Source organism: Pseudogemmobacter blasticus, from assembly GCF_003071405.1.
GTDB lineage: Bacteria > Pseudomonadota > Alphaproteobacteria > Rhodobacterales > Rhodobacteraceae > Pseudogemmobacter > Pseudogemmobacter blasticus.
The window spans coordinates 2917956-3141121 of the sequence record NZ_CP020470.1 but is presented as its reverse complement, the minus strand read 5'-3'; the positions used below and the strand labels follow the sequence as shown (position 1 = coordinate 3141121).

At 67.0% G+C, this 223166-nt stretch carries 226 protein-coding genes and 2 tRNA genes (2 of these 228 cut by a window edge); 75 read left to right on the top strand and 153 right to left on the bottom strand.

Features of this window, described 5'->3' with window-relative positions:
* Positions 1-434 carry the beginning of an aspartate kinase gene (locus B6K69_RS15350; protein WP_108644415.1) on the bottom strand. Its footprint begins 820 nt before the window's first position, so the window shows 434 of its 1254 coding nt (coding positions 1-434); the start codon lies at positions 432-434; its stop codon lies off the left edge, out of view.
* A gap of 153 nt (positions 435-587) precedes the next feature.
* Between B6K69_RS15350 and B6K69_RS15345 the strand changes: the two genes are divergently transcribed.
* On the top strand, positions 588-2312 hold the full coding sequence (locus B6K69_RS15345; protein ID WP_108644414.1) for a hypothetical protein: 1725 nt from the start codon (positions 588-590) through the stop codon (positions 2310-2312).
* 70 nt (positions 2313-2382) lie between these two features.
* Here the strand turns inward: B6K69_RS15345 and B6K69_RS18025 are convergent, their stop codons facing one another.
* The 8 genes from B6K69_RS18025 to B6K69_RS15310 form a co-directional block, all read right to left on the bottom strand.
* Positions 2383-2520 (bottom strand): hypothetical protein, encoded by a 138-nt coding sequence (locus B6K69_RS18025; RefSeq protein WP_164681974.1) that lies wholly within the window; start codon positions 2518-2520, stop codon positions 2383-2385.
* 34 nt (positions 2521-2554) lie between these two features.
* Positions 2555-2884 (bottom strand): hypothetical protein, encoded by a 330-nt coding sequence (locus B6K69_RS15340; protein ID WP_107674085.1) that lies wholly within the window; start codon positions 2882-2884, stop codon positions 2555-2557.
* Between the two features lie 122 nt (positions 2885-3006).
* Positions 3007-3738 carry a sulfate/molybdate ABC transporter ATP-binding protein gene (locus B6K69_RS15335; protein ID WP_107674084.1) on the bottom strand — a complete coding sequence of 244 codons (732 nt, stop codon included), beginning with the start codon at positions 3736-3738 and terminating at the stop codon, positions 3007-3009.
* 10 nt (positions 3739-3748) lie between these two features.
* The gene (cysW, locus tag B6K69_RS15330) at positions 3749-4636 is read right to left on the bottom strand and encodes a sulfate ABC transporter permease subunit CysW (RefSeq protein ID WP_108644413.1); all 888 of its coding nucleotides are present in this window, start codon (positions 4634-4636) and stop codon (positions 3749-3751) included.
* Complete coding sequence (gene cysT / locus B6K69_RS15325) at positions 4629-5465, bottom strand: sulfate ABC transporter permease subunit CysT (RefSeq protein ID WP_107674082.1); 837 nt, start codon at positions 5463-5465, stop codon at positions 4629-4631. Before cysT (B6K69_RS15325) ends, cysW (B6K69_RS15330) begins: the two co-directional genes overlap by 8 nt.
* A 10-nt stretch (positions 5466-5475) precedes the next feature.
* Positions 5476-6588, bottom strand: coding sequence for a sulfate ABC transporter substrate-binding protein (locus B6K69_RS15320; protein WP_108644962.1), 1113 nt, complete (start codon positions 6586-6588; stop codon positions 5476-5478).
* A 92-nt stretch (positions 6589-6680) separates the two neighbouring features.
* Positions 6681-6941, bottom strand: coding sequence for a spore germination protein (locus B6K69_RS15315; protein WP_228156755.1), 261 nt, complete (start codon positions 6939-6941; stop codon positions 6681-6683).
* A gap of 184 nt (positions 6942-7125) precedes the next feature.
* Positions 7126-7578 carry an Rrf2 family transcriptional regulator gene (locus tag B6K69_RS15310; protein WP_108644412.1) on the bottom strand — a complete coding sequence of 151 codons (453 nt, stop codon included), beginning with the start codon at positions 7576-7578 and terminating at the stop codon, positions 7126-7128.
* Positions 7579-7783: 205 nt separating this feature from the next.
* On the opposite strand from B6K69_RS15310, the gene B6K69_RS15305 reads away from it, so the two are divergent.
* The 3 genes from B6K69_RS15305 (at position 7784) to B6K69_RS18255 (ending at position 9110) form a co-directional block, all read left to right on the top strand.
* Complete coding sequence (locus B6K69_RS15305; RefSeq protein ID WP_108644411.1) at positions 7784-8257, top strand: Lrp/AsnC family transcriptional regulator; 474 nt, start codon at positions 7784-7786, stop codon at positions 8255-8257.
* Positions 8258-8379: 122 nt separating this feature from the next.
* Positions 8380-8952 (top strand): RBBP9/YdeN family alpha/beta hydrolase, encoded by a 573-nt coding sequence (locus B6K69_RS15300; RefSeq protein WP_107674077.1) that lies wholly within the window; start codon positions 8380-8382, stop codon positions 8950-8952.
* Positions 8952-9110 (top strand): hypothetical protein, encoded by a 159-nt coding sequence (locus B6K69_RS18255; protein ID WP_164681973.1) that lies wholly within the window; start codon positions 8952-8954, stop codon positions 9108-9110. The genes B6K69_RS15300 and B6K69_RS18255 overlap by 1 nt, the downstream gene beginning before the upstream one ends.
* 94 nt (positions 9111-9204) lie before the next feature.
* Here B6K69_RS18255 and cysK read toward each other — a convergent pair whose 3' ends face one another.
* The gene (cysK, locus tag B6K69_RS15295) at positions 9205-10179 is read right to left on the bottom strand and encodes a cysteine synthase A (protein ID WP_108644410.1); all 975 of its coding nucleotides are present in this window, start codon (positions 10177-10179) and stop codon (positions 9205-9207) included.
* A gap of 336 nt (positions 10180-10515) precedes the next feature.
* Between cysK and B6K69_RS15290 the strand changes: the two genes are divergently transcribed.
* From B6K69_RS15290 to B6K69_RS15270, 5 genes are all read left to right on the top strand, one after another.
* Positions 10516-12087, top strand: coding sequence for a CRTAC1 family protein (locus B6K69_RS15290; protein ID WP_228156754.1), 1572 nt, complete (start codon positions 10516-10518; stop codon positions 12085-12087).
* A gap of 3 nt (positions 12088-12090) precedes the next feature.
* Positions 12091-13425, top strand: a complete 1335-nt coding sequence (locus tag B6K69_RS15285; protein WP_108644409.1) for a cytochrome-c peroxidase — start codon at positions 12091-12093, stop codon at positions 13423-13425.
* A 194-nt stretch (positions 13426-13619) separates the two neighbouring features.
* Complete coding sequence (locus tag B6K69_RS15280) at positions 13620-14306, top strand: lytic murein transglycosylase (protein ID WP_418260012.1); 687 nt, start codon at positions 13620-13622, stop codon at positions 14304-14306.
* A 150-nt stretch (positions 14307-14456) separates the two neighbouring features.
* Positions 14457-14852 carry a DUF2177 family protein gene (locus tag B6K69_RS15275; protein WP_108644408.1) on the top strand — a complete coding sequence of 132 codons (396 nt, stop codon included), beginning with the start codon at positions 14457-14459 and terminating at the stop codon, positions 14850-14852.
* A gap of 136 nt (positions 14853-14988) precedes the next feature.
* Entirely contained in the window at positions 14989-15312 is a 324-nt protein-coding gene (locus tag B6K69_RS15270; protein WP_107674071.1) for an arsenate reductase family protein, read from the top strand.
* A 26-nt stretch (positions 15313-15338) separates the two neighbouring features.
* Here the strand turns inward: B6K69_RS15270 and B6K69_RS15265 are convergent, their stop codons facing one another.
* Both B6K69_RS15265 and thrS read right to left on the bottom strand, forming a co-directional pair.
* Positions 15339-15545 carry a cold-shock protein gene (locus B6K69_RS15265; protein ID WP_107674070.1) on the bottom strand — a complete coding sequence of 69 codons (207 nt, stop codon included), beginning with the start codon at positions 15543-15545 and terminating at the stop codon, positions 15339-15341.
* 216 nt (positions 15546-15761) lie between these two features.
* Complete coding sequence (gene thrS, locus B6K69_RS15260; protein ID WP_108644407.1) at positions 15762-17708, bottom strand: threonine--tRNA ligase; 1947 nt, start codon at positions 17706-17708, stop codon at positions 15762-15764.
* A gap of 165 nt (positions 17709-17873) precedes the next feature.
* Between thrS and B6K69_RS15255 the strand changes: the two genes are divergently transcribed.
* The 3 genes from B6K69_RS15255 (at position 17874) to B6K69_RS15245 (ending at position 20059) form a co-directional block, all read left to right on the top strand.
* A complete protein-coding gene (locus B6K69_RS15255; protein WP_108644406.1) occupies positions 17874-18536 on the top strand; it encodes a DNA-3-methyladenine glycosylase I in 663 nt (220 codons plus the stop codon).
* A 63-nt stretch (positions 18537-18599) separates the two neighbouring features.
* Complete coding sequence (locus B6K69_RS15250) at positions 18600-19352, top strand: alpha/beta hydrolase (protein ID WP_108644405.1); 753 nt, start codon at positions 18600-18602, stop codon at positions 19350-19352.
* Positions 19349-20059 carry an alpha/beta fold hydrolase gene (locus B6K69_RS15245; RefSeq protein WP_108644404.1) on the top strand — a complete coding sequence of 237 codons (711 nt, stop codon included), beginning with the start codon at positions 19349-19351 and terminating at the stop codon, positions 20057-20059. The genes B6K69_RS15250 and B6K69_RS15245 overlap by 4 nt, the downstream gene beginning before the upstream one ends.
* 18 nt (positions 20060-20077) lie before the next feature.
* On the opposite strand, the gene phaZ is transcribed toward B6K69_RS15245, so the two are convergent.
* Complete coding sequence (gene phaZ / locus B6K69_RS15240) at positions 20078-21382, bottom strand: polyhydroxyalkanoate depolymerase (protein WP_108644403.1); 1305 nt, start codon at positions 21380-21382, stop codon at positions 20078-20080.
* A 104-nt stretch (positions 21383-21486) separates the two neighbouring features.
* Here phaZ and phaC point away from each other — a divergent pair, with 104 nt between their 5' ends.
* From phaC to B6K69_RS15220, 4 genes are all read left to right on the top strand, one after another.
* Positions 21487-23292 carry a class I poly(R)-hydroxyalkanoic acid synthase gene (phaC, locus tag B6K69_RS15235; RefSeq protein WP_108644402.1) on the top strand — a complete coding sequence of 602 codons (1806 nt, stop codon included), beginning with the start codon at positions 21487-21489 and terminating at the stop codon, positions 23290-23292.
* Positions 23293-23574: 282 nt separating this feature from the next.
* Complete coding sequence (locus B6K69_RS15230; RefSeq protein ID WP_108644401.1) at positions 23575-24027, top strand: Phasin; 453 nt, start codon at positions 23575-23577, stop codon at positions 24025-24027.
* A 162-nt stretch (positions 24028-24189) separates the two neighbouring features.
* Complete coding sequence (gene phaR, locus B6K69_RS15225) at positions 24190-24744, top strand: polyhydroxyalkanoate synthesis repressor PhaR (RefSeq protein WP_108644400.1); 555 nt, start codon at positions 24190-24192, stop codon at positions 24742-24744.
* Between the two features lie 3 nt (positions 24745-24747).
* A complete protein-coding gene (locus B6K69_RS15220) occupies positions 24748-25698 on the top strand; it encodes a LysR family transcriptional regulator (protein WP_108644399.1) in 951 nt (316 codons plus the stop codon).
* On the opposite strand, the gene B6K69_RS15215 is transcribed toward B6K69_RS15220, so the two are convergent.
* From B6K69_RS15215 to B6K69_RS15190, 6 genes are all read right to left on the bottom strand, one after another.
* Positions 25662-26897 carry a DegT/DnrJ/EryC1/StrS family aminotransferase gene (locus B6K69_RS15215; protein WP_108644398.1) on the bottom strand — a complete coding sequence of 412 codons (1236 nt, stop codon included), beginning with the start codon at positions 26895-26897 and terminating at the stop codon, positions 25662-25664. The genes B6K69_RS15220 and B6K69_RS15215 overlap by 37 nt on opposite strands.
* 137 nt (positions 26898-27034) lie before the next feature.
* On the bottom strand, positions 27035-27589 hold the full coding sequence (locus tag B6K69_RS15210; protein WP_108644397.1) for a sarcosine oxidase subunit gamma: 555 nt from the start codon (positions 27587-27589) through the stop codon (positions 27035-27037).
* Positions 27582-30497: a sarcosine oxidase subunit alpha family protein gene (locus tag B6K69_RS15205; protein WP_108644396.1), complete on the bottom strand. Its 2916-nt coding sequence runs from the start codon at positions 30495-30497 to the stop codon at positions 27582-27584. Before B6K69_RS15205 ends, B6K69_RS15210 begins: the two co-directional genes overlap by 8 nt.
* Positions 30494-30760 carry a sarcosine oxidase subunit delta gene (locus B6K69_RS15200; RefSeq protein ID WP_107674057.1) on the bottom strand — a complete coding sequence of 89 codons (267 nt, stop codon included), beginning with the start codon at positions 30758-30760 and terminating at the stop codon, positions 30494-30496. The genes B6K69_RS15205 and B6K69_RS15200 overlap by 4 nt, the downstream gene beginning before the upstream one ends.
* A gap of 178 nt (positions 30761-30938) precedes the next feature.
* A complete protein-coding gene (locus tag B6K69_RS15195; protein ID WP_108644395.1) occupies positions 30939-32189 on the bottom strand; it encodes a sarcosine oxidase subunit beta family protein in 1251 nt (416 codons plus the stop codon).
* 161 nt (positions 32190-32350) lie between these two features.
* On the bottom strand, positions 32351-32782 hold the full coding sequence (locus B6K69_RS15190; protein WP_108644394.1) for a MerR family transcriptional regulator: 432 nt from the start codon (positions 32780-32782) through the stop codon (positions 32351-32353).
* 73 nt (positions 32783-32855) lie between these two features.
* Between B6K69_RS15190 and B6K69_RS15185 the strand changes: the two genes are divergently transcribed.
* Complete coding sequence (locus B6K69_RS15185; protein WP_108644393.1) at positions 32856-33527, top strand: cation efflux transmembrane domain-containing protein; 672 nt, start codon at positions 32856-32858, stop codon at positions 33525-33527.
* Between the two features lie 9 nt (positions 33528-33536).
* On the opposite strand, the gene B6K69_RS15180 is transcribed toward B6K69_RS15185, so the two are convergent.
* A complete protein-coding gene (locus B6K69_RS15180) occupies positions 33537-34970 on the bottom strand; it encodes a Glu/Leu/Phe/Val family dehydrogenase (RefSeq protein ID WP_418260006.1) in 1434 nt (477 codons plus the stop codon).
* 388 nt (positions 34971-35358) lie between these two features.
* Between B6K69_RS15180 and B6K69_RS15175 the strand changes: the two genes are divergently transcribed.
* From B6K69_RS15175 to glpX, 6 genes are all read left to right on the top strand, one after another.
* Positions 35359-37128, top strand: coding sequence for a pilus assembly protein TadG-related protein (locus B6K69_RS15175; protein WP_164681972.1), 1770 nt, complete (start codon positions 35359-35361; stop codon positions 37126-37128).
* A complete protein-coding gene (locus B6K69_RS15170; RefSeq protein WP_108644391.1) occupies positions 37125-37682 on the top strand; it encodes a TadE/TadG family type IV pilus assembly protein in 558 nt (185 codons plus the stop codon). Before B6K69_RS15175 ends, B6K69_RS15170 begins: the two co-directional genes overlap by 4 nt.
* 12 nt (positions 37683-37694) lie before the next feature.
* Positions 37695-38303, top strand: coding sequence for a TadE/TadG family type IV pilus assembly protein (locus B6K69_RS15165; protein WP_123876579.1), 609 nt, complete (start codon positions 37695-37697; stop codon positions 38301-38303).
* Between the two features lie 50 nt (positions 38304-38353).
* A complete protein-coding gene (locus tag B6K69_RS15160; protein ID WP_108644389.1) occupies positions 38354-38632 on the top strand; it encodes a hypothetical protein in 279 nt (92 codons plus the stop codon).
* A 73-nt stretch (positions 38633-38705) separates the two neighbouring features.
* Positions 38706-40004, top strand: coding sequence for a homoserine dehydrogenase (locus B6K69_RS15155; protein WP_107674049.1), 1299 nt, complete (start codon positions 38706-38708; stop codon positions 40002-40004).
* Between the two features lie 124 nt (positions 40005-40128).
* Positions 40129-41094, top strand: coding sequence for a class II fructose-bisphosphatase (gene glpX / locus B6K69_RS15150; protein WP_107674048.1), 966 nt, complete (start codon positions 40129-40131; stop codon positions 41092-41094).
* Between the two features lie 277 nt (positions 41095-41371).
* Here the strand turns inward: glpX and B6K69_RS15145 are convergent, their stop codons facing one another.
* Entirely contained in the window at positions 41372-41734 is a 363-nt protein-coding gene (locus B6K69_RS15145; protein ID WP_108644388.1) for a hypothetical protein, read from the bottom strand.
* A 14-nt stretch (positions 41735-41748) separates the two neighbouring features.
* The gene (gene hemF, locus B6K69_RS15140; protein WP_108644387.1) at positions 41749-42612 is read right to left on the bottom strand and encodes an oxygen-dependent coproporphyrinogen oxidase; all 864 of its coding nucleotides are present in this window, start codon (positions 42610-42612) and stop codon (positions 41749-41751) included.
* A gap of 136 nt (positions 42613-42748) precedes the next feature.
* Here hemF and B6K69_RS15135 point away from each other — a divergent pair, with 136 nt between their 5' ends.
* Positions 42749-43150 (top strand): hypothetical protein, encoded by a 402-nt coding sequence (locus B6K69_RS15135; RefSeq protein ID WP_108644386.1) that lies wholly within the window; start codon positions 42749-42751, stop codon positions 43148-43150.
* Between the two features lie 3 nt (positions 43151-43153).
* On the opposite strand, the gene B6K69_RS15130 is transcribed toward B6K69_RS15135, so the two are convergent.
* Genes B6K69_RS15130 through clpS form a run of 3 tightly spaced genes read right to left on the bottom strand, consistent with a single transcriptional unit; the run spans position 43154 to position 45344 of the window.
* On the bottom strand, positions 43154-43981 hold the full coding sequence (locus B6K69_RS15130; RefSeq protein WP_108644385.1) for an SDR family NAD(P)-dependent oxidoreductase: 828 nt from the start codon (positions 43979-43981) through the stop codon (positions 43154-43156).
* A 16-nt stretch (positions 43982-43997) separates the two neighbouring features.
* The gene (locus B6K69_RS15125) at positions 43998-44984 is read right to left on the bottom strand and encodes a class I SAM-dependent methyltransferase (protein ID WP_108644384.1); all 987 of its coding nucleotides are present in this window, start codon (positions 44982-44984) and stop codon (positions 43998-44000) included.
* An 18-nt stretch (positions 44985-45002) separates the two neighbouring features.
* Positions 45003-45344 (bottom strand): ATP-dependent Clp protease adapter ClpS, encoded by a 342-nt coding sequence (gene clpS / locus B6K69_RS15120; RefSeq protein WP_107674042.1) that lies wholly within the window; start codon positions 45342-45344, stop codon positions 45003-45005.
* A 137-nt stretch (positions 45345-45481) separates the two neighbouring features.
* On the opposite strand from clpS, the gene B6K69_RS15115 reads away from it, so the two are divergent.
* Positions 45482-46177 carry an HAD family hydrolase gene (locus B6K69_RS15115; RefSeq protein ID WP_108644383.1) on the top strand — a complete coding sequence of 232 codons (696 nt, stop codon included), beginning with the start codon at positions 45482-45484 and terminating at the stop codon, positions 46175-46177.
* Between the two features lie 8 nt (positions 46178-46185).
* Here B6K69_RS15115 and B6K69_RS15110 read toward each other — a convergent pair whose 3' ends face one another.
* The 5 genes from B6K69_RS15110 to B6K69_RS15090 form a co-directional block, all read right to left on the bottom strand.
* A complete protein-coding gene (locus tag B6K69_RS15110) occupies positions 46186-47220 on the bottom strand; it encodes a GGDEF domain-containing protein (RefSeq protein ID WP_146161950.1) in 1035 nt (344 codons plus the stop codon).
* A complete protein-coding gene (locus tag B6K69_RS15105; protein WP_107674039.1) occupies positions 47213-47809 on the bottom strand; it encodes a heme NO-binding domain-containing protein in 597 nt (198 codons plus the stop codon). Before B6K69_RS15105 ends, B6K69_RS15110 begins: the two co-directional genes overlap by 8 nt.
* An 80-nt stretch (positions 47810-47889) precedes the next feature.
* Positions 47890-49446, bottom strand: a complete 1557-nt coding sequence (locus B6K69_RS15100; RefSeq protein ID WP_108644381.1) for a trimethylamine methyltransferase family protein — start codon at positions 49444-49446, stop codon at positions 47890-47892.
* Positions 49447-49555: 109 nt separating this feature from the next.
* Positions 49556-50248: an HAD family hydrolase gene (locus B6K69_RS15095; protein WP_107674097.1), complete on the bottom strand. Its 693-nt coding sequence runs from the start codon at positions 50246-50248 to the stop codon at positions 49556-49558.
* Between the two features lie 65 nt (positions 50249-50313).
* The gene (locus B6K69_RS15090) at positions 50314-50592 is read right to left on the bottom strand and encodes a DUF3572 family protein (RefSeq protein WP_108644380.1); all 279 of its coding nucleotides are present in this window, start codon (positions 50590-50592) and stop codon (positions 50314-50316) included.
* Between the two features lie 162 nt (positions 50593-50754).
* On the opposite strand from B6K69_RS15090, the gene B6K69_RS15085 reads away from it, so the two are divergent.
* Positions 50755-52164, top strand: coding sequence for a diguanylate cyclase (locus B6K69_RS15085; protein WP_108644379.1), 1410 nt, complete (start codon positions 50755-50757; stop codon positions 52162-52164).
* Between the two features lie 6 nt (positions 52165-52170).
* Here B6K69_RS15085 and B6K69_RS15080 read toward each other — a convergent pair whose 3' ends face one another.
* The 4 genes from B6K69_RS15080 to B6K69_RS15065 are packed head-to-tail and all read right to left on the bottom strand — an operon-like array spanning position 52171 to position 54372.
* On the bottom strand, positions 52171-52788 hold the full coding sequence (locus B6K69_RS15080) for a periplasmic heavy metal sensor (protein WP_108644378.1): 618 nt from the start codon (positions 52786-52788) through the stop codon (positions 52171-52173).
* Between the two features lie 3 nt (positions 52789-52791).
* Complete coding sequence (locus tag B6K69_RS15075) at positions 52792-53157, bottom strand: dihydroorotate dehydrogenase (protein WP_108644377.1); 366 nt, start codon at positions 53155-53157, stop codon at positions 52792-52794.
* 3 nt (positions 53158-53160) lie between these two features.
* The gene (locus B6K69_RS15070; protein WP_418260558.1) at positions 53161-53757 is read right to left on the bottom strand and encodes an RNA polymerase sigma factor; all 597 of its coding nucleotides are present in this window, start codon (positions 53755-53757) and stop codon (positions 53161-53163) included.
* 51 nt (positions 53758-53808) lie between these two features.
* A complete protein-coding gene (locus tag B6K69_RS15065) occupies positions 53809-54372 on the bottom strand; it encodes an EF-hand domain-containing protein (protein WP_164681971.1) in 564 nt (187 codons plus the stop codon).
* Positions 54373-54572: 200 nt separating this feature from the next.
* Between B6K69_RS15065 and B6K69_RS15060 the strand changes: the two genes are divergently transcribed.
* The gene (locus B6K69_RS15060) at positions 54573-54995 is read left to right on the top strand and encodes a DUF983 domain-containing protein (RefSeq protein WP_108644374.1); all 423 of its coding nucleotides are present in this window, start codon (positions 54573-54575) and stop codon (positions 54993-54995) included.
* Complete coding sequence (locus B6K69_RS15055; RefSeq protein ID WP_108644373.1) at positions 54985-55578, top strand: NUDIX hydrolase; 594 nt, start codon at positions 54985-54987, stop codon at positions 55576-55578. The genes B6K69_RS15060 and B6K69_RS15055 overlap by 11 nt, the downstream gene beginning before the upstream one ends.
* A 69-nt stretch (positions 55579-55647) precedes the next feature.
* Here B6K69_RS15055 and B6K69_RS15050 read toward each other — a convergent pair whose 3' ends face one another.
* From B6K69_RS15050 to B6K69_RS15040, 4 genes are all read right to left on the bottom strand, one after another.
* Positions 55648-56781: a fatty acid desaturase gene (locus B6K69_RS15050; RefSeq protein ID WP_206340522.1), complete on the bottom strand. Its 1134-nt coding sequence runs from the start codon at positions 56779-56781 to the stop codon at positions 55648-55650.
* Positions 56782-56981: 200 nt separating this feature from the next.
* Positions 56982-57464, bottom strand: a complete 483-nt coding sequence (locus tag B6K69_RS15045) for a lipocalin/fatty acid-binding family protein (protein ID WP_228156864.1) — start codon at positions 57462-57464, stop codon at positions 56982-56984.
* Between the two features lie 5 nt (positions 57465-57469).
* Complete coding sequence (locus tag B6K69_RS18250; protein ID WP_164681844.1) at positions 57470-58063, bottom strand: hypothetical protein; 594 nt, start codon at positions 58061-58063, stop codon at positions 57470-57472.
* 92 nt (positions 58064-58155) lie between these two features.
* Positions 58156-59196 carry an aldo/keto reductase gene (locus tag B6K69_RS15040; protein ID WP_108644371.1) on the bottom strand — a complete coding sequence of 347 codons (1041 nt, stop codon included), beginning with the start codon at positions 59194-59196 and terminating at the stop codon, positions 58156-58158.
* Between the two features lie 191 nt (positions 59197-59387).
* On the opposite strand from B6K69_RS15040, the gene metG reads away from it, so the two are divergent.
* The 4 genes from metG to B6K69_RS18560 all read left to right on the top strand — a co-directional run bounded on the left by metG (position 59388) and on the right by B6K69_RS18560 (position 62384).
* Positions 59388-61106 carry a methionine--tRNA ligase gene (gene metG, locus B6K69_RS15035; RefSeq protein ID WP_108644370.1) on the top strand — a complete coding sequence of 573 codons (1719 nt, stop codon included), beginning with the start codon at positions 59388-59390 and terminating at the stop codon, positions 61104-61106.
* Positions 61107-61320: 214 nt separating this feature from the next.
* Positions 61321-61743, top strand: coding sequence for a hypothetical protein (locus B6K69_RS15030; RefSeq protein ID WP_108644369.1), 423 nt, complete (start codon positions 61321-61323; stop codon positions 61741-61743).
* Positions 61744-62054: 311 nt separating this feature from the next.
* Positions 62055-62213, top strand: a complete 159-nt coding sequence (locus B6K69_RS18245; RefSeq protein WP_164681970.1) for a hypothetical protein — start codon at positions 62055-62057, stop codon at positions 62211-62213.
* A 48-nt stretch (positions 62214-62261) separates the two neighbouring features.
* On the top strand, positions 62262-62384 hold the full coding sequence (locus B6K69_RS18560; protein WP_257791666.1) for a hypothetical protein: 123 nt from the start codon (positions 62262-62264) through the stop codon (positions 62382-62384).
* 22 nt (positions 62385-62406) lie between these two features.
* Here B6K69_RS18560 and B6K69_RS15025 read toward each other — a convergent pair whose 3' ends face one another.
* From B6K69_RS15025 to B6K69_RS14980, 10 genes are all read right to left on the bottom strand, one after another.
* On the bottom strand, positions 62407-62946 hold the full coding sequence (locus B6K69_RS15025) for a GNAT family N-acetyltransferase (protein ID WP_108644368.1): 540 nt from the start codon (positions 62944-62946) through the stop codon (positions 62407-62409).
* Between the two features lie 384 nt (positions 62947-63330).
* A complete protein-coding gene (locus tag B6K69_RS15020; RefSeq protein ID WP_108644367.1) occupies positions 63331-64467 on the bottom strand; it encodes a Hint domain-containing protein in 1137 nt (378 codons plus the stop codon).
* 266 nt (positions 64468-64733) lie between these two features.
* Positions 64734-64809: transfer RNA gene (locus B6K69_RS15015), tRNA-Phe, on the bottom strand.
* A 59-nt stretch (positions 64810-64868) separates the two neighbouring features.
* Positions 64869-65042 (bottom strand): DNA gyrase inhibitor YacG, encoded by a 174-nt coding sequence (locus B6K69_RS15010; RefSeq protein ID WP_107674022.1) that lies wholly within the window; start codon positions 65040-65042, stop codon positions 64869-64871.
* Positions 65039-66076, bottom strand: coding sequence for a ribonuclease E/G (locus B6K69_RS15005; protein ID WP_108644366.1), 1038 nt, complete (start codon positions 66074-66076; stop codon positions 65039-65041). The genes B6K69_RS15010 and B6K69_RS15005 overlap by 4 nt, the downstream gene beginning before the upstream one ends.
* Positions 66073-66648, bottom strand: coding sequence for a Maf family protein (locus B6K69_RS15000; protein WP_107674020.1), 576 nt, complete (start codon positions 66646-66648; stop codon positions 66073-66075). The genes B6K69_RS15005 and B6K69_RS15000 overlap by 4 nt, the downstream gene beginning before the upstream one ends.
* A gap of 5 nt (positions 66649-66653) precedes the next feature.
* The gene (gene infA, locus B6K69_RS14995; RefSeq protein ID WP_045389309.1) at positions 66654-66872 is read right to left on the bottom strand and encodes a translation initiation factor IF-1; all 219 of its coding nucleotides are present in this window, start codon (positions 66870-66872) and stop codon (positions 66654-66656) included.
* A 240-nt stretch (positions 66873-67112) separates the two neighbouring features.
* A complete protein-coding gene (locus B6K69_RS14990) occupies positions 67113-67706 on the bottom strand; it encodes a GNAT family N-acetyltransferase (RefSeq protein WP_108644365.1) in 594 nt (197 codons plus the stop codon).
* Entirely contained in the window at positions 67703-68113 is a 411-nt protein-coding gene (locus tag B6K69_RS14985; RefSeq protein ID WP_108644364.1) for a ketosteroid isomerase-related protein, read from the bottom strand. Before B6K69_RS14985 ends, B6K69_RS14990 begins: the two co-directional genes overlap by 4 nt.
* Positions 68114-68209: 96 nt before the next feature.
* A complete protein-coding gene (locus B6K69_RS14980) occupies positions 68210-69049 on the bottom strand; it encodes an SDR family oxidoreductase (protein ID WP_108644363.1) in 840 nt (279 codons plus the stop codon).
* Positions 69050-69147: 98 nt separating this feature from the next.
* Between B6K69_RS14980 and B6K69_RS14975 the strand changes: the two genes are divergently transcribed.
* A complete protein-coding gene (locus tag B6K69_RS14975; protein WP_108644362.1) occupies positions 69148-69531 on the top strand; it encodes a winged helix-turn-helix transcriptional regulator in 384 nt (127 codons plus the stop codon).
* A 130-nt stretch (positions 69532-69661) separates the two neighbouring features.
* On the opposite strand, the gene B6K69_RS14970 is transcribed toward B6K69_RS14975, so the two are convergent.
* The 3 genes from B6K69_RS14970 to hisD all read right to left on the bottom strand — a co-directional run bounded on the left by B6K69_RS14970 (position 69662) and on the right by hisD (position 71998).
* Positions 69662-70069: an arsenate-mycothiol transferase ArsC gene (locus tag B6K69_RS14970; RefSeq protein WP_107674095.1), complete on the bottom strand. Its 408-nt coding sequence runs from the start codon at positions 70067-70069 to the stop codon at positions 69662-69664.
* A 65-nt stretch (positions 70070-70134) separates the two neighbouring features.
* Complete coding sequence (locus B6K69_RS14965; RefSeq protein WP_108644361.1) at positions 70135-70614, bottom strand: UPF0262 family protein; 480 nt, start codon at positions 70612-70614, stop codon at positions 70135-70137.
* Between the two features lie 82 nt (positions 70615-70696).
* Positions 70697-71998, bottom strand: coding sequence for a histidinol dehydrogenase (hisD, locus tag B6K69_RS14960; RefSeq protein ID WP_108644360.1), 1302 nt, complete (start codon positions 71996-71998; stop codon positions 70697-70699).
* 129 nt (positions 71999-72127) lie between these two features.
* On the opposite strand from hisD, the gene B6K69_RS14955 reads away from it, so the two are divergent.
* Both B6K69_RS14955 and B6K69_RS14950 read left to right on the top strand, forming a co-directional pair.
* Entirely contained in the window at positions 72128-72709 is a 582-nt protein-coding gene (locus B6K69_RS14955; RefSeq protein WP_108644359.1) for a nitroreductase family protein, read from the top strand.
* Positions 72709-73404 carry an EI24 domain-containing protein gene (locus B6K69_RS14950; protein WP_108644958.1) on the top strand — a complete coding sequence of 232 codons (696 nt, stop codon included), beginning with the start codon at positions 72709-72711 and terminating at the stop codon, positions 73402-73404. The genes B6K69_RS14955 and B6K69_RS14950 overlap by 1 nt, the downstream gene beginning before the upstream one ends.
* On the opposite strand, the gene B6K69_RS14945 is transcribed toward B6K69_RS14950, so the two are convergent.
* A complete protein-coding gene (locus B6K69_RS14945; RefSeq protein WP_107674012.1) occupies positions 73398-73652 on the bottom strand; it encodes a DUF1467 family protein in 255 nt (84 codons plus the stop codon). The genes B6K69_RS14950 and B6K69_RS14945 overlap by 7 nt on opposite strands.
* Entirely contained in the window at positions 73649-74053 is a 405-nt protein-coding gene (gene mce, locus B6K69_RS14940; RefSeq protein ID WP_107674011.1) for a methylmalonyl-CoA epimerase, read from the bottom strand. Before mce ends, B6K69_RS14945 begins: the two co-directional genes overlap by 4 nt.
* A 183-nt stretch (positions 74054-74236) precedes the next feature.
* Between mce and B6K69_RS14935 the strand changes: the two genes are divergently transcribed.
* A complete protein-coding gene (locus B6K69_RS14935; RefSeq protein WP_108644358.1) occupies positions 74237-74953 on the top strand; it encodes a response regulator in 717 nt (238 codons plus the stop codon).
* A gap of 17 nt (positions 74954-74970) precedes the next feature.
* Here B6K69_RS14935 and B6K69_RS14930 read toward each other — a convergent pair whose 3' ends face one another.
* From B6K69_RS14930 to B6K69_RS14910, 5 genes are all read right to left on the bottom strand, one after another.
* Entirely contained in the window at positions 74971-75690 is a 720-nt protein-coding gene (locus tag B6K69_RS14930) for a GNAT family N-acetyltransferase (protein WP_108644357.1), read from the bottom strand.
* A gap of 67 nt (positions 75691-75757) precedes the next feature.
* The gene (locus tag B6K69_RS14925) at positions 75758-76264 is read right to left on the bottom strand and encodes a DUF1993 family protein (protein WP_108644356.1); all 507 of its coding nucleotides are present in this window, start codon (positions 76262-76264) and stop codon (positions 75758-75760) included.
* Positions 76265-76284: 20 nt separating this feature from the next.
* The gene (gene aspS, locus B6K69_RS14920; protein WP_108644355.1) at positions 76285-78153 is read right to left on the bottom strand and encodes an aspartate--tRNA ligase; all 1869 of its coding nucleotides are present in this window, start codon (positions 78151-78153) and stop codon (positions 76285-76287) included.
* Between the two features lie 181 nt (positions 78154-78334).
* A complete protein-coding gene (locus tag B6K69_RS14915; protein ID WP_418259997.1) occupies positions 78335-78943 on the bottom strand; it encodes an aminotransferase class IV in 609 nt (202 codons plus the stop codon).
* Positions 78901-80040, bottom strand: coding sequence for an aminodeoxychorismate synthase component I (locus B6K69_RS14910; RefSeq protein ID WP_108644957.1), 1140 nt, complete (start codon positions 80038-80040; stop codon positions 78901-78903). The genes B6K69_RS14915 and B6K69_RS14910 overlap by 43 nt, the downstream gene beginning before the upstream one ends.
* A gap of 218 nt (positions 80041-80258) precedes the next feature.
* On the opposite strand from B6K69_RS14910, the gene carB reads away from it, so the two are divergent.
* The 3 genes from carB to B6K69_RS14900 all read left to right on the top strand — a co-directional run bounded on the left by carB (position 80259) and on the right by B6K69_RS14900 (position 85685).
* Positions 80259-83588 (top strand): carbamoyl-phosphate synthase large subunit, encoded by a 3330-nt coding sequence (gene carB / locus B6K69_RS14905; protein ID WP_108644353.1) that lies wholly within the window; start codon positions 80259-80261, stop codon positions 83586-83588.
* Positions 83589-83793: 205 nt separating this feature from the next.
* Positions 83794-84033, top strand: coding sequence for a hypothetical protein (locus B6K69_RS18020; protein ID WP_123876578.1), 240 nt, complete (start codon positions 83794-83796; stop codon positions 84031-84033).
* Positions 84034-84380: 347 nt separating this feature from the next.
* Positions 84381-85685, top strand: coding sequence for a DEAD/DEAH box helicase (locus tag B6K69_RS14900; protein WP_108644352.1), 1305 nt, complete (start codon positions 84381-84383; stop codon positions 85683-85685).
* On the opposite strand, the gene B6K69_RS14895 is transcribed toward B6K69_RS14900, so the two are convergent.
* Positions 85660-86112, bottom strand: coding sequence for a hypothetical protein (locus B6K69_RS14895; protein WP_107674001.1), 453 nt, complete (start codon positions 86110-86112; stop codon positions 85660-85662). The genes B6K69_RS14900 and B6K69_RS14895 overlap by 26 nt on opposite strands.
* Before the next feature lie 153 nt (positions 86113-86265).
* Between B6K69_RS14895 and B6K69_RS14890 the strand changes: the two genes are divergently transcribed.
* A complete protein-coding gene (locus B6K69_RS14890; RefSeq protein WP_108644351.1) occupies positions 86266-86844 on the top strand; it encodes a thymidine kinase in 579 nt (192 codons plus the stop codon).
* Positions 86845-86895: 51 nt separating this feature from the next.
* Here B6K69_RS14890 and B6K69_RS14885 read toward each other — a convergent pair whose 3' ends face one another.
* On the bottom strand, positions 86896-87819 hold the full coding sequence (locus B6K69_RS14885; protein WP_108644350.1) for a DMT family transporter: 924 nt from the start codon (positions 87817-87819) through the stop codon (positions 86896-86898).
* A 90-nt stretch (positions 87820-87909) separates the two neighbouring features.
* Here B6K69_RS14885 and B6K69_RS14880 point away from each other — a divergent pair, with 90 nt between their 5' ends.
* Both B6K69_RS14880 and B6K69_RS14875 read left to right on the top strand, forming a co-directional pair.
* The gene (locus B6K69_RS14880) at positions 87910-89529 is read left to right on the top strand and encodes an AMP-binding protein (RefSeq protein ID WP_108644956.1); all 1620 of its coding nucleotides are present in this window, start codon (positions 87910-87912) and stop codon (positions 89527-89529) included.
* Positions 89530-89592: 63 nt separating this feature from the next.
* A complete protein-coding gene (locus B6K69_RS14875) occupies positions 89593-90615 on the top strand; it encodes a hypothetical protein (protein WP_108644349.1) in 1023 nt (340 codons plus the stop codon).
* Between the two features lie 4 nt (positions 90616-90619).
* Here the strand turns inward: B6K69_RS14875 and B6K69_RS14870 are convergent, their stop codons facing one another.
* From B6K69_RS14870 to B6K69_RS14840, 7 genes are all read right to left on the bottom strand, one after another.
* Positions 90620-91645 (bottom strand): SPOR domain-containing protein, encoded by a 1026-nt coding sequence (locus tag B6K69_RS14870; RefSeq protein WP_123876577.1) that lies wholly within the window; start codon positions 91643-91645, stop codon positions 90620-90622.
* Between the two features lie 74 nt (positions 91646-91719).
* Positions 91720-92352, bottom strand: coding sequence for a uracil phosphoribosyltransferase (upp, locus tag B6K69_RS14865; RefSeq protein WP_107673996.1), 633 nt, complete (start codon positions 92350-92352; stop codon positions 91720-91722).
* Positions 92353-92355: 3 nt separating this feature from the next.
* Entirely contained in the window at positions 92356-93348 is a 993-nt protein-coding gene (locus tag B6K69_RS14860; RefSeq protein ID WP_107674091.1) for an adenosine deaminase, read from the bottom strand.
* A 49-nt stretch (positions 93349-93397) separates the two neighbouring features.
* A complete protein-coding gene (locus B6K69_RS14855; protein WP_108644347.1) occupies positions 93398-94594 on the bottom strand; it encodes a phosphopentomutase in 1197 nt (398 codons plus the stop codon).
* 1 nt (position 94595) lies between these two features.
* On the bottom strand, positions 94596-95903 hold the full coding sequence (locus B6K69_RS14850; protein ID WP_108644346.1) for a thymidine phosphorylase: 1308 nt from the start codon (positions 95901-95903) through the stop codon (positions 94596-94598).
* Positions 95903-96295 carry a cytidine deaminase gene (locus B6K69_RS14845; RefSeq protein WP_107674178.1) on the bottom strand — a complete coding sequence of 131 codons (393 nt, stop codon included), beginning with the start codon at positions 96293-96295 and terminating at the stop codon, positions 95903-95905. The genes B6K69_RS14850 and B6K69_RS14845 overlap by 1 nt, the downstream gene beginning before the upstream one ends.
* A gap of 111 nt (positions 96296-96406) precedes the next feature.
* Positions 96407-97510: a cupin domain-containing protein gene (locus B6K69_RS14840; RefSeq protein WP_108644955.1), complete on the bottom strand. Its 1104-nt coding sequence runs from the start codon at positions 97508-97510 to the stop codon at positions 96407-96409.
* A 135-nt stretch (positions 97511-97645) separates the two neighbouring features.
* Here B6K69_RS14840 and B6K69_RS14835 point away from each other — a divergent pair, with 135 nt between their 5' ends.
* The 3 genes from B6K69_RS14835 (at position 97646) to B6K69_RS14825 (ending at position 103677) form a co-directional block, all read left to right on the top strand.
* Complete coding sequence (locus B6K69_RS14835; RefSeq protein ID WP_108644345.1) at positions 97646-99949, top strand: NADP-dependent malic enzyme; 2304 nt, start codon at positions 97646-97648, stop codon at positions 99947-99949.
* A 284-nt stretch (positions 99950-100233) separates the two neighbouring features.
* Complete coding sequence (locus B6K69_RS14830; protein WP_107674176.1) at positions 100234-102126, top strand: propionyl-CoA synthetase; 1893 nt, start codon at positions 100234-100236, stop codon at positions 102124-102126.
* 123 nt (positions 102127-102249) lie between these two features.
* A complete protein-coding gene (locus tag B6K69_RS14825; RefSeq protein WP_108644344.1) occupies positions 102250-103677 on the top strand; it encodes a sigma-54-dependent transcriptional regulator in 1428 nt (475 codons plus the stop codon).
* Between the two features lie 7 nt (positions 103678-103684).
* Here B6K69_RS14825 and B6K69_RS14820 read toward each other — a convergent pair whose 3' ends face one another.
* On the bottom strand, positions 103685-104449 hold the full coding sequence (locus tag B6K69_RS14820) for an NAD kinase (RefSeq protein ID WP_108644343.1): 765 nt from the start codon (positions 104447-104449) through the stop codon (positions 103685-103687).
* A 184-nt stretch (positions 104450-104633) separates the two neighbouring features.
* Here B6K69_RS14820 and glyA point away from each other — a divergent pair, with 184 nt between their 5' ends.
* Together glyA and B6K69_RS14810 are read left to right on the top strand one after the other, a co-directional pair.
* Positions 104634-105929, top strand: a complete 1296-nt coding sequence (gene glyA / locus B6K69_RS14815; protein WP_108644342.1) for a serine hydroxymethyltransferase — start codon at positions 104634-104636, stop codon at positions 105927-105929.
* 66 nt (positions 105930-105995) lie between these two features.
* A complete protein-coding gene (locus B6K69_RS14810) occupies positions 105996-106868 on the top strand; it encodes a DUF817 domain-containing protein (RefSeq protein WP_228156751.1) in 873 nt (290 codons plus the stop codon).
* Here the strand turns inward: B6K69_RS14810 and B6K69_RS14805 are convergent.
* A complete protein-coding gene (locus B6K69_RS14805) occupies positions 106841-107200 on the bottom strand; it encodes a hypothetical protein (protein ID WP_107674172.1) in 360 nt (119 codons plus the stop codon). The two genes, B6K69_RS14810 and B6K69_RS14805, sit on opposite strands and share 28 nt — an antisense overlap.
* 102 nt (positions 107201-107302) lie before the next feature.
* Between B6K69_RS14805 and B6K69_RS14800 the strand changes: the two genes are divergently transcribed.
* On the top strand, positions 107303-108076 hold the full coding sequence (locus tag B6K69_RS14800) for an alpha/beta fold hydrolase (protein ID WP_108644341.1): 774 nt from the start codon (positions 107303-107305) through the stop codon (positions 108074-108076).
* 9 nt (positions 108077-108085) lie between these two features.
* On the opposite strand, the gene B6K69_RS14795 is transcribed toward B6K69_RS14800, so the two are convergent.
* From B6K69_RS14795 to B6K69_RS14730, 14 genes are all read right to left on the bottom strand, one after another.
* Positions 108086-108265 carry a CTP synthetase gene (locus tag B6K69_RS14795; protein ID WP_108644340.1) on the bottom strand — a complete coding sequence of 60 codons (180 nt, stop codon included), beginning with the start codon at positions 108263-108265 and terminating at the stop codon, positions 108086-108088.
* 173 nt (positions 108266-108438) lie between these two features.
* Positions 108439-109149 (bottom strand): class I SAM-dependent methyltransferase, encoded by a 711-nt coding sequence (locus tag B6K69_RS14790; protein WP_228156750.1) that lies wholly within the window; start codon positions 109147-109149, stop codon positions 108439-108441.
* Positions 109146-110768: an amidohydrolase gene (locus B6K69_RS14785; protein WP_108644339.1), complete on the bottom strand. Its 1623-nt coding sequence runs from the start codon at positions 110766-110768 to the stop codon at positions 109146-109148. The genes B6K69_RS14790 and B6K69_RS14785 overlap by 4 nt, the downstream gene beginning before the upstream one ends.
* Positions 110761-111612 carry a dimethylsulfonioproprionate lyase family protein gene (locus tag B6K69_RS14780; RefSeq protein WP_108644338.1) on the bottom strand — a complete coding sequence of 284 codons (852 nt, stop codon included), beginning with the start codon at positions 111610-111612 and terminating at the stop codon, positions 110761-110763. The genes B6K69_RS14785 and B6K69_RS14780 overlap by 8 nt, the downstream gene beginning before the upstream one ends.
* A complete protein-coding gene (locus tag B6K69_RS14775; protein WP_108644337.1) occupies positions 111609-112448 on the bottom strand; it encodes an ABC transporter permease subunit in 840 nt (279 codons plus the stop codon). The genes B6K69_RS14780 and B6K69_RS14775 overlap by 4 nt, the downstream gene beginning before the upstream one ends.
* Positions 112445-113368: an ABC transporter permease gene (locus B6K69_RS14770; protein WP_108644336.1), complete on the bottom strand. Its 924-nt coding sequence runs from the start codon at positions 113366-113368 to the stop codon at positions 112445-112447. Before B6K69_RS14770 ends, B6K69_RS14775 begins: the two co-directional genes overlap by 4 nt.
* A gap of 4 nt (positions 113369-113372) precedes the next feature.
* Entirely contained in the window at positions 113373-114476 is a 1104-nt protein-coding gene (locus B6K69_RS14765; protein WP_108644335.1) for an ABC transporter ATP-binding protein, read from the bottom strand.
* A gap of 4 nt (positions 114477-114480) precedes the next feature.
* Entirely contained in the window at positions 114481-115584 is a 1104-nt protein-coding gene (locus B6K69_RS14760; protein WP_108644334.1) for a polyamine ABC transporter substrate-binding protein, read from the bottom strand.
* A 65-nt stretch (positions 115585-115649) separates the two neighbouring features.
* Positions 115650-116858 carry an aromatic ring-hydroxylating oxygenase subunit alpha gene (locus B6K69_RS14755; RefSeq protein ID WP_108644333.1) on the bottom strand — a complete coding sequence of 403 codons (1209 nt, stop codon included), beginning with the start codon at positions 116856-116858 and terminating at the stop codon, positions 115650-115652.
* Positions 116855-117994 carry an aromatic ring-hydroxylating oxygenase subunit alpha gene (locus B6K69_RS14750; RefSeq protein ID WP_108644332.1) on the bottom strand — a complete coding sequence of 380 codons (1140 nt, stop codon included), beginning with the start codon at positions 117992-117994 and terminating at the stop codon, positions 116855-116857. The genes B6K69_RS14755 and B6K69_RS14750 overlap by 4 nt, the downstream gene beginning before the upstream one ends.
* A gap of 137 nt (positions 117995-118131) precedes the next feature.
* Positions 118132-119316 carry an aminomethyl transferase family protein gene (locus B6K69_RS14745; protein ID WP_108644331.1) on the bottom strand — a complete coding sequence of 395 codons (1185 nt, stop codon included), beginning with the start codon at positions 119314-119316 and terminating at the stop codon, positions 118132-118134.
* Entirely contained in the window at positions 119313-120824 is a 1512-nt protein-coding gene (locus B6K69_RS14740; RefSeq protein ID WP_108644330.1) for a phytoene desaturase family protein, read from the bottom strand. Before B6K69_RS14740 ends, B6K69_RS14745 begins: the two co-directional genes overlap by 4 nt.
* Positions 120811-122424, bottom strand: coding sequence for a phytoene desaturase family protein (locus B6K69_RS14735; RefSeq protein ID WP_108644329.1), 1614 nt, complete (start codon positions 122422-122424; stop codon positions 120811-120813). Before B6K69_RS14735 ends, B6K69_RS14740 begins: the two co-directional genes overlap by 14 nt.
* The gene (locus B6K69_RS14730; RefSeq protein WP_107674158.1) at positions 122421-123770 is read right to left on the bottom strand and encodes an aspartate aminotransferase family protein; all 1350 of its coding nucleotides are present in this window, start codon (positions 123768-123770) and stop codon (positions 122421-122423) included. Before B6K69_RS14730 ends, B6K69_RS14735 begins: the two co-directional genes overlap by 4 nt.
* A 138-nt stretch (positions 123771-123908) precedes the next feature.
* On the opposite strand from B6K69_RS14730, the gene B6K69_RS14725 reads away from it, so the two are divergent.
* A complete protein-coding gene (locus tag B6K69_RS14725) occupies positions 123909-124574 on the top strand; it encodes a TetR family transcriptional regulator C-terminal domain-containing protein (RefSeq protein WP_164681969.1) in 666 nt (221 codons plus the stop codon).
* Between the two features lie 6 nt (positions 124575-124580).
* Here B6K69_RS14725 and B6K69_RS14720 read toward each other — a convergent pair whose 3' ends face one another.
* The 12 genes from B6K69_RS14720 to B6K69_RS14665 form a co-directional block, all read right to left on the bottom strand.
* Positions 124581-124787, bottom strand: coding sequence for a hypothetical protein (locus tag B6K69_RS14720; RefSeq protein WP_108644327.1), 207 nt, complete (start codon positions 124785-124787; stop codon positions 124581-124583).
* 388 nt (positions 124788-125175) lie between these two features.
* Positions 125176-126789, bottom strand: coding sequence for an AMP-binding protein (locus B6K69_RS14715; RefSeq protein WP_108644326.1), 1614 nt, complete (start codon positions 126787-126789; stop codon positions 125176-125178).
* Positions 126786-127946: an acetyl-CoA acetyltransferase gene (locus B6K69_RS14710; RefSeq protein WP_108644325.1), complete on the bottom strand. Its 1161-nt coding sequence runs from the start codon at positions 127944-127946 to the stop codon at positions 126786-126788. Before B6K69_RS14710 ends, B6K69_RS14715 begins: the two co-directional genes overlap by 4 nt.
* Positions 127947-127966: 20 nt before the next feature.
* Positions 127967-128854: a beta-keto acid cleavage family enzyme gene (locus B6K69_RS14705; RefSeq protein ID WP_108644324.1), complete on the bottom strand. Its 888-nt coding sequence runs from the start codon at positions 128852-128854 to the stop codon at positions 127967-127969.
* The gene (locus B6K69_RS14700) at positions 128851-129633 is read right to left on the bottom strand and encodes an HpcH/HpaI aldolase family protein (RefSeq protein WP_108644323.1); all 783 of its coding nucleotides are present in this window, start codon (positions 129631-129633) and stop codon (positions 128851-128853) included. The genes B6K69_RS14705 and B6K69_RS14700 overlap by 4 nt, the downstream gene beginning before the upstream one ends.
* A 1-nt stretch (position 129634) precedes the next feature.
* Positions 129635-130030 carry a cupin domain-containing protein gene (locus tag B6K69_RS14695; protein WP_206340521.1) on the bottom strand — a complete coding sequence of 132 codons (396 nt, stop codon included), beginning with the start codon at positions 130028-130030 and terminating at the stop codon, positions 129635-129637.
* Between the two features lie 20 nt (positions 130031-130050).
* On the bottom strand, positions 130051-131607 hold the full coding sequence (locus tag B6K69_RS14690) for a hydantoinase B/oxoprolinase family protein (RefSeq protein ID WP_107674150.1): 1557 nt from the start codon (positions 131605-131607) through the stop codon (positions 130051-130053).
* A gap of 2 nt (positions 131608-131609) precedes the next feature.
* Positions 131610-133685: a hydantoinase/oxoprolinase family protein gene (locus B6K69_RS14685; RefSeq protein WP_108644322.1), complete on the bottom strand. Its 2076-nt coding sequence runs from the start codon at positions 133683-133685 to the stop codon at positions 131610-131612.
* On the bottom strand, positions 133682-134452 hold the full coding sequence (locus tag B6K69_RS14680) for an IclR family transcriptional regulator (RefSeq protein WP_108644321.1): 771 nt from the start codon (positions 134450-134452) through the stop codon (positions 133682-133684). The genes B6K69_RS14685 and B6K69_RS14680 overlap by 4 nt, the downstream gene beginning before the upstream one ends.
* Before the next feature lie 7 nt (positions 134453-134459).
* Positions 134460-135734: a TRAP transporter large permease gene (locus B6K69_RS14675; protein ID WP_108644320.1), complete on the bottom strand. Its 1275-nt coding sequence runs from the start codon at positions 135732-135734 to the stop codon at positions 134460-134462.
* Positions 135731-136291: a TRAP transporter small permease gene (locus B6K69_RS14670; RefSeq protein WP_108644319.1), complete on the bottom strand. Its 561-nt coding sequence runs from the start codon at positions 136289-136291 to the stop codon at positions 135731-135733. The genes B6K69_RS14675 and B6K69_RS14670 overlap by 4 nt, the downstream gene beginning before the upstream one ends.
* A gap of 124 nt (positions 136292-136415) precedes the next feature.
* On the bottom strand, positions 136416-137399 hold the full coding sequence (locus B6K69_RS14665) for a TRAP transporter substrate-binding protein (RefSeq protein WP_164681968.1): 984 nt from the start codon (positions 137397-137399) through the stop codon (positions 136416-136418).
* 566 nt (positions 137400-137965) lie between these two features.
* On the opposite strand from B6K69_RS14665, the gene B6K69_RS14660 reads away from it, so the two are divergent.
* From B6K69_RS14660 to cysW (B6K69_RS14645), 4 genes are read left to right on the top strand one after another with little or no spacing between them, the layout of a single operon-like run.
* On the top strand, positions 137966-139084 hold the full coding sequence (locus tag B6K69_RS14660; protein ID WP_108644317.1) for a sulfate/molybdate ABC transporter ATP-binding protein: 1119 nt from the start codon (positions 137966-137968) through the stop codon (positions 139082-139084).
* Positions 139081-140073 (top strand): sulfate ABC transporter substrate-binding protein, encoded by a 993-nt coding sequence (locus B6K69_RS14655; RefSeq protein WP_108644316.1) that lies wholly within the window; start codon positions 139081-139083, stop codon positions 140071-140073. The genes B6K69_RS14660 and B6K69_RS14655 overlap by 4 nt, the downstream gene beginning before the upstream one ends.
* Positions 140070-140927, top strand: a complete 858-nt coding sequence (gene cysT, locus B6K69_RS14650; RefSeq protein ID WP_108644315.1) for a sulfate ABC transporter permease subunit CysT — start codon at positions 140070-140072, stop codon at positions 140925-140927. Before B6K69_RS14655 ends, cysT (B6K69_RS14650) begins: the two co-directional genes overlap by 4 nt.
* A complete protein-coding gene (gene cysW / locus B6K69_RS14645) occupies positions 140924-141763 on the top strand; it encodes a sulfate ABC transporter permease subunit CysW (RefSeq protein WP_108644314.1) in 840 nt (279 codons plus the stop codon). The genes cysT (B6K69_RS14650) and cysW (B6K69_RS14645) overlap by 4 nt, the downstream gene beginning before the upstream one ends.
* Positions 141764-141984: 221 nt before the next feature.
* Here the strand turns inward: cysW (B6K69_RS14645) and B6K69_RS14640 are convergent.
* From B6K69_RS14640 to B6K69_RS14620, 5 genes are all read right to left on the bottom strand, one after another.
* Positions 141985-142060, bottom strand: a tRNA-Ala gene (locus B6K69_RS14640).
* 60 nt (positions 142061-142120) lie between these two features.
* Positions 142121-142570, bottom strand: a complete 450-nt coding sequence (gene trxC / locus B6K69_RS14635) for a thioredoxin TrxC (RefSeq protein WP_108644313.1) — start codon at positions 142568-142570, stop codon at positions 142121-142123.
* Between the two features lie 60 nt (positions 142571-142630).
* On the bottom strand, positions 142631-142972 hold the full coding sequence (locus tag B6K69_RS14630; RefSeq protein WP_418259985.1) for a DUF3775 domain-containing protein: 342 nt from the start codon (positions 142970-142972) through the stop codon (positions 142631-142633).
* 58 nt (positions 142973-143030) lie between these two features.
* Positions 143031-143354 carry an AzlD domain-containing protein gene (locus B6K69_RS14625; protein WP_108644312.1) on the bottom strand — a complete coding sequence of 108 codons (324 nt, stop codon included), beginning with the start codon at positions 143352-143354 and terminating at the stop codon, positions 143031-143033.
* Positions 143351-144055 carry an AzlC family ABC transporter permease gene (locus B6K69_RS14620; RefSeq protein WP_107674138.1) on the bottom strand — a complete coding sequence of 235 codons (705 nt, stop codon included), beginning with the start codon at positions 144053-144055 and terminating at the stop codon, positions 143351-143353. Before B6K69_RS14620 ends, B6K69_RS14625 begins: the two co-directional genes overlap by 4 nt.
* A 133-nt stretch (positions 144056-144188) precedes the next feature.
* Here B6K69_RS14620 and B6K69_RS14615 point away from each other — a divergent pair, with 133 nt between their 5' ends.
* Complete coding sequence (locus B6K69_RS14615; protein ID WP_108644311.1) at positions 144189-145109, top strand: manganese-dependent inorganic pyrophosphatase; 921 nt, start codon at positions 144189-144191, stop codon at positions 145107-145109.
* Positions 145110-145159: 50 nt separating this feature from the next.
* On the opposite strand, the gene B6K69_RS14610 is transcribed toward B6K69_RS14615, so the two are convergent.
* Complete coding sequence (locus B6K69_RS14610) at positions 145160-145558, bottom strand: rhodanese-like domain-containing protein (protein ID WP_108644310.1); 399 nt, start codon at positions 145556-145558, stop codon at positions 145160-145162.
* A gap of 116 nt (positions 145559-145674) precedes the next feature.
* On the opposite strand from B6K69_RS14610, the gene B6K69_RS14605 reads away from it, so the two are divergent.
* The 5 genes from B6K69_RS14605 (at position 145675) to B6K69_RS14585 (ending at position 149675) form a co-directional block, all read left to right on the top strand.
* A complete protein-coding gene (locus tag B6K69_RS14605; RefSeq protein WP_108644309.1) occupies positions 145675-146562 on the top strand; it encodes a TIGR01459 family HAD-type hydrolase in 888 nt (295 codons plus the stop codon).
* Between the two features lie 125 nt (positions 146563-146687).
* Entirely contained in the window at positions 146688-147140 is a 453-nt protein-coding gene (locus B6K69_RS14600; RefSeq protein WP_107674184.1) for a MaoC family dehydratase, read from the top strand.
* Between the two features lie 40 nt (positions 147141-147180).
* Positions 147181-148104, top strand: a complete 924-nt coding sequence (locus B6K69_RS14595; protein WP_108644308.1) for a bifunctional riboflavin kinase/FAD synthetase — start codon at positions 147181-147183, stop codon at positions 148102-148104.
* 90 nt (positions 148105-148194) lie between these two features.
* Positions 148195-148647, top strand: a complete 453-nt coding sequence (locus B6K69_RS14590) for a YcgN family cysteine cluster protein (RefSeq protein WP_108644307.1) — start codon at positions 148195-148197, stop codon at positions 148645-148647.
* Positions 148647-149675: a threonine aldolase family protein gene (locus B6K69_RS14585; RefSeq protein WP_108644306.1), complete on the top strand. Its 1029-nt coding sequence runs from the start codon at positions 148647-148649 to the stop codon at positions 149673-149675. Before B6K69_RS14590 ends, B6K69_RS14585 begins: the two co-directional genes overlap by 1 nt.
* A gap of 9 nt (positions 149676-149684) precedes the next feature.
* Here the strand turns inward: B6K69_RS14585 and B6K69_RS14580 are convergent, their stop codons facing one another.
* Complete coding sequence (locus tag B6K69_RS14580; RefSeq protein WP_108644305.1) at positions 149685-150491, bottom strand: alpha/beta fold hydrolase; 807 nt, start codon at positions 150489-150491, stop codon at positions 149685-149687.
* Positions 150492-150655: 164 nt separating this feature from the next.
* Here B6K69_RS14580 and B6K69_RS14575 point away from each other — a divergent pair, with 164 nt between their 5' ends.
* Entirely contained in the window at positions 150656-151675 is a 1020-nt protein-coding gene (locus B6K69_RS14575; protein WP_107674130.1) for a ribose-phosphate pyrophosphokinase, read from the top strand.
* 189 nt (positions 151676-151864) lie between these two features.
* A complete protein-coding gene (locus tag B6K69_RS14570; RefSeq protein WP_108644304.1) occupies positions 151865-152944 on the top strand; it encodes a phosphatase PAP2 family protein in 1080 nt (359 codons plus the stop codon).
* Positions 152945-153022: 78 nt separating this feature from the next.
* On the opposite strand, the gene B6K69_RS14565 is transcribed toward B6K69_RS14570, so the two are convergent.
* The 7 genes from B6K69_RS14565 to B6K69_RS14535 form a co-directional block, all read right to left on the bottom strand.
* A complete protein-coding gene (locus tag B6K69_RS14565) occupies positions 153023-153292 on the bottom strand; it encodes an H-type lectin domain-containing protein (protein ID WP_335601618.1) in 270 nt (89 codons plus the stop codon).
* Positions 153293-153482: 190 nt separating this feature from the next.
* Complete coding sequence (locus B6K69_RS14560; RefSeq protein ID WP_107674127.1) at positions 153483-153875, bottom strand: F0F1 ATP synthase subunit epsilon; 393 nt, start codon at positions 153873-153875, stop codon at positions 153483-153485.
* Positions 153876-153884: 9 nt separating this feature from the next.
* On the bottom strand, positions 153885-155315 hold the full coding sequence (gene atpD / locus B6K69_RS14555; protein ID WP_107674126.1) for a F0F1 ATP synthase subunit beta: 1431 nt from the start codon (positions 155313-155315) through the stop codon (positions 153885-153887).
* A gap of 75 nt (positions 155316-155390) precedes the next feature.
* Positions 155391-156140: a hypothetical protein gene (locus B6K69_RS14550; RefSeq protein ID WP_108644302.1), complete on the bottom strand. Its 750-nt coding sequence runs from the start codon at positions 156138-156140 to the stop codon at positions 155391-155393.
* A 6-nt stretch (positions 156141-156146) separates the two neighbouring features.
* Positions 156147-157007 carry a F0F1 ATP synthase subunit gamma gene (locus tag B6K69_RS14545; protein WP_108644301.1) on the bottom strand — a complete coding sequence of 287 codons (861 nt, stop codon included), beginning with the start codon at positions 157005-157007 and terminating at the stop codon, positions 156147-156149.
* A 20-nt stretch (positions 157008-157027) separates the two neighbouring features.
* Entirely contained in the window at positions 157028-158566 is a 1539-nt protein-coding gene (gene atpA / locus B6K69_RS14540; protein WP_108644300.1) for a F0F1 ATP synthase subunit alpha, read from the bottom strand.
* Complete coding sequence (locus B6K69_RS14535) at positions 158566-159126, bottom strand: F0F1 ATP synthase subunit delta (RefSeq protein ID WP_107674183.1); 561 nt, start codon at positions 159124-159126, stop codon at positions 158566-158568. The genes atpA and B6K69_RS14535 overlap by 1 nt, the downstream gene beginning before the upstream one ends.
* Before the next feature lie 471 nt (positions 159127-159597).
* Between B6K69_RS14535 and B6K69_RS14530 the strand changes: the two genes are divergently transcribed.
* Positions 159598-160167 (top strand): L,D-transpeptidase, encoded by a 570-nt coding sequence (locus tag B6K69_RS14530; RefSeq protein ID WP_108644299.1) that lies wholly within the window; start codon positions 159598-159600, stop codon positions 160165-160167.
* Between the two features lie 7 nt (positions 160168-160174).
* Here B6K69_RS14530 and B6K69_RS14525 read toward each other — a convergent pair whose 3' ends face one another.
* A complete protein-coding gene (locus tag B6K69_RS14525) occupies positions 160175-160942 on the bottom strand; it encodes a class I SAM-dependent methyltransferase (RefSeq protein ID WP_107674121.1) in 768 nt (255 codons plus the stop codon).
* 62 nt (positions 160943-161004) lie between these two features.
* On the opposite strand from B6K69_RS14525, the gene gloB reads away from it, so the two are divergent.
* Positions 161005-161772, top strand: a complete 768-nt coding sequence (gloB, locus tag B6K69_RS14520; protein ID WP_108644298.1) for a hydroxyacylglutathione hydrolase — start codon at positions 161005-161007, stop codon at positions 161770-161772.
* Between the two features lie 160 nt (positions 161773-161932).
* Positions 161933-164251, top strand: a complete 2319-nt coding sequence (gene clpA, locus B6K69_RS14515; RefSeq protein ID WP_108644297.1) for an ATP-dependent Clp protease ATP-binding subunit ClpA — start codon at positions 161933-161935, stop codon at positions 164249-164251.
* A gap of 73 nt (positions 164252-164324) precedes the next feature.
* Here clpA and B6K69_RS14510 read toward each other — a convergent pair whose 3' ends face one another.
* The 6 genes from B6K69_RS14510 to B6K69_RS14485 all read right to left on the bottom strand — a co-directional run bounded on the left by B6K69_RS14510 (position 164325) and on the right by B6K69_RS14485 (position 170227).
* Entirely contained in the window at positions 164325-165563 is a 1239-nt protein-coding gene (locus tag B6K69_RS14510) for a mandelate racemase/muconate lactonizing enzyme family protein (protein ID WP_108644296.1), read from the bottom strand.
* Positions 165564-165657: 94 nt separating this feature from the next.
* Entirely contained in the window at positions 165658-166878 is a 1221-nt protein-coding gene (locus tag B6K69_RS14505) for a TCR/Tet family MFS transporter (RefSeq protein ID WP_108644295.1), read from the bottom strand.
* 3 nt (positions 166879-166881) lie between these two features.
* Entirely contained in the window at positions 166882-167631 is a 750-nt protein-coding gene (locus B6K69_RS14500) for an alpha/beta fold hydrolase (protein ID WP_108644294.1), read from the bottom strand.
* Positions 167624-168409, bottom strand: a complete 786-nt coding sequence (gene pcaD, locus B6K69_RS14495; RefSeq protein WP_108644293.1) for a 3-oxoadipate enol-lactonase — start codon at positions 168407-168409, stop codon at positions 167624-167626. The genes B6K69_RS14500 and pcaD overlap by 8 nt, the downstream gene beginning before the upstream one ends.
* Before the next feature lie 34 nt (positions 168410-168443).
* Positions 168444-169406 (bottom strand): threonine ammonia-lyase, encoded by a 963-nt coding sequence (locus tag B6K69_RS14490; RefSeq protein WP_108644292.1) that lies wholly within the window; start codon positions 169404-169406, stop codon positions 168444-168446.
* The gene (locus B6K69_RS14485) at positions 169403-170227 is read right to left on the bottom strand and encodes an alpha/beta fold hydrolase (RefSeq protein WP_108644953.1); all 825 of its coding nucleotides are present in this window, start codon (positions 170225-170227) and stop codon (positions 169403-169405) included. The genes B6K69_RS14490 and B6K69_RS14485 overlap by 4 nt, the downstream gene beginning before the upstream one ends.
* Before the next feature lie 223 nt (positions 170228-170450).
* Here B6K69_RS14485 and B6K69_RS14480 point away from each other — a divergent pair, with 223 nt between their 5' ends.
* The 3 genes from B6K69_RS14480 (at position 170451) to B6K69_RS14470 (ending at position 174881) form a co-directional block, all read left to right on the top strand.
* Positions 170451-172241 carry an ABC transporter transmembrane domain-containing protein gene (locus tag B6K69_RS14480; RefSeq protein ID WP_108644291.1) on the top strand — a complete coding sequence of 597 codons (1791 nt, stop codon included), beginning with the start codon at positions 170451-170453 and terminating at the stop codon, positions 172239-172241.
* Between the two features lie 119 nt (positions 172242-172360).
* Entirely contained in the window at positions 172361-174253 is a 1893-nt protein-coding gene (locus tag B6K69_RS14475) for an acyl-CoA synthetase (protein WP_108644290.1), read from the top strand.
* A gap of 94 nt (positions 174254-174347) precedes the next feature.
* On the top strand, positions 174348-174881 hold the full coding sequence (locus B6K69_RS14470; protein WP_108644289.1) for a hypothetical protein: 534 nt from the start codon (positions 174348-174350) through the stop codon (positions 174879-174881).
* A gap of 5 nt (positions 174882-174886) precedes the next feature.
* Here the strand turns inward: B6K69_RS14470 and dtd are convergent, their stop codons facing one another.
* The 3 genes from dtd to B6K69_RS14455 all read right to left on the bottom strand — a co-directional run bounded on the left by dtd (position 174887) and on the right by B6K69_RS14455 (position 177307).
* A complete protein-coding gene (dtd, locus tag B6K69_RS14465; RefSeq protein WP_108644288.1) occupies positions 174887-175330 on the bottom strand; it encodes a D-aminoacyl-tRNA deacylase in 444 nt (147 codons plus the stop codon).
* Positions 175327-176250 (bottom strand): carbohydrate kinase family protein, encoded by a 924-nt coding sequence (locus B6K69_RS14460; RefSeq protein ID WP_108644287.1) that lies wholly within the window; start codon positions 176248-176250, stop codon positions 175327-175329. The genes dtd and B6K69_RS14460 overlap by 4 nt, the downstream gene beginning before the upstream one ends.
* Positions 176251-176317: 67 nt before the next feature.
* Positions 176318-177307, bottom strand: coding sequence for a phosphoribosylaminoimidazolesuccinocarboxamide synthase (locus B6K69_RS14455; protein ID WP_108644286.1), 990 nt, complete (start codon positions 177305-177307; stop codon positions 176318-176320).
* 345 nt (positions 177308-177652) lie between these two features.
* On the opposite strand from B6K69_RS14455, the gene B6K69_RS14450 reads away from it, so the two are divergent.
* Entirely contained in the window at positions 177653-177862 is a 210-nt protein-coding gene (locus B6K69_RS14450; protein WP_107674107.1) for a TOBE domain-containing protein, read from the top strand.
* An 81-nt stretch (positions 177863-177943) separates the two neighbouring features.
* On the opposite strand, the gene B6K69_RS14445 is transcribed toward B6K69_RS14450, so the two are convergent.
* A complete protein-coding gene (locus B6K69_RS14445) occupies positions 177944-178681 on the bottom strand; it encodes an SDR family oxidoreductase (protein ID WP_108644285.1) in 738 nt (245 codons plus the stop codon).
* Between the two features lie 137 nt (positions 178682-178818).
* Here B6K69_RS14445 and B6K69_RS14440 point away from each other — a divergent pair, with 137 nt between their 5' ends.
* Positions 178819-179940, top strand: a complete 1122-nt coding sequence (locus tag B6K69_RS14440) for a hypothetical protein (RefSeq protein WP_108644284.1) — start codon at positions 178819-178821, stop codon at positions 179938-179940.
* An 83-nt stretch (positions 179941-180023) separates the two neighbouring features.
* Here B6K69_RS14440 and galE read toward each other — a convergent pair whose 3' ends face one another.
* The 3 genes from galE to B6K69_RS14425 all read right to left on the bottom strand — a co-directional run bounded on the left by galE (position 180024) and on the right by B6K69_RS14425 (position 183002).
* Positions 180024-181010 carry a UDP-glucose 4-epimerase GalE gene (galE, locus tag B6K69_RS14435; protein ID WP_108644283.1) on the bottom strand — a complete coding sequence of 329 codons (987 nt, stop codon included), beginning with the start codon at positions 181008-181010 and terminating at the stop codon, positions 180024-180026.
* Positions 181011-181079: 69 nt separating this feature from the next.
* Entirely contained in the window at positions 181080-181736 is a 657-nt protein-coding gene (locus B6K69_RS14430; RefSeq protein ID WP_108644282.1) for an ABC transporter ATP-binding protein, read from the bottom strand.
* Between the two features lie 9 nt (positions 181737-181745).
* Complete coding sequence (locus B6K69_RS14425) at positions 181746-183002, bottom strand: KpsE/RkpR family capsule polysaccharide export protein (protein ID WP_228156749.1); 1257 nt, start codon at positions 183000-183002, stop codon at positions 181746-181748.
* Positions 183003-183100: 98 nt separating this feature from the next.
* Here B6K69_RS14425 and B6K69_RS14420 point away from each other — a divergent pair, with 98 nt between their 5' ends.
* The gene (locus B6K69_RS14420; RefSeq protein ID WP_108644281.1) at positions 183101-183919 is read left to right on the top strand and encodes an ABC transporter permease; all 819 of its coding nucleotides are present in this window, start codon (positions 183101-183103) and stop codon (positions 183917-183919) included.
* Positions 183920-183921: 2 nt separating this feature from the next.
* On the opposite strand, the gene B6K69_RS14415 is transcribed toward B6K69_RS14420, so the two are convergent.
* The 4 genes from B6K69_RS14415 to B6K69_RS18610 all read right to left on the bottom strand — a co-directional run bounded on the left by B6K69_RS14415 (position 183922) and on the right by B6K69_RS18610 (position 190688).
* Positions 183922-184884, bottom strand: coding sequence for a glycosyltransferase (locus tag B6K69_RS14415; RefSeq protein ID WP_164681967.1), 963 nt, complete (start codon positions 184882-184884; stop codon positions 183922-183924).
* Between the two features lie 5 nt (positions 184885-184889).
* A complete protein-coding gene (locus B6K69_RS14410; RefSeq protein ID WP_108644279.1) occupies positions 184890-185906 on the bottom strand; it encodes a sulfotransferase family 2 domain-containing protein in 1017 nt (338 codons plus the stop codon).
* Positions 185907-185918: 12 nt separating this feature from the next.
* On the bottom strand, positions 185919-187196 hold the full coding sequence (locus B6K69_RS14405; protein ID WP_123876575.1) for a hypothetical protein: 1278 nt from the start codon (positions 187194-187196) through the stop codon (positions 185919-185921).
* 219 nt (positions 187197-187415) lie between these two features.
* The gene (locus B6K69_RS18610) at positions 187416-190688 is read right to left on the bottom strand and encodes a hypothetical protein (protein WP_261341454.1); all 3273 of its coding nucleotides are present in this window, start codon (positions 190686-190688) and stop codon (positions 187416-187418) included.
* Between the two features lie 172 nt (positions 190689-190860).
* Between B6K69_RS18610 and B6K69_RS14395 the strand changes: the two genes are divergently transcribed.
* Positions 190861-191790, top strand: a complete 930-nt coding sequence (locus B6K69_RS14395; protein ID WP_164681966.1) for a glycosyltransferase — start codon at positions 190861-190863, stop codon at positions 191788-191790.
* Positions 191791-191794: 4 nt separating this feature from the next.
* On the opposite strand, the gene B6K69_RS14390 is transcribed toward B6K69_RS14395, so the two are convergent.
* From B6K69_RS14390 to B6K69_RS14375, 4 genes are all read right to left on the bottom strand, one after another.
* Complete coding sequence (locus tag B6K69_RS14390; RefSeq protein ID WP_108644275.1) at positions 191795-193099, bottom strand: UDP-glucose dehydrogenase family protein; 1305 nt, start codon at positions 193097-193099, stop codon at positions 191795-191797.
* Positions 193100-193178: 79 nt separating this feature from the next.
* Positions 193179-194636, bottom strand: coding sequence for a DUF2793 domain-containing protein (locus B6K69_RS14385; RefSeq protein ID WP_108644274.1), 1458 nt, complete (start codon positions 194634-194636; stop codon positions 193179-193181).
* Between the two features lie 84 nt (positions 194637-194720).
* Positions 194721-195629, bottom strand: coding sequence for a DMT family transporter (locus B6K69_RS14380; protein ID WP_228156748.1), 909 nt, complete (start codon positions 195627-195629; stop codon positions 194721-194723).
* A gap of 22 nt (positions 195630-195651) precedes the next feature.
* Positions 195652-196254 carry a LysE/ArgO family amino acid transporter gene (locus tag B6K69_RS14375; protein WP_108644272.1) on the bottom strand — a complete coding sequence of 201 codons (603 nt, stop codon included), beginning with the start codon at positions 196252-196254 and terminating at the stop codon, positions 195652-195654.
* Between the two features lie 176 nt (positions 196255-196430).
* Here B6K69_RS14375 and B6K69_RS14370 point away from each other — a divergent pair, with 176 nt between their 5' ends.
* The gene (locus B6K69_RS14370) at positions 196431-197312 is read left to right on the top strand and encodes a LysR family transcriptional regulator ArgP (RefSeq protein WP_108644271.1); all 882 of its coding nucleotides are present in this window, start codon (positions 196431-196433) and stop codon (positions 197310-197312) included.
* Positions 197313-197315: 3 nt separating this feature from the next.
* Here the strand turns inward: B6K69_RS14370 and B6K69_RS14365 are convergent, their stop codons facing one another.
* The 4 genes from B6K69_RS14365 to B6K69_RS14350 form a co-directional block, all read right to left on the bottom strand.
* Positions 197316-198248, bottom strand: coding sequence for a lysophospholipid acyltransferase family protein (locus tag B6K69_RS14365; protein ID WP_164681965.1), 933 nt, complete (start codon positions 198246-198248; stop codon positions 197316-197318).
* 190 nt (positions 198249-198438) lie between these two features.
* A complete protein-coding gene (locus B6K69_RS14360; RefSeq protein ID WP_107673645.1) occupies positions 198439-199179 on the bottom strand; it encodes a YebC/PmpR family DNA-binding transcriptional regulator in 741 nt (246 codons plus the stop codon).
* A 92-nt stretch (positions 199180-199271) separates the two neighbouring features.
* On the bottom strand, positions 199272-201050 hold the full coding sequence (locus B6K69_RS14355) for an SLC13 family permease (protein WP_108644269.1): 1779 nt from the start codon (positions 201048-201050) through the stop codon (positions 199272-199274).
* Between the two features lie 43 nt (positions 201051-201093).
* Complete coding sequence (locus tag B6K69_RS14350) at positions 201094-201912, bottom strand: TIGR00282 family metallophosphoesterase (RefSeq protein ID WP_108644268.1); 819 nt, start codon at positions 201910-201912, stop codon at positions 201094-201096.
* A 291-nt stretch (positions 201913-202203) separates the two neighbouring features.
* Here B6K69_RS14350 and B6K69_RS14345 point away from each other — a divergent pair, with 291 nt between their 5' ends.
* Positions 202204-204597, top strand: coding sequence for a ligase-associated DNA damage response DEXH box helicase (locus B6K69_RS14345; protein WP_108644267.1), 2394 nt, complete (start codon positions 202204-202206; stop codon positions 204595-204597).
* 150 nt (positions 204598-204747) lie between these two features.
* Positions 204748-205338: a ligase-associated DNA damage response endonuclease PdeM gene (gene pdeM, locus B6K69_RS14340; RefSeq protein WP_418260555.1), complete on the top strand. Its 591-nt coding sequence runs from the start codon at positions 204748-204750 to the stop codon at positions 205336-205338.
* On the opposite strand, the gene folD is transcribed toward pdeM, so the two are convergent.
* The 15 genes from folD to ybgC form a co-directional block, all read right to left on the bottom strand.
* The gene (gene folD, locus B6K69_RS14335) at positions 205335-206225 is read right to left on the bottom strand and encodes a bifunctional methylenetetrahydrofolate dehydrogenase/methenyltetrahydrofolate cyclohydrolase FolD (RefSeq protein WP_108644265.1); all 891 of its coding nucleotides are present in this window, start codon (positions 206223-206225) and stop codon (positions 205335-205337) included. The genes pdeM and folD overlap by 4 nt on opposite strands.
* A 15-nt stretch (positions 206226-206240) precedes the next feature.
* Positions 206241-207122: a bifunctional 5,10-methylenetetrahydrofolate dehydrogenase/5,10-methenyltetrahydrofolate cyclohydrolase gene (locus B6K69_RS14330; RefSeq protein ID WP_108644264.1), complete on the bottom strand. Its 882-nt coding sequence runs from the start codon at positions 207120-207122 to the stop codon at positions 206241-206243.
* A gap of 328 nt (positions 207123-207450) precedes the next feature.
* Positions 207451-207762, bottom strand: a complete 312-nt coding sequence (locus B6K69_RS14325) for a chorismate mutase (protein ID WP_107673653.1) — start codon at positions 207760-207762, stop codon at positions 207451-207453.
* Positions 207763-207828: 66 nt separating this feature from the next.
* Complete coding sequence (locus B6K69_RS14320; protein ID WP_108644263.1) at positions 207829-209505, bottom strand: formate--tetrahydrofolate ligase; 1677 nt, start codon at positions 209503-209505, stop codon at positions 207829-207831.
* Between the two features lie 170 nt (positions 209506-209675).
* Positions 209676-210290: an MOSC domain-containing protein gene (locus B6K69_RS14315; protein WP_108644262.1), complete on the bottom strand. Its 615-nt coding sequence runs from the start codon at positions 210288-210290 to the stop codon at positions 209676-209678.
* 25 nt (positions 210291-210315) lie between these two features.
* Positions 210316-211296, bottom strand: a complete 981-nt coding sequence (locus tag B6K69_RS14310) for a magnesium transporter CorA family protein (protein WP_108644261.1) — start codon at positions 211294-211296, stop codon at positions 210316-210318.
* Positions 211297-211394: 98 nt separating this feature from the next.
* The gene (gene ftsH / locus B6K69_RS14305) at positions 211395-213305 is read right to left on the bottom strand and encodes an ATP-dependent zinc metalloprotease FtsH (protein ID WP_108644260.1); all 1911 of its coding nucleotides are present in this window, start codon (positions 213303-213305) and stop codon (positions 211395-211397) included.
* 77 nt (positions 213306-213382) lie between these two features.
* On the bottom strand, positions 213383-214675 hold the full coding sequence (gene tilS / locus B6K69_RS14300) for a tRNA lysidine(34) synthetase TilS (RefSeq protein ID WP_108644259.1): 1293 nt from the start codon (positions 214673-214675) through the stop codon (positions 213383-213385).
* Positions 214666-215502 (bottom strand): tol-pal system protein YbgF, encoded by an 837-nt coding sequence (gene ybgF / locus B6K69_RS14295; protein WP_108644258.1) that lies wholly within the window; start codon positions 215500-215502, stop codon positions 214666-214668. Before ybgF ends, tilS begins: the two co-directional genes overlap by 10 nt.
* Positions 215503-215506: 4 nt before the next feature.
* Positions 215507-216046, bottom strand: a complete 540-nt coding sequence (gene pal, locus B6K69_RS14290; RefSeq protein WP_108644257.1) for a peptidoglycan-associated lipoprotein Pal — start codon at positions 216044-216046, stop codon at positions 215507-215509.
* An 88-nt stretch (positions 216047-216134) separates the two neighbouring features.
* Positions 216135-217472, bottom strand: coding sequence for a Tol-Pal system beta propeller repeat protein TolB (tolB, locus tag B6K69_RS14285; protein ID WP_108644256.1), 1338 nt, complete (start codon positions 217470-217472; stop codon positions 216135-216137).
* A gap of 109 nt (positions 217473-217581) precedes the next feature.
* Positions 217582-218808, bottom strand: coding sequence for a cell envelope biogenesis protein TolA (locus B6K69_RS14280; RefSeq protein WP_108644255.1), 1227 nt, complete (start codon positions 218806-218808; stop codon positions 217582-217584).
* Between the two features lie 4 nt (positions 218809-218812).
* Positions 218813-219289, bottom strand: coding sequence for a protein TolR (tolR, locus tag B6K69_RS14275; protein WP_108644254.1), 477 nt, complete (start codon positions 219287-219289; stop codon positions 218813-218815).
* Positions 219290-219292: 3 nt separating this feature from the next.
* A complete protein-coding gene (gene tolQ, locus B6K69_RS14270; RefSeq protein WP_108644253.1) occupies positions 219293-219988 on the bottom strand; it encodes a protein TolQ in 696 nt (231 codons plus the stop codon).
* Between the two features lie 143 nt (positions 219989-220131).
* Positions 220132-220545, bottom strand: a complete 414-nt coding sequence (gene ybgC, locus B6K69_RS14265) for a tol-pal system-associated acyl-CoA thioesterase (RefSeq protein ID WP_108644252.1) — start codon at positions 220543-220545, stop codon at positions 220132-220134.
* An 83-nt stretch (positions 220546-220628) separates the two neighbouring features.
* Between ybgC and B6K69_RS14260 the strand changes: the two genes are divergently transcribed.
* Positions 220629-221093, top strand: a complete 465-nt coding sequence (locus B6K69_RS14260) for a CreA family protein (protein WP_108644251.1) — start codon at positions 220629-220631, stop codon at positions 221091-221093.
* On the opposite strand, the gene B6K69_RS14255 is transcribed toward B6K69_RS14260, so the two are convergent.
* From B6K69_RS14255 to ruvB, 3 genes are all read right to left on the bottom strand, one after another.
* A complete protein-coding gene (locus tag B6K69_RS14255) occupies positions 221006-221557 on the bottom strand; it encodes a chlorhexidine efflux transporter (protein WP_108644250.1) in 552 nt (183 codons plus the stop codon). The genes B6K69_RS14260 and B6K69_RS14255 overlap by 88 nt on opposite strands.
* Positions 221558-221670: 113 nt before the next feature.
* Positions 221671-222294: a hypothetical protein gene (locus tag B6K69_RS14250; RefSeq protein WP_108644249.1), complete on the bottom strand. Its 624-nt coding sequence runs from the start codon at positions 222292-222294 to the stop codon at positions 221671-221673.
* A gap of 184 nt (positions 222295-222478) precedes the next feature.
* Positions 222479-223166, bottom strand: the 3' portion of a protein-coding gene (ruvB, locus tag B6K69_RS14245) for a Holliday junction branch migration DNA helicase RuvB (protein ID WP_107673666.1). It continues 338 nt past the right edge of the window; the window shows 688 of its 1026 coding nt (coding positions 339-1026); the start codon falls outside the window, past its right edge; its stop codon occupies positions 222479-222481.

The following is a 223166-nucleotide window of genomic DNA, read 5'->3' as shown; positions in this document are numbered from 1 at the left end:
CGGCCTTCGGCCGACAGACCCTGGAACCCGGCGACCACGGCCACCTTGAAGCCTTCGGCGAACTTGGCGTCGATGTTGTCACGCGGGATGCTGATGAAGCGGGCGCTGCCATGGGCGCTGGTGGTGTTGATCGGCACCTGCCAGCCCTGCCAGCTTCGCGCCGGCACGCCCATTTCCTGCAACCGCAGCGCCATGAGGCCGGCCGTCACGTTTTCGCCGCTGGCGACGACGGCATCGTATTCGCGCGCGTCATACAGTTTCGAGGTCTGCTCGACCCAGCCCACCAGTTCATTGGTCTTGCCCGACATCGCGCTGACGATGACGATCACGTCATAGCCGCGCTCGACCTCGGCCTGCACCTTCTTTGCCGCATTCTCGATGCGCGCAAGGTCGGCCACAGAAGTGCCGCCGAATTTCATTACCAGAAGCGGCATGGAAACCCTCCCAAGGCCCGTTTCGGAAACCGCGGGCTTCCTAGCCCCCCCTGCCCCTGCACGCAAGGGCAGCCACACGCCCTGACACGGAATTCGCACCCCTCACAGCGCCCTTGCGCGCCGCCCCCCGCCATTGCCATAGTCGCGGCCACCATGACCGCCGCGCCTGCGCCCTTTGACATTGCCGCCTGCCTTGCCGACGGCCCGTCGCAGGCCGAACGCGCCTTGCTGGCCCATGCCGCCGCCGGCACGCTGTGCCAGCTTGGCACCGCCTGCCCCGACCCGGCCGATCCCGCCGCGCCCCGCATCCGTGCGGGCCTGCTGGCGCATCTGCTGTGCGGCGGATCAGAGCTTGCCCCTGTCGCGCCGCAGGGCATCCGCCTGATCGGCGCGGTGATCGAGGGGCCGCTGGTCCTGTCCTTCTGCGATACGCGCGGCGAAACCGACCTGCGGCTTTGCGCCTTTACCGAGACCATCGCCGCCCGCCGCACCCGCTTTGCCCAGCTTGTGCTGTCGGGCAGCCGGATGCCCGGTCTCAACGCCGAAGGGGCCGAGATCGCCGGATCGGCCTTCCTGCTGGGCATCATTGCCACCGGCCGGCTGTCCTTTGCCAATGCCGGGATCGGCGGCCAACTGGCGCTGCATGGCGCGCAGATCGCCGGGCTGACGGCGCAGGGCGCGCGCATCGGAGCCTCGGTCTATCTGCGGGCCACCGCGGGCACCGCCTTCGTCTCGAAGGGCGAGGTTTCGCTGTCGGGGGCCGAGATCGGCGGCCAACTGGCCTGCGACGGGGCGCGGCTGGCCAACCCCGGCGGCATTGCCCTGACGCTGCAGGCCGCGCATGTGGATGGCGATGTGATCCTGCGCGCGCAAGGCGACCTGCCGTTCCAGACCCAGGGCGAGCTGCGCCTGTCCGGCGCCCGCATCGGCGGCCAGCTTGATTTCGGCGGCGCCCGGCTGGCCAACCCCGCCGGACCCGCGCTTTCGGCCCAGCGGATGCAGGTCGAGGCCGAGTTCTTCTGGCAGAATGTCACCGTCGAGGCGGGCACCCTGCACCTGCCTTCGGCCCGGGTCGGCGATCTGGTCGATGACCTTGCCTCCTGGCCCGGGGATGGCCGCACCTATCTGGACGGCTTCACCTATGACCGCATCACCCGCGACGCGCCCACCGATGCCGACAGCCGGCTGAAATGGCTGGCCTGCGCCGCCACCAAGGACGGCCGCTTCCTGCCGCAGCCCTATGGCCAATGCGCAAGCGTGCTGCACCGCATGGGGCATGAGGCCGAGGCCCGCGCCATCATGGAGGAACAGGCCCGGCTCAAGGGCATTGCCCGCCGCAAGGCCGCGCGGCTGCGCGGTGGCAGCGGCGACCTGCTGGCCGGGTTCGACTGGCTGTGGGACAGCGCCGCGCGGGCGGTGGTCGGCTATGGCTATGCGCCGTTTCGCGCCCTGCTGTGGATCGCGGGTCTGGCTGTGCTGGCCGCCACCCTGGCCGCCGCAGCCTGGACCGAAGGCTCGATGGCGCCGAACAATGACCTGATCGTCAGTTCCGAAAGCTGGCAGCAGATCATGGCGCAGGACTGCATCCCCCGCCCCGCCCCCGGCTGCATCGCCAACCCCGCCGCCGTGTGGAACGGCACCGAAGGCGCGGGGCTGGACTGGGAAAGTTTCAACCCCATAGCCTGGGGGGTTGATGCGGTGGTGCCCGTGGTGGACATCGGCCAGACCGCCGCATGGTCACCGTCGAAAGACCGTGGCTTTTGGGGCTTCACCCTTTGGTGGGCGCGCTGGCCGCTGATCTACCTTGGCTGGCTGGTCACAGCCCTGGCCGCCGCCGCCGCCACCGGCATCATCCAGCGCACCCCGCCGGGAGGTTGAGGGGCCGCGCGGCCGGCGGGCCGCCGGGCGCCCACAGGGCGGGGGCGGCCTGGCAGATTGCGGTGGCCGGTCAGTGCCTGTCCCAGGGGATGACGCAGGCGGTGGGTTTGCCGGGGCCGGGCACGATTTCGAGGGCGCCGCCCAGGGCATGGCATTGTGCGCCGTGCCAAGGCGGGACCAGCGCCCCCAGCACATAGCCGGCGATCATCAGCACCGCCCCGCCGGCAAGACAGAGGGCCGCCTTAGTCAGCCGCTGTCCAGACACCATCGGCGCCCTTCTTCAGCACCGCGACAAGGCTTTGGACGGGCGCGCCGGCGATCTGCACGTCCACCATGCAGGCAAAGCTGCCGTCGTTGTTCTTGCTGCACAGGCCGCCGGGCGTGACCGTCGCCGCCTTTGCGGCCTCGGCCAGGGCGGCATCGGGGGCGGTGGCGGCCATGACCGTGCGGGTCACGGCAATGATGTCGGATTTCTTCGGCCCGCCATACAGCACGCTTGGCCCGACGGTGAACCAGATCGCGGCAAGCGCGGCGACAACGACAAGGGGAAACAGCTTGAGAAAGGTTTTCATGGGCGCACTCGTTCCTGAACTGCGGTCAGTCAAGCACGCCCTTTCGCCCTTCGCAATCCGTAACAGTGCCGTCCCGCGGCAGAACCCGCGCGCCGGAAACCGGCCTGCGCGCGGGTGGAAGGTCAGGCGCTGATGAAGTCGCGCACGAAGGCGCTGGCGGGCCGGGCGCGGATGTCGGCCGGCTTGCCGATCTGCTCGATCCGGCCGCCCGTGCTGGACCCCGACATCACCACCACCAGATCGGCCAGTTCCATCGCCTCATCCTGGTCATGCGTCACGAACACCGTGGTCAGCCCGGTTTCATCGTGAATGTCGCGCAGGCCCTGCCGCAGTTCCTTGCGGACCTTGGCATCCAGCGCGCCGAAGGGTTCGTCCAGCAGCAGCATCCGGGGTTCGATCGCCAGCGCGCGGGCCAGCGCCACCCGCTGCCGCTGGCCGCCCGACAGTTGCGTCGGATAGCGCGCGCCGATCTCGGGCAACTGGATCAGGTCCAGCAGCTTACCCACCCGCCGCGCGATTTCCGCCTTGGGCGGGCGTGTCGCGCGGGGCCGCGCCTTCAGGCCATAGGCGATGTTCTCGAACACCGTCATGTGCCGGAACAGCGCGTAGGACTGGAACACGAAGCCCGCCCGGCGTTCCTGCACCGTCAGCCCGGTGGCATCCTGCCCGTCGAACAGCACCCGCCCCGAGGTGGGAAATTCCAGCCCGCCCAGGATGCGCAGCAGCGTGGTCTTGCCCGACCCGGACGGCCCCAGGAGCGCCACCAGCGCCCCGGAGGGAATGGTCAGCGAGACCGGGTGCAGCGCCGCGGTCATGCCGAACTGCTTGGAAATCTCGTCAATCTCGATCTGCATCGGATACCTCTTAATGACGGTGGGTGGCGGCAAGCGCATCTGCATGGCGGATTTCCAGCGCGGTCTTCAGCAGCAGCGTCACCAGCGCCAGCGCCGTCAGCACCGCCGCCAGCGAGAAGGCCGCCACCGAAAGATATTCGTTGTACATCATCTCGATGGTGATCGGCATGGTCGCGGTCTGGCCGCGGATCTTGCCCGACACCACGGCGACGGCGCCGAATTCGCCCATGGCACGGGCGTTGCACAGCAGGACGCCATAGAGCAGCGCCCAGCGGATGTTCGGCAGCGTCACCGTCCAGAAGGTGCGCCAGCCGCTGGCGCCCAGCGTCAGCGCCGCCTCTTCCTCGGCGCGGCCCTGTTCGATCATCACCGGGATCAGTTCGCGCGCGACGAAGGGAAAGGTGACGAACATGGTGGCCAGCGCGATGCCCGGCAGGGCAAAGATGATGGGGTAGCCCTGCGCCACCAGCCAGCCGCCCAGCGCCGTATTGGCCCCGAACAGCAGCACAAGGCACAGCCCCGCCACCACCGGCGAAACCGAGAACGGCAGGTCGATCAGGGTGATCAGGAAGGCCTTGCCGCGGAAATCGAACTTGGTGATGAACCAGGCCGCCGCAATGCCGAAGACCGCGTTCAGCGGCACGGCGATGGCCGTGATCAGCAGCGTCAGCCGGATCGCGTCGCGCGCGTCCTTGTGGGTCAGCGATGTCACCGCAGCGGCCCAGCCCTTGGCCAGCGCCTCGGTGAAGACGGCGGCCAGCGGGGCCACCACCAGCACGGCCAGCCCCAGCACGGCGATGCCGATCAGCAGCCAGCGCACCGCCGGGCTTTCCTGCGTGGCCGGGCGGAACCGGGGCGCCTTGGCGGGAACGGGAAGTTTCACACCCGCATCAAACATGTCCGATCCTCCGCCGGCTCCAGATCTGGATCAGGTTGATGGCCAGCAGCATGGCGAAGCTGATCAGCAGCATGGCAATGCCGATGGCCGCGGCGCCGTCATAGTTGAACTCTTCCAACTGGATGACGATCAGCAGCGGGGCGATCTCGGTCAGCAGGGGGATGTTGCCGGCGATGAAGATCACGCTGCCGTATTCCCCCACCGCCCGCGCCAGCGCCAGCGCAAAGCCGGTCAGCGCGGCGGGCGCCAGCATCGGCAGGATGACATGGCGCAGCGTGTAAAACCGCGAGGCGCCCAGCGTGGCGCTGGCCTCCTCGACCTCGCGCTCGATTTCCTCGATCACCGGCTGCACGGTGCGGGCCACGAAGGGCAGGCCCACGAAGATCAGCGCGATCAGGATGCCCCATTGCGTATAGGCGATCTTCACGCCGACTTCGCGCGCCAGCGATCCGAAGGCGCCGTTCGGGGCGTAAAGCGCGGTCAGCGCGATGCCCGCCACCGCGGTGGGCAGGGCGAAGGGCAGGTCCACCGCCGCATCCAGAATGCGCCGCCCCGGAAAGCGGTAGCGCACCAGAACCCAGGCCAAGAGCACACCGAACACCAGATTGAACACCGCCGCCAACAGCGACAGGCGGAACGACAGGAACAGCGCGGACCACACCCGCGGACGATTGACGACTTCCCACATGTTCCCCAGACCGAAACTGGCGCCCCGCAAAAGCAGGGCGCCGATCGGCAGAAGAACAACGATGGACAGCATGGTCAGGGTGATCCCCATGCTCAGCCCAAGGCCGGGCATGGGGGACCGTTGCAGAAGGGGCCTGCCCATCCGGTTCACCTTACTTTGCCACATAGATCTGATCGAAGATCCCGCCGTCGCCGAAATGTTCGGGCTGCACCTTCTTCCAGCCGCCCAGGTCGTCGATGGTCACCAGATCCAGCTTGGGAAAGCGGGCCACGTCCTCGGGGTTCGCCTTCGAGGCATCCCAGGCCCGGTAGAAGTGCTTGTAGGCCAGCGCCTGCCCTTCGGGGCTGTAAAGGAAGTTCAGGTAGGCTTCCGCCAGCTTGCGCTGACCGTCGCTCTTGATGTTGCCCTCGACCAGCGCGACCGGCGGTTCGGCCAGCACCGAAACCGACGGCACCACGATGTCGAACTGGTCATCGCCCAGCTCGGCCAGCGCCAGATAGGCCTCGTTCTCCCAGGCCAGCAGCACGTCGCCGATGCCGCGCTGCGCAAAGGTCGTGGTCGACCCGCGCGCCCCGGTATCCAGCACCGGCACATGCTTGAACAGCGCGCCCAGGAATTCCTTGGGGTCCTTGCCGTTCTTCTCGGCCCAGGCCCAGGCGGCCAGATAGTTCCAGCGCGCGCCGCCGCTGGTCTTGGGGTTGGGCGTGATCACCTCGACCCCGTCGTTGATCAGATCGCCCCAGTCCTTCAGGCCCTTCGGATTGCCCTCGCGCACCAGGAACACGATGGTCGAGGTATAGGGCGATGAATTGTGCGGCAGTTTCGACTGCCAGTCCTCGGGCAGCTTGCCCGCCGCCGCGATCTTGTCGATGTCGGACGCCAGCGCCAGCGTGACCACCTGCGCCTCAAGCCCGTCGATCACGGCGCGCGCCTGCGCCCCCGACCCGCCATGCGAGGTTTCAAGCGCGGGGGCTTCATTGCCCTGCGCCACCCACCATTCCGCGAACACCTCGTTGAAATCGCGATAAAGTTCGCGCGTCGGGTCATAGCTGACGTTCAGCAGGCTTTCGGCCTGGGCCGGCGCGCTGCCGAACCCGATCAGCGCCAGCGCCAGCGCCGACAGCGCCCCCTTCAGGCCGCGCGTCACCGGCCAGCCAGTCAGACGGCGCGAACCGTCGGCAATGGTCACGCGGCCATCGTCATGGTCGGCGATCCGTTCGCCCTGCGCCGTCACGTCACCGGCAATCTTGATGGTTGCAAACATTGGAAACTCCTGTGGGTCTTGCCGGCGGCGAGAGAAGGGAAAGATCGCGGACACAAGGTCCGGCAGCGAAATCAGCGGGAAAGGATGCGCGGTCATCGACGCACCTCCCGGCCCAGCGGTTCGATCCGGGCCTCCCAGACCGCGGGGTCGCGGCCTTCCAGCAATTCGGCGACCGCCTCGTCGGGCCGGCGGGTGAACAGCACCAGCGGGCTGCCGTTCAGCCGCAGCGACCGGCCGGTGCGCCGGTCGATCAGGCGTACCGCGCAGGTCACGCGCAGGTCGGCGGCAGGCATGGGCATCGCGGCGGCGGTGCTGGCCAGGCGGAAGGTGCGGTGCGGTGCGGCGGCGGTCATCGTCATCTCCTTGGGCTCAAGGCGGGGCATCAGGCCCCGTCGATGAATTAATAACGACATGATCGGTCGAGTATTGCAAAGGAATATTCACGTCAAAATGTGTCGTGATTTAAGAAGAAAATTCTACCGGCCGCGGCGGGGCACGCGGCAGGGTTGCAGGGGGAATGTTCAGAAAATCAGGGCGTTATTCGCCCAGAACCTGCGCCGCCGTCTGGCCCGAGCGCAGCATGTCGGCCAGGGTCAGCGAGTCGATGATCAGCAGGTAGGACCAGAACACTTCGGCAAAGACCTTTCGGATACGGCAGCTTGCCTCATCCGTGCAGTCCTCGCAGCGTTGGTAGGCTGACCGTGACAGGCAGGGCAACGGCGCGATCGGCCCGTCGATCCGCCGCAGCAGATCCGAGATCGACACCTCGGACGGCTTCTTGATCAGGCTGTAGCCGCCCGACCGCCCCCGGATCGAGGCGATCACGCCGGCATTGCGCACTTCCAGAAGGATATGTTCCAGAAACCGCTTGGGCGTGCCGGACCGCCGCGCAATCTCTTCGATCGTCAGCGGTTCTGGCGCCTCGCGGGCGGCCTCGTCGGCCAGGGCCAGCAAGGCTTTCAGCGCATATTTCATCTTCTGCGTGATCATGGACCGTACCTAAGGCGCGCAAACACGGGAATCAATGTCGAGAATCACGTCATCCCGCCGACGCGCCCCCTGCCCTGCAACAGAAGAGATTGTATCCCTTCTGTTTCCAATGGAAAATTATACACGATAAAGACTATAGACAATAAGAATATTCCTGCCATGCTGACGCAACCCCCGCCAAGGGACCGAAGACAGGAGATGCAGGATGACCGACCTTGACCTGATCGACCGCAAGATCGTGGCCGAACTCATGCGCGATGCCACCCTTCCCGTGGCCCAGATCGCCGACAAGGTGGGCCTGTCGCAGACCCCGTGCTGGAAGCGCATCCAGAAACTGGAAGCCGCCGGCGTGCTGACGGGCCGCGTCGCCCTGGCCGATCCGGCCCGGCTTGGTTTCGGGCTGACCGTCTTCATGGGGATCGAGGCGCCCGATCATTCCGCCGAATGGCGCGAGACCTTTGCCAAGGCGGTTGCCGCCCTGCCTTCGGTGATGGAAGTCTATCGCATGGCCGGCGAGATGGACTATCTGCTGCGCGTCGCCGTGCCCGACATGGCGGCCTTCGACATGCTTTACAAACGCCTGACCGATGCGGTGCCGATCAAGAATGTCACCTCGCATTTCGCGATGGAGCGGATGAAGTTCACCACCGCCTATCCGGTGGACACGCGCAACCGCTGATCCACGATATGCTGCCGCGCGAGAACATCCTTCCCTTTCCGGCCCGATCTTTGGACTCCATAATCACGATTAACTTGCTAGATTTACTCCATGGACCCGAGTCGCCCCGAAAGGAGACCGCCATGACCAAGACGCTGATCATTCCGGGCCTCGACGGTTCGCCCGCCCCGCACTGGCAGCATTGGTGGGCCGCCACCGACCCGCGCGCGCTGATGGTCGAACTGTCCGATCCCGGCCGCCCCCTCCCCTCGGTGTGGGAGGTCGAGCTGGCCAGCATGATCCTGCAACACCCCGACAGCGTGCTGGTCGGTCATTCGCTGGGGGCGGTGCTGATCGCCCGCATCCTGGCCCGCTGGCCGCAGCTCAAGGTGCGGGCCGCGCTGCTGGTGGCCCCGGCCGAGCCGGTGGGAAGCGACCGCATCGGTCGCTTCGGCCCGGTGCCCGAACAGCCCTTCGACATTCCCGCCACCATCGTTGCCAGCCGCAACGACCCGTGGATGAGCTTCTCCCGCGCCCGCCAACTGGCCGATAGCTGGGGTGCCTACCTGGTCGACTATGGCATGGCCGGGCATATCAACGTGGCTTCGGGCTTCGGTCCCTGGCCCGAAGGCAAGGCGCTGCGCGACGACCTGATCCAGCGCAGCGAACCCGTCTTCCTTCCCGTCCTTCCCGAACCTGCCCGAAGAGCCCTGTGATGAACCGAATTTTCCGCAGCAACCGACCCGGACGCGCCGAATATGCCGGCCTTGTGCTGTTCTTTCTGGCCTGGGGGGCCACCATCGCGCTGACCACCCTGCCGCGCAGCGCCTTTGTGGGCACGACCGCCCCGGTGCAGGCCAGCACGCTGCCCTGAGACCGCGGCCCCGCCGCAAAAGCCAAAGGCCCGGAGCATCACGCTCCGGGCCTTTGTCGTTTCGCCGTCTTGGCCCCGGTGTCTGGCCTCTGTGTCAGGCCGGGGTGCCCGCGGCATCGAACACACCTTCGAACAGGGCCGAGGACAGGTAGCGTTCGCCCGAATCCGGCAGGATCACCACGATGGTCTTGCCCGCATTCTCGGGCCGCGCGGCCAGCCGCAGCGCCACCGCCGTGGCCGCCCCGCAGGAGATGCCGGCCAGAATCCCCTCTTCGCGGGCCAGCCGCAGCGCGGTGGCCATGGCCTCGGCGCTGGTCACCTGTTCGATGGCATCGACCAGCGACAGGTCCAGCACATCCGGCGCGAACCCCGCCCCGATGCCCTGAATCTTGTGCGGCCCCGGCGCGACCGGCTCGCCCGCTCGGGTTTGCGTCAGCACCGGGCTTTCCGCCGGCTCGACCGCGACCGAGGTCAGCTTGTGCCCCAGCGTCTGCTTGATATGGCGCGACACGCCGGTGATGGTGCCGCCGGTGCCCACGCCCGCCACCAGGATGTCCACCACCCCGCCGGTGTCTTCCCAGATTTCCGGGCCGGTGGTGCGTTCGTGAATCGCCGGGTTGGCCGGGTTCTTGAACTGTTGCAGCAGCACATATTTCGGGTCGCTCGCGGCAATCTCCTCGGCCTTGGCGATGGCGCCTTTCATGCCCTTGGCGCCTTCGGTCAGCACCAGTTTCGCACCATAGGCCAGCAGGATCTTGCGCCGCTCGAGGCTCATGGTCTCGGGCATGGTCAGGGTGATCGGGATGCCGCGCGCCGCCGCCACGAAGGCCAGCGCGATGCCGGTATTGCCCGAGGTCGGCTCGACGATCTCTTTCCCCGGCCCCAGCAGGCCCCGCTCCTCGGCATCCCAGATCATCGCGGCACCGATCCGGCATTTCACCGAATAGGCCGGGTTGCGGCCTTCGATCTTGGCCAGAATCCGCGCGCCCGTCCCGGCGCCGAGGCGGTTCAACTGCACCAGCGGCGTGCGCCCGATGCTTAGCGAGTTGTCATCATAGATCCGTGTCATCCGATTGCTCCTTGCAGCCGGGGGCGGCATCCGTCCCGGCCTCTGGCCGTATCCAGCACGGGTTTTCAGGCCCTGAGAAGGTGAAATCGCACCTTCTGTTCTGCGGACCCCGAATTTTGGAACCCCTTTCCGCCCGCGATTTCGGAAGGAGAAGAATATTTTTCCCCGCGCGATCAGATGGTCACGCCGGCCCGCGGGCAAGCCCGGCACCGCCCCCCCGATTCCCGCCGCCCCGCCCGGCCCGTCGCCATGCTGCACCGCAGCCAAGGATTTCGTGGACGCCCCCGCCCCGGCCCGCGTATCACTGCGTCTCAGCCCCGCTGCCAGGAGACCGGATTGCCGCCCCACCCCCGCCGCCATGTCACCCTTCCGCTGGCGCTGGCCGCGCTGGCCGCAGGCCAGCCCGCCGGGGCCGAAGTCTCCTTCACAGACCGTGCCGCCGCCCTGCCGGTGCAGCACAGCTATGAAGGAGACTGGAACCATTATGTCGGCGGCGGTGTCGCGGTCTTCGACTGCAACGGCGACGACCTGCCCGAGCTTTTTGCCGCCGGCGGGGCCGCCCCGGCGCATCTGTTCCTCAACACCTCGAAACCGGGGGGAGAACTGACCTTTGCCGAAGGCCAGCTTCCACCGCTGGACGGCACGACCGGCGCCTATCCGATGGACATCGACGGCGATGATCTGCTGGACCTTGTGGTCCTGCGCGACGGAACCAACGCGCTGCTGCGCGGCACAGGCGATTGCAGGTTCACCCCCCCGCCGGCCGACTGGCATTTCGATGGCGGGCAGGAATGGACCACCGCCTTCACCGCCACGTTCGAACCCGGTGAAAGCTGGCCCACGCTTGTTTTCGGCAATTATGTGGACCACACCAACCCGGATGGCCCGTTCGAAGCCTGCGACCGCAACTTCCTGCACCGCCCCGATGGCCGCGCCTTCGCGCCGCGTGTCGCGCTGGAACCGGGCTTCTGCGCCCTGTCCATGCTGATCTCGGACTGGCAGCGCAACGGCACGCCTGATCTGCGCATCTCGAACGACCGGCAGTATTATGTGCGGGCCGGGCGCGAACAGATGTGGCACCTGCGGCCGCTGGCCGAATATACCGAGGCCGAGGGCTGGCCCACCCTGCGGCTGTGGGGCATGGGCATCGCCAGCCGCGACATCACCGGCGACGGCCTGCCCGAAGTGGTGCTCACCTCGATGGGCGACCAGCCGTTGCAGATCAACCAGGGCGGCGGCGTGATGAAGAACGCCCCCTATTCCATGGGCAGCTACGCCACCACGCCCTATTCCGGCGACGATGGCCGCCCCTCGACCGGCTGGCACGCCCAGTTCGGCGATGTGAACAATGACGGTTGGGACGATCTGTTCATCGCCAAGGGCAATGTGGAACAGATGCCCTCGAACGCCATCCACGACCCGAACAACCTGCTGATCCGCCAGCCTGACGGTAACTTTGCAGAAAAGGGCGGCGTGACCGGCATCGGCACCACCGAACGGTCGCGCGGGGCGGGGCTGGCCGACCTGAACCGCGACGGCAAGCTGGATCTGGTCGTGGTCAACCGCCGCGCGCCGCTGGAACTTTGGCAGAACACCACCGCCGACGCCGGGCACTGGATCGCGCTGGACCTGCGCGCGCCGGGCGCCAACAGCCGCGCCATTGGCGCCATCGTGGAACTGCGCCTGCCCGACGGGCGCGTCCTGACGCAGGAAAACACCGTGGGCGGCGGCCATGTCTCGGGCCAGGCCGTGCCGCTGCATTTCGGCCTTGGCGCGGCGCAAACCGCCGAACTGCGGGTGATCTGGCCCGGCGCCACCGCTTCCGACTGGACGCCCGTTTCCGCCGACCGCCTGTATCGCCTGTCCCCCGCACAAGGCGCCGCCCTGACCCTGACCGAAAGGCCCTGAGCCATGCCCCTGCGCCCCGCCCTGCTGTCGCTGGCCCTTGGCACCGCCGCCCTGGCCGACCCCGTGGCCCCGCCCGCGCCGCTGACCGACGCCGACTTTCCCACCTTCCCGACCGAGGAAGTGGAACTGGGCCGGCTGCTGTTCTGGGATGCCGAACTGTCGGGCAACCGCAACATCGCCTGCGCCTCGTGCCACCATCCCCGCTTCGGCACCTCGGACGGGCTGTCGCTGGGCATGGGCGAAGGCGGCATCGGCCTTGGCCCTGACCGCCGCGCCAACCCCGACAACCTGCCCGAACAGCGCATCCCCCGCAACGCGCCGGCGCTGTGGAACGTCGGCGCCCGGGGCTTCACCGTGATGTTCGCCGATGGCCGCATCGAACAGGACGCCACCCGCCCCTCGGGCTTCCGCACCCCGCTTGAGGACGAGATGGTCAGCGGCTTCGCCTCGCTTCTGTCGGCGCAGACAATGTTCCCGGTGCTGTCCAACGATGAAATGGCCGGCCATTACGAAGAGAACGAAATCTCGACCCTGGTCCGTCAGGGCCGCATCACCGGCGACCATGGCGCCTGGGCCGCCATCGCCGCCCGCATCAGTGCCATTCCCGCCTATGTCGACCGCTTCCGCGCAGTCTATCCCGAAATCGCCGCCGGCCGCCCCATCGCCTTTACCGACATCTCGAATGCGGTCGCGGCCTATATGACCTTCGACTTCCGGTCGGACAGCGCGCCCGTCGATGCCTGGATGCGTGGCGAGGCCCCGCTTGCCCCCGACGCCATGGCGGGGGCCGAGTTGTTCTATGGCAAGGCCGGCTGCGGCACCTGCCATTCGGGCGCGCTTTTCACCGACATGAAGTTCCACGCCATGGGCGATCCGCAGATCGGCCCCGGCAAGGCCGAACGCTTCGAATCCCACCAGCATGACACCGGGCGGATGCGGGTGTCGAACAACCCCAACGATGCCTATGCCTTCCGCACGCCCTCGCTGCGCAATGTCACGCTGACCGGGCCCTGGGGCCATGCCGGCGCCTTTGCCAGCCTGCCGGACTATCTGCGCCAGCACATCGCCCCCGGCTCGGCCATCGCCGGCTATACGCTGAAGGCGGCGCTGCTGCCCGCCATGAAGACCGGCAAGCCCGACCTGAACCCCGCCGATGGTGCGGGCGACTTTGCCGCCATCACCGTCGCCGCCAGCCGCACCCCCGCCGTTGCCCTGAGCGACAGCGAGCTGGCGCAGATTCTGGCGTTCCTGCAAAGTCTGGAAGACCCGGTCGCCCGCGCCGGGGGCCGGATGCCCATACCCGACAGCGTGCCGTCCGGCCTGCCCGTTGATCGCTGACCGGAAAACACAACCCCTGCGGCAAACCGCTTGATTGTCCAATGGCTGGCTCTATTCTGGGCCGGAACGCTTCAAAAGGTGACCTCGTGCTTCGCAAATCCGGCCTTTCGCTTCTTTTCATTGCCCTTGCCTCTTCCGCGCTTGCGGCCCCCTGCTCGGACACGGGTGGCAATTACGAAAACTGGAAATCGGTCATGGCAGAGGAAGCCCGCAGCGAAGGCGTGGGCGACCGTGGCATCGCCGCGCTGATGGGATCGTCCTATTCCAAGGCCACCATCTCGGCCGACCGGAACCAGAAAAGTTTCAAATACAGCCTCGACAAGTTCCTTCAGGTGCGCGGCGCCGATACGATCGTGTCGCAGGGCCGCAGCCGCAAGAAGAAGAACGCCAGCTTCTACGCCGGGCTTGAGGCGCAGTATGGCGTGCCCGCCGGGGTTCTGCTGGCCATCCACGGCATGGAAACCGGCTTCGGCGGCTTCATGGGCGACACCAATGTCGTCTCGGCCATCGCCACGCTGACCTATGACTGCCGCCGGTCCGACTATTTCCGTCCGCATCTGATCGGCGCGCTGAAACTGGTGGATCGCGGCAGCATCAGCGCCGCGTCGATCGGGGCCAAGCATGGCGAGCTGGGCCATACCCAGTTCCTGCCGGGCAATGCGCTGGCCTATGGCGTGGACGGCAACGGCGACGGCAAGGTTGACCTGAACAACGTCACCGACGCGCTGGCCTCGACCGCCAACTTCCTGCGGCAGAAGGGCTGGCAGCCCGGCAAGGGCTATCAGGAAGGCGAGCCGAACTTTGCCGTCATCAAGCAATGGAACGCGGCCACGGTCTATCAGCAGGCCATCGCGCTGATGGGCGCCCGAATCGACGGCTGAGTCCCCCGCGAAAGACCGTGCGCCGGCTGCGGCGCACGGGCCGCCCGGCATCACCTTGCCGGGCAGGGTTGCCTTGGCACCACAAGCGTGACGGATGCCCCTTTCCCCGGCGGAAATCCGCGCTAGCTCTGCGTCAACCGGAGGTTGCCGATGCCCGCCCTGACCCTTTACGCCCTGACCGCGCTGGTCTTCCTGATTCTCGATGCGCTGATGCTGAGCTTCGTGATGAAGCCCCTGTTCACGCGCCATATCGGGCCGCTGATGGCCGATCCGATCCGCATCGCCCCGGCGGTGGTGTTCTACCTTGCCTATGTGGCAGGTCTGGTCTGGCTGATTTCGGCCGCGGCGCTGCGCGACGGCACGTCGGTCGTGCTGCCCGCGCTGGTGCTGGGGCTGATGGCCTATGGCACCTACGAATTCACCTCCTGGACGATCCTGCGCGACTGGCACCCCGCGATGGTGATCACCGATACGCTGTGGGGCGGCGTGCTGACGGCCTTCTCGGCCTGGGCCGGGGTGACGCTGACGCGGATGATCTACGGCTGACCCGGGGCGCGGCGGCGCGCCTCGGCTTTGCGGCGGGGGCGTGACGTGGTAACAAGGGCCAAAGGCGGCCTTGCAAGCCGTTGAATTTCCTTGCCCCTGCCCTGTCCCCGCACGGGGCAACCTGAAAGGCCCGTCCATGATCCTTTACGGCATCCCCACCTGCGATACCTGCAAGAAGGCCCTCAAGGCGCTTCAAGCCGCCGGCAAACAGGTGACCTTCCGCGACATCCGCGCCGAACCGCTGTCAGACGCCGAAATCGCGGCAATCGTCGCGGAATTCGGGTCGAAAGCGGTGAACACCCAGTCCACCACCTACAGATCGTTCAGCGATTTCCTGAAAGCGTCAGAACCCGAGGCGCAGATCAAGGCGCAGCCTACGGTGATGAAGCGGCCCGTCATCAAGGCAGACCGCTGGCACCTCGGCTGGGACGCCACAACCGAGGCGGAACTGACGGCATAGGGCGGGGTTTCCCCCGCCCCACCGGGTCAAAGAAGCTTCAGCTCGCCCGCGGAAGCGCGCCCGTCGCGGCCCGAGAGCAGCTCGTAGGCCACCTTCTGATTGTCGTTCAGCCCCTTCAGTCCGGCGCGTTCGACGGCCGAGATATGAACGAACACGTCCTTGCCACCATCGTCAGGGGCAATGAAACCAAAGCCCTTCGTCGCGTTGAACCACTTCACGGTGCCTGTCGGCATACCCGCTCTCCCATTTCAACCCTCCTCCCGGCACCATTGCCGCGAGGCGTAGCGCCAGGTCTTCCAGGGCCTTCTTCAGAGAGAGGCAGTCAGAAAGTCTGTCGTACTGAGAGCAAGGATGCCACGCTGCGTTTGAAAATCAAGCTGCAAGGCGATGGGCACCCCGCCAGACGCGGAAAATGCCCATCTGTTGCGCTTGAAGGCCCCGCCAGCAGATCAGGCCAGGTCGGGCGGCAGGGCGGCACGGGCAAATTCTTCCACCGCCGCGGCCAGCGTCATCGTCTCGGTGCGGTTTTCGCCCAGCCGGCGCACGGAAACGGTCCGCTCCTCGACTTCCTTCATGCCCACGGCCAGGATCACCGGCACCTTGCCCACCGAATGTTCGCGCACCTTGTAGTTGATCTTCTCGTTGCGCATGTCGGCCTCGGCCCGCACCCCGGCCAGGGTCAGCGCCGTCACCACTTCCTCGACGAAGGGATCGGCGTCCGACACGATGCTGGCCACCACCACCTGACGCGGCGCCAGCCAGAACGGCAGCTTGCCGGCGTGGTTCTCGATCAGGATGCCGATGAAGCGTTCGAATGACCCAAGGCAGGCGCGGTGCAGCATGAACGGACGATGCCGCCCGCCGTCTTCGCCGATATAGGACGCATCCAGCCGTTCCGGCAGGTTCGGGTCAAGCTGCAGCGTGCCGCATTGCCAGTCGCGGCCGATGGCATCGGTCAGCACGAATTCCAGCTTGGGCGCGTAGAACGCCCCCTCGCCCGGGAAGATCTCATAGGAATAGCCGGCCGCCGTCACGGCATTGGCCAGCGCGGCCTCCATCTTGTCCCAGATCTCATCCGACCCGACCCGCTTTTCGGGCCGCGTGGACAGCTTGATCCGCCACTTGTCAAAGCCAAGTTCGGCATAGATCCGGCTGAGGAACTCGATGAACTTCTTCGATTCGCTTTCCACCTGCTCCAGCGTGCAGAAGATATGCGCATCATCCTGCGTGAAGCCGCGCACCCGCATGATGCCATGCAGCGCGCCGCTGGGTTCATAGCGGGCGCAAGACCCGAATTCGGCCATGCGCAACGGCAGGTCGCGATAGCTTTTGATGCCCTGGTTGAAGATCTGCACATGGCAGGGGCAGTTCATCGGCTTCAGCGCGTTGATGACCTTTTCCCGCGCGCCGTCCTCGTCCACTTCGACGATGAACATGTTTTCGCGGTAGTTTTCCCAATGGCCGCTGGCTTCCCACAGCTTGCGGTTCACCACCTGCGGCGTGTTCACCTCGACATAGCCATCGGCCCGCTGGCGGCGGCGCATGTAGTCTTGCAGCGTCGTGTAGATGGTCCAGCCGTTCGGATGCCAGAAGATCTGGCCCGGCGCCTCTTCCTGCATGTGGAACAGGTTCATCTCGCGGCCCAGCTTGCGGTGGTCGCGTTTCGCGGCCTCTTCCAGCATGTGCATATGGGCCTTCAGGTCATCGCGGTTCTTGAACGCCAGACCGTAGATGCGTTGCAGCATCGGCCGCGTGCTGTCACCCAGCCAGTAGGCCCCGGCCACATGCGTCAGCTTGAAGGCATCCGCCGGCACCTGCCCGGTATGTTGCAGATGCGGGCCACGGCACAGATCCTGCCAGTCGCCATGCCAGTACATGCGGATGTCCTGGCCTTCGGGGATGCGGTCCAGCAGTTCCAGTTTGAACGGCTCGCCCCGGCCCCGGTAGTATTCCACCGCACGGGCGCGCTCCCACACCTCGGTGCGGACGGGGTCGCGGGCGTTGATGATCTGCTTCATCCGCGCCTCGATCACGCCCAGATCTTCGGGCGTGAAGGGTTCGGCGCGGTCGAAGTCATAGAACCAGCCGTAATCGCGGACCGGCCCGATGGTGACCTTCACATCCGGCCACAGCTCCTGCACGGCGCGGGCCATGATATGGGCACAGTCATGGCGGATCAGCTCCAGCGCGGGGCCGTCATCCTTCATCGTGTTCAGGCTGATCGTGGCATCCTGCGTGATAGGCCAGGCCAGATCGTAATGAATCCCGTTCACCTGCGCGGAAATCGCCGCCTTGGCCAGCGACGGCGCGATCGAGGCCGCCACTTCGGCCGCCGTCACCCCGGCATCGTAAACGCGCTTGTTGCCATCGGGAAAAGTCAGGGAAATCTGGCTCATGGCCATGCTCCTCGTCAGTTTGGCGCCCACGGAACGCCCGGTTGCGGGTTATGTCGGGCGACGGTTTGCGCCCGCCCGCGCGCGGCGTCAAGCCCCGGACGCGCAGGTTCTTGCCCGATGTGGCGGCCTCTGCCAGTCTGACGCCACCCCTTTGGAACACCGCCGATGCGCCCCTTTGCAGAAATCCGCGACATTGCCATCGCCCGCAAGGGCAGCCTTGAGGCCGTGCTGGCCAACCTGCCCAGCCCCAAGACCGCCGCCGAACTGGCCGCCATCCCCGATGACCGCTGGCTGGCGCAAATGGCCAGGGGCATCTTTCAGGCCGGAATAAGCTGGACGGTCGTCACCGCCAAATGGCCCGGAATCGAGGCCGCCTTCCACGGCTTTGCCCCCGGCCGGGTGGCGATGATCGAGGGCGACGCGCTGGAGGCGCTGCTGTATGACCCCCGCGTGATCCGGTCCGGCGCCAAGATCGTGGCGATCCGCGACAATGCCGCCGTGATGGCCGCCAACCCCGGCTTCGGGCGCAAGGTGGCGGACTGGCCCGCGTCCGATTTCGTGGGGCTGCTGGACTGGCTGACCCGCGATTTCAGCCGTCTGGGCGGCACCACCGGACAATATCTGATGCGCTTCATGGGGAAAGACGGGTTCCTGCTGTCGCGCGATGTGGTGGCGCGATTGCAGGCCGAAGGGGTGATCGACGGCTCCGCAACCTCGGCCAAGGCGCGGCGGGCGATTCAGGCGGCGTTTGACCGCTGGCAGGCGGAAAGCGGGCTGAGCCAAAGCCAGATCAGCCGGATTCTGGCGCAAAGCATCGACGCCGCGTGATCATCAACCGCAAGGCGATCTGAAGGGGCTGCACCCGCGCGGCGCGGCTGCTATAAGCCGGGCATGACCGAATTCCTCACCACCCCGCAAGGCCGCCGCATCGCCTACAACCGCCTGCCCGGGACGGGCCCCGGCATCGTGTTCCTGGGCGGCTTCAAATCCGACATGCAGGGTTCAAAGGCCCTGTTCCTGCAAGACTGGGCCGCCGCACAGGGCCGCGCCTTCCTGCGGTTCGACTATTCCGGCCATGGCCAGTCCTCCGGCGATTTCGAGGAGGGCTGCATCGGCGACTGGGCCGCCGACGCCCGTGCCGCGATCGAGGCGCTGACAGAGGGGCCGCAGGTTCTGGTCGGCTCGTCCATGGGGGGCTGGATCGCGCTTCTGCTGGCGCGCGCCCTGCCGGACCGGGTGGCGGGGCTGGTCGGCATCGCCGCCGCGCCCGATTTCACCGCCCGCACCTGGGCCGAGGATCTGACCGACGCCCAGCGGACCGAGGTCACGGCGCGCGGGCGGATCGAGATTCCGTCCGACTATTCCGACCAGCCTTATGTCTTTACCCGCCGCCTGTTCGAGGATGGCGCGCAGAACCTTGTGCTGGACCGCCCGCTGTCGCTTCCCTTTCCCGCGCGCTTCCTGCAAGGCACCGCCGATACCGATGTGCCGCCCGCCGTCGCGCTGGCGATTCTGGATCATGCCACTGGCCCCGATCTGCGGCTGACGCTGGTCAAGGGGGCCGACCACCGCTTTTCCACCCCCGACTGTCTGGCGCTGATCGCCGCCTCGGTTGCGGATGTGCTGGCGCGACCCCCGGCATGACCGACCCGCTGGTTGTCCTGCCGGGCTTCATGGCCGATGCGCGGGGCTTCCTGCCGCAGATCGTGCATCTTGGGGCAGACCGCCCGATGCTGCTGCGCCTGCCCACCGGGGGCGAGACGGTCGAACAGATCGCGCAGGGGCTGCTGCCGCATCTGCCGCCGCGCTTTGCCCTTCTGGGCCACGGGCTGGGGGGCGATGTCGCCATCGACATCCTGCGCCGCCTGCCCGACCGGGTGTCGCGGATCGCTCTGGTCTCCACCGATCCGCTGCCGGAACCGCCGGCGGTGGCCGCCGCCCGCGAACCCCGGCTGGTGGCCGCCCGCGCCGGCCGTCTGGCCGAGGCGATCCGGGCCGACCTGCCGGAAACCGCGCTGGCCGCCACCGAATGGCGGGACGAGGTGCTGGCGCTGGTGCAGGACATGGCCGCCGGGTTGGGGCTGGACACCTATCTGCGCCAGAGCCGCGCCCTGCAACGCCGCCCCGACCAGCAGCGCACGCTGCGCAATGTGCGGGTGCCCGCGCTGATCATTGCCGGTGCCGCAGATACGCTGGTGCCGCCGCGCCGGCAGGATTTCATGGCCGGGCTGATGCCCTTTGGCCAGTTGGTGGTGATCGAAGGCGCGGGCCACCTGCCCCAGCTTGAACAGCCCGAAGCCGTCAGCGCGGCCCTGCGCGATTTCCTGGCCGGGCCGCTGTTCCTGCGCTGAAGCCGGTTGCCGCGCCCCTTACTTGGAGGCCGCCAGCCGGATCGGGCCGGCCGGTTTGTCGGACTGTGCCGGAGATTGGGCCGGTTCGGGCGCGCCCGAATTGGCGTCGATGAAGTTCAGCACCAGCGGGCGGATGTTCAGGCGCCAGCTCTTGCCGGCGAAAATGCCGTAATGGCCCGCGCCCGGTTCCAGGTGGCTGGCCTTCTTCGCCGCCGGCAGGCCGGTCAGCAGGTCCAGCGCGGCCACGCATTGCCCCGGCGCGCTGATATCGTCATTCGCGCCTTCCACCGTTTTCACCGCAACCTGGGTGATCGCACCGATATCCACCTTCTTGCCGGCCACGACGAATTCGTTGCGGGCAATCTCGCGGTTCTTGAAGATGCGCTCGACCGTCGACAGGTAGAATTCGGCCGTCATGTCCATCACGGCCAGATATTCATCATAGAAACGGTTGTGCGCGTCGTGATCGCTGGCCTCGCCCCGGGCCGCGCGCATGATCTGGTCGCTGAACGCCTTTGAGTGGCGCTCGGAATTCATCGACATGAAGCCTGCCAGTTGCAGCAGGCCCGGATAGACCAGCCGCCCCGCGCCCTTGTACTTGAAGCCGACGCGCTGGATCGCGGTCTGTTCAAGCTGGCCCATGGTGACGCGGCGGCCGAAATCGGTGACTTCGGTCGCGGCGGCGTCCGGGTCGATCGGCCCGCCGATCAGCGTCAGGCTGCGCGGCTGCGCCGCCGGCTCTTCCGCCGCCAGATAGGCGGTGGCGGCCAGCGTCAGCGGCGCGGGCTGGCAGATCGCGATGACATGGGTATCGGGGCCCAGCGCCCGCATGAATTCGACAAGGTAAAGCGTGTAATCCTCGACATCGAACTTGCCGGCGCTGACCGGAATGTCGCGCGCATTGTGCCAGTCCGTCACATAGACATCGGCATCGGGCAGCAGCGAGGCCACGGTAGACCGCAGAAGCGTGGCGTAATGGCCCGACATCGGCGCCACCAGCAGGATCTTGCGCGCCATCGGTTCACGGCGGCGCACGAAGAACTGGATCAGGTTTCCGAAAGGCTTTTCCACCACGGTCCTGATGTCGACCAGGTGATCCTGCCCTTCCGGCCCCACGATGGACCGGATGCCCCAGTCCGGCTTGGCCACCATGCGCGAGAAGGTTCGCTCCGTCACCTCGCCCCAGGCGGCCATCAGCGGCAGCATCGGGTTCATCGAAAGCGCGAAGACCGGATAGCTTGCCATCGCACGGGCGGTGGCCCCAAGCCACTCGTTCGTGTTGCGAGCGCTTTCCATGAGGTCGTAGGTGGTCATATACTTCATCTACCGTCTCCAAGCCCGGGCGGGACCAACACGCATCGTCGTGTGTCCCAACGGGCCGGTGACGCGATGCTGCACAGCAGCGACGATAGGGGGGATGAGTGACGATGGCAACAGAATCCGATGACTCGGGGATTCGGCAGGAACGGCTGAACGCAAATCTCGCGAGGATGGAGGAGTTGTCAAAACGTCTTGCCTCGGCGCTGGGGCAGCGGCGGCTGCATGACGCCGCGCTGAACGGGCCGTCAACCGATGTCTACATGAAGGCCGCCGCCGCCTATTTCGCCGAGATGATGCAGAACCCCGCCCGTGTTCTGGAACATCAGATCAGCTACTGGGGCAAGACGCTGAAGCATTACGTCGAGGCCCAGCAGGTGCTGGCCAAGGGCGAATTCCGCGCGCCCGAAGACCCCGGCCCGAAAGACCGCCGCTTTTCCAATCCGCTGTGGGACAGCCACCCCTATTTCAACTTCCTCAAGCAGCAGTATCTGCTGAACGCCGAGGCCGTCAGCACCGCCGTGGGCGACATGGAAAGCCTGCCGCCGGAAGACAAGCGCCGGGTCGAATACTTCACCCGCCAGATCGTCGACATGTTCAGCCCGACGAATTTCCTGGGCACCAACCCCGATGCGCTGGAACGCGCGGTGGCCACCGATGGCGAAAGTCTGGTGCAGGGGCTTGAGAATCTGGTCCGCGACATCGAGGCGAACAACGGCGAGGTCGTCGTCACGCTGGCCGACCGCGAGGCGTTCCGTGTGGGCGCCAATCTGGCAACCACGCCGGGGGCGGTTGTCTACCGCAACCGCATGTTCGAGCTGATCCAGTACACGCCGACCACCGAAAAGGTTCACAAGACGCCGCTGCTGATCTTCCCGCCCTGGATCAACAAGTTCTACATCATGGACCTGAAGCCGGCGAATTCGCTGATCAAGTGGATCGTCGATCAGGGCTTCACCCTGTTTGTCGTCAGTTGGGTCAACCCCGATTCCAGCTATGCCGATGTCGGGTTGGACGACTATATCCGCGACGGCTATCTGCGGGCCATGGCCGAGGTGCGCCGCATCACCGGCGAGGAGCAGGTCAATGCCGTCGGCTACTGCATCGCCGGCACCACGCTGGGCCTGACGCTGGCGCATCTGCACAAGGCCGGCGACAAGACCGTCAAGACCGCCACCTTCTTCACCACCATGACCGATTTCTCGGAACCGGGCGAAGTGGGCGTGTTCCTGACCGATGATTTCGTGGACGGGATCGAACGCCAGACCGCACAGGACGGCATCCTGTCGCGGCTTTACATGGCGCGGACCTTTTCCTTCCTGCGCTCGAACGACCTGATCTACAGCCCGGCGATCAAGTCCTACATGCTGGGCGAGGCGCCGCCCGCCTTCGACCTGCTCTACTGGAACGGCGACGGCACCAACCTGCCCGCGAAAATGGCGGTGGAATACCTGCGCGGCCTGTGCCAGCGCGACGGCTTTGCCAAGGGCGAGTTCCAGGTGTTCGGCAAGCCGGTCAGCCTGAAGGACGTGACCGTGCCGCTGTGCGCCGTGGCCTGCGAGACCGACCACATCGCCCAATGGCGCGGCAGCTTCAACGGGGTGAAGCAGATGGGATCGAAGTCCAAGACCTTCATCCTGTCCGAAAGCGGCCACATCGCCGGGATCATCAACCCGCCGGGTCGCGACAAGTATGGCCATTACGTCAGCTCTGCCCCGGTGACCGGCACCCCGGAAGACTGGAAAGCCGGCGCCGAGTTCCACAAGGGAAGCTGGTGGCCGCGCTGGGGCGCCTGGCTGGCCAAGGCTTCCGGCCCGATGGTCGCGGCCCGCATCCCCGGCGACAGCGTTCACCCGGTTCTGGCCCCGGCCCCCGGCGTTTATGTAACCGCCGTGCCGGCGCTGACGGCCCCCTGATTCGCGGCAAGTCGCAGCGAAACCCAGCCGGTCCGCCCTGCGGTCCGGCCTTGGGTCCGTGGGGCTGGTTCGCTGTCGGCATGGGTTCGGTCACGGGGAAATCTCGTTTCGTCAAGTGCTTGCGGCCTTGCCTTTTGCCGCCGGGACGAAAGGCCGCGCTCTGGCCCCGCCAAGGCGCCGGGCGCAATGCTGCATTGCAGAAAAATACTTGAAATGCTGCACCGCAGCATGTATATGTTTCTCATGAAATCCGGCCAGTGTCCGGCATTAGGAGATACCCAGATGACCAAGACCCCCGACATGACCAAGGCGTTCCAGGACATGATGGCCGCTTTCCCGGTTGACGCTTCGGCCTTCCAGAACGCGTTCAAGACCCAGGCCGCTTTCGGCGAGAAGTTCTCGAAGGTCGCCATCGAGGCGGCTGAGAAGTCGACCGAAATCACCGCCAAGTGGACCAAGGACACCCTGGCCAAGCTGGGCGACATGGCCAAGGCCAAGGCTGACCCGGCCGATTACACCAAGTCGGTGACCGACTACGCGTCGGCCGCTGCCGAGATGGCCGCCGAAAACCTGGCCGCCTTCGCCGAAGTGGCGAAGAAGGTTCAGATGGAAACCGTCGAGCTGATGCTGGCTGCGGGCAAGGAAGTGTCGGAAGACGCCACCGCCGTCGTCAAGAAGGCCACCAACGAAGTGACCACGGCCGCCAAGAAGGCCGCCGCTTCGGCCGCGAAGTAAGTCTTCCGACCGGCTGCGCGGCTTCGCTCCCTGTCGCGCGCAGCCCTTGTCGAAAGATCAGCGGGCGGGCTCTTCCTGAGCCCGCCCTTGCTTTTTTCTGCGGCCCTGCCCTAAGCTTCTCTGCACACGCAAAAGCGTGCCGTAGTCCAGGGGGGTCCGTGCATGGCCGATACCGACAAGCCGCTTCTGATCAAGCGCTATGCCAGCCGGCGCCTCTACAATACCGAAACCTCGGATTATGTGACGCTGGAAGACATTGCCGGCTTCATCCGGCAGGGCCGCGAGGTGCAGATCGTCGATCTGAAATCCGGCGATGACCTGACCCGGCAGTATCTGTTGCAGATCGTGGCCGAACACGAATCCAAGGGCGAGAACGTGCTGCCGGTGAACGTGCTGACCGATCTGGTCCGCAGCTATGCCACCGGGATGCAGTCGGTCATGCCGCAATTCCTGCAGGCCAGCTTTGACATGCTGCGCGAAAGCCAGACCAAGATGGTGGAAAACCTGTCCGCCTTCCCCAATCCCATGGCCGCCGTTCCCGGCTTCGATGCCCTGCGCAAGCAGCAGGAAGTGTTCCTCAAGTCGATGATGGGCGGCCTGCCCGGCTGGGCCGCGTCGGGCCCCGCGCGGGAAGAGGACAGCGCCGACAAGCCCGACGACATTGCCGAGATCAAGAAACAGCTCGCCGAACTGCAGGCCAAGCTGTCCAAGCTCTGACCGATGGCCGAGGCCGAGGGCCGCGTCACCCTTTGGGGGATCGAAGTCTTTCTCGCCGCGGCCGAGGAAGGCGCCATTTCCGCTGCGGCGCGGCGTCTGGGCGTCAGCCCGTCCGCCGTCAGCCAGCAGCTTTCCGGTCTGGAAACCGCGCTTGGCGCGCTGCTGCTGGATCGCGGCGCCCGGCCGATGCGGATGACGCCCGCCGGAACCATGTTCCGCCGCCACGCGCAGGTGATGCTGAACGCAGCGCTTGAGGCCCGCGCCGAACTGGCCCGCGCCGATCTGGCCGGTCTGACAACCCTGCGCCTTGGCATGATCGAGGATTTCGAGGCCGATGTGACGCCCCGCCTGCTGTCGGGCCTGTCGGAAGAACTGAAGGGCTGCCGCTTCCTGCTGGAAACCGGCCCGTCGCACCGGCTGCTTGACCAGCTTGACGCCCGCGCGCTGGACGTGATCGTCGCCACCGACCTGCCCGGCGACACCGCCGCCGAGGCCGCCCCGCGCGAGGTTCACCCGATCCTGCGCGATCCCTTCGTTGCCGTCTGCCCGCGCGGGCGGGCGCCCGGAGACCTGCCGCTGATCCAGTATTCCGCCCGCCACCTGATCGGGCGCCAGATCGCCAGCCACCTGTCGCGGCTGGGCGTGAAGCCCGCCTCGCGCTTTGAACTGGACAGCTATCACGCGATTCTGGCCATGGTGGCCGCCGGCGCCGGCTGGGCCATTCTCACGCCGCTGGCGCTGCATCAGGCCCGCCGCTTCCGCGCCGAGATCGAGGTGCAGCCCCTGCCCTTCGCGCCGCTGGACCGCACGCTGTCGCTGCAGGCCCGCGCCGGCGTGCTGCGCGACATTCCCGATCTGATCGCGCACCGCCTGCGCGCGCTGATCGCGGAAGAGGTGGTCGCGCCGATGCGCGCGGCCTACCCGTTCATCGGGGACAGCCTGTCGGTCCTGTGACCGGGCGGCGCCTCAGCCTTGACGGCCTCGGCCGCGCCCAGGATCGCATTGGCGATGAAATCCAGTTCCGCCGCGCTCAGCCGGGTGGGCAGGCGCACGTCGCAGGCGCGCATCAGCATGGCGCGGGTCTGCGGCAGATCGGGCACCTCGCCCAGGAACTGCCAGTTCCAGAACGCCCGCGCATTGCCTTCCGACAGGCCGAAGACCTGCACCGAAACGCCGCGCTGCTTGGCCGCGGTCTGGAAGGCCACCGCCTCTTCGTCGGTCCAGTCGCCCACAAGGTTGAACTGGATGGAATCCGGCGCGCGCTGTTCGGGTTTCAGCGGATCGGGCACCCGCAGCCAGGGGCAGGCGTTCAGCATGTCCGCCACCCGGTCGTGGTTCGCCCGGCCCTTTTCCACCCGTTCGGCCACCAGCGGCAGTTGCGGCCGGATCACCGCCGCCGACAGGTTCTGCATCCGCAGGTTATAAAGCGGCAGCTTGTTCTGCCAATGCGCGCAACTGTTGGACAGGCCCGGATGCTTCTTCCAGTTTTCCTCATAGGCGCCCGACATGATGATCGCCCGCGCCGCCACCTCGGGATCGTCGGTGATCAGGATGCCACCTTCGCCCGCGTTCACCATCTTGTAGGACTGGAAGCTGAAGCAGCCCACCTTGCCGATGGTGCCGATGTTGCGCCCGCCCCAGACGGTGCCCAGGCTGTGCGCCGCATCCTCGATCACCGGGATACCGGCCGCATCGGCCAGTTCCATGATCGCATCCATGTCAGACGTGTGCCCGCGCATGTGGGAAATCATCACCGCATCGGCCCCGGGCAGCTTGGCCGCGAAATCGGCCATGTCCACGCGGTAGTTCGCGCCCACTTCCACCAGCACCGGCACGCAATCGGCGTGCACAACGCTTGACGGCACGGCGGCAAAGGTAAAGGCCGGGATCAGCACCTTGGCGCCCTTGGGCAGGTCCAGCGCCTTGAGCGACAGGAACAGCGCCGCCGAACAGGACGACACCGCCAGCGCATAGCGCGCGCCCAGAAGCGCCGCGAACTCTGCCTCCAGCAGCGCCACCGGCGCATCCTTCGGCGCGGTGTAGCGGAACAGGTCGCCCGAATTCAGCAGCCGGTCGATCTCGGCCCGCGCCGCTTCGGGAATGGATTCGGCCTCATGAACATTGGGGGCAAGGGTCTGACCGTCGGGCGCCATCTTCAGCTTTCCTGAATGTGTCTTTCAGAAAGCGTGTAAACACTGCGCCCGTGACGCGCCAGTGACAAATCATCCGCTGCGCCGGATTTCGCCACCGCGTTCTTCCACTGCCGCGATATGCGGTAGAAAATCCTTCCTCAGCCCTTGATCGCGATCCGCGCCTCAAGCCGATCCAGCACCTCGGCCAGCTCGTGCCACAGGGTCCGTGCCATCGACCGGAACACCCAGATTTCAACCGCCTCCGCCCCCGTCCGCAGGATCACCGCCGACATGTGGTTGACCGGCGCCCGGATCGCCGCCCCTTCGGGAAAGGCCGCCGGCGTCAGGTCCACCGGCACCAGCCGCGCCAGCGCCTGCGCAAGCCCCGGCCCCGACAGCGCCACCCCGGCCCAGCCGCCAGACTGATCCGTCACCGCAGCCGCGCCGGCCAGACCTGCCGGCGGCTCGGCCCCCATCAGAAAGGCCTGATCGCGCCCGGTCCAGACCAGCCGCGCCGCCCCCGCCGAAACCCAGCGGTTCGGCGGCGGAAAGCCCAGACCCAAGGGCGCCAGCGCGGCGCCCGCCGCCTCGGCCCCGCCGGGAAACAGCGCCACCGACCAGATCGCCCGGTCCTCCAGCGGCACCAGGGCAAGCCCGGCCTTCGTCACCGACGCCTGTCCCGCCCAGGCCTGTTTTGCAATCAGTTCAGGCACGCATCCGCCCTCCGTCCGGGTCCAGGAACACCGGCCCCGTCACCTCGCAGGTAACGTCGATGTCCCGCAGGTGATCAACCAGCCGGATCTGTTCGCCATACCGCGCCCGACCATCGGCCAGGAAGGCCAGCGCCAGCCAGCAGTTCAGCGTGGGCGACCAGCACACGCTGGTGACATAGCCTTCGTCCGTCGCCGGATCGACCACCGCGCCGGGCCGGAACAGATGCGCCCCGGCGGTCAGCGGCGCATGGGCCTTCAGCCCCACAAGCTGCTGGCGCTCCGGCCCCGTCAGCCCCGGCCGCTGCGCCGCCGCCTTGCCGATACAGTCCTTCCTGGCGCTGACCATCTTCTCCATGCCAATGTCGAAGGCCGTCACCCGGCCGTGAATCTCGGCATGGGTGATGAAGCCTTTCTCGATCCGCAGCACGTTCAGCGCCTCCATCCCGTAGGGACCGCCACCCATGGTCTCGGCCCGGCCAACCAGATCGCGGAACAGCGCCTCGCCATAGCGGGTGGGAACGGCCAGTTCATAGCCCTCTTCCCCGCTGAACGAGATGCGGAACAACCGCGCCTCGACCCCGCCGACACGCACCGTCGTCACCCCCATGAAGGGCAGATCGCCCAAGGGCGCATCCAGCGTGGCATTCAGCAGCGCCCGCGCCATCGGCCCGGCCACGGCGAATTGCGCCCAGCTTTCGGTGACGCTGAGGAAGCGCAGATCCCAATCGGCGCAGAAGGCCTGATGCACGAAATCCAGATGCCGCATCACCAGCCCGGCGGCGGCGGTGGTGGTGGTCATCAGGAAATGGTTTTCCCCCAGCCGCGCCGTGGTGCCGTCATCCAGCACCATCCCGTCCTCGCGCAGCATCAGCCCATAGCGGACCCGGCCCACCGGCAGGGTGCTGAAGGTGTTGGTATAGACGAAATCCAGAAACCGCGCCGCATCGCGGCCCTGGATGTCGATCTTGCCCAGCGTGGACACATCGGCCACGCCCACGGCGGTGCGCACCCAGCCAACCTCGCGGTCGCAGGCTTCCTTCCAGCCCGTCTCGCCCGGCTTCGGGAAATAGCTGGGCCGATACCACAGCCCCGCCTCGATCATCGGCGCGCCCCGGTCGCGGCTGGCCTGATCGCTGGTCAGGAAGCGTTGCGGCGCAAAGCCCGCCCCGCGCCCGCCCGCCCCCATCGAGGCGATGGACACCGGCACGAAGGGCGGCCGGAAGGTGGTGATCCCGGTCTCGGCGATCGACCGGCCGGTGGCATCGGCCAGCACGGCCAGCGCCGCCACATTCGACGACTTGCCCTGATCCGGCGCCATGCCCTGCGTGGTGTAGCGCTTCATGTGCTCGACCGAGGTATAGTTCTCCTTGGCCGCCAGACGCACGTCCTTGGTCGTCACGTCATTGGCAAAGTCGATCCAGGCCCGCCCCTCGCCGCCCACGTCCCACAGGGCGCGCGGCTCATAGGGCGCATCCTCGGCCGCCGGCAGCGGCAGGTCGGGCACCGCCATCCCCAGATCCTTCAGCGCGGCCGTCGCGGCGGCCTTGCCATCGCCCAGCGCCGCATGGGTCGAGAAGCGGCCCGCCGCCGCCCCCGCCGCCGTCAGCCCCGGCACCGCACCCTCCATCGGTACGAAGGCCATGATGTCTTCCGACCAGCGCGGGCGTCCGTTCATGTGGCAGGTCAGGTGCAGGCTGGGGTTCCAGCCGCCCGACATCGCCAGACAGTCGGTCTCGATCTCGAAGGTCTCGGCCCCCTTGCGCACGGTGATCGCCCGCAGGCCAAGGCGGCCCCGGCTGCCCACCACCTGCGCGCCCAGATGCACCGGGCAATCCTCCAGCCCCGAAGCCTCGGTGCGCGGGTCGATGATCGCCGCCACCTGCACCCCGGCCGCCATCAGCTCGCGCGCCAGAACGCGGCCGGCCTCGCTGCCGTCAAAGATGGTGACCCGCCGCCCCGGCACCACGCCAAAGCGGTTCAGATAGGTGCGCACCGCGCTGGTCAGCAGGATGCCGGGCCGGTCATTGTCGGGAAAGGCGATCGGGCGTTCCAGCGCGCCCGCACCCAGAACCGCGCGCTTCGCGACGATGCGCCAGAAACATTCGCGCGGCAGGTTGGGCCGGGCCGGGCGGTGCAGCCCCACCCGCTCCAGCGCGCCGAAGGTGCCGTTGTCATAGGCGCCGGTCACCGTGGTGCGCGTCATCACCCGCACGTTCGGCATTGACCGCAGCTCCGCCTCGACGCCGGCCACCCAGATCGCCGCCGGCTCGCCGCCCAGGGTGCCGCCGTCGCCGACCAGACGCCCGCCCAGCAGCGGGTTCTCGTCGGCCAGGATGACCTGCGCCCCCGCCCGCGCCGCCGTCAGCGCCGCCATCAGCCCGGTCGGCCCGGCCCCGATCACCAGCAGGTCGCACCAGGCCCAGGCTTTCTCGTAAACACCCTCGTCATGCTTGCCCGACAGGCTGCCCAGGCCCGCCGCGCGGCGGATCACCGGCTCATAGACCCGTTCCCAGAAGGCCCGCGGCCACATGAAGGTCTTGTAATAGAAGCCCGCGCTCAGGAACGGCGCCAGCAGGTCGTTGACCTCAAGCAGGTCATATTTCAGCGTGCCCATCCGGTTCTGGCTGCGGGCATCCAGCCCGTCGAACACTTCCAGCATGGTTGCGCGGACGTTCGGCGTCTGGTTGGTCTTGCCATGGATCTCGACCAGCGCGTTCGGCTCTTCGCTGCCGGCGGTCAGCGGGCCGCGCGGGCGGTGATACTTGAAGCTGCGCCCCATCAGCCGCACGTCATTGGCCAGCAATGCCGAAGCCAGCGTGTCGCCGCGATAGCCGCCATAGCTCTTGCCGTCGAAGGTGAAGCGCAGCGGGTGGCTGCGGTCGATGATGCCCTTGCCCTCGACCCTCATTCCGCGGCCCTCCCGGCAACCAGCTCGACGGCGGTGATCTCATGCGTCACCGTGTTGCGCGTGACCACCAGCCACTGCGCGCAGCCCTGTTCGTGATACCACAGGTCGCGCGTCACCCCGGCCGGGTTGTCGCGGTTGTGCAGATAGTCGTCCCAGGCCGCGGGCGCGGCCCCGGCCTCGGGGCGCGACAGGTAATCGGCCGCGCCGGAGTAATAGAACTCCCGCCGGTCACGTTCGCCGCAAAGGGGGCATTTCAGGCGCATCGGGTGGTCTCCTTCGGGGCCGGCGTTGCCAAGGGGCGCTGCCCCTCGGCCCTGCGGGCCTCACCCCGGGGTATTTGGGCCAAGATGAAACCCTGCCACTTCATCTTGGCAAAAATACCCCCGCCGGAGGCAACCGGCAGTCTGGCGAGGCGTTTCGGGTGAACATGAGGCATGGCGGTCAATGCAGGTTGTGCTGGCTGCCGGTGCCTTCTTCATCCAGAAGATGCCCGGTCGCGAAACGGTCAAGGCGGAAGCGGCGGGCCACCTCATGCGGGGTATCGGTCGCCATCAGATGCGCCATGCACCAGCCGCTGGCCGGCACCGCCTTGAAGCCGCCGTAGTTCCAGCCGCAGTCAAGATACAGCCCCTCGACATGGGTCTTGTCGATGATGGGGCTGCCATCCGGCGACATGTCCATGATGCCGCCCCAACTGCGCAGCACACGGGCGCGGCCGATCATCGGCATCAGCGTCATGCCCGCTTCCATCACATGTTCCACCATCGGCAGGTTCCCCCGCGCGGCGTAGCTGGCGTAGAAGTCCAGATCGCCGCCGAACACCAGACCGCCCTTGTCGGACTGGCTGATGTAGAAATGCCCCATGCCGAAGCTGATCACATGGTTGATCACCGGCTTCAGCCCCTCGGTGACGAAGGCCTGCAGCACATGGCTTTCGATCGGAAGCCGCATCCCGGCCATGGCCGCCACCTGGCTGGACCGTCCGGCCACCACGATGCCGACCTTGGGCGCCCGGATCGGGCCGCGCGTGGTCTGCACGCCCACGACCTTGCCGCCCTCGATGTCGATGCCGGTCACTTCGCAGTTCTGGATCAGGTCCACGCCGCGCCGGTCGGCGCCGCGCGCATAGCCCCAGGCCACCGCGTCATGCCGCGCCGTGCCGCCGCGCGGGTGCAGAAGCCCGCCATAGATCGGGAAGCGCGTCTGGTCGAAATCCAGCCAGGGCAGCAGTTCGCGCACGCCGTCACGGTCCAGCAGGATGGCATCGTCGCCCTGCGTGATCATCGCATTGCCGCGCCGGGCAAAGGCATCGCGCTGGCCATCGGAATGGAACAGGTTGATCAGCCCGCGCTGGCTGTGCATCACGTTGTAATTCAGCTCGGATTCCAGGCCTTCCCACAGCTTCAGCGAATGGCTGTAGAATTCCTGGTTGCCCGGCAGGAAATAGTTGGCCCGCACGATGGTGGTGTTGCGCCCCACGTTGCCGCCGCCCAGATAGCCCTTCTCCAGCACGGCGATATTGGTCAGCCCGTGGTTCTTGGCCAGATAATAGGCGGTGGAAAGCCCGTGTCCGCCGCCGCCGATCACGATGGCATCATAGGCCGGCTTCGGGGCCGGGTTGCGCCAGGCGGGTTTCCACCCCTTGTTGCCGAATAGCCCCTCGGTAATGACCTTCAGGCCCGAATAGCGCATCCTGCCGCTCCCGTCGTTCCGGCCCCAATGAACCGGCTTTGTCCCCGGTTTGCAAGGCGCGGCGGCGCCAAGCCTGCCCAACCGCGACAAAGGCTGTCGCTTTCAGTCCCGCCCCCGGCATCACAAGGCTGTGTCCGGGTGACGCAGCCGCCGGCGGCGCGTCAGTCCAGCCGTGCATGGGGGCCGCCGCAATGGGCATGGTCGGCCAGGCTTTCGATCACGGCGCAGCGGGCCACCCGGTCATGCTGGCAGGCGGTGATCATCCGTTCCAGCTCGGACTCCAGCGCGCGCAGCGCGTCGATGCGGCGGCGCACATCGGCCAGCCGGTCGCGCGCCAGCCGGTCGGCATTGTCACACGGCGCGTCGGGGTGGCCGGCCAGATCCAGCAGATCGGCCAGCGCGGCCATGTCGAAGCCAAGGTCGCGCGCATGGCGGATGAAGCGCAGCCGCGCGATGTCATCCGCGCCGTAAAGGCGCTGCCCGCCATCGCTGCGCGGCGGGGCCGGCAACAGCCCGCGCCCTTCGTAGAAGCGGATGGTCGTGACCTTGACGCCGCTTTCGCGGGCCGCCTCGCCGATTGTCACCTCGCGCATAACTTTCCCCTTGCCTCTACAGTCGCTATAGAGGTTACGCCCGACTCACCGGAAAGAAAACAGGAGATCGGGCATGTCTGCCGCGTGTGGCCATGAGGTGAATTTTGACGGGCAGTCAGCGGCCTACCGCCGCGCGCTCTGGGCGGTGATCGGACTGAATGCCGGCATGTTCGGGGTGGAACTCTGGGCGGGGGCGCTGGCCGGGTCGCAGGCGCTGCGGGCCGATGCGCTGGATTTTCTGGCCGATGCCGCGACCTATGGCCTGTCGCTCTGGGTGATCGGGCGGCCGCTGGCCACCCGGGCGCGGGTGGCGATGGCCAAGGGCTTGTCGCTGCTGGCCATGGGGCTGTGGGTGTTCGGCTCAACGCTCTGGCTGTTCTTCGGCCCCGGCCTGCCGCGGGCCGAAGTCATGGGCGTGGTCGGGGCGCTGGCGCTGGCCGCCAACCTGTCCAGCGTGCTGATCCTGATGCGCTACCGCAACGGCGATGCCAATGTCCGGTCGGTCTGGCTGTGTTCGCGCAACGATGCCGTGGGCAATGTCGCGGTGATGGGCGCGGCGCTGCTGGTGGGGCTGACGGCAACGCCCTGGCCCGACCTTGTGGTCGCGGCGGCGATGTCGGGACTGTTCCTGTCTTCCGCCGTGCAGATCCTGCGCCACGCGCTGGCCGAGATGCGCGCCGGATCGGCGGGTGATGCCCATGGCCACGCCCGTTCCTGCGGGCACGACCATGGACATTCCCATTAGGACGCGGGCTTACAGGCCCTTCGAGCGGTAGGTCTTGGCCACCCGGTCGATGGCCACGATATAGGCGGCCACGCGCAGATCCTCGACATCCGCACGCGAATGCCAGATCTCGCGCATCGCCTGATAGGCGGTGCGCATCGTGTCATCCAGGCCCGAACGGACCAGCGCCAGCTCGTCCGATCCGGTCAGGAACTTCTGCTTGAAGTCCGGGCCCAGCGTCCAGCCCAGGCCCTTGTCGGCCGACAGCCGCTCCAGCTCCTCGACCAGCAGCCGCGAGCGCGACTCCTCGGCCCGCCGCTGCATCCGGCCAAAGCGGATGTGGCTCAGGTTCTTGACCCATTCGAAATAGGACACCGTCACCCCGCCCGCGTTGGCATAAAGGTCGGGAATGATGATCGTGCCCTTCTTGCGCAGGATTTCATCGGCGCCATAGGTGATGGGGCCGTTGGCCGCCTCGATGATCAGCGGCGCCTTGATGCGCGCGGCATTGCCCAGATGGATCACGCCTTCCATCGCCGCCGGGATCAGCAGGTCGCAGTCCTGTTCCAGAACCGCCGCACCATCGGCCACATGCGTGGCACCGGCAAAGCCCTTCAGCCCGCCCGTGGCCGCCATATGCGCCTTGACCGCCTCGATCTCCAGCCCGGCGTCGTTCAGCAGCGCGCCGTCGCGTTCGATGATGGCAATGATCTTGCAGCCGTCTTCCTCGCTCAGGAACTTGGCCGCGTGATAGCCCACGTTGCCCAGGCCCTGCACGATCACGCGCTTGCCCTCCAGACCGCCCGACAGGCCGGCCTTGGCCACATCCTCGGGGTGGCGGAAGAATTCGCGCAGCGCGAACTGCACGCCGCGGCCCGTCGCCTCGACCCGGCCCTGAATCCCGCCGGCATGGGGCGGCTTGCCGGTGACGCAGGCCTTGGCGTTGATGTCGGTGGTGTTCATCCGCGCATACTGGTCGGCGATCCAGGCCATCTCGCGCTCGCCCGTGCCCATGTCGGGCGCCGGCACGTTCTGCGCCGGATGGATCAGGTCGCGCTTGATCAGCTCATAGGCAAAGCGCCGGGTGATCTGTTCCAGCTCATGCTCTTCCCAGGCGCGCGGGTCGATGCACAGCCCGCCCTTCGAACCGCCAAACGGCGTTTCCACCAGCGCGCATTTGTAGGTCATCAGCGCCGCCAGCGCCTCCACCTCGTCCTGGTTGACCGAGGTGGCGAAGCGGATGCCGCCCTTGACCGGCTCCATATGCTCGGAATGGACCGAGCGATAGCCGACGAAGGTTTCGATCTTGCCGCGCAGGCGCACACCGAAACGGACGGTGTAGGTCGAATTGCAGACCCGGATCTTCTGTTCCAGACCAGGGCTCAGGTCCATCAGGCGCACCGCGCGATTGAACATCAGATCGACCGAGTCGCGGAAGCCCGGCTCGTGGGTGGCCACTGTCATAACTACTATCCTCCCTGTGCCGGCACATTCCGGGCCCCTCGCCCGCCGACCGCTGCATCATAGCCAAGCGAAACCTGTCGCGCATCTGTCGAAATGCCTGACGGCAACCCTCTGCGTCGTCATTGTGAAGTCTGTTCCGGCACTCCGATTCGCCACGGGCGGGCATCACGCTGCGCGCCGGACGCACAGACACAATCTGGGGTTGAGGGCTCCGGTTGCCAGCTCGGCATCAATCCCGAAAACCCGCACAAATCGTTTCCTCAACCCACAATTGTCGGCTCTCAGACCCGGACTCGCCACAATTTGGCCGATGACTCCCTCTAATCCGGTAGAATACTCACGTCCCTGTTCCATTCGGACATGAATTTGACCTGACAGGATGCCCGGCATGAAGAACCTTATGCGGATTGCATTGCACGGACTGGGCCGCCGCTCTGCCCGATTTGCCCGCGACACATCAGGGGTGATGGCCGTCCATATCCTGATCTTCTTCTTCCTGATGATCCTGATCGGCGGCATCGCGGTTGACATGATGCGCTTCGAAACCAAGCGCGTCTCGGTGCAGAACACGATGGACCGCGCCACCCTTGCCGCGGCCAGCCTGAAACAGACGCTGAACCCGACCGCGGTCGTTGAGGACTGGTTCAAGAAATCCGGCCTGGACGAGGAGCTTGACAACGTCGATGTCCAGCAGGCGATGAACTCCCGCACCGTTACCGCCAAGGCAACGGTGAATTCGCCCAACCATTTCATGTCGATGATGGACGTGCCCTATCTGGAGGCGATGAACGTCAGCCAGGCCGAACAGCGGGTCACGAATGTGGAAATCGCGCTGGTTCTCGACGTTTCCGGGTCGATGTATAACACCATCAGCCGCATCAACAACCTCAAGTCGGCGGCAAAGGATTTTGTAGATACGGTCCTTGAGAACGATACCGAGAACAAGATCTCGATCACCATCGTGCCCTATAACGGCCAGGTGAACCTTGGGCCGACGCTGATCTCGAAATTCAACGTGAACGGCGGGCACACATTCCCGACCAGCCAGCCGAACGGCGCGACGGGGAAATCCTATTGCCTGAACCTGCCCACCAATACCTATGGCACGACCACGATTTCGCGCACGACGCCGGTCAAGCAATCGCCCTTCGGTCAGGCCTGGGCCACGAACATGTCGACCCCGACCAGCTATGTCGCGATCGTGGAGCCCCAGTGGGACACCACGCGGAAGCTGTATACGAACCTCTGGTGCAGCCCGGTCGCCGGAAACTATGTGCGGATGCACAACAACAACAAGACAACCCTGAAGGCACAGATCGACGGGCTTGTTCCGGTTGGCGCAACCTCCATCGACCTTGGCATGAAATGGGGCACCTACCTGCTTGATCCCACCTCGCGCGGCATCACGGAATCGATGGTCACCTCGGGCGACATTCCGGCCTATTTCAACGCTCGCCCGGCCGACTATGGCGACAAGGAAACGCTCAAGGTCATCGTGCTGATGACAGACGGCGCCAACTTCGACCAGGAGCGGTTCTCGGACACCTATCTCGGCACCACGAAATCGGACATCTGGCGCGCGAACGACAAGTACATGTCGATCTTCGTGGCCAGCAAGGTCGATGCCTCGACCACCACCAAGCTGTGCAACAGCCGCCCCTTCTATGTTCCGCACCTTGGCGCCTGGCATTCCCGGCCCTGGAACGGCACCGCCCCCTCGGGCTCGGCCTGCTATTCCACCACGGCAACCTATACGAACACCACCCGGCTTTCCTGGAACGAAGTCTGGTCCTATGCCCATACCGACTGGGTGGCCTGGCAGCTTTACGCCCGCGCCCTGTGCACGACCACAAGCTGCATGAACACCACCTATGCCGAATGGAAGAACAAGTTCCGCAGCTATGTTGACTGGACCAGCACCCACGACAACACGCCCACGATGGACGCGAACCTGAACACCATCTGCGGCCAGGCCAAAAGCAAGGGAATGCTGGTTTACGGCATCGCGTTCGAGACCGACAACCGCGGCGCGAATGCGATCCGCAACTGCGCCTCAAGCCCGTCCTCGACCTATTTCTTCGATGTGAACGGCCTTGAAATCAAGACGGCCTTCGCGCTGATCGCCTCGAACCTCAGCCAGTTGAGGCTGACGCAATGACACATCCCCTGCTGTCGCGCATGGCCCGGCGCCTGCGCCGTCTGTGGCGGCGCGAAGACGGAACCGCCACGATCGAATTCGTGATGTTCGTGCCGGTCGTGGTGGGCATCTTCATGGCCTCGGTCGAGGCGGGCTATTACACGCTCCGCTATGTCTCGATGGACCGCGGCCTTGATCTGGTGATGCGCGATTTCCGCCTTGGAAACATTGCCGAAATCAACCATGACAAGCTGCGCGACCTGATCTGCGACGCGACCCCGATCCTGGGCGACTGCAAAAGCAAGCTGAAGGTCTGGATCGCGCCGGTCGATACCTCGACCTGGGTAATCCCGGGCGATACCGCCTATTGCGGCGATGGCAATGGCAAGCTGGTCAGCCTGGAATCCGGCAAGGTCTCGGCCGGCAGCGCCAACCAGATCATGGTCGTGCGGATCTGCACCACGGCGAAGCCGATCTTCCCGACCACCGGCCTTGGCCTGGGGCTTCGGGCCGACTCGCTCACCGGCGATTATCAGATCATGACCTCGACGCTGGTCGTGACCGAACCGTACTGAGGAGCAAGCGGTATGCGTTCCCTCGTCTCACGCATCCGGCAGTTCTCGCGCCGCGAGGACGGTCTGGTCATGACAGAGTTCCTCATCCTTCTGCCCCTGCTGATCTGGGCCTTCCTGGCGCTGTTCGTCTATTGGGAAAGTTTCCGCGCGATCAACATGGCGCAGAAGGCGAATTACGCCGTCTCGGACCTGATCTCGCGGCAAAGCGACATCGACATGAACTTCGTGAACGGTATGCAGAAGTCGATGGAATACCTGACCGGCGGCGCCCCGGTGCGGATGCGCATCACCTCGTTCCAATGGGATGCTACCAAGAAGGAATATTACGTCCTCTTCTCGAAATCGCCCAACAACGCCGTGCCGCCGCTGACCAAGACGGAACTGGCGGCCATGGCCACCGAACGGATTCCCGTGATGGCCGACCGCGATTCCGCGGTGCTGGTCGAAACCGAGGTGGGCTTCACCCCCACTTTCTTCGTCCTGTCGAACCCGGCCAAGGAACTGGGCCTGTTCGGGCTGGGAACCGGCTCAAGCTATACGTTCGACAATTTTGTCATCACCCGCCCGCGCTATGCGCGCCGGGTCTGCCTGATCGAACAGCCCTGCCCGGCCACGCTCTGACCCAGGAGACAGCCCTTCCGCCCGCGGCGCGGCGGGGCTAGGATGCCGGCATGACCGATCACGCCCCCCTTCGCAAACTGCCCGGGTCCGCCCGCCTTGCCGCGGCTGTGGCGCTTGGCCTGGTCACGGGCTGCACGCAGTTTCCCGAAGTCGCCGCCATGCCGGAAGACCCCACCCCCGAAAAGCCGGTGCTGCTGCCGCTCGACGATCTGATCGCACAGGACCGTGCCCCCGCCGCTGCCGAACCGGCGACCGAGGGCCTTGTCTCGCAGGCCGCCCTTCTGCGCGCCCGCGCCGCCCGCCTGCGTGCCGAAGCCGCGCAACCCTAACCCTGCGTTGCGCCCGTTGCGGCGAACGGCTAACAGGCTGGGTCAGGGAACCCAGGAACCGAAAGGCCCGTCCATGTCCGCCGCTCCGCTTCGTCTTGGTCTCGCCGGTCTCGGCACGGTCGGAATCGGCGTCGTCAAGATCGTCCAGCGCGAAGCCGCGCTGATCGCCGCCCGCAGCGGCCGGCCTGTCACCATCACCGCCGTCTCGGCCCGCGATCGCACGAAGAACCGCGATGCCGATCTGTCGGGCTATGCCTGGGAAACCGATCCCGTCGCCCTGGCCACCCGCCCCGATGTCGATGTCTTCGTCGAGGTGATGGGCGGTCACGAAGGCCCCGCCCGCGCCGCGACCGAAGCCGCCATCGCCGCCGGCAAGGATGTGGTCACCGCCAACAAGGCGCTGCTGGCCCACCACGGCCAGGCCCTTGCCCTTGCCGCCGAAGCAGCCGGCCGCACCATCCGTTTCGAAGCCGCCGTCGCCGGCGGCATCCCCGTCATCAAGGCGCTGACCGAAGGTCTGGCCGGTAACCGCATCCGCCGCGTCATGGGCGTGATGAACGGCACCTGCAACTATATCCTCACCCGGATGCAGGCCGCCGGCCTGCCCTATGAGACCGTCTTCGAAGAGGCCCGCCAGCTTGGCTATCTGGAAGCCGACCCCAACCTTGACGTGGGGGGCATAGACGCCGGTCACAAGCTCTCGCTTCTGGCGGCCATCGCCTTCGGCACCCGTGTCAGCTTTGACGCGGTGGAACTGGAAGGAATCGGCAATGTCTCGATCGACGACATCCGCCTGGCCGATGAAATGGGCTACCGCATCAAGCTGCTGGGTGTCGCGCAACTGACGGGCCGCGGCCTGGAACAGCGCATGACCCCCTGCCTTGTGCCCGCGGCCAGCCCGCTGGGCCAGTTGCAGGGCGGCACCAACATGGTGGTGCTGGAAGGCGACAGCGTCGGCCAGATCGTGCTGCGCGGCCCCGGGGCCGGCGAAGGCCCCACCGCCAGCGCCGTCATGGCCGATGTGATCGACCTTGCCCGTGGCTTCCGCGTGCCCACCTTCGGCCTTCCGGCCGCCGATCTGGCCGCGCCCGTGCCCGCCCGCGCCGCCACGCCCGCGCCCTATTACCTGCGCATGACGCTGCTCGACAAACCCGGCGCGCTGGCCAAGATCGCCACCTGCCTGGGCGATTCCGGCATCTCCATCGACCAGATGCGCCAGATCAACCAGCCGGGCGACGCCGACAATGACGCAATCGTCCTGATCGTCACCCACAAGGCCAGCCCCGCCGACATCGGCCACGCCCTGACCCAGTTCGACCGCACCGGCGTTCTGGTGGACCGGCCCATCGCCATCCGCATCGAAGAGGTCTGACCGCCGGGGCCCCCGGCCCCGGACGGCCGGAAAAACCCTGCGCCCCGTTAGCGTCACCATCCTTGCCGCGCCTCTTGGCCCCGGCTAGAGCGGTCGCAACCAAGCCTCAGGGACGGAGACCCCCATGTCCGACGCCAGTATCTTTCAGGATCGCCTGCTTTCGCTGGGCCTTGCCCGTGTGTCCGAAGCGGCCGCGCTGGCCAGCGCCCGGCTGATTGGCCGGGGCGATGAAAAGGCCGCCGATCAGGCCGCCGTCAACGCCATGCGCGACCAGTTGAACGAACTGGACATCGCCGGCGTCGTCGTCATCGGCGAAGGCGAACGGGACGAGGCGCCGATGCTGTTCATCGGCGAAGAGGTGGGCACCGGCCACGGCCCCGCCGTGGACATCGCGCTTGACCCGCTGGAAGGCACCACGCTGACCGCCAAGGACATGCCCAACGCGCTGACCGTCATCGCCATGGCGCCGCGCGGCACGCTGCTGCACGCCCCCGATGTGTACATGGAAAAGCTGGCCATCGGCCCGGGCTACAAGACCGGCGTCGTCACCATGACCATGACCCCGTCCGAACGCGTCTCGGCGCTGGCCGCCGCCAAGGGCGTTTCAACCGAGAACATCACTGTCTGCGTGCTGGAACGCCCGCGCCATGAAGACCTGATCCGGGAAATCCGCTCGACCGGCGCCTCGATCCGCCTGATCACCGATGGGGACGTGGCCGGTGTCATGCACTGCGCCGAACCGGAAGTCACCGGCATCGACATGTACATGGGGTCGGGCGGGGCGCCCGAAGGCGTGCTGGCCGCCGCCGCGCTGAAATGCATGGGTGGGCAGTTCTTCGGCAAGCTGCTGTTCCGCAACGATGACGAACGCGCCCGCGCCAAAAAGGCCGGCATCACCAATTTCGATCGCGTCTATACCCGCGACGATCTGGTCCGCGCCGACGTGATCTTCGCCGCCACCGGCGTCACCAACGGCTCGCTTCTGGCCGGCATCAAGCGCGAACCCGGCTGGATCACCACCGAAACCCTGCTGATGCGCTCGAAAACCGGCTCCGTCCGCCGGATGACCTACCGCAGCCCGATGAAGTAAGCCCCGGCACCGCGTTGCGGGCGCCACCACCGCGCAGGGAACGGACCCTCCCGCGCAGAACGACAGGCCAGCGCCCGGCCGCGGGCGGGCGCTGCCCCCGGCCCGAGGCCGGCGCTTTATGGGTCAACCCCTCTACGGGCTGAACGAAGAACCGACAGCGCAAAAGCGCCCGCCCGGGGGGCGGTCGGGCGCTGGCCGGGGCCGCTTCGCGGCTGTTAACCCGGCCGGGGCCTTTGGCCGATGTCTGCGAAAACGCGCAGCCCTCAAGGCCGCGTCGTCAGCCCTCAGCCTCGGCCCAGACGCCGGCCAGCATGTCGCGCAGCGCGGCCAGGGCGGGGGCGGCATCCTCGCAATCGGGGCCGATCCGCACCGCGATCTGCCCGGCATAGCCCAGCGCCGGCACGCAGGCCTTGCGGATGGTCAGCCGCAGGCCCTGCGGCCCGGCCTCGATCCGCTCCACCGCGTCTTCGGCGCCGAAATCCTCATCCGTCACTTCCATCCAGACCGGACCACCGGCAAGCGGCTGGCGGAACAGCAGATAGGGTTCGTCGTCATCCTCGCCCTCGGCAAAGCCGATGAACAGCAGCCCCTCGTCCTCCACCACCGAGGCATAGGCGGCGCGGATTGTGATGTCGGCCATGTCGGGCCCTCCGGTTACGGCCATTTCGCCACCGGCGGCAGGCTCATCAGCACGGCACTTGCATCATGGCCGGTTTCCAGCCCGAACTTGGTGCCACGGTCATAGACAAGGTTGTATTCGGCATAAAGCCCGCGATGCACAAGCTGCGCCTCGCGGTCGGCGTCTGACCAGACCGTGCCCAGCCGCCGCTCGGTCACCGGCAGGAAGGCGGGCAGGAAGGCGCTGCCGACGGCCTGGGTAAAGGCGAAATCCGCCTCCCAGTCGCCGGTGTTCAGATCGTCATAGAAGATGCCGCCCACGCCGCGCGCCCGGCCCCGGTGCGGCACGAAGAAGTATGCATCGGCCCAGGCCTTGAACCGGCTGTAATAGTCGGGGGAATGGGCGTCGCAGGCCGCCTGCAACTGCGCGTGGAAATGCGCGGTATCCTCGGGGTATTCCAGACAGGGGTTCAGGTCGGCCCCGCCGCCGAACCACCAGGCGCCCGGCGTCCAGAACATCCGCGTGTTCATATGCACCGCCGGGGTGTGCGGGTTCACCATATGCGCCACCAGCGAAATGCCGCTGGCCCAGAAGCGCGGGTCGTCGGCCATGCCCGGCACACCGCGCGCCGCCATCGCCTTCTGCGCCCGCTCGCCCAGGGTGCCATGCACGGCAGACCAGTTCACGCCCACCTTTTCAAACACCCGCCCCCCGCGCATGACCGACATGATGCCGCCGCCGCCATCGGCGCGGCTGGTCGGCGTCACCTCGAACCGGCCGGGGCTGCCGGGGCCATCGAACCGGGTTTCCAGATCCTCGAAGGCGGCGGTGATGCGGTCGCGCAAGCTGCGGAACCAGGCCGAGGCGCGGTCCTTGCGGTCTGTGAAATCCTCGGTCATCGGCGCTCCCCCCTTGCGTGCGCCCCTGCCTAACAAACCGGGCCGCCGCTTCCAACCAGTTTGGCATATCGCGAGCAGAGGTTTAGTCTGGGGCCAGACCCGGACACGGCCCGAGTCGCATCAACCCGAGTGCGCCATGAAACGTCTTGCCCTTCCCCTGCTGGCCCTTCTGGCCGCCTGCGGCACCCCGCAGGAACAATGTATCAGCCGCGTCACCCGTGACCTGCGCACCGTCGACAGGCTGATCGCCCAGTCCGAAGGCAATCTGCGGCGCGGCTATGCGATCGAGGAATATACCGTCCGCTACCCGACCTTCCGGCCCTGCCTGCGGCCCGGCCGCCCCACGGCCGAAAACCCCTCGCCCGCGCCGGTGACAGGAACCTGCCGCGACTGGGATGTCGAAACCCACACCCGGCCCAAGGCGATTGACCTTGCGAACGAGGCGCGGCTGCTGGAACAGCTCAAGGCCAAGCGCAAGCAACTGTCGCGCGCGGCCGAACCGGGCATCGCGCAATGCCGGGCGGTCTATCCCGAGTAACGCTCAGAAGACGGGCGCGGCGACCACATCCAGCAGGCCGCGCCCGCCATCGACCGGGATCACCTGCCCGGTGACAAAAGACGACGCATCGGATGCCAGATATTGCACCGTTTCTGCCAGCTCGTCCGGGCCGGCGATCCGGCCCAGCGGGGTGCCGGCGGTGATGCGGCCGCGCAGTTCGGGTTCTTCCTTCAGCACGGCCTGCAGGCTGGCGCTCATCATGCTGCCGAAGGACACCGCGTTGACGCGAATCCCCTGCGGCGCCAGCACCACGGCCATGGTGCGCGTCATCTGTTCAATGGCGGCGGCGGCCATGGAATAGGCCAGCAGCCGCGGCTGCACCCGGCTGGACGCAATCGACGACAGGTTGATGATCGACCCGATGACCGCGCCCCGCTCGGTGCCGCCGCCCGCGGTGCCGCTGCGCTCGGCGGCCTGGATCATGCGCTTCGCCGTCATCTGCGTCATGCGCAGCGCGGTCATCACGTTCTGCTGCCACATCGCCTCAACCCCGTCTTCCTCGGGGTTCATCGCATCGGCCCGCAGCGCGCGGCGGCTGGCGTTGACCAGAATGTCCACCTTGTCAAAGGCTTCATGCGTGGCAGACAGCAGGTTGACGATGGTCAGCTTCTGCGTCAGGTCGCCTGCGAACATCCGCACCGGCCCTTCGGCACGGGCCTCGTCGCCCACCTCGGCCTCCAGCCGCGCCTCGTCGATGTCGGCGAACATCACATTGGCGCCCTTGTCCACCAGATGCCGGGCGATGGCCAGACCAAGGCCATTGGCGGCCCCGGTCACGATGGCAGTCTTGCCAGAGACGGAAAAGCTCATGGAAACCTCGGGGTTGTCAGCGCGTCGCGCGGCGGGGTTTCGCCGCACGGATCAGGCGGAAGGCGGCATCGCCGCCAATGTCCTCAACCGTCAGGAAGTGTTCTGTCAGCGCGGCATCATAGGGCAGGTGCCGGTTTGCAACCAGCCAGAGCACGCCATCGGGCGCCAGCATCCGCCGGGCGGCGGCGATGAAGGCCGCGCCAAGGCCGGGATCGGCGGCACGAGTGGTGTGGAACGGCGGGTTCATCACCACCGTCTCAACCAGCGACGCAGGCCGGAACCCGGTGGCATCGGCCCAATGGAACTGCGCGCGGGGATCGGTGATGTTGTCGCGCGCACAGGCCAGCGCATCCGCCTCGGCCTCGACCAGATCCAGCCGCTTCACGCCCTCGCGCGCCAGAACGGCGGCCGACAGATAGCCCCAGCCCGCCCCCAGATCCACCACCTTGGGCCCCAGCTTCGCCGGCAGCGCCGCCGCCAGCAGCGCCGACCCGCGATCGGCCCCGTCGGCGGAAAACACGCCGGGCCGGGTGACGAAGCCCCCCTCCACCGGACGCGGCCGCGCGGCCCAATCCTCAAGCCCCGGGCCGGCGGGGAACACCGCCAGCTTGCCATGCGCCTTGGACAGTGCCTCGCCCAAGGCAACACGGGCGCGCAGATCCTTCAGCGTCGGGTCGATGCCATCGGTCTTCTGCCCGTCCACCACCACCGGACCGCCGGGCACCACCGCGGCGGCCGCCTCGGCCAGCAGGGCGCGGGCATGGTCGCGCGCACGCGGCAGGCAGACCAGCGCGGCCGCATAGGGCGGCGCGGGGTCCACCGCATAGCCGGCGGCGCGGAAGGCATCATGATCGGGGCGAAAGCCCGTCAGCACCACCACACGGTCACGCGGCAGCGCCGACAGGTCGTCGCCCGCCTGCGGACGATAGACCGCGATCCGCCCCTCGGGCGGCAGAACAAGGGCGCCTTCGGCCAGCGCCATTTCAAGCCGGGAAGATTGCATGGGCAGGCGCGCGGCGCCCTATTCCTTTTCCATGGTGCATTGCAGCGGGTGCTGATGACGGCGTGAAAAGTCCATCACCTGCGCCACCTTGGTTTCCGCCACTTCAAAGCTGAACACCCCCACCACGGCCAGCCCCTTCTTGTGAACGGCCAGCATGATGTCGAACGCCTGCGCGTGGCTCATGCCGAAGAACCGCTCCAGCACATGAACCACGAATTCCATCGGCGTGTAATCGTCGTTCAGGATCAGCACCTTGTACATCGGCGGGCGCTGGGTCCGCGTCTTGGGCTTGGTCAGGATCGACGTGTCATCGCGCGGTCCATCCGTCTTGTCGGACAGGGTCAGGGGGCGATGCGACACGGGGGGCTGCTCCGATTTTCAGGATTCGGCAGGGTGGGTGATGACGGAAATATAACCGATTTTGCCGCAACGAAAAGGGGGGCGGCATTGCGCGCCTCGCCACGGCGTTGCAAAACCCGCCGGCAAGGGGGGCGCAGATGATCACCACCATCGGATTCGATGCCGACGACACGCTTTGGCAGAACGAGGCCTACTTCCGCCTGACGCAGGATCGTTTCGCCGACCTGCTGGCCCCCTATGCCGCGCCCGACCATCTGCATGACCGGCTTCTGGCCGCCGAACGGCGCAACATCGGCGCCTATGGCTTCGGGGTAAAGGGTTTCACCCTGTCGATGATCGAAACCGCCATCGAGGTGACCGAAGGCCGCGTGCCCGCCAGCGTGATCTCGGAACTGCTGGGCACCGGGCGCGCCATGCTGGACCATCCCGTCGAACTGCTGCCGGGCGCGCGGGAAACCGTGGCCGCACTGGCCGGCGATTTCCGCATCCTCTTGATCACCAAGGGCGATCTGCTGCATCAGGAACGCAAGCTGGCGCAATCGGGCTTGGGCGACCTGTTCGATGCGGTCGAAATCGTGTCGGACAAGACGCCCGACATCTATGCCCGGATCTTTGCCCGTCACGGCACCGGCGCCGGTCAGGCGCTGATGGCGGGCAATTCGCTGAAATCCGATGTGCTGCCGCCCCTCGCCGCCGGGGCCTACGGGGTTTATGTGCCCCATGGCCTGACCTGGGCGCTTGAGGCCGCGGAAGAGCCGGTCGGCAACCCGCGCTATGCCCGGCTGGACAGCCTGACCGGCCTGCCCGCCCATCTGCGGGCGCTGGCCGGCTGACGCGGCGGTCAGGGCACCACCTCCGCCTGCCGCCCGGGCCGCGCCTGCCCCTGCTGCACCTGGCTGCGCCCCGCCTTCTTGGCCGCATAAAGCGCGGCATCCGACGCCTTCAGCACCGTCGCCGGGTCGGACCCCGCCCCTTCGGGAACCACCACATAGCCGATGCTGCCCGCAATCCGGCAGCTTTCATCCTGAACGGCGATCGGCCGACGCAGCTCCTCGATGATGCGGGTGGCGATGCGGGCCACCCGCAGCTCGTCCACCAGACCGGGCAGGATCAGCACGAATTCATCGCCCCCCACCCGCGCCAGCGAATCCATCGACCGGCATTGCCGGCGCAGGATGCCGGCCACCACGCCCAGCACATGGTCGCCCGCGGCATGGCCCAGCCGGTCATTCACCTGCTTGAAATAGTCCAGGTCCAGATGCAGCAGCGCAAAACCGATGCCTTCGCGGCACAGCCGCGCCAGCAGGCTGTCGCTGGCCCGGCGGTTGCGAAGCCCGGTTAGCGGGTCGGTCAGCGCCTCCTCCTCGGCCTGCAACCGCGCGCCATCCAGCCGCCCGCTCAGCCCGCGCATTTCCGCCAGAACGGCGGCATTGGCTTCGGCCAGATACAGCACCTCCATCGTCATGTCGGTGGGGGCGAAATCGGCCTCGCTCAGTTGCAGCAGCCCCACCGCGCGCGGGCAGTCGATGCCGAAGGACAGATCGACCAGATAGCCGCCGCCAGCCCCCCCAAGCGGCACCGCCAGCCCGCGCAGCCGCAAGGCCGGGGCCGTGCCGCGCGGCAGAAGGTTCAGCTTGTGGCCCACCCGCGCGGCAAATCCCGCCATGTCGACAATCCGCGCCGGGGCGCGCATCTCGAACAGCGTCAGGATCGACCGGCCCACCAGCCTTTGCCCGGCAAACAGCCGCTGCAGCGTCGGCCCGGCCGCCCGCACCCGCCCCTGCGCGGAAATCACCACATGCAGCGGCATCAGCCGGTTCAGCGCGGCCTGCGGCAGACAGATCCCTTCGCGCCGCGTCCCCGCGCCCTCAGCCATGCGCCGCATCCCTGGGGGCCAGCCGGAAACTGCGGCCGGCGGCGAATTCGGGTTCATGCAGCCGGATCGACAGTGCCACCCCCGGATCGGGCAGCGGTTCGGGTTCGATCACCACCAGCGCCCCGTAATCATCGGCCATGGCCCGCAGGATGCCGGTCAGCACATGGCCCAGCGCCGGCAGCGCCAGCGGGCAGGACAGCACATACTGGCTGGGCCCCGTCTCCTCCAGCATCACCGGCGGCAGCGCCGCCTCGGGCAGGGCCAGCCGGGCGCGGTCGGGCAGTTCTTCCAGCGACAGCAGGAAATCGCCATAGGTCGCGCCGCCAAAGCGCAACAGCCGCCGCGGCGCGGGATAGGCCGGATTGGTGACGATATGGGTTCCCAGATCCTCCAGCACCGTCTCGACCGGCCGTTCCAGAATCTCGGCCGCGGTGGCCAGCACCCGGTCGAACAGCGGCCGGTCATAGGGCAGCAGCGGTTCGAACCCCTCGCCCATGAAGCCGACCTGCGTCAGCACCTGCCCCCAGGGCCGTGGCCCGAAGGTGGTGCAGACATAGCTTTGAAAGGCGCGCAACAGCAGTCCGAACATCCCGCAGCCCAAGCTGATTCCCCGGCCAAGGCTAGGGGGCGGCGGTTAACAATGCGGTAAGACGGGGCGGTGGCGAGCCGTCAGAAGTCGGTCGGCGCGCCACCTTCCTGCTTGCGGCGGGCCACGAAGCGGGTCAGCTCCTCGCGCGCGGCGTGGTCCATCGCCGGCGCCTCGAACTCGGCCAGGATCTGCTTGTAAATCCGGTGCGCCCGCTCGACCGTCCAGACAGACCCGTCGGCCTGCCAGGCCTCATAATTCCGCCAGTCCGAAACGAAGGGCGCATAGAAGGCGGTCTGATACCTGTCCTGCGTGTGCTGAACGCCGAAATAATGCCCGTTCGGCCCCACGTCGCGGATGGCATCGAAGGCCAGGTCGTCGTCGGTGCTGGCGAAGGTGGCCTCTTCGAAATACCGCTGGATCATCTGCAGCACTTCGCAGTCCATGATGAACTTCTCGGGGCTGGCAATCAGCCCGCCCTCCAGCCAGCCCGCCGCGTGATAGACCATGTTGGTCCGGCTTTGCACCGCAGACCACAGGCTGTTCGAGGTTTCCCACATCGCCTGCCCGTCCGGCACATTGGCGGCGCACACCCCGCTGGCGCGCATCGGCAGCCCGTAGAACCGCACCAACTGCCCCGTCATCTGGGTGGCACGCATGTATTCCGGCGTGCCAAAGGCCGGCGCGCCCGATTTCATGTCCACATTGCTTGTGAAGGTGCCGATCGCCACCGGGCAGCCCGGCGCGATGTATTGCAGCAGGACAATCGCCGCCAGCGCCTCGGCAATCGACAGCGCCACCGCGCCCGCCATGGTGACCGGCGCCATCGCGCCCGCCAGCGTGAAGGGTGTCACCACCACCGGCTGGCCGCGCTTGGCCAGCCGCATCGCCCCGTCCAGCATCGGGAAATCATGCTTCAGCGGGCTGACCGAGTTGATGTTGGTATACATCCGCGGCCGCGCGTCGAATTCGGAATGGGACAGACCGCCCGCGATGCGGACCATCTCCATCACATCCTCCACCCGCTCGGCCCCCAGCGAATAGGCGTGAACCACCTTGTCGGTCAGCGTCAGCTTTTCATGCAGGCAGTCCAGGTGGCGAACGCTGGCGTGAATGTCCACCGGCTCGACCGGATAGCCGCCGGCCACATGGATGCAGTTGAAATACTGCGTCAGCTTCATGAATTCCTTGAACGTCTCGAAATCGCCTGACCGCTTGCCGCGCTCCATGTCCCAAGCGTTCGGCGGGGACGAGACGTTGACGAAGACCATGTGCTTGCCGCCCATGATGATCTCATGGTCCGGGTTGCGCGGGGTGATGGTAAAGGTCTCGGGCGCGCGGCCGACCATTTCCATCACGAAATCCTCGTCCATGCGGACATTTGTTCCGTTGACGATGCAGCCGGCCTTTTTCAGATGCGCCACCGCATCGGGGTTCAGGAACTCGATCCCGATCTCGGACAGGATGCGCATCGCCGCCTTGTGGACACGCTGCACGCCTTCGGCATCCAGCGGCTCGGTCGGGCGGTCGGGGTTCAGCGGAATCCGCCAGGGCATCTGCTCGATGGCGGCCGATCCGGCGCGTGCCTTCATGCCGGCACGGCCTCCGGCGCGGCGCTTGCGGCCCTGGTCATCGGTCATGGATCGTCCCCCTGGAAATCGTCTTCCCCAGAAGATGACCCCAGCGCCCGCCGCCGTCGCGTTTTTGGCGACGCAAATATGTCGCTTTCAGCGCATGGCCACGCCAAACTCAGCCGGAAATGCCGTCCAGCAGCGCCGGAATGGCCCCGATGTTGGGCAAGACCGCCTCGGCCATGGGGGCCAGATCGCCGGCGGTGGCAATGCCGGTCAGCACCGCCAGCGTCCGCATTCCCGCCGCACGGCCCGCCTCAAGGTCATGCAGGCTGTCGCCCACCATGAACACCCGGGCCGGGTCCAGCCCCTGCGAGGCGGCAAAGGCCTGGCACATGCCGGGGCCGGGTTTCGGCCCATAGCCGGAATCGTAACCGGCGATGAAATCCAGCAAGCCGGTCAATCCATGCGCCTCAAGATGCGCCCGCGCCGGGGCCTCGCTGTCATTGGTGGCGATGCCCAGCCGCAGGCCGCGCGCCCGCAGCGCGGTGAACAGCGGCACCAGCGGTACGGCTTCCGACATGGTCACGCCGGCGGCGGCCTCGTCGATGGTGGCGCGCAGGCTGGTCAGGTCGTGGTCCGGCAGATGCGGCAGCAGCGCCGCCGCAATATCGGCGGCCGTCGCCGCAATCACCACGCTGTCAGGGCGAAAGCTGCGCTCGGCCGGCAGATAGCCAATGGCCTCGGCCATCGCGGCATGATGCGCCCTGTCCCGTGCAAGACCGGCCAGGAAATCCTCGGCCCAGCGCCCCCAACTGATGCGGAAATCGAACAGCGTGCCATCCTTGTCGAAGACGATCCCGTCAATCATGCCGTCCGCAGCCTCCCCGTTCCGGTCAGTGTCGCAGTGTTGCGTGTCGGCGCGGTGAAAGGCAATCACGTCCAGTGCGGAATCTCGCCCCCCGACAGCGCCCCCCGCGCCCGCAGCACGGTTTCGGGCGCCACGCCGGCCGCCGCGGCAAAGCCCAGCACCCGCGCATCCTCGGCCAGCACGAAATCCAGCACCGAGGCCAGCAGGTCAGGATCGCCCGCCCGCGCCCGCACCTCGTCCAGACTGGTGCCAGCGGCGGCCAGGAACTCGGCAAAGGCGTCCTCCTGCGCGGCCAGATGGGCCAGCGCCTGCAAGGCAAGGGTCTGCGCGGTGTCAGGGTTCATGGCAAAGTTATCCCCAGAAATTAAGTCTGTCTTCACAATCCCCTCGCGAAGTCGTGCGCCCTCCGGCGGCGCATCCCGACACTTTGAAAGGATTTGTTAACCTTCTCGGTAACACATTGCTCACCATCAAGCGGTGAATGCCAGATTGGGCTGAGAGAAACCATGCACGGGCGAATCCTCATCGTGGATGATACGGCGACAAACCGCATCGTCTACAAGGTCAAGCTCAGCGACGCGTTCTACGAACCGTTGCTGGCCGCCGACGGTGCCACCGGGCTGCGCCTTGCCCAGGACGCCGCGCCCGATCTTGTGCTGCTGGACCTGTCGCTGCGCGACCTGCCTGGCCCCGAGGTGCTGCGCCGGCTGAAGGCCAACCCGCTGACCCGCGCGATCCCGGTCATCGCGCTGTCGGCCAGCCCCGGCGCCGCCGACCGCGGCCTTGCCCTGGCCGCCGGCGCCGATGACGTGATGAGCCGCCCCCTGAACGATGCCGCGCTGCTGGCCCGGATGCGCAATCTGCTGCGCCTGCGCGAAGAGGCGCGCTTCGTCACCCGCGCCTGGGGGCATGAAGCGCCCTCGATCCTGGGCATGGCCGAAGGTGCCGCCCCGTTTGACCCCGCCCCGTTCACGCCCGCCGGCACCGTGGCCCTTGTCACCAGCCGGGTCGAACTGGCGCTGGCCTGGAAACACCAGTTGCGCCGCCAGATGCGCGACGGACTGGTGGTGATGTCGCGCGAACAGGCGCTGGCCCTGCCGCCCGCCCGCGATTCCACCACCCCCGATGTCTTTGTGGTCGAGGCCGATCTCGACGCCCCCGGCGGCGGCCTGCGGCTGATGTCGGAACTGGGCAGCCACGCCGGCACCCGCCACAGCGCCACCTGCATCATCACCCCCGGCGAAGATGACGAAACCACCGTCATGGCCTTCGACATGGGCGCCGATGACGTGCTGTCCGCCCGCCTGTGCGACCATGAGCTTGCCCCCCGCCTGCGCACGCTGATCGCCCGCAAGCGGCAGGCCGACCGCATTCGTGCCACGGTGGAAGACGGGCTGCGCCTGTCGATCATCGACCCGCTGACCGGCATCTACAACCGCCGCTACGCCCTGCCCCGGCTGGCCGGCATCGCCGCGCAGGCCGCCTCGGAAGGCTCTGATTTCGCGGTCATGGTGGTGGATCTCGACCGCTTCAAATCGGTGAATGACCGCTTCGGTCATGCCGCCGGCGATGCCGTCCTTGTCGAAGTGGCCCGCCGCCTGTCCGAAAACCTGCGCCTCACCGACATGTTGGCCCGCATCGGCGGCGAGGAATTTCTGGTCGCCCTGCCGCAAACCACCCTGCCCGAGGCTGAGCGCGTCGCCGAACGCCTGCGCCAGATGGTGTGCGAGGCGCCGGTCACGCTGCCCTCGGGCGACGGGCTGCATGTCACCGTCTCGATCGGCGTGGCCCTGGGCGCCCGGCGGTCCGAACAGACCGAAGATGTCTCGACCCTGGTCGATCGGGCCGATCAGGCGCTGCTGTCGTCGAAATCCGCCGGCCGCAATGTGGTGACCTTCAGCCGCAACGCGGCCTGACGGCGTTCAGTTGCCCGTGTTGTCGGGCGCGGGCGCCGGGGGTTCCGCCTTGCGGTCCTTGTCCCTGGCCTTCTCCTTGCCGGGCTTGTCCTTGCCTTTTTCCATGTCGCGGTCCTGCCGCGACGCGCGTTTCAGTGCCTTTTCCAGCCGGTCGGCAAACTCGGCCCGCGCTTCGGGCGACATCGCCTTCAGATGGCCGGCAATCACCTCGCGCCCCTTGGCCAGCATTTCGGCATTGCGGTTGGCGATGGTGGCCAGCGCGCTGTCCAGCGCCGCCGGGTCCAGCACCGGCGCCCGCAGCACCGTGACCAGTGCTGCGAAATCGGCCTGCATTTCCGCCCGCCCCCGCACCAGTTCCGGTGCGCTGCGCAAGAATTCGGCCCGCAGCGCCTTGCGGTCCTGATGGCTCAGCGCCTCGCCCAGCGGGCCGAAGCCCAGGTCGCGGTCGCGGCGTTGCGGCGGCCCGCCGTCGCGCAGGAAGGCCCCGGCGGCCAGGCCCGCCACCGCAAGGTTCAGCGCCAGCGAAACGCCCAGCAGCAGCTTCACCCAGCCGGCCGTGCGGACGGGCGCGGGCGTAGGCGTAGGCGGCGGCGTTTCGGCAGGCGGGGCAACGGGTTCGGTCATGGATCAACCCTCGGTCATGAAGATGTCGGCGGCGGGAACCAGTTCGATGCCCGAAGCCGTGGAAAGATAATCATCGGTCAGCCAGGTCAGGGCCGAGGGGTTGTTGTAGCCCACCGCCAGCCCGATCATCGCCGCGCAGCCAAGGCCCGCCAGCAGCCCCGCCCCGCCGAAGCCGGCCGCCAGCGCCGCCCAGGGCCCCGCCCGCCGCTGCGGCACCGCCACCGGGGCAGCCACAGGCGCGGCCACAGCGGCGCGCGGCTGTTCGGCCAGCGCATCGGCCAGCACCCGCGACAGGAAATCGTCAGACGGGGTAACTGCCGGCGTCGTCCGGGCCTCGGCCAGGAGACGGTCAAGATCACGATCGTTCATCGCTCAGTCTCCTTCATATCCCAGCGCCTCGCGCTGGCCGGCAAGGGCCTGCGCCAACGCGCGTTTTCCCCGGGCAACAAGGCTTTCGACCGCCTCGATCCCCACCCCCAGCACCGCGCCGATCTCGGGGTTGGACAACCCTTCCAGATGGCGCAGCACCACCGCTTCGCGCTGCCGGTCGGGCAAGGCCGCCAGAGCGCGCGCCAGTGCGCCTTGCCGGTCGGCCTCGATCATCTGCGCCACGGCGCCGGGCGCGTCGTCGGCCACCTCGGGCGCATCGTCCAGCGCGCCCTGCCGGTGGCGGCTGCGTGCCCGCAGCCGGTCGGTCGCCAGGTTCGACACCACCCGGTAAAGCCAGGTCGAGACCTTGGCCTCGCCCGCGCGCCAGCCGGGGGCGGCCCGCCACAGGCGCAGCAGCGCCTCTTGCGTCACATCCTCGGCCTCGGCCCGGTCGCCGCCCAGCAGCCGGGCCGCAAAGCCCAGCACACGGGGCGCCAGCCGCAGCGTCAGGGTCCGCGCCGCCACAGGGTCGCCGGCGGCATAAAGCGCCAGCAGCGCCTCGTCCGTCATCGTCGTCTCTGCGGGAATGTCGCGGGCCATGCTCATGCCAGGGTCTTAGCGCAGGCCGGGGGGCCTGCGCAAAGGTTGCGCTCAGTTCCAGCCCCAGCCCCAGACATCCTCGCCATGGCCGCCAGGACCCTTGCCGCCCTTCTTGCCCTTGTGGCCCTTCTTGTCGTCCAGCCATTTCATGGCGTCGGCCAGTTCTTCCTTGGTCACCGACCCGTCATTGTCGGCATCGGCCAGATCGAACACCCGGCCGTCCATCCGGCTCGCCGGCAGTTCGGCGGGCGACAGCTTGCCGTCCTTGTCGGCATCCAGCTTGCCGACCATCCGCTCGGCGCCCTTCATCATGCGCGCCTCGATTTCCTTCAGCCGCATCGCCACCAGTTCTTCCTTGCTCAGGAAGCCGTCCTTGTCGGCATCGGCCTCGGCAAAGCGGGCCGCGCGCCAGGCGTCGATCTCGGCCTGGGTCACCTTGCCGTCCTTGTCGGTGTCCATCGCATCGAAGTTCTCGAACATGACCGGCGCCTTGGCGTCAGGGGCCGCCGCAGGCTTGGCGTCCGGCGCGGGGGTTTCCTGGGCGGCGGCGGTCATGGCCAGCAGCGCCGTGGTGGCCAGGGCAAGGGTCAGGGTGCGGGTGATCATCGTGGTCATCCTTCGTTTCATGGGCAGGCACAGCAGGCGGCTGCGTCCCTTCATCACCAACAAACGCTTGCCAAAGCGGATTCCGTCGCAGAAACCTGCGTCATGCCGCCACAGCGTCACAACGCGCCCTGTGCGCGCATTTGCCCCGTATCTATTCTGCATCCAACGGTATACCGTTCTACAGTGCCCTTTCCCTTGCGGAGCAGACCATGCTCAACATTGCCCAACTGAACGAAACGCGCGCGGCCGCCACGCTTGAAGACGGGGAACGCCCGCTCTGGCCCGCGATGCACCGGGGCTGGCGCTGCCGCTGCCCGAACTGCGGTGCAGGCCCCATGATGAACGGCTATCTCAAGGTGCGCGACACCTGCGCCGTCTGCGGCGAAGACCTGCACCACCAGCGCGCCGATGATGGCCCGGCCTATCTGACGATCCTGATCGTCGGCCATCTGATGGCCCCGCTGATGCTGTTCGTCTTCACCCGCTACCGGCCCGATCCGCTGATTTCGGCCACCATCTTCTCGATCGGCTGCGTGGCGCTGTCGCTGTTCCTGCTGCCGCGCATCAAGGGCGCGATGGTGGGGCTGCAATGGGCCAAGCGGATGCACGGATTCGGCCAGAATGACGGCTGAGGCGATTCGCCCCGCCGCCACCGTGATCCTGACCCGCCCCACGGCAACCGGCCCGCAGGTGCTGATGGGCCAGCGGGGCGCCGGAGCCGCCTTCATGCCGTCGAAATACGTCTTTCCCGGCGGCGCGGTCGATGCCGACGATGGCTGGACCGGCCCGCTGCCGCTGGCCGCCGCCTGCGCGGCGCGGCTTGCCAGCGCCCCGGTGCCAGCCCCGGCGCTGGTCGGGGCCGCCTGCCGCGAACTGGCCGAGGAAACCGGCCTGACCTTCCGCCCCGGCGCCGCCGCCCTGCGCTTCGTGTTCCGCGCGATCACGCCCCCCGGCCGCAGCCGCCGCTTCGACGCCTGCTTCTTCCTGGCCGATGCCGCCGGGCTGGCCGGCGACCCGGACGATTTCTCGGCCGCCTCGGATGAGCTGTCGCATCTGCACTGGATCGGCCTGGCCGAGGCGCGGTCGCTTGACCTGCCCTTCATCACCGAAGTCGTTCTGGCCGAGGTGACGAACCTGATGAACGGCGGCGATCAGCCCGGCGTGCCGTTCTTCGACAATTCCGGCACCGTCCCCACCTTCCGCCGCCTGATCTGACCGTCGGAAACGACAGCACCCGCCCTTCTGCGGGGCGGGTGCCGGATCGTTCGCGCGGTGGGCCAAGCCTCAGTTCGGGCTCTTGCGCCCCTTGCGGCCCTTGGCGGGCGGCTCTGCCTCTTCCAGCGCCTCGACCACCACCGCATCCAGAACTTCGCCCTCCAGCACCACGGCCTCGGGCGCGTCGGCCTTCGGCGTGGCTTCTGCGGCAATGTCTGCAACGGGGGCCGCCGCTTCCGGCGCAGCCGGGCCAACCGACACCACCACGGTTTCCTCGGGCAGGTCATCCGGCTCGGCGTCCGACTTGTTCACCGGCCAGACAGGATGCGGCACCGGGTCCTTGGCCTTGAGGAAGTATTTCGAGAACACCTCGGAATAGCTCTTGAAGACATAGCCGTCGTTGCGGCGCTGGTAATGCTCGCGCTTGGCGGCATACATCTCGGGCAGCTTGTACCACGGCACATTGGGGTGCATGTGGTGAACAACGTGATAGTTGTTGTTCAGGAACAGATAGGCCAGCGGCCCCTTGTCCTCGATCACCACCGTCCGGGCGCGGAACTTCTCATGCGCGCGGTGTTCCAGATAGGTGCGGATCTTCAAGAGCGACGCCCCCAGATAGGCCGACAGCACCCAGGCCCAGACCGGCATCGAGCCGACACCCAGAATCCACCACAGCGCCAGCATCACGCCAATGCCGTGCAGCGCCCAGGACAGCGCGATCCGTTCGTTCCCCGCCTTGATCTGCGCGATGTCGCCGCGAATGAACGACACCAGCCCGATCGCCGGGCCCACCAGCATCCGCCCCGCCAGCGTGTTGTTGAACCGCAGCAGCGCCTGATAGCGCGGGGTCAGCTTGTTCCACACCTCGGGGTCAAGGAAGTTCGACTCCGGGTCGTCATAGGGGTCGGTCAGCGCCGGGTCGTAATGGTGCTGAAGATGCGTGTCCCGGAACCGCAGATAGGGGTAGAACAGCCCGATGGCCGGGAACACCAGCAGATGGTTCAACGTGGCATTCTTCGTCGGGTGGCCGTGCAGCGCCTCATGCTGAAGCGAGGAGTGCTGCGCGATGGCCACCGCGGCCAGCAGCAGCCCCAAAGGCGGCAGGGCAGCCCACAGAACCGATGTCGCAAGGCCCCAGGCCACATAGGTGCCCGCCAGCAGCAGCAGGGTCGGCCATTCGACCTCAACAGTTTCGTTGCGCATTTCGTGACGCCTCCGTGTCCGTCTCGCGTTTCGCGACAACACCTCTTACGCGCATCACCGCCCCGAAAGATATGCTTCCAGAACCGCGAACTTGTCGGTTTCAGGACAACACAAGCCGATCCCGTTCCACAAGCACGACATGGCCCAGAATCCCCGGCTGCGACCTTGTGAAGCAAGCCCGGCCCGCGGCCGGACCGGCGTCAGAACGGCCGCAGTCCGGCCTTGGCATAGCCGTTGAATTCGAAGATCTCGGCGGCGGCGGTCAGCCGGTCGGGCGGAATGGCGCCCCGGTCCAGCACGAAGCCGAAGCTGCCGTCGGGCGTGGCCACCGCCAGCGTGCGATAGCCGCTATCCACCCAGATCACCCACCAGTCGGCCATGCCCGGCACCGCCAGCCGCCCCGGCCCCGCCTGCCCCAGCGGCCCGCTGGCGCGCACCTCGCGCCCGTTCAGGCACAGCCGGGCGGAAATCTGCAACCCGCCCGCGCCGCGCGTGATCTCGGCCCCGCCGGGGGCGCAGCCGGGTAGGTCGCCCGCCGCATAGGCCGCCACCTGCCGCCAGCTTCCCTCGATCCGGGCCGGCACGAAGGCCGCCGCCGACCAGATGCCGGCCGAGGCCGGACGAAACGCCGTCCCGCGCTGCGGCGCCGAAGAAACACAGGCGGCCAGCGCCAGTACCGTCACCAGGGTCAATCGAGACAGAGCGTCATCCTCCGGCCAGAGTCATCCAGAATGTCATTGCAGCCAAACAGCGGCTGGAACGGCGCGCAGGTGCCCGACCGGGCCAGGCAATCGCCCTTGCATTGCGTGCCCGAAGTGCAGGACTTCGCCCCTTCGCCGGTATAAGTCACGCAGGCGCGCACATTCCCGGCGCCGGCCTTGGCCCAGATCCCCTTCTTCTTTTCGCAGGCGATCTGCGCGGCGGTCTTTTCCGCCTCGGGCACCACAGGGGCCGCTTCGGGCGCAGGCGGTGCTGCCTCCGCCGGCTTGGCGGTCTCCGCAGGGGCCGGGGCGGGGGCGGCAGGCGGGCTTGCGGGCGCCGCCGCCGGTTTCACCGCCGCAGGCGGGGCCGCAGGCACCGGGGCCACCGCCCCTGCCGCAGCCGCAGCCGCAGCAGCGGGCGCGTCCAGCGCCGAAACCTCGATTTCCCCGCCGGTCACCGGGTTCGCGGCGACCGCGGGTTCGGGGGTTGCCCGCTTGCCTGACCCCAGCCAGGGCACGCAGGCCCCCAGCATCAGCGCCAGCAGCAAGGCAAGGGCTGCCTTGGGAAAACGTCCTGTCATCGGCTTCCTGCCGTTCCTGCTCTTTTTCCCAGATGTGCCCCGAAAGCGGCCCGCGCCGCAAGCACCTTGGTGGGGCGCCTTGGTAGGGCGCTTCAGTAGGGCCGCGGGTTTTCGCGATGCGCCGCCGCGATCTCGGCCAGCACCTCGGGCGACAGCACCAGCCCCGCCGCGCCGATGTTGGTTTCAAGCTGCCCCAGCGTCGTGGCCCCGATGATCGGGATGGTGGTAAAGGGCCGCGACCGGCAGAAGGCAATCGCCATCTGGCAAGGGTCCAGCCCGTGCCGCGCCGCAATCCCCAGATAGGCCGCCACCGCCGGGAAGACCCGCGGCGTGATCCGCCCGCTCAGATCGGGGTTCAGCGCCCGCCGCGTGCCCTCGGGCGTCACGTCGCCGGCGTATTTCCCGCTCAGCAAGCCCGTCGCCAGCGGCGAAAAGGCCAGTAGCGGCATGTCCTCGATCAGGCTCAGCTCGGCCCAGTCGGTATCGAACTGCCGGCACAGCAGGCTGTATTCGTTCTGCACGCTGACCATGCGCGGCAGGCCCAGCGTCTCGGCCAGATGCAGCCAGCGCGCCGCGCCCCAGACGCTTTCGTTCGACAGGCCGATGGCCCGGATCTTGCCCTCGGCCACCAGAGTCTGCGCCGTGGTCAGCACGTCCACCATCTGCGCCGTCTCGCCCGCGCGGTCCACGCCCTGCGGCGCGTAATTCCACGCCTGGCGGAAATGATAGCTGCCCCGGTTCGGCCAGTGCAGTTGGTAAAGGTCAACGTAATCCGTCTTCAGCCGCGTTAGAGACCCTTCCAGCGCGCGGCGCAGGCTGCGTCCGGTGATCGGCTCGCCCGGCCGCACCACCTGCCCCTTGCCGGTGACCTTGGTCGCGATCACCAGCCGCGACCGCCCGCCCCGCGCGGCCAGCCAGGTGCCGATGATCTCTTCGGTGCGGCCCACCGTCTCGGCCCGGACCGGGTTCACCGGATACATCTCGGCGGTGTCCCAGAAGGTCACCCCCCGCTCCAGCGCCAGATCGGCCTGGGCATGGCCCTCGGCCTCGGTGTTCTGGCTGCCCCAGGTCATGGTGCCCAGGCACAGCTCCGAAACGGTCAGGCCCGACTGGCCCAGCGGAATCATCTTCATCGCGCACTCCCTTTCCCGCAAGGCTAGTGCCCAAAGCGGCGCTGTCCATCCGCCGCCGTCACCGGGCCCCGCATTGTGCGGTAAACTTGCCGGGAAATGCCCGTCGCGGGGGCACCCGCCCTGCCCTGCCTCTGGCCCTTGGCCTGCGCGCGCGCTAAACAACCCGGCATCCGCGACACAAGGCACCCCAGATGGCACGCATCCTCATCACCTCCGCCATCCCCTATATCAACGGGATCAAGCACCTCGGCAATCTTGTCGGCAGCCAGTTGCCCGCCGACCTGTTCGCCCGCTACATGCGTGGCCGCGGCCATGAGGTGATGTTCCTCTGCGCCACCGACGAACACGGCACCCCCGCCGAACTGGCCGCCGCCAAGGCCGGCAAGCCGGTGCAGGAATACTGCGCCGAGATGCACAAGGTTCAGGCCGATCTGGCCCGCGGCTTCCGCCTGTCGTTCGATCATTTCGGTCGCTCGTCCAGCCAGCGCAACCACCGCCTGACGCAGCATTTCGCCGGCCGGCTGGCCGACAACGGCCATATCGCCGAAGTCAGCGAAAAGCAGGTGTTTTCCATCGACGACAACCGCTTCCTGCCGGACCGCTACATCACCGGCACCTGCCCGAACTGCGGCTATGAAGCGGCGCGCGGCGACCAGTGCGAAAACTGCACCAAGCAGCTTGACCCGACCGACCTGATCAACCCGCGCTCCTCGATTTCCGGCAGCACCAACCTTGAGGTGCGCGAGACCAAGCACCTGTACCTCAAGCAGCGCGCGTTGAAAGACAAGCTGGAAGCCTGGATCGACTCCAAGACCGACTGGCCGGTCCTGACCACCTCGATCGCCAAGAAATGGCTGAACGATGGCGACGGGCTGCAAGACCGCGGCATCACCCGCGACCTGCACTGGGGCATCCCGGTGCGCCGGGGTGACCAGCCATGGCCCGGCATGGAAGGCAAGGTGTTCTACGTCTGGTTCGATGCCCCCATCGAATACATCGCCTGCACCGCCGAATGGGCCGATGCCAACGGCAGGCACGATGCCGATTGGGAACGCTGGTGGCGCACCGACAAAGGCGCGGCGGACGTGACCTATTATCAGTTCATGGGCAAGGACAACGTGCCCTTCCACACCCTGTCCTTCCCCGCCACCATCCTTGGCTCGGAAGAGCCGTGGAAGATGGTCGATTACCTCAAGTCCTTCAACTATCTGAACTATGACGGCGGCCAGTTCTCCACCAGCCAGGGCCGCGGCGTGTTCATGGATCAGGCGCTGTCGATCCTGCCCGCCGATTACTGGCGCTGGTGGCTGCTGAGCCACGCCCCCGAATCCAGCGACAGCGAATTCACCTGGGAAAACTTCCAGGCCAGCGTGAACAAGGATCTGGCCGATGTGCTGGGCAATTTCGTCAGCCGCGTCACCAAGTTCGCCCAAAGCAAGTTTGGCGATACCGTGCCCGCAGGCGGCGACTACGGCCCGCAGGAACATGCGCTGATCGCCGATCTGGGCGCCCGCATCCGCGACTATGAAGCCTGCATGAACGCGATCGAGGTCCGCAAGGCCGCCGCCGAGTTGCGGGCGATCTGGGTCGCGGGCAACGAATACCTGCAATCCGCCGCCCCCTGGACCGCCGTCAAGACCGACCCCGACCGCGCCCAGGCCATCATCCGGCTGGCGCTGAACCTGATCCGCGTCTACGCGATCCTGTCGCGCCCCTTCATCCCCGATGCGGCCGAAACCATGATGCAGGCCATGGGCAGCACAGACTGGACCTGGCCCGATGACCTGCCCGCCGCCATGCGGACCCTGGCCCCCGGCCAGCCGTTCAGCGTGCCGGAAAACCTGTTCCGCAAGATCACCGACGACGAACGCGCCGACTGGCAGACCCGCTTTTCGGGCGTTCGCAGCTAAGGGCCGCCGCCTGCCCGCGAAAATGCACAGGGGAAACGCACCGCGTTTCCCCTTTGTCCTTCCGGCATCGGGAAAACCTGACCCCGGAATTGATGACAACCAAATTCATTTGCCGGAATCCGCCAAGTCAGGCAGATTTTTCCGGCACCCAACCCTTGGCAGTTTCCGCCAATCCACCACGGGTTCCTGCAGAGTTTACCTTAGGGAGAATGACATGAAGCGTTTTCTGACTGCCCTTACCCTGTCGGCCGCCGTTCTGGCCTCGCCCGTGCTGGCGCAAGAGGCCGCCAAGCCCGCTGCGAATCCCGCCGCCCAGGCCGAAGCGCAATCCACGCTGCAAACCGCCAATGCGATGATCAACTACGGCCGCTCCAAGAAGGACGCCCTGGCCATGATCGCCGGCGTGCAGATGATGGTGGCCGTGGCCCAGGGCACCACCATCGAAGCCGGCGGCCAGCCGATGGATCTTGGCAAGGTGCTGGACGAAGCCGTCGCCCTGGCCGGCGATGATCAGCTTGTCATCGCCAAGGCCGAAGCCCTGCGGGACGAGGCCGAAACCAAGACCCGTGGCGCCTGCTACTGGGAATACTGGTGCGACTGGTATGGCTACTGCGAATACTGGTACGTCTGCTACTGATCCAGCCGCTGCCGGCTGATCTTCGGGGGGCTGGGCCGTCACATCGGCCCGGCCCCTTCGCTTTTGCGGCGGCACCGCCCGCCGCCGCGCGCCCGGCCACGGGAATCACGCAAAAGACGAATCTGCGAAAAACGTCCCTTCGCGGCCGCAGAAATCCCGGATCGCAGGGCAGAATCCCGCCGACAGCGGCAGGGTATCGGAACAGTTTTCCGCCCAGCCCGCAAAAGTCAGGAGGTTCTTGCCCCGATCCGGTGCTATTCTCCCTGCATCGGCCCACTCACCCGAAGCGCTGCCCCAAGGGAGAAACCGACATGACCGACACCCTCACGCACAAACCTGCGTCCACCCGTGGCACCGGCCTTGCCCTTGTCCTGTTCCTGATCGTCTACGCCGCCACCATGGCCCTTCTTCTGGCCCCGCGCGGTGCGTTTGTGACCACTCCGGCCAACGTCGCCGCCAGCCGGGACTGATCCCGCACGCTTCACCCCGACCGGGCCCTTCCCTCACCCGGTCGGGTGATGGCCCCAATTCCCCCGCTGGCCGCCTTGGCCGATGACTGGAGCAGTCTGGAATACATTTCCGGCAACACCAACACCGTCTCTCTCGAGAAGCGTATCGGGGCGGAACGTGTCTACGAATGATCCGGCCCGGGCCGGGGGGCGGTCATCTGGCCGCCCATTCGCGGCGCAGAATGGCATATTGCATCGTGTTTTCGTAAATCGGGTTGCCCGCCGCGTCATTGCGGAAGGTGATGTATTCGACGAACGTCCCCTCCTGCCGCATCCCCAGCCTTTCGCACAGGCGCCGCGAACGGGTGTTGTGATCCTCGACATAGGCATAAAGACGCCGCGCGCCGGCAAGGCCGAAAAGCTGGTCGAACAGCGCCCGCGCCGCTTCGAAGGCATAGCCCCGGCCCGCAAAGGCCGGGTTGAAGTTCCAGCCAACCGAAACGGTGTCCAGCTCCTCCGCCTCGCGATGCGCGAAAAAATCGCCGACAAGCTGATCCGTGCCCTTCAGCGCAACCGCAATCTGCTGGTCATCGCCGCTGCGCGCCCGCGCATCCGCACGGGCCGCCGCCAGATCCGCAAGTTTCAGATCCAGAAAGCAGCCGGAAACCGGCGCGCGCAGATAGGCGAACAGCCCCTCGGCATCGTCTTCGCGAAAATTCCGCAGGATCAGGCGCTCGGTCTCGATCGGCTGCATGAAAATGTCTCCTCTGGCGCGCCTGCCGTTCCATGCCCCACGAACGCGCACCACGACTCCGCGCGGCATCGCACACGCCCTGCGGTGTCCGGCGCCGCAGCTTGTGTTCTGAAACCGCGCTATAGACCTGAAGATCCTGATGTTACATGGCGAAGAACAAACCGCGTCCTAGAAACCCGCCGCTTCACCAGGGCCGCGGACACCTTGCAGGTGCCGCGTGCCAGCGTTTCCACCGCAATTGCCGAACGTGAATCCCGCAGGCACGCGCGGCTTCTGAACCGCAGCACGCGGACCATCGCCGCCGCCTGCTGCGCAGACGGAATGGATACGCCGCACCGTCCGCCGCTGATCCCCGGGGCGAACCCCCGGCCGGTCGTCAGCCCGTCAGCCGCCGACGTGCTCTGCCGCCCGGGCCGCCGCCATGACACCGGCCGCCATCACCACCGGCTTGCGGTTCAGCATATGGCGATGTGCCAGACTGCGGCCCTGACGCCCGGTCAGCAGCCGGCGTGCCCCGTCCGGGGCCTCATCCATGTGGCGATGGCGCAGTTGCGGAAAGATCGCGAAGATTTCTTCCAGCGCCACCGCACCGACAGACCGCAGCGCCTCGCGCCCGGTGTACAGGCTCTCGGCCTCGGTGCCATTGGCGATCACAACCTGATGCGCATCGAACAGCATGTGGACATAGGTCACCTCGGCCATATCCTCGGCCATCTCGATGCCGTCCAGCGCCAGCAGTTGCTTGGCCGCGACCAGCACCTCCTGCACCCCGAACATGCGCTGCGCGATCTTCGACCGCACCAGCACGCGATGCTGCGGGGAAACCACCAGATCCGCCGTCGGGATACCCGCCCCCAGCGCCCCGGCCCGGATACGGACAGGCCGCAACTGCGGATGCCTGGCCAGCGTCGCGGCATCCAGATGCCGCCGCCCGATCCAGCGCACCGGCTGCAACCCCGCATCGCAGGTGGCCACCAGATCGCCCACCTTCAGATCGTCGATCACCACCTCGCCCTCTTCGGCGACAATCCGGGTGCCCGCCGTGAAGCACAGCGTCAGCACATCCTCGTTCTGGTCGATGTCGCCGTAGGGAATGCTGGTGATCGGCGTCAGCGCCTGAATGTTCAGATCCCGCACCACGCCTTGCGTCAGCAGTTGCGGAATACCGATGTCGACGTTCAGCAGCAGCGTATTGTCGACCGGCAGCCACAGCCACATGGTATTGGCCGGGTCAGTCGGATCGGTCAGCCCGACAACATAGCTTTGCAGGTTCGAGATGGTGACCCCGCCGTTCGCCTGCGTCACCGTCACCGTGGCCGATTGCAGCGATGTGACATCATAGGTCACGCCGCCCCAGGTCACGGTATCGCCGGCCTGCATCTGCGTCGGGTCCTGCAGATTGGCCGAGATTCCGTCCTGCATGTAGCCAAAGGACGCGCTCCCCCCCGACCCTGCCGGGGTATAGGTCGTTCCTACGGCGGGCGGCTCGAAAAGCCGTGTAACATCGAACAGATCGGCCATCTCGTCACCTCCTGGTACATGTACAGACTGCAATTACGCATATCTCATTAAGGTATACGCGATTCCCTCTCAAGCTGCACGCAAAATACAACTTCTGATTGTTTTTTGTCGCCGCCGCCCCGGAACGCGGCAGCGGTCCGCGGCGAAGACCACAGGCTGTGCAGAATGAAAACACCCCGCGCCCCGCGCAGGGCGGCCCCATGCCGGCAACGCACCGCCCGACGCGCGGCGTTCAGCAAGGTCATCGGCAATGTCAGGAATTCAAGTGGTGCCCAGAGCCGGAATCGAACCAGCGACACGCGGATTTTCAATCCGCTGCTCTACCAACTGAGCTATCTGGGCACCGTTTGGTGGGCGGGTGATACTCAAGCTGCGGGGGGCTGTCCAGAGGGAAAACGCCCTTATTGACGGGTCGGCGGAACCGGGTCTTCCGGCGGCTCGTCCTCGCCCGCCGCCGCATCGGGGATGCGGTAGCTTTCGTTCAGCCAGCGCGCCAGATCCACATCGGCGCAGCGGCGCGAACAGAACGGGCGGTAATGCGCATCGGCGGGCTTGCCGCAGGTGGGGCAGGTCATGCCAGCAGCCCCCGCAGGGCCAGCCGGTCGCGGCGGCGCGTCATCTCATACAGGCCAAGGCTGGTCCAGCCGGCCAGATTGGCCTCGCCCTCGGCCTTGAAGGCGGCCTTGATCACCTGGTCCAGAATGGTGCGGTCGCGCTTGGGCACCGGGGCGAAGTCGATCACCACCTGTCCGCCCAGGCCGCGCAGGCGCAACTGGCGCGGCAGGTCGCGCGCCGCCGCCACATTCGCCTTCAGCGCCGCCGCGGGCGAGGTGTCGGGGCCGGTGTTCACATCCACCGCCACCAGCGCGCGCGTCGGCTCGATCACCATATGCCCGCCGCCCGGCAACGCCACCTCGGCGGCCAGCAGCGCGTCGATCGCCTCATGCACCCCATGGTCGGCAAAGCAGCCGTCTTCGGTCACCACCTCGTCGGGGGCCGGGTCCAGCCAGTCGCGCCAGGCCAGGTCATGCGCGCCGGGCGCATCCAGCAAAAGCTCCGGCCCGCCGTCCAGATCGGCCAGCATCGCCTCGGCCAGGCCGCGCATCGCGGCAATGTCCTCGGCCACCGCCTCGGGCTCGGCTTCCGCGCAGGCCGACCGCAGGATCAGCCCCAGCCGCGGGTCGGCGCCCGCCATGCCCGCCGTCGCCAGCGCCGCCAGATCGGCGCGCGCCTCCTCATCCCGGATGCGGCGGCTGATGTTCAGCCCCGGCGCCTCGGGCGTGATGATGGCGAAGCGCGACTTGAACAGCAGCCGCGCGGTGACCGGCGTGGCCTTGCCCTCCTCGGTCGGGCCGGTGACCTGCACCAGCAGCCGCTGGCCGGGCGCAATGCCGCTGACCTGCCGCAGAAAGCCGCTGCCGCCAGGCAGCTTGACGAAGATGCCGCCCTGCCCCTTCATCGGCCGGTCCGCCACCGCGCGATAGATCGCGCCGGGCAGCGGGGCATCGGTGTCGGGGTCGACCACCAGCTCTTCCAGCACGCCGTCCACCATCATCGCCGCCGCCGCGCGGTCGCCGATGCGGTCCAGCAGAACCACACGTCCCTTCATGCCTGCCTCCAGACCGGCCAGCCCGCCGCCGTCAGCAGCGCCGCGGTTTCGGCCACGGGCAGGCCCATGATGCCGGTGAAACTGCCGGAAATCCACGGGATGAAGGCCCCCGCCAGCCCCTGGATGCCATAGCCCCCGGCCTTGCCCTGCCATTCGCCGCTGGCCAGATAGCCGTTCAGCTCGGCATCCGACAGCCGCTTCACCTTGACGGCGGACACGCTTTCGCGCGCCCAGATCCGGTCGCCCCGGCGCACGGCCACGGCGGTGATCACCTCATGCCGGCGCCCGGCCAGCAGCGTCAGGAAGGCCGCCGCCTCGCCCGCATCGGCCGGCTTGCCCAGGATGCGCCGCCCCAGCGCCACGGTGGTATCGGCGCACAGCACCACATCCTCGGGGCCCGCAGGCACCGCCAGCGCCTTTTCCCGCGCCAGCCGCGCCGCATAGGGATGCGGCAGCTCGCCCTTGCGGGGATCTTCGTCGATGTCGGGGGGAAGGATCAGGTCGGGCACAAGCCCCATCTGCGCCAGAATTTCCTTCCGGCGCGGCGATGCGGACCCCAGGATCAGTCGCAAGGCGCTTACTTGAAGCGATAGTTGATGCGGCCTTTCGACAGGTCGTAGGGGGTCATTTCCACCTGCACCTTGTCGCCCGCCAGAACGCGGATGCGGTTCTTGCGCATCTTGCCTGCCATCGTCGCGATCAGTTCATGGCCATTGTCGAGTTCGACCTTGAACGTCGCGTTGGGCAGGAGTTCCTTAACGACGCCGGGGAATTCGAGAATGTCTTCCTTGGCCATGGTCACTCCAAAAGGGTGTTCGCCCGCGGAAACCGCAGGCCTTCGTGGCGCGGCATATGCGCCTGAAAATCCCGGCGTTCAAGCGGATTCTGCGATGTCGGGCGGCGCAGGGGGCGCTGCCCCCTCGGCCTGCGGCCTCACCCCCGGGATATTTCCATTCTGAAAGAGGGGCAGATCGCTTCTTTCAGAAGACAAATATCCCCGCCGGAGGCTCCGGCCGCAGCCAGGGGCGCAAGCGCCTCAGATCGCGCGGATCCAGAACTGAAGCGGTTTCTTCGTTTCGGCCGCGTCGCCCACATCCTTCCAGCCGAATTCGGCCATCACGCCCGGCAGGGGCCGGTAGCCGCGCCCGGTCCAGAAGGCATCGTTGGTGCGGTATTGCGCCGGGCGCATCGGGTGGTCATCGGGCCGCAGCACCGAACAGAAGGCCACATGGCGACGGCCCAGCGCACGGGCGTGATCTTCGCGCAGGTCCAGGAAGCGGTGCCCCAACCCCTGCCCGCGATAGGCCGGCAGCAGCACCGATTCCGCGCCGTAAAGGATGTTCTCAACCGGCAGGCCGATCTGCCGCAGCGGTTCGGCAAAGGCCTCGGCATGGTCCTCCATCGGCGTCGAGGTCGAGGCGCCGACCAGCCGCCCCCCGGCGAAAGCCGCCACCAGCAGCGCGCCGGGGCTGTCGCGGTAGGTCTGCAGATACTGCCGCTCATACTCAAGCGAGCCGTCGTAGAGATAGGGCCAGTCGCGGAAGACGGTGATCCGCAGCCGCGCCACATCGTCCAGCGCGGCCTCCAGTTCAGGCCCGGTCAGGGCGCGGACGGTGACGGGTTCGCTCACCGGGAAACCTGCGCGATCCAGTCGTTCAGGTTGTAGAAGGTGGTGACGCGGGCAATCTTGCCGTCCTTCACCTCGAAAAACCCGCCGGCGGGCAGCACATAGCGCTGACCCTTTGCTTCGGGCAGGCCGGGATCGGTCTTCAGATATTCGCCATGCACCACGAATTCCGCCGCCGCGCGGTCGCCGGTGTCATTGGCGAAGATCACCATGTCCTTCAGCGTCTCGCGATAGCTGACGCCCATATGCCCGCAGAATTCGGCGAATTTCGCCCGGCCGATGCGATGCGCGCCCTCGTTCACCCGATGCTCCACATCCTCGGCCACGCAGTCCAGCATCCCGGCGGCATCGCCGGCGTTGAAGGCGGCGTAATAGCGGGCGATCAGGGCGAGGGTTGCGTCGCGGCTCATCGGGGCTCTCCTTCGGTTGCTCCCCCTGCATAGCGCGCGGCCCCGCCCCCCGCCAAGCCGGCGGGGGACAGGTTGCAGCCCGAAAGCGACGCAAGGTCAGCCCAGAGCGGCCTTCACCGTTTCGGCCACGGGCGTGGTCGGGCGGCCGATCAGCCGGCTCAGCGTGCGGCTGTCGTCATGAAGCGCGCCCTTGGCGGCCTGCGCATCGCTGTCGGCCAGAACGGCGGCAAAGCCCGCCGGCAGGCCGAACCCTTCCAGCGCCTTGGCATAGTCGGCCTGCGGCATCGAGACATAGGCCACCGGCTTGCCCGCCGCCGCCGACACCACGGCCGCCAGATCGGCGCCGCTGTGGGCGGTGTCGCCCGCCAGTTCATAGGTCTTGCCCGCATGGGACGCATCCATCGCCACCACGGCAATCGCCTCGGCATAATCCTTGCGTGCCGCCGAGGACACCTTGCCCTCGCCCGCCGCGCCGATGATGGCGCCATGCGCAACCGCGGCGCCCAGCGCGCCGGTGAAGTTCTCGGTGTACCAGCCGTTGCGCAGGATCGTTGCCGGAACGCCCGACGCGCGCAATTCGATCTCGGTCGCGATATGGTCCTGCGCCAGGATCATCGGCGACTGCGCACCCTTCAGCAGCGAGGTATAGACGATGCGCCCCACGCCCGCCGCCCTGGCCGCCGCGATCACCGCCTTGTGCTGTCCGGTGCGGTCGTCAAAGTCGTTGGACGAGATCAGCACCAGCACGTCAACGCCTTGCAGCGCCAGTGGGTTGACACGGGTGTAGTCGAAGGCGCGCGCCGGAACGCCCAGATCGGCGGCCTTCTTCGGGTCGCGCGCCAGCGCGATCACGTCGGTGGCGCCGCGCGCCTTCAGCGCGGCAATGGCAAGGCGGCCCAGTTGGCCGGTGGCTCCGGTCACGGCGATGGTGGTCATGGTGGTCTCCTGTGGTTCAATCTTGACGCCCCACAGATACCCGAATACTTACGAAAAGGAAGTACGCACATTTTCGTTAGTATACCGCAGGCCCGCACATGACCCCCGACCCTCTTGCACACTCGCTTCACACCCGCTGGCAGCGCGGCAATGTCCTGGCCGCCGACTGCCCGTCGCGGCCGGTGCTGCAACACCTGACCAGCCGCTGGGGCGTGCTGGCCATGGTCGCGCTGGCCACCCGCCCGCACCGCTTTGCCGAACTGCGCCGCGCCGTGGGCGGGGTCAGCGACCGGATGCTCAGCCAGACGCTGAAGGATCTGGAATCCGACGGGTTCGTCCGGCGCACCGCGCAGGACGTGGTGCCGCCGCATGTCGATTACGACCTCACACCGCTGGGCCACGAAGCCGCCGCCCGGCTGATTCCGCTGGTGGCCTGGATCGAGGACAACATCGGCGCCATCCTGGCGCCGCAGGCCGCCTGACCGCCCGGGGCGCAAGGGGGTGCTGCCCCCGTCTTCGCTGACGCGAAGCCTCCCCCGGGGTATTTTGTCCAAGTGGAACCGGACAGGCTTCCTCTTGGCCCAAATACCCCCGCCGGAGGCTGATCCGCGGTCAGCCCTCCGAAGGCGCGGGGTCGGGCGGGCCGAAGCGGGCCACCATCCGCGCCCGGATCTGTTCGCGCGCCTGGCGATAGGCCGCCAGCTTTGCTTCACGCGTTTCGCCAAGGCCGGTCGGGTCCAGGATCGGCCAGTATTCCACGTCCAGATGGTGGAACCGCGTCAGCTCCAGCGCCATGCGCTGACTGGCGGGCGACAGCGCGACGATCAGGTCGAACTGGCCCAGATCATCGCCCCATTCCTGCATTTCCTCGAAACTGCGGCTGCGGTGGCGTTCGATCTCCAGCCCCACCTCGCGGCAGACGGCGACCGAAAAGCCGTCCACCTCCATGTCGTTCTTCACCCCGGCCGATTGCACATAGGCGCGGCGGCCGTAGAACTGCTTCATCATCGCCTCGGCCATGGGCGAGCGAACGGCATTGTGGTCGCAACAGAACAGCACCGACTGCGGAAGCGGACCCAAGCCGGTTACCCCCAGTGCAACACGCAGATCAGCGTGAACAGCCGGCGTGCCGTGTCGGTATCGACCTCGGCCTTGCCCTCCAGCCGTTCCTGCAACACCCGCGCGCCTTCGTTATGGATGCCGCGCCGCGCCATGTCGATCGCCTCGATCTGGCTGGGCGGCAGGCGTTTCACCGCCTCGAAATAGCTTTCGCAGATCTGGAAGTAATCCTTCACCACCTGCCGGAACGGGCCAAGGCTCAGGTGGAACTCGCCCACCTTGTTGCCGGCTTCCTGCGCGATGTCGAAGACCAGCCGCCCCTCGCGGATCGCCAGATGCAGCCGGTAGGGGCCTTCGGGCACCGCCCGATCCTCGCGCGCCGGCAGGCCAAAGCGGTTGTCCTCCAGCAGATCGAAGATCGCGACCTTGCGCTCCTGTTCGATCTCGGGCGTCGGTCGCGCCAGCCCCTTTTCATCAATCTCGATATGGCACAGGCGATTGGTCATCGGACACTTTCCAGAACTCGTTACGCGATCTATCCCGACGCCCGCCCGCCCAGCAAGACCGAAGCGCGGGCGGGGCCGGCCGTCAGCCGTTCAGCCGGTCCAGCCGGGCGCGCACGCTCAGCCCATGCGCCTGCAGGCTTTCGCTGATGGCCAGCCGCTCGCCCGCCGGGCCGATGGCGCGCAGCGCCTCGGGCGTCATGCGTGCCAGCGTGGTCTTCTTCATGAAGTCCAGCACGTTCAGCCCGCTGGAAAACCGCGCCGACCGCGCCGTCGGCAGCACATGGTTCGGCCCGCCGACATAATCGCCAATCGCCTCGGGCGTCCAGGCGCCCAGGAAGATGGCCCCGGCATGGCGGCATTTCGCGGCCAGCGCCTCGGGGTCGTCCACGCACAGTTCCAGGTGTTCCGGCGCGATGCGGTTCGACAGCGCCGCCGCCTCGTCCAGATCGCGGGTCACGATCACCGCGCCATTGTCGCGCCAGCTTGCGCCCGCGATGGCCGCCCGCTCCAGCCCCGGAAGCCGCGCCTCCAGCGCCGCCTGCACGCGTCGCGCCAGCCCGGCATCGGGCGTGATCAGGATCGCCTGCGCGCTGGCGTCATGTTCGGCCTGGCTCAGCATGTCCAGCGCAATCCAGTCAGGGTCGGCCGCGCCTTCCGCGATGACCAGAATTTCCGACGGCCCCGCGATCATGTCGATGCCCACCCGCCCGAACACCCGCCGCTTGGCCGCCGCCACATAGGCGTTGCCCGGCCCGGTGATCTTGTCCACCGCCGCAATCGTCGCCGTGCCATAGGCCAGCGCCGCCACCGCCTGCGCGCCGCCCACCCGGTAAACCGCATCCACACCGGCGATCTGCGCCGCCAGCAGCACCAGCGGGTTCACCACGCCGCCCGGCGTGGGGCAGGCCACGACCAGCCGGTCAACCCCGGCCACCTTGGCCGGAATGGCATTCATCAGCACCGAGGACGGATAGGAGGCCAGCCCCCCCGGCACATACAGCCCCGCCGCCGAAACCGCCGTCCAGCGCCAGCCCAGCCAGGCGCCGGCGGCATCGGTCCAGCCGGCATCCTCGGGTTTCTGCCGTTCGTGATAGGCGCGGATGCGCTCTGCCGCCAGTTCCAGCGCGGCGCGGTCCTCGGGCGAAACCCTGGCGATTTCCGTCGCGATCTCGGCCTTGCTGAAGGCCAGCGTTTCCGGCGTCAGCGCCAGCCGGTCAAAGTGTTCCGTCAGCTCGATCAGCGCCGCGTCGCCGCGCGCCCGCACATCGGCGATGATCGCCGCCACCGCGGCATCCACATCTTCGGCCTCTTCCCGCTTCTGGCCCAGCATCGCGGCAAAGGCCGCCTCGAACCCGGCATCGGTGGTGGACAACAGCATCGGCATGATCGGGCCTCCGGCGGCGTGACGCGGCCTTCCGATAGCGCGCAGTCCCGGCAGGGGCAAGCTGCGATGGCCGCTGGAAAGCCGCGTCACAGGTGCTTAGGTTCACGGAGAACCGAAGGAGACGCCCGCATGACCCGCCCGAACCCCGCCGTCCTTGACCATCTGGCCGCCCGGCGGTCCTATCCGGCCAAGCTGTTCACCGGCGGCACGCCCGACCGTGCCACGGTCGAGCGGATCGTGACGCTGGCCCTGCGGGTGCCCGATCACGGCAAGCTGGAACCCTGGCGGCTGGTGGTGCTGACCAAGGCCGACATGGCCCGGCTGGCCGATCTGGCCGAAGCGCGGGCGCGCGACCTGGGGGGCGACGCCGAAAAGATCGCCAAGGGGCGCGGCCAGTATGATGCCGGCCACCTGGCCGTTGCGGTGATCTCCTCGCCGAAACCCGCCGAAAAGGTGCCCGCGGTCGAGCAGCTTCTGTCCGCCGGGGCGCTGTGCATGAACCTGCTGCACGCCGCCACCGCCGCCGGCTGGGATGCCTGCTGGCTGTCGGGCTGGCCCGCGCATGACCCGGTGTTCGCCGCCCGCGCCTTTGGCTGCACGCCCGGTGAAACCGTGGCCGGCATCGTCCATATCGGCACCGCGCCCGCGACCGAGATGCCCGACCGCCCCCGCCCCGACCTGGCCCGCGTCCTGCACTGGGGGCTGGAGTGATCTTCTCATCCTTCCTTGCCGCCCTTGGCCAGTTGGGCGACCGCCGCTTCCGCCGGGTGGTGCTGGTCGGCATCGCGCTGGCCTTCGCGCTGCTGGTGGCGGTCTATGCGGTGTTCCTGTTGGGCATCGCCTGGCTGACACCGGAATCCATCACCCTGCCGGTGATCGGCACCGTCGAAGGGCTGCACAGCCTGCTGGGCTGGGCCTCGCTGGCCTTCATGCTGGTGCTGTCGATCTTTCTGATGATCCCGGCGGCGGCGGCCTTTGCCGGGCTGTTCCTGGAAGATGTGGTCGATGCGGTCGAAGACCGGCATTACCCCCACCTGCCCCCGGCACAGCCACTGTCCTTGGCCGAATCGATCAAGGCCTCGGCCAACCTGATCGGGCTGATCCTGGTGGTGAACGTCGTCGCCCTGTTCCTTTATCCGGTGGCCGGCCCCTTCTCGCCGCTGGTGTTCTGGGGGGTGAACGGGCTGCTGCTGGGCCGGGAATATTTCATGATGGTCGCGCTGCGCCGCCTGCCGCCCGAGGCCGCCCGCAGCCTGCGCCGCGCCAACGGCCCGCGCATCTGGATCGCCGGCACGCTGATGGCAATTCCGCTGTCGGTGCCGCTGCTGAACCTGATCGTGCCCGTGCTGGGCACCGCCACCTTCACGCACCTCTTCCACCGCATCGCGGCGCGGGCGCCTCAGTAAGGCGCGATGTCGCGCAGCGAGATCCAGCCCGACAGGATGATCCCCGCCAGCACCGCCCAGATCGCCGTCGCCCAAAGCGTGGCGATCTTCGCGCTGCGCCCCACATCCTCGCGCGCGGGGGCGCCCGCCGGCGTGCCCGGCACGATCGACCCTTCATCGTCCTGCGTGCGCGTGCGCAGTTGCAGCACGATGTAGAAGGTCAGGAACCAGATGACCGCGTAAAGGACAATGCCGCCGGTAAGGTTCATACCTGTTCAAGCTCCACCAGACAGCCGTTGAAATCCTTGGGATGCAGGAACAGCACCGGCTTGCCATGCGCCCCGATCTTCGGCTCACCCGATCCCAGCACCCGCGCGCCCGCCGCCTTCAGCCGGTCGCGCGCGGCCAGGATGTCGTCCACCTCATAGCAGATGTGGTGGATGCCACCCGCCGGATTCTTTTCCAGAAACCCCGCGATGGGGGAATTCTCGCCCAGCGGATACAGCAGTTCGATCTTGGTGTTCGGCAGTTCGATGAAGACCACCGTCACGCCATGATCCGGCTCGTCCTGCGGTGGGTTCACCTTGGCGCCCAGCGTGTCGCGGTATTGCGCGGCGGCGGCGGTCAGGTCGGGAACAGCAATGGCGACATGGTTCAGACGGCCGATCATCGGGCACTCCTTGCGCGGGGTCTTTGCGGTCGGGTTATGCGGCGCGCGCGCGGCTGCGGCAAGGGGGTTGCGCCGCCCGCCCCTGCGCCCAGACGCCCCCACCCCGCCTTTGCGTTAACCCCCTGTTCACCCTGCCGGCCCTAGGCTGCCCCATCCCCGCCTCGCAAGCAGAGGAGCACGGCCATGCCCCGCCCCACCCCGCCCTCCGACGCCTCCGGTTTCGCCCTTGCCGCGCCGCGCCCCCTCTTGCCCCTGCAAGGGCTGACGGTGCTGGCCGTCGAAGACAGCCGCTATGCCTGCGATGCCCTGCGCCTGATGTGCCAGCGCCTTGGCGCCCGCCTGCGCCGGGCCGACAGCCTTGCCCGGGCCGGGGCGCATCTGCGCTGCTACCGGCCCGATGTGGTGATCGTCGATCTCGGCCTGCCCGATGGCCGGGGCGAAGGGCTGATCCAGCGGCTGGCCCAGACGCGCGGCATGGTGGTGCTGGGCACCAGCGGCGATCCCGCCGGTCGCACGGCGGCCCTGTCCGCGGGGGCGGCGGGGTTTCTGGAAAAACCCGTCGCCTCGCTGGCGCTGTTTCAGGAAACCCTGCTGGCCCACCTGCCCCGGTCGCAGCCCCGCGCCACGGCCCCGCAGGGCGGCGTCACCGCCGATCCGCTGGCGCTGACCGATGATCTGATCCAGGCCGCCTCCGCGCTGGATGCCGGCCCCGGCCCGGATGACCGCGCCTATCTGGCGGGGTTCCTGTCCGGCCTTGCCCGCCAGTCGCAGGATGCGGGCCTTGCCGCCGTTTCCGCCGCGCTGCGCGATCCGGGGGCAGACCTGCCGCGCCTGACCGGCGCCCTGCGCGCCCGCATCGCCCGCCGCCCCGCCTTCGATTCGCTTCGCGCCCGGCTCTGAACCGGGCCGCACTGCGCCTATTCCGCCAGCGCCGGGTCGCTGCCCGGGCGGACCAGCCGCGTCAGGTCATACAGCCGTTCGATCTGCCGTCCGCCTGCATCGAAATTCGCCGGCGCCAGCCAGGCGCGGTAAGCCTCGGCCAGCGCTGGCCACTCGCTGTCGATGATGGAAAACCACGCCGTATCCCGGTTGCGGCCCTTGACCACCGCATGTTGCCGGAACACGCCCTCGAAGCTGAAGCCCAGCCGCTGCGCCGCCCGGCGCGACCCCATGTTCAGCGCGTTGCACTTCCATTCATAGCGGCGATAGCCGGCGCGAAACGCCCAGTCCATCATCAGCCACATCGCCTCGGTCGCGGCCGCGCCGCGCTGCATCTCGGGGGCAATGCAGATATGCCCCACCTCGATCGACCCGGCCTCGGGCGTGATCCGCAGAAAGCTGGCAATCCCGCCGCAATGCCCCGTCGCCCGGCTGCGCAGCACGAAAAACCGCGGATCAGCCAGCGATTCCTGTTCCTTGGCCCAGCGGTGATAGGCGGCGGCCGAATGGAACGGCCCGTAGGGCATGTAATCCCACAGCGCATCATGGCCCGAATAGGCGCGGAACAGGTCGGCCGCATGGGCATCGGCCTCCAGCGGCTCAAGCCGGACATGGGCGCCCTGCATCGCCTCGGTCGGCGGGCGCGGCGGCGGGGTCCAGCCCGGAACAGGGGCGCCGTATTTCTGATCGTCGGTCATGGCACACTCGCAGTTTTGCAAGTTATGGCGGGCCGCCGACGCACACGCAACGGGGCACGCAGGCCGCTCAGAACCGGAAGCCCTGCGGGTAATCGTGCTGGCCGTCGAAATCGGCCTTGCCGATGGGCAGGCCCTGCTGGCGCAGCACTGCAAAGGCCATGGTGGTGTGGAACAGGAAATTCGGCATCCCGAACAGATGCAGGAAATCGGCGCCAGACTGGTCAAGTTCGGCAAAGCCCGCCCGATGCCGGATCATCCGCGCCTCGGCCCCGGCGAAATCGGCGGCGGGCAGCGCCACCAGTTCCTGCCGCGCCGCCACCACAAGGCGGCCAAGGCCGATGCGGTCCATCCCCTGATCGGCCAGCGTCGGCACCGCGCGCCCGGCCAGCGGAAAGGCCACCCGCAGCGAAAACCCCGCGGCCGTGGCCACCTGCTGCGCCGCGCTCAGCATGTCGGGCACCAGCCGCGCCTGCAACACCGGCTCGCGCCCGGCGGTCTGGCGCACCAGACCTTCCAGCCGGTCAAGGTAATGCAGGAACACCGGAACCGAAGCGTCGTACAGCGGCGGGGTCATGGTGGTCCTGCCTCCGGCCCTCAGGCCTCCTTGGGAATGACGCGCAGCCGCAGGTCGCGCAACTGCTCGTTGGTCGGCTCGCTCGGGGCGTTCATCAGCAGGTCTTCGGCCCGCTGGTTCATCGGGAACATGATGACCTCGCGGATGTTGGTCGTATCCGCCAGCAGCATCACCAGCCGGTCGATGCCCGCCGCACAGCCGCCGTGGGGCGGGGCGCCGTATTTGAACGCCTTGACCATGCCGCCAAACCGCTTGTCCACCTCGCTGTTCGGATAGCCCGCCAGCTCGAACGCCTTGTACATGATTTCCGGCTTGTGGTTGCGGATACCGCCCGAAATCACCTCATAGCCGTTGCAGGCCAGGTCATACTGATAGGCGTAAACGCCCAGCGGATCGCCCGACAGCGCCTCAAGCCCGCCCTGCGGCATCGAGAACGGGTTGTGGCTGAAGTCGATCTTCCCGTCGTCCGTCTTCTCGTACATCGGGAAATCGACGATCCAGGCAAAGCGGAAGCTGTCCGTCTCGGTCAGACCCAGCTCGCGACCAATCTCGTTGCGCGCCCGGCCCGCCACCGCCTCGAACACCTCGGGCTTGCCGCCCAGGAAGAACACGGCATCGCCAACACCCAAGCCAAGCTCCCTACGAATGGCCTCTGTGCGCGCAACACCGATAGCTTTCGCAATCGGGCCGGCTGCTTCGACGTAGGTTTGTGGGGGAACAATGCTACCGGGCTCAGCAGAGAGCATCACTTCAGCCCAAAGGGGATGCTCTTCAAGCTTTTCAAACAAATCGGTTGGAGTCGTCGCAGGACGCCAGAAGATATAGCCCATCCCCGGCAGGCCCTCTTTCTGGGCAAAGGCGTTCATCCGGTCGGCGAACTTGCGGCTGCCGCCGGTGGGCGCCGGAATGGCCCGCACCTCGGTGCCCTCGTTCTGCAACAGGTTCGCGAAGATCGCGAAGCCCGAGCCGCGGAAATGCTCGCTCACATCCTGCATCCTGATCGGGTTGCGCAGGTCGGGCTTGTCGCTGCCATACCATTTCAGCGCGTCTCGATAGGCGATGCGCGGCCAGTCGGCATACACCTTGCGGCCCTTGCCGAACTCCTCGAACAGCCCCTGCAACACCGGCTGCACCGCGGCGAACACGTCATCCTGGGTGACGAAGCTCATCTCGATGTCAAGCTGGTAGAAATCGGTCGGGCTGCGGTCGGCCCGCGGGTCTTCGTCGCGGAAGCAGGGCGCGATCTGGAAATAGCGGTCGAACCCCGCCACCTGGATCAACTGCTTGAACTGCTGCGGCGCCTGCGGCAGGGCATAGAACTTGCCGGGGTGCAGGCGGCTCGGCACCAGGAAGTCGCGCGCGCCTTCGGGGCTTGACGCGGTGATGATCGGCGTCTGGAACTCGGTGAAACCCTGGTCCCACATCTTCATCCGCAGCCAGCGCACCACGTTCGACCGCAGCATCATGTTCTGGTGCATCGTGTCGCGGCGCAGGTCGAGGAAGCGATAGGTCAGCCGGGTTTCCTCGGGGTAGTCGGCCTCGCCGAACACCGGCAGCGGCAGGTCTTCCGCCGGGCCCAGCACCTCGACCTCGGTCACATAGACCTCGATCTCGCCGGTCGGGATCTTCGGGTTCACCAGGGCTGCATCGCGCGCCTTCACCCGGCCGTCGATGCGGATCACCCATTCCGACCGCACCTTCTCCAGCGCGGCAAAGGCCGGGCTGTCGCTGTCGGCCAGCACCTGCGTGATGCCGTAATGGTCGCGCAGGTCGATGAACAGCACGCCCCCGTGGTCGCGCACCCGATGCACCCAGCCCGACAGACGCACCGTCTGGCCGACATCGGCCTTGTTCAGGCCGGCACAGGTATGGCTGCGATAGGCGTGCATGATCGTTCCCCTTCCAGAGGCAGAAATTCCATCGCGCCGATACACAGCGCCCGCCCGGATTAGTCAACCCCGCGCCGAACGCAGACCGCGCGGGGTATTTGAACCAAGGTGAAACGGCAGGGCTTTCATCTTGGCCCAAATACCCTCTGGGGGTCCGGGGGGCGAAGCGCCCCCGGCGCCTTCACCCCGCCCAGACGGCGGGGATCAGCCCCCGCAGCGCATTGCCCACCCAAAGCCGCACGCGGGGCAGGTCTTCGGCGCTCAGCACCTCTTCCGGGCATGCCAGTTCGGCCCGCAGCACCCCCGGCAGCAGCCCGCAGGACAGGGGCGGCGTCCGCATCCCCTGCCCCCGGTCGAAGAAGACCGTGGTGATGCTGCCATCGCAGACCTCGCCGCGTTCGTTCAGGAACAGCACCTCGTCCAGCTCCGGCGCCAAGGCGGCCCGCGCCCGGTCATAGGCGCCGCGCCGGGTGGATTTCACCCGCAGCCAGGGATCGGCGGACCGCAGCCGTTCGGCCGCCAGCCCCAGCCGCCATTCGGGTTTGGCCGGCGGCAGCGCCGTCGCCTCCCAGGCCACCTCGCCCCCGGCGCCCAGCGTCAGCCGCAGCCGTGCCGGATGGTCGGGGCCCGCCGGCGCCACCTCGGGGCAGGCCCAGCCCAGCGCCGCCGCCCCCGCCCGCAGCCGCGCCAGATGCAGCGGCCAGCGCGGCGCGGCGCGGCCCTCCCACAGCACCGTCTCGATCAGCCTCAGCCCCGGTTCACGGCCGCCTTCACGAAGCGCGCTTTCCACAGCGCCTCCTCCCATTCGCCCTGCGCGGTTGATCCATGCACCACGCCGCCGCCCACATTCATCACGATCTCGTCGTCGCTCAGTGACAGCGTGCGGATCGCCACGCTGAAATCCGCCGTCCCGTCGGGGGCCATCCAGCCCACCGCGCCGCAATAGGCGCCGCGCGCGAAGGGTTCCACCTCGCGGATGATCTGCATCGCGCGGATCTTCGGCGCGCCGGTGACGCTGCCGCAGGGAAACAGCGCCGCCATCAGCGCGGGCAGCTCGGGCGCCGTCTCCAGCACGCCCTCGACGGTCGAGGTCATCTGATGCACCGTCGCATAGGTTTCCACCGCGAACAGCGCCGGCACCCGGACACTGCCCACCCGCGACAGCCGCGAAATGTCGTTGCGCAGCAGGTCCACGATCATCAGGTTCTCGGCCCGGTCCTTCTCGGCGCCCTGCAATTCGGCGATGATCGCCGCATCCTCGGCCGCATCGGTGCCGCGCGGCCGGGTGCCCTTCATCGGCCGGGTCACGATCCGGCCCCCGGCCCCGATGCGGAAGAACAGCTCGGGGCTGCGCGACACCAGCACCGGCCCCACCCCCAGATCGACAAAGGCGCCGTGCCCCACCGCCCCCGTCCGCCGCAAGGCGCCATACAGCCCCTCCGCGCTTCCCGCCGTCAGCCGCGCCCGCAGCGGAAAGGTCAGGTTCACCTGATAGCAGTCGCCCGCCGCGATATAGTCCAGCACCTTCGCCGCCGCATGGCCATAGGCCCGCCGTCCCACCACGGGTTCGGGCGCGGTCATCGCCGTGCCCTGCCCGGCCTTGGCCATGCGCGCCAGCACGGGGCCTGCGTCCTGCGGCCCGTCGAACAGGCCCAGCGCCAGCAGCGGCCCCGGCCGCCGGCGCGGCATCAGGCGGCGCAGCTTCGGCTCCAGCGCATAGCCCGCCTCATAGGCAACAGAACCCGCGATCCAGGCCCCTGCCCTGCGCGCCGCCTCGGCCGCGCGCAGCGCCGGCAACACCTCGGCCCCGCGCCGGGCGACGATCACCCCACGCGGCCGGTCAAACACCGCCGGCGCCCCTTCGGGCCCATGTTCGACAAGGATCACCATGCGCCCCCGTTCCCCTGTTGCCAGTTAGGACGAACGCCGCCGCAGGACCAGCGGATTTCCGACACCGCATCCCGGACCGGCGACAGCCGCGCAGCGCCCGGCGGATTTCTTCCCCGGAACCTGCCGGAAAATGGCCGCCCTTTGCCCCTTGCGCCCAAGCCCCGCCGGACTATAACCCCGCCAGTTTGCGCGCCGCCTGCCCGATGGAGAGCCCCATGCCGAAGAGAACCGACATCAAGTCGATCATGATCATCGGAGCGGGGCCCATCGTCATCGGCCAGGCCTGCGAGTTCGACTACTCCGGCGCCCAGGCCTGCAAGGCCCTGCGCGAGGAAGGGTACCGGGTGATCCTGGTCAACTCGAACCCCGCCACGATCATGACCGATCCGGGTCTGGCCGACGCCACCTATATCGAACCGATCACCCCCGAAGTGGTGGCCAAGATCATCGAGAAGGAACGCCCCGACGCGCTGCTGCCCACGATGGGCGGCCAGACCGGGCTGAACACCGCTCTGGCCCTCGCGGACCTTGGCGTGTTGGATAAGTTCAAGGTTGAGCTGATCGGAGCCAAGCGTCCGGCCATTGAAATGGCAGAAGATCGCAAGTTGTTCCGCGAGGCGATGGACCGGATCGGGCTGGAAAACCCCAAGGCCACCATCATTGCCGCCCCGAAACTGCCCTCGGGCAAGTATGACATCGCCGCCGGCGTGCGCGAGGCGGTCGAGGCGCTGGAATATGTCGGCCTGCCCGCCATCATCCGCCCCGCCTTCACCCTGGGCGGCACCGGCGGCGGCGTCGCCTATAACCGCGACGATTACGAAGCCATCGTCCGCTCGGGTCTGGAGGCCAGCCCGATGGCGCAGGTTCTGGTCGATGAATCCCTGCTCGGCTGGAAGGAATATGAAATGGAGGTTGTCCGCGACAAGGCAGACAACGCCATCATCGTCTGCTCCATCGAGAACGTCGATCCGATGGGCGTGCATACCGGCGATTCCATCACCGTCGCACCGGCCCTGACGCTGACCGACAAGGAATACCAGATCATGCGCAACGGCAGCATCGCCGTGCTGCGCGAGATCGGCGTCGAAACCGGCGGGTCAAACGTGCAATGGGCGATCAACCCGAAAGACGGCCGCATGGTCGTGATCGAGATGAACCCCCGCGTGTCGCGCTCCTCGGCGCTGGCGTCCAAGGCGACCGGCTTCCCGATTGCCAAGATCGCCGCGAAGCTGGCCGTCGGCTACACGCTGGACGAATTGGACAACGACATCACAAAAGTGACACCCGCCAGCTTTGAACCCACCATCGACTATGTGGTGACAAAGATCCCGAGGTTCGCTTTTGAAAAGTTCCCCGGTTCGGAACCCAACCTGACCACCGCCATGAAATCGGTGGGCGAGGCCATGGCCATCGGCCGCACCATCCATGAATCGCTGCAAAAGGCGCTGGCCAGCCTGGAAACCGGCCTGACCGGCTTTGACGAGATCGCCATCCCCGGCGCCCCCGACCGTGCGGCAGTGTCCAAGAAGCTGGCCGAAGTCACCCCCGACCGGCTGCGCGTCATCGCCCAGGCCATGCGCCACGGCTTCTCGGATGACGAGATCCAGGCGATCACCGCCTTCGACCCGTGGTTCCTGGCCCGCATCCGCGAAATCATCGACGCCGAGGCGCAGATCCGCAAATCCGGCCTGCCCACCAATGCCGAGGCGCTGCGCAAGCTCAAGATGATGGGCTTCACCGATGCCCGCCTGGCCAAGCTGACCGGCCGCGACGAAGGCCAGGTCCGCCGCGCCCGCCGCAACCTGGGCGTCCGCGCCGTCTTCAAGCGCATCGACACCTGCGCGGCCGAGTTCGAGGCCCAGACCCCCTACATGTATTCCACCTACGAATCCCCCGCGATGGGCGATGTGGAATGTGAATCCCGGCCCAGCGCCGCGAAAAAGGTGGTCATCCTGGGTGGCGGCCCCAACCGCATCGGGCAGGGGATCGAGTTCGACTATTGCTGCTGCCATGCCTGCTTCGCGCTGACCGCGGCGGGCTATGAGACCATCATGGTCAACTGCAACCCGGAAACCGTCTCGACCGACTATGACACCTCGGACCGGCTGTATTTCGAACCGCTGACCCTTGAGCATGTCCTTGAAATCCTGCGCGTCGAGCAGGAAAACGGCACGCTGCATGGGGTGATCGTGCAGTTCGGCGGCCAGACGCCGCTGAAACTGGCCAATGCCCTGCATGAAGAGGGCATCCCGATCCTGGGCACCACGCCCGATGCCATCGACCTGGCCGAAGACCGCGAACGCTTCCAGCGTCTGTTGCAGGATCTGGGCCTGAAACAGCCACACAACGGCACCGCCCGGTCGCGGGATGAGGCCTTCGCCGTGGCCCGCGACGTGGGCTATCCGCTGGTGATCCGCCCCTCCTTCGTGCTGGGCGGCCGCGCGATGGAAATCGTGCGGTCCGACGAACAGCTTGAACGCTACATCACCACCGCCGTGCAGGTGTCGGGCGACAGCCCGGTCCTGCTGGACAGCTACCTGTCCGGCGCGGTCGAGGTGGACGTGGATGCCCTGTCAGACGGCACCAACGTCCATGTCGCCGGCATCATGGAACATATCGAGGAAGCCGGCGTCCATTCCGGCGATTCGGCCTGCTGCCTGCCGCCGCACCAGCTTTCGCCCGAAACCGTGGCGGAACTGAAGCGCCAGACCGTCGTCATGGCCCGCGCGCTGAACGTGGTCGGCCTGATGAACGTGCAATTCGCCATCAAGGACGGCACGATCTACGTTCTGGAAGTGAACCCGCGCGCCAGCCGCACCGTGCCCTTCGTCGCCAAGGCGACCGACAGCGCCATCGCCTCCATCGCCGCCCGGCTGATGGCGGGCGAACCGCTGTCGAACTTCCCCATGCGCGCGCCCTACCCCGCCGGCGTCGGCCCCGATACCGCGCTGCCGCTGGCCGATCCGCTGACGCTGGCCGATCCGCAAACCCCGTGGTTCAGCGTGAAAGAGGCCGTCCTGCCCTTCGCGCGCTTCCCCGGCGTTGACCCGGTGCTTGGCCCGGAAATGCGCTCAACGGGTGAGGTGATGGGCTGGGACCGCACCTTCGAGCTGGCCTTCCTCAAGGCCCAGATGGGCGCCGGCACCATCCTGCCCGACACGGGCCGCGTCTTCCTGTCGGTCAAGGACATGGACAAGACCGCCGCCCTGGCCAGTGCCGCCCGCGACCTGATCGCGCTGGGCTTCCAGATCGTCGCCACCCGCGGCACCGCCGCCTGGCTGGCCACGCAGGGCATCGCCGCCGAAAGTGTGGCCAAGGTCTATGAAGGCCGTCCGAACATCGTGGACCGGCTGAAGAACGGCGACATCGCGCTGGTGATGAACACCACCGAAGGCACCCAGGCCGTCAGCGACAGCCGCGACATCCGCCGCGTCGCCCTGATGGACAAGATCCCCTACTTCACCACCGCCGCCGCCAGCATCGCCGCCGTCGGCGCGATGAAGGCCCGGGGGGAAGGGTATGGGGTGCGGACGCTGCAGGGGTGAGGGCAATACCAAAGACCCTGACTTGGGGCCTTAAAATCCCAAGTTATCAGAAAAGTATTACTTGGACAAATGAGCTCTCTGGACTTTCAGATTTATGCTGATTTTCCAAATTTAAAATACTACTTTTGCGAACGCACATAACAATCAATAGTAGTTTATGTGGCGGCAGATAGTCTGACCGCGACCATAAATCAAAGAGGCATGAATGAGATCGTACGGATTCCTTATTCCCTTTCTGCTTGCGGGTTGCGTCACAACACCAGTTGTGTCGGATTTCAATGGATCAAGCGTCAAGCTTGTTGAGTCTTTCGGCAGCGCTAAACCGACTGAGGCAACTGTCGCCGAAGCAAGCCGCATTTGCGGCAAGGTCGGAAAGAAAGCAGAGGCAGCCTCCGCGAGATCCCTTCCCAACTATGACATGGAATACCTGTTTCTCTGCCTGTGAAGTGAGGCGGGGGCGACTGTTGCGACTTGCTTTCTCCGGCTGATTGTCTGGAGGGACAAGAGTGGAGCAGGTACAGTTATTCGCCCGATGTCAGTGCTCCCTCCACACGTCTTCCCCGGAAGACGTGTGGAAGACATTAGGAAGACGCAGGCAAGACACCGCCCTTCCCAGTTGACAAAGCCCCGAAAACACCCCATGTCCGCCCTGTCCGAAAGCCCGTGCCGCGTGAGCATTGATCCGGCCCGGACGACAGGTTCCCACCATCACGCAGGGGCGCCGACGGCGCGCACGGTCAACGGGGTTCCCCGCGGACGAGGGCCGCCCGTCCCTTGACGTATGGAACGACCATGACCACTTTCGAAGCCCTGGGCCTTTCGCCCAAACTCCTGAAAGCGCTGGAAAAGACCGCGCTGCAAACGCCGACGCCGATTCAGGCGCAGGCCATTCCCGCCATCATGCAGGGCAAGGATCTGATGGGTCTGGCGCAGACCGGCACCGGCAAGACGGCGGCCTTCGGCCTGCCGCTGCTGCACCGGCTGCTGGACATCGGCCACCCCCCCGGCCCCCGCAACGTGCGCGCGCTGATCCTGGTGCCCACCCGCGAACTGGCCACGCAAATCCGTGAAAACTTTGAAGTTTTCACCAAAGGCACCGCCATCAAGATCGTCATGGTCGTCGGCGGCGCCTCGCTGAACAAGCAGTCCCAGGCGCTGGTGCGCGGCACCGATGTGCTCGTCGCCACCCCCGGCCGCCTGATCGACCTGCTGGAACGCGGCGATGTCAGCCTGGAAAAATGCGGCTATCTGGTCCTGGATGAGGCCGATCACATGCTGGACATGGGCTTCATCCACGCCCTGCGCCGCATCGCCAAGCATATTCCGGTGCGTCGTCAGACGCTTATGTTCTCGGCCACCATGCCCAAGGACATTGACGAAATCGCCGCCACCTATCTGCGCGACCCGGTCAAGGTGCAGGTCGCGCCCCCCGGCAAGCCGGCGGAAAAGGTCACGCAGGGCGTGCATTACATCCCCAACGGCGACAAGGCCCGCCTGCTGGAGACCTATCTGAAAACGCATGAAGGTGAACAGGCGCTGGTGTTCTGCCGCACCAAGCACGGTTCAGACAAACTTAACAAATTGCTGGCAAGCTGGGGCTTCCGCGTGGGCACCGTTCACGGCAACCGCAGCCAGAACCAGCGCGACCGGACACTGGCGGAATTCAAGGCGGGCGAGCTGGACGTTCTGGTCGCCACCGATGTGGCCGCACGCGGGATCGACATTCCCACCGTCCGGCACGTCTACAACTATGACATGCCGAATGTCCCGGAAAACTACGTCCACCGCATCGGCCGCACCGCCCGCGCCGGGGCCGAAGGGGCCAGCATCAGCTTCTGCGCACCTGCCGAGATGGGCGAACTGCAAGCCATTGAGAAAATTCTGAAAAAACCGCTTCCGGTCATTGGTGGCGCGCCGTGGTCGGCCGAAGTGGTGGCCGCGAACCCGCGCCCGCAGCAGCGTCAGGGCCGCCCCGGCCCCCGCCCGGCCGCGAAGGCCGGCGCCAAGCCGCAGGCCAAACCCCGGCCCATGGGCGGCGGGCAGGCCCCCAAGCGCAGCGGGGCCAAGCGTCCTAGCCGGCCTCTTCCTCGAGGTTGAGCTTCATCTGCAGCAGCACCTGCTGCAGGGCCAGCGTTTCGCGCAGCATCCGCTTGGATTCATTGACGGTAATCTTGCCGTCACTTATGGCTTGGTTGTATTCGCTCATCAGCATGGCAAAGCGTTGCGCCAGGGCCACCACGTCCTGGTTCACGCCCTTTGACGCGCCATCGTGCTTGTCGCTGTCATAACTCAGCGTGATGCCGCGCAGATCGGCCAGCGCCGAGGTGACATGCGGGAAGCGCGACGCAGCTTCCAGCGCAGCCACCACGTCGATGGGCATGAACCTGTCGTCGTGCTCGTCATTTTCCGAATAATACCGGCCCAGCGTCGCCTTCGACTTGCCGGTGATGGCGCAGGCAGCCTCGACCCCCACGTCCTTGACCAGCGCCTCGGTGTGCTTCTTCAGGTAGCTTGCCGTCGACATTTTTCATTCTCCGGGCCGCAGAAGCTGCGGGGAAATCGTGATCATTTATCCCCCTTACTCATGCAAAAGCCATTTGTCATGGCCAAAACCGCCGCTGCCGCGGGACGCAGGGTCGGGCTTGCGCCTCCCCCCTTCGGGACGTTAGGGCAAGGCATGGCGAAGCTGCATTTTCACTATTCGACGATGAACGCCGGCAAGTCGACGCTCTTGCTGCAGGCGGCCCACAACTACCACGAAGGCGGCATGGCCACCTATCTGTTGACCGCCCGGCTGGACGATCGCGCCGGAACGGGGCGGATCGGCAGCCGGATCGGCATCGGTGCCGAGGCCGAGACCTTCGGACCAGAAGACGACATGTTCGCCCGCATCGCGGCGCGGCTGGCCTCTGGCCCCTGCGCCTGCGTCTTCATCGACGAGGCGCAGTTCCTATCGAAAGATCAGGTCTGGCAACTGGCCCGGGCGGTGGATGACCTGAAGGTTCCGGTCATGGCCTATGGGCTGCGGGTGGATTTCCAGGGCAACCTCTTCCCCGGATCGGCCGCGCTGCTGGCCTGGGCGGACGAGATGCGCGAGGTTCGCACCATCTGCCACTGCGGCCGCAAGGCAACGATGGTGGTCCGCAAGGGGCCGGACGGGCAGGCGCTGCGGGATGGCGATCAGGTGGTGATCGGCGGCAACGAAACCTATCAGAGCCTGTGCCGCAAACACTGGCGCGCGGCGGTGGGGGATTAGCGTCCCCAAGGGGCGCGGCGCCAATCTGTTGAAAAGGCGCCTCTTTGACGATCAGACCGCCACCGCCTGCGCCCTTGCGCGCAAGGCGATCAGCGCGCCGGCGGCCACGATCAGCCCCATTCCGGCCCAGGCCTGCACCGACAGGGTTTCCCCCCAGATCATCCAGGACCAGAAGGCCGAAGCCGGCAGGATGACATATTCCAGCACGCTGACCCGGCCCGCGTCGGCAATCTGGTAGGCGCGGATCATCAGCCCCACCCCCAGAAGCGACCCCGCCGCCTGCACGAAGACCCAGAACAGGAAGCCGGCCGAAGGCCAGACCGGCCCGCGCAGCAGGAACCCGTCAGCGCCGGCGGGCACCGCCACCGGCCACAGCGCCAGCGCCGCCATGCCGATCAGGCCGAACACCCCGAGGGCCGCGAAAAAGCCGGCCAGCAAGGTTTCGGCGCTTTCCTGCGGGCACCATTCGCGTGTCGCGATATTGCCCAAGGCATACATCGCCCCCGCCGCCACCGGCAGCACCGCCGCCAGCGAGGCCCCCGACAGCGCCTGCGGCCCAAGGACAAGGATCACCCCAAGGAAGCCAAGGCCGACCGCAAGGATGCGAACCGGGCCAATGGCGTGCCCATAGGCAAAGCGCGAGATCAGCAGCACGAAGATCGGCGCCGTGAACAGGCCCGCCGCGACAATGGCCACCGGCAGAAAGGCCAGCGCGCCGAAATAGATCACCATCGCCGTGCCATGGATCGCCGACCGCGCCAGCACCGCGCGCCCGTTCACCGGCCGCAAGCGCAACCCAAGGAACGGCACCGCCAGCCCCAGAAGCGACAGCGCCATGGCCGTCCGGGTGGCATGGAACTGCCACAGCCCCGCTTCGACCGCGATCAGCCGGACATAATTGTCGGTAAAGCCGATGATCGTGGCATAGATCAGGATGCACCCCGCAGCGGCCAGGGTCTTGTCAGGGGCTTGCATTTTCGGGGCATTCCTCCTCTTTCCCCCGCAGTCAAGCCTGCTAACCTAGGGTCTGCGCGCTTGAAAGCGACATGAGGGAGGATGACGACGATGGGCTGGCTGGCCGATGAATCTGGCTTGGAGAAATGTGCCGCGAACCATGTGGCGCTGACGCCCCTGTCGCATCTGAAGCGCGCGGCCGATGTCTTTGCCGACCGCACGGCGCTGGTCTGGAAGACCACGCGCCTGACCTATGCCGAATATGCCCATCGGGTGACATTGCTGGCCAGCGCCCTGGCCCGGCGCGGCATCCGTCCGGGCGATGTAGTGGCCACGCTGCTGCCGAACATTCCCGCCCAGGCCGAGGCGCATTTCGGCGTGCCGGCCTGCGGGGCGGTGCTGAACACCATCAACACCCGGCTGGATGCCGATACGGTGGCCTATATCTTCGGCCATGCCGGGGCGAAGATCGTGCTCTGTGACAGCGCCTATATCGCGCTGGCGGAACAGGCGATCCGCAAGATGGACGGGGCCGCGCCGCAGATCATCGAGGTGGTGGATCATGGCCAGACCGCCTCGGGCCATTACCTGACCTACGAGGAGTTGCTGGAAAAGGGCGATCCCGGCTTCGCCTGGCTGATGCCGCAGGACGAATGGGAATCGCTGGCGATCAACTACACCAGCGGCACCACGGGCCGGCCCAAGGGCGTGGTGTATCACCACCGGGGCGCCTATCTGGCAACGATGGCCAATGCCGTGGCCTGGCGGATGACCTTGTTCCCCGCCTATCTGACCATCGTGCCGCTGTTCCACTGCAACGGCTGGTGCCACACCTGGATGGTGCCGATGCTGGGCGGCACCGTGGTCTGCTGCCGCGACATCACGGCAAAGGCGATCTATGACGCGATTGCCGACGAAGGCGTCACCCATTTCGGCGGCGCGCCCATCGTGCTGAACACCATCGTCAATGCCAGGCCCGAGGACCGGCGCGAGTTTTCCCATGTGGTCGAGGTGTTTACCGCCGGCGCCCCGCCGCCCGCCGCCACGCTGGCCGCGTTTGAACCCTTGGGCTTCAACGTGACGCAGGTTTACGGCCTGACCGAAACCTATGGCCCGTCCACCGAATGTCTGTGGATGCCGGACTGGGACGGCACCGAAGGCGCCGCGCGGGCCGAGCTGAAATCGCGCCAGGGCGTGCGGATGGCCATGCTGGAAGGCGCCGAGGCGCATGACACCCACGGCCAGCCGGTTCCGCGCGACGCCCATCATCTGGGTGAGATCGCGATGCGCGGCAATCTGGTGATGAAAGGCTATTACAAGAACCCCGAAGCCACCGCCGAGGCGTTCAAGGACGGCTGGTTCCGCAGCGGCGACATCGCCTTGCAACACCCGGACGGATATTTGCAGATCACCGACCGGGCGAAAGACATCATCATCTCGGGCGGCGAAAACGTGTCTTCGGTCGAGGTCGAGGGGGCGCTGATGAAGCACCCTGCGGTGAATCTCTGCGCCGTGGTGGCCAAGCCCGATGACAAATGGGGCGAGGTGCCTTGCGCCTTTGTCGAGCTGAAGCCGGGCCAGAAGGTGACCGAAGCCGAGCTGATCGCGCATTGCCGCGCGCATCTGGCCGGGTTCAAGACGCCCAAGCATGTGATCTTCCACGACTTGCCCAAGACCAGCACCGGCAAGATCCAGAAATTCGAACTGCGCGCCGTGGCCAAGCTGATCTGATTGTGCCCCGCCCCCGGCCCGGCTAAGGTTGTGCCGGGGCAGCAGACGGACAAGCAGAGGCCGATGACGGCACTGAAAAAGTATCAGCGGCTTGAAAGCACCGGGCTGTGGCGCGCCGGCCCCGGCGGGCAGCGCCAGGAGGTGATCGTCCGGCTGGGCGAAGCCACGCTGATGCTGACCGACCCGCGGTCCGAACAGGTGCTGAGCCACTGGTCGCTGCCGGCGGTGACACGGCAGAACCCCGGGGTGCGGCCCGCGCTGTTCGTTCCCGGCGAAGATGCCGACGAGACGCTGGAAATCGACGACGACGACATGATCGCCGCGCTGAAAACGGTGCAGGCGGCGGTGCGACAGGCCACGCCACGCCCGGGCCGGCTGCGCGCGGCGCTGATCGGCGGCACAACGCTGGCCATCGTGCTGATCGTGACACTGGTCCTGCCGGGCGTTCTGAAGCGGCACACGGCCTCGGCGCTGCCTGCGGCGAAACGGGCCGAAATCGGCCAGCTTGCGCTGGATGATGTGATCCGGCTGACCGGCAAGCCCTGCGACGGATCGCTGGGGCTGCCCGCACTGGCCCGCCTGTCCGAGCGGGTCTTCGGCCCCGAGGATACGCCGATCCTCTACATCCTGCCCGAAGGGCTGCGGCATCCGGCGCACCTGCCGGGCGGGGTGATCCTGCTGCCGCGCGACCTGATCGACCAGGACACGCCCGAGGCGCTGGCCGGGGCCGCATTGGCCGAAGGGGTGGCGTCAAGGGCCGCCGATCCGTTGGCCCCGATCCTTGATCATGTCGGGCTGAAGGCCACTTTCGGGCTGCTGACCTCGGGCCAGTTGCCCGACGATGCGCTGCAAAGCTATGGCGAGGATGTGCTGCGCGACAACGCCAGCGCCGCCGTGCCGGATGCGGTGCTGATCGAGGCGGCGAAAACCGCACAGGTGCCGCTTTCGGCCTATGCCCGCTGGCGTGATCCCTCGGGAACCACAACCGCCGGGCTTCTGGAAGGCGATCCCTATCGCGGCCTGATGCCGACGCCGATCCTGCCCGATGATGACTGGATCGCGCTGCAATCGGTGTGCAGCGACTGAACCGTCAGTTCGTCACCACCAGGGCATCGGCAAAACCCGCCTGCCGGGCGATGTTCAGCGCGGCCTGCGCCTCGGCTCCGCTGGCAAAGGGGCCGGCATAGACCACCCGCAACGCGCCATTGCCGAAGGTTCCCTGCGCCACCGGGAACCCCAGATCGCGCAGCCGCCCCACCACGCCTTCCGCATTCGACGGCACCGCATAGGTGCCCACCTGCACGAACAGCCGCCCCGTGCCGCCCGCCACCGTCTGCACCTTTTCCGCCGCCGCCGGATCGACATAGCCGATGGCGCGACCGTCCGGCGTGACGGTCACCAGGATCGGATAGGTCGCGCCCTCAAGCGTGCCGTCCCCACGGGTGCACAGAATCTGGCTGCCCCCGCTTGGCAGCGCATGGCGTTCGGCCACCGGCGTCGCGGCGGCGCAGGCCAGACGATACTCCGGCCCCTCCGGCGCGGGCCCGGTCAAGACCTTGACCGAAGCCGCCTCGCCCTTGGGCAGCGCCTCCACCTTGGCGGCGGGCTTGGCCCTGGATTTGGCCTTGGCTTTCGGCTTTGCCTTTGGCGTCACCGCAGGCTTTTCGGCAGCCGCCACCTCTGCCGGCTTGGTCTCCGGCACAGCGGCGGGCGATTCAGGCGTCGGCTCAGCGACCGGGGTCGGGGTAGCAGGGATCGCAGGCGCGGGTGCCGGTTCCGCAACCGCCGGCTTGGGCCCCGTTTCGCTGGCCCCTGGGCCGGCCCCCGTATCGGGCGCTGCGGGCTTGGCCTCGGGCGGGGTTTCTTCCGCGAGGACCGGACTTCCGCCCGTCGGCGCATAGCCGCAAAGTTGCTTGCGGTCGCGCGTCACCCGCGGCACCCAGACCACCTGCCCGCCATAGGCCGCCCGCAGAAAGACACAGCCCTTGCTGTCAACATATTGCTGCCCGGCGAAGCCCTCTGGCGGAAGCTCGGCCGGCTGGTTCAGATCGGCCCGCGCGGGCCCGGCCGCGATGACGGCGGCCAGGCAGGCCGCCGGCAGAATTCTGGCCAACATGATCGATTCCCAGGACATCGGCTGAACTGTGAAGCAGGCTCCGGGGTGAGTAAAGGCCCGCGCCCGGCCTCGCCCTACTTGGTGCCGAACATGCGGTCGCCCGCATCGCCCAGACCCGGCACGATATAGCCGTGGTCGTTCAGATGGCTGTCCAGCGCCGCGGTGACAATCGGCACATCGGGATGCGCCTCCTTCATCCGCGCCACACCCTCTGGCGCGGCCAGAAGGCACAGGAAGCGGATCTGCTTCGCCCCCGCCTCTTTCAGCAGCGACACGGCCGCGGCCGAGGAGTTGCCGGTGGCCAGCATCGGATCGACGACAATGGCGATGCGGTCTTCCATCTGGTCGGGCAGCTTGCAGTAATACTGCACGGGTTGCAGGGTTTCCGGGTCGCGGTAAAGGCCCACGAACCCCACACGCGCCGCCGGAATCAGCTCAAGGATGCCATCCAGCAACCCGTTGCCCGCGCGCAGGATCGACACCAGCGCCAGTTTCTTGCCGTCGATCGTGGGCGCGTCCATCGGGCAAAGCGGCGTTTCGATGGTCTTGGTGGTCATCGGCAGTTCGCGCGTCACCTCATAGGCCAGAAGCAGGCTGATCTCGCGCAGAAGTTTGCGGAACGAGGCGGTCGAGGTGTCCTTCTCGCGCATCAGCGTCAGCTTGTGCTGGACCAGCGGATGGGAAACGACGGTCAGATGGTCCAGCATGGGTCAGCCCTCCAGCAGCTTTGCGATCCTTGCCTTCGTATCGGCGTCGCAGAAGGCGGCGTCAAGCGACTGGCGGGCGATGCGGCCAAACTGACCTTCGTCCCAGTCGAAGGCGCGGTGCAGTTCCTGATATTCCCGCGCCATGGTGGTGTGAAAGAACGGCGGATCGTCGGTCGAAATGGTGACCTTGACGCCGCGCCGGTCCAGTTCGGCAATCGGATGGGCGCGGAAGTCGCGGTACAGCCCCAGCGACACGTTCGATCCGGGGCAGACCTCCAGCACGGTGCCGCGTTCGGCCAGTTCGTCCACCAGCGCCAGATCCTCGATGGCGCGCACGCCATGGCCAATGCGTTCGGGGTTCAGGTCCGTCAGCGCCGCGCGCACGCTTTCCGGCCCGCCCCATTCGCCGGCATGGGCTGTCAGGCGCAGCCCGGCTTCGCGGGCGCAGTCGAAGGACCAGGCAAAATCCTTCGGCGCGCCCACCGTTTCATCCCCGGCGATGCCGAAGCCGACCAGCCAGTCGCCCGCCGTTTCCGCCGCGCAGATCGCGGTTTCCCGCGCCTTCTCGGGGCCGAAATGGCGGATGCAGGTGACGATGCCGCGCAGGGTAATGCCCATCTGCCGCTCGGCCTGATCGGCAGCCTCGCGGATGGCGTGAAGGTACTCGCGCCAGGCCCCCGGATCGCGGCCACCGCAGAAATCGGGCGACAGGAAGGTTTCCCCATAAACCACACCGCTGGCAGCACTTTCCTCCAGCACCGCCAGCGTCAGGCGATGGTAATCCTCGGGGCTGCGCAGGACCGAGGTCGCCGCCTCATAGACCTTCAGGAAATGCCAGAAATCGCGCCAGGCATAGCCGCCCTGTTCGTCGAAGATGCCGGAGATGTCCTCCTTCTTCTCGGCGGCCAGCCCGCGGATGAAGGCCGGCGGGGCGGCGCCTTCCAGATGCAGATGCAGTTCGACCTTGGGCAGTTCGCGCACGCCCTTCTCCTTCATCTCGGGAAAAATACCCCGGGGGTCCGGGGGCAGCGCCCCCGGCCGCCGGTCACAGGAAGCTGCGGCCCGGCCCTTGCGGAGCCACGCCCAGATGCACAGCCAGGCTGGCGCCGACATCGGCATAGCCGCGCAGGCCAATCTCGCGCAGGCCCGCGCCCCAGCCCACCACAGGAACCCGCTCGCGGGTGTGATCGGTGCCGGTCCAGGTGGGATCGTTGCCATGGTCGGCGGTAAAGATCGCCAGATCGCCGGGGCGCAGACCGGCCAGGAAGCGGGGAACACCGGCATCGAACCATTCCAGCGCGCGGGCATAGCCCGGCACATCGCGCGGGTGGCCATAAAGGCTGTCGAACTCGACGAAGTTCGCAAAGGTCAAGGAACCATCCTCGGCCTCGTCCCCCAGCCGGACCAGATGTTCGAAAAGGTCTGCGTCAGACTTGCCCTTCCACAGCTTTCCGATGCCCCGCATCGAGAAGATGTCGCCGATCTTGCCCACGGCATGGGTGGCACGGCCCGCCCCCGACACCCAGTCCAGCAGCGTGGGCGACGGGGGGGCGATGGCATAGTCGTGCCGGTTCGGGGTGCGGCGGAAATCGCCGCAGGTGCCGGTAAAAGGCCGCGCGATGACACGGCCAACCTTCATCGCGTGCAGATACGGCGCCAGGTCGGCGCACAGCTTCAACAGCCGGTCCAGACCGAACGCCTCTTCATGGGCAGCGATCTGGAACACGCTGTCGGCCGAGGTGTAGCAGATCGGCCAGCCGGTCCGCAGGTGTTCCTCGCAATGTTCGGCAATGATCGGCACGCCCGAGGCGTGGCAGTTACCCAATATCCCCTCGGTCCCGGCCAGCTTGCAGACCAGCGCCACCAGATCGGGCGGAAAGGCCGGGCGGGCGACGGGGAAATAGGTCCAGTCCCAGGGCACCGGCACGCCGGCCAGTTCCCAATGGCCCGAAGGCGTATCCTTGCCGCGCGACACTTCCTGCGCGGCCCCCCACAGGCCCTGCGGCCGCGCGGTGAACCCTTCCATCGCCGCGCCCGAGGCCAGCCGGACAGCCGCCCCAAGGCCAAGCGCATCAAGGTTGGGCATCTTCAGCGGCCCGCTGCGGCCGGTCTCGGCCCGGCCTGCAGCGCAGGCGGCGGCGATATGGCCAAGGGTATTCGATCCTTCGTCGCCAAAGGCGGCGGCATCGGGCGCCCCGCCCGCGCCAACGGAATCCATCACGATCAGGAAGGCACGCGCCATGTCAGGCAATCCTCTTCAACACAAGGGGCGGTTCATCCGGGATGCCCGGGGCAATGCGATAGGCCCGCTGCACCGCCTTGATCGCGGCGGCGGCGGCCTCGTCCGTTGCAGCATGGACCATGGCAATGGGCACGCCCGCGCCGGTTTCCTCACCTATTCCGGCCAGATCGGACAGGCCGACCGAGGGGTTGACCCGGTCGCCATCGCGCATCCGGCCGCCGCCCAGATGCACCACGACATTCCCAAGGGCCTGGCCGTCGATCGCCCAGATATGGCCGTCTTCCAGCGCAGGCACTTCGCGCATCACCGGCGCTGCGGGCAGCCGGTCAGGCCAGCGTTCCACGAAATCGGACGGCCCGCCTTGCGCCGCGACCATCTGGCCAAAGCGTTCGGCGGCAGCGCCGCTTTCCAAGGCCCGAATGATTCGCCCGGCCCCGTCGTCGGAATCGGCCGCAAGCCCCGCCAGAGCCAGCACCTCGCCCCCCAGGGCAACGGTCAGGTCGCGCAGCGGCGCGTTGACCGAGGTGCCGGTCAGCGTCTCCATCACCTCAATCACCTCAAGCGCATTGCCCGCGGCGGTGGCCAGCGGCTGGGTCATGTCGGTGATCAGCGCCGTCGTCATGCAGCCGGCCCCCTGCGCCGCGCTGACCAGGGCGCGGGCCAGCGCCTCGGCCTCGTCCAGCGTCTTCATGAAGGCACCCGAGCCGCATTTCACATCCAGCACCAGCGCCTCAAGCCCCGCCGCCAGCTTCTTCGACAGGATCGAGGCGGTGATCAGGTCGATGCTTTCGACGGTGCCGGTCACATCGCGGATTGCGTAAAGCCGCCTGTCGGCCGGGGCAAGGTCGGCCGAGGCGGCAACGATGGCGCAGCCGATGTCGGCCACCTGCGCGCGGAACTGGTCTTCCGACAGGCCGGTGCGGAAACCGGGGATCGCCTCAAGCTTGTCCAGCGTGCCGCCGGTATGGCCAAGGCCGCGGCCCGAGATCATGGGGTTCATCGCGCCACAGACGGCCAGCGCCGGGGCCAGCAGCAAGGAGACGCAATCGCCGATGCCGCCGGTGGAATGTTTGTCCACCACCGGGCCGGGCAGATCCCAGGCCATCACCTTGCCGCTGTCGCGCATGGCGCGGGTCAGGGCAACGCGGCCTTCCTCGCCCAGGCCCTTGAGCAGCACCGCCATGGCAAAGGCCCCGGCCTGCGCGTCGGTCACCGCCCCGCTTGCCAGACCCTGCGCGAACCAGGTGATTTCGGCCCCGGTCGGGCGCAGGCCATCGCGCAGCTTGGCGATGATCAGCCGGGCGTCCATCAGGCCCGGTCCATGTGCGAGGCCGAAAACACGCCGGGCAACAGGTCGGCCACGGTCACGCTGCGGGTCTTGCCGTCGGTCGTGGCCATGGTCACCCGCACATCCGGGGCGGCGAATTCGGCGATCTTCTGCCGGCAGCCGCCGCAGCAGGGCACGGGGTCCGGGCTGTCGGCGATCACGAAGACCTCTGCAATGCTGTAGTCGCCGCCGGCGCACATGGCGGCAATCGCCCCGGCTTCGGCGCAGGTGCCTTCGGGATAGGCCACATTTTCGACATTGCAGCCGACATAGACCTTGCCCGAGGTGGCCCGGATCGCCGCGCCGACCTTGAACCGCGAATAGGGAACCCAGGCGCGTTCGCGCACCTCGGTTGCGGCTTGAAGAAGGTCCATGCGTGTTGCCTCCGCTGTCCTGACCATTTGGTCAGAGCATGGCCCCAGACCCGGCTTTGCGCAAGCCGGGCCGCACCCCGCCGTGGCGGCTGTCCGCCGGTCCGCGCGCGATCAGGGCGCCGCAACCACGCGCGTCGGCGGATTGCCCGGCAGCGAAACCTCCAGCAGTTGCAGGTCTTCGGTCATCTCGCTGTAGCGGGTCGCCAGACCCGGCGGAACCACGAAGGCATCGCCGGGCGACAGGCGGAACGGCGCCTTGCCTTCGCCTTCCAGCAGCATGTGGCCCGACATCACGAAGGTGAACAGGATGTCGCCGTCATGTGCCGTCCAGGGGTGCTGCGCGGCAAAGGCGTTGGTCATCGGGCGGGCCACCATCACGCTGGCAACGCCCTTGGTCGCGGCATCAACCGTTGTATCGCGGGCCTCGAATCCCGGAATACGGAACGGATGGAAGGCGCCGGTCGCGCCGACATTGTGAACGAACTTCTGCCCGTCCCATTCGCGATCCGGGCGCAGGTCGGGGGTGGGCAGGGTCATCGCGTGGTCGATCTCGGTCACATGTTCGGCGGGAACACCGATTTCGATCACCTCGATCCCGCCGCCCGATTCCACGACGCGGTGGCGGATCTGCGGCGGCTGGATGAAGCAGTCGCCCGCATGAAGCCGGCGCAGCCCGCCCTGATCTTCATACAGCACATCCACCCAGCCATGGATGCAGAAGATCAACTGGAACCCGACCTTGTGGAAATGCACCATGTCGGGGACCGGCCCGTCGGGCACCCGGATATGGCTGGCGATCATCGCCCCGCCCAGACGGCTGGGCACAAGGTCACGATACATCATGCCCGCCCGGCCAATGACCCAGGGCGCCTGATCGGCCAGCCGCCGCACCACGAAGGCGTGTTCGGTGGTCGGCAGCACCAGCGGCGGGTTCAGTTCGTCAATCTCGATCCGGGTGCCGTTGGGGGCGGTCAGTTCGCGCGCGCCACCGGCAAAGCTGTCAGGGTCTTCGGTCAGGATGCGCAGGGTTCCGGGGCCTTCGGGCGCCCCCTTCTCGATCCGCAGCCGCAGGCCATGGCCCGAAACAACGGCAACCTGCGGGTCGTCGGCGGGATAGATCATGTCCAGCCGCATCCCCAAGGTCCGGGTGTAGAAGGGCAGATCGTCGCGCAACTCTTGCGTGGGAAGCCGGATTTCGGCACGCGTCTCGGTCATCATCGCCCCCTGTTGTGGCGGCATCCTGGGCGCGGGCCTGCCGAAAATCAAGCGGCGCCGGCGCATTGCGGAAAACCGGGACTTGGCGGGTCTTGAATGTTGGTTTAGGGCCAAACCATCGAGGGAGTGTGTGACATGGCAGAAGACGCGAAGGACGGCCGCCCGGACGAGGCGCGGCAGGTGGCCCGGCATCTGGCACTGGATTACCATGAGTTTCCCAAGCCCGGAAAACTTGAGATCCGGGCGACGAAACCGCTGGCCAACGGCCGCGACCTGTCGCGCGCCTATTCGCCGGGCGTGGCCGAGGCCTGCCTTGAGATCAAGGCCGACCCCGCCACCGCCAGCCGCTATACCGCACGGGGCAATCTGGTGGCGGTGGTGTCGAACGGCACCGCGGTGCTGGGTCTGGGCAACATCGGGCCACTGGCCGCCAAGCCGGTGATGGAGGGCAAGGCCGTCCTGTTCAAGAAGTTCGCCAATATCGACTGTTTCGACATCGAACTGAACGAACCCGACCCCTATCGCCTGGCCGACATCGTCTGCGCCCTGGAACCGACCTTCGGCGCCATCAACCTTGAAGACATCAAGGCCCCCGATTGTTTCATCGTTGAACAGTTGTGCCGCGAGCGGATGAACATCCCCGTCTTCCACGATGACCAGCACGGCACCGCCATCGTGGTGGGTGCGGCAGCGACCAACGCGCTGCATGTGGCCGGCAAGCGGTTCGAGGACATTAAGGTCGTCTCGACCGGCGGCGGAGCGGCGGGGATCGCCTGCCTGAACATGCTGCTGAAGCTGGGCGTCCGGCGCGAGAATGTCTGGCTGTGCGATCTGGCGGGGCTGGTCTATCACGGCCGGACCGAGCAGATGACCGACCAGAAGGCGGCCTATGCCCAGGGCACGACCGCCGCCACGCTGGATGAGGTGATTGCCGGCGCCGACCTGTTCCTTGGCCTGTCCGGCCCCGGTGTTCTGACGCCCGAAATGGTGGCGAAGATGGCGCCGCGGCCCATCGTCTTTGCGCTGGCGAACCCCAGCCCGGAAATCCTGCCCGATGCGGTGCGCGAGGTGGCGCCCGAGGCGATCATCGCCACGGGACGCAGCGACTTTCCCAATCAGGTCAACAATGTCCTGTGCTTTCCGTTCATCTTCCGCGGGGCGCTGGATGTAGGGGCGACCGAGATCAACGATGCCATGCAGCTTGCCTGCATTGACGGTATCGCGGCCCTGGCCCGCGCCACCACCAGCGCGGAAGCCGCCGCCGCCTATCACGGCGAACGGCTGAGCTTCGGGGCCGACTATCTGATCCCCAAGCCGTTTGACCCCCGCCTGATCGGCGTGGTCGCAACGGCGGTGGCAAAGGCCGCCATGGCAACCGGCGTGGCCACCCGTCCGATCACCGATCTGGACGCCTATCGCGAAAAGCTGAACGGCAGCGTCTTCAAATCGGCGCTGATCATGCGGCCGGTGTTCGAAGCCGCCGCCCAGACCTCGCGCCGCATCATCTTTGCCGAGGGCGAGGATGAGCGGGTGCTGCGGGCGACGAATGCCATCCTTGAGGAAATGACCGACAAGCCGATCCTGATCGGGCGGCCCGAGGTGATGATCCAGCGCGCCGAACGGGCGGGCCTGCCGATCCGGCCCGATCGCGATTTCGAGTGCATCAACCCCGAACACGACGACCGCTATCGCGACTACTGGTCCACCTATCACGAACTGATGCAGCGGCGGGGCGTCACGCCCGATCTGGCGCGGGCGATCATGCGGACGAACTCGACCGCCATCGGGGCTGTCGCCGTGCACCGCGGCGATGCCGACAGCCTGATCTGCGGCACCTTCGGGCAATATCTGTGGCACCTGCGCTATGTGCGCGAGGTGCTGGCGCGCGGGGGGCTGCGGCCGCAGGGATCACTGTCGCTGATGATCCAGGAGGACGGGCCGCTGTTCGTGGCCGACACGCATGTGAACGCCGTGCCGACACCGGAACAGGTGGCCGAGACGGTGCTGGGTGCGGTGCGCCATGCCCGCCGCTTTGGCGTGAAGCCCAAGGTCGCGCTGTGCAGCCATTCGAACTTTGGCAACCTCGACAGCGATTCCGGCCGCAGGATGCGGGCCGCGCTGGAAATCCTGGACAACCGTGAGGTCGAATTCGAATATGAGGGCGAGATGAGCATCGACGCCGCCCTTGACCCCGAGTTGCGGCACCGGATGTTCCCGAACAGCCGGCTGGAGGGGGCCGCCAACATTCTGGTGTTCGCCTTCACCGATGCCGCCAATGCCGCGCGCAATATCCTGAAGATGAAGGCGGGCGGGCTGGAGGTCGGGCCGATCCTGATGGGCATGGGCAACAAGGCGCATGTGGTGACACCGTCGATCACCGCACGGGGCCTGCTGAACATGGCGGCGCTGGCCGGAACGCCGGTGGCGCATTACGGCTGACAGCGGCGGGGGTTTCCCACCCCCGCACCCCCGTGGGGTATTTGGGCCAAGATGAAGCTGCGCCGGGAAGGGAATCGCCTTCCCCGGCGTCAGGCAAAAAGTTTGCAAAGTTGCCCGGCTTTAACGCCAGCTTTTGCGGCGGAACGGGCTTTGCAAAAATTCGCAACCCAGATCCGCGAAATCCTGCAAACTTTTCGTCAAAGCCGCCAATTGTTCCCGGTAACATTGTTGCGCACACCACGGCTGGTGACGTAACAGAAATGCGCTTTGGGAGGAGGCATACCATGGGATACGCTGAAATCTATGCGCGCTGGAAGGCCGACCCGGAAGGGTTCTGGATGGACGCGGCCGGGGCGATCGACTGGGTGCGCAAGCCCTCGGCCGCGCTGGATGACAGCCGTGCCCCGCTGTATCAGTGGTTCACCGATGGCGTGGCGAACGCCTGCTGGAACGCGGTCGACCGCCATGTGCTGGCAGGCCGGGGCAACCAGCTTGCGATCATTCATGACAGCCCCGTCACCCACCTGCGCAAGGGCATCACCTACAAGGAACTGCAAGCGCGCGTCGCCAGCCTGGCCGGGGCGCTGCGCGCCAAGGGTGTGGAAAAGGGCGACCGCGTCATCATCTACATGCCGATGATCCCCGAGGCGCTGGAGGCCATGCTGGCCTGTGCCCGGCTTGGCGCCATCCATTCGGTCGTCTTCGGCGGCTTCGCGGCCAGCGAACTGGCGGTGCGGATCGACGACTGCACCCCGAAGGCGATCATCGCCGCCTCCTGCGGGATCGAGCCGAACCGGATTGTCCATTACAAGCCGCTCCTGGATGCCGCCATCGACATGGCGACGCACAAGCCCGAATTCTGCGTGGTGTTCCAGCGCGAGCAGGAGGTGGCCAAGCTGATCGAGGGCCGCGATGTGGCCTGGCACACCTTCCAATACGGCGTGGAGCCGGCCGATTGCGTGCCGGTCGAAGGCGACCATCCCGCCTATATCCTGTATACCAGCGGCACCACCGGCGCGCCCAAGGGCGTGGTGCGCCCCACCGCCGGCCATATGGTCGCGCTGATGTGGACGATGCGCGCGATCTATGATTGCGGTCCGGGCGATGTGTTCTGGGCCGCGTCCGACGTGGGCTGGGTCGTGGGGCACAGCTACATCTGCTATGCGCCGCTGCTGGCCGGCTGCACCACCGTGGTGTTCGAGGGCAAGCCCGTCGGCACGCCGGATGCGGGCACCTTCTGGCGCGTGGTCAGCGAAAACAAGGTCAAGGTGCTGTTCACCGCGCCAACCGCGCTGCGGGCGATCAAGCGCGACGACCCGACCGGCGAATTCGTCGGCGAATACAACATGAAGACGCTGAAGACGCTGTATCTGGCCGGCGAACGGGCCGACCCGGACACCATTCAATGGGCGCAGCACCATCTGAAGGTGCCGGTGATCGACCACTGGTGGCAGACCGAAACCGGCTGGGCCATTGCCGCGAACCCGATGGGGATCGAGCCGCTGCCGGTCAAGATCGGCAGCCCGTCCGTTGCCATGCCCGGCTATGACGTGCAGGTGCTGGACGAAGGCGGCCATCCGGTGCCCCCGGGCACGCTGGGCGCCATCGCGGTGAAACTGCCGCTGCCCCCCGGCACCCTGCCGACGCTGTGGAATGCCGAGGATCGGTTCCGCAAAAGCTATCTCGCGCACTTCCCCGGCTATTACGAAACGGGCGATGCCGGCTATATCGACGAGGACGGCTATCTTTACATCATGGCCCGCACCGATGACGTGATCAACGTCGCGGGGCACCGCCTGTCGACCGGCGCGATGGAAGAGGTGCTGGCCAGCCACCCGGACGTGGCCGAATGTGCCGTGATCGGCGTGGCCGACGATCTGAAGGGCCAGTCGCCGCTGGGGTTCCTGTGCCTTAACAAGGGCTCGCCCCGGCATCACGCCGAAGTGGTGGCCGAATGTGTCAAGCTGATGCGCGAGAGGATCGGCCCGGTGGCCGACTTCAAGCGCGCGGTGGTGGTGGACCGGCTGCCGAAGACCCGCTCGGGCAAGATCCTGCGCGGGACCATGGTCAAGATCGCCGACAGCCAGCCCTGGAAGATGCCAGCCACCATCGACGACCCCGCGATCCTGGACGAAATCGCCATGGCGCTGAAGACGCTGGGCCTTGCCCGCGGCTAGGCACCCGGCATCCCCCGGACTGGACTTGCGCCCTGCCGCCATGGCAGCCTGCGCGGAACAACCGGGGGCTTGGGCAGCGATGACGGCGGCGTGGATCGGCGGCATGACGGAAGGCCGGGCAGGATGAGCCCGGCACGGCGCGAAAGGCTTATGGTGCTGATCGTCGGCGCAGGCGGCCTGTCGCAGACCTTGCTGCGGCCGACGCTTGCGGCGGCAGGCCACAATGTGCAGGCCGCGCCCACCCCTGCGGATGCCCTGCGCCTGTTCCGCGCGCTGTCACCGCAGATCGTGCTGATGGATCTGGCAATGCCCGAGGGCGACCCGCTGGCGCTGCTGGCGGATTTTCTCCGCGCCGCGCCAGAGCTGGTTGTGCTGGCGCTGACGCCACCGGGAGCGGTGGACAAGGCGGTGGCGGCCATGCGGGCGGGGGCCTTCGATGTTCTGGCCCTGCCCTTTGACGAAGCGCAGCTCCGAACCGCCACACAGGCCGCCGCGGAAGAGGCAACGGCCCGCACCAGCGGCCGGCTGCCCCCGATCCGGCGGCGCCAGACAGCCGGGGAAGGTGAACTGGTGGCGGCCACCACCGACCGCACGGCCTTCATCGGGTCATCCGAAGCGATGGAGCGGGTGCATCGGATCATTGCCTCGGTGGCCCGGTCACAGGCGACGGTCTTCATCACCGGGGAAAGCGGCACCGGCAAGGAACTGGCGGCGCTTGCAGTCCATGCGCGGTCGGGGCGGGCGAACGGACCCTTTATCGCACTGAACTGCGGCGCGATCCCGCCAGACCTGCTGGAAAGCGAGGTGTTCGGCCATGTGAAGGGCAGCTTCACCGGCGCGATTTCCGACAAGCCGGGGGCGGCGGCGGCGGCCGATGGCGGCACGCTGTTTCTGGACGAGGTCTGCGAAATGGCCTTGCCCTTGCAGACCAAGCTGCTGCGATTCCTGCAAACCTCGACCATCCAGCCGGTGGGGGCGGTCAAGCCGCGACGGGTGGATGTGCGGATCGTCTGCGCCACGAACCGCGACCCGCTGGATGCGGTTCGACGCGGCCAGTTCCGCGAAGACCTGTTCTATCGGCTGTATGTCGTGCCCGTGCATATGCCGCCGCTGCGCGACCGGGGCACCGATGTGGTCGAGATTGCCGAAGCCGCGCTGGCCCGCTTTGCCGCCGAGGAAGGCAAGCGGTTCGAGGGGATGACAGCCGAGACGCGCCGGATGCTGATCGCGCAGGACTGGCCCGGAAACGTGCGGCAGTTGCTGAACGTGATGCGCAATGCGGTGGTGCTGAACGATGGCGGCGTGCTGCGCCCGGACATGCTGCCGATCCCCATGGTGCAGGCGGCGATGAATTTCGAACCCGCCCGCCCCGAACCCGAGCCCCCCGCCTTGCCCACAACAGGCCCGCAGACGCTGGCCGAAATCGAACGGCAGGCGGTCGAGGCGGCGTTGGCGCGGCATGAGGGTTCGGTGCCACGGGCGGCGCGGGAACTGGATGTGTCGCCGTCCACGCTGTATCGCAAACTTGAAGCCTGGGCGAAGCGGCGCTGAACGGCTGTCAGACGAACTGCTCGTTCAGCAGGCGCTCTTCCAGCCCGTGACCGGGGTCGAACAGCAGCCGGTGGCGGATGTGGGGTTCAGAGCGCACGCTCACCCAAAGCACATCGCGCACCGAGGACCGGCTGTCGGCATCGGCCATGACCGGCCGTTTTTCCGGCTCGATCACGTCGAAGCGTACTTCGGCTGTCTTGGGCAGCAGCGCCCCGCGCCAGCGGCGCGGCCGGAAGGCGGCCATCGCGGTCAGCGCCAGAACGTCCGAACCGATGGGCAAGATCGGGCCATGGGCAGAATAGTTGTAAGCGGTTGACCCCGCCGGGGTGGACACCAGCGCCCCGTCGCAGACCAGTTCCTCAAGCCGCTCGCGGCCATCTATGGTGATCTTGAGCTTGGCCGCTTGCGGACCCTGCCGCAGAAGCGAGACTTCGTTGATCGCCAGCGCCTCGGACACCTTGCCACGGGCATTTCCGGCCCGCATCGACAGCGGGTTCAGCACCGCCTCCTCTGCCGCAGCCAGCCGTTCGGGCAAGGCTTCAACGGAATAGGCGTTCATAAGAAAGCCGATGGTGCCGCAATTCATGCCATAGACCGGCAGGTCGCGCGCGGTGCTGGCGTGCAGGGTGTGCAGCATGAACCCGTCACCGCCAAGCGCCACCACCACATCGGCCTTGCGCGCATCGGCCTGCCCATAAAGCGCGGTCAGCCGGGCGAAGGCTTCTGCCGCCGCCGGCGCCCGCGAGGCCGTGAACCTGATGCGACCGGACATGCACCCCTCCCTTTGCGGGCACACCTTGGCGGGCGGGCGGGGCAAACTCAACCCCTGACGGCCCGCAGCCGGACAGCGGCGATTTCGCCGCGACCTCTTGACCCGTCGTTTCCGGCCTTTTCCGAGGCGCCCTGCTGCACTACAACCCCCGACAACCCGCCCCATCCCAGATACGGAGACGCGCATGACCGCCTCGCACCGCGACACCGGCTTTTTCACCGAACCCCTGTCCAGCCGTGACCCCGAGCTTTTCGGCTCGATCACCGATGAGCTGGGCCGGCAACGCCATGAGATCGAACTCATCGCCAGCGAGAACATCGTCAGCCTGGCCGTGTTGCAGGCGCAGGGGTCGGTCCTGACCAACAAATATGCCGAAGGCTACCCCGGCAAACGCTACTATGGCGGCTGCCAGTTCGTGGACGTGGCCGAGACGCTGGCCATCGAACGGGCGAAAAAGCTGTTCGGCTGCAACTTTGCCAACGTGCAGCCGAACTCGGGCAGCCAGATGAACCAGGCGGTATTCCTGGCGCTGCTGAAGCCGGGCGATACCTTCATGGGGCTGGACCTGAACTCGGGCGGGCACCTGACGCATGGTTCGCCGGTCAACATGTCGGGCAAGTGGTTCAACGTGATCAGCTATGGCGTGCGCCAGCAGGATCAGCGCCTGGACATGGACGACGTGCGCGCCAAGGCGCTGGAGCACCGGCCGAAGCTGATTCTGGCCGGCGGCACCGCCTACAGCCGCGAATGGGACTGGGCGGCCTTCCGCGCCATCGCCGATGAAGTGGGCGCCTACCTGCATGTGGACATGGCCCATATCGCGGGTCTGGTGGCCGGTGGCGTCCACGCCTCGCCCATTCCCCATGCGCATGTTGTGACCACGACCACGCACAAATCGCTGCGCGGGCCGCGCGGCGGCATGATCCTGTGCAACGACGAGGACATTGCCAAGAAGATCAACTCGGCCGTTTTCCCCGGCCTTCAGGGCGGGCCGCTGATGCATGTCATCGCCGCCAAGGCCGTGGCCTTCGGCGAGGCGCTGCGCCCCGAGTTCAAGGCCTATGCCGCGCAGGTCAAGGCCAATGCGGCCGCCATGGCGGATGAGCTGATGAAGGGCGGCATCGACATCGTGTCGGGCGGCACCGACAACCACCTGTGTCTGGCCGACCTGCGCCCGAAGAAGGTGACAGGCAAGGCAACCGAGGCCGCCCTTGGCCGCGCCCATCTGACCTGCAACAAGAACGGCGTGCCGTTCGACCCGGAAAAACCCTTCGTGACCAGCGGTATCCGCCTTGGCAGCCCCGCCGGTACCACGCGCGGCTTCGGCGAGGCCGAATTCCGCCAGATCGCGCGCTGGATCGTCGAGGTGGTGGACGGGCTGGCCGCCCATGGCGAGGCCGGGAATGGCGCGGTCGAGGCCAAGGTGAAGGCCGAGGTCGAGGCGCTGTGCAAGGCCTTCCCGCTGTATCCGGGCCTCTGAGCCGGGCTTGACAGGATCGGGACGCGCGCCCATCGGGTGCGCGTCCTTTTGTTTGCGGTGTGCCTGATGTCCGCCCCCCAGCCCGAAACCCGCAGTCTTGAACGCCGCATGGGCGATTGGGCCCGCGCCCGCCTGCCCTATGGGCTGGCCGAACTGGCGATGTTCGTGCTGAAGCAGGGGTGGGCCTGCCTGTTCGGCGGGCTGCTGCTGGGCGCAATCCTGCTGTCCAAGGCCATCTGGCAGGCCGACTGGCCCCTGCACCGCTATGATGCGCTCTTCCTGTTCGCCATCGCCACGCAGGCGCTGTTCCTATGGAAAAAGCTGGAAACCTGGGAGGAAGCGCGGGTGATCGCGCTGTTCCACCTGACCGGCACCGCGATGGAATGGTTCAAGGTCAGCGCCGGAAGCTGGGCCTACCCCGAACCCGGCCTGTTCAAGCTGATGGGCGTGCCGCTGTTTTCCGGCTTCATGTATGCCAGCGTCGGCAGCTACATGGCCCGGGTGATCCGCATCTTCGACATGCGCTTTGCCCCCTATCCGCCGTTCTGGATGACGCTGGTTCTGGCGGCGACGATCTATGTCAACTTCTTTGCCCACCACTTTCTGCCCGACATCCGTGTCGCGCTGTTTGCGGCAACCGTGCTGATCTATGGCCGCACCCGGATCTGGTTCCGCATCCATGACCATGACTGGTGGATGCCGCTGCCGCTGGCGGCCCTGCTGTCCAGCGGGGCGCTTTGGGTGGCCGAGAACGTGGGCACCCGCACCGGAACCTGGCTTTACGGCGGGCAGAACCCTGATCAATGGGTCAGCTTCGCCAAGCTGGGGTCCTGGTATCTGCTGCTTTATGTGGCCTTCGTCTCGGTGACGCTGGTGCTGCGGTCAGCGCTTTATCCGGCGGGGCAGCCGGTTCAGAGGTATCCGCGCCAGGCCAGATAGGCGACAACGCCCGTGGCAACGGCCAGCAGCGAAATGGTGACCGAGGCGGCCACCGACAGGGTGGCGCGATGCGGCGGCAGCCGCGTCAGATGCCGGACGCAGGTGTCATAATCCTGCGCCACCTGCCCTTCATCCACCTGCAGCAACAGCTTGGGGTTCTGGGCCTTCTGCGCAGCCATGGCCAAAGCTTGCGCCGCCTCGCGCACTTTCGGCGTCAGGCGACGGCCGCCGCGTTGCAGCTTTGCCTCAAGCCCCTCGCCGGGGATGCCCAGCCGTTCTTCCATCAGCGCCGCCACACGGCCCGCCATCTGCGTGATCGTTACCGCACCCATCCTGCCTTACCTGCCGCCCTTCGTTGCGCGCAGTATCCACCAGCCAAGGCGGCGCGGCAACGGCTCTGGCCGCGCACAGATCGTTTCGCTATGCACAATCCCATGCTTGCCCTGATCCACCACCCCGCCGCCACCCCCACCGACGCCCTGCCGCTGGTGATTGCCCACGGTCTTTATGGCACCGGCCGCAACTGGGGCGTCATCGCGCGCCGGCTGGCCGATGTGCGTGACGTGATCGCGGTTGACATGCGCAACCACGGCAACAGCCCCTGGATGCCGGTTCACCGCTACCCGGAGATGGCACAGGATCTGGCCGAGGTGATCCGCAGCCTGGGCGGCAAGGCCGATCTGCTGGGCCATTCCATGGGCGGCAAGGCGGCGATGCAACTGGCGCTGACGCAAGGCGGGCTGATCCGCCGGCTGGTGGCGGCGGACATCGCCCCGGTGGCCTATGACCACGATCAAAGCCGCTATGCCCGGGCCATGCGCGCGCTGGACCTGACCGGCCTTGTCGCGCGGAGCGAGGCGGACCGCCGCCTTGCCGAAACCGTGGATGATCCGGGCCTGCGGGCATTCTTCCTGCAATCGCTGGACCTCAAGGCCGAAGGCGGGCCGCGCTGGCGGCTGAACCTTGACGTGCTTGAGGCCGAGATGCCCAACATCGTTGGCTGGCCCGGCACGACCGGCCAGTTCGACGGCCCGGCCCTGTTCCTGACCGGGGGCGACAGCAGCTATGTCCGGCCCGAACACCGCGAACCGATCCGCGCCCTGTTCCCCAAGGCGCGCTTTGCCAGGATCGCGGGGGCCGGGCACTGGCTGCACGCCAACAAGCCCCGCGAATTCGAGGAAACCGTCCGCGTGTTCCTGAACGCCTGAGGCCGGGCCTCAGTTCGCAGCCAGCTTGCGGGCCACCATCCAGGTAACCACCAGACCGACCACCGCCCCGATGGCCGCGGACAGGACAATGGGCTTGGTCGTGTCCAGACCCGCGGTCAGGGCCACAACCATGCCGATGCCGGCCAGCGTGGTGCCGATGACCGGGAAAAGCAGGAAGAACAGGCGCATTGGAACCCTCCACAAACGTCGCGTCGGGCCTGATCCTGCATCTTTGCTGCGGGTTTACCTTGACCTGAGTCAAGATAAATCATTATTTTTGAATACTTATATTTATCGTGCTGCGCCCGGTTTCCGGGCGGCCAGATGGGTGGGGCAATGTTCGCCGCTGTCCAGCACCGGGATCATCCGCTGCCAGATGCCGATGTTCTTCTGTACGAACCCGGCCCCCACCACGGCCGCCGCCGCGCGCCCGGCTTCGCCTTCCAGCCGCGCCAGTTCCACCCGCGCCTGTTCGCGATACCAGGCATTGCGCGACCGGGTCTCGATCGCCTCGAACCCCGCCGCCTGCATCGCCTGATGATAGCGGGCCGGGGTGGCATGCCGAAATCCAGCCCCTCGGCGGCAGTGTATTCGGCCATGCGCGGTGAAATCGTCTCGGTCCCGATCAGCCAGTCCGAGGCAAGGAACCACCCGCCCGGCCGCAGCACCCGGAACACCTCGGCCATCAGGGCGTGCTTGTCGGGGATGTGGATGATGGAATCCTTGGAAAACACCACGTCAAAGGTGCCGGGCGGAAACGGCAGCGGGCCGGGGGAAACCTTGACCAGACCGATGCGGTCGGACAGCCCCGCCTTGGCAACCAGCCCGCGGGCATGGGTCAGCACCGGGTCTTCCACGTCGATCCCGGTCACGAAACCGGCGCCGTGGCGGGCCACCAGCGCAATGTCGATGCCCCCTGCCCCGCAGCCGATGTCCAGCACCGCGCAGCCGGTCAAATCATGGCCACCGATCACGCGCCCCACCTCCTCGGCCCCGCCGGGCGACAGAAACCCCTCGCCCCAGATGGCTTCGAGCATCGCAATCATCTGCGGCGGGTAGTGGTCTTCGCTCATGCAATCCCCCCGAACGGGCCGACGGCATGGACGGCGCGGCCCTTGAACAGCGTCAGCAGAACCTGCGTGTCGGAAAGGACATCGGGCGGGCAGGAGAAGATGTCCTGATCCAGCACGATCACATCGGCCGAAAACCCCGGCCGCAGGATGCCGGTGGTGTCACCCCGCCAGCAGGCACGGGCGGCATGGGCGGTATAGCCCAGAACCGCTTCCTCTACCGTCAGCGCCTGTTCGGGCAGGAACGCCGCGCGCGGGCCCTCGGCGCGGCGGGCCTGCCGGGTGACGGCGGTTTCGATGATCTCGAACGGGTTCAGCGTGCTGACCGGCCAGTCCGACGACAGGCACCAGTCGGTGCCCGCCGCCAGCAGTCTGCGAAAGGCATAGGTCTGCGCGCGGCGCGCGGGGCCGATCATGTCCAGCGCGATGTCGGGGATCAGCGGGTCCAGCCGGGCCCACAGCGGCTGGATGTTCGCGGTGGCCCCGGCCAGGGCCAGGCGGGCAATGTCGCCCGCGTCCAGAAGCTGAAGATGCGTCAGTTGATGCGCGGCGGGCCAGGGGCCATTGGCGGCGCGGGCGGCCTCAAGCCCCTCGATCGCGCGGCGGGCGGCAGCATCGCCGATCACATGAACATGAATGGCAAACCGGGCGACATCCAGCGCGGTGAAAAGGGTTTTCGTTTGCTCAGGGCCGAACATGCAGGGCGCATTGCCGCCCGGGGCATCGGCATAGGGCGCCAGCAGCGCGGCGGTACGGTTCTCGAACACGCCGTCCATGAAGAACTTGGCGGACTGGACGTGGAACTCCGGCCCCGGATGGGCGGCGCGCAGCGCGGTCAGCCGTGCAACGGCGGTTTCCGCCGTATCCGCCTCGGTCACCAGCGCGGCCCCGGCCACCCGCAGCGTCAGCCGCCCCTCGGCCTGCGCGCGGGCATAGATCCGCGCCTCAAGATCGGTGATGCGCGGGTCAAGGACGCCGGTGATGCCATGCGCATTGGCCATCGCCTGCCCGGCGATCAGGCCCCGCATCCGGTGATCGTCGCTCAGGTCGGGCAGACGCTCCAGCACCCAGGGGATCACCTCTTCATGCAGCATCCCGGTGGCACGACCGGCCTCATCGCGGACGATATGGCCATTCGGCGGATCGAGCGTGTCGTTGGTGATCCCGGCCAGGTCCAGCGCCCGGCTGTTCAGGCAGGCATTGTGGAAACTGCTGTCATACAGGATCGCCGGCCGGTCTGCGACTGCGCGGTCGATCACGGCCGCCGTCAGATTGTCGTCACCGAAGACCCCCGGTTGCCAGCCGGCCCCGATCACCAGCGGCAGGTCGGGCCGGGCCGTGGCATGGGCGGCCACCGCCGCCAGCAGGCCCGCCTCATCCGCCACCTCATACAGCGGCACGGCGGTCGCCAGATCCGTGCCGCCAGAAAGCAGATGGATATGCGCATCCTGAAACCCCGGCAGCACCAGCCGCCCGCCCGCGTCGATCCGGCGGTCGGCACCGGGCGCCGGGCCGGTGCCAAGCGCGGCGATCCTGTCATCGCGGATCAGCAGCCAGTCCGCCGTCGGGCGGGCCGGGTCCATGGTGCGGATGCGGGCGTTGTGGATCAGGGTGTCAACCAAGGCGCAACGCCTCAAGCATCGGCCAGTCGGCGGCGGGGATCACACGCGCCACCTCGGCCACGTCGCGGGTCCAACCGAAGAGGCACAGGAACGGAACGGGGCCGACCTTGGTCAGATGCGGCCGGTGGGCGGGGTTCCACACCGGCCGATGCGCGGGCTTCACCACCAGCGGCCGGTCGGGACCAAAGCGCCAGCCATGCGGGCCGGTCAGCGGTGCGTAAAGTTCGGGCGCGGCATGGGCGTGGTCGCGGTACAGCACATGCGGCGCGATCAGGAACAGGCCGAAGTCGAAGTCGCGCGCCGGAATCGCCGCCTCCTCCCCGAAGATCGAGGCATAGGCATGGCCAGCGGCAAAGCCTTCGCCAATGGCGGCGCGATCATAGCCGTCATAGGTGATCCAGTGCAGATGCGGCCGGGCGGCGGCAATGGCGGCGGCAAGGCCGGGATGCGTGGCGGCCAGCGCGGCAAGCGCGGCGGGAAGGTGGGCATCCAGCACCGCGTTCGCGGCCTGCGGGGCCGGCGTCACCGGCCCGTCGCGCCAGCGGGCCAACCCGGCCCGCACCTCGGCCACGCCGGGGCCGGGCAGGCCGGCCAGATACAGATCGGCCTCCTCGACCAGCGCGCGGATCAGGGCGGGCGGGTCGGAGGCGGCCTCTGCCGGCACCGGCAGCCCGCGTTCGGCCAGCACCGCCGCCGGGCCCTGCCCGTCAAAGGCGGCGGCGGTGCGATAGGCTTCAAGCTGGGCCGCCGACAGCTTGCCCGCCTGAAAGGCCGCCATGGCACGGGCATAGCGGGCACGGCCTGCCCCCGGCACCCCCAGTGGAATACCGAACAACCCGGTCATTTGTTGGCCTGATAGGCCAGCCGCGCATCGGCATCGCGCCGCGCATCGGCCCGGTTCATGACAAAGCCGGCAATCGCCACCCCGATGCCGACGATCAGCACCGTCAGCGTCGCCAGCGCGTTGATGTCGGGCGTCACCCCCAGCTTGACCTTGGACCAGATCAAAAGCGGCAGCGTGGTGGACCCCGGCCCCGTGGTGAACGAGGTGATGACCACGTCATCAAGCGAGATGGTGAAAGCCAGAAGCCAGCCCGACAGGATGGCGGGCGAGATCACCGGCAGCGTCACGTCGAACAGCACCTGCCAGGGGCGCGATCCAAGGTCCATCGCCGCCTCTTCGATGGCGCGGTCGGCCTGGCTCATCCGTGCCTGAACCACGGTTGTCACGAAGACCATGGAAAAGGTGATATGGGCCAGCGTGATGGTGGTGAAGCCACGGCTTCCCGGCCAGCCGATCCAGTCGGCCAGCAGGATGAAGAACATCAGCGACGAAATGCCGGTAATCACCTCGGGCATGATCAGCGGCGCGGTGACCAGCCCCGAAAACAGCACCCGGCCGCGGAACTTGGTGAACCGGGCCAGCGCAATGCCGGCCATGGTGCCCAGGATGGTGGCGATGGTGGCCGAGACCAGCGCGATCTTCAGCGACAGCATCAGCGCCGCGATCACCTGCCGGTTCGAGAACAGCGACACATACCACTTGGTCGAGAACCCGCCCCAGACCGTTGCCAGCCGGGATTCGTTGAAGGAATAGACCATCATCGACAAGATCGGCACATAGAAGAAGGCAAAGCCGAAGCACAGGACGGTCAGCAGGAAGACGGGGCGACGTTTCATTTGCCGGCCTCCCCTTCCGCTTTCGCCTGATAATGGCTGTAAAGCATCATCGGCACCACCATCAGCAACAGCAGCGCCACCGCCACGGACGAGGCCATCGGCCAATCGCGGGCCGAGGAGAATTCGTCCGAAATGACCCGCCCGATCATCGGCGAGGCGGCATTGCCCACCAGCGAGGGGATCACCAGTTCCCCCGCCGCCGGGATGAACACCAGCAGCCCGCCGGCAATGATGCCCGGCACACTTTGCGGCAGCGTCACGTCCAGGAACACCCGCGACGGGCGCGACCCCAGATCCAGCGCCGCCTCGTCCAGCGTCGGGTCCAGCCGTTCAAGGCTGGCGTAAAGCGGCAGGATCATGAAGGGCAGGTAGGTATAGACCATGACCAGCACCACGGCGAAATTCGTGTGCATCATCGGGATCGACTTCACCGCCCAATCGACCGGAACCACCCAGTTCCAGGCATCGGTCAGCAGGGTGTTGAACCAACTGTTCTTGCCCATCAGCCCCATCCACGCATAGACGCGCAGCAGGAACGAGGTCCAGAACGGCAGGATCACCAGCATCAGCAGGATGTTGCGCCACGACCGCGAGACCCGAGTCAGCGCAAGCGCCATCGGATAGCCCAGCAACAGGCACAGCACCATGGCCACGCCCGCATTGACCAGCGAGGTCAGGAAGGCCCGCAGATAGAGCGTGTCATGCAGCAGCCGCTGATAGCCTTGCAGGTTCACCAGCGGATGCTCGCCGCCGAAACTGAAGGGCGGCGCGGTGGGTGTCTTGGTGGCGACACTGATCGCCACCACGATCAGGAAGGGCAGCAGGAACAGCACCACCAGCCAGACATAGGGCGCGCCGATGATGATGTCAGACCACCCCCTGCGGTCGAACCAGCGTGACAGGCGGGACGGGTTTGCCATGGCGCTACTCCGTCAGCACGATGGCGGCGGCGGGGTCGAAGGACAGCCAGACCCGGTCATCCCAATCGGCGACGCGCGTCGCCTCATCCCCGCGCCGCGCGTTCACAGCATGGGCCGACACCAGCGCGCCCGAGGGCAAGGCGATGCGATACAGGCTGTCCTTCCCGAAATAGGCCAGATCCTTGACCATGCCTTCCACCGCATTGCCCGTTTCGGGCCGGTCCTTCGAGATGCGCAGCTTTTCGGGCCGCAGGGCCAGCGTGACTGCTTGCCCCTCCACCACGCCGGGCACGTCGCGCGCCAGAACGCGGCCGCCAAGCGCCGGCACGTCCAGCACCACCTGCCCGCCTTCGCGCCCCGTCACCTGCGCCTCGAACGAAGTGATCGAACCGATGAAGCCGGCCACGAAGCGGCTGTTGGGAAATTCGTAGATCTCGGTCGCGCTGCCCACCTGCATGACCCGGCCGCGATCCATCACCGCGATGCGATCCGACAGGGTCATCGCCTCTTCCTGATCATGGGTCACGACGATGAAGGTCACCCCGGTGCGGGCCTGAATGCTCATCAGTTCGAACTGGGTATGTTCGCGCAGCTTCTTGTCCAGCGCCGCCAGCGGTTCGTCCAGCAACAGAAGTTTCGGCTGACGCGCCAGAGCGCGCGCCAGCGCCACCCTTTGCCTCTGCCCGCCGGAAATCTGATGCGGCTTGCGCGCGGCGAACTGCGCAAGCTGCACAAGATCCAGCATCTCGCGCACCCGGTCATCGCGCTGCGCCTTGGTCATGGCTTCGTGCTTCAGGCCATAGGCGATGTTCTTCTCCACACTCATATGCGGGAACAGCGCATAGCTTTGAAACATCATATGGACGGGCCGCGACCAGGGCGGCACACCCGCCATATCGCGCCCATCCAGGAAGATGCGGCCGGAGGTTGGTTCCTCGAACCCGGCCAGCATCCGCAGAAGCGTGGTCTTGCCGCAGCCAGACCCCCCGAGAAGCGAGAAGATCTCGCCCTTGGCCACCGTCAACGACACATCGCGCACCGCCTGAAACGTGCCGAAAGACTTCGAGACCCCTTCGATGCGCAGGAAGGGCTCGTCCGGGGCGGACATCTGGTCAGCCGCCCGTCTTGATCGTGGTCCAGATGCGCGTCATCTGCTCTTCCTGCGCATCGGTCTGGGCCTTGGGGGTGTAAAGCCGCGACATCACCGTATCGTCAGGATAGATCGCCGGATCGGCGGCGATGGCAGGGTCGACAAAGGCCGTGGCCGCGCTGTTGGCATTGGCATAGCCGGTAAAGTTGGTGCAGGCGGCAATCACTTCGGGCCGAAGCAGATAGTCGATGAAGCGATAGGCATTGTCCACGTTGGGCGCGTCCGACGGAAGGCACCACAGGTCGAACCAGGCCGGGGCGCCGGTCTTGGGCACGAAATAGGCAAGGTCGATGTCAATCCCGGCCTCGGCGGCACGGGCCTTGGCCACGGCGTAATCCCCCGACCAGGTATTGACGGCGCAGACCTCCTGATTGGGCAGCGTTGTCAGGTAGTTGGTATTGTCGAAGGTCGCGATGTAGGGCCGGATCAGCGCCATCGCTTCGGCCAGTTTCTTGTATTCGGCTTCACCGGCGGTATCGGGGTCGATGCCCAGATACTTGAGGATCATGAAACCGGCATCGGTGGGGCTGTCCAGGATCGACAGCCCGCAATCGGCCAGTTTTGCCGCATTCTCGGGCCGCAGGATGGTGTCGAGCGATTCCAGATCGGCATCGGGCAGCCGCTCCTTCACCATCGTCAGATTGTAGGTCATCCCGACCGAGCCCCACATATAGGGCACGCCATACTGGTTGCCCGGATCGAAGCCCTCGACCACCTTCAGGATGTTGGTATCCAGGTTGCCCCAGCCGGTCAGTTTGGCGCGGTCCAGTTTCTGGAACACCCCCGCCTGCACGAAACGGGCCAGCGACATGCCGGAATGAAGCACCACATCATAACCGGAACTGCCGGCCAGCATCTTGGCCTGCGCTTCCTCGGAACTGGCGTAAAGGTCATAGACCACGCCGATCCCCGTTTCGGCCTCGAAATCGGCAATGGTGGTTTCACCGATATAGTCCGACCAGTTGTAAACGTTCACCGTGCCCGCCTGCGCCCAGGACGGGCGCACATAGGGCAGCGCCAGCGCGCCGGTCAGCGTGGCAAGGGTGGATCGACGGGTCAGTCGCATGGGTCTTCCTCCGCTGTGGTCGCGCCACTTTTGCCGGGGCGCTTATGGTCTTCAGGTTTGTCGCATTATCGGCGTCTGCCAAGCATTTCCTTGTTCCGGGCGATCACTTCCGCCTCGGCCGGGGCCGTCGCAAGCTGCATCACCGGCACCAGACCGCGCAGCCGGTCATGGTGGCGGCGCAGGCCATATTCGTGGTCGGAAAGGTAGAACCCGTCGAAGGCCGAAGACTTCATCGATTCGTTCGACCAGATCGTCAGTTGCTGGTCCTCGACCGAGGTGTCGCGGTCGATCCGCGCTGCCAGATAGCGGGCCAGCCGCACCTGCCGGCTTTCCTCGGGCCAACGATAGGTGCGCCCGGTCAGCCGGGTCTGGCCGGGGCTGATCGGCAGGTCATGGTAGAACTGCGCCCCTTCGGGCGTGAAGGCAAAGACGGTGGACGGGAAGATCCCGTAATAGGTCCAGGCGCGGCGCAGATGCGGCGGCAGGCCGGGCCGGTCGGGGGCGTGTTTCACATAATGCCGCACCGACCAGCCCCGCCCCGGCTTGTCACCGAAATAGCCAACCGAGACATGCAGACCATCGTCAAGATAGAGGTCGCGATAGTCGCGGCCATACAGTTCCTGCAGGCCGGGGTGCGCCAGCGGAACATGATAGCCCTCGTTGTCCACATCGCGCACCGATTTCCAGTTCACCGGCAGGTCGGTGTACCAGCGCGGGCTGTCCACCGGCAGCAGGTCGGCCACCGCATAAGCCGCGAAATCGGCCTCATACGGGGCCAGCAGCGTGGCCACCGGAGCCTGCGGGCCGGGGTGGAAGCGCAGGAAGATGAAGCCGTGGAACACCTCGGCCTCGATCGGTTTCAACCCGAAACGGGCACGGTCGATGCCGCCGAAACTGGTGGGCTGGGCCGCGCCGCGCAGGCTGCCGTCCAGGTTATAGACCCAGCCATGGAACGGGCAGACCACCGCGCCACGGCAATGGCCCTGCACGCCATCCACCACCCGCGCGCCGCGATGGCGGCAAAGGTTGTGGAACGCCCGCACCACGCCATCCAGCCCGCGCATCACCACCGCGCGTTCGCCCAGCAGATCAAACGCCAGCCAGTCGCCGGGGGCGGGAATGTCGTTCACATGGCCGGCCACCTGCCAGTGGTTCAGGAAGACATTTTCCCGCTCCAGATCGAAGACCGCCTGCGAATGGTAGGTCCAGGCCGGCAGACCGGACCTGTCCCAGTCGTTCGGGATGGGCAGTGATTTGAACGGCATCTCGGTCATGGCCGGTCCTCCATCTGGCGCAGCACCCATTGGTGAAAGCGGTGGATCTCGTATTCCTCGGGCATCAGCCGCGCCGCACGGAACGCGGGTGAGCGCATACCGCGCTGGTTCATCTCGGACGCAGCCCCGTCCTGCTCCATCACGATCTTGGCGAAGGCCGCCACGGCGGCAGGGTCAAAACCGGGCTGGGCCAGCGTTTCGGGAGCGAAATGCCATTCGGCAATCAGCCGGGTGCGTTCCGGCCCCAGCGGCACCAGCCGGACCGAGCGGACGTAATCCACATGCGCCACCACATAGACCGAGGGCCAGAGCGTGACGAAGCTGTAGCCCGCGTCCCTCTCGGCGGCGGTCAGGCCGGGGAAGGCCGGGCCGCAGGGGGCGCCGGTCATGGTCCAGCTTTCGGCGCCGGGTTTCAGGGCGCGCGGCGCGGGCTGATCGGGCGTCCAGCCCAAGGCTTCGGACGCCCCCATGATGCCGCTGCCATAGATCGGCACCATGTCGCACAGTTCGGGGTGGATGCCCGGGCAGTGCAGACATTCCGAGTAGTTTTCCCAGAAGGATTTCCAGTTACAGACCAGATCGGTTTCCCAGCGGTGGCCGGTGACCAGCCCGTCCATCGGCCAGTTGTCCAGCGTTGCCAGCCCGACATCGGACCCGATCCCGCCCGGATCGACCGACAGGTTCAGGAACAGAAAGCCGTTCCACAGCCGATGCGCCACCGGCCGCAGCCCGTGCGCGGAACGGTCGAAATCCGCGGTCGGCACGGCATGGGCGGTGGACACCAGCCGCCCGTCACCCGCAGCAAACGACCAGGCGTGGTAGGGGCAGCGGATCAGCTTGCCCAGGGGTTCCTCTTCGCCGCGGCACAGTTCCGATCCGCGATGCGGGCAGGAATTGTGCCAGACCGAGACTTCGCCCCCGGCGCCGCGCGCCACCACGACCGGCGCCGCACCGACACTGGCCCGCCGCATCGTGCCCGGTGCGAAATCGGCAAGCCGGCCCACGCAAACCCATTGCCGGGCGAACAGCGTGGCCATTTCGCGATCATACCAGTCCTGCGCCAGATAGGCCGCACGCGGCAGCCCCTCGGGGCAATGATCAAGGCGCGGAGACAGCGGGTGGCGTTTGTCGTCCATGCCTTCCCCCTCTAACCCTGACTCGTCAGCGATTTCTTGCAGGAAATCGCCGCGGAGCCTTCAAAAGCTCCGGCCCGGAGTTTTTGAAAACTCCGGTCGCCCCGTCGCCCCGCTGCATTGCAAACCCGCATCATCGGCTACACCCTTTCCGGTGGCATCGCGCGGCGGCGGGCCGGGTTGTAGAACGGCCGCTCGACCACGCGCACCGGCAGCATCAGCTTGACATATTGCAGCTCGCGCAGCGCATAGATTTCGACCCAGAGATTGTCGCCTCCGGCGTGCCGCGCCTTGACCTGCGCGATGGCCACGCTGGCCTTTAGCGCGGGCGACCAGGCGGCGGCGGTGACGAACCCCGCCTCGTGCTTCTTGTCGTGGTACAGGATCGAGCCTTCCGCCGAAACGTTCCCCGGCACGTCCAGCCCGACAAGTGCCCACTCCGACCCTTGCGCCTTTTCGGCCAGCAGCGCCCGGCGGCCGGTAAAATTGCCCTTCTCCCAGTCGATCATCCAGCCAAGGCCCATTTCCAGCGGGCTGCGCGGCCGGTCTTCGCGCAGCGCCTGATGAGCGGGAACGAAGTCCATGTTGGTGATGATGAACCCGGCCTCGATCCGCGCCAGATCCAGCGCGTCGGTGCCGATGGGGCGAATCCCCCAGGGCGCGCCCGCGGCGAACAGATGGTCCCAGAACGGCAGGGCCTGATCGGGCGTCATCCACAACTCATACCCCAGATCGCCGGTAAACCCGGTGCGCGAGATGGTGATGTCGCCCCCGGCAAAGGGGAAGCGTGCCATGCGAAAGGGTTTCAGCGCCGACACATCGAACCCCGCCGCCGCCAGCACACTGGCCGAACAGGGGCCTTGCAGCGACAGGGCGGCGATCTCTTCGGTGATCTCGGCCACCTGCACGTCAAACCCCTGCGCGCTGTCCAGAAGCCAGGGCAGATGGCGTTCCTGACAGCAGATCAGGTAATCCTCCGGCCCGTGGCGGAACAGGGTGCCGTCATCCAGCAGCTTGCCGTCATCATCGCACCAGGCGGTGTAATGCACCCCGCCCACCGGCAGTTTCGCCGCGTTGCGGATCATCAGCCGGTTCAGATAGTCGGCGGCTTCCGGGCCGGAAACACGGTATTTCACCATCGGACACAGGTCATAGACCGAAGCCGCGTTGCGGATCGCGGTGTATTCCATGTCCACATCGCCATAGCACAGCGATGTCATGCAGCCGGCCCATGGACCCCAGCGGTTCAGCCTGTTCGCCGCCGCGGTGCGCGGGTGAAACGGGGTGTGCCGCAGAGGGGTGCGGAAATGCGTCAGGTCGGTCATGCCCGCGCCTCCAGAATGGCGCCGGCGGCGTTCCAGCCGGCCGCGCCGTTGATGCCGCCGCCGGGGTGGCTACCCGCCCCGGCCAGCCACAGGCCGGGCAACGGGGTGGCATAGCCTGCCGCCTGCGGCAGCGGGCGGTTGAACAGCATCTGCTCGACCGCCAGTTCGCCATGGTGCCAGTTGCCGCCCACCATGCCGAAGCGCGCCTCGATGTCCTGCGGCATCAGCAATTCGGCATGGGCGATCCGCCCGCGCAAACCCGGCGCCTGTGCCTCCAGCACCGCAAGCGTGTTTTCCAGCAGTTCCGCCCGCGCGGCTTCCAGCCCCGCCCTGGGGGCATGGGGGGCGTATTGCACGATGGCCGACAGCACATGATGCCCCGCAGGCGCCCAATCCGCTTCGCGGGCCGTGGGCAGGATCACCTCCATCACCGGGGCCTTCGGCACCTCGCCGTATTTCACCGGGTTGAAGGCGGCTTCCACCGCCTCGGACGACGGCGCGATGACAAGGCGCGAGGCCGGATCGGCCCCCCGGAAATCGGGCAACACGGTCAGCGCCAGATGCAGCTTGGCCGCCGCGCCGCGGGACCGGATGTGTCCGGTGCGGCGGTAGAACCCGGCGTCCAGCGCCCGCGGCCCGACCAGCGCGCGGAAGGTGGTGCGCGGGTTGATCGCGCTGACCACCAGACCGGCGCGGATCTCCTCGCCCGAGGCCAGCCGAACGCCGACGGCGCGGTCACCTTCGGTGAAAATGCTTTCCACCTGTGCATCGCAACGCAGGGCAACCCCCGCCGCCGTGGCCGCCGCCGCCATGGTCCGCGCCAGCGCGCCCATGCCGCCCCGGGGCCAAAGCGGCCCCTCGCCCCGCGACAGCCGGTCAAGGTAGAGGATCAGCGAATTCGGCGACCGTGGCCCCAGCCAGGCCCCCAGCGTGGCGTCAAAGGCCAGCAGGCCCTTCAGCCGGTCATCCGTCAACTCATCCTCGGCCACGTCATGCACGTTGATCAGGACCATGCGCAGCAATTCGCGGAAATCGTCGCGGCCAAGGCCACGGATCGCCAGCCCCTGCCGCAGCAGCCGGCCCCAGGGTTGCCCCTCGGCCACCAGTCGCGGCGGCTTGTCGGCGCGGAACGGCGCCAGCACACGGGCAAAGGCCGACAGCTTGGCATGAAGCGCAGCAAAGGCCGCGGCATCAGCACCGCTTGTCTGCCCGCCCTGCACGACCAGAGGCGCCGCCTGCCCGGCCAGAACCGTGGTGGCCACCGGGTCGAAGGCCAGCCCGTGCCGGGCCAGCCCCATGCCTTGCAGCACCCGCGCATCCAGCCCCTGCGTCAGATGCGCCAGCGCCGGCGCGCGATAACCGGGCGCGAAGTCGCGCTCCCCTGCCCCGCCACCGGGCACGGCGCCCGCCTCCAGCAGCAGCACCTTGCGGCCCTTGCCGGCCAGACGGGCGGCGCAGGCCAGCCCGTTGACGCCGCCGCCGATCACGATCACATCAAAGGACGGCATAGGCATCGCTCATCGTCGGTTTCAGCTTCGCCTCGCGCAGCACCTCGGCCGCCGCATTGCGCCCCGGCGCCCCCATCACCCCGCCACCGGGGTGGGTGGACGAACCGCACATCCAAAGATCGCGGATCGGGCTGCGGTATTGCGCATAACCCGGCACCGGGCGGTTGAAGAGCAACTGGTCGAAGGTCAGTTCGCCCTGGAAGATATTGCCCTCGGTCAGCCCGACCTCGGCCTCCAGCTCGCGCGGGGTGCGCACCTCGACATGCAGCACCCGATCCTTGAACCCGGTCGAATAGGTCTCGATCTGGTTCAGGCAGGTGTCGCGGAACCCGTCGCGGTCGGCATCCGTCCACTCGCGCCCCTCGATCCTGGGCGGCGCATATTGCACGAAGCAGGACATGAAATGCTTGCCCGGCGGCGTCATGGTCGGGTCGATCATGGTGGGGATCATCACGTCCTGGAACGGATCGCGGCTGTAATGCCCGGCCTTCCAGTCGTCATAGCCGCGCTCCATCCGCTCGATGCTGTCGGTGAAATGCAGGTCGCCCCGAATCATCGGCGCCCCCTCCGGCAGGGCCGGAAACACCGGGGCCGCATCCAGCGCGATGTTCAGCTTGCCGGAAGATCCGCGGATCTTGAACGCCTTGACCCGGCGGACAAAATCGCCCGGCAGTTCCTTTTCCTCGACATGTTTCAGGAAGGTGCGCCTCACGTCCATGTTCGAGATCACCCGCCGACCGGCGATCTCATCGCCATTGGCCAGCACCACGCCCGTCGCCCGGCCGTCGCGCACCGCAATACGGTCCACCCCGCTGCCGGTGCGCACCTCGCCCCCGGCCGCCAGCAACGATGCGGTCAGCGCCCGCGTGATCGCCCCCATGCCGCCACGCGCAAAGCCCCAGGCGCCCACATTGCCGTCCACATCCCCCATGTAATGATGCAGCAGCACATAGGCGGACCCGGGACTCATCGGCCCCAATGCGGTGCCAATGATGGCCGACACGGCGAGATAGCCCTTGATCACCGGGCTTTCGAAATACTCATCCAGATAGTCGCTGATCGACATGGTCCAGAACCGCACCATCTCGGCCCGCTGGCCCTCGCTCAAGGCGCCCATCTTCCGGGCCAGCCACATCAGTTCGGCCAGATCGCGGGGGCGGAAGCTGGACGGGTCGGGCGGCGTGCGCATCAGCATCGGCCGGATGAAACGGCAAAACCGCAGGATGTCGCGGGCATAGATGTCATAGGCCTCGGCATCGCGCTTTGAATGGCGGGCGAATTCGCGGCGGTTCGCGTCATGGTCGCGGAACATGCCCAGATAGCCGCCATCCTGCCGGAACACCGCACCGCCTTCATAGGGCAGGATCTGCAGCCCATGCTTCGACAGTTCCAGATCGCGCATGATCTCGGGGCGGAACAGGCTGCTCACATAGGAACAGTTGGAATAGGTGAAGCCGGGATACAGTTCGCGCGAAACGGCCGCGCCGCCGATCCAGTCGTTCTTTTCCACCACGCAGACCTTCATCCCCGCCCGCGCCAGATAGCAGGCGGTGACAAGGCCGTTGTGCCCTGCCCCGACAATCACCGCATCATAGGTCACTCGGCCGCCTCCGCCGCCAGATCCTCAAGCGTCAGGTCAACGGCGCGTTCGACCGCCGCCAGCGTGTCGGTCAGGCAGGTCGCGTCCAGACCATGCGCCTCGCACATGAACCACGGTTCGCGGCTGTCGGGTTCCACGATGATGCCCAGATCATGCAGGTAATGCGCCATCCGGTCATAGAAGCTGTAATCGCTGGCCTTCCAGGCGCGATAGTTGTCGGGTGGCGCGGCATCGAAGAACAGGCCGAACATCGACGGGTGGCCGGAATAGGAATGAACGATCCCGCGCGCGTTCAGGATGGCGCTGATCCCGGCCATCAACTGCGTGCCATGATTGGCCAGCGTTTCCAGTGCCGGGGTTTCGTCCAGAATCCGCAAGCATTCCTCGGCTGCGGCCAGGGAAACCGAATGGGCTGTATAGGTGCCGCCGTGGCTGGCCCCGCCATAGCGGAAGGTGCGCATCACATCCTCGCGCCCCGCCACCAGCGCGATGGGGTAACCGTTCGCCACCGCCTTGGCGAAGGTGGTGATGTCGGGCTTCACGCCCAGTATCCCCTGAATGCCACCCTTGCCCACGCGGAAGCCGGTCTTCACCTCGTCGATGATCAGCATCACGCCGTAGCGGTCGCACAATTCGCGCGCCAGCCGGACATATTCCACCCGCGCCATGATCGCGCAGCAATTGCCCTGGATCGGTTCGATCAGCATGGCGGCCAGCCGGTCGCCATGTTTCCTGAACGTGTCTTCCAGCCGCTGCATGTCGTTCATCGGCACCAGATGCGCCAGTTTCTTGACCGTCGGCGGAATACCCTTGCCATAGGGCACGACATCCGGGTCGGCGTTCGATCCGGGCGTCCAGCCTTCCATGTCGGCCATCCACATGGCCGCGTCGAACAGGCCATGATAGCCGCCTTCGACCAGCAGATATTCCTCGCGCCCCGTAAAGGCGCGGGCCAGCCGCAGTGCGGCCATCACCGCCTCGGTGCCCGAATTCGAGAAGCGCACCAGTTCCGCCGCCGGCACCATCTTGGCGATGCGGTCGGCGACGATCAGTTCCTTCTCGGTCGACAGCGCAAATACGCCGCCCACCTCCATGCCCTTGCGCGCCGCTGCATCCACCCGGTCGTCGGCATAGCCCAGGATCGCCGGGCCATAGCCCAGCCGGTAATCGACATAGCCATTGCCGTCGATGTCCCAGGTCCGCCCGCCCTTGCCGTGGTGGACATAGACCGTCCGGTCATCGCCCCAGTAGCGGAAGGTCGACGACACGCCCAGGGGCAGACGCTTCACCGCGCGCCGGAACTGGGCATTCGACTTGGACAGGTCGCGGTTCGGGCGGTCTTGCATGGGACTCTCGGGCGCTGTTGCAGGATGCGGCCAGCGTTCCACGCGACTGACTGGTCTGTCAATCAATTTCAGATTACGCTTTGCATCCGCCCCATATCCGCTAGAACGTCCCCTGTTTCCGGCGAAAGGACTGTTGCCTTGCCCGACCCAGCCCCGCCCGATCAGGCTGCCGCCGACTCGCGCCCGCCCCGCACCCGCAGCCGCGAGGTGCGGCGCAGCCAGTTGATCGAGGCCACGATCGAAACCATGGCCGCGCGCGGCTTTGCCCGCACCACCCTGACCGAGGTGGCGCGCATGGCCGGCCTGTCACACGGGCTGGTGCTGTTTCACTTTGAAACCAAGGAAAAACTGCTGGCCGAGACGCTGGCCTATCTGGCCGAGGAATACCGCCGGAACTGGCAGGATGCGCTGGCCGCGGCCGGCGACGATCCGGCCGCGCAACTGGCCGCGCTGATCGAGGCCGACTTCGCCCCCGGCATCTGCACCCCCGCCCGCCTGGCCGCCTGGTGTGCCTTCTGGGGCGAGGCGCAAAGCCGGCCGATGTATCAGGAAAGCTATGGCGACAAGGATGAGGAATACATCCGTGCGCTTGAAGCGATCTGCGCCCGGCTGAACGAAGCCGGCGGCTATGGCCATGACGTGCCCCGAATCGCCCGCATCCTGCGGTTGACGATCGAAGGCGCCTGGCTTGACCTGATGACGATGGCCCGGCCCTACACGGTCAGCGAAGCCCGCGACACCGCCCGGGCCGCCGCGGGCCTCTGCTTCCCACGGCATTTCCCGGCCGGCCGCCGCAGCGGCTGATCCGCTTCAGGGGCGGCGGGAAGTGTCTCTGCCCGCGCTGCCCGGCTGCACATCGGCTTGTCTTGTGCAGGGCGTGTCGGTGTTCGCCGCAGCCTGAATCTTGCGCCGGGCTGCGACAGCCTTCAGCGCCTGCACCGCCAACCACTCATGCGCCTGCACGGTCGGGGCGGGGGTGCTGGTTTCGAACTCGAAGGAATAGGCGGGTCTTGTCATCGGAAGAACCTCGAAACCGTATCGGGCAACTCTTGCCCGTGAGAGCGGGCTTTGCTGGAAATCACGACGCGCCAGGAGCATCTTCCAAGCCTTCAACCCCACGGCCCCAGATGCCGCGGAAGCCTTCAGACCAGTCCGACCGCCAGGGCGCTGCGCGATCACGAACTTGTAATCCCTGCCCTGACGCAGAAGTGCGCGCCATTCAACTTGCAACTGTGCCGCACCCCCCGTCGCAGGCCCTTTCCCGATGTCGCAGCCCCTGTCGCAGGGGCAAAGATTGCCGCATCTGGCATCGCTGTGGCTCAAAAATTCCAATTAAAATATGAATGTATCTATTCCAAAGCCGCGAGCCGCGCCGCCCGAACCAGACATGCGCCACCCAAGGCAATCAACCCGGGGTGGCGCTTCGTCCTGACGGGGAGCGCCGATCCTGCGACCCGGCCCCAGTGCAGGATGTGCCGCTTGCCTGCTGAACGCCCGTCAGGGCCTTGCGCAGTTCGGTTTTCCGCACCTTGCCATAGGCGTTCTTTGGCAGGTCTGTCAGCCAGACATAATGCTTTGGCCGCTTGAATCGCGCGATCTGGGTCAGGCAATGGGCGTCAAGGGTCCGGTCGTCAACCTGCGCGCCCTCTTCGGGCACGACGCAGGCAACAACAATCTCTCCCCATTCCGCATCGGCTTGCCCGATCACGGAAACCTCTGCCACCGCCGGATGTGTCAACAGCGCCTCTTCCACTTCGCGCGGATAGATGTTGGTCCCGCCGGAAATGATCACATCCTTCGAACGGTCATGCAGCGTGAGAAAGCCCGCCTCATCAAGGGCACCGACATCGCCGGTGTACAGCCAGCCATCGCGGATGGCCGCGGCCGTGGCCGCCCCGTCCTGCCAATACCCCTGCATGACCGATGGTCCGCGCACGGCAATCTCCCCCATCGCGTTCGGGGGCAAGGCGGCGCCATCCCTGCCCAGAACCGCCACTTCGCACCCTGCATTTGCCACACCCACCGAGGCCAGACGCCGGCTGTGGGTTGCATCCTGCGGCCCCGCGGCAAGGGCCTCGACATGCGCGGCGCGGGTCAGCACGGTTATGGTCATCGGGGTTTCCCCCTGCCCGTATATCTGCACGAAACGGGGGCCGAACAGGGCCATCGCATCACGAATATCGGCCAGATACATGGGTCCGCCGCCATAAACGATGGTCCGAACCCCGTCGCCCCGGCTGCCGCGCGCGCGGGCTGCCGCGATCAGGCGGCGGATCATGGTGGGGGCGGCAAAGAAGCACAGATTTCCAAGCTGCGCCGCCAGATCAAGGATCTCGTCGCCGTCAAATCCGCCCGAAGCCGGCACAACATGCCGGGCGCCGCACATCAGATACATGAACTGATAAAGCCCGGCCCCGTGGGACATCGGCGCGGCATAGACCTTGGCATCCGCTGCCGACACGGTATCGACATCGGCAAGATAGCCAAGGCACATGGCCTGAAGGTTGGCAGGGCTGAGCATGACACCCTTTGGCTGCCCCGTCGTGCCCGAGGTGTAGAACAGCCAGGCGGTGTCGTCCTGAGCCGTCGGATGCAAAGGCGGCGGTGGCGCATCGGCGACAAGATCGACAAATGCCGCCGAATCCATGTCCAGGACGCGGGTGGTGGGGGCCAGCCCCGCCAGTTCGCCCGCGCGATGCCCATCGGCAAAGCACAGCCTGGCCCCTGAATGATCCAGGATGAAGGCGGCCTCCTTTGGGTGCAGCTTGAAGTTCACGGGCACCGTAACGGCCCCGATCCACCAGATCGCCTGCATGGCCACCAGGTAATCCGGCCGGTTGGCAAGAAACAGCGCAACCCGGTCTCCGGGCCCGATGCCCTGCCCGACAAGCCCCGCCGCAAGCGCACCGGCCCGCGCCCGGAACTCTGCATAGCTGGCAACCTCTGTGGCGCCAGAGAACAGGGCCGGGCGGTCGGGCCAACGCCGCGCCGCCCGCTGAAGCCAGACCGCAGGGTTCACTTGGCCGCCTCGAGAATGGAAACATAGTTCGCCACGGCGGCCCCGCCCATGTTGAACACGCAGGCCAGTTCGGCACCCGGCACCTGCATCTGTGCCGCCTCCCCCAGAACCTGCCGCGCGCCCATCACATGCATGGAAACGCCGGTGGCCCCGACGGGATGCCCCTTCGCCTTCAGGCCGCCCGACAGATTCACCGGCAGACGGCCCCCGGCCAGAACAGTGCCATCCTCGATGGCCTGCCGACCGCGGCCCCTGGGCGTTATCCCCATCGCCTCATAGGTCAGAAGTTCCGCAATCGTGAAGCAGTCATGCACCTCGGCGCAGGACAGGTCTGCCGCCGTGATCCCGGCCGCCGCATAGGCGCGGCGGAAGGCCTCGGCGGGGCCGTCAAAATCCAGCAGGGTGCGGCGCGACATCGGCATGAAATCATTCACCTGCACCGCAGCGCGAAACCCTACGGCGCGGGCATGTTCGCCCAGCAGGCTTTCATCCGTCAGGACCAGCGCCGCAGCACCATCGGAAATCAGCGAGCAATCCGTCATGCGCAAGGGCGCGGCAATCATCGGGTTCTTGTCCGAGACGGTATTGCAGAACTCAACACTCAGCGCCTTTTGCAACTGCGCCAACGGGTTGTTCATAGCATTGGCATGGTTCTTTGCCGCGATCCGGGCCAGGGTCTCGCTGCAATCGCCATAGGCCTGCGAATAGGCCTGTGCAAAACGGGCAAACACCTGCGGGAAAGACGTGCCGGCCTCTTCGCGCTGGTAAGAGGCCCCGCCAAGGGCCTCGGTCACGCCCGCTGTGTCTTTGGCCGTCATCTTTTCCACGCCAATGACCAGCGCCCTTTTGATGGAACCCGCGCGGATCGCCTCACGCGCGGAATAGACGGCGGCAGACCCCGAGGCGCAGGCATTTTCGCAGCGCGTGGCGGGCGTGAAGCGCATCGCCGGATCAAGGTTCAGCACCAGAGACGACGGAAATGCCTCATGCACCATGCCGGCGTTGAAATGCCCGATCCAGATGGCGTCGATCGCGTCGGGGGTGATCCCGGCGTGGTCAATCGCTTCACGGGCCGCCGTCAGGATCAGCGCCTCCAGATCTCCGTCAAACCGGCCAAACTTCGTGTGGCCCCAGCCCGTAATGAATGACTCGCCCATTCTGTTCCCCTGTCCTGGTCTCAGGCTTTTGCTGGCAGATCAAGAATCTGCCGCGCTTCGGCCGGTTTGGCGGGCCTGCCGCCCGCGCCGGTGATGATTGCAACCGCTGTCGTCAGCAGGGCGGCGTTGGTGGTCGGCAGGCCGGCGCTGTCAAACAGCGTGTCCTCCAGACCGGCGCGGACATGCCCGCCCAAGGCAACCGCTTCACGCGCGACCCACAGATTTTCCTCTGCGGCGGCAAAGGCGGCCCAGACGGCCCCTTCGGGAATCCGCTCGTGCATTGCCAGCAGGGCGGCCCGGGTGGCCGGTGCGCCGCCATATCCGGTGCCAAGGCAGATCTGCAGAAACGGCCGTGCCCCCAACAAGCCTTCCGCCACCAGCCGGCGCGCGATTTCAAGGTGACCGAAATCAAAACATTCGACTTCGGCCCGGATTCCCGCCCCGGCATAAAGGCGGGCCATTTCGCGAAGATCGTCGATCCGGGCCACATGAATGGCCGGCCCCATGGCAAAGGTTCCGCAGTCCATGGTGCCAATTTCGGGCCGCGCGGCAATCACATGGGCCGTGCGGCCCGAGACGGGGCGCAATGTGCTGGCGGGCAAGGGCGCAAACCCCGCCTCGTCATCCAGATACAGCAGCCCGTCCATCGAGGCGCTGAGGTTCAGCAGGATGTCCGCGCCGGTGGCGCGAATCCGCGCAACCGTTTCCGCCCAAAGGCCGGGGTCGTTCGATGGCCTTCCATCCTTCGGATCGCGCACATGAACATGCGCCACCGCAGCGCCCAGGGCGGCCGCCTCGGCAACAGCCGCGGCAATCTGTGCAGGGGTGACGGGAAGGTTCGGGTTCAGGGCGGCCGCATCCGGCCGCCCGCCATTGATACAGGCGGTCAGGATGACGGGGCGGCTCATCCGGTCTTGCCCCGGACCGCAGCGACAGAGGCATCCGCCGCCTGCGCCATGAACATTGCATCCTGCATCAGCGCGATGAAGCTGTAGCCGCGCGCCGCGCAATCGGCCGCATAGTCCGGGTTGATCGCGAAAATGCCTGCAATCTTCCCCGCCGCCCTGGCCTTTGCGGCAACCAGATCCAGCGCCGGGGCCACATCTGCGCTGTCCAGCGTTGCTCCGCCGGACAACGACACCGACAGATCGGACGGGCCGACGAAAACCCCGTCGATGCCCGGAACGGCCAGAATGGCATCCAGATTGTCCAGGGCCTGCCGTGTTTCGATCATGGCGAAGGCCAGCGTCAGGTTATTGGCCCGGGCAAGATAGCCGGGCGCTGTCTGGCCGGTGATCGGAATGGCCCGGCGCGGCCCCCAGCTTCGGGCGCCGACCGGCGGGAACTTCAGGTAGCTGACCAGCCGTCTGGCGTCTTCGGCGGTGTTGACCATCGGGCACACAACGCCCGCCGCGCCGAAATCGAGTACCCGTGACGCAAGCCCCCCGGCATCGACCGGCAGGCGCACCAGCACCGGCTTGCCTTCCAGCGCACCCGCCGCCACGCAGGCCAGGACCGATGCCTCGTCGAACATGCCATGCTGCATATCCAGCACGAAGGACTCCAGCCTGGTCTTGGCCAGGGCCTCGATCACATTCGCATCCGGAAACTGGCAGAAGGTCGAAAGATGCAGCCCGCCCTGACGCAAGGTCGGGGCGAAATCTGCCAGAACGGCGGGAAAGCCCATCTCAGCCTCCCTTGACCGCAAAGTCGGCAGCCTGGTGTTCGACGATCTCCAGGTAATCCTCGCGGATGGGGCAGAAGATATCGAGGTTCATCACCACCTCATCCGAAATCGGAATCCCGCCGTGCATCACATCGGGCGGCACGCGCAGTACCTCGCCCGCGCCAACCTCAAAGGTCTGCTCTCCCACCGTCCAGCGCATCCGGCCCGTCAGCACGACGGCAATCTGTTCGAACGGATGCTTGTGCATTCCAAGGGTCATGCCCTTTTCCAGCCAGTTCATCACCAGAAGCACATCCTCGCCGCGAAATCCGGCGCGGCTGATATGGTCCCGCACCGGAAAGCGGGGCAGATCTTCCCATTTGATCGGCATGCGAAAGGGTTGCAGGTCTTCGCTCATGTCTTGCTCCTCGCCCTTTGTCAGACCGGCTCGGGCGCGCCAAAGCCGCCGCCGCCCGGGGTGAACATCATGATCTCGTCCCCCGGCTTCATGTCGGTCTTGCCCGACAGGACCGCCGCGGTGCCATTCACCAGGAACTGGCCGGCACGCCCCGGCTGGCCGCCGTCAAGGCCTTGGGGGGCTTCATGCAGACGGCTGGGCACGGTGTTCAGAAGCCAGGGTTGCGTCGTTCTCATGCGGAACCCGATGCGCTGCCCGTTGCCCCCGGGCTGGCGCCCTGCCCCGCCCGATCCCAGCTCCAGTTCCTTGCAGGTAAAGACAATCGGATAGGCCGCTTCCAGCACCTCGACCGGAACCGCCGAAACCCCGGTGGGATAACAGACCGCCGAAATGCCCGGCTTGGTCGCCCGCGCGCCCATTCCGCCCGAATAGTTGAACATGGACGAGGTAAAGGGTCGCCCCTCGGCATCCTGCCCTTGGATCTGCACCGTCCACACCGCGCCAGACCCTTCGGCAACCACCTTGTCAGGCACCACCTGGGCCAGCGCATTCAGGATCGGGAAGGGCACATACATGCCAACCACATGGCGCGCGTTCACCGGCGACGGATAGGTTGCGTTCACGATGCAGTTGTCCGGCAGCTTCAGCCTGATTGGCGAAAGCGAGCCTGCATTGTTGGGCAGATCCGGGTTCAGGGTCGAACGGATGGCAAAGGTCGCATAGGCTTGCGTATAGGCGGGCACCACGTTGATGCCGCGCGGGCTGCGGCCCGACGACCCCGCGAAATCAACCGTGATCTCGCCTGCAACGTTATCAATGGTCACGGCCGTCTTCAGCGTGATCCGGTCCCCCCCCGGCACGTCAAAGGTGGAAGACCCGTGGAACGTGCCCCCCGGCAGCGCGCGGATCGAGTCGCGCGTGGCGGCTTCCGATCTGTTGATGATCTCGTCTGCCAGGGTCTCGATGTCATCCAGCCCGTAACGGTCGCACAGCGCATTCAGCCGCTGCGATGCGATCATGCCGGATGAAACCTGTGCCCCAAGGTCGCCCAGCAACGCATCGGGCGTGCGCACGTTCCGGGTGATGATCGAGAACAGCGTCTCATTGCGCACCCCCGCCTCGTAAAGTTTGAGGACGGGAATCCACAGCCCTTCCTCATGCAGGTCGCGCGCACCGGACCCGATGCCATAGCCGCCGATATCGGTGTGGTGAATGGTCGATCCGGCATAGCCGATAAGCCTTTCACCGCGAAAGATCGGCGACAGGATCGTGATGTCGAAGAAATGGCCCGCCGACATCCAGGGGTCATTGGTGATCAGCACATCACCCGGTTGCAGCTTGTCTGCATCGACATGGGCAAGCAGGTTGCGGGCTGCGGCGGCAAGCGAGTTGATATGGCCCGGCGTGCCGGTCACCGCCTGCGCAACCATGCGGGCGCGGGCATCGAACAGACCGTTTGCCAGATCGCCCGCCTCGCGGACGATGGGCGAAAAGGCGATGCGTTGCAGGGCGCGGGCCTGTTCCGAAACGATCCCGATCAGGTTCGACCACAGGATCTGAAGTTCTACGCCATCCATCTTCAAAGCTCCGTCATTTTGTCGGCAACCAGGCTGCCGTTGGGGTGCAGGCGGATCGTCCATCCCGGCAGGACGAAGATCGTGGTTTCGCGCTCTTCCACGATGACGGGACCGGCGATCACCTCGCCCTCCATCAGTTCCGAACGGGTGTAGACGGCGGTTTCCGTGGGCTTGCCGCGGAAATGAACGACGCGGCTGCGCGGCGTGGGGCGGGTGCCGCCCTTGGTCACATGCGCCGCGGCGCGGTCGGGCAGGCTGCCCCTGGCGGTGACATGCCAGTTCACCAGTTCAATCGCCATATCGGCCAGTTTCAGCCCGTATTGCGCGACATACTCGCGCTCGAATATCTCGCGCATGATGCCGGTGTTCAGGCCGCTGCGCGGATCAAAGGGCAGTTCGATCCGCAGTTCGGACTGCTGGCCCAGATAGCGCAGGTCCGCACCGAAGACGAAGCTGATGTCCGCCTCGGCAAGGCCGGCCTCCTTCAGGGCCGCCGTACCCTCTTCGGTCATCTGAGAGACAAAGCCGCGGGCCGCATCGGGATCAAGCCGGTCCATGGGGCAAAGCTGGCTTCGCACCAGGTCAATCTGCGCAGGCGTCACCAGGGTGCCAAAGGCCGACAAGACCGAGGCGAGCGGGGGATAGATGACCTGCTTCGATTCAATCAGATCGGCCACAAGGCAGGCGTGAACCGGCCCCGCACCGCCAAAGGCCAGCATCGGCAGGCCGCGATAGTCGACCCCGCGGTCGGTGGCATGGGTGCGGGCCGCCGAGGCCATCTGCTCGCACACCACCTCATAGGTACCCCAGGCGGTCTGTTCGGCCGTCAGATTGATCTTTGCGCCAAGCCTGGCAATCGCGGCCCTGGCCGCCGCCGCATCCAGCTTCATGTCGCCGCCCAGAAAGCGGTCCGGGTCCAGAATACCCAGAACGACATCGGCATCGGTGACGCAGGGTTCCTGGCCGCCCCGGCCATAGCTGACCGGACCGGGGATCGACCCGGCGCTTTCCGGTCCGGTCCGCAGCAAGCCAAGCTCATCAACCCAGGCGATCGACCCGCCGCCGGCACCGATCTCGATCATGTCGATTGACGGCACCGTGATCGGCATCCCCGAACCGGGCTTGAAACGGTAGCGGCGATCCACCTCGAAGGTGCCCGTCACCAGCGGTTCGTGGTTCTGGATCATGCAGGCCTTGGCCGTAGTTCCGCCCATGTCGAACGAGATCAGGTCCGGCAACCCGAAGATGCGCGAGAAATAGCAGGCCACCAGCGCCCCGGCCGCCGGGCCGCTTTCGATCATGCGCACGGGCAGCGTTCCTGCCCTGCCCGCCCCGATCACACCGCCATTTGACAGCATGATCAGCGGCTGCTGCGAAAAGCCCTGCTTTTCCAGCTCTGCAATCAGTGCGTTCAGATAGGGCCGGGTGATCGGCACGGTATAGGCATTGATCGCAACGGTCGACGTGCGCAGATATTCCCGCATCTGCGGCGCGATCTCAGACGACAGCGAGACGAAAATCTCCGGCGCTACGCGGGCAAAGACCTCGGCCACCAGTGCCTCGTTCACGCCGTTACGATAGGCGTTGATCAGGCTGACGCCGACAGATTCAATGCCCCGCGCCAGACAGTCCCTGGCGATGGCCTCGATCTCCGCCACCTGCGCCGCAGTCTCGACCGAACCATCGGCCAGAACACGTTCATCCAGCGCCCAAGTCCGTTCGCGGGGGATCAGGGGTTCGGCGAATTCGATCTGGGGATCGTACATGTCATAGCGATGCTCGTCCCGGATATAGAGGATATCCGTGAACCCCTTTGTCAGGATCAGCCCCACCGGCGGGCCCTTGCGCTCGATCAGCGCGTTGGTGACGACGGTCGTTGCATGAACGATCACATCGTTCACGTCGGCAGGCTTGATGCCCGCGCGCCCCATCACAAGGTTCACCCCCCGGAAGAACCCTTCCAACAGGTTGCCATGCGTGGTCAGGGTCTTGTCCACATAGGTGCGGCCATCGTCGACCAGCAGCACGGCGTCTGTAAAAGTGCCGCCTATGTCGACCGCCAGAGAGTATCTTGTCATGTGTGTTGGTCCGTGTTTCCGAGATTGATGGAGATTTTGCGGGCCGCCCCGATCAGCGCCTCGATGAAGCGCTCGGCCGGGGGGGTGCCGATGATCATGGTCGGCCCGGCGATGGTCAGTGTGGCGATGAAGGCGCCGTCCCTGTCGAACACAGGGGCCGAGACCGCGGTCACCCCTTGCAGCGTCTGATTGGGGGCCTCGGCCCAGCCCAGCTTGCGCGCGGCCAGAACGTCCGCAGCGACGATCGCGCGATCCGTCAGGGTTTCGCCCGTCCATTGGCGCAGCGGCCCTTCGGCCAGATGTGCCCCGCCGAAGGCCAGGGCAATCTTGCCCTGCGCCGACGCATGAAAGTCCAGCAGCGCGCCGGGGCGGGTGACGATTTCAACCGGCTGCTCGGTGCGCACCATGTCCAGGATACGCATTCCCGTTGCTTCCATCTGCGAAAGCGACACCGTGAAGCCGGTCGTATCGCGCAACTCCACCATCACGGGCCGGGCCTCGCGCAGAATATCGGTGGAATCCGCCAGCGCCTGCCCCAGGTGATACAGCTTGTAGGACAGCCGGTATTTGTCGGTTTCCGGGTCTTGCAGCACATAGCCCAGCGACAGAAGCGTGCGCAGAAACCGGAACACGCGAACCTTTGATGATCCGATCCGCCGCGACAGTTCGGACAGCGCCACCGGCTTGCCGATCTCGGCCATCACTTCGATCACCATGAAGGCCATCTGGGTGGACTGATTCACTGATTTGTCGAGTTCCACAGTCATGACTTCCTCACTTCAACAAAGCCGGGATGCCAAGCGTGATGCCTGGAACCGCCGCAACGAGAAACAGAACGATCAGGCACAGGCACAGCATGGGAAGCGATGCCCGCGCCACGGCCTGAAGAGGGCTGCGCGCGATGGAGCTGACGATGAACAGGACCAGCCCCACCGGAGGCGTGCACAGGCCGATCATCAGGTTCAGGACAACCATCACGCCCATCTGCACCGAATCCATGCCGATGGTCGGTGCCAGCGCATTCAGGATCGGCATGATCAGGACCATCGCAGCCAGCGGCTCCAGGAAAAGCCCCAGAATCAGCAGGATCACGTTCAGCAGGATCACCAGCAGAACCGGGTTCTCTGTCAGCCCCAGGATCAGCGCGGCAACCTTTTGCGGCAGGCTTTCGATCCCCAGAACAAAGCCCGTCATGCTGGCCATCGCCACCACCAGCATCACGCCGCAAGACATGGTGGCGGTGTCGTAGAAGCACTTCCGCAGCTTGGCCCAGTTCAGCGAGCGATAGATGAAGAAGCCGCAGGCCAGCGCATAAAGGCAGGCCACGCCGGCGGCCTCGGTCGGGGTGAAGATCCCGCTGCGGATGCCCACCACGATCAGGATCGGCATGATGATCGCCGGGGTGGCCGTGATCAGGATGCCGCGCCGCTCTTCCACCGGCACGCGGGGGGCGACGGGGTGGTTTTCACGGTGCCCTTTCCAAAGGGCGTACACCAGCAGCAGCGCGCCAAGGATGATGCCCGGTACAATCCCCGCCAGGAACAGATCGCCGATCGAGGTGCCCGACAGCACACCGAACAGGATCAGCGGCAAGGACGGCGGGATCAGCGGCCCCAGAAGCGAGCCGGTCGCGGTCAGCGCGGCCGCATAGGCCGGATCATAACCATCGCGCTTCATCGGCGGGATCATGATGCCGCCGACCGCAGCCGCCTCAGAGGTTGCAGCCCCGCTGGCCCCCGACAGCAGGAAGTTTGACAGCACGTTGACGATTGCCAGCCCGCCCTTGATGCGCCCGACCAAAAGCTGGGCGGACCGCACGATATGGCCGGTCATGTTGGCCGCGCTCATCAGGTTTCCGGCCAGAATGAAGAAGGGGATCGTCAGCAGAAGGAAACTGTCGATCCCGGCGATCATCCGCTGCGGGAAGGCCATCAGCAGATGACCGTGCCCCTCGATCAGCAGATAGATCAGCGATGCCATGCCCAGTCCAAGGGCAACGGGCATACCGATCATCAGCGCAACGAAGAAAATGCCCAGATACAGGATCATCCGTGCATCTCCCGGGCAAGATCGTCGCGCAGGTCCGAGGCACGTTGGCCACGGTTCATCATCCGGGCGTAGAGCAGAATATCCATCGCCAGCCGCAGCGCGAACAGGGCCAGGCCCACAGGCAGCGCGACATAGATCCAGAACATGCTGGGCACCGCCACATCCGGCCCGAACAGATCGCCCAGCAGGAATTTCATCGCGGGAATTGGCGCCGACCCAAGACGATGGGCATAGATGCAGCCGTACCAGACCAGCACAGCCAGCAGCACCACGCCGCAGGCATTGGAAAACATGGCCAGGGCAAGGCCAAGCCGGCGCGGCAGCGCATCGCGCAGCATCGGAACGCTTGCGATCTCGCCGCGCTCATAGGCCAGGATCGCCCCCAGGAACGACACCCAGACAAGCAGATACCGGCACACCTCTTCGCCCCAGATCAGCGAAGTGGAAAACCCGTAGCGCAGAAAGATCTGGACCAACATCACCCCCAACAGAACAACCAGCATCCAGATGAGGCAGGTCGAAAGGATCGCGTCGAATGTGCGTCGCATGGCACGCATGGCTTGTTTCCCGTGATCGGACACACCTTCCCCGCCGCGGCCCGTGGGCCACGCTGGAAACCGTGTCGGAGTGATGCGGACGAAGAGGGGGCGGCCGCCTTGGGCTGGCCGCGCCCCGCGCGGATCAGTTCGTGGCGCGCACCGCGTCAACGAAAACCTGGATCAGCGGGTCTTTTGTCAGCCAGGCATCGACCACCGGCTGCACCCGGGCCTGCATCTCGGGCAGTTCGCTGAACTGCGAGATGATCGCGCCCTTTTCTTCCAGCTTTCTGGCAGTTTCCGCCTCTTGATCGCGGGCCAGCGCATACTGCTCGACGATGACTTCATGCGCAGCCTCGGCAATGGCCTTTTGCACATCTTCCGGCAGGCTGTCGAACTTGGCGCCGCTCATCATCAGCACGCCGGGCCAGAAGTAATGGCCGGTCAGCGTCACTTTCTTGGCGGCCTCGTAATAGCTTTCGGCATAGGCAGACGACAGGTTGATCTCGACCGCGTCGATCGTTCCGGTTTCCAGCGCCGAGAACACCTCGCCGAAGGCCATGCCGATGGGGCTGGTGCCAACCGCTTCCCAGATCGCCTTGTGAAGTGGTGTGGGAACGATGCGGGTTTTCAGGCCCTTGAAATCATCGACCGTCGTCACCTGCTTCGTGCGCGACAGGAAGTGGCGCTGTCCCGCCTCGACATAGCCCAGCCCCTTGATGCCCAGGGGCGTCAAGGTATCCAGAAACTGCGATCCGACATCCGAGGACAGGACTTCGGCCATCTTGTCATAGCTCGGCACAAGGAACGGCAACTGAAGCGCGTCGAACGCCGGGGCGTTCAGCGTCAGCGGGATTGTCGGCACCGACACCAGCGCACCGTCGATCGTTCCAAGCTGCACCCCCTCCAGAAGCTGCTTGTCATCGCCGAGTTGCCGGTCACCGAAGATCTCGACCTTCACCTTGCCATCGGTCTTGTCGGCCACCTTTTCGGCGAACATCACCAGCCCGTCCTGGAACAGGTGCGTCGATGTCGCGGCGTGGCCAAACTTCAGCGTGTAGTCCTGCGCCCAGCCAGCCGCAGGGCACAGGAGCGCAATTACGGCGAAGGCGCCGTATCGGATATTCATGGTTTCTCCTCCCATTTCGTTTCTTATATTGAAACGCCATATCAACATATGATACACATTGATTCGGGTCAATCGGTTTGCTGCCGCCATTGCCGCGGCAGTCCGGGCGCGCGTCACACCTGCGGCTCCCGGTGATGAATCCTGCTCTGATGGCTGCGCATCCGGCTTGCAGATGCGTCTTTGAACACAGGGCAGGTACAGACCCTTGCCCCTTCGCCCGACATCCGAGGAAACCACGGCGCCCAAGCCTGTGCCGTGCCCGTGACAGAACCGGCAAGGCGGACATTATCAGCTTGAAAACACAGTGTTTTCGCGGACCGAACAAGGTAGGCTACAGGCCTCGCCCCGCAACCTTGCCAAACGCCTGGGATGGCAGAGGGTGACACGAACGCCCGGCGGGCGAATCCTGTATCAAATCCGCCGAATTTCGCCCAATGGAAGAATTCACCGAAAATGGCGGCCTGAAAGGAAAAATTATCCCCTTTCGCGCATGAAGTTCAATTCGCCCCGTTCCTTGCCCCTGCGCCCCCCGGGCCGTTACCTTGCCCGGGTCTGAAGGAGGCACCATGGCGCTTGTGATCGAAAACCTGACACGCCGCTTCGGTGCGACCGAAGTCCTCAGGGGCATTGATCTTGCCGTCGCCGACCGCGAACTGGTGGCGCTGCTGGGGCCGTCCGGGTCAGGCAAGACCACGCTGCTGAAGATCATCGCCGGCCTTGACTGGCCGAACGCGGGTTCCCTGACCGTTGCGGGCGAGGACTGGCTGGCGCGGCGGCCGCAGACCCGGGAGACGGGGTTCGTCTTCCAGCATTATGCCCTGTTCCCCCACATGCGGGTGCGCGACAACATCGCTTTCGGGCTGACCGTTCAGCCCCGCCCCCGCCGCCCCGATGCGGCGGCCATCACCGCCCGGGTAAACGAACTGTTGCAGTTCCTGCAGATCGAAACCCTGGCCGACAGATACCCGGCGGAACTGTCCGGCGGGCAGCGCCAGCGGGTTGCCCTGGGGCGGGCACTGGCAACCTCGCCCCGTATCCTGCTGCTGGACGAACCCTTCGGCGCGCTCGACGCGCAGGTCCGGCGGGACCTGCGCCGCTGGCTGCGCCACGTCCATGAAGCGTCGGGAACCACCACGATCTTTGTCACCCATGACCAGGAAGAAGCCTTCGAGCTGGCTGATCGCGTGGTGGTCATGGGTGCCGGCCGGATCGAACAGATCGGTCGGCCCGACGAGATTTATGATCACCCGGCGTCTCCGTTCGTGGCGCGGTTTCTGGGGCACACGGTCGAACTTCCGGTCACCCTTCAGGCAGGCCGGGTTCATGCGCGGGGGCTGGACGCAACCGCCCTGCCCCGCCGCGCGCTGCCCGATGGTCCGGCGCGGCTGTTCCTGCGGGCCTCTGACATCACCCCCGTTCCGGCCGAAGATGGCCGTTACCGGATTACCGACCTTGCCTCGACCGGCGCCCTGTTGCGGGTTCGGCTGACCGAATCCGCCGGTGTCGAGATCGACGCCGAGGTGCCAAGACGAACCGCCCCGGCACTGGCGGTCGGGCAAGCCGTTCATCTGCGCGTGCAGGCGGGATGCGTGTTTGTCGATCCGCGCAGCGCCACGGCGCCCCCTGCAAGACCGGCAGTTCCTGCCGATGCCCCCCTTTCCGAACTCAAGGAGTCTCTCCCGTGAAAACCCGTATTCTTGCCGCAGCCCTTGGCCTGGGCCTTGCGCTGCCGGCCATGGCGCAGGATTCGATCCTGAACGTGTCCTATGACGTGTCCCGAGAGCTGTTCACCGAAGTGAACCCCGCCTTCGCAAAGGTCTGGAAAGACGCCACCGGCAAGGACGTGACGATCGAACAATCGCACGCCGGTTCGTCAAAACAGGCACGCGCCATTCTGGAGGGGCTGCCGGCTGACGTGGTGACCTTCAACCAGGTGACCGACATCGACGTTCTGGCCGCCGGCGGCCTGCTGGACGCAGACTGGCGCAAGGCCTTCCCGAACGAGGCGTCGCCCTATTACTCGCTGCCAGCGTTCCTTGTGCGAAAGGACAACCCCAAGGGCATCAAGGACTGGGATGATCTTGTCCGCGCGGATGTGAAGGTTGTCTTCCCCAATCCGAAAACTTCGGGCAATGCGCGCTATACCTATCTGGCCGCCTATGCCTATGCGCTGGACAAGAACGCCGGCGATGCAACCAAGGCGCAAGAATTCGTCAAGGCGCTGTTCGCGAACGTCCCGGTGTTCGATACCGGCGGGCGCGCGGCCACCACGACCTTTGCGGAAAAGGACATCGGCGATGTTCTGATCACGTTCGAGGCCGAAACCGGCGGCATCGCCAAGGAATACGCCGACAAGGGCTTTGTCCGCGTGACGCCCTCGCTCAGCCTGCTGGCGGAATTCCCGGTGGCGGTCGTGACCGAGAATGCCAGGAAGAAGGGCACGGAAGAGGTGTCGAAAGCCTATCTCGAATTCCTGTACAGCCCTGAAGGTCAGCGCATCCTTGCCAGGCATTTCTACCGGGTCAACGATCCGGCCGTGAAGGCCGAGACCGCGGCAGACTTCCCCGATGTGAAGCTGGTGACGGTCGAAGAGGTTTTCGGTGGCTGGGACAAGATCAAGACCGAGCACCTTGCCGAAGGCGGCATCCTTGACACGCTGTTCGTGAACCAATGACGGCATCCACACCAACCGCTTCGGTCATCCGGCCGAAGCGGGTTCTTCCCGGGTTCGGCCTGACGATGGGGCTGACACTGACCTATGTCGGCATCATCGTCCTTCTGCCGATCATCGCGCTGGTGCTGAAAGGGGCCGAGGTCGGCCCCTTGCGGTTCTTCGAGATTGCCAGCGCCCCGCGCACACTGGCCGCGCTGAAGCTGACGATCTCTGCCGCCGCGATGGCCTCGGTTATCTGTGCCGTCTATGGCCTGCTGATGGCCTGGGTGCTGGTGCGCTATGATTTTCCGGGCAAGCGGCTGCTGGATGCGCTGATCGACATCCCCTTCGCCCTGCCAACGGCTGTTGCAGGGCTTACGCTGTCGGCCCTGTTCGCAGGGAACGGCTGGTATGGCGCCGTGCTGGAACCGCAGGGCATCAAGGTTGTCTACACGATCTGGGGGGTGACCATCGCCATGGCCTTCACCTCGATTCCCTTCGTGGTGCGCACGGTGCAGCCCGTGCTGGAAGACCTGGACCCGCAGTATGAACAGGCGGCGGCAACCCTGGGGGCCTTTCCGTTCACCGCGTTCCGGCGGATCGTGTTTCCGGCGATCTTCCCCGCTTTCGTGGTGGGCATCACCCTGTCCTTCGCCCGGTCGCTGGGGGAATTCGGGGCCGTGGTCTTCATTGCCGGCAACCTGCCGATGGAAACCGAGATCGCCTCGCTTCTGGCGGTGATCCGGCTTGAGGAATACGATTACAACGGCGCCGCGGTGATCGCGCTGACGCTGCTGATCCTTGCGCTGGTCCTGCTGGCGGCGTCGAACCTGCTGCAGGCAAGGGCCATGCGCTACAAGGGAAAACGGCAATGAGCAGCCCCCTGCCCCTGGCGCCCCCTCACACAGCGGCACCCGGCCAGGGCCGGCTGATCCCCCGGCTGCTGATCGCAGCCGCCCTGCTGTCCAGCCTGCTGCTGGTGGTTATTCCGCTGGCCTACATCTTCTACCGGGCCTTCGCCGCCGGCTGGGCGGCCTTCGCGGCCAACATCCTTGAACCGAACACCCTTCATGCCGTCTGGCTGACGGTTCTGGTTGCCCTTGTGGTGGTGCCGGTGAATGTGGCCTTCGGCATCGCGGCGGCCTGGCTTGTGGCCCGGTTCCGCTTTCCGGGACGCGGCGCCCTGCTGACGCTGATCGAGATCCCGTTCTCGATTTCGCCGATCATCGCCGGGATCTGCTACCTGCTTCTCTACGGCCGGCAGGGCCTGCTTGGCCCCTGGCTGGCCGCGCATGACCTGCAGATCCTGTTTGCCCTGCCGGGGATCGTGCTGGTGACGCTGTTCGTCACCTCTCCCTTCGTAATGCGAGAGGTCTTGCCCCTGATGCAGGCGCAGGGCAGCGATCAGGAAGAGGCGGCGGTCACGCTGGGCGCCTCGGGTTGGCAGGTGTTCCGGCGGGTCACGCTGCCGAACATCCGCTGGGCGCTGCTTTACGGCGCCATCCTGTGCTCGGCCCGCGCTGTGGGAGAGTTCGGCGGCGTCTCGATCGTGTCCGGCTCGATCCGGGGGCAGACCAACACCCTGCCTCTGCAGATCGAACTGCTGTTCAACGACTTGAACATCGCCGGCGCCTTTGCCGCGGCCTCGACCCTGACATTGATCGCGCTGCTGGCGCTTGTCGCCAAGGTCGTGCTTGAACGGCGGCGCTGACGGCTTCCCTCACACAGCCGGTTGGCCGCTGGTCGCCAGATCACGACCAGCGCCCGACGCCGCCGCCTTGATACTGACCCAGTGGTCGAAGGCAGGCTTTGGGCGTGCTCGCAAAGGCGTTTCACTTGGGGAGTGTTTCGGAGAGTCCGCGCCAGAAAGCGCCGGTCCCGCTATGGGCAGATCCCGTTCAGGGGAAATTACCCAATAAAATCAGCGGTCAATGGTGGAGCAGAGGGGGATCGAACCCCTGACCTTATCATTGCGAACGATACGCTCTCCCAACTGAGCTACTGCCCCAATGACCGTGGCGGGTATCTGGCCCAATGTCGTGGTCTTGTCAAGCGGGCGAAGCAGTGCTCAGGGCTGGGTGTGCTGGCGTGCGAAGGCCACGATCTCGGCCGCCGGGCGGGCACCGGCCAGGCGCGCGACCTCGCGCCCGTTGCGATACAGGATCAGCGCGGGAATCCCCCGGATGCCGGCCCGGGCCGAGATTTGCGGGTAATCCTCGGTGTTCAGCTTCATCAGCCGCACCTGCGGGGCCAGCGTCCGGGCGGCGCGGGCGAATTCCGGGGCCATGCTGCGGCACGGGCCGCACCAGGGCGCCCAGTAATCCACCAGAACCGGCAAGCCGTCGCCCCGCGTCATCTTGTCATGCGTCGCGGCCTCCAGTTCGGCCACCCGCCCATCGGCCAGCGGATCGCCGCAATGGCCGCATTTAGGCCCCTCGGCCAGCCGGGCCAGCGGCACACGATTGGCCTGGCCACAGGTGGCGCAGGTCAGCTTGACGGCATCCATCGTTGCGGGCATCGCACACCTCATATTCCGATTGCGGAATAAATGTGCCCTGCCCCGGCCACCTGCAAGGGGTCAGAGCAGGTCTTCTTCCTCGCCCGAAACATCGACTCCAAGCGCCTCAAGCCCCGCTTCAAGGTTCTCGCCCAGATGCGGCATCCCAAGCAGGTAGTCTGCCGTCGGCGTCGTGGCCTGCACAAAGGCGGTTTCGACCGCCTCAAGGTAATCCTCGGGTTCAAAGGCGCCGCGGCCAACCCAGGCGATGGCGGTCAGATGCGCCTTCTCCTCGGAATTCATGCCGTCGATGAAGGCCCAAAGCTCGGATTCGCCGGCCGCCTCCTCACGCGACAGGAAGATGACTTGCACAACCTTGCTGGGACTGATCTCGATCATCGGGCGGGCCTCCTTGGCGGTCATGGTCGCCCGCATCGGCGCGGCGCGCAAGGGGCGAGGGCTGTCATTATGTCACGCCGATTCAACTGACCAGCCAGAAAACCGCGCCATAGGCGCTGGCCCCCGCCAGCGTCGCCCCCACGACCGAGCGGCGCGGCACATAGGCCGCCACGGTTGCCAGTACGCCCGCCGCCAGCGGGATCAGGTCGCGCGGCACCGGGTAAAGCTGCGGCAGCGCCGAGGCAACGACCAGCGTCGCAATCGCCGCCGGCCCGGTGGCGGCCAGAAACCGCGCCGCCAGCCCGCCGGGGCGGGGCTCTTGCCGCAGCAGCAGCGTCGGCAGCGCGCGGAAGGCCCAGTTCGCCGCCCCGGCCAGAACGGCCAGCAGGACAAGATCGGTGTTCATCGCCGCACCACCCCGGCCAATGCGCCGCAGATCATGCCGGCCAGAATTCCCACGGTGCCCGATACCGCCAGCGTGCCAATCACCGTTGCCACCGCCGCGACGGCAATCGCCGGCAGCGCCGCCCGCGACAGGATCGACAGCAGAAGCGCCAGGAACAGCGCCGTCAGCATGAAGCCAAGGCCTGCGTTCAGCGCCGGCCAGGCCTCGAGCGCGCCGCCACCGGCCAGCGCCCCCACCGCCGTGCCGCCCACCCAGGCGGCATAGGCGCCAAGGCCAAGGCCGAACATCCAGCGTTCGGAAAACCGCTGCCCGCGCGCAAGCGCCCCCAGGGCCTGACCGAACACCTCGTCCGTCAGTCCCCAGGCCCAGCCCCAGGCCAGCCGCCGGCTGGCGCCGCTACCTGCCTGCTTCATCAGCGCGGGGCCATAAAGGACATGCCGCAGGTTCATGGCGATCAGCGTGAAGGCCGACACCAGCACCGGCGCCCCGCTGGTCACCAGCGCCAGCGCCAGAAACTGCGAAGCCCCGGCATAGATCACCAGCGACAGCATCACCGCCTCGGGCGCCGTCAGCCCGGCCCGGGTGGCCGCCACGCCGAAGGAAAAGGCGATGGGGAAATAGCCAAGCGCAATCGGCACCGATTGCAGCAGCCCCTGCAGAAAGCGCGGCGGGGGTTCGGGGGAAAAAGCGTCGTCTGACATGATGCGCCAACCGCTATCCGCCCGCGCCGCCCTTGTCAAAACCGGCGGGGCACGCCCCCCCACCGGACAGGGTGACATTTCCCCAACCCTCACCTATAAGCCCGGCCAAACCCCAAAACATGAGTCCCGTTCCATGACCACCCTCGTTTTCGGCCACAAATCCCCCGACACCGACTCGACCGGCAGCCCCATCATCTGGGCCTGGTATCTGTCCGAGGTGAAGGGCGTGCCCGCCAAGCCCGTGCTGCTGGGCGAACCGAACACCGAAGCCGCCTTCGTGCTGCGCCACTGGGGCCTGACCAAGCCCGAGATCATTTCGGATGTGGACGCCGGCGCCAGCGTCGTGATCGTTGACACCAACAATCCCGCCGAACTGCCGCCCTCGATCAACGAGGCCAGGATCGAAGGTATCATCGACCATCACATGCTGGTCGGCGGCCTGAAGACCAAGAACCCGATCGACATCACCATCCGCCCGCTGGCCTGCACCGCCACCATCATGCACGATCTGATGGGGGACGATCTGGCCAAGGCCCCGAAGGCGATCAAGGGCGCGATGCTGTCCTGCATCCTGTCCGACACGCTGGAATTCCGCAGCCCCACCACCACCGCCCATGACAAGGCCGTGGCCGAGAAGCTGGCCGCCGATCTTGGCGTGTCGATCCCGGACTTCGCGGCGCAGCTCTTCGAAGCCAAATCCGATGTCTCGGCCTTCTCGGATGCCGCCCTGCTGCGGATGGACAGCAAGGAATACAACATCGACGGCAAGGAACTGCGCGTCTCGGTTCTGGAAACCACCGCGCCGAAGATTCTGCTGGACCGCAAGGCCAGCCTGATGGCCAGTATGCCCGCCGTTGCCAAGGAAGACGGCGCCGATCAGGTGCTGCTGTTCATCATCGACATCCTGAAGGAAGAGGCCACCCTGCTGGTGCCGAACGATCTGGTGAAGCAGATCGCAGAAGCCTCTTTCCCCTGCAAGGTGTCGGGCGATACCGTCGTCCTGCCGGGCATCATGAGCCGCAAGAAGCAGATCATCCCGGCGCTGAAGATCTGATCCGGGTCAGGGAACGGAACCGGGCCGGGGTTTCCCCGGCCCTTTTCGTTTCAGCCCGGCGGCACCGGACTGTAGCCGCCGGCAACCAGCCCCGCCATGCCGCCCTGCTGCGAGATGACCCGGTTCGGAATCACCCCCGCCAGCGCCTCGGCGGCAATCCCGCTGCGCCGGCCGGACCGGCAGACCAGCACAAGGTCGCGGCCATCGGCGATCTCGGGGCCAATGGCGGCCAGAAAGCTGTCGGCGTCGGTGAAGGTTACCAGCTTCGCACCGTCGATCACGCCGGTTTCCGCCCATTCCTCGGGCGTGCGGATGTCCACCACCAGCGCGCCGCTGGCCTGCATCTGTTCGACGGTCAGCGCCTCTTCCACCGCCTCGCCCGCCCGCAGCGCGGGGGCCGCGGCGGCCAAGGCGGCCACAAGGGCAAGCCGCATCATTGCCTGTTTCATCCTGCTCTCCGATCACATTCCGCGATTCGCATATAACGCACCTTCGCCGCCCGGGCCAAGCGGGCCTTTCCTTTTTCCGCTGCCGGGGCGACAAACCCCCAAGAGAAGGAGCCGCCATGACCGAGATCATCCCCCGCCTGTCGGACGTTGCCGCACGCTATGATGCCGTGTTCTGCGATCTTTGGGGGTGCCTGCACAACGGCAAGACCGCCTTTCCCGATGCGGTTGCGGCCCTGCGTGCCTATCGGGCGGGCGGCGGCGCGGTGGTCCTGCTGACCAATGCGCCCCGGCCGAAATCCAGCGTGGCGCAGCAGCTTCTGGCCATGGGCGTGCCGGAAGATGCCTGGGACGAGATCGTCACCTCGGGCGATGCGGCGCAGTTCGCGCTGCTGTCGGGCGCGGTGGGGCGCAAGGTCTTTGCCATCGGGGCCGAGAAGGACGAACCCTTCTACACCGACTTTGCCCCCGACATCGCCGCCTTTGCCGAAGGCCAGCCGCCCATCCTTCGCGTGCCGCTGCGCGAGGCCGAGGGCGTGGTCTGCACAGGCTTGCGCGACGACCTGACCGAAACGCCCGAAGATTACCGGGCCGAACTGCTGATGGCCAAGACGCTGGGCCTGCCGATGCTGTGCGCGAACCCCGACATCGTGGTCGATTATGGCGACCGCCGCCTGTGGTGCGCGGGCGCCCTTGCGCGGGATTATGAGGCGATGGGGGGCCGGGCGCTGTATTTCGGCAAACCGCATCCGCCGATCTATGATCTGGCCCGGCGTCGCTTGGCCGCGCTGCGCGATACCGATGGCGCCATACTCTGCATCGGGGATGGCATCGCGACGGATATTCAGGGCGGCATCGCCGAAGGGCTGGACACGCTGTTCATCACCGGCGGCATCGACGCCGCCGCCTTCGGCCCCGACAGCACCACCCCCGATGCCGCGAAACTTGCGCAATGGCTGGCCGAGCGGCAGCTTTCGCCCACGCTGGCCATGGGTCATCTGCGCTGATCTCCGCATCGCGCCAGAAATATTGTTGCGACAATCAAAACGCAGCAGAACATTTCTTGCGCACAGGAATTGCGCTGCGCTGCGGCATCTGCTAGCTTCCCGCCACCTGGATGGGACTCATCATGATGCTGGACACAACGCACAACCTGCCCCGCGGCACGATCTGCATTGAAGATCTTGAAATCGGCATGACGCGCAGCCTGACCAAGGTTGTCACCGACCGCGACATCGAACTGTTCGCCGAGGTCTCCAGCGACCGCAACCCGGTGCATCTGGATGAAGCCTATGCGCAGGACACCATGTTCCAGGGCCGCATCGCGCATGGGATGCTGACCGCCGGGCTGATCTCGGCGGTGATCGGGGAACAGTTGCCGGGGCATGGCACGGTCTATCTGGGCCAAAGCCTCAAGTTCATGGCCCCGGTCCGGCCGGGCGATCAGGTGACCGCCGAAGTGCGTGTTCTGGCCATCGACCACGCGAAACGGCGGGTGACCCTTGAAACCTGGGCCTCGGTGGGTAAAACCGTGGTCCTGAAGGGCGAGGCGCTGGTTCTGGCGCCAAGCCGAAAGTTCGACTGAGCGGCCCGCGCCCGACGCCGGCCCGCTGCCCGGGGGGCCGATGCAGATTCATCAGGACTGGCAATGGCTTGACCCGGCCGCGCGCGGGGCATCCTGCGCAATGGGCAATTTCGACGGGGTGCATCTGGGCCACCGCTCGGTCATCGACCTTGCGCGCGGACAAGGCCCGTTGGGGGTGATCACCTTTGAACCGCACCCGCGGCAGTTCTTCGCCCCCGACGCCCCCGCCTTCCGCCTGATGAATGCCGAGGCGCGGGCGAACCGGCTGGACAAGCTGGGCGTCGAACATCTGTTCCAGCTTCAGTTCGGAACGCTGCTGTCGGGCCTGTCGCCCGAAGACTTCGCCGGTCAGGTGCTGATGAAAGGCCTGGGCATCTCGCATCTGGTGGTGGGCGAAGACTTCCGCTTCGGCAAGGGCCGCGCCGGCACGGCCGAGGATCTGGCCCGGCTGGGCCGCGAGCTGGGGTTCCGCACCACCATTGCCCCGCTGCTGCGGCAAGGCGGGATCGAGGTGTCGTCCACCGCGATCCGCGCCGCGCTGACCGAAGGCCGCCCGCGCGATGCCGCCGCCATGCTGGGCCACTGGCACCGGATCGAGGGCGAGGTGATCCACGGCGAAAAGCGCGGCCGCGAACTGGGCTTCCCCACCGCCAACATGGCGCTGGACGGGCTGCACCTGCCCCGCTTCGGCGTCTATGCGGTCAAGGTCGATGTGCGCACCGGCCCGCAGGCCGGCACCTATATGGGCGCGGCCAGCCTTGGCGTGCGGCCGATGTTCGACGGGCAGGTGCCGAACCTTGAAACCAACCTGCTGGATTTCAAGGGCGATCTTTACGGCCACCACCTTTCGGTCGCGTTGGTCGAATACCTGCGCCCCGAGCTGAAGTTCGACGGGTTGCAGGCTCTGATCGACCAGATGCAGGCCGACTGCGCCCGCGCAAGGGCGATCCTGTCGGCGGTCTAGGCCCCGGGTTCCTTCAGGGGCAACTGCAAAAATCCTGGAAGATTTTTGCCTCCCCTTCCCTTCCGGCCGCGTTCAGCGCAGGTTGCCCGCATGGAAAAGCTGCGCCCCCGGTTCTGGGAAACCGTCCCGCTGAAGAAGATGACCGCCCCCGAATGGGAGGCGCTTTGTGACGGTTGCGGCAAGTGCTGCCTGAACAAGCTGGAGTTCGAGGACACGGGCGAGGTGCTTTATACCCGCATCGCCTGCCGGCTGTTCGATGATGCCGGCTGCCGCTGCGCCGACTATCCGAACCGCAAGAAACATGTTCCCGAATGTGTGGTGCTGACGCCCAAGTCGCTGCCGCGCGTGGCCTACTGGATGCCCTCCACCTGCGCCTACAAGCTGCTTTGGCTGGGAGAGCCGCTTCCCGACTGGCACCCGCTGGTGACGGGCGATCCGGAAACCACCCATTCCTCGGGACATTCGGTCCGGGGACAGACCCTTTCGGAAGCAGCCGTCGCCGAAGACGACTGGGAAGACCACATCATCGAGGAACGGCCCTGATGTTTTTCGCCTCTGACAACAGCTCGGGCGCGGCGCCCGAAGTCATGGCCGCGCTGGCCGCCGCCAATGACGGCTTTACCCGCGGCTACGGCGCCGATGCGCTGACCGAACGGGTGCAGGACCGGCTGCGCGAGCTGTTCGAAGCCCCCGAGGCGGCGGTGCATCTGGTGGCAACGGGAACCGCCGCCAATGCGCTGGCCCTGGCAACCGTGGCCCCGCCCTGGAGCGCGATCTTCTGCCACCGGCACGCCCATATCGCCGAGGATGAATGTGGCGCGCCCGAGTTCTATTCCAACGGCGCCAAGCTGGTGCTGGTCGGCGGCGACCATGGCAAGATGACGCCCGAAGGCCTGCGCGCGGCGATCAACGCCACCGGCGGCAGCGTGCATGGCGTGCAGCGCGGGGCGGTGTCGATTACCAATGTCACCGAGGCGGGGACCGTCCATACCCCGGCCGAGATTGCCGCGCTGACCGCCGAGGCACGGGCCTTTGGCCTGCCCTGCCATCTGGACGGGGCCAGGTTCGCCAATGCGCTGGTGGCAACGGGCGCGACGGCGGCCGAGATGACCTGGAAGGCCGGCATTGATCTGCTGTCGTTCGGAGGCACCAAGAACGGCTGTCTGGGCGTCGAGGCGGTGGTGATCTTCGATCCCGCCAAAGCCTGGGAATTCGAGCTGCGCCGCAAGCGCGGCGGTCATCTCTTCTCGAAACACCGCTATCTGGCCGCGCAGATGGACGCTTATCTTGACGGCGGCCTCTGGCTGCGGCTGGCCGCGCAGGCGAATACCGCCGCCGCGCGGCTGGCGGCGGGGCTGGCCACCATCCCCGGTGTTCGGCAGACCCACCCCGTTCAGGCCAACATGATGTTCCCCGAATGGCCCGCCGGCACCCATGCCCGGCTGCAGGCCGCCGGGGCCGTCTATTACGAGATGCCCGCCCCCGAGGGGCGCGAGGCGGCGCGGCTGGTGACAAGCTGGAACACCACCGACGCCGATGTCGACCGCTTTCTTACGGCTCTGGCCGGCTGAAACGCCCGCTCAGGCCGCGTCGAGATGCGCCTGTATCGCGGGCGCAATCAGATGCGGGTGGGTGATCGGCACCATATGCCCCGCCCCCGGCACGATCAGCCGGATGGCGCGCGGCAAGCGTGCGGCAAGCGCCCCCTGAATCGCCTCGATGATCGCCGGGCTTTCCGACCCTTCGATCAGCAGCACCGGCACGGCCACGGATTCAAGCCTGCCGGGCCGTGTCAGACCCGCGCGGTCGTCCACCAGCGCGGCGGATTGCGCCGCGATGTGGTGGATACGGTCGATGATATAGTGCCGCTGCCGGTCGGGCAGATCGGCCAGCGCCTCGCCATTGCCCCAGTCGGCATGAAACAGCGCCGCCGACTCGGCCCGGTTGGTGGCCATGGCCGCGGCCACCGTCTCATGGCGGGCCTGAAACCCGGCAAAGGCGGCATGGCTGCGCGCGGCGGCAAACAGCACGGGTTCGACCAGAACCAGACTGCGCACCAGATCGGGGCGCTCCAGCGCGATCCGCAGGCAGACGGTGGCACCGAAGCTGTGGCCGAACAGGTCAACCGGGCGCCCCTGCGCCTCGGCCAGGGCAATCGCATCGCGGGTCGCCAGATCCTGAAGGTCGGCAATGCCATCCCAATCGGGCGCGCGGCCATGGCCGGGCAGGTCCATCGCGGTCAGCGTCAGCCCGTGCAGCCTTTCGACCAGACCGGACCACGCGCCGGCATGGGCAAGGCTGCAATGCACCGCCAGAACCGGGCGCGGATCACCCCGGTCCCAGACGCGCACGGGGGCAAGCGGCGGGGCAGTGAAATCTTCAGGCATTGGTCATTCCGCAACACAGGTTTTCGCCATAGACCCGCAAAAGCCCATGTTCAAGCCAATCCGGCGTGTTGCCTGCTCAGGAAGTGCCGCCGCCCCTTTGCGCCCCGCCCGCCCCGGTGCTATGCCCGCCGCAACCGATTCCGTTGCCCAGCCGGAGTGTTCAAATGCCCGCCATCACCGAGCCGAAACTGATTTCCGGCAATGCCAACCTCAGCCTTGCGAAATCCATCGCGCGTCGGATGTCGATGCACCGGGGCATGTCGATCAATCTGGTCGAGGCGCGGATCGAACGCTTCAACGATCAGGAAATCTTCGTCGAGGTCTATGAGAACGTCCGGGGCGAAGACATGTATGTCATCCAGCCCACATCGAACCCTGCGAATGACAACCTGATGGAATTGCTGATCATGGTCGATGCGCTGCGCCGGTCGTCGGCCGCCCGCATCACCGCCGTGATCCCCTATTTCGGCTATGCCCGCCAGGACCGCCGCGCCAAGGCCCGCACGCCGATCTCGGCCAAGCTGGTGGCGAACCTCATCACCCAGGCCGGCGTGGACCGCGTGCTGACGCTGGATCTGCACGCCGCGCAGATTCAGGGCTTCTTCGACATTCCGGTGGACAACCTCTATGCCAGCCCGGTCTTCGCGCTGGACATCGAACACCACTTCAAGGGCCGCCTTGATGAGGTGATGGTCGTCTCGCCCGACGTGGGCGGCGTGGCCCGCGCCCGCGAACTGGCCAAGCGGATCAACGCCCCCCTGTCGATCGTGGACAAGCGGCGCGAAAAGGCCGGTGAAGTGGCCGAGATGACGGTGATCGGCAATGTCGAGGGCAAGGTCTGCATCATCGTCGACGACATCTGCGACACCGCCGGAACCCTTTGCAAGGCGGCCGAGGTGCTGATGGAACAGGGCGCGAAGGAAGTTCACTCCTACATCACCCATGGCGTGCTGTCAGGCCCGGCGGTCGAGCGGGTCTCGAAATCGGTGATGAAATCGCTGGTGATCACCGATTCCATCGAACAGGGCGACAAGGTGCAGGCGGCAAAGAACATCCGCATCGTGCCGACCGCACCGATGTTCGCGCAGGCGATCCTGAACATCTGGGGCGGCATGTCGGTCTCCAGCCTGTTCGAGACCGAGACCCTGACGCCCATCTACGAAGGCCTCTACCCGCGCGGGTGACGATCTGCCCCGGACTGCCCGTCGCGGGAAGATCCGGAACCCATTGGATTCCATAGCCCTACCAGTGGCGTTTCCGAAGCTTCAGGCTTCGAGCATCGCCTTGTTTTCCGCATTCCGGCGGGCTTTCCGCCCTTGTGGCGCCACAATGCGTTGCAATCTTGCGCCCGGTTTCCGCTGCGTGGATTGACGATGCACCCTCCCGATCTCGCCCGCCCCGGCCATGCCAGCCGGATCAGGCCTTTGCTGCGCCAGACGCTGCTGCAACACCGGCTGCTGGCGATCCTGATCGCGATCTATGCCACGATTTCGCTGAGCCTTGACCTGGCCTTCGGCCAGCAGATGGCCAGCGAAAAGGTCTCGACGCTGTGGATGAACTTTCTCGAAATGCTGCCGAAGATGGCCTATTTCCTACTGATGTGGCGGCTTCTGGTTCAGCGTTTCGTCGTGCCGCCAGAGCAGCGCCGGGGGTGGCTGAAAGACGATCTGCGCCGCGCCATCACCGACCCGGAGCGTCTGGTTCCCGGCTTTTTCGCCCTGCTGCTGATGGTTGTCGCGCTTGTCTCTTTCGCACAATTGAAGCGGCTTATCCCGGTCATCCAGCCATTTTCCTGGGACAAAACCTTCATTGCGCTGGACCGGACGCTGCATTTCGGGCTGGACCCCTGGCAGATCGCCCATGCGGTGGCCGGCAATCCGCTGGTCGTGACCCTGATCACAGGCGCCTATAACTTTTGGATGTTCCTGCTGTACTTCAGCCTGATCTTCGCCTGCTTCAGCACCGCGCATCGGGCGGCCCGAATGCGTTATCTGATCGCCTTCCTTCTGACCTGGGCGATCGGCGGCAACCTGATCGCCACTGTGTTTTCCAGCGCGGGCCCTGTCTTTGTCCAGCGGCTTGGCCTGGGCGATCATTTCGCGCCACTGATGGCGCTTCTGCATAGCCATGTCTCAACGCAGCCCCTGACGGTGATCCAGACGCAGGATCTGCTGTGGTCCTTCTATGCCGCGCCTGTCAGCCTGAACGGGATTTCGGCCTTTCCGTCGATGCACGTCGCCTCGACCGTTCTGATGGCGCTTTATGCGCGGGCCTACAACCGGCGGTTCGGGCAAGTCATGGCAGTCTTTGCGGGCATCATCATGCTGGGTTCGGTGCTGCTGGCCTGGCACTACGCGGTAGACGGCTATGCCGGCGCGGCAATCGGGGTGGCGTGCTGGTGGCTGGCCGGACGGCTGCAGCGCCGGTCCGACGAAGCAGCGACAGCCTCCTGAGACGCCGGGGGGCAAGGGCTTAGGCGACCGCCCCCTGTGCGAGGTCGAGACAATCCCGCAAATCAGGGGGCGGAAGGGTCAGTCGATTTCCCAATCCTCATCATCGCGGACCGAGCCAATGGCAAGCCAGTCGGCCCTGACGCGCGCAATGCGGGTATCGGCCCAGGTCTTGAACACGATCTGAAAGCCCTGCGGCGTGATGTTTTCGGCGCCGATGTCCATGCGGGAATTGGTCTTGTGGTCCATGTCCCACATCGACAGGCCAACCGTAACCGCCGGCGTCCGGGTGAAGGGTTCGGGAAAGGTCACGTCCAGCCGGTATTCGCGCGGGCCATGGCCCGTCCACATCTGACCACCGTCCGCAAAGTCGGAAAACAGGATTCGCGATCCTTGATGTACGCCGACCGAAGCCCCAAGACGCAGCATAACGTCACTCCATCAACTTTGTGACAACTACACAGTACAAATGTGAGCGACTAGTTAAAAGAAATGCCCCCGCCATCGGCGGGGGACATATGATCACGGGCCGTGGCCTGGCTCAGAAGCCGGCTGCGGCCTTCATCGCCTGCAGATCGGACATTGCCTTTTCGGCGGTGTCCTTGTCCACGCCGACACTGCTGGCGGCAGAAGCGTCGGCAACAAGCTGATCCATCAGCTTGGCGTCCATTTCGTCCAGCGGCACCGCGCGTTCGGCCAGGACCGAAACGCCGGTTGCGCTGATTTCGGCGAAGCCGCCGGTCACCACATAGGCCTTGGTGCCTTCGGCCGAAACGGCGCGCAGGATGCCGGGGCGCAGGGTGGTGATGGTCGGCGCATGGCCTTGCATCGCCGTCATGTCGCCAGCGGCACCGGGGATCTGCACCTCGGTCGCCTGAACGGAGGCAAGCCGCCGTTCAGGGGAAACCAGGTCGAATTGCAGGGTTGCTGCCATGACGCCCCCTTAGGCCGCAGCCGCGGCAAGCTTCGCGGCCTTGGCCTTGGCTTCCTCGATGTCGCCGACCATGTAGAAGGCCGCTTCCGGCAGGTGGTCGTATTCGCCGGCCACAACCGCCTTGAACGAGGCGATGGTCTTGTCCAGCGGCACCTGAACGCCGGGCGAGCCGGTGAAGACCTGCGCCACGTCGAACGGCTGCGACAGGAACCGCTGGATCTTCCGGGCGCGGGCCACGGTCAGCTTGTCCTCTTCCGACAGTTCGTCCATGCCAAGGATGGCGATGATGTCCTGCAGCGACTTGTAACGCTGAAGGATACCCTGCACCGCACGGGCGGTGTTGTAGTGCTCTTCGCCCAGGATCTGCGGGTCCATCAGACGCGAGGTCGAGTCGAGCGGGTCAACCGCCGGATAGATCCCCAGTTCCGAAATGGCGCGCGACAGCGTGGTCGTGGCGTCGAGGTGGGCGAAGGACGTGGCCGGCGCAGGGTCGGTCAGGTCGTCGGCCGGAACGTAGATCGCCTGCACCGAGGTGATCGAACCCGCCTTGGTCGAGGTGATGCGTTCCTGAAGCTGCCCCATGTCGGTGGCCAGCGTCGGCTGGTAGCCCACGGCCGAAGGGATACGGCCCAGCAGCGCCGACACTTCCGAACCCGCCTGGGTGAAGCGGAAGATGTTGTCCACGAAGAACAGAACGTCGGTACCGGACTGGTCACGGAACTGCTCGGCCAGCGTCAGGCCGGTCAGCGCCACACGGGCACGCGCCCCCGGAGGTTCGTTCATCTGGCCGTACACAAGGGCCACCTTCGACTTTTCCAGATCGTCGATGTTGATGACGCCCGATTCGATGAATTCGTGATACAGGTCGTTGCCTTCACGGGTCCGTTCGCCCACGCCGGCGAACACCGAGTAGCCCGAGTGCACCTTGGCGATGTTGTTGATCAGTTCCTGAATGAGAACCGTCTTGCCCACGCCGGCGCCGCCGAACAGGCCGATCTTGCCGCCCTTGGAATAGGGGGCCAGCAGGTCGATCACCTTGATGCCGGTGACAAGGATCTGCGATTCGGTCGACTGCGACTGGAAGTCGGGCGCCTTCTGGTGGATGGCGCGCTTTTCGGTGGCCGCGATCGGGCCGCGCTCGTCGATCGGTTCCCCGACGACGTTCAGGATGCGGCCCAGCGTGGCATTGCCCACCGGCACCGAGATCGGGGTGCCGCTGTCGCTGACCGGGGCGCCGCGCACGAGGCCTTCGGTGGCATCCATGGCGATGCAGCGGACCGTGTTCTCGCCCAGGTGCTGGGCGACTTCCAGGATCAGCTTCTTGCCGTTGTTGGTGGTTTCCAGCGCGTTCAGAATCGCGGGAAGAACGCCTTCGAACTGAACGTCCACGACGGCGCCGATGACCTGGGTCACCTTACCTTTGGAGACAGTCGTTGCCATTGTCATAAGCCTCGTTTCGCTGTGTTTCCTTCGGCCCGGTTGCCCGCGCCGCTACCTATTTCCGATGACCTGCGCCTATCGGGCCTCATACCATCCGCCGCCCAGTGCCACCCGTCCCGTCACACAGTGAAGGATCCGGCCGGGGAACCAGCGGCGGTATTTCTGCGCCATTTCCTGGCGCAGGCGATGGAAGTTCTCATCCGCGATCGCGCGGCCGTAGTGGTGCAGGTGAAAGTCGATCGCATAGGCGCGACCGCCCAGAAATTCCGCCTGCAGGCAAAGATCCGCCCCGTAGTAGTGGAACCCCTGCATGTCGTAAGAGTTCAGCACCGGCTTCAGCCGCCGCATCAGCAGAAAACATTCGTCCAGGCTTTCCACCCGGCAGGGCACATTGCCCCGCCGACGGTCGTTGCCGAAGACATCGCTGATGTGCAGCGCCTGCGCGGTGACGCTGTGGTTCAGCGGCCGCCAGGGGCTGCCGGCAACACCGGCCACCAGCCACTTCGGATCGGCCTCTTCCAGCGCCTCGATCGCGGCAACCAGATCGTCGTAGCCGCGGTCGACCAGCTCCACATCCTCATGGCAGAAGATCACATAGCGGCCCTTGCAACGGGGCAGCATCTGCTTGTGCCAGGAAAACCCGTGGAACTGGTTGCCCTCACGATTGTCGGCCGCCAGAAACTCGGCCTTGTCCAGGGTGAAACCGAACCGCTCGAACGACTCGAGCAGACGGTCGTATTTCGCCTGATCCCGCACCAACGAGCAGACCGAGAACATCAGCGTGCTCTCGTCCTTGTCCTGCACATATGTCGGCACGGGTTTCATGGCGTCTTACAGGGCCTCGGCGCCGGAGATGATTTCGATCAGCTCCTTGGTGATCGCGGCCTGACGGCTCCGGTTGTACTGGATCGTCAGCTTGTTGATCATGTCGCCGGCGTTGCGGGTGGCGTTGTCCATGGCGGACATCCGCGCGCCCTGCTCCGAAGCGGCATTTTCCAGCAGCGCCGTGAAGATCTGCGTGGCCACGCCCCGCGGCAGAAGGTCGGCCAGAATGGCCTCTTCGCTGGGTTCGTAGTCATACAGCGCATTGGTCTCGGCCGCCTCGAACTTGGCGGGGATAACCTGGTGGGCGGTCGGAACCTGGCTGATCACCGACTGGAAGCGGTTGTAGAAGATCGTCACCACATCGGCTTCGCCGGCGTCAAAGGCCGCCAGCACTTCGCGCGCAATGCCCTGGGCATTGGCATAGCCAAGCCGCCGCACATCGGACAGATCGACATGGCCGACAAACGCGCTGGCCCAGTCCCGCTTGAGCTGTTCACGGCCCTTCTTGCCAACGGTCAGGATCTTGACCGTCTTGCCTTTCGCCACCAGCTCGTTCGCGCGCTGGCGGGCCAGACGCACGATGGTCGAGTTGAAGCCGCCGCAAAGGCCGCGTTCCGAGGTCATCACGACCAGAAGGTGAATCTGGTCGCGACCGTTTCCTGCCAGAAGGCGGGGCGCACCGGCACCCTGCCCCGAGGCCAGCGAGGCAATCACCGCCCCCATGCGTTCAGCATAGGGACGGGCGGCTTCGGCCGAATCCTGCGCGCGGCGAAGTTTCGCCGCGGCGACCATCTGCATCGCCTTCGTGATCTTCCGCGTGTTCTTGACGCTTCCGATCCGGTTCTTGAGGTCCTTCAGGCTGGGCATCTGCCTACTCCTTCAGGGGCTCAGGCGAAGTCTTTGGCGAAAGCGTCGAGTTCCGCGCGAATGGCCTTTTCAAGATCGCCCGCAACCTTGCGGTCATTCTTGGTCATGTCGTCCAGCAGCGCCTTGCCCTTGGTGCGCAGGTGCTTCAGCAGGCCGGCCTCGAAACGGCCGACATCCCGGACGGCAACCTTGTCGAGATAGCCGTTGGTGCCCGCGAAGATGATGCAGACGATTTCCGCGTTGGTCAGCGGCGAATACTGCGGCTGCTTCATCAGTTCGGTCAGACGGGCGCCACGGTTCAGCAGGGCCTGGGTCGACGCGTCAAGGTCCGAACCGAACTGCGCGAAGGCCGCCATTTCGCGGTATTGCGCCAGTTCCAGCTTCACCTTGCCGGCCACCGACTTCATGGCCGAGGTTTGCGCCGAAGACCCCACGCGCGACACCGACAGACCCGTGTTCACGGCCGGGCGGATGCCCTGGTAGAACAGTTCCGATTCCAGGAAGATCTGGCCGTCGGTGATCGAGATCACGTTCGTCGGAATATAGGCCGAAATGTCGCCGGCCTGGGTTTCGATGATCGGCAGCGCGGTCAGCGAACCGGCCCCGAAATCGCTGTTCATCTTGGCCGAACGCTCCAGCAGGCGCGAGTGCAGATAGAACACGTCGCCCGGATAGGCTTCGCGGCCCGGCGGGCGGCGCAGCAGCAGCGACATCTGACGATAGGCCACGGCCTGCTTCGACAGGTCATCGTAGATCATCAGGGCGTGACGGCCGTTGTCGCGGAAGAATTCGCCGATCGCGGTGCCCGAGAAGGGCGCCAGGAACTGCATCGGAGCGGGGTCCGACGCGGTGGCGGCAACGACCACGGTGTAGGCCATGGCGCCGGTTTCTTCCAGCTTCTTCACAAGCTGGGCCACGGTCGAACGCTTCTGGCCGATGGCGACATAGACGCAATACAGCTTCTTCGATTCATCGTCGCCGGCGGCGTCGTTATAGACCTTCTGGTTCAGGATGGTGTCCAGCGCCACGGCGGTCTTGCCGGTCTGACGGTCGCCGATGATCAGCTCGCGCTGACCGCGGCCGATCGGGATCATGGCGTCCACGGCCTTGAGGCCGGTCGCCATGGGTTCGTGCACGCCCTTGCGCGGGATGATGCCCGGCGCCTTCACGTCGGCGATGCGGCGCTCCGAGGCCACGATGGGCCCCTTGCCGTCGATCGGGTTTCCAAGCGCGTCCACGACGCGGCCCAGCAGGCCGTTGCCGGCCGGCACGTCCACGATAGACTTGGTGCGCTTGACGGTATCGCCTTCCTTGATGTCGCGGTCGTCGCCGAAGATAACGATCCCGACGTTGTCCACTTCAAGGTTCAGGGCCATCCCGCGGATACCACCGGGGAATTCGACCATTTCACCGGCTTGCACATTGTCGAGACCATAGACGCGGGCGATCCCGTCACCGACCGACAGCACGCGGCCGACTTCGGCCACCTCGGCATCCTTGCCGAAGTTCTTGATCTGCTCTTTCAGGATCGCAGAGATCTCGGCAGCCTGAATTCCCATCACCCAACCTCTTTCATGGCATTCTGCAGGGAAGCGAGCTTCGACTTGACCGACGTGTCGATCATGGTCGAGCCCAGCTTGACGATAAGTCCGCCGATGAGGCTTTCATCAACGGTGGTGTTCAGTTTCACGGTCTTGCCGACCTTGGCCTTCAGCGTTTCGGCCAGTTTCTTGGCCTGCGCGGCCGAGAGCTTGGTGGCAGCCGTGACCTCGGCGGTCACTTCGCCCTTTTCTTCCGCGATCAGGCCGGCCAGCGCCGACAGAACCTGCGGCAGCGCGAACAGACGCCGCTTTTCGGACATCAGCGCCAGGGTGTTGGTCATCAGCGGGCTCAGGCCCATCTTGCCGGCAATCGCGGCAACGGCCTTGGCCTGATCGCCGCGGCTGATCACCGGCGAGGCGATCATGGCGCCCAAGTCGGGGCTGCCGGCCAGAACGTCCTTGAGCGCATCAATGTCGGTTTCCAGCGTCTTCAGCGCGCCGGTCTCTTTCGAAAGTTCGAAGAGCGCGGTGGCGTAGCGCTCGGCGATGCCTTGCGAGATGGAAGCTGCTTCGGCCACGATCGTCCTTCCCTTGTCTCGGGCTTCACCTTTCTCGACCTCGGCCATGCGTCGAATGGCCACGGACAGAAGCAAGCCCCAAGTATTCCGATTTTGCGGCGTCCTTAGCAGAGGCTTTGCAGCCCCGCAACGGGTTGGACGCGCTTTCCTGACCGCGCTACTGAGGTTTAACACGCTGTTGGCGCTAAAGGTGGAAAATCGGGGGCATCCGGCACCTTTGGGCTGCGCTGCGCCAACGTGATGCACCCCCGGCGGGCATCCCGCTGCGCAGAATCGACAGCGGGTCTGCCGTCTCTGGCAGGACGGCCCCGCTCACGCCCCCGCTCACGCCCCGGTCACGAGGGCGTCAGGCACGCCCGTTGCGGTTGACAATCATGTATCAGAGAATCATCTAAAAACCCGAATATGTCCGCGTGAAGGGTCCGTCGCCTGTCGGGTCAGGCCGCGCGGGCCAGCAGACAGGAGGCCCCCATGACCGACACCCTCAACCGCCGCGCCGCAATGGCGCTTGGCCTTGCCAGCGCCGCGGGGGCCGCCCTTGCCGCCCCTGCCCTTGCGCAGGACGCCGCCCCGGCCACGGTGCGCAACAACGTGTCGGGCTTCCGGATGCACGCCTGGCGCGATCATTTCGACAGCCTTGGCAAGCCGATGATCGTGGCCGATACCTTCTCGCGCGCCCTGCATTACTGGAACGCCGAAGGCGGCGATCACCGGATCTTCCCGACCTCGGTGCCGATTTCGGATGATCTGACCAAGCGCGGCTACACCGAGATCGTGCGCAAGAAGGAAGGGCCGTCCTGGACCCCCACGCCGTCGCAGATGGCACGCTATCCCGACTGGAAGCCGATCGGGCCGGGGCCCGACAACCCGCTGGGAACCCATGCGATGTATCTATCCTGGCCGGCCTATATCATTCACGGCACCCATGACACGCGCAAGATCGGCCGCCGGTCGTCAGACGGCTGCATCGGCCTTTACAACGAGATGATCGCCGAACTGTTCCAGCTTTGCCCGGTGGGCACGCGGGTGCGGGTGATCTGAGGGCAGATCAGTCCTGCCCGGCGCGCGGGTTCAGGGCGGGTTTCGCCGCGCCCTGCCCGATGCCCTCCAGCACCCGCAGCGGTTTTTTCACCACCGCCCCAAGCCCGCCCCGTGTAGGCGCATAGACCTGTTTCGAGGCCTCGACCATCAGCACCCCGCCCGAAAGCCAGGGCAGGCGGCGACCCAGCTTTTCCCAGGCATCGGCGGTGCGCAGCCAGAACGGTGTCTGGCTGGGCGGCGCGTGCAGCACGGTCAGGCTGCGTTCGGGGGTAAAGCCGTGGCGGCGCAACTGCGCCTCAAGCTGGGCGTTGGAATAGGGCCGGCCAAAGCCGAAGGGCGTGGCATCGCGGCGCGACCACAGCCCGGCCCGGTTCGGCACCACGAACAGCGCCCGGCCACCCGGCCCCAGCACGCGATGCGCCTCATCCAGCACAGCCGAGGGGTTTTCGCTGGTTTCCAGCCCGTGCATCACCGCCAGCCGGTCCACCAGCCCGGTCGGCAGCGGCCAGTTGTTCTCTTCGCACAGGACCGAGACGTTCTGCATCCCCGCGGGCCAGGGCATCACCCCCTGCGGCCCGGGCATAAGCCCCACCACCCGCCGCGCCTCGGCCAGATAGGGGCGCAACAGCGGCACGGCAAAGCCGAAGCCCGCCACCGTATGCCCGGCAGCCGGCGGCCAAAGCCGCAGCATCTGGTCACGAATGGCCCGCTGCGCCACCCGGCCCAACCGGGTGCGATAGTAGAAATCGCGCAGATCCTGCACGTCGAGGTGCATTGCAGACAGGCCCCCGTTCGGGTCAAGGTCGGGGCATCTTAGCCGCTGAACGGGGAAAGACCATGGCCTTGAACCTGCTGACCGTGCCCTGCCTGAAGGACAATTTCGCCTTCCTGCTGCATGACGCCACGTCGGGCCGCACCGCGCTGGTCGATGCCCCCGAAGCCCCGCCGGTCCTGTCGGCGCTGGCCGCGCAGGGCTGGCGGCTGACCGACATCCTGCTGACGCATCACCACGATGACCATATCCAGGCCGTGCCCGAGATCCGCGCCGCAACCGGCGCCCGCGTCCACGGCGCAGCGGCCGATGCGCACCGGCTGCCGCCGCTGGACCACGCCCTGCGGGAAGGTGACCGGGTGGCGATCGGGGCCGAAAGTGCCGTGGTGATCGACGTGCCGGGCCATACCCGCGGCCATATCGCCTTTCACTTCCCGGGCAGCGCGCTGGCCTTCACCGGCGACAGCCTGATGGCCGCCGGCTGCGGCCGTCTGTTCGAAGGCACGCCGGCCGAGATGTGGGCCAGCCTGTCAAAACTGGCCACGCTGCCGCCCGAAACCCTGATCTGCTCGGGGCATGACTATCTGGACGGCAACCTGCGCTTCGCTCTGGCCCTTGAACCCGGCAATCCCGCGCTTATCTCTCGGCAAGGGCAGTTGTCCGAGATGCGCCGCGAAGGCCGCTTGCCAATGCCCTGGACACTTGCCGAAGAACTGGCGACCAACCCCTTCCTGCGCGCGCCCCTGCCGCAGATGAAGGCAGCGGTCGGTCTGCCCCAGGCAAGCGACACGGTGGTCTTTGCCGAAATCCGCGCGCGGAAAGACCTGTTTTGAGACGCGGACATCACTTTTCCGGTGATGGACCAAGACAAATGCGGATCGGGCGCAGATTGCGCTTGAAGTGCGACAAAAAGAACCGAACTTTACTCCCATGAGGCCACGGTCGAATGCGGGTTCATCCCCGCCCGACCCCGAGGAACAGGAGCACGCCCAAGTGCCGTCATTCTCGTCCACGCTCGAGCAAGCCATCCACGCGGCGCTGGCCCTGGCCAATGCGCGTCGCCATGAACTCGCCACGCTGGAACACCTACTGCTGGCCCTGATCGACGAACCCGACGCGGCCCGCGTGATGAAGGCCTGTTCGGTTGATCTGGAAGACCTGAAGAAGACCCTGACCGATTTCATCGACGATGACCTGTCCACGCTGGTGACCAGCGTCGAAGGCAGCGAAGCGGTGCCGACGGCGGCCTTCCAGCGCGTGATCCAGCGCGCGGCGATCCATGTGCAGTCCTCCGGCCGCACCGAGGTGACGGGCGCCAATGTGCTGGTCGCCATCTTCGCCGAACGGGAATCGAACGCGGCCTATTTCCTGCAAGAACAGGACATGACCCGCTACGACGCGGTGAATTTCATCGCGCATGGCGTGGCGAAAGACCCGTCCTATGGCGAAAGCCGCCCCGTTCAGGGCGCGGACGAGCCGCAGGAAACCCCCAAGGCCGAGGCGGGCGAAGCCAAGGAATCGGCGCTGTCCAAGTATTGCGTCGATCTGAACATCAAGGCCCGCAAGGGCGATGTCGATCCGCTGATCGGCCGCGAGGCCGAGGTTGAGCGGGCGATCCAGGTGCTGTGCCGCCGGCGCAAGAACAACCCGCTTCTGGTGGGCGACCCCGGCGTCGGCAAGACCGCCATCGCCGAAGGCCTGGCCTGGAAGATCATCAAGAAAGAGGTGCCCGAGGTTCTGTCGGGCGCCACGATCTTCTCGCTCGACATGGGCGCGCTTCTGGCCGGCACCCGCTATCGCGGCGATTTCGAGGAACGGCTGAAAGCCGTGGTGAAAGAGCTTGAGGATCACCCCGATGCGATCCTCTTCATCGACGAGATCCACACCGTCATCGGCGCAGGTGCCACCAGCGGCGGGGCGATGGATGCCTCGAACCTGCTGAAACCCGCGTTGCAGGGCGGCAAGCTGCGCTGCATGGGCTCGACCACCTACAAGGAATTCCGCCAGCACTTCGAAAAGGACCGCGCGCTGTCGCGCCGGTTCCAGAAGATCGACGTGAACGAACCGTCGGTGCCCGATGCCATCAAGATCCTGATGGGCCTCAAGCCGCATTTCGAGGAACACCACGAACTGCGCTACACCGCGGATGCGATCAAGTCGGCGGTGGAACTGGCCAGCCGCTACATCAATGACCGCAAGCTGCCCGACAGCGCCATCGACGTGATCGACGAGGCGGGGGCGGCGCAGCATCTGGTCAGCGATTCCAAGCGCAAGAAGGTTCTGGGCACCAAGGAGATCGAGGCCGTGGTGGCCAAGATCGCCCGCATCCCGCCGCGCAACGTCTCGAAGGACGATGCCGAAACGCTGCGCGATCTGGAAAGAACGCTCAAACGGCTGGTGTTCGGCCAGGACAAGGCGATCGAGGCGCTGTCGGCCAGCATCAAGCTGGCCCGTGCCGGCCTGCGCGAACCGGAAAAGCCCATCGGCAACTACCTGTTCACCGGCCCCACCGGCGTGGGCAAGACAGAGGTGGCCAAACAGCTTGCGGCCACGCTGGGCGTGGAACTGCTGCGTTTCGACATGTCGGAATACATGGAGAAACACGCGGTTTCCCGTCTGATCGGCGCCCCGCCCGGCTATGTCGGCTTCGATCAGGGCGGGATGCTGACCGATGGCGTGGACCAGCACCCGCATTGCGTGCTGCTGCTGGACGAAATCGAGAAGGCGCACCCGGATGTCTACAACATCCTGTTGCAGGTGATGGACCACGGCAAGCTGACCGACCACAACGGCCGGGCGGTGGATTTCCGCAACGTGATCCTGATCATGACCTCGAACGTCGGGGCGGCGGACATGGCCAAGGAAGCCATCGGCTTCGGCCGCGAACGCCGCACGGGCGAGGATACGGCGGCGGTGGAACGCACCTTCACGCCGGAATTCCGCAACCGTCTGGACGCGGTGATTTCCTTCGCGCCCCTTGGGCGCGAGATCATCCTGCAAGTGGTCGAGAAGTTCGTGCTGCAGCTTGAAGCCCAACTGATCGACCGCAACGTCCATATCGAGCTGACGCCGGAAGCGGCGGCCTGGCTGGGCGAGAAGGGTTATGATGACAAGATGGGCGCGCGTCCGCTGGGCCGCGTGATCCAGGAACACATCAAGAAGCCGCTGGCCGAGGAATTGCTGTTCGGCAAGCTGACCAAGGGCGGGCTGGTGAAGGTGGGCGTCAAGGACGATGGCATCGTCCTTGAGGTGCAGGAACCGCAGAAACCCCGGCTGACCGGCCAGAAACCCCCGCTGCTGACGGCCGAATGATCCAGAAACGAAAACCCCCGCCTCTGGCGGGGGTTTTGCTTTTCCGGGCAGGGTCCGGCGCCCTTCGGCCGGCTCAGGTCTTGGCCGCCGGAGCGCCGCCCTCAAAGCGGTTGCCGTAGCGGTAGTCGCAGGGCGCCTCCTGCATCTGCAGATGCAGCCCCGTGCCGGTGAAGGGATGCGCGCGCGCCAGATCCTCGTCGAAGTCGATGCCCAGCCCCGGTGCCTCGGGCGGCAGGATGTAGCCATCTTCCCATGTCAGGCTGTTGCGGATCAGCGCCATGTGGAAGGCGCCGCCGGTCTGGATGGTTTCCGCGATCAGCAGGTTCGGGATCGACACCGACAGATGCACATTCGCGGCCCATTCCACCGGGCCGGCATAAAGATGCGGCGCCATTTCGGCGTTGAAGATTTCCGCGATGGCGGCCAGCTTCCTGGCCTCAAGAATACCCCCCAGCCGGCCAAGCGCCGGTTGCAGGATCTTCACCCCGCCCGCGCGCAGCAGCATCCCGAATTCCGTCTTGGTGGTCAGCCGTTCGCCCGTGGCGAGCGGAATACGCACCGCCCGCGCCACCTCGGCGAATTCCAGCAGATTGTCGGGCGGGATCGGTTCTTCGTACCACAGCGGGTTGAACGGCTCCAGCTCGCGGCCCAGCCGGATGGCGCCGGCGGTGGTGAACTGGCCATGGGTGCCGAACAACAGGTCGGCCCGGTCGCCCACGGCCTCGCGGATCGCCTTGCAGAAGGCGACGCTGCGGGAAATGTCGCTCATCGCGGGCTGGTGCCCGCCGCGAATGGTATAGGGACCGGCCGGATCGAACTTGACGGCGGTAAAGCCCTGCGCCACCGCCTTGGCGGCGGCTTCGGCCTGCCAGTCGGGGTTCACCCAGAATTCCGTCTGGTCCTGCCCGGGGTCCGGGTAAAGATAGGTATAGCTGCGCACCCGGTCATTCATCCGCCCGCCCAGCAGTGCCCAGACCGGCCGGTTCCGCGCCTTGCCCAGAATATCCCAGCAGGCAATTTCCAGGCCCGCGAAGGCGCCCATCACCGTGGGGTCGGGCCGCTGGGTGAAGCCGCTGGAATAAACGCGGCGATACATCAGCTCCAGATCCTCGGCCGACTGTCCGCGCATGTGCCGGTCGAACACGTCCTCGATCACCGCCCGCATCGCCTTCGGCCCCACGGTCGAGGCGTAACATTCGCCATAGCCGGTGATGCCATCGTCGGTGGTGATCTTCGGAAAGATCCAGTAGCGCCCGCCCCAGCCCGGCGCCGGCGGGGCAACGATGAAGATTTCAAGATCCCTGAGTTTCATGCGCGCGCCCCCCTTGCACCGTCAGCCGAAAGCCTAGGCAGCCAAGGGCGCCCGGGCCGGTCTTTCAGCGACAGATCATGCCGCAAACGGGCAATCAGGCGGGCAAGCTCCGGGGACGGTGTGCCGCCAGGCTGTGCAGCGCAAGGCAGCCGGCCATCAGCCCGGCGGCCAGCAGGAACGGTGCGCCGGGGGCATGGACCGCAGCGCCCTCGCGGGTGAAATGCGCGAAGGTGGTCGTCATCACCAGCGGCGAAAGGATGGTAGCCACCGCGTTCAGGCTGGACAACACGCCATGCACCTCGCCCTGTGCATCGGCCGGCGCCGCGCGTGAGGCCAGCGCCTGAAGCGACGGCGTGACGGTGCCGCCAAGCGCCGTGACCGGGATGATGGCCAGCGCCACCACGGGCGAGGTGACAAGGCCAAGCGCGGTCAGCGTCACCACATCCACCACCATGCCGAACTGCGCCGCCCGGTGTTCGCCCCAGCGCCGGATCACCGGGCCGACAATCGCCGCCTGCCCCACCGCAAAGCTGATGCCATAAAGCGCCAGCGACACCCCGACCATGCCCGAGGACCAGCCGAAATTGGCCTGGCCGTAAAAGGCCCAGACCGTGGGATAGACATTCATCGCGATGCCAAGGATCAGGAAGCAGGCCAGCGTATAGCCCACCCCCGGCAACCGGCTGACCGACCGCAGCGCCCCCAGCGGATTGGCCCGCACCCACAGGAACGGGCGGCGGGTGGCGTCGGTCACCGTCTCGGGCAGGGTGAACCAGCCCAGCAGCATGTTGGCGGCCGCCATGGCGGCGGCGGCAAAGAACGGCGCGCGGGTGTCGATCCCGGCCAGACCGGCGCCGATCAGCGGCCCGACAACGAAGCCCACCCCGAAACAGGCCCCGATCAGGCCGAAACGCGCGCCGCGCTTTTCGGGCGGGGTGATGTCGGAAATGAAGGCGGTGGCGGTGGAATAGGTGGCGGACGTGATTCCGGCCACGATGCGCGCCGCCAGCAGCAGCCAGATCGTGCCCGCGGTTGCCATCACCAGATAATCCGCCGACATCACCGCCAGCGACACCAGCAGCACCGGACGGCGACCGAAACGGTCGGACAGCGCGCCAAGGACGGGGCCGAACAGGAACTGCATCACCGCAAAGGCGGTGCCCAGCGTTCCGGCCCAAAGCGCGGCCTCGGACAAGGATCGCCCCGTTACCTGGCGGATCAGGTCGGGCATGACCGGAAAGATGATGCCGATCCCGATCGCGTCCAGCGCCACGGTGATCAGGATGAAGGTCAGCGCAAGGCGCGGGTTGGGCATGGCTCAGCCTTTCGGAACGGGCGCGACCATATCACCCCGGCCCGCCGCCGAAAGGCCCCCCGCGATGCGGTCGATCCGCGCGGCCAGCGCCTGCGGCATGGCGAAGAACGGCGAATGGGACGAAGGCAGCGCCGTCCGGTTGGCCTCCGGCACCGAAGCCGCCATCACCACCTGATACTCTGGCGGAATGGCCCGGTCCTCGGTGCAGGCGATGTAATGGCGCGGCAGGTCTTGCGACCGGGCGGTCAGCCGCAACGGGGTTTCCTGCGGGGCAATGGGTTCGGGCGCCAGGCAGCGTGCCGCAAGGGCACGGTCCTCAGCAGGGCAGTCGTGATAGAACAGATCGTCCACCCGCGCCGGATCAAAGGAAAACACCGTCCGCGCCGCATCCAGCCGGTAGCTGCCCGCCAGCGGCTGGCGCGGCCCGGCCCGCCGCATCTGCGCCAGCGACTGGCCCGACACCGGCACATAGGCGCAAAGATAGACCAGCGCGGCCATGTTCGCGGGGTCGCGCTCGGCAGCGGCGGTGATGGCGTATCCCGCCGCGGAATGGCCCACAACCACGGTCGGCCGGTCCAGCGCCGCCACGATGGCGCCCGCCAGATCGTCCAGCGTGGCCCTGGCCGCATCCGCCCCGCGTCCGGGCAGGTCAATGGCGCGGGCGCTATGCCCCAGCGCGGCCAGCGCCGGAATGACCTGGTGCCAGCACCACGCCCCGTGGCATGATCCCGGCACCAGCAGCACCTCAGCCATGGCCGATGCCGGTCAGGAACTCCGCCAGCGCCGCAACATAGGCGTCGGGCTGCTCGACAAAGGGCAGATGCCCGCCGCCCCGGATCACCGTGAACCGGCTGCCCGGCACCAGATCGGCGGTCTCGCGCACCAGATCGGCCGGAGTTGACCCGTCATTCGCCCCGGCAATGGCCAGCAGCGGCAGCCGCAGCGTGGCCGTGGTTTCATAGAAATCTGTGCCCGCAATCGCGGCGGCGCAGCCCATCCAGCCTTCCGGCGGGCAGGCCAGCAGCATCTCGCGCAGCGCCGGCATCTGCGACACCTCGCGCCATTTGCGGCCGAACCAGCGCTCCATCGTGGCATCGGCAAGGGCGGCAAGGCCCCCGTCGCGCACCATGGCGATGCGGTCCTGCCATTGCCCGGCAATGCCGATCCGGGCGGCGGTGTTCGACAGCACCAGCCCGCGCACCAGATCCAGCCGCTTCACGGCCAGCCCCTGCGCGATCAGCCCGCCGATCGACAGGCCGACGACCACCGCCTCCTTCATCCCGAAATGGTCCATCGCCCGTTCGGCATCGCGCACCAGCGTGCCCATGGCATAGGGGGCGGGCGGCACGTCGCTGCCGCCATGGCCGCGCATGTCCAGCCGCAGGATGCGGTGGCGCGGCAACCGGGCGACCACCGCGTCCCACAGCTCCAGCCGCAGGCCAAGCGCGTGCAGCAGCACCAGCGGCGGGCCGTCGGCGGGGCCGTCAAGCCGGGCGTTCAGGCGCAGGTCGGGCAGGAAGATCGGGGCCATGGGAACCTTCGTCGTCTGTCGTTTCCGGGCGGCCTCAGCCGCCAAAGCGGGCCAGCGCCCCGGCAAAGATCTCCGGGTCGGCGTTGCCGCCGCTGACGGTGCAGATCACCGTCTCGGGCAGGTCATCGCGGAACAGCGCCGCCGCCAGCGCCACCGCGCCGCCCGGTTCGGCCACGATACGCAGATACCGGAAGGCCAGCGCCACCGCCTGCAGCGCCTCATCATCGCTGACCACCATCCCCGGCCCGGCCAGCCGCTGCAGGATGGGCAGCGTCAGCGCCCCCGGCATTGGCGTCAGGATCGCGTCGCAGACCGATCCGGTCGCCGCCGCGTTGCCCTCGCGCTGCCCCGAAACCAGCGACCGCGCCATGTCGTCGAACCCCGCCGGTTCCACCGTGCGGACACGCAGGCCCGGCGCGCGGGCGTCCAGCGCCATGGCCACCCCGGCCGACAGCCCGCCGCCCCCGCAGCAGACCAGCACATCAGCGCCGGCAATCCCGGCCTCGGCCGCCTGCGCGGCAATCTCAAGCCCCACGCTGCCCTGACCGGCAATCACCTCGGGGTGGTCATAGGGCGGCACCAGCGCCAGCCCCCGCTCGGCCGCGATCCCCGCCGCCAGCGCATCACGGTCGTCGCGGGCGCGGTCATACAGCACCACCTCGGCGCCATAGGCGCGGGTATTGGCCACCTTCACCGCCGGCGCGTCCGACGGCATGACGATCACCGCCGGCACGCCATGCGCCGCCGCGGCCCAGGCCACGCCCTGCGCGTGGTTCCCTGACGACATCGCCAGCACGCCCCTTGCGCCTGCCGGCAAGGCCGACACCGCCGCCCATCCGCCGCGCGCCTTGAAACTGCCGGTCACCTGCAGACATTCCGCCTTGACGAAGATCCGCCGCCCCGCCAGCCGGTCCAGCAAGGGTGCGTTCAACAGCGGCGTCACCCGCACATGGCCGCGCATCCGCGCTGCCGCCGCTTCGATCGCCTGCAGGGTCATTCCATTTGCTCCAGCCACCGCCGCAGTACCGCCACGGCTTCGGGTTCATCCAGAAAGGGCACATGCGCCCGGTCGGGCACATCGGTGAAAATCAGGTCGGGCCGCATGTCCTGCATCCGCGCCACGGTGTCCGGGGTCAGCAGATCGGAATTCGCGCCCCGGATCAGCGCCACCGGCAGGCCCGCCGTCGCCGCCCACAGCGGCCACAGGTCGGTGGGCGGCACCGCGAACGAGGCCAGCACCGACTCGCGCAGCGCCGGGTCATAGCGCAGTTCGACCCGCCCCTCGCCCTGACGATACAGCCGGTCTGCCATGGCCTGCCATTGCGCGGCACTGACGCCTTCGAAGCCCGGCGAATTGGCCGGCAGCTTCTCGGCCACCTCGGCCAGCGTCCGCGCCGCCGGGCGGCGGCCGACATAATCCTTGATCCGCTCCAGCCCCGACCGCACGATTTCGGGGCCGATGTCGTTCAGGCACAGGCCCAGCAACCGCGGCTTGGCGATTGCCGCCAGCAGCATCCCGATCAGCCCCCCGCGCGAGGTGCCAAGAATGGCCGCCTGTTCAATGCCCAGATGATCCAGCAGCGCCAGCGCATCCGCCGCCTCTTGCGGCACGGTATAGCTGGCGGCCCCGGTCCAGTCGCTGTCGCCGCGGCCACGGTAATCCATGCGGATCACCCGCACCCCGGCCAGCGCCGGCAGGGCATCGTCGAAATCGGCCATGTTGCGGGTCAGGCCGGCCAGACACAGCACCGGCAGCCCGATGCCCTCGTCGCGATAGGCCAGCCGCGCCCCGTCCGTGGCGGTAAAATGCTGCGGCATGGTCATCCCCTCGAAGAAACCGCAAGAATCGTGGATCGTCCCGCCGGCCCGAAGCCGCTTCGGCCGGATCGTCGCCGGATCGTCCCGGTGCGGGGCAACACTGGCACGCCCCGCGACCGGGGAAAAGAGGAGAGACGGATACCCCTTTCGGCAAGGCATTGCTTGCCCCCGCAGGCCATGCGGACTAAACCCCGGCCCGGCAGCAAGAGGAAGCCGCGACGCCATGGCCAGATCCCCGAAGACCGCCCCGACCGAAGACCGCCCGACCTCGCGCCGTGTCGGCGCGCTTGCCGGTCTGATGCCCTTCCTGCGGCCCTATCGCATGATGACGGTGGCGGCGCTGGCGGCGCTGGTGGTCACGGCGGGGATCAGCCTGATCCTGCCCCTGGCGGTGCGCCGCGTGGTGGACGGGTTCAACTCGACCAATGTCGCGCTTCTGGACGAATATTTCGGGGCCTTCCTGCTGATCGCGGCACTTCTGGCCGTGGGCACCGGCCTGCGCTACTACCTTGTCACCCGGCTGGGCGAACGGGTGGTGGCCGACATCCGCCGCGCCACCTTTGACAAGGTAACCTCCCTCAGCCCGTCCTTCTTCGAACGGGTGATGACGGGCGAGGTTCTCAGCCGCATCACCACCGACACCACGCTGATCCTGTCCGTCATCGGCTCGTCGATCTCCATCGCGCTGCGCAACCTGATCCTGCTTCTGGGCGGGATGGTGATGCTTCTGCTCACCTCGGCCAAGCTGACGGGGCTTGTCCTGCTGATCGTGCCCGCCGTGGTGGTGCCGATCATCGTCCTGGGCCGCCGCCTGCGGTCTCTGTCGCGCGAAAGCCAGGACTGGATCGCCTCTTCCTCGGGCTCGGCCTCTGAATCGCTGCTGGCGATCCAGACCGTGCAATCCTACACCCACGAAGGCCCCACCCGCGCCGCCTTTGCCGAAGTGACCGAGAAAAGTTTTGACGCCAACCGCCGCCGCATCGGCACGCGGGCGGTGATGACGGTGATCGTGATCTTCCTGGTCTTCACCGGCATTGTGGGCGTGCTCTGGGTCGGTGCCCGCGACGTGCGGGCGGGCGGGATGAGCATGGGCGAGCTGATCCAGTTCGTGATCTATGCCGTTCTGGTGGCCGGCGCCGTGGGCGCGCTTTCGGAAATCTGGGGCGAACTCCAGCGCGCCTCGGGCGCGACCGAACGCCTGGTCGAGATCCTGAATGCCGAAGACAGCGTGCAAGACCCGGCCCGGCCCAAGCCCCTGCCCCGGCCCGTGCGCGGCGAGATCGCCTTCGAAGGTGTCACCTTCCGCTATCCGGCCCGCCCCGACGTTTCCGCCCTGAAAGGCGTGTCGCTGCATGTCCGCCCCGGCGAGACGGTGGCGCTGGTCGGCCCCTCGGGCGCCGGCAAGACCACCATCCTGCAACTGCTGCAACGGTTCTACGACCCGCAATCGGGCCGCATCACGCTGGACGGGATCGACCTGCGCGACATGGCCCGTGGCGACTTCCGCCGCGCGCTGGCGCTTGTGCCGCAAGACCCGGTGATCTTTGCCGCCTCGGCCCGCGACAACATCCGCTTCGGCCGCCCCGAAGCCAGCGATGCCGAGGTTGAAGCCGCCGCCCGCGCCGCCGCCGCGCATGACTTCATCAGCGTGCTGCCGCAGGGCTATGACAGCTTCCTTGGCGAACGCGGCGTCATGCTGTCGGGCGGCCAGAAGCAGCGTGTCGCCATCGCCCGCGCCATCCTGCGCAACGCCCCCGTCCTGCTGCTGGACGAGGCGACCAGCGCGCTGGACGCCGAAAGCGAACGCGCCGTGCAAGAGGCGGTCGAACACCTGTCGCAGGGGCGCACCACGCTGGTCGTGGCGCACCGTCTGGCCACCGTCAAACGCGCCGACCGCATCGTCGTGTTCGAGGACGGGCAGATCGTCGCACAGGGCACGCATGATGCGCTTGTGGCCGAAGGCGGCCTTTACGCCCGGCTGGCGCGGCTGCAATTTACCGACGGCACGATCTGACCCCGCCCTGACGTTGCGTATCCGGCAACGGAAAACGGTTGGCAAAGGCCGGCCCAGCCCCCACATTCGCCGATAACCCGGCCGTCAGAACCGGGGCGCTGACCAGAAGGGAGGAGACTATGGGAAGCTTTTCCACGCTCGCCGACGTGCGGGCGATCGAGGCCGAAATGCCGTGGCCCGATCGCGACGAACCGCGCAGCATGTATGCTTTCCTGTCGCGGGCCGCGTCCCGCCACGGGTCACGCCCTGCAATCACCTATCAACTGCTGTCCGACCCGAAAGCGCCGAAATCGACGCTGACCTGGTCCCAGCTTCTGGGTCGCGTGACCCAGGCCGCAAACCTGTTCCGCAGCCTTGGCGTGGGGGAAAAGGATGTGGTCGCCTTCATCCTGCCGAACACGCTGGAAACCGCCGTCACCCTGCTGGGCGGCGCGGTGGCGGGCATCGTCAACCCGATCAACCCGCTACTGGAAGCCGACCAGATCAGCGCCATCCTGCGCGAGACCAAGGCCAAGGTCGTGGTCACGCTGCGCGCCTTCCCCAAGACCGATGTGCCCGACAAGGTGGCCGAGGCGGTCAAGTTTGCGCCCAGCGTGCAGACCGTGCTGGAAATCGACCTGCTCACCTATCTGACCGGCCTCAAGCGGCTGATCGTGCCGCTGATCCGGCCGAAGCTGCACTTCCACCACCGGGCCGAGGTCAAGTCCTTCCACGCCGAGGCTGCCCGCCAGCCCGCCGACCGGCTGACCTTTGCCGACCCGCAGGAAGACCGCGTTGCCGCCTATTTCCACACCGGCGGCACCACCGGAATGCCCAAGGTGGCCCAGCACAAGGTCTCGGGCATGGTCTACAATGGCTGGCTCGGGCAGCGGCTGCTGTTCAAGCCGGAAGATGTGGTCATGTGCCCGCTGCCGCTGTTCCACGTCTTCGCCTGCTACCCGATCATGATGTCGATGATCGCCTCGGGCGCGCATGTCGTCTTCCCCACGCCGGCGGGCTATCGCGGCGAAGGCGTGTTCGACAACCTCTGGAAGCTGATCGAACGCCACAAGGTCACCTATCTGATCACCGTGCCCACGGCGCTGGCCGCCCTGATGCAGCGCCCGGTCAATGCCGATATTTCCTCGCTGCGAAATGCGTTTTCAGGGTCTGCCGCGCTGCCGGTGGAACTGTACAACCGCTTCAAGAAGGAAACCGGCATCGAGATCATCGAAGGCTATGGCCTGACCGAAGCAACCTGCCTTGTCTCGATCAACCCGCCGGACGGGGCCAAGAAGATCGGCTCGGTCGGGCTGCCCTTCCCGCACACCCAGGTGCGCATCCTGACCAGCATGGGCGCCATCGGCCTGCGGGAATGTGGCGTCGATGAGGTGGGCGAGATCTGCGTCTCGAACCCCGGCGTCTTTGAAGGCTCGACCTATACCGAAGCCGACAAGAACCGCGAACTCTTCGCCGAAGGCCGCTTCCTGCGCACCGGCGACCTGGGCCGCCTGGATGCGGACGGCTATCTGTTCATCACCGGGCGCGCCAAGGATCTGATTATCCGCGGCGGCCACAACATCGACCCGGCGATCATCGAAGAGGCCCTGATGAGCCACCCGGCCGTGGCCATGGTCGGCGCCATCGGCCAGCCCGATGCACATGCCGGCGAACTGCCCGCGGCCTATGTCGAACTGGTCAAGGGCGCGACGGTCACGACAGACGAGCTGATCGCCCATGCCGAGGCGCATATCGTCGAACGGGCGGCGGTGCCGAAGTATCTGGAAATCGTCGATGACATGCCGAAAACGGCCGTGGGCAAGGTGTTCAAGCCGGCCCTGCGCCGGATGTCGATCACCCGGGTCTATGATGCCGCGCTTCAGAAGGAAGGCATCGCCGCCCATGTGGCCGAGGTGGTCGAAGACAAGAAGCGCGGCCTGGTCGCGCGTCTGGTCAAGACCGGCCCGGTGGATGAGGAAAAGGTCGGCCACCTTCTGGGCGGCTTCACCGGCGCCTGGGACTGGAAGGCCTGACCCCTCCACGGCCCGCATGACGGGAGTTTTCATTTGCAGGAATCGTGCCGGCGCGGCCAAACTGGCCGCGCCTGCCACAGATCGGACCTGACAGATGATTTCGCCCAAAGCCCTTGCCGCAGCCGCCGCCTTGCTGACCGCCACACCGGCGCTTGCACAGAACTATGAATCCCAGGTGCTTGAACGCAACAAGGCCTGGCTGGTGGAAATGGTGGCCTGGGACGATGGCACGATGGGATGCGTCGCCACGGTTTCTGCCCCCGGCGAAACCTTCTCGATCTGGACGTTCCAGGACGGTTCGGTCCAGTTGCAGTTCTATTCCACCCAATGGGATTTCGGCGATACCGGCGATACCGCCGACCTTCAGGTGCAGATCGACCGCATGGCGCCCTGGAACCTGAATGCCGCCAATCTGCGGCTGAATTCGGTGCTGTTCACCCTGCCCGACAGCGATGCCGGCATCGACTTCATCGTCGAGGTGGCCAAGGGCAACCGGCTGTTCCTGCGGTCGGCGGACGGGGCGGATGTGCAGAACTACACGCTGGCCGGATCGCGCGCCTCGATCGACGCGCTGATCGGCTGCGGAGACGTGATCACCAAGCAATCGCCCGGCAACCCGTTCAAATAGGCCGGTCAGCCGGCCTCGCTGTCGATCCAGATGGTGACCGGCCCGTCATTCACCAGTTCCACCGCCATGTCGGCCCCGAAGATGCCGGTCTCGACCGGCACCCCTTCCGCCGCCAGACGCGCCGCGAATAATTCGTACAGCCGCTTGCCCTCCTCCGGGGCAGCGGCGGTGCTGAAGCCGGGGCGGTTGCCGCGCAGGTCGGCGGCCAGGGTGAACTGGCTGATCACCAGCGCGCTGCCCCCCACATCGCGGACCGACAGGTTCATCTTGCCCTGATCGTCCTTGAAGATCCGCATCTTGGCGATCTTGGCCGCCACCTTCGCCGCCGCCTCGTCACTGTCGCCCTGCATGGCGCAGATCAGGATCATCAGGCCCGGTCCGCAGCGCCCGACCACCTCGCCCGCGACAGAGACCTGCGCACGGCTCACCCGTTGCAGGACAGCCCTCACAGCTCGTGCGTCCAGGGCGGGTTCGCGCCGGCACGGCTGACGGTGACGGCCGCCGCGCGGGTGCCCAGCGACAGCGCCTGATCCAGCACCGCATCCGGCAGGGCCGCGACCCCGGCCTTGGTCAGTACGCCCGCCGCGTGCAGCGCCGCCAGCACGCCCGCATTGAACGTATCGCCCGCCCCCACCGTATCGGCCACCGTCACCGGCGTGGCCGCGACAAAGCGGTCTTGCGTCGCCGTCACCGCCCGCGCGCCTTTCGCGCCTTCGGTGATGAACACCACCTTCGGGCCGCGCGCCACGATCCCGCGCGCCAGCGCGGTCAGGTCGCCGGTTCCTTCCAGCCAGTGCAGGTCTTCGTCCGACAGTTTCACGATGTCGGCCCGCCCGATCATCCGGCCAATGCGGGCGCGGTAGGCGTCTTCCTTGCCGGCAATGAAGCCGGGGCGGATGTTCGGGTCGATCATGGTGACACGCGCCCCGGCTTCGCGGGCCTGCAAGGCCTCATAGGTGCTGGCGGCGGGGTCGTTCACCAGGCTGATGCCGCCGAAGAACAGCGCCGCCACCCCGGCGGGCAGCTCGGGCAACTGCTCGGGCGACAGCATCCGCCCCGCCGTCGCCTCGTCATAAAAGGCATAGGTCGCCTGTCCGTTCACCAGCTTGACAAAGGCCACCGTGGTGGGCCGGTCCGACCGCGCCAGATAGCGCGTGTCCACCTTTGATGCGGTCAGCGTCTCGGTCAGGATCTCGCCCAGCATGTCGTTCGACACGCCCGAAAAGAACGCCGAAGGCGCCCCAAGACGGCCAAGCGCGATGGCGGTGTTGAACACGGCCCCGCCGGCATAGGGGGCAAAACAGGCCTCACCCGTGGTCGCGGTGCGCGGCAGCATGTCGATCAGGGCTTCGCCACAGGACAGAATCATCGCTTAATCTCCCGGTTCCCGCGCAGCATAGGGCGGCGCGGGGTCATGCTGCAAAGGGCAGGCTGCATCAGGCCGTGAACCAGGGCGCCAGATTGGCGCGCACCCGGTCCAGCGGCGTGTCACCCGTGGTATCGGGCACGAACGTCTGGCCGGTGATCGCCTCATAGGCGTCGATATAGACCTGCGCCGTGCGGGCAATCATCTCGGCCGGAATCTCGGGGATCGGATCGCGATAGGGGTCGCAGCGGCTGACCACCCAGGACCGGATCACATCCTTGTCAAAGCTGGGCGGACGGGTGCCGTCGCGCAGCGCCGCCTCATACCCCGAGGCGATCCAGTAGCGGCTGCTGTCGGGGGTGTGGATCTCGTCCGCCAGCAGGATGCGGCCGTTCTCGTCCAGCCCGAATTCATATTTGGTGTCCACCAGGATCAGCCCGCGCTCGGCCGCCATCTTCTGGCCACGCGCGAACAGCGCCAACGCCTTTTCCGACACCTCATCCCATTGCGCCCGCGTCAGCAGCACCTGCGCCACGATCTCGGCGGCGGTCAGCGGTTCGTCATGGCCACCGTCAAACGCCTTGGAGGTGGGCGTGATGATCGCCTGCGGCAGCGCCTCGTTGTCGCGCAGGCCATCGGGCAGCGTATGGCCATACATCTCGCGCGCGCCGGCCTTGTATTGCGTCAGGATCGAGGTTGACGTGGTGCCCGCCAGATAGCCGCGCACCACCACCTCGACCGGCAGGATGGTCAGCCGGCGGCCGATCACGACATTCGGGTCGGGATAGGCAACGACATGGTTGTCGCACAGGTCGCGGGTGGCATCGAACCAGTAGCGGGCGGTCTGCGTCAGCACCTGGCCCTTGCAGGGAATGGCCGCAAGGATGCGGTCAAAGGCGCTGATCCGGTCCGACGAAATCAGGATGCGCCGCCCCATCGGAAACCCGTCCGACGGTGGCAGGTCATAGCAATCGCGCACCTTGCCGAAATAGGGATGGGGCAGTTCCGGGATGCGGGCCGCGGGCAGGACACGGGTCAGATCGACGGAGGAGGCGGGCATCGGCGGGCCTTTCCTGCCAAAGCGGCACTACAAGACGGAGGCACCGGGCTTATCCGGCGGGGGCACGGGTCTGTCAAGGTGGCGCGTCCGGCCCCGGCTCTGGCAGAAAGAACGCCCCGGACCGGATTCCTCAAATCATTCCAGTCGGATAGGCCGGATCACGGCGCCAGCCGCGCCTTCGGCCACCCTGTGCGACAACGGGTCGGCCTGCCGGCACCTTCCGCACCTGAATGCCCGTTTCGCAGGCAAGGCAGATTTGTCGCGGCCCCTTTGCGCCACATCCGATGGACAATCTACAGATGCAGGGAAACAGTTTTCCCACAACCCTGGGAAAAGGACTCCCCCATGAAACTCAGCGCACGCAACCTGCTGCCCGGCACCGTGGTCGAAATCGTTTCGGGCGCGGTCACCAGCCATGTCCGCATCGACGTGGGCGGCAGCATCGTCACCGCCTCGATCACCAATGAATCGGTCGAGGAACTGGGCCTGACCGTCGGCCAGAAAGCCTATGCCGTGATCAAGGCCTCGGACGTGATGGTCGGCCTTGACGACTGACTGCTGACCGGCCAGCCGCCCGCGGCGCGGCGGCTGGCCTTCGGCGGCCTGGGGCACCCTCCCCGTCGCGGCACACCCCGTTCAGACGTTGGACCAGCCCCCGTCAATCACATGGGCATGTCCCGTGGTGAAGCTCGACTCGTCCGACGCCAGATAGACCACCAGATTGGCAATCTCCTCGGCCGTCGCCATCCGCCCCATCGGCTGGCGGGCGATGAACGCTGTTCTGGCGGCTTCGTAATCCCCCGTCGCCCGCAGCCGCTGCTCCAGGCTGGGGCTTTCCACCGTGCCGGGGCAGATCGCGTTGCAGCGGATGCCCCGTGTCACGAAATCCGCCGCCAGCGCCTTGGTCAGCCCGATCACCCCCGCCTTGGTCACGCCATAGACAAAGCGGTTCGGCGCCGCGATGATCGACCCCACCGCGCTGGCCATGTTGACAATCGACCCGCCCCCGCCGGCGATCATCCCCGGCAGAAAGGCGCGGCACATGCGGAACATCGCCGTCACGTTCAGATCCAGCGAGAACGCCCAGTCATCATCGCTGCACTCCAGGATCGTGCCATTCGCCACGAACCCCGCGCAGTTGAACAGAACGCTGGTCTCGGGCAGGTCGGCCGCGATCTGCGCCACCGCCGCCGGATCGCGCACGTTCAGCAGCCGCGTTTCCAGCCCCGCCGCCGCCAGTTCGGCCAGCGTCTTGCTGTTGATGTCGGTCGCGATGACCCGCGCCCCCTCGCGCTGCATCGCCAGCGCGGACGCCCGGCCGATACCCTGCCCCGCCGCCGTCACCACCGCCACCTTGCCGTCCAGCCGCCCCATCCCTGCCTCCCCGCAGATCCGCCTGACCGCAGCCTAGAGACCCGGCCGCCGACATGCCAGTTCCCTGACCCGCCCTTGCAGGCCGGGCACCGGCGGGCCTACCCTGCACCCGACACCGCCCGCAGGAGACAGACCCGATGCCCCAGACCTCATCCCTTGCCGCCCGTGGCATCGCGGTTGCCTTCGATGCGCGGGGCGGCCAGATCACCCGCCTGACCATCACCGATGAAGGCGCCGCGATCAGCCCGCTGCACCACGCCCCCTGGACCGAAGACGAGGTGCCCGCCGAGGCCCCGCCGCATCAGCGCCGGCTGGGCGGCGATTTTCTGGCCGCCCCCATGGGCGCCAGCCCCGCCGGCCTGCACGGTCTGGCGGCAAACGGCACCTGGGTTCCCACGCCCGCCGGCCCCGGCATCCTGCGCGCCATCCTCTCGGGCGAGGTGCAGGGCGCCACGCTGGTCAAGGAACTTTCGGTCAGCGACGACCACCCCTTCCTTTACCAGCGCCATCTGTTCATCGGCGGCAGCGGCAGCCTGCCGGTCAGCAATCACGCCATGATCTCGGTCCCGAACGGCGCGAAGCTCTCGTTCTCGCGCAAGCGCTGGTTCGAAACTCTGGCCGAACCGCTGGAAGCTGACCCCGCCCGAGGCCGGTCGCGGCTGGCCTATCCGCGCCGCAGCGAAGACCCGGCCGAATTCCCCGCCGCCGATGGCGGGTCGGTGAACCTGCACCGCTACCCCTGGGGCGATGCGCATGAAGATTTCGTCAGCGCGGTGGAAGACCCGGCTTCGCGCCTTGGCTGGACCGCCGTCGTCCGCCCCCAGGAGGGCGACCTGTTCCTGTCGCTGCGCAATGCCCGTCGCCTGCCGATGACGATGCTCTGGCATTCGAACGGCGGTCGCGATTACGCCCCCTGGAACGGCCGTCACCGCGGCTGCCTTGGGGTCGAAGAAGGCGCGGCCCTGCCCAACCTGGGCCTGTCCGCCCGCGAAACCCCCGATCCGCTGACCGCCGCCGGCCAGCCCGGCCTTGTGACGCTGGACCCGATGGGAACGGTCGAGGTTCGCCATATCCTGGGGGCAATCCGCTGGCCCGCCGGGCAGGCGGTGGCCGGCGTGATGCTGGACGGCGACACGCTGACCGTGACCGGCGACTGGGGCGCCGAACGCAAGCTGCCCATCCGGGGCGGCTGGCTGGGGCTTGAGGACACGCCGGCGGCCGCCGCGCCGAAGAAAGCCGCGCTGGACTGGGATCTGTAGCGCAGACCGCGGCGTTTTCGAAAACGCCGCACCGGAGCCTTCAAAGGCTCCGGCACGATTTCTTCAAAGAAATCGACGCAACCTCAGCGGCTGTAGCCCGGCTTCTGCGCCCAGGCCCAGGCGTCACCGATCATCTGGCGCAGGGTTGATCGCTGCGGCTCCCACCCCAGGTCGGTGATCGCCCGCGTGGACGACGACACCAGCGCCGCCGCATCGCCGGGCCGCCGCGCGCCGATCACCACCGGCACCTCGCGGTTGGTCACGGCGCGGCTGGCGTCGATCACCTCGCGCACCGAAAAGCCGCGGCCCGAGCCCAGGCAGAACACCCCGTTGCCCCGCCCCGCCAGCAGCCGCCGCAGCCCCAGCACATGCGCGGCGGCCAGATCGCTGACATGCACATAATCGCGCACGCAGGTGCCGTCGGGCGTGGGGTAATCGGTGCCGAACACCGTCAGCGCCGGGCGGGTGCCGGCCACCGCCTCCAGCATCAGCGGAATCAGATGCGTCTCGGGGCGGTGCTGTTCGCCGATCTCTCCCTCGGGGTCGGCGCCGGCCACGTTGAAATAGCGGAAGATCACATGGTTCAGCCCGTGCGCAGCGCTGTAATCACGCAGGATATGCTCGATCGCCAGTTTCGACCCGCCATAGGCGTTGATCGGATGCTGGGCGGTGTCCTCCGTCAGCATCACCCCATCCTGATCGCCATAGGTGGCGCAGGTTGACGAGAAGACGAAGTTCTTAACACCCGCCGCAACGCAGGCCTCGGCCAGGTTCAGCGCGCCGCCGACATTCACCCGCCAGTAAAGGCCGGGGTCTTTCATCGATTCGCCCACCAGCGACAGGGCGGCGAAGTGCATCACCGCAACCGGGCGATAGTCGGCCAGCGCCCGGTCAATCGCGGCGCGATCCATCAGGTCGGCCTGCACCAGCGGGCCCCATTTCACCGCCTCGGCCCAACCGGTGGCCAGATTGTCGAAGACCACGGGCTGAAACCCCGCCTTCGCCAGCGCCTTGCAGGCATGGGCGCCAACATAGCCCGCCCCCCCGGTGACCAGCACACACTCACCCATCTCGTTCCCCTGTTCAGGTTTCGCGGCCTGCCTTATCTGACGCGGGCGTGTTTGTCGAACCGTGCCGGGCTATCCCGTCATGTTGCGCTGATGCTGGCGCAGCGCCTCGGCCACGTCCTCATACCAGGTCAGGCGCCCCCCTTCGAGCAGCAGCGCAGAATCGCACAGATCGCGGATCACCGCGTCCGAATGGTTGACGACAATCCCCCCCGCCCCCCGCATCCGGGCGCGGAACATGCGTTCCGACTTGGCGCGAAAGCCCGCATCGCCAACCGCCGTCACCTCATCAACCAGATAGCAGTCGAAGGCGATTCCCATCGACAGCGCGAAGGCAAGGCGCGACAGCATCCCCGACGAATAGGTGCGCACCGGCAGACGGAAATGGCCGCCCAGTTCGGCAAAATCCTCGGCGAATCCGATCAGCTCATCACTGTCCACGCCATAGATCCGCGCCACGAAGCGGGCATTCTGCGCGCCGCTCAGATCCGGGTGGAACGACCCGGCAAACCCCACCGGCCAGGACACCGTGCCGTGCAGCCGGATCGTCCCGCCCGAGGCCGCCTGCGTGCCGGCGATCATGCGCAACAGGGTGGACTTGCCCGCCCCGTTGCGCCCCACCAGCCCGATGGTGCGCCCGCGCGGCAGCCGCATCGTGGTGGGGTGCAGCACGGTCTTTGACACCCCGTCCATGCGGTAGGTCTTGGAAAGGTTGCGCAATTCGATCATGGCCGCGCCTCAGCGCCGGTCGCGCAGCGAATAATACAGCAGCACCGAGATGCCCCAGAGCATGAACAGGAACACCGCCCCCACCGCCAGGATCTTGCCGCGTTCGGGAAAGCGCGCGCTTTCGGCCCGCGTGGGCGCGATATGCGGCGCCAGATAGCGGCTTTGCCGCCGCGCCTCGGTCAGCGCGGCCTCATGTGCGGCGCGGGCGGCGGCATAGGTGGTTTCGGCGAATTCGCGGTCAACCTGCAACCGTTCGTACTCGGCCACAACATCCGCCATGGCGGCTGCGCCATCGCCATCCGCGCCAAGGCCCAGCTTCTGCCGCTCGGCGGCGATGCGCGCCTCGATCACCCTTATGCGCTTTTCCATCGGGCCGATGCGCGGGTCTTCCTGCGCGCCCCGGTCGCGCAGCAGATCCAGTTCCACCATGGCGCCGGTCAGTTCCTGCTGCAGCCCCGCCAGGATGCCACCTTGCGAGGCCAGATCCGCCGCCGGATCGACAAGCTGGTTGCGGTTGCGAAAATCGGTCAGCGCCTGCCGCGCCCGCCGCAACTCGGCCTCGGCCCGGGCCAGTTCGTCGGCCGTGTAGCGGATCAGGTCATTCGCCGCGATGTCGTTCAGCCGGTTGATCATGGCGTTCGACTTGGCAAAGATCGTCTCGCTGATGCGTTGCGCATCCTCGGCGGTGAAGGCCAGCACCCTGATCTCGATCAGGCGGGTGCTGGCGTTGTAATAGACCGTCACCATGTCTTCCCAATAGGCGACCAGATCCTCGATCGTGCCGTCGGGGCCGAAGGTGAACACCGGGTCGCCCTGCGGTTTCGACCAGATGTCGCGCAGGCCGATTTCTGCATCAATCTCGGCCACCAGCGGCTGGCTGAAGATGTATTCGTAAAGAATATCGGTATCGGCCGAGCTGGAGCCGGAAAAGGACGCGATGCCCCGCAGCAGCGACAGCGCGGAATCCGTCTGTTCGTGATGCACCGAAAAGCCCACGGTCGAGGCATACTGATCGGCGGCGCGGGCCCACAGATACCAGGCCCCCAGCGCCGAGGGCAGCAGCACGACCAGCACGAAGGACAGCGCCACCAGATGATGCCGCAGCCGGACCCGCATCCGCCGCACGGGCGGGCGGACCGGAGCCTCGGGCGCGGCGGCGGGCAGCAGGGGCGGCGGCGCCAGCGCCACGACCGAAGGTTTCGCGGGCGCCGGAACAGCAGCTTCCACGGCGGCGATCTGCGGGGCGATCTGGCGGTCTGCGGTCACCTCATCCTCATACGGCTTGGCCCCTGCGGGCCTGTTTCCACAGACAATGCCCGGCGGGTGCTAAGAAACGCCTAACGACTGCGCGGCTATAAGGCCCCATGGATGGAAGCCGAATCAGCCCTGCCCTGCGCCCCTGCCGCCCGCCGCTGCGGCGGCTGTTCAGCCCGCGCGCGGTCGGGGCGCTGATGCTGCGCGAAATGGCCACGACCTATGGCCGTTCGCCCGGCGGCTATCTCTGGGCGATCCTGGAGCCGGTGGCCGGCATCGCGATCCTGACCTTCGCCTTCTCGTTCTTCTTCGCGGCGCCCCCCATCGGCAGCAGCTTTGCGCTGTTCTATGCCACGGCAATGCTGCCCTTCGCGCTGTTCACCACGGTGGCGAACCGGGTCAGCGGGGCATTGGTCTTTTCGCGGCCCCTGCTCAGCTATCCGGTGGTCACCTTCGTCGATGCCATCACGGCGCGGTTCGTGGTCAACCTTCTGGCCGAACTTCTGGTGTTCTACATCGTCATCACCGCGATCCTGCTGATGTTCGACACGCGCGCCGTGCCGGACATCGCCCGCATCGGCGAAGCCCTTGCTCTGGCGGCGCTTTTCGCGCTGGCCGTGGGCACGCTGAACGCCTGGCTGTTCCTGCGCTTTCACACCTGGCATGTGATCTGGTCGCTGATCTCGCGCCCGCTGTTCCTGATCTCGGGCGGTCTGGTGCTGTTTGAGCGGATGCCGCAGGCGTTGCAGGCCGTGCTGTGGTGGAACCCGCTGGTGCATGTCACCGGGATCATGCGGTCAGGCTTCTTTCCCGATTACCCTGACAGCTATACCTCGGCGGTCTATGTCTGCGGGGTGTCGCTGGCGCTGCTGCTGGCCGGGCTGCGGCTGCTGAGCTGGCAGGCAAAGTGGCTGCTGCTGGAGCGTTAGGTTTACGCCCGCCCCAGCGCCAGCCCAACCCGCAGCGCCGCCTGCGCCGCCCGCCCCTGCCGGTACAGGCCCAGGCCGAAAGCCCCCGCCAGCCGCCGTACCGGCGGGGCCGCCCGCAGCGCCGCGAACTGCTGCAACAGGCGCCGGTTTTCCGGCGTCAGCAGGTCGGCGCAGGCCAGCAGGGCGGACAGGTTGGCGTCGATCCGCCGGCGATAGCGCCCGTCCAGCGCGGCCAGCATCCGCAAGCCCCGGCGCAGCCCGTGCGGCGCACCGCCGATCTCATTCCCGCCGTGCTGGCGATACAGCACCATCGGCTCGGGGTCGTGCCAGAGGTTCGCCCCGGCCCCGGACAACACCAGATAGATCCACCAGTCATGCAGCGGCACCCCGGCGGCGCGCGCGGCGGGCAGGCTGGCCCGCACCAGCGCCAGCGCGGCGGCGTTCATCACCAGCGCATTGCCGGGCACGATGTTTTCAACCAGCGCATTGGCAAAGCCCGGCGGCCGCCGCCAGGCCGGATCGCGCCCGAGGGGCCGCAGGCCGGCATCGGTCACCATCCGCGCGCCGATCACCGCCCCGGGGCAGCCCGTGGGCAAGGCTGCCAGCGCCCGGCCCGCCCGCGCCAGCTTGCGCGGCAGCCAGACATCATCCTGATCGCAGGGCGCAATCAGATCGGCATCGGCGCCAACCCGGTCCAGCAGGGTGAAGAAGGCCTCGGCCACACCGGCGCGCGGCCCTTCGGCCAGATGCAGCACCTGACCCGCGCGCCCGGCCTGATCCACCATCACCTGCCGCGACCCATCAGAGGACCCGTCATCCAGCGCCCGTAGCCGCAACCGCACCCCCGTCTGCGCGAACAGGCTGTCCATCTGCTGCGGCAGAAAGCGGGCCCCGTTGCGCACCGCCAGCACCACCTCGGCCAGCGGCGGGGCCGGTTCCACGGCAGGGGGGCGCAGATGGAACATCGGCCTCATCCCCTTCCGGCCCGCACCAGCGCCACCAGCCGCGCATCGGCGGCATGGGCCCGGGCCAGGAAGCCGGCCACCGCCGGGCTGCGGAACACCGCCTTGTCAAAGCGATAGGGGCTGGCGTTTTCCCGGGGCACCGTGATGCCGGGGCATCCGGTCATCTGCGCGGCCAGATCGCCAATCCGGTCCGGCAGACCCACGCCCTCGAACCGGGCAAGGCCGGCGCGCATCTCCTCGTCGGTCATCGTGCCGGCACCGGGGCCAAACACCGCCCGGGCCTGATGGTTTAGGAACAGCCCGCCATGCCGCGCCAGCGTGCGGATCACCGCCGCAGGGTCGCCGTGGTCGGTGGCGGCCACCGCGCGGGTGGCGGCGCGAATGTCCTCGGGCATCGCGGCTTCGGCGGCGGGGCCTCGGGCCGCCTGCACCAGCAGCCAGTTATAGGCCGAACAGATCTGCTCCACCGGATCGCGCAGCAGGGTGAACAGCCGCAACGGCCGGTCGGTCACGCCGCGGACAAGGCCACACAGCGCCCCGGTCCACAGATGGCCCGAGACCCAGCCGCTTTGCGCCAGTTGCCGCGCCGCCACCGACGGATGGTCCACCAGCGTCTCGACATGCCGGACACCGGGGCCAAGGGCGCGGTACAGCACCTCGTTCAGGCTGCTGCCCGCCGTCTTGCCGATATGGACAAAGACCACCAGCGCCTCGCGGCGCGGCGCGGCGGCCGGGTCGGCATCGCGGTAGAACCGCCCCTCGCGCCGGCCGAAAGTGCGGTAATGCAGGGCCGGATCAACGCCCGCCCGGGCCAGTTCGGGATTGAGGTCAAGGTAAAGCCCCGGATCGAAATCCGCCGGCAGGGGATCGCTGCGCCAGACCCGCCCCTCGGCCCGGCCATGGGCCAGGTAATGCGCGGCGGCCCCGATCCCGGCGGCGGCGACATCGGGGTTCAGGCGCAGATAGAGCTCGGGATCGAAATCCGCGGGCAGGCCGTTCAGCGCAGCAGAAAAGGCGTTCATCGCGGCCCCCCCTCAGATCAGACCACGGTTGAAGGCGGCGCGGCGCCAGCCCGTCAGCGTGTCATTGCCATAGGGCCGCTCCACCAGCAGCGCGGTCAGTTCCTGCTGTTCGTCCACCGTCAGGGCGGCGGTGATGTTGCGGATGTCGAACAGGTTGAACATGCCGCGATACAGCCCGTCCAGCTTGACCAGCGGCATCCCCATATGCAGCAGGATCGCCGCGTTCTGGTGGATCTGGCTGCCCTCCAGGAAGGCATGGCCCAGTTCGGACCGGATCGCTTCCATCAAGATCGCCTCATCCGCTTGCGCCCCGTCGTCCAGGTTCTTGCGAAGATAGCCCAGTAGGGTTTCCCGATCCTTTACGAACATCCGGCGGTTCAGCTCCTCCAGCCGGGCATCCAACTGGATGTCGTGCTTTTCAACCTGCTTCGACAGCGTGTTCACCGGGGCAAGGAACCGGCCCTGCAAGGCCGTGCGAATGTTTTCCGGGCTGACACGCTTCCACCCCGTCAGGTCCGATGTGCGGGCGCGGGTCAGTGTCACGTCGATCAGGCTGTCGTCCTGCTGCAAGGCCCGCAGATAGCGGGCGGCGCCATACAGCGCGGCAAAGCCCCGCGGGTCGGCAACGCAGCGCTTCAGGGTCTTGGAAAGCCCCATCTCGCCCCGCCGGATGACCACCGGGCGCACGTCGGTCAGCCGGTAGCGGCGCCAATAGGCCCGGAACTGCGGATGGGCCAGGATGCGCCCCGCCATCGCGATGCAGAACGACCCAAGGTGATATTCTATCTCGAAATTCTCGGTGCCGCCCAGAACCTCGGCCTCCGGGGCCATCATATCGCGCAGGAAGGCGGGCATCCGTTCTTGTGAGAAATAGATGCTGTCGTTCAGCATCAGCAGGCGCGGGCAGGTGCCCTGCCAGCCGCGCGCGAACAGATGCAGGAAGCCGGTCTTGTAGCTGCCGAAATCCCGGCCGAAATTCGGCCGCTCGATATAGCAGTCGATCAGGTCGCGCGTGGCGGCGGGGTCGGTCAGCCGCAGCGTGTTCACCGCCAGAACATACAGCCCCTGCCCCCGCGCCGCCCGCAGCAGCCGCGTCACATCGGGCCGCAGCCCGCCCTTTTCATACAGCGCCAGCAACAGGATCGGGCGGCCGTCATAGGCCGCCTCATGGTGAACCCGCGGCCGCTGTCCCAGCGTTTTCAGCCACATCCGCAGCGATTGGGCGGTCACAACGGTCCGGGCCGCCGGGTAAAGGGCAAGCGTGTGCAGATAGCCCAAAAGCCTGAGCATGGGTCAGAATCCTTGAAATTCCGGGGGGTCAGCCAGAAGGCCCGGCCAGGGAACACCTGCCCCCGGGCCCGGGGGCCTGTCCGTCCTGTCGGAAAACATGCTGCCTCATTCTGCGACCTCCTGCCGCCTGGGGGCACAGCCTGCCCCCGCCTTGCCCCGATCTCTGCACGACCAGGGTTAAGGCTTCCTTGCCGCCGGTCGGAAACTTGCCTGCCCGGATCAGCCGATCACCAGATCGTCGGCCAGCAGCGCGGCATCGGTCACGCCCCGCACCTCAAGCCGGTCGGTGTCGGAAAACACCAGGATCACCGAAGTCGCGGTGACGATCACGTTCTCGGGCGCCAGGATGCTGGCGATGTCGCGCGCGCCGCCGCCCCAAAGGGTCGGGTCCAGCAGGATGGTGTCGGTGTCATCCTCGAAATCCAGCACGGTATCCCGCCCGGCATTGAACACGAAGGTATCGGCCCCGGCCGCCCCGGCCAGCAGGTCGTCGCCACCGCGCCCGTCGATCCAGTCCGCGCCGCCATTACCGTTGATCAGGTTCGCCCCGGCATCGCCCATCAGCACATCGGCCGATTGCGATCCGGCAAGGTTCTCGATGGAAAGGTAGCTATCCCCCGCCGCATCGCCGGTGTTGCTGACGGGGTTCGCAAGATCGGCCCGCACCCCCGCCGCCGCATCGGCATAGGTGGCGTAATCCACCCCGTTGCCGCCAGCCAGACGGTCCGCCCCGGCGCCGCCGCGCAGCGTGTCATTGCCCTCGCCACCATCCAGCGTGTCGGCGCCCGCCCCCCCGGCCAGCAGGTCGGCCCCGCCATTGCCGATCAGAACATTGTCGCCGCCATCGCCGGTCAGCGTGTCGGCGGATTGTGATCCGGCAAGGTTTTCAATCGAAACATAGCTGTCGCCCGCCGCATCGCCGGTATTGCCGGCGGGGTTCGACAGATCGGCCCGCACGCCTGCCGCCGCATCGGCATAGGTGGCGTAATCCACGCCCCCGCCGCCCGCCAGACGGTCTGCCCCGGCGCCCCCGCGCAACGTGTCATTGCCCTCGCCGCCGTCCAACTGGTCATTTCCCGCCCCACCCGCCAACAGGTCGGCGCCGCCATTGCCGATCAGAACATTGTCGCCCGCATCGCCGATCAGCACATCGTCCTGCTGTGATCCGGCAAGGTTCTCGATGGACAGGTAGCTATCCCCCGCCGCATCGCCGGTATTCGCCGCCGGGTTCGACAGATCGGCCCGCACCCCCGCCGTGGCATCGGCATAGGTGGCGTAATCCACCCCGTTGCCGCCAGCCAGACGGTCCGCCCCGGCGCCGCCGCGCAGCGTGTCATTGCCCTCGCCACCGTCCAGCGTGTCGTTTCCCGCGCCCCCGGCAAGAAGGTCGGCCCCGCCATTGCCAACCAGCACATTGTCGCCGCCGTCGCCGGTCAGCGTGTCGGCGGATTGCGACCCGGCAAGGTTTTCAACCGAAACATAGCTGTCGCCCGCCGCATCGCCGGTATTCGCCGCCGGGTTCGACAGATCGGCGCGCACGCCTGCCGCCGCATCGGCATAGGTGGCGTAATCCACGCCCCCGCCGCCCGCCAGACGGTCTGCCCCGGCGCCCCCGCGCAGGGTGTCATTGCCCTCGCCGCCGTCCAGCGTGTCCGCGCCGGCCCCGCCAGCCAGCAGATCATTGCCCGCCTGCCCCCACAGCGCGTTCGCCCCCGCATCGCCGGTCAGCGTATCGGCAAAGCCGGTGCCGGCCAGATCCTCGATGCCGGTCAGCACGGTTCCCGCCGCCGCCCCGGCCGTCACCGCCAGGGGCTGCGTGGCAAGGCTGGCCGCCACGCCCGCCCCCAGCGCCTGGAAATCCACCAGATCGCGCCCCTCGCCCCCGTCAACCGTATCCGCCCCGGCCGAGGCCAGGATCACGTCATTCCCGGCCGTGCCCCAGATCGCCTCGGCCGCATCGCTGCCGATGAACCGGCCCGCGTCATCGGTGCGCGCGGGCATTTCATGCCACAGCGGGAACAGCGTGCTGCGGCCCAGCATGGCCGCCGTGATCGGCAGCCCGTTCGACGACCAGATCTCCAGCACCTCGCCCCCCCAGGCCAGGATGCAGCCGGTTGCCGTGGGCGTGATGGTCAGGTCGGCGGCATCGAACACCCGGCCCCAGGCCGACAGGTCGATCTGGTCGATCCCGACCTGAAAGTCGCTGATCCGGTCCGCCGCGCCATCGGCATCCAGCACGAAGACATCGGCCCCCGCCCCGCCTGACAGCGTGTCAGCCCCCGCCCCGTCGCGGATCAGGTCGGCCCCGCCACCGCCTGACAGCAGATCATCGCCCGCACCACCCAGCAGCAGATCGCCCGCCTCGCCGCCGGTCAGCGTGTCGGCACCGGCGCTGCCGGTCAGCGTGGGGGCCAGCGGGCCCGGGTCCAGCCGCAGCCGGGTGATGCCGGTGCCCTCGCCCGCCACGAACACCTCGATCTGGCCATCGACCGCGCGCACCTCCAGCGCCTTGATGCCCTCCAGCGCGGTGTCGGCACTGTCCAGCAGCGTGGCCACCAGCACCAGACGCCCGTCGGGCAGCAGCGCGAACAGATGCAGCCCGCCATCGCCGCCCCCCGCCACCACGAAGGCGCGGTCGCCCAGTGTCACCGTCGCCACCGCCGAAACGCCCGCCAGCCGCGTGTCCAGCGTGTCGATCACATGGTCGGCCACGACCAGCCGCCCTTGCGCCGTCACCTCGATCACGCTCAGCGAGGATGACCCCGCCGAGGCGACCACCAGATAGCTGTGCCCGTCCAGCCCCACCTGCGCCACACCCGACGGATCGGCCATGCCCAGCCCGCCCGCCGCGCCGATGCGCCCGGTCTCGGTCAGCAGGCCATCATTGCCCACGGCGTAGCTGACCACCCGGTCCCCCGCCAGCGACAGCGCCACCAGATAGGGCTGCCCGCCCACGCTGACCGAGGTCAGCCGGCTGATGTCCACCCCCTGCACCGCCGTCCCCGTGGACAGGCTGCCGATCTGGGTCATTGTGCCGGCCGGGTTCCAGGCCTGAATCTGGATCGTGCCGTCATTGGCCCGTGCCGCATAGAAATAGGTCTGCCCGCCAACCTGCACGAAGGTTTCCGCGCTGATCACCCCGGACAGCCCGCCGGCCGGGCGAAAGATCCCGCCAATCCCGCCATCAGCCGTCAGCCGATAGGTCAGCATCGCCGTCTGGTTCGCGCCCGAAACCGCCAGGGCCGGCTTGGCCATGCCCGGCATCAGTTCCAGCGTGGCCGGCGCCGGCACCTGCCCGGTCGAGGCGACCGACATCGTATCGACCAGCGACAGGCTGTCGCCCACGGCCAGCGCCAGCAGGCCCCCGCCCGCGCGCGTGGCGGAATACAGCATCAGCCGCCCGCCCTGTTCGGACAGCAGCAGATCCTCAACCCCCGACAGCAGATTGGCCGGCGCGCCGAGAAAGGTCTCGATCGTCTGGAAAGAATACACCCGGGGCCCCCGCCACATGGTTCCGCCCCGCAGGCTGGCGGCGAAACCGGGTGACGGGGCGGGAAAAGCAGGGCGAAACCCGGGCGTTTCGGCACAATTCCGGTCGAAACTGGCGAAAGACTTAACCTTCCCCCTCCATAACAGGCACACCCCCCAGGCCGGAGCCCTGCCCTTGCCGCCGCATGTCACCATCGTCATGGCCACCCGCAACGGCGCCCGCCACCTGCCCGCGCAACTGGCAAGCCTGGCCCGCCAGACGCATCGGGACTGGGCGCTGTTCGTGTCTGACGACGCCTCGACCGATGCGACACCGGCGATCCTGGCCGATTTCGCCCGCCGCCACCCGCTGCATCTGGTGCCCGGTCCCTGCGCGGGCACGGCGGCGGCGAACTTCCTGTCGGCCCTTGGCCACCCGGACCTTCCCGCAGGGCCGGTGGCGCTGGCCGATCAGGATGATGTCTGGCTGCCGGGCAAGCTGTCGCGCGCCCTGCGGCGGCTGGGGCCGGAGGGCACAGTGCCCGCGCTTTATGCCGCCGAAAGCCTGCTCTGCGATGCCGCCCTGCGGCCGCTGCGCCGGTCGCGCCCGCCGCAGGCGGTGCCCGGTTTCGGCAACGCGCTGGCGCAGAACCTGTTTTGCGGCCACACGCTGGTGCTGAACGCCGCCGCGCTGGCGCTGATCCGGCAGGCGCTGGCGCTGCTGGGGCCGGACGGCACGCGCGCCATCCCCTGGCATGACTGGTGGATCTACCAGCTTCTGGCCGGCGCCGGCGCGCGGCTGCTGCTCGACCCGCTGCCCGTCGCACTTTACCGCCAGCACCCCGGCAATGCCCTGGGCGGCAGCGGCGATCTGCGCGGGGCGCTGCGGCGGCTGGCGCTGCTCGGCTCGGGCCGCTGGGGCCGGGCCATGCAGGCGCAGGCGCAGGCGCTGCAACAGACTGCCGCCCTGCTGAGCCCTGCCGCCCGCCGCACGCTGGACGGCTTTCTTGCCGCGCCCCCCGCCGGGCCGGGCCGCGCCATGGCCCTGCAGCGGGCCGGGCTTCACCGCGCCTCGGCCCCCGGCACGGCGGTTCTGCTGGCGGCGGCAGCCCTTGGCCGGGTCTGAACGATCAGCGCCCCACGCCGGCATAGCGGACAAAGCCCGCCGCCCGCACCTCGTCAGGGTCATAGATATTGCGCAGATCGGCCATCTGCGGCACCGCCATGCGCTTGGCCAGCCGCGCCAGATCCAGCGCGCGAAATTCGTTCCATTCGGTCAGGATCACCACCAGATCGGCCCCCTGTGCCGCCTGATAGGCGCTGTCGCACCATTTCACGCCCGGCAGCAGCGCCTCGCCTTCGCGCTGTCCCTGCGGATCGCAGACCCGCACCTTGGCCCCGGCCCCCACCAGCGCCGGCACCAGCGTCAGCGACGGCGCCTCGCGCATGTCATCGGTATTGGGCTTGAAGGTCACCCCCAGCACCGCGATCGTCCTGTCGCGCAGCCGACCGTCCAGCAGATCCTCGATCTTCAGGAACATCCGGCGCTTGACCTCCTCGTTCACCTTGATGACCGTCTCCACGATCTGCATCGGCACCGCATGGTCCTGTCCGCTGCGCGCCAGGGCGCGGGTATCCTTGGGAAAGCAAGACCCGCCATAGCCCGGCCCGGCGTGCAGGAATTTCGACCCGATCCGCCCGTCCATGCCCATGCCCTTGGCCACCGCCTTCACATCGGCCCCCACCCGTTCGCACAGGGCGGCAATCTCGTTGATGAAGGTGATCTTGGTGGCCAGAAAGGCATTGGATGCGTATTTGATCATCTCGGCGCTTTCGAGACCTGTATAAACCACCGGAAACTCCCGCAGGCTCAGCGGGCGGTACAGCTCGGCCATGACCTTGCGCGCCCGCTCGGTCTCGGTGCCGATCACCACCCGGTCGGGGCGCATGAAATCGTCGATGGCCGCCCCTTCGCGCAGGAATTCGGGGTTGGACACCATATCGAAACGGGCCTGCGGATTGGCTTCGCGCAGCACGGCGGCCACCTTGCGATTGGTCCCCACCGGCACGGTGGATTTGGTCACCACGACCGCATAGCCGGTCAGCGCGCGGCCAATGTCGGCCGCCGCCGCCATCACATAGCTCAGGTCGGCATGGCCGTCGCCCCGCCGCGTCGGGGTGCCGACGGCAATGAACACCGCCTCGGCCCCGTCCACCGCCTGCGCCATGTCGGTGGTGAAGGTCAGCCGCCCGCTGGCCAGGTTGCGGGCCAGCAGGTCTTCCAGCCCGGGTTCATAGATCGGCACCACGCCCTGCCGCAATTGCAGGATCTTGTCAGGGTCCGAGTCGATGCAGACGACCTCATGCCCGAAGTCCGAAAAACAGACGCCGGACACCAGGCCGACATATCCTGCACCAACAACGGCAATGCGCATCCGGTGGCCTTTCGAACGATCCCCGGCTTCATTAGGGCGCAGCCGTCCTGCCTGTCAAACAGACTGGACAGATCCACTGTCAGCCGCGCTGCCGGTCGCAGCCCGCCACCGTGCCCACACCCAGGCTGTACAGCACCCCGATGTCGCTGGCAGTTGTCGAAACCTCGGTCGCCACAAAGGCCGCCGCAACCACATAGGCCGGATTGGCGGGGATGTTCGTCGTCAGGGTCTGGTCCAACACCGCCGTCTCCTCGGCATCGGCCCAGACCCGGAACCGCGCCGCAGTGCCCGCCGCGTTGACCTCGACATCCATCGTATAGGCCACCCCCAGCGTCAGCGTCAGCGCCGCCGTGCTGCTGCGGACATTGTTCGCCGCCGTCTTGCCGACAAGCTGGTCGCCCAGAACCTCGAAATACACGCCATGCTGCGCATCGACGGCATTGGTGGTGCTGTGCAGTCCCGCCCGCACCGTGCGGCCGGTGAAATCGGTCAGCCACTGGAACTGCGCGCGGAATTTCAGCGCCACCACCCCGCAATAGAAATTGTTCCCGCCGCTGGTCGACGGGGCAACATACCGATACCCCCCGTTGGCCGAGGTCGAAGACCGCAGGAAAACCCCCAGCGGATTGAATCCCTTGCGCGCGGTCGCCGGCAAGGCGGTCGTGTTCGTGCCGCTGGAAATCGCGGCACCAAGGAACAGGTCCGACGCCGACACCGTTGTCGATCCCAGCCGCAGGTCATACCACCAGTCCCACAGCCCCAGCGGTGCCTGCCGCCCCGCCAGCACCTCGGTCCGGCCGGCGCTGCGCATCTTCACCTCGCCGCTGGTGGTGTTCAGCCACAGCGTGCCGTCCGGCGGCGCCACCGGGTCGGCGGCCTGGCCGCCCAGATGCAGCGGCTGCGGCAGCGTCACCTCGCCCGATCCGGCCGCCGCCACCAGCGCGCTGAACCAGCCGCTGCCATCGGCCGACACCTTGATCGAGAAATCCTCGCCCCCCGCCGTGCCCATCTCGGCCCGGCCGGACCAGCCGGTCTGGAACAGCAGGCTGGCCGTATCGGCCGGGGCGGCCTTGTTCAGCTTCATCTGGTGCCCCGCCCCCGCATGGGTGAACAGCGTCGCCGGCGCGGCCACCGCCAGCCGGTTCACCGCATCGGCGCCGGTCGCGATGCCCAGCCGCTGGAAGGCCCCCTCCGCCGCCACGGGCACGCCCCAGTGCAGCCCGTCGAACACCGCCGTCACGCCTTCGGAAATCACATGCGCCTGCCAGCCCGGCAGCGGCGCATGGAACTGCCAGCCCGCCGCCGTCATCACCGCCACCCGGCCATCCTGCCCGACCCAGTCCACCTGTCCCCCCGGCGCCACGATATGCCGGTCGCCGAGCGCCGGCAGCGTGGGCGGCAGGATCCGGTCGCGGTCGATCACCGCAAGCTGGACGATCACGTCCAGCACCGCCAGCGCCTCGTTATGGGTGACATGTTTCTGCGCCTGGTTGGGCAGGATCAGGGGAAGCCCCAGGATCGTGGTATCGTCGGCCATGCAAACCTCCGCGGGAACGCCGTTCCGCGCGACCCTAGGCCGCCGTGCTGAACCGCCGGTAACCCGACCGCGCGACGCGCACCCTCAGGGCGCAACACTCTCCGCCTCGGCCTCGGCCAGCGCCCGGCCCCGCCGCGCCTCGGCCCAGGTGTTCAGGCTGACCGCGCCGATGATCACCGCGCCCCCGGCAATCACCCAGGGGTCCACCGGCTCGGCAAAGGCCAGCGCGCCCAGCGCGGCCGACCACAGGATCTGCAGGAACGTGACCGGCTGCGTCACCGTCAGCGGCGCCGCGACAAAGGCCCGCGTCATTGCGTAATGGCCAAAGGTCGCCAGCCCGGCCACCCCCGCCAGCCAGACCATCTGATTCAGATCGACCGGCACCCACACCCACAGCGCCAGCGGCAACAGCCCCAGCGTCACGCTGAAGGACATCATCGCCACCACCACCCCCGGCGGGGACAACTGGCTCAGCCGCTTGGCGAACAGATAGCTGACCGCAAAACACAGCGTCGCCGCCATCTGGCTCAGATGCCCTTCCGTCACCGCCCGGAACCCCGGCCGCAGCACGATCATCGCGCCCGCCAGCGCCGCCAGCACCACCAGCAGCCGCCGCATCCCCAAGGGCTCGCCCAGCATCAGCCCGGCCAGCACCAGCACGATCACCGGGTTCAGGAAGGCAATCGCCGACATCTCGGCCACCGGCACCCGCGCCATGGCATGGAACCAGAACACCACCGCCGCCACATGCAGCAGCCCCCGCCAGCCGAACAGCCGCCAGACCGGCGCCGGAAAGCCCTTGCGCCAGATCGGCCCCAGCATCGGCAGAAAGAACAGCACGCCATAGGCAAAGCGGATGAAGGCCGATTGCGCCGCCGGCAGGTCGGTGCCCAGATGCTTGACGCCGCCATTCACGCCCACGAAGGCAATGCCCGACGCCAGCATCCACGCCACACCCGCCAGGGGCCGGCCTCTGTCACCCGTTCCGCTCATGCCGGCACACCCACACCGCCCGTCAGGAAAAGGCAAGCCCCGCCGCGATGGCCCACATCGTGATGCCCACCCCGATCTCCAGCACCACCCAGGCGCGCGGGTTGGCAAAGACCGGCGCCAGCAGCCGCGCTCCGTAGCCTAGCGCCGCGAAAAAGGCAAAGGACGCCGCCCCCGCCCCCAGCCCGAAGGCCAGCCCCTGCGGCGCATATTGCGCGCTGATCGACCCCAGCAGCACCACCGTATCCAGATAGACATGCGGATTGGCCCAGGTCAGGAACAGGCAGATCGCCAGCACGCGGCGCAGCGGCACCACCGCATCGGGCGCGGGCTGCAAGGCCTCGCCCCCCTTGCGCGCCGCCAGGAACCGCAGCGCGCCATAAACCACCAGAAACCCCACGCCCGCCCAGCGCGCCAGTTCGGCCAGCCCCGGCAGCGCCTGCGACGCCGCGCCGAACCCGGCCACCCCCGCCCCGATCAGCACCGCATCCGACAGCGCGCAGACCGCCACCACCGCGCCGACATGTTCCCCCCGCAAGCCCTGCCGCAGCACAAAGGCATTCTGCGCCCCGATGGCCAGGATCAGGCTCAACCCGGTGAAAAACCCCGCAACCGCCGCCTCGAACATGCCGTTCCCCTGTCCGCCATTCCCCGTCCCTCCGCACCTACCCCACTGGGCCGGGAAAGCCGAATTAATGTTTCTCTCCATCCTTAAGTTATGCTAATCCTCATCTTGGCCCAAATACTCTGGGGGTGCGGGGGCAAGGCCCCCGCTCCTAGGCCCCCCGGCACGGAAACCCCGCCATGCTCGATCCCGCCCAGCTTGCCGCCCTGGCCGCCGTCCACCGTCGCGGCAGCTTCGACCTTGCCGCCGCCGGGCTGAACGTCACGCCCTCGGCCATCTCGCAGCGCATCAAGGCGCTTGAGGAAACCACCGGCACCCTGCTCATCCGGCGTGGCCAGCCCTGCACCGCCACCGCCGCCGGCCTGCGCCTGATCCGCCACCATGACGAGGTGGCGCTGCTCGAATCCCGCCTCGCGCAAGACCTGCCCGGCCTGACCCCCACCACCGCCACGCTGCGCCTTGCCCTCAACGCCGACAGCCTGGCCACCTGGGTGCTGCCCGCGCTGGCCGCCGTGCCGGGTATGCTTTACGATCTTGTCATCGACGATCAGGATGTCAGCCAGGACTGGCTTCGGAAGGGAGAGGTGGTGGCCGCCCTGACCGGCCATCCCGGCCCGGTGCAGGGCTGCGAAACGCTGCCGCTTGGCGCGCTGCGCTACCGCGCCACCGCCAGCCCTGCCTTCGCCGCGCGCTGGTTCCCGCAGGGCCTGACGGCCGATGCGCTGCGACAGGCCCCCTCGATCCGCTTCTCCGATGCCGACCGGCTGCAGGATCGCTGGGCCGCGCAGGCCACCGGCACCGCCCGCCCCGGGCCCCTGCCCGCCCATCGCATCGCCTCCTCCCAGGGCTTCGTCGAGGCCGCCCTTCTGGGCCTTGGCTGGGGCATGAACCCCGAGGCGCTGGTCACGGCCCATCTTGCCGCCGGGCGGCTGGTGGACCTTGCGCCCGAAACCCCGCTTGACGTGCCGCTGTACTGGCAGTTCACCCGGCTGGTCGCCCCGGCCCTTGCGCCGCTGACCCGCGCCATTCGCGACCACGCCGCCCGCGCGCTGGTGGCCTGACCGCTACCAGCGGATGCGCGCCGGAAACACGAACTCCTCCTCGGCCCGCGGTCCGCGCCGCCCCGCCAGCGCAAAGGTCAGCCGCCGAAGATGCGCCGTCACCTCGGCCCGTGGCACACCGGTGCAGGCCACCGCCTCGCCCACCGAAACCGGCACCGCCCGGCCCCGCCGCCGCAGCGTTTCGCGGAAGATCAGCGCCACCCGCAGGGGATAGCTCCAGTGGCTGGCCACCTGGAACAGCCGCGAATTGCGCCCGTGAAAGAACACCGGCACCACCCGCGCGCCGGGCACCAGCGCCAGCCGCGCCACGAACGGATGCCAGGCGGCATCCGCCGCCGTCCGTGCCAGCGGCTTCGGCGCGGTGGCCACGCCGCCGGCCGGAAAGATCACCAGCACATGCCCCGCCGCCACCCAGTCCATTGCCTGCCGCCGCGTCTCGGCCGAAATGCGCCGCGCCTCGGCCCCGCCGCCGAAATCCACCGGCAGCAGCACGTCCTTCACCTCGGGCGGCTGGCACAGCCGGCTGTGCACCATCAGCTTCACATCCGGCCGCACCGAACAGGCGATATGCCCCAGGATCAGCCCGTCGACGATGCCGAAGGGATGGTTCGCCACGATCACCAGCCCGCCCTCGCGCGGGATGCGGTCATAACCGCCCGCCAGGAACTGCGGCCACAGGCCCAGCGCCCGCACCGCCGCCGTCAGCACCGGCTCGCGCACAGGGCGCGGGCGGGCCCGCCAGTCCTGATACAGCCGCTCCAGCCGGTTGCGCCCCGCCGCCGCCTCGGCCAGCCGGATCAGCCTGCGCCGCAACCGCGTCTGGCCCGCGTGGGAATAGGTGAAGACAGGCTCCGCCGCGCCGACCGGCCCCGGCCGCGGCTCCAGGGGGGCGGGAAGAACCGGCTCGGCCCCGTCAAACCCACCCGTCCGCATCATCCCCGTCATCCGAATCCCCCGGGCTGCTGTCGGGGACAGCATCCCCACCGCCGGTGACGCCCCGATGACGCGCCAATGTCGGGCCAATGACGCCCGGATGAACGGCCGGTGACAGCCTGCATCGCCATGCAGAACGCCCACCCCGTTTTCGGGGGCGGGCGTCGGGTCTTCCTGCGCGATGGGTCGCGGATTACAGCTTCGCGGCCACGTCCTCGGGCACGTCGAAATTGTGGGTGACGGTCTGCACGTCGTCATCCTCTTCCAGAAGGTCGATCAGCTTCATCAGCTTCTGCGCCGTCTCAAGATCCACCTCGGTGCGCGACTGCGGCCGCCAGATCAGCTTGGATTCGGTCGATTCCCCAAGCGCCGCCTCCAGCGCATCCGAAACCGCCGCCAGATCCTCGACCTTGCAATAGATCCAGTGCGCCTCGTCGTCGGTTTCCACGTCGTCGGCCCCCGCCTCGATCGCGGCCATCATCACGTCATCGGCGCTGCCCGCCGCCAGCGGATAGGAAATCTCGCCCACCCGGTCGAAGCTGTGGCTCACGCTGCCGGTCTGGCCCATGTTGCCGCCGGCCTTGGTGAAATAGCTGCGCACGTTGCTGGCGGTGCGGTTCAGGTTGTCGGTCAGCGCCTCGACGATGATGGCAATGCCGCCTGCGCCATAGCCTTCATAGCGCATCTCGGTGTAATCCGCCGCATCGCCCATCTGCGATTTCTTGATCGCGCGATCAATCACGTCCTTCGGCATCGACACCGCCTTGGCGGCCTTGATCGCCAGCCGCAACCGCGGGTTCATGTCGGGGTCCGGCATCCCCATCTTGGCGGCGACGGTGATCTCCTTCGCCAACTTCGAGAAAGTCGCCGAGCGCGCCTTGTCCTGCTTGCCCTTGCGGTGCTGGATGTTCGCCCATTTCGAATGGCCGGCCATGGCCGTTTACCCCTTGGTCTTTGCGATGATGCGGTCCCTTACACCGGCGGGCGACGTGTGGGCAACCCCGCCCGACCGGGGCGCCCCGCCCCTTACAGCGGCCAAAGCAGCGGGATCAGCGCCGAAGCCACCAGCATGGTCAGCAGGTTCAGCGGCACACCCACCCGGGTAAAATCGGAAAACCGATACCCGCCCGGACCATAGACCATCATGTTGGTCTGGTATCCCACCGGCGTCGCAAAGGCGAGCGTGGCCGAGAACATCACCGCCACCACGAAGGGCCGCGGATCATACCCCAGGTTCTGCGCCAACTGGATGGCCACCGGCGTGTAGATCACCGCCACGGCATTGTTCGACAGGAACTCGGTCAGCACCAGCCCGATGAAATACACCGCCAGAATCAGCAGGAACGGCGACAGCCCCGCCAGCGCCGGCGCCGCCGCATCGACAATCAGCTCCACCGCGCCCGACTGGTCCAGCCCCTCGCCCACCGCCAGCATGGCAAAGATCATCGCCAGCAGGCGGCCGTCGATGAAGCTGAACGCCTCCTCGCTGTCCACGCAGCGCGTCAGCAGGATCACCGCCACCGCCACCAGCGCCAGCGCCTGGATCGGGGCCACGTCAAAGGCCGACAGCAGCACGATGAACACCAGCGCCGCAATGGCAATGGGCGCCTTCGCGCGCCGGAACGGCTTGATCGACGGCCGGCTGACATCCACCAGATCCATGTCCGCCGCCAGCCGCTGAATGTCCTCGATGGCGCCTTCCAGCAGCAGCGTATCGCCCACCCGCACCACCAGATCATCCAGTTGCCGGCCGATGTTCTGGTTCCGCCGGTGCGCGGCAATCGGGTAAACCCCGTAGCGCCGCCGCAGCCGCAGATCGCCCAGCCGCTGGCCCTCCATCCGGCAACCCGGCCCGATCAGCACCTCGACCGTCTCGGTCTTCACGCTCGACAGCTTGTCGACCAGATGCACGTCCTTGCGCCGCTGCAGGTCCAGAAGCTCGGTCATCTCGGTGCGCAGCACCACGCGGTCGCCCGCCATCAACTGCACCGGCGCCAGATTGCGCCGCAGGCTGGCGTCGCCGCGCAGCACGTCGATCAGCCGCACCCCGTCCCGCTTGAACAGGTCCACCTCCAGCGGCGCCTGCCCGATCAGCACGCTGTCCTCGGGGATCGCCACCTCGGTAAAGTATTTCATCTTCCGCCGGTCGCTCAGCAGCGTCCCCATCGACTGCCGCTCGGGCAACAGCCGCCGGCCCACCGTCGCCAGGTAAAGTCCGCCCGCCAGCGCCACCGCAATCCCCAGCGGCGCCACTTCGAACAGGCTGAAATGTTGCAGGCCCGCCTTGGCCGCCACCCCGTCCACCAGAATGTTGGTCGAGGTGCCGATCAGCGTGATCATGCCGCCCAGCACCGTCATGTAGCTCAGCGGGATCAGCATCTTGGACGGCGCCACCCCGATCTTGACCGCGATCTGGATCACCACCGGGATCATCACCGCCACCAGCGGCGTGTTGTTCATGAAGGCCGAGGCGGCAGCGCAAAAGCCGAACAGCGCCACGATGGTCAGTTTCGGCCGCCCGTCCACATAGCGTTCCGTGGTGCGGATCACCGCCTCCACCGCCCCGGTGCGCACCAGCCCGCCCATCACCAGGAACATCAGCGCAATCGTCCAGGGGGCCGAATTCGACAGCACCGCCGTCGCGTCCTTCAGCGGCAGCAGGCCGGTGATCAGCATCACCGCCGCCGCGGCGATGGCCGTCACCTCCACCGGCATCGTTTCCAGCACGAACATGGTGAACATCACCACCAGGATGGCCAGCGCCACCCAGGGTGCCCAGTCCGCCGGAACACTCAAGCCGAACATGCTACCGTCTCCAACCCATACCCCCTTGCGTTGCCCGCCAGGTTCACATCACCGGCCCCGAGGGGGCAAGCCGCCCCCCTTGGCGCACCATCTCGACCCGCGTCGCGCGTCCGGTCCGGTCGTCGGTCTCGACATAGACGCCCGACAGCGTTGCCTCGCCCGCCGCCGGTTCGAACCGCGCCTTGGCCATGCCGGTGACAAAGCGGCGCATCGGCTCCAGCTTCTCCATGCCGATCACGCTGTCATAATCGCCGCACATGCCGGCATCGGTCATATAGGCCGTGCCTTCCGACAGGATCTGCGCATCCCCGGTCGGCACATGGGTATGCGTGCCCACCACAAGGCTGGCCTGCCCGTTGCACCAATGCCCCATGCCCATCTTCTCGCTGGTGGCCTCGGCATGAACATCCACGATGGCCGCCTGCACAGCCGCCCCCAGCCGATGCGTCTTCAACACCGGCTCGATGGCGGAAAACGGGTCATCGAAGGGCTGCTTCATGAACACCCGGCCCAGCACCTGCGCCACCAGCACCCGCCGCCCGCCCGGCGCGTCATAGACCCGCGCGCCATGCCCCGGCGCCAGCTTGGAATAGTTGATCGGCCGCAGCACCCGCGGCTCCTGCTCCAGAAACGGCACGATGTCCTTCTGGTCGAAGGCATGATCGCCCAGCGTCACCACATCGGCGCCCGCCCCCAGCAGCAGCTTGGCATGTTCCGCCGAAAGCCCCATGCCCCCGGTGGCGTTCTCGCCATTGACCACCACGAAGTCCAGGCCCCAGGCCGCGCGCAGCCCCGGCAACCGCTCGGCCACCGCCGTCCGCCCGGTCTTGCCCATCACATCGCCCAGAAAAAGTAGCCGCATCCTGCCCACACCGGAAAAATCTTCTCTCTCCTAGGCCGCGCCCCCCGCTGCCGCAAGCCCCCGCGCCCTGCGCCCCCCTTCTGCCATCCGCCGCTGCTTCATCTTGGCTCAAATACCCTGCGGGGGTCCGGGGGTGCAAAACCCCCGGCACCGCCGCTGCGGCCGGGCGATTCGGCCCCACCGCCCGGACCGGCGCCGCCCCGGCGGGCAAAGATCGGGATTTCCCCCATATTCTCGCCTGATTAACCGCAACGCATTGCGAAACGCCCCGCGCCGCCGCAGCCTGCGCCGATGACCGCCCTTCCCGCCCCCCTGTCCACCTGGTTCGCCGCCCGCGGCTGGACCCTGCACCCGCATCAGCAGGCCATGCTTGACCGCGCCGCAGCGCCCGCGACGCTGCTCATCGCGCCCACCGGCGGCGGCAAGACGCTGGCCGGCTTCCTGCCCAGCCTGGCCGAACTTGGCCCCGCGCCCCCGTCCGGCCTGCACACGCTCTATATCTCGCCGCTCAAGGCGCTGACCGCCGACATCCGCCGCAACCTGCGCGCCCCCCTTGAAGGCGCCGGCCTGCCGATCCGGGTTGAAGACCGCACCGGCGACACCGGCCAGACCGCCCGCAAGCGCCAGCGCGTGGACCCGCCGCATATCCTGCTGACCACGCCGGAAAGCCTGGCCCTTCTGCTCAGCTACGAAGACGCCCCCAGGATGTTCAGCACCCTGCAACGGGTGATCGTCGATGAACTTCATGCCGTGGCCGAATCGAAACGCGGCGACCAGCTTGCCCTGCTGCTGGCCCGGCTGGGGCGCCTTGCCCCCGGCCTGCGCCGCATCGGCCTGTCCGCCACGGTGGAAGACCCGCCCGCCCTGGCCCGGTTTCTGGCCCCCGGCACCGAAATCCTGCTGGCCGACCCCGGCCCCGACCCCGACATTTCCATGCTCGACACCGGCACCCCGCCCCCCTGGTCGGGGGGCGGTGGGCGGCACGCCATTCCCGCGATCCTGCAACAGGTTCGCGCCCATCGCACCACGCTGATCTTCCACAACACCCGCGCCCAGGCCGAACTGTTCTTTCACGATCTCTGGCTGCAGAACGAAGACGGCCTGCCCATCGCCATTCACCACGGCAGCCTGGCCCGCGAACAGCGCGAACGGGTCGAGGCGGCCATGGTCGAAGGCCGCCTGCGCGCCGTGGTCTGCACCGGCTCGCTCGACCTTGGCATCGACTGGGGCGATGTGGATCTGGTGATCCAGGTCGGCGCACCGAAGAACGTCAAGCGCCTTGTGCAAAGGATCGGCCGCGCCAACCACCGCTACAACGCCCCCTCGAAGGCGCTGCTGGTGCCCGCGAACCGCTTCGAGGTGGTGGAATGTCAGGCCGCGCTGGATGCCGCGCTCGCCCGTGATCTGGATGGCGAACCGCGCGGCCCCGGCCCGCGCGACGTGCTTTGCCAGCACATCCTGATTGTCGCCTGCGCCGGCCCCTTCCGGGCCGACGACCTTTATGCCGAAATCCGCGAGGCGGCGCCCTATCACGCCCTGACCCGGCCCGATTTCGACGCGACGCTCGATTTCGTGGCGACCGGCGGCTATGCGCTGCGCGCCTATGACCGCTGGCAGCGCCTGAAGCAGACGGGCGATCTGTGGCACCTGCGCGACCCGCGCAGCGCCGTGCTGATCCGGCAGAACCTTGGCACCATCATCGACACCGAAACCCTGAAGGTCCGCCTCAAGGGCCGCTTCGGCGGCACCCCTCTGGGCGAGGTGGAGGAAGCCTTCGCCGCCACCCTTACCCCCGGCGATACCTTCCTGATCGGGGGCGAGGTGGTGCGCTACGAAGGCCTGAACGAAATGACCGTCGAGGTCAGCCGCACCCCCGGCCGCGACCCCAAGGTCGCGGTGTTCAACGGCACCAAATTCGCCACATCAACCCAACTGTCCGACCGCATCCTTGCGCTGCTGAACCGGCCCGGCTGGCCCTTCCTGCCGGACCACACCGCGCGCTGGCTGGCGCTGCAACGGCAAGTCTCGGCCCTGCCGCGCCGCGACCGGCTGCTGGTGGAAAGTTTCCCGCATGACGGGCGCGAGCATCTGGTGATCTACGGCTTCGCCGGCCGCAACGCCCAGCAGACGCTGGGGCTTCTGGTCACCAAACAGATGGAGGATCAGGGGCTTGATCCGCTTGGCTTTGTCGCCACCGATTATGCCACGCTTGTCTGGGGCCTGTCGCCCGTCACCGACCCCGCCCCGCTGTTCGCCGCCGAAACGTTGCGGCAGGGGCTGGAAAGCTGGTTGCAGGGCAATGCGCTGATGAAACGCACCTTCCGCAACGTGGCCCTTGTCGCCGGCCTGATCGAGCGCAGCCATCAGGGCCGCCGCAAGACCGGGCGGCAGGCCACGTTTTCGTCGGACATCCTTTATGACACGCTGCGCAAATACGACCCCGGCCACCTTCTGCTGCAGATCACCCGCGAAGAGGCGATGCGCGGCCTGATCGACTTTGCCCGCATCGAAGACCTGCTTGCCCGGATCGAAGGCCGCATCGACCTGATCCGCCTGCCCCGGCTGACACCGCTGGCCGCGCCGCTGTTCCTGGAACCCGGCAAGGTGCCGATCCATGGCCAGGGCCGCGAACGGTTGGCCGAAGCGCAGGCGCAGGCCCTGATGGCGGCGGCGGGGCTGGCCTGAGCGCCGGGGGCGCCGCCCCCGGACCCCCGGGGTATTTGGACCAACTGGAAGCAGGGGCCTTGCCAGCCGGGCAAGGGATCGGGAAAAGGCCGCATGTCCCAGACCCTGACCCTTGGCCCGGAAACCCTGCACGCCCTGCCCTCGGGCGCGCTGTGGTGGCCGGCGCGGCGGGTTCTGGCGGTCTCGGACCTGCATCTTGGCAAATCGGCCCGGCTGGCCCGGCGCGGCGGCGCGCTGTTGCCACCCTATGAAACCCGCGCCACGCTGGAACGGCTGGAAGCCGACATCGCCGCCACCCGCCCGGCCGGCGTGATCTGCCTGGGCGACAGTTTCGACGACACCGCCGCCGCCGGGGCGCTGGAGGAAGACGCGGTGCTCTGGCTGACGCGGCTGATGGCCGGGCGCGACTGGACCTGGATCGAAGGCAACCATGACCCCGGCCCCATCGCGCTGGCCGGCACCCACCGGGCCAGCCTGACCCTGGGCGCGCTGACCTTCCGCCACATCGCAGACCCCGCGCAGGGGCATGAGGTTTCGGGGCATTATCACCCCAAGGCACGGCTGGCAGGCCAGGCGCGGCCCTGCTTTCTGGCCGATGCCGCGCGCATCATCCTGCCGGCCTATGGCGCCTATACCGGCGGACTGTGGAGCCATGATCCCGCGCTGACCGGGCTGATGCAGCCCGGCGCGCTGGCGGTGCTGACCGGGCCGAAGGCGCGGGCGATCCCGATGCCGCGTTAGGCGGTCAGCCCTTCGGGTTCGGGCAGGCCGTTCGCGCGGCAGCAGGCCGTCAGCGTATTGGCCAGCAGACAGGCAATGGTCATCGGCCCCACGCCGCCCGGTACCGGGGTGATCGCGCCGGCCACCGCCGCCGCGCTTTCGTAATGCACATCCCCCACCAGCCGGGCCTTGCCGTCGCGTTCGATCCGGTTGATGCCCACGTCGATCACCGTCGCGCCGGGCTTCACCATGTCGCCGGTAATCATCTCGGGCCGGCCCACGGCGGCGACCAGAATGTCGGCGCGGCGGCAGACCTCGGCCAGATCCCTGGTGCGGCTGTGCGCGATGGTCACCGTGCAACTGTCGCCCAGCAGAAGCTGCGCCATCGGCTTGCCCACGATGTTCGACCGCCCCACCACCACGGCGCTCAGCCCGGCCAGCTTGCCGTGATGATCGCGCAGCATCATCAGGCAGCCCAGCGGCGTGCAGGGCACCATGCTCTTCTGCCCGGTGCCCAGCAGGCCGACGTTGGAAATGTGGAATCCATCCACATCCTTGGCCGGGTCGATCGTGTTGATGATCAGCTCGGAATTCAGATGAGCAGGCAGCGGCAACTGCACCAGAATCCCGTGAACTTTCGGATCGGCGTTCAGACGCGCCACCAGCGCCAGAAGATCGGCCTCTGACGTGTCGGCCGGCAGCTTGTGTTCGAAACTGGCCATTCCGGCTTCGGCCGTCTGGGTGCCCTTGTTGCGGACATAAACCTGGCTGGCCGGGTCTTCGCCCACCAGCACCACCGCCAGACCGGGGGTCAGGCCCTGTTCTTCCTTCAGCCGCGCCACATGCGCCGCAACCTGCGCCCGCACATTGGCCGCAAAGGCCTTGCCGTCGATCACCCTGGCGGTCATCCGCTTTCTCCCTTCTCAGACCGCGGCCGCAAAGGCGGCGCGGTAATGGTCCATCTGCATCCGTGTCGCCAGAACGGCGTTCTTCATCAGGATCGCCACCGTCACCGGCCCCACCCCGCCCGGCACCGGCGTGATCCAGCCGGCCACCTGGGCGCAACTGTCGAAATCGGCGTCGCCGACCACCCGCCCCTCGGCGGTGCGGTTGATGCCGATGTCGATCAACGCCGCGCCGGGTTTAAGCATCGCCCCCGTCACCAGCCCCGGCTTGCCGACCGCCACGAAGACGGCATCCGCCGCGCGCGAATGCAGCGCGACCTGCCGCGTCATGTGGTGGCACACCGTCACCGTGGCCCCCAGCCCCATCATCAGAAAGGCAATCGGCTTGCCGACAATCTCGCTGTGGCCAATCACGCAAACATCCAGCCCTTCCATCTTCAGCGGCAGGGTCTTCAGGATTTCCACAGCGGCAACCGCCGTGCAGGGGCCAAGCGTCAGGTCGTTGTAGACGATGTTCCCGATCGAGGCCGGGTGCATCCCTTCCACATCCTTCAGCGGATGCACGGCCTTTTGCAGCGCCTTCACCGGAATATGCCCCGGCAGCGGGCGCTGGATGATGATGCCATTCACCCGCGGGTCGGCATTCAGGCCGGCAATGACGCCCGTCAACTGCTCAAGGCTGATCGTCTCGGGGTAATTGCGCGATTCAAAGGCCACGCCGGCGGCCTCGGCCTGCCGCTGCTGGTTGCGAACGTAAAGCTCCGCCGCCGCCACATCGCCCACCGAGATCGAGATCAGCTTCGGCACCCAGCCGGCCGCGGCCAGCGCCTCGGCCTCGGCCCGCACATCCGCACGCATCCGGGCCGCGATGGCCTTGCCGTCAATCAGGGTGGCGGTCATTCCTGCCATCATCCGTCGTCAGGGGGCGCAAAGTGCCCGGTTCATAACGATAGTAACGCAGAAACGGGCCCCAAATCGCGCCAAGCGCCACCATGGTGGCACGCATCGCAAGCCCGGCTGCCTTTCTTCCCCACAAGGTAAGTATGGGGACCAGTCCCACGATCAGAATTGGCGCAGAGCCCGAAAGCCGAAAATACACCCACAGACACCCCCAGACGGCCGCGGCAACGCTTGCCAGAAGCGCCCCCGCTGACACCAGGATCAGCACCAGAGCAGCCAGCAACTCGACGGTGCGTCCTCCTGGCCTGCCGTGGTGTGTTGCCACCCTTCATCCCTTCCGCAGACTGTCCGGCCCAAGGCGGCTTTCTTCCCGCGCGATGGACCAGTCGATCAGACGCCGCCACAGCTTTTCCACCAGATCGGGCGGCAGCCCGTAGGTTTCGGCGTGGCGGCGCACGTTCTGCACCACCTCTTCCACGCGGTCGTTGATCCGGGCCGGCAGGTCCACCCCCGCCTTGATCTCGGCCGCGCGGTCGATATAGCCCGCCCGTTCTGCAAACAGCCGGACAAGGTCGTCATCCAGCCGGTCGATCTCGGCCCGGATATGGGCCATGGTCGTGCAATCAGCAGGCTTGCGCATCGTCTTGGTCCCTTCTGGTCGGCCCAAGGAATTAGCCGGGCCGACCGGAAAGGGCAATGCGGCGGCTTAGAACAGCCCCTCGACAAAGCCCTGATCGTTCAGCCGGATCACCTCGGCGCTCGGCACCTTGGGCAGGCCCGGCATCGTCATGATCTCGCCGCAGATCACCACGATGAACCCGGCCCCGGCCGAAAGCCGCACCTCGCGCACCGGAACCGAATGGCCGGTGGGCGCGCCGCGCAGGTTGGGGTCGGTGCTGAACGAATACTGGGTCTTGGCCATGCAGATCGGCAGGTGGCCGTAACCCGCCGCTTCCCAGGCCTTGAGCTGGTCGCGGATCGACTTGTCGGCCAGCACCTCGTCGGCGTGGTAGATGCGCTTGGCGATGGTCTCGATCTTCTGGAACAGGCCCATCTCGTCGGGGTAAAGCGGCGCAAAATTGGCGCTGCCACCTTCGGCCAGCGCGACAACCTTCTTCGCCAGCGCCTCGATCCCTTCCGATCCCTTCGCCCAGTGCTGGCACAGGATCGCCTCGGCGCCCTGCGCCGCGACATATTCCTTCACCGCGGCGATTTCCGCGTCGGTGTCGCTGTAGAAGTGGTTGATCGCCACCACCACCGGCACGCCGAAGGATTTGACATTGGCGATATGGCGGCCAAGGTTCGGGCAGCCCTTCTTGACCGCCTCGATGTTCTCGGTGCCCAGATCGGCCTTGGCGACGCCGCCGTTCATCTTCATGGCGCGGACGGTGGCCACGATCACCGCCGCCGAAGGCTTCAGCCCCGCCTTGCGGCATTTGATGTCAAAGAACTTTTCGGCGCCCAGATCGGCCCCGAAACCGGCCTCTGTCACCACATATTCCCCCAATTTCAGCGCGGTCTTGGTGGCGATCACGCTGTTGCAGCCATGGGCGATGTTGGCGAAGGGGCCGCCGTGCACGAAGGCCGGGTTGTTCTCCAGCGTCTGCACCAGGTTCGGCTGCATCGCGTCCTTCAGCAGAACGGTCATCGCACCGTCGGCCTTGATGTCGCGGCAGTAGATCGGCTTCTTCTCGCGCGTATAGGCCACCACGATGTCGCCCAGCCGCTTCTGCAGGTCTTCCAGATCGTTCGACAGGCACAGGATCGCCATCACTTCGCTTGCGACCGTGATGTCGAACCCGGTCTGGCGCGGAAAGCCGTTCGACACGCCGCCCAGGTTCACCACGATGTCGCGCAGCGCGCGGTCGTTCATGTCCATCACCCGGCGCCACACCACGCGGCGGGCGTCGATCTGCAATTCGTTGCCCCAGTAGATGTGGTTGTCGATCATCGCCGAAAGCAGGTTGTGCGCGCTGGTGATCGCGTGGAAGTCGCCGGTGAAGTGAAGGTTCATCTCCTCCATCGGCACCACCTGCGCCATGCCGCCACCGGCCGCCCCGCCCTTCATCCCGAAGTTCGGGCCAAGGCTGGCTTCGCGGATGCAGATCACCGCCTTCTTGCCGATGCGGTTCAGCCCGTCGCCCAGGCCCACGGTGGTGGTGGTCTTGCCTTCGCCGGCGGGCGTCGGGTTGATCGCGGTCACCAGGATCAGCTTGCCATCGGGCTTGCCCGCAAGACCCTTGATGAACTCCTGGCTGACCTTGGCCTTGTCATGGCCATAGGGCAGCAGACTTTCGGACGGGATGCCAAGTTTGGCCCCGATCTCCATGATGTTCTTCTTCTTGGCTTCGCGCGCAATTTCGATGTCGGTCTTGAAGGCCATGTCGCACTCCCTGGGGGCCCGGTTTCTTGCCGGATGTTCCGTTAGCGACGTGATACCGGGCGATCCGCCCGGTTCGAGGCCGGTTTGCGACGTGTTCCCCGCGAAATTCGGCGTGGCCGGTTTCCGATCGGAAACTCACGAACAAGGAACGCAACGATGGGCCGGCGGCCTTAGCCCGCCGCCCCGGTCCGCGCGGCCTCCAGATGCGCCCAAACCCGCTGGTCGGGCACATGCAGCACCAGCGAATCGCCCGGGCGCAGCGTGCCTTCCCGCTCCACCCAGGCGGTCACGCCGCGCCGGCCCCTGGCCGCGGTCTTGAACGCCTTGCCCTGCCCGCCCGTGGCCTTGGCCATGGTCACCGCCGGTTCCTGGCAGGGGCGGTTTTCCATGTCCACCACCAGAGTCACCCCGTCCGGCCCCTGCAACCTCGATGACGGCGGCAGGAAACTGAAATCGGGCAGGCCGGCAATCACCACGCTGGCCCCCAGCCAGGCCGGGTCGATCCGCTCCATCCCCAGGCGGGCGGCGATCTCGGCCAGATCCTCGGCCGACACCAGGCACAGTTGCCGCGCATTGCGGATCGTCGTGCCGCGCGGATGCTGCGCCAGCACCCGGCTGCAGGACGGGCGCGTCAGCCCGGCATGAACCTCGGGCGCAAAGCCGGCAAAGGTCAGCGGCATTTCCGCGACCGGCTCGCCAAAGATCTCCAGCTTTTCCACCGGCCGGCGCTGCACGCCCAGCCAGGTGACAGTGCCGCGGAACTGGGTGGGGATCAGGGCAGGCATTCTTGCACCTCCGGGAATGCGACAGTCACAGCCATTTCTTCCAGCGGAAGATCAGCCAGGGCACCAGCGCCGACAGCACCATGGCCACCAGCGCCATCGGATAGCCCCACTCCCATTTCACCTCCGGCATATGTTCGAAGTTCATCCCGTAGATGCTGGCAATCAGCGTCGGCGGCAGGAAGACGAAGGCGACCACCGAGAAGATCTTGATGATGTCGGATTGCTGGATGTTGATCACCCCCAGCGTGGCGTCCAGTTGGAACAGGATCTTGCGCTCCTGCGTTCCGGCGGTTTCCTGAAGCGATTTCACGTCGCGCATCAGCACCTTCAGCCGCGTCTTGTCGATGCCCTTCAGCGCCGACAGCGCCGCCGCCCCGCCCGAGGGCACCGACAGGAACCCCAGCATCCGCTGGATCGTGGCCAGGCTTTCCGAAACCTTGCCGTTCAGGTCTTCCGCCCGGCCGATCCGCTGCATGATCACCGCCAGCGTCTGCGCCCGGCCATTGGGGCGATGCGCCTCGAAGATGGCGCGGGTCAGCGCGTCCAGCTTGCGCATCTCGCCCTCCAGAATGTCGGCCAGACGGTCCACCAGCGTTTCCAGCAGCGCCAGCATGGTGGATTGCCCATTGGTGCAGCCCAACGGCTGCGCCACCACCCGCTCGGCGAAATAGGCCATCGACCGGGGCGCGTGATAGCGCACCGTCACCAGACGTTCCCGCGTCAGCACAAAGGTGACAGGGCCGGTTTCCGGGTCTTTGCCCACCGGCATGGCCACCACCTGCGCGGTCAGGAACAGCGCGCCCCGCTCATCATAAAGCCGCGACGACACCTCGATTTCCTGCATGTCCTCGCGGGTGGGAATGTCCAGCCCCAGCGCGGCCTCGACCGCATCTTCCTCGGCCGGGGTCGGGGCTTCCAGATCAATCCAGACGGCATCCAGCAGACCGCCATCCTCGGGGTCTATACGCTCCAGCCGGTTGTCGCGCGCCCGATATGCCGTGATCATCGCCGCTCTCCGCAAGGCTGTTGGTGGGACGACCCTAGCCAAGCCCGGCCAAAAGCAAAAGGCCCCGCCAAAGCGGGGCCTTTCTGTCTGGCGGGCCTTTACAGCGGCGCCGGTTCCGGGTCGGGCTTCGGCGACCGGGGCTTTTTCGTCTTGGGAATCGCCGCCACTGACGGCGCACCGCCGCCCGGCGCGGGCGTGTCGGCATCGTCGTCCTCGCCCAGCTTCTCGCCCGCAATCACCTTGCGGATCTCGTCGCCGGTCAGGGTTTCGTATTCCAGCAGACCCTTGGCCAGCCGTTCCCAGTCTTCCTGCCGCTCCAGCAGAATGCTGCGGGCCTTTTCATAGCCCTCGTCGATCAGGCGCTTCACTTCCTGCTCGATCGCCCGCTTCGTTTCGGCCGAAACCGAGAAGCCGCCGGTGTTCCCCTGATAGCCTTCGGCGGCTTCGGCATAGTCGATATTGCCCACCACATCCGACATGCCCCAGCGCAGCACCATGGCACGGGCCAGCGCCGATGCCTGCTGAATGTCGCCCGACGGGCCGTTCGACACCGACTCGGCGCCCCATTTCAGGATTTCGGCCGCCTTGCCCGCCATGGTCATGGCGATGCGCTGCTCGCACTGGTCCTTGTGCCAGTTCAGCCGGTCCATTTCGGGCAGGCTCATCACCATGCCCAAGGCGCCGCCGCGCGGGATGATCGTCGCCTTGTAGACCGGATCGCACTTCGGCAGCGTCATGCCGACGATGGCATGGCCGGCCTCGTGATAGGCGGTCATTTCCTTCTGGTCCTGCGTCAGCACCATGCTGCGACGCTCGGCCCCCATCATCACCTTGTCCTTGGCGTTCTCGAAATCCACCATGGTGACAAAGCGGCGGCCGGCACGCGCGGCCATCAGCGCCGCCTCGTTCACAAGGTTCATCAGGTCCGCCCCACTGAACCCCGGCGACCCGCGCGCGATGGTGCGCAGGTCAACGTCCGGCCCCAGCGGCACCTTGCGGGCGTGAACCGACAGGATCTTCTCGCGCCCCTTGATATCGGGGTTCGGCACATGGATCTGGCGGTCAAACCGGCCGGGCCGCAGCAACGCGGGGTCCAGCACGTCCTTGCGGTTGGTGGCCGCGATGATGATCACGCCCTCATTCGCCTCGAACCCGTCCATTTCCACCAGAAGCTGGTTCAGCGTCTGCTCGCGCTCGTCATTGCCGCCGCCGATGCCCACGCCACGCGCACGGCCCACGGCGTCGATTTCGTCGATGAACACGATGCAGGGCGCGTTCTTCTTGGCCTGTTCGAACATGTCGCGCACACGGGATGCGCCGACACCCACGAACATTTCCACGAAGTCAGAGCCCGAGATGGTGAAGAACGGCACCCCCGCCTCGCCCGCAATGGCGCGGGCCAGCAGGGTTTTCCCGGTGCCGGGCGGGCCAACCAGCAGCGCGCCCTTCGGGATCTTGCCGCCCAGACGGCTGAACTTCTGCGGGTTGCGCAGGAATTCGACAATCTCTTCCAGCTCTTCCTTGGCCTCGTCGATGCCGGCCACATCGTCAAAGGTGACGCGGCCGTTCTTCTCGGTCAACAGCTTGGCTTTCGATTTGCCAAAGCCCATGGCGCCGCCCCGGCCACCGCCCTGCATCCGGTTCATGAAGAAGATCCAGATGCCGATCAGCACAAGGAAGGGCAGGAAGGTCATCAGCAGCGACATGAAGCCAGATTGCTGTTGCGGCGTGGCCTGCACCTCGATGCCCTTGCCGATCAGCCGGTCGGCCAGGATTTCCCCTTCCGGCCGGATCGTGGTGTAGGTCGAACCGTCCGACCCGCGCACGATCACCCGCTCGCCATCCAGCGTGACACTGGCAACCTTGCCGGAATCGACCTGGGCGATGAAGTCCGAATAGGACAGGGTCCGCGATGACAGGGCCGTCTGCCCCCCGGAAAACAGATTGAAAAGCGCCAGGATCAGCAGCAGCAGAACGACCCAGAAGGCGATGTTTCGTGCATTGTTCACGAAAAGACTCCCGCATTGCCCGCGCGCCCGTCTCGGGCCGCGGTCTTGCCTCCAAGATAGTCAGATGTGGGCAGGGTTCAATGCGATAACAGGAAACTTCCGAAATCCGGCGCCGTTTCCGCGCGCCAGCCGGCGCCAAACCCCGCGCAAGGCGCCGCGATCAGCGTTTCACCCTGCCAGACGGCGGGCGTTGCCTCCAGCGCCGGCCGCGCAATTCCCGTCGCCCGCCAGTCCGGGCAAAGCCGCAGACCGGCCGCGCCCAGCGCGCGGATCTCCAGCCCCGCGCCGCCCGGCCCACCACCCGGCCCGGCAACGCGCCAACGCCCGTCCCAGATCTGCCCAAGCGGCACCGCGCCCTGCACGGCCCGCATCTCGCGCGTCACGCTTACCCTGCCCGCCCGCTGGCGGAACCGGCAGCCGCCCAGCGTGGCGTCGCGCCCCTCGCGCAAGCCCGCGGTCAGGGCGGCAATCTTGGCGGCCCGCGGCGGATGGTCCGCCCCCCCGATCCAGCGCACCATCGCCACCAGCAGCCGCCGCGCAACCTCGGGGTCGCAGGCCCACAGCGCGCGGGCGTCGAACATCAGCCCGCCCGCCCGCTCGGTCACCAGATCGCGCCCGGCCTGCGCAACGGCCCCCGTCACCACACCCTGCGCCATCGCCAGATGGTCGATGACCGCCGCCAGACGGTCCACCGTAATGCCCAGCGGCTTCAGCGCGCCAAGCGCCCGCCGCGCCCAGACGCGGGTGAAACGGTCATTGTCATTCGACGGATCGTCGATCCAGGCCACGACCCGCCGGGCCAGATAGCCGCGCAGATCGGCACGGGTCTGGCGCAGGAACGGGCGGTGGAAGCGCACGCCGCCTTCCACAAAGCTGCCGCTCATCCCGGTCAGCCCGTCCAGCCCCGCCTCGCGGGCAAGCCCCATCAGGAAGGTCTCGGCCTGATCGTCGGCGGTATGGGCCAGCGCAATATCCCCGATGCCCGATGCCACGGCCCATTCGGCCATCAGCCGATAGCGCGCCCGCCGCGCCGCCTGCATCAGATTGCCCTCGATGCGGCCGCCATGATCCCAGACCAGCACCCGATGCGGCAGCCCCAGACCGGCACAGATGCCTGCCACAAACCCGGCTTCCGCAGCCGCCTCGGGGCGAAGCCCGTGGTCCACCGTCACCACCTGCAAGGCCCGGCCCGCCGTCGCGGCGGTCTCGGCCATCAGATGCAGCATCGCCAGGGAATCGCTGCCGCCCGAAACGGCAAGGCCAAGCGCCCCATGCCGGGGGCCAGTCCGGTCAAGGCCCTGTCGGGCCGCCTGCAAAAGCCGGGCGTCGCTGCCCGGGCTGGTCAGCCCGCCGCCTGCGCTTACGGGCACCCCAGCCCCTGCATGGCGCCCGGCGCCTGCGTTGCGGCCTGTGACGCCGGATATTGCGTGGACACCTCGGCCAGCGTCACGCAGGCCTCGGGCGTCTGGCCCAGAGCGCCCAGCGCCTGCCCCAGTTTCAGCAGCGCATCCGGCGCGAACTGGCCCTGCGGATCGGCGGAATAGGCGTCCAGATAGGCGCGGGCCGCGTTGGACGTCTCACCCAGGCTGGTCAGCGCCTCGCCCCGCAGATAGTTCGCCTCGGGGATCAGCGGCCCGCCAGGATAGGATTGGGCATAGGCCTCAAAGAGCGTTGCAGCTTGGCGAAAGTCACCTTGACCGAGCACCCCCTTGGCCCGGTCGAAGTCGTCTTTCTCTGCGACGGCCATTTCTGCACCGCCTGTTGCACTGGATGTGGTGCCCGTGGGGGCCGGCGCCGCCGCAGGGGCCGCAGCCCCGCTTGCGCCGCCCAGCACCGAGGTCTTGCCAAGGTTCATCGGGTCGCAACCCTCGGTCACCTCGCACAGGCGGTACTCGATATCGCCGATCCGGTTGGTGCCGTCCGCCACCACCCGGTTCAGCCGCAGTTCAACGTCCTCGGCGCGCGAGGTCAGCCGCGCCAGCGCGGCCTCGATCGCATCCATCCGTTGCAGCGCATCGCCGCCGCCGAAGCTGGCCGAAGCGCCGCTGGCCACGGTCTCGGCCTTCAGCGCGTTGAACTCGGCCGCAAGCTGGCCCAGCTCGACCCGGATGTCCGCCAGCGTCTGCGCCTTGTCCTGCGCAAGCGCGGCGACGGGAAGCGCCGTCAGCAGAAGGGCAAGTCGCAGGGTACGACGCATCGCGTCAGACCCCCGCGCCCGCCGACAGCACCGTCACGGCGCGGCGGTTCTTGGCATAGCAGGCTTCTTCCGAACACACCTCGATCGGGCGCTCCTTGCCGTAAGAAATGGTCTTCATCCGGTTGCCGGCCACGCCCTGGCTGATCAGGAACTGCTGCACGGCGGCCGCACGGCGGGCGCCCAGCGCAAGGTTGTATTCGCGGGTGCCCTTCTCGTCGGCATGGCCTTCGATGATGATCGCATAGCCCGGGTTCTGGTTCAGCCAGCCCGCCTGCCCCGAAAGGATCGTCCGCGCCTCGGGCGACAGGGTGGACTGGTCAACCGCGAACAGCACCCGGTCACCGACCGTCTGGTTGAAATAGGCAATCGACCGCGGATCGCTGGGGTCGCCCAGACCCGTGGTGTCGATATAGCCGCCCGATCCGCCGGCCCCCCCCATGCCACCGGCACCGCCGGCCCCGCCCGAACCGTAACGGTCGGGGTTCTGGCAGGCGGCCAGCGTCAGAGCGGCCAGAACAAGCAGGGCCTTGGGGGCAAGCGTCATCGGGGGAATCCTTCTCGTGGCTCGAAATCGGGCGTTTCGCCCTGTCTAACAGGTTTGCGCGCCCAAGGGAATCGGGCGCGCGTCACGATCACGGCAGCAGGGGCGACCAGGCCGGGTCGCTGGCCGGGCCATCGGTCGGAATCTGCTTCAGGTTCCGCCCGGTGATGTCAACCGACCACAGGCTCGCCTGGCCGCCGCCCCCGCTGGTTTCGCGGGTGAACATGATCACCCGGCCGTTCGGCGCCCAGGTCGGGCCCTCGTCCAGGAAGCTGGCGGTCAGCAGGCGTTCTTCGCTGCCATCGGTGCGCATGACACCGATATGGAACCGGCCGGCGTGCTGCTTGGTAAAGGCGATCAGGTCACCGCGCGGCGACCAGACCGGGGTGGAATACCGCCCCTCGCCGCCCGAGATGCGGCGCCCTTCCCCGCCCGAGGCCGGCATGATGTAGATCTGCTGGGTGCCCGAACGGTCGCTTTCGAACACGATCTGGCTGCCGTCCGGGCTGAACGACGGCGCGGTCTCGATCGAGGGCGCGTTGGTCAACTGGCTCAACTGCCCCGAACGGATGTTCAGCGCATAGATGTCCGAATTGCCGCCTTGCTCAAGGCTGAACACCACCGTGCCGCCATCGGGCGAAAAGCGCGGCGCAAAGGTCATGGTGCCCGGCTGCTCTTCCAGCGTGCGGCGCTTGAGATTGCCCACATCCATCAGCGTGATGCGCGGAAAGCCGGTTTCATAGCTGGTGTAAAGGATGCGGTCGCCCGTGGGGGAAAAGCGCGGCGCCAGCACGATCGACCCCGAGTCGGTCAGGTACTGCACATTCGCGCCGTCGTAATCCATCACCGCCAGCCGCTTCAGGCGGGCGCTCTTCGGGCCGCTTTCGCTGACGAACACCACGCGGCTGTCGAAATAGCCGCCTTCGCCGGTGATCTTGGAATACACCACGTCGGCCACCTTGTGCGCCATCCGCCGCCAGCCCGCCGTGGTGCCGGCGAACTGCAGCGCGGCGCCTTCGATGGCCTTGCCGTTCAGCACGTCATAGGCGCGGAACTTCACGGTGATCCGGTCGCCGCTGGCCGACACCGCGCCGGTAATCAGCACCTGCGCATTGACCGCCTTCCAGTCCTCGAAGGCAACGCCGCCGTCAAAGCTGGTGATCCGGCTGATATGGGCATCGGCCGGAATCTCGCGGAAGAACCCGGTTCCCACCAGGTCAGACGCCACCACCCGGCTCAGGTCGCTGGCCAGCTTGCTGCCGCCGCCTTCATCGACAAAGACCGGCACCGCAATCGGCATCGGCTCGATCACACCGGCGCCGATCACGATGCGCGGCGGCGGGGCGTTCTGCGCCTGCGCGGCCGGCCCGGCGAACACCGCAAGACCAAGCGCAATCAGGACTGTGACAAATCGAAAAGACGGTCTCATATGCCTCTGGCTCCGTTTTTCTTGTTTTTACCCTTGGATGGGGTCGCAGGTTCAGGGGAATTCCGGCCGATGCGCGGCCTTTTGCCCATGGTCTTGGGGTGGCGGCAGGTCATCTGAACCTCATCCCGTTGGCGTCGAAGACAAGATCCAGCACCTTCCATGTGTCGTATTTGTCGGGCGGCAAGGGAATACCGCCTTCGGTATAGGCGCGCTGGATAGCGCGGCGGGCGGCGCTGAAGGCGGTGTCGATGGCCGCCTGCGTCGGGCCGCTGCTTTCGATCAGGCTGATGTTGCCGGGCCGGCCGTCAGGCGAAAACTCGACCCGCACCACCACGACCGTGCTCATCGTGTCGGTCGACACCGCGCCCAGGTTCCACTTGTTGCCGATGGCCGACCGGATGTCGCCGATCTCGCCCGCGTTCAGCGGCGGGCCGGAGGGTCCGCTGCTGGCGCCCGAACTGGCCGCGCTGCTGCTGGAACTGCTGGCGCTGCTGGAACTGGGTTCCTCGGCGGTGGCCTCGGCCAGCGCCGCCGCGATGGCATCGCTTTCGGCCGCGCTGCCGGACCCGCTGCTTGCGGCGGTCTCGGTCGGGGTTTCCGTCGCGGCGGGGCGCCGGGCGGGCTTGGACTTCGGCCGGATGCTGGCGGTCATGCCCAGCGACTGGTCCTGTTCCTCGGTCGCCTCGGTGCGCAGCACATCGCCGGATTCCTGCGGAACCGTCTCCTGCTGCGTGTCCTCCACAACCTGCGGCTCGGGCGTCGGCTCGGGGCTGACCGCCTCTTCCGGCGTCTCCGAGGTCTGCGCGTCCTCCGGCACATCCACCGGCGCGGGCGCCACCCGGTCGGCGGGCTTGGGCTTCGGCCGCATCGACGACGACAGCGACGGCAGCGGCTGCTCCTCGGGGGCAACCACCACGTCCTGCGGCTGCGGCTCGGGCGCAACCGGCAGCGGCTCGGGTTCAGGCTCCGGCGCGGGGGCAGGTTCCGGGGCCGGTTCGGGCGCAGGCTCGGGCCGCGGGGCCGGCTCGGGTTGCGGCTGCGGTTCCGGGCGCGGCGCGGGCGGCGTTTCCACCGCAGGCTCCGCCGCCGGGGCCTCGGGCTGCACCGGCTCGGGCGCGGCAATCTCGGACGGCTGTTCCGGCGCCTCGGCGGCACCGGACGGGGCCGAAGACTGTATCGCCGCGAACTCGGCCTCGGAAATCATCGACACCTGGGTCGAAATGATCTCCTGCGGCGACTCAGGCGCAAACAGCCAGTCCCCCAGGAGAACCCAGAGGAGCACCCCGACATGCCCTATTCCCGAATAGAGCGTGCCCGATTGCAACCGCGTTTCCATCGGCTCAGTCCTGGCCATCCGCGCCGAAAGACGGACCCTGCGCATCGGTCACAAGGCCAAGGTTGGTGAAGCCGCCGGCGTTCAGCGCCCCCATGACCTGGGCCACCCGTTCATAGGGCAGCGACCCGTCGGCCCGCAGGAAGATCTTGTCGCTGGTCCGCTCGGCCGCGATCGCCTTCAGCTTGGGGATCAGCTCGTCGGGCGCCACTTCGGTGGTCATCACCATGACCAGACCGTCGGCGGTCAGCGTGACGGTCAGCGGTTCTTCCTGCTCGGTCGGCAGGGCATTGGCCGCCGTCTTCGGCAGTTCGACCGGCACCCCCACCGTCAGCATGGGCGCCGCCACCATGAAGATGATCAGCAGCACCAGCATCACGTCCACAAAGGGCGTGACGTTGATCTCGCTCATCGCGGCGGCAGTGCCGCGACGCCGGCGGCGATGCCCACCGCCACCGCCTTTCTTGATGACCCCGGCGCCCATGGCTCAGCTATCCAACTGGCGCGACAGGATCGTCGCGAACTCGTCGGCAAAGCTTTCATAGCCGCCCTGGATATGTTCGCTGTCGGCGTTCAGCTTGTTGTAGAACACCACGGCAGGAATGGCCGCGACCAGACCCACCGCCGTGGCCATCAGCGCCTCGGCAATGCCGGGGGCCACCACCGCAAGGTTGGTGTTCTGGCTCAGCGCGATCTGCTCGAAACTGTGCTTGATCCCCCAGACCGTGCCGAACAGCCCGATGAAGGGCGCGGTTGACCCGGTGGTCGCAAGGAAGCTCAACCCCTTGTTCAGCTTCTCGCTTTCGCGCGCGATGGCCACATCCATCGCCCGGTCAATCCGGGCCTGCGCGCCGGCGATCAGGGCGCCGTCCTGTTTGTGGCTGCGCCGCCATTCCAGCATCCCGGTCGCAAAGACCTTTTCACTGGCCCCCTGCGGATCGGACCCGATCTTCTCATACAGCTCATCCAGCGGTTCGCCCGACCAGAAGGCGCGGTCGAAGATCGACGCCTCGTTCCGCGCGGCGCGGAACATGATGTGTTTCTGGATGATGATCGCCCATGACCAGAAGGACATGCCCAACAGCATGAGTATGACGATCTTCACCGTCAGCGTTGCGCGCGCGAAAAGGGCCAGCAAGGAGAAATCAATCTCCTGCGCCAATGCGAGGGTTTCCGTTTCCATTACGCCTGCTCTGTTATGTCGTCGGGCCGTTTCCCGGTCCGTTACCCCTGATTCTAGCAAGGATACAGAGGGATTGCCAACACAAGTTGGCGACTGGCGGTCCCCCGCGCATCAAACTTCGCGCCAATCCGTCTTGGCTGTGCCTAGTGAACGGGCGGCGAAAGCCGGGCACGCACCTCGGCGGGAATACGGGCGGCATGGCCGTCGTCGCTCAGGCAGACCAGCGTCACCACCGCCTGGAACAGCCGTTCGCCCGCGCGCAGCACCTCCTGCTCCACCACGATCCGCGCCCCGCCCATTTCGCGCAGGCGGGTGGTAATGGTCAGGTCATCGCCGAATTTCGCCGGCCGCAGATAATCGGCCTCGACCCGGCGCACAGCAAACACGATGCCCTGCCCCGCCTTCAGCGCGGTCTGGTCCACCCCCAGCGCCCGCACCCATTCGCTGCGGCCCCGTTCGATGAACTTCAGGTAATTGGCGTAATACACAATGCCGGCCAGGTCGGTGTCCTCGTAATAAACCCGGACAGGCAGGCTATGGGCGGAAATATCGGACATGCTGGCCTCGCAACGGCGATGCTGGCTTCCTATTCTTTCTTCTGCGGGAACGCCACCACCCCCGCCGCCCGAAAGGAACCGCCATGCGCCTTGCCGCCCCCGCCGTTACCCTTGGCCTTGCCCTGTCCGCCCTGCCCGCCATGGCCGAAGAAGTGGGCCGAGTCGGCGTTGACTGGGTCGGAAACGACATCATCATCGAAGCCATCCCCGACCCCAAGGTGCAGGGCGTGACCTGTCACCTCGCCTATTTCGAACGCTCGATCTATGACCGGCTGACCAACGGCAACTGGTTCGAAGACCCCAGCTATTCCGCCGTCGACTGCACCCAGACCGGCCCCATCACCCTGGGCGACATCGACACCGGCGAAGACGGCGAAAAGGTGTTCTCGGAACGCCAGTCCCTGATCCTCAAGACGCTGGAAGTGACGCGGATCTACGATGCCCGGTCAAACGCCCTGATCTACCTGGCCCATGCCAGCGAAATCACCCAAGGGTCGGGCAAGATGTCGATCTCGGTCATCCCGCTGCCGGCCGGGGTGGCTCCATAGCACGGAACCGGCGCCGGCGCCGCAGGGTCGGCCGCCCCAAGGCCCCCCACCGGCCGCAGCCGGTCATACCACAGGTGAAACACATAGGCATAAACCGCGTAGATCGCCGTCAGGCCCGTTTCCAGCGGTACCGCCTCCAGAACCCCCAGCCCGCCCAGCCACACCAGCACGGGCAGCGTGACGATGGTTGTCGACAGCTCATAGCTGCAGGCGTGCAGGATGCGCCAGCGATGCGGCCGGTCGCTTGCTGCCCGCCCCGTCAGACGCAGGTCCACCCAGTCGAAAACCGAATTGTGCAGCGGGCACCACAGCAGAACCGCCGTGGTCACGGCCAGCATGACCAGAACCCCCTCGCCCGCCGAAGCCCCGCTGTAGATCAGATAGATCGGCACGGCCAGGATCAGGCCGCCTGCCTCATAGGCCAATGTCTGACAAAGCCGCTCACGCGGGGACCGCAGGCTCATGCTGCCTCCAGAATGGTCTGATGAAAAGGTCTTCACGGCCGGCGGGCGGCCAAAGCAATGTGTGAAAACTAGCTTTTGGCCGCGCCCGGCCCAAGTCCGGTATTCAGACCGTGCTACCGCAGCAAGCCGGACCGCGCCGCCAGCCGCAGCGCGTGGCTGCGGTCCTGCGTCATGGCCGGCAGCACCGGGTCATAGGCCGCGCGGATCAGCCCGGCGATGTCGGGCCGCAGCATCACCGCCTCGCCCGCCCGCACCAGCGGCGCCCCGGCCGCAAAGGCCCGGTCCGACCAGAGCAGGATGATCTGCACCGCCTGCGCCAGCGCCAGCGTCTCGGCCGGAACGGCCGACAGGTGGTCATCCATCCGCAGGAACACGAAGGCCGCCCGGATCGCGCCGTCCGGGTCAAACCGAAAGGCCCGGTACTGGTTCGCCCCCTCGGCCTCAAGCCGGCCGCACAGGCCGGTCAGCCCCGGCACCAGCCGGTCAAGGTTCGGCACCTGCGGCAGCTCGGCCCAGTCGCGGAAGAAGAAGACCATCAGGTTCGCGCCCAGCTCGGGGTCGGTCTCGGCCATCCGGTGCCCCGCCAGCGCCACCACCGCCTCGATCGCCCCCTTCACCACCGGCAGCGTCGCATCCTCGATGCCAAAGACCACCGGCACGATGGGCCGCCCCCAGCGCGCGCACAGGAAACTGCCGTCGGCGCGGGTGAAAAGGGCTTCAATCTCCTGCGGGGTCATGCTCCGGCTCCTCTCGGCGGCGGCGCGGTCATCCCCCGCCAACCCGCGCGGGTCAAGCCCCCTGCACACCGCGCACCGGCGCCAGCGCCGCCTCGCCCCCAAGGAAACCCCAAGCCCCTTCATCTTGGCCCAAATACCCCGGGGGTGCGGGGGCTGGCCCCCGCCGCCGCACCGGCCACGGGGCTCACCCGTCGAACAGGTCGCTCTGCCCCGGGGCGCGCGGCGCCTCAAGGCCCAGGTGGCGCCAGGCCTTGGCGCCCAGCATCCGGCCGCGCGGGGTGCGCTGGATCAGGCCCTGTTGCAGCAGATAGGGCTCGATCACCTCTTCGATGGCATCGCGCGGCTCGCTCAGCGCCGCGGCGATGGTTTCCACCCCCACCGGCCCGCCGCCGTAATTCTCGGCCAGCAACACCAGATAGCGCCGGTCCGCGCCATCCAGCCCCAGATTGTCCACCCCCAGCCGGGTCAGCGCGCGGTCGGCCAGCGCGCGGCTGATCTTGCCGCCCGCCTCGACCAGCGCGAAATCCACCACCCGCCGCAACAGCCGCCCGGCAATCCGCGGCGTGCCCCGCGCCCGCCGCGCAATCTCGCGGCAACCGTCCTCCTCCGCCTGCACGCCCAAGAGCCGCGCGCCCCGGGTGACGATCTCATGCAGCTCGTCCTCGGTATAGAATTGCAGCCGGGTGGGAATCCCGAAGCGGTCACGCAGCGGCGTGGTCAGCAGGCCCAGCCGCGTGGTGGCCCCGACAAGGGTGAAGGGTTGCAGGTCGATCCGCACCGTCCGCGCCGCTGGCCCCTCGCCGATCACCAGATCCAGCGCGAAATCCTCCATCGCGGGATATAGCACCTCTTCCACCACCGGCGACAGGCGG

Bases quoted from the DNA above. Each gene is read 5' to 3' on its own strand.
- B6K69_RS14570 (WP_108644304.1), top strand. From the start codon at position 151,865: ATGCACCCTCCCGATCTCGCCCGCCCCGGCCATGCCAGCCGGATCAGG.
- B6K69_RS14510 (WP_108644296.1), bottom strand. From the start codon at position 165,563: ATGAAACTCAGGGATCTTGAAATCTTCATCGTTGCCCCGCCGGCGCCG.
- thrS (WP_108644407.1), bottom strand. From the start codon at position 17,708: ATGAGCCAGATTTCCCTGACTTTTCCCGATGGCAACAAGCGCGTTTAC.
- B6K69_RS14490 (WP_108644292.1), bottom strand. From the start codon at position 169,406: ATGACCCTGCAGGCGATCGAAGCGGCGGCAGCGCGGATGCGCGGCCAT.
- B6K69_RS14855 (WP_108644347.1), bottom strand. From the start codon at position 94,594: ATGGCGCGTGCCTTCCTGATCGTGATGGATTCCGTTGGCGCGGGCGGG.
- B6K69_RS15085 (WP_108644379.1), top strand. From the start codon at position 50,755: ATGCACGGGCGAATCCTCATCGTGGATGATACGGCGACAAACCGCATC.
- B6K69_RS15170 (WP_108644391.1), top strand. From the start codon at position 37,125: ATGACACATCCCCTGCTGTCGCGCATGGCCCGGCGCCTGCGCCGTCTG.
- aspS (WP_108644355.1), bottom strand. From the start codon at position 78,153: ATGCACGCCTATCGCAGCCATACCTGTGCCGGCCTGAACAAGGCCGAT.
- B6K69_RS15115 (WP_108644383.1), top strand. From the start codon at position 45,482: ATGATCACCACCATCGGATTCGATGCCGACGACACGCTTTGGCAGAAC.
- B6K69_RS15020 (WP_108644367.1), bottom strand. From the start codon at position 64,467: ATGGCCGATCTGTTCGATGTTACACGGCTTTTCGAGCCGCCCGCCGTA.
- B6K69_RS14705 (WP_108644324.1), bottom strand. From the start codon at position 128,854: ATGAGCCGCCCCGTCATCCTGACCGCCTGTATCAATGGCGGGCGGCCG.
- B6K69_RS15040 (WP_108644371.1), bottom strand. From the start codon at position 59,196: ATGAAGATGATTCCGCTGGGCCAGTCGGGCCTGACCGTTTCGGAGCTG.
- B6K69_RS14660 (WP_108644317.1), top strand. From the start codon at position 137,966: ATGGCGCTTGTGATCGAAAACCTGACACGCCGCTTCGGTGCGACCGAA.
- B6K69_RS15315 (WP_228156755.1), bottom strand. From the start codon at position 6,941: ATGACCGCCGCCGCACCGCACCGCACCTTCCGCCTGGCCAGCACCGCC.
- B6K69_RS14690 (WP_107674150.1), bottom strand. From the start codon at position 131,607: ATGGATGGCGTAGAACTTCAGATCCTGTGGTCGAACCTGATCGGGATC.
- B6K69_RS14985 (WP_108644364.1), bottom strand. From the start codon at position 68,113: ATGAGCCGCGACGCAACCCTCGCCCTGATCGCCCGCTATTACGCCGCC.
- B6K69_RS15305 (WP_108644411.1), top strand. From the start codon at position 7,784: ATGACCGACCTTGACCTGATCGACCGCAAGATCGTGGCCGAACTCATG.
- B6K69_RS14470 (WP_108644289.1), top strand. From the start codon at position 174,348: ATGATTTCGCCCAAAGCCCTTGCCGCAGCCGCCGCCTTGCTGACCGCC.
- tolR (WP_108644254.1), bottom strand. From the start codon at position 219,289: ATGGGCGCCGGGGTCATCAAGAAAGGCGGTGGCGGTGGGCATCGCCGC.
- B6K69_RS14970 (WP_107674095.1), bottom strand. From the start codon at position 70,069: ATGGCCGAGGCGATGATGAAGCAGTTCTACGGCCGCCGCGCCTATGTG.
- B6K69_RS15060 (WP_108644374.1), top strand. From the start codon at position 54,573: ATGCTCAACATTGCCCAACTGAACGAAACGCGCGCGGCCGCCACGCTT.
- B6K69_RS15300 (WP_107674077.1), top strand. From the start codon at position 8,380: ATGACCAAGACGCTGATCATTCCGGGCCTCGACGGTTCGCCCGCCCCG.
- B6K69_RS14845 (WP_107674178.1), bottom strand. From the start codon at position 96,295: ATGGACCTTCTTCAAGCCGCAACCGAGGTGCGCGAACGCGCCTGGGTT.
- B6K69_RS15185 (WP_108644393.1), top strand. From the start codon at position 32,856: ATGTCTGCCGCGTGTGGCCATGAGGTGAATTTTGACGGGCAGTCAGCG.
- B6K69_RS18255 (WP_164681973.1), top strand. From the start codon at position 8,952: ATGAACCGAATTTTCCGCAGCAACCGACCCGGACGCGCCGAATATGCC.
- B6K69_RS15135 (WP_108644386.1), top strand. From the start codon at position 42,749: ATGAAACGTCTTGCCCTTCCCCTGCTGGCCCTTCTGGCCGCCTGCGGC.
- B6K69_RS15030 (WP_108644369.1), top strand. From the start codon at position 61,321: ATGAAGCGTTTTCTGACTGCCCTTACCCTGTCGGCCGCCGTTCTGGCC.
- B6K69_RS14310 (WP_108644261.1), bottom strand. From the start codon at position 211,296: ATGATCACGGCATATCGGGCGCGCGACAACCGGCTGGAGCGTATAGAC.
- B6K69_RS14810 (WP_228156751.1), top strand. From the start codon at position 105,996: ATGTCCGCCCCCCAGCCCGAAACCCGCAGTCTTGAACGCCGCATGGGC.
- B6K69_RS14665 (WP_164681968.1), bottom strand. From the start codon at position 137,399: ATGAATATCCGATACGGCGCCTTCGCCGTAATTGCGCTCCTGTGCCCT.
- B6K69_RS14890 (WP_108644351.1), top strand. From the start codon at position 86,266: ATGGCGAAGCTGCATTTTCACTATTCGACGATGAACGCCGGCAAGTCG.
- B6K69_RS14895 (WP_107674001.1), bottom strand. From the start codon at position 86,112: ATGTCGACGGCAAGCTACCTGAAGAAGCACACCGAGGCGCTGGTCAAG.
- B6K69_RS14790 (WP_228156750.1), bottom strand. From the start codon at position 109,149: ATGAGCGAAGACCACTACCCGCCGCAGATGATTGCGATGCTCGAAGCC.
- tolB (WP_108644256.1), bottom strand. From the start codon at position 217,472: ATGAGACCGTCTTTTCGATTTGTCACAGTCCTGATTGCGCTTGGTCTT.
- B6K69_RS14500 (WP_108644294.1), bottom strand. From the start codon at position 167,631: ATGGCTGAGGTGCTGCTGGTGCCGGGATCATGCCACGGGGCGTGGTGC.
- B6K69_RS14420 (WP_108644281.1), top strand. From the start codon at position 183,101: ATGGATGGAAGCCGAATCAGCCCTGCCCTGCGCCCCTGCCGCCCGCCG.
- B6K69_RS14255 (WP_108644250.1), bottom strand. From the start codon at position 221,557: ATGAGCCTGCGGTCCCCGCGTGAGCGGCTTTGTCAGACATTGGCCTAT.
- B6K69_RS14345 (WP_108644267.1), top strand. From the start codon at position 202,204: ATGACCGCCCTTCCCGCCCCCCTGTCCACCTGGTTCGCCGCCCGCGGC.
- ybgC (WP_108644252.1), bottom strand. From the start codon at position 220,545: ATGTCCGATATTTCCGCCCATAGCCTGCCTGTCCGGGTTTATTACGAG.
- B6K69_RS14760 (WP_108644334.1), bottom strand. From the start codon at position 115,584: ATGCGACTGACCCGTCGATCCACCCTTGCCACGCTGACCGGCGCGCTG.
- B6K69_RS14975 (WP_108644362.1), top strand. From the start codon at position 69,148: ATGACCCCCGACCCTCTTGCACACTCGCTTCACACCCGCTGGCAGCGC.
- B6K69_RS14860 (WP_107674091.1), bottom strand. From the start codon at position 93,348: ATGAAGGAGAAGGGCGTGCGCGAACTGCCCAAGGTCGAACTGCATCTG.
- B6K69_RS15055 (WP_108644373.1), top strand. From the start codon at position 54,985: ATGACGGCTGAGGCGATTCGCCCCGCCGCCACCGTGATCCTGACCCGC.
- B6K69_RS15215 (WP_108644398.1), bottom strand. From the start codon at position 26,897: ATGGCGCCCGACGGTCAGACCCTTGCCCCCAATGTTCATGAGGCCGAA.
- phaZ (WP_108644403.1), bottom strand. From the start codon at position 21,382: ATGAAGTATATGACCACCTACGACCTCATGGAAAGCGCTCGCAACACG.
- hisD (WP_108644360.1), bottom strand. From the start codon at position 71,998: ATGCCGATGCTGTTGTCCACCACCGATGCCGGGTTCGAGGCGGCCTTT.
- B6K69_RS14755 (WP_108644333.1), bottom strand. From the start codon at position 116,858: ATGACCGAGATGCCGTTCAAATCACTGCCCATCCCGAACGACTGGGAC.
- glyA (WP_108644342.1), top strand. From the start codon at position 104,634: ATGACCGCCTCGCACCGCGACACCGGCTTTTTCACCGAACCCCTGTCC.
- phaR (WP_108644400.1), top strand. From the start codon at position 24,190: ATGGCCGATACCGACAAGCCGCTTCTGATCAAGCGCTATGCCAGCCGG.
- B6K69_RS18560 (WP_257791666.1), top strand. From the start codon at position 62,262: ATGGCCCCAATTCCCCCGCTGGCCGCCTTGGCCGATGACTGGAGCAGT.
- B6K69_RS15130 (WP_108644385.1), bottom strand. From the start codon at position 43,981: ATGAGCTTTTCCGTCTCTGGCAAGACTGCCATCGTGACCGGGGCCGCC.
- B6K69_RS15195 (WP_108644395.1), bottom strand. From the start codon at position 32,189: ATGCGCTATTCGGGCCTGAAGGTCATTACCGAGGGGCTATTCGGCAAC.
- B6K69_RS14880 (WP_108644956.1), top strand. From the start codon at position 87,910: ATGGGCTGGCTGGCCGATGAATCTGGCTTGGAGAAATGTGCCGCGAAC.
- B6K69_RS14930 (WP_108644357.1), bottom strand. From the start codon at position 75,690: ATGACCGACGATCAGAAATACGGCGCCCCTGTTCCGGGCTGGACCCCG.
- B6K69_RS18245 (WP_164681970.1), top strand. From the start codon at position 62,055: ATGACCGACACCCTCACGCACAAACCTGCGTCCACCCGTGGCACCGGC.
- B6K69_RS14370 (WP_108644271.1), top strand. From the start codon at position 196,431: ATGCTCGATCCCGCCCAGCTTGCCGCCCTGGCCGCCGTCCACCGTCGC.
- mce (WP_107674011.1), bottom strand. From the start codon at position 74,053: ATGATCGGCCGTCTGAACCATGTCGCCATTGCTGTTCCCGACCTGACC.
- B6K69_RS18250 (WP_164681844.1), bottom strand. From the start codon at position 58,063: ATGACAGGACGTTTTCCCAAGGCAGCCCTTGCCTTGCTGCTGGCGCTG.
- pcaD (WP_108644293.1), bottom strand. From the start codon at position 168,409: ATGGCCCCGATCTTCCTGCCCGACCTGCGCCTGAACGCCCGGCTTGAC.
- B6K69_RS14350 (WP_108644268.1), bottom strand. From the start codon at position 201,912: ATGCGGCTACTTTTTCTGGGCGATGTGATGGGCAAGACCGGGCGGACG.
- cysT (WP_107674082.1), bottom strand. From the start codon at position 5,465: ATGGGCAGGCCCCTTCTGCAACGGTCCCCCATGCCCGGCCTTGGGCTG.
- gloB (WP_108644298.1), top strand. From the start codon at position 161,005: ATGGCCTTGAACCTGCTGACCGTGCCCTGCCTGAAGGACAATTTCGCC.
- B6K69_RS14780 (WP_108644338.1), bottom strand. From the start codon at position 111,612: ATGACCGGGTTGTTCGGTATTCCACTGGGGGTGCCGGGGGCAGGCCGT.
- B6K69_RS15345 (WP_108644414.1), top strand. From the start codon at position 588: ATGACCGCCGCGCCTGCGCCCTTTGACATTGCCGCCTGCCTTGCCGAC.
- B6K69_RS14850 (WP_108644346.1), bottom strand. From the start codon at position 95,903: ATGGACGCCCGGCTGATCATCGCCAAGCTGCGCGATGGCCTGCGCCCG.
- B6K69_RS14730 (WP_107674158.1), bottom strand. From the start codon at position 123,770: ATGCAAGACCGCCCGAACCGCGACCTGTCCAAGTCGAATGCCCAGTTC.
- B6K69_RS14260 (WP_108644251.1), top strand. From the start codon at position 220,629: ATGCGCCTTGCCGCCCCCGCCGTTACCCTTGGCCTTGCCCTGTCCGCC.
- hemF (WP_108644387.1), bottom strand. From the start codon at position 42,612: ATGACCGAGGATTTCACAGACCGCAAGGACCGCGCCTCGGCCTGGTTC.
- B6K69_RS15275 (WP_108644408.1), top strand. From the start codon at position 14,457: ATGCCCGCCCTGACCCTTTACGCCCTGACCGCGCTGGTCTTCCTGATT.
- B6K69_RS14685 (WP_108644322.1), bottom strand. From the start codon at position 133,685: ATGACAAGATACTCTCTGGCGGTCGACATAGGCGGCACTTTTACAGAC.
- B6K69_RS15250 (WP_108644405.1), top strand. From the start codon at position 18,600: ATGACCGAATTCCTCACCACCCCGCAAGGCCGCCGCATCGCCTACAAC.
- B6K69_RS14410 (WP_108644279.1), bottom strand. From the start codon at position 185,906: ATGAACGCCTTTTCTGCTGCGCTGAACGGCCTGCCCGCGGATTTCGAT.
- B6K69_RS14330 (WP_108644264.1), bottom strand. From the start codon at position 207,122: ATGACCGCCACCCTGATTGACGGCAAGGCCATCGCGGCCCGGATGCGT.
- B6K69_RS14580 (WP_108644305.1), bottom strand. From the start codon at position 150,491: ATGCCTGAAGATTTCACTGCCCCGCCGCTTGCCCCCGTGCGCGTCTGG.
- B6K69_RS14720 (WP_108644327.1), bottom strand. From the start codon at position 124,787: ATGACAAGACCCGCCTATTCCTTCGAGTTCGAAACCAGCACCCCCGCC.
- B6K69_RS15125 (WP_108644384.1), bottom strand. From the start codon at position 44,984: ATGCAATCTTCCCGGCTTGAAATGGCGCTGGCCGAAGGCGCCCTTGTT.
- B6K69_RS14250 (WP_108644249.1), bottom strand. From the start codon at position 222,294: ATGACCCCGCAGGAGATTGAAGCCCTTTTCACCCGCGCCGACGGCAGT.
- B6K69_RS14625 (WP_108644312.1), bottom strand. From the start codon at position 143,354: ATGAACACCGATCTTGTCCTGCTGGCCGTTCTGGCCGGGGCGGCGAAC.
- B6K69_RS15310 (WP_108644412.1), bottom strand. From the start codon at position 7,578: ATGATCACGCAGAAGATGAAATATGCGCTGAAAGCCTTGCTGGCCCTG.
- B6K69_RS15075 (WP_108644377.1), bottom strand. From the start codon at position 53,157: ATGAACGATCGTGATCTTGACCGTCTCCTGGCCGAGGCCCGGACGACG.
- B6K69_RS14455 (WP_108644286.1), bottom strand. From the start codon at position 177,307: ATGCCCGCCTCCTCCGTCGATCTGACCCGTGTCCTGCCCGCGGCCCGC.
- B6K69_RS14525 (WP_107674121.1), bottom strand. From the start codon at position 160,942: ATGCACCTCGACGTGCAGGATCTGCGCGATTTCTACTATCGCACCCGG.
- B6K69_RS14765 (WP_108644335.1), bottom strand. From the start codon at position 114,476: ATGTCCGCCCCGGACGAGCCCTTCCTGCGCATCGAAGGGGTCTCGAAG.
- B6K69_RS14885 (WP_108644350.1), bottom strand. From the start codon at position 87,819: ATGCAAGCCCCTGACAAGACCCTGGCCGCTGCGGGGTGCATCCTGATC.
- B6K69_RS15105 (WP_107674039.1), bottom strand. From the start codon at position 47,809: ATGTTCGGACTGCTGTTGCGCGCCTTTCAAAGCTATGTCTGCACCACC.
- B6K69_RS14415 (WP_164681967.1), bottom strand. From the start codon at position 184,884: ATGTTCCATCTGCGCCCCCCTGCCGTGGAACCGGCCCCGCCGCTGGCC.
- B6K69_RS15285 (WP_108644409.1), top strand. From the start codon at position 12,091: ATGCCCCTGCGCCCCGCCCTGCTGTCGCTGGCCCTTGGCACCGCCGCC.
- B6K69_RS15190 (WP_108644394.1), bottom strand. From the start codon at position 32,782: ATGCGCGAGGTGACAATCGGCGAGGCGGCCCGCGAAAGCGGCGTCAAG.
- atpD (WP_107674126.1), bottom strand. From the start codon at position 155,315: ATGGCAACGACTGTCTCCAAAGGTAAGGTGACCCAGGTCATCGGCGCC.
- B6K69_RS14835 (WP_108644345.1), top strand. From the start codon at position 97,646: ATGGCAGAAGACGCGAAGGACGGCCGCCCGGACGAGGCGCGGCAGGTG.
- B6K69_RS14485 (WP_108644953.1), bottom strand. From the start codon at position 170,227: ATGCCGCAGCATTTTACCGCCACGGACGGGGCGCGGCTGGCCTATCGC.
- B6K69_RS15335 (WP_107674084.1), bottom strand. From the start codon at position 3,738: ATGCAGATCGAGATTGACGAGATTTCCAAGCAGTTCGGCATGACCGCG.
- B6K69_RS15220 (WP_108644399.1), top strand. From the start codon at position 24,748: ATGGCCGAGGCCGAGGGCCGCGTCACCCTTTGGGGGATCGAAGTCTTT.
- B6K69_RS14620 (WP_107674138.1), bottom strand. From the start codon at position 144,055: ATGTCAGACGACGCTTTTTCCCCCGAACCCCCGCCGCGCTTTCTGCAG.
- B6K69_RS14775 (WP_108644337.1), bottom strand. From the start codon at position 112,448: ATGAAACGTCGCCCCGTCTTCCTGCTGACCGTCCTGTGCTTCGGCTTT.
- B6K69_RS14545 (WP_108644301.1), bottom strand. From the start codon at position 157,007: ATGCCCAGCCTGAAGGACCTCAAGAACCGGATCGGAAGCGTCAAGAAC.
- B6K69_RS14450 (WP_107674107.1), top strand. From the start codon at position 177,653: ATGAAACTCAGCGCACGCAACCTGCTGCCCGGCACCGTGGTCGAAATC.
- B6K69_RS14630 (WP_418259985.1), bottom strand. From the start codon at position 142,972: ATGACCGCCAAGGAGGCCCGCCCGATGATCGAGATCAGTCCCAGCAAG.
- B6K69_RS15180 (WP_418260006.1), bottom strand. From the start codon at position 34,970: ATGACAGTGGCCACCCACGAGCCGGGCTTCCGCGACTCGGTCGATCTG.
- B6K69_RS14675 (WP_108644320.1), bottom strand. From the start codon at position 135,734: ATGATCCTGTATCTGGGCATTTTCTTCGTTGCGCTGATGATCGGTATG.
- B6K69_RS15175 (WP_164681972.1), top strand. From the start codon at position 35,359: ATGAAGAACCTTATGCGGATTGCATTGCACGGACTGGGCCGCCGCTCT.
- B6K69_RS14610 (WP_108644310.1), bottom strand. From the start codon at position 145,558: ATGAAACAGGCAATGATGCGGCTTGCCCTTGTGGCCGCCTTGGCCGCC.
- B6K69_RS15265 (WP_107674070.1), bottom strand. From the start codon at position 15,545: ATGCCGACAGGCACCGTGAAGTGGTTCAACGCGACGAAGGGCTTTGGT.
- B6K69_RS14445 (WP_108644285.1), bottom strand. From the start codon at position 178,681: ATGGGGCGGCTGGACGGCAAGGTGGCGGTGGTGACGGCGGCGGGGCAG.
- B6K69_RS14615 (WP_108644311.1), top strand. From the start codon at position 144,189: ATGACCACCCTCGTTTTCGGCCACAAATCCCCCGACACCGACTCGACC.
- B6K69_RS14600 (WP_107674184.1), top strand. From the start codon at position 146,688: ATGCTGGACACAACGCACAACCTGCCCCGCGGCACGATCTGCATTGAA.
- B6K69_RS14805 (WP_107674172.1), bottom strand. From the start codon at position 107,200: ATGGGTGCGGTAACGATCACGCAGATGGCGGGCCGTGTGGCGGCGCTG.
- B6K69_RS18025 (WP_164681974.1), bottom strand. From the start codon at position 2,520: ATGATCGCCGGCTATGTGCTGGGGGCGCTGGTCCCGCCTTGGCACGGC.
- B6K69_RS14505 (WP_108644295.1), bottom strand. From the start codon at position 166,878: ATGCCCAACCCGCGCCTTGCGCTGACCTTCATCCTGATCACCGTGGCG.
- B6K69_RS14750 (WP_108644332.1), bottom strand. From the start codon at position 117,994: ATGGACGACAAACGCCACCCGCTGTCTCCGCGCCTTGATCATTGCCCC.
- B6K69_RS15145 (WP_108644388.1), bottom strand. From the start codon at position 41,734: ATGGCCGACATCACAATCCGCGCCGCCTATGCCTCGGTGGTGGAGGAC.
- B6K69_RS15050 (WP_206340522.1), bottom strand. From the start codon at position 56,781: ATGCGCAACGAAACTGTTGAGGTCGAATGGCCGACCCTGCTGCTGCTG.
- B6K69_RS14695 (WP_206340521.1), bottom strand. From the start codon at position 130,030: ATGAGCGAAGACCTGCAACCCTTTCGCATGCCGATCAAATGGGAAGAT.
- B6K69_RS15070 (WP_418260558.1), bottom strand. From the start codon at position 53,757: ATGGCCCGCGACATTCCCGCAGAGACGACGATGACGGACGAGGCGCTG.
- B6K69_RS14770 (WP_108644336.1), bottom strand. From the start codon at position 113,368: ATGGCAAACCCGTCCCGCCTGTCACGCTGGTTCGACCGCAGGGGGTGG.
- B6K69_RS18020 (WP_123876578.1), top strand. From the start codon at position 83,794: ATGAGATCGTACGGATTCCTTATTCCCTTTCTGCTTGCGGGTTGCGTC.
- carB (WP_108644353.1), top strand. From the start codon at position 80,259: ATGCCGAAGAGAACCGACATCAAGTCGATCATGATCATCGGAGCGGGG.
- B6K69_RS15090 (WP_108644380.1), bottom strand. From the start codon at position 50,592: ATGAACCCTGACACCGCGCAGACCCTTGCCTTGCAGGCGCTGGCCCAT.
- B6K69_RS14355 (WP_108644269.1), bottom strand. From the start codon at position 201,050: ATGTTCGGCTTGAGTGTTCCGGCGGACTGGGCACCCTGGGTGGCGCTG.
- B6K69_RS14670 (WP_108644319.1), bottom strand. From the start codon at position 136,291: ATGCGTGCCATGCGACGCACATTCGACGCGATCCTTTCGACCTGCCTC.
- B6K69_RS14385 (WP_108644274.1), bottom strand. From the start codon at position 194,636: ATGGCCGACGATACCACGATCCTGGGGCTTCCCCTGATCCTGCCCAAC.
- B6K69_RS14360 (WP_107673645.1), bottom strand. From the start codon at position 199,179: ATGGCCGGCCATTCGAAATGGGCGAACATCCAGCACCGCAAGGGCAAG.
- pal (WP_108644257.1), bottom strand. From the start codon at position 216,046: ATGACGCTTGCCCCCAAGGCCCTGCTTGTTCTGGCCGCTCTGACGCTG.
- glpX (WP_107674048.1), top strand. From the start codon at position 40,129: ATGTCCGACGCCAGTATCTTTCAGGATCGCCTGCTTTCGCTGGGCCTT.
- B6K69_RS15280 (WP_418260012.1), top strand. From the start codon at position 13,620: ATGGCAGAGGAAGCCCGCAGCGAAGGCGTGGGCGACCGTGGCATCGCC.
- B6K69_RS15095 (WP_107674097.1), bottom strand. From the start codon at position 50,248: ATGATTGACGGGATCGTCTTCGACAAGGATGGCACGCTGTTCGATTTC.
- B6K69_RS15320 (WP_108644962.1), bottom strand. From the start codon at position 6,588: ATGTTTGCAACCATCAAGATTGCCGGTGACGTGACGGCGCAGGGCGAA.
- atpA (WP_108644300.1), bottom strand. From the start codon at position 158,566: ATGGGAATTCAGGCTGCCGAGATCTCTGCGATCCTGAAAGAGCAGATC.
- B6K69_RS14595 (WP_108644308.1), top strand. From the start codon at position 147,181: ATGCAGATTCATCAGGACTGGCAATGGCTTGACCCGGCCGCGCGCGGG.
- B6K69_RS15340 (WP_107674085.1), bottom strand. From the start codon at position 2,884: ATGAAAACCTTTCTCAAGCTGTTTCCCCTTGTCGTTGTCGCCGCGCTT.
- B6K69_RS15160 (WP_108644389.1), top strand. From the start codon at position 38,354: ATGACCGATCACGCCCCCCTTCGCAAACTGCCCGGGTCCGCCCGCCTT.
- B6K69_RS14590 (WP_108644307.1), top strand. From the start codon at position 148,195: ATGGAAAAGCTGCGCCCCCGGTTCTGGGAAACCGTCCCGCTGAAGAAG.
- B6K69_RS14375 (WP_108644272.1), bottom strand. From the start codon at position 196,254: ATGTTCGAGGCGGCGGTTGCGGGGTTTTTCACCGGGTTGAGCCTGATC.
- B6K69_RS14585 (WP_108644306.1), top strand. From the start codon at position 148,647: ATGTTTTTCGCCTCTGACAACAGCTCGGGCGCGGCGCCCGAAGTCATG.
- B6K69_RS14710 (WP_108644325.1), bottom strand. From the start codon at position 127,946: ATGGGCGAGTCATTCATTACGGGCTGGGGCCACACGAAGTTTGGCCGG.
- B6K69_RS14700 (WP_108644323.1), bottom strand. From the start codon at position 129,633: ATGGGCTTTCCCGCCGTTCTGGCAGATTTCGCCCCGACCTTGCGTCAG.
- B6K69_RS15165 (WP_123876579.1), top strand. From the start codon at position 37,695: ATGCGTTCCCTCGTCTCACGCATCCGGCAGTTCTCGCGCCGCGAGGAC.
- B6K69_RS14745 (WP_108644331.1), bottom strand. From the start codon at position 119,316: ATGACCGACCTGACGCATTTCCGCACCCCTCTGCGGCACACCCCGTTT.
- B6K69_RS14430 (WP_108644282.1), bottom strand. From the start codon at position 181,736: ATGATCGAATTGCGCAACCTTTCCAAGACCTACCGCATGGACGGGGTG.
- ybgF (WP_108644258.1), bottom strand. From the start codon at position 215,502: ATGCGTCGTACCCTGCGACTTGCCCTTCTGCTGACGGCGCTTCCCGTC.
- B6K69_RS15025 (WP_108644368.1), bottom strand. From the start codon at position 62,946: ATGCAGCCGATCGAGACCGAGCGCCTGATCCTGCGGAATTTTCGCGAA.
- B6K69_RS14480 (WP_108644291.1), top strand. From the start codon at position 170,451: ATGGCCAGATCCCCGAAGACCGCCCCGACCGAAGACCGCCCGACCTCG.
- B6K69_RS14825 (WP_108644344.1), top strand. From the start codon at position 102,250: ATGAGCCCGGCACGGCGCGAAAGGCTTATGGTGCTGATCGTCGGCGCA.
- B6K69_RS14680 (WP_108644321.1), bottom strand. From the start codon at position 134,452: ATGACTGTGGAACTCGACAAATCAGTGAATCAGTCCACCCAGATGGCC.
- B6K69_RS15255 (WP_108644406.1), top strand. From the start codon at position 17,874: ATGCGCCCCTTTGCAGAAATCCGCGACATTGCCATCGCCCGCAAGGGC.
- B6K69_RS15005 (WP_108644366.1), bottom strand. From the start codon at position 66,076: ATGAAGGGACGTGTGGTTCTGCTGGACCGCATCGGCGACCGCGCGGCG.
- B6K69_RS14605 (WP_108644309.1), top strand. From the start codon at position 145,675: ATGACCGAGATCATCCCCCGCCTGTCGGACGTTGCCGCACGCTATGAT.
- galE (WP_108644283.1), bottom strand. From the start codon at position 181,010: ATGGGTGAGTGTGTGCTGGTCACCGGGGGGGCGGGCTATGTTGGCGCC.
- B6K69_RS14390 (WP_108644275.1), bottom strand. From the start codon at position 193,099: ATGCGCATTGCCGTTGTTGGTGCAGGATATGTCGGCCTGGTGTCCGGC.
- B6K69_RS15200 (WP_107674057.1), bottom strand. From the start codon at position 30,760: ATGCGCCTGAAATGCCCCCTTTGCGGCGAACGTGACCGGCGGGAGTTC.
- B6K69_RS14320 (WP_108644263.1), bottom strand. From the start codon at position 209,505: ATGGCCTTCAAGACCGACATCGAAATTGCGCGCGAAGCCAAGAAGAAG.
- B6K69_RS15100 (WP_108644381.1), bottom strand. From the start codon at position 49,446: ATGACCGATGACCAGGGCCGCAAGCGCCGCGCCGGAGGCCGTGCCGGC.
- B6K69_RS15080 (WP_108644378.1), bottom strand. From the start codon at position 52,788: ATGACCGAACCCGTTGCCCCGCCTGCCGAAACGCCGCCGCCTACGCCT.
- B6K69_RS15205 (WP_108644396.1), bottom strand. From the start codon at position 30,497: ATGAGGGTCGAGGGCAAGGGCATCATCGACCGCAGCCACCCGCTGCGC.
- B6K69_RS15065 (WP_164681971.1), bottom strand. From the start codon at position 54,372: ATGACCACGATGATCACCCGCACCCTGACCCTTGCCCTGGCCACCACG.
- B6K69_RS14840 (WP_108644955.1), bottom strand. From the start codon at position 97,510: ATGACCGAGACGCGTGCCGAAATCCGGCTTCCCACGCAAGAGTTGCGC.
- B6K69_RS15010 (WP_107674022.1), bottom strand. From the start codon at position 65,042: ATGACCTGCCCCACCTGCGGCAAGCCCGCCGATGCGCATTACCGCCCG.
- cysW (WP_108644314.1), top strand. From the start codon at position 140,924: ATGAGCAGCCCCCTGCCCCTGGCGCCCCCTCACACAGCGGCACCCGGC.
- metG (WP_108644370.1), top strand. From the start codon at position 59,388: ATGGCACGCATCCTCATCACCTCCGCCATCCCCTATATCAACGGGATC.
- B6K69_RS14795 (WP_108644340.1), bottom strand. From the start codon at position 108,265: ATGCGCCTGTTCTTCCTGCTTTTCCCGGTCATCGGCACCACGCTGGCC.
- B6K69_RS14965 (WP_108644361.1), bottom strand. From the start codon at position 70,614: ATGACCAATCGCCTGTGCCATATCGAGATTGATGAAAAGGGGCTGGCG.
- B6K69_RS14405 (WP_123876575.1), bottom strand. From the start codon at position 187,196: ATGCTCAGGCTTTTGGGCTATCTGCACACGCTTGCCCTTTACCCGGCG.
- B6K69_RS15270 (WP_107674071.1), top strand. From the start codon at position 14,989: ATGATCCTTTACGGCATCCCCACCTGCGATACCTGCAAGAAGGCCCTC.
- folD (WP_108644265.1), bottom strand. From the start codon at position 206,225: ATGACCGCCAGGGTGATCGACGGCAAGGCCTTTGCGGCCAATGTGCGG.
- phaC (WP_108644402.1), top strand. From the start codon at position 21,487: ATGGCAACAGAATCCGATGACTCGGGGATTCGGCAGGAACGGCTGAAC.
- B6K69_RS14925 (WP_108644356.1), bottom strand. From the start codon at position 76,264: ATGACCCCGCCGCTGTACGACGCTTCGGTTCCGGTGTTCCTGCATTAC.
- trxC (WP_108644313.1), bottom strand. From the start codon at position 142,570: ATGCCCGCAACGATGGATGCCGTCAAGCTGACCTGCGCCACCTGTGGC.
- B6K69_RS15110 (WP_146161950.1), bottom strand. From the start codon at position 47,220: ATGGCTGAGGGCGCGGGGACGCGGCGCGAAGGGATCTGTCTGCCGCAG.
- B6K69_RS14550 (WP_108644302.1), bottom strand. From the start codon at position 156,140: ATGAAACCCGTGCCGACATATGTGCAGGACAAGGACGAGAGCACGCTG.
- B6K69_RS14935 (WP_108644358.1), top strand. From the start codon at position 74,237: ATGCCCCGCCCCACCCCGCCCTCCGACGCCTCCGGTTTCGCCCTTGCC.
- B6K69_RS15230 (WP_108644401.1), top strand. From the start codon at position 23,575: ATGACCAAGACCCCCGACATGACCAAGGCGTTCCAGGACATGATGGCC.
- B6K69_RS14830 (WP_107674176.1), top strand. From the start codon at position 100,234: ATGGGATACGCTGAAATCTATGCGCGCTGGAAGGCCGACCCGGAAGGG.
- tolQ (WP_108644253.1), bottom strand. From the start codon at position 219,988: ATGGAAACGGAAACCCTCGCATTGGCGCAGGAGATTGATTTCTCCTTG.
- B6K69_RS14945 (WP_107674012.1), bottom strand. From the start codon at position 73,652: ATGAACCTTACCGGCGGCATTGTCCTTTACGCGGTCATCTGGTTCCTG.
- B6K69_RS15155 (WP_107674049.1), top strand. From the start codon at position 38,706: ATGTCCGCCGCTCCGCTTCGTCTTGGTCTCGCCGGTCTCGGCACGGTC.
- cysK (WP_108644410.1), bottom strand. From the start codon at position 10,179: ATGACACGGATCTATGATGACAACTCGCTAAGCATCGGGCGCACGCCG.
- B6K69_RS14820 (WP_108644343.1), bottom strand. From the start codon at position 104,449: ATGTCCGGTCGCATCAGGTTCACGGCCTCGCGGGCGCCGGCGGCGGCA.
- B6K69_RS15245 (WP_108644404.1), top strand. From the start codon at position 19,349: ATGACCGACCCGCTGGTTGTCCTGCCGGGCTTCATGGCCGATGCGCGG.
- B6K69_RS14560 (WP_107674127.1), bottom strand. From the start codon at position 153,875: ATGGCAGCAACCCTGCAATTCGACCTGGTTTCCCCTGAACGGCGGCTT.
- B6K69_RS14460 (WP_108644287.1), bottom strand. From the start codon at position 176,250: ATGATTCTGTCCTGTGGCGAAGCCCTGATCGACATGCTGCCGCGCACC.
- B6K69_RS14280 (WP_108644255.1), bottom strand. From the start codon at position 218,808: ATGGAAACGCGGTTGCAATCGGGCACGCTCTATTCGGGAATAGGGCAT.
- B6K69_RS14800 (WP_108644341.1), top strand. From the start codon at position 107,303: ATGCTTGCCCTGATCCACCACCCCGCCGCCACCCCCACCGACGCCCTG.
- B6K69_RS14980 (WP_108644363.1), bottom strand. From the start codon at position 69,049: ATGACCACCATCGCCGTGACCGGAGCCACCGGCCAACTGGGCCGCCTT.
- B6K69_RS14530 (WP_108644299.1), top strand. From the start codon at position 159,598: ATGACCGACACCCTCAACCGCCGCGCCGCAATGGCGCTTGGCCTTGCC.
- B6K69_RS14315 (WP_108644262.1), bottom strand. From the start codon at position 210,290: ATGCCTGCCCTGATCCCCACCCAGTTCCGCGGCACTGTCACCTGGCTG.
- B6K69_RS14955 (WP_108644359.1), top strand. From the start codon at position 72,128: ATGACCCGCCCGAACCCCGCCGTCCTTGACCATCTGGCCGCCCGGCGG.
- B6K69_RS14740 (WP_108644330.1), bottom strand. From the start codon at position 120,824: ATGCCGTCCTTTGATGTGATCGTGATCGGCGGCGGCGTCAACGGGCTG.
- B6K69_RS14875 (WP_108644349.1), top strand. From the start codon at position 89,593: ATGACGGCACTGAAAAAGTATCAGCGGCTTGAAAGCACCGGGCTGTGG.
- B6K69_RS14440 (WP_108644284.1), top strand. From the start codon at position 178,819: ATGCCCCAGACCTCATCCCTTGCCGCCCGTGGCATCGCGGTTGCCTTC.
- cysT (WP_108644315.1), top strand. From the start codon at position 140,070: ATGACGGCATCCACACCAACCGCTTCGGTCATCCGGCCGAAGCGGGTT.
- B6K69_RS14325 (WP_107673653.1), bottom strand. From the start codon at position 207,762: ATGCGCAAGCCTGCTGATTGCACGACCATGGCCCATATCCGGGCCGAG.
- B6K69_RS14870 (WP_123876577.1), bottom strand. From the start codon at position 91,645: ATGTTGGCCAGAATTCTGCCGGCGGCCTGCCTGGCCGCCGTCATCGCG.
- B6K69_RS14565 (WP_335601618.1), bottom strand. From the start codon at position 153,292: ATGTGGACGGGCCATGGCCCGCGCGAATACCGGCTGGACGTGACCTTT.
- B6K69_RS14575 (WP_107674130.1), top strand. From the start codon at position 150,656: ATGCCCGCCATCACCGAGCCGAAACTGATTTCCGGCAATGCCAACCTC.
- infA (WP_045389309.1), bottom strand. From the start codon at position 66,872: ATGGCCAAGGAAGACATTCTCGAATTCCCCGGCGTCGTTAAGGAACTC.
- B6K69_RS14475 (WP_108644290.1), top strand. From the start codon at position 172,361: ATGGGAAGCTTTTCCACGCTCGCCGACGTGCGGGCGATCGAGGCCGAA.
- B6K69_RS14380 (WP_228156748.1), bottom strand. From the start codon at position 195,629: ATGAGCGGAACGGGTGACAGAGGCCGGCCCCTGGCGGGTGTGGCGTGG.
- B6K69_RS14365 (WP_164681965.1), bottom strand. From the start codon at position 198,248: ATGATGCGGACGGGTGGGTTTGACGGGGCCGAGCCGGTTCTTCCCGCC.
- B6K69_RS14900 (WP_108644352.1), top strand. From the start codon at position 84,381: ATGACCACTTTCGAAGCCCTGGGCCTTTCGCCCAAACTCCTGAAAGCG.
- cysW (WP_108644413.1), bottom strand. From the start codon at position 4,636: ATGTTTGATGCGGGTGTGAAACTTCCCGTTCCCGCCAAGGCGCCCCGG.
- upp (WP_107673996.1), bottom strand. From the start codon at position 92,352: ATGCTGGACCATCTGACCGTCGTTTCCCATCCGCTGGTCCAGCACAAG.